General features: G+C 63.6%; 184 protein-coding genes and 3 rRNA genes (2 of these 187 running past the window's edge). 81 read left to right on the top strand and 106 right to left on the bottom strand.

The genetic code is table 11. The annotated features are described in order from the left end of the window. The 18 genes from VT84_RS11210 to VT84_RS11125 all read right to left on the bottom strand — a co-directional run. Window positions 1–304, bottom strand: partial view of a FliM/FliN family flagellar motor switch protein gene (locus VT84_RS11210; RefSeq protein ID WP_082839574.1) — the 5' end (the start) only. Its footprint begins 548 nt before the window's first position; 304 of the gene's 852 nt are visible here — the first part of the coding sequence; the start codon lies at window positions 302–304; the stop codon falls past the left edge of the window. After that, a complete protein-coding gene (fliL, locus tag VT84_RS11205) occupies window positions 301–801 on the bottom strand; it encodes a flagellar basal body-associated protein FliL (protein WP_052561336.1) in 501 nt (166 codons plus the stop codon). The genes VT84_RS11210 and fliL overlap by 4 nt, the downstream gene beginning before the upstream one ends. Window positions 802–976: 175 nt before the next feature. Then, window positions 977–1,795 carry a hypothetical protein gene (locus VT84_RS11200; RefSeq protein ID WP_052561338.1) on the bottom strand — a complete coding sequence of 273 codons (819 nt, stop codon included), beginning with the start codon at window positions 1,793–1,795 and terminating at the stop codon, window positions 977–979. Further along, the gene (locus tag VT84_RS11195; RefSeq protein ID WP_082839573.1) at window positions 1,792–2,652 is read right to left on the bottom strand and encodes a hypothetical protein; all 861 of its coding nucleotides are present in this window, start codon (window positions 2,650–2,652) and stop codon (window positions 1,792–1,794) included. The genes VT84_RS11200 and VT84_RS11195 overlap by 4 nt, the downstream gene beginning before the upstream one ends. A gap of 54 nt (window positions 2,653–2,706) precedes the next feature. Next, entirely contained in the window at window positions 2,707–2,916 is a 210-nt protein-coding gene (locus VT84_RS11190; protein WP_052561343.1) for a hypothetical protein, read from the bottom strand. A gap of 161 nt (window positions 2,917–3,077) precedes the next feature. Further along, window positions 3,078–4,019, bottom strand: coding sequence for a hypothetical protein (locus tag VT84_RS11185; protein ID WP_052561345.1), 942 nt, complete (start codon window positions 4,017–4,019; stop codon window positions 3,078–3,080). Between the two features lie 11 nt (window positions 4,020–4,030). Beyond that, complete coding sequence (flgK, locus tag VT84_RS11180; protein WP_082839572.1) at window positions 4,031–5,722, bottom strand: flagellar hook-associated protein FlgK; 1,692 nt, start codon at window positions 5,720–5,722, stop codon at window positions 4,031–4,033. A 25-nt stretch (window positions 5,723–5,747) separates the two neighbouring features. Further along, the gene (gene flgN, locus VT84_RS11175) at window positions 5,748–6,233 is read right to left on the bottom strand and encodes a flagellar export chaperone FlgN (RefSeq protein WP_162271671.1); all 486 of its coding nucleotides are present in this window, start codon (window positions 6,231–6,233) and stop codon (window positions 5,748–5,750) included. Then, window positions 6,178–6,558 (bottom strand): rod-binding protein, encoded by a 381-nt coding sequence (locus tag VT84_RS11170; RefSeq protein WP_162271670.1) that lies wholly within the window; start codon window positions 6,556–6,558, stop codon window positions 6,178–6,180. Before VT84_RS11170 ends, flgN begins: the two co-directional genes overlap by 56 nt. Before the next feature lie 186 nt (window positions 6,559–6,744). Beyond that, window positions 6,745–7,899, bottom strand: a complete 1,155-nt coding sequence (locus VT84_RS11165) for a flagellar basal body P-ring protein FlgI (protein WP_239465774.1) — start codon at window positions 7,897–7,899, stop codon at window positions 6,745–6,747. 28 nt (window positions 7,900–7,927) lie between these two features. Beyond that, window positions 7,928–8,566, bottom strand: coding sequence for a flagellar basal body L-ring protein FlgH (locus VT84_RS11160; RefSeq protein WP_082839569.1), 639 nt, complete (start codon window positions 8,564–8,566; stop codon window positions 7,928–7,930). Then, the gene (locus VT84_RS11155) at window positions 8,563–9,471 is read right to left on the bottom strand and encodes a flagella basal body P-ring formation protein FlgA (protein ID WP_082839568.1); all 909 of its coding nucleotides are present in this window, start codon (window positions 9,469–9,471) and stop codon (window positions 8,563–8,565) included. The genes VT84_RS11160 and VT84_RS11155 overlap by 4 nt, the downstream gene beginning before the upstream one ends. A 94-nt stretch (window positions 9,472–9,565) precedes the next feature. Then, window positions 9,566–10,357: a flagellar basal-body rod protein FlgG gene (flgG, locus tag VT84_RS11150; RefSeq protein ID WP_082839567.1), complete on the bottom strand. Its 792-nt coding sequence runs from the start codon at window positions 10,355–10,357 to the stop codon at window positions 9,566–9,568. Between the two features lie 100 nt (window positions 10,358–10,457). Then, window positions 10,458–11,186: a flagellar hook-basal body protein gene (locus VT84_RS11145; RefSeq protein WP_162271669.1), complete on the bottom strand. Its 729-nt coding sequence runs from the start codon at window positions 11,184–11,186 to the stop codon at window positions 10,458–10,460. A 113-nt stretch (window positions 11,187–11,299) separates the two neighbouring features. After that, entirely contained in the window at window positions 11,300–11,722 is a 423-nt protein-coding gene (gene fliS, locus VT84_RS11140; RefSeq protein ID WP_082839565.1) for a flagellar export chaperone FliS, read from the bottom strand. 30 nt (window positions 11,723–11,752) lie between these two features. Next, the gene (gene fliD, locus VT84_RS11135; RefSeq protein WP_082839564.1) at window positions 11,753–13,753 is read right to left on the bottom strand and encodes a flagellar filament capping protein FliD; all 2,001 of its coding nucleotides are present in this window, start codon (window positions 13,751–13,753) and stop codon (window positions 11,753–11,755) included. A gap of 138 nt (window positions 13,754–13,891) precedes the next feature. Next, window positions 13,892–16,093, bottom strand: a complete 2,202-nt coding sequence (locus tag VT84_RS11130) for a flagellin (protein WP_052561368.1) — start codon at window positions 16,091–16,093, stop codon at window positions 13,892–13,894. Between the two features lie 221 nt (window positions 16,094–16,314). Further along, the gene (locus tag VT84_RS11125) at window positions 16,315–16,638 is read right to left on the bottom strand and encodes a hypothetical protein (protein ID WP_052561371.1); all 324 of its coding nucleotides are present in this window, start codon (window positions 16,636–16,638) and stop codon (window positions 16,315–16,317) included. Window positions 16,639–17,047: 409 nt separating this feature from the next. On the opposite strand from VT84_RS11125, the gene VT84_RS11120 reads away from it, so the two are divergent. Beyond that, complete coding sequence (locus VT84_RS11120) at window positions 17,048–19,084, top strand: tetratricopeptide repeat protein (protein WP_082839563.1); 2,037 nt, start codon at window positions 17,048–17,050, stop codon at window positions 19,082–19,084. A 144-nt stretch (window positions 19,085–19,228) separates the two neighbouring features. Here the strand turns inward: VT84_RS11120 and VT84_RS11115 are convergent, their stop codons facing one another. The 3 genes from VT84_RS11115 to VT84_RS11105 all read right to left on the bottom strand — a co-directional run bounded on the left by VT84_RS11115 (window position 19,229) and on the right by VT84_RS11105 (window position 21,555). Further along, complete coding sequence (locus VT84_RS11115) at window positions 19,229–19,657, bottom strand: DUF4190 domain-containing protein (RefSeq protein ID WP_052561375.1); 429 nt, start codon at window positions 19,655–19,657, stop codon at window positions 19,229–19,231. A gap of 97 nt (window positions 19,658–19,754) precedes the next feature. After that, on the bottom strand, window positions 19,755–20,540 hold the full coding sequence (locus tag VT84_RS11110; RefSeq protein WP_157469427.1) for a hypothetical protein: 786 nt from the start codon (window positions 20,538–20,540) through the stop codon (window positions 19,755–19,757). Between the two features lie 172 nt (window positions 20,541–20,712). After that, a complete protein-coding gene (locus VT84_RS11105) occupies window positions 20,713–21,555 on the bottom strand; it encodes a TIGR03009 domain-containing protein (protein ID WP_052561379.1) in 843 nt (280 codons plus the stop codon). A gap of 292 nt (window positions 21,556–21,847) precedes the next feature. Between VT84_RS11105 and VT84_RS11100 the strand changes: the two genes are divergently transcribed. Together VT84_RS11100 and VT84_RS11095 are read left to right on the top strand one after the other, a co-directional pair. Continuing rightward, window positions 21,848–22,456 carry an RsmD family RNA methyltransferase gene (locus VT84_RS11100; RefSeq protein WP_052561381.1) on the top strand — a complete coding sequence of 203 codons (609 nt, stop codon included), beginning with the start codon at window positions 21,848–21,850 and terminating at the stop codon, window positions 22,454–22,456. Between the two features lie 62 nt (window positions 22,457–22,518). After that, a complete protein-coding gene (locus VT84_RS11095; RefSeq protein ID WP_052561383.1) occupies window positions 22,519–22,875 on the top strand; it encodes a hypothetical protein in 357 nt (118 codons plus the stop codon). A 15-nt stretch (window positions 22,876–22,890) separates the two neighbouring features. On the opposite strand, the gene VT84_RS11090 is transcribed toward VT84_RS11095, so the two are convergent. Beyond that, window positions 22,891–24,372: an alpha-amylase gene (locus tag VT84_RS11090; RefSeq protein WP_082839562.1), complete on the bottom strand. Its 1,482-nt coding sequence runs from the start codon at window positions 24,370–24,372 to the stop codon at window positions 22,891–22,893. Between the two features lie 312 nt (window positions 24,373–24,684). Between VT84_RS11090 and VT84_RS11085 the strand changes: the two genes are divergently transcribed. The 4 genes from VT84_RS11085 to VT84_RS11075 all read left to right on the top strand — a co-directional run bounded on the left by VT84_RS11085 (window position 24,685) and on the right by VT84_RS11075 (window position 27,871). Continuing rightward, on the top strand, window positions 24,685–25,494 hold the full coding sequence (locus tag VT84_RS11085; protein ID WP_082839561.1) for a zinc-dependent peptidase: 810 nt from the start codon (window positions 24,685–24,687) through the stop codon (window positions 25,492–25,494). Window positions 25,495–25,634: 140 nt separating this feature from the next. Beyond that, window positions 25,635–26,171: a hypothetical protein gene (locus VT84_RS11080; RefSeq protein ID WP_052561390.1), complete on the top strand. Its 537-nt coding sequence runs from the start codon at window positions 25,635–25,637 to the stop codon at window positions 26,169–26,171. A 180-nt stretch (window positions 26,172–26,351) separates the two neighbouring features. Further along, on the top strand, window positions 26,352–26,750 hold the full coding sequence (locus VT84_RS38370) for an MFS transporter (RefSeq protein WP_157469425.1): 399 nt from the start codon (window positions 26,352–26,354) through the stop codon (window positions 26,748–26,750). Further along, window positions 26,726–27,871, top strand: a complete 1,146-nt coding sequence (locus tag VT84_RS11075; protein WP_162271668.1) for an MFS transporter — start codon at window positions 26,726–26,728, stop codon at window positions 27,869–27,871. Before VT84_RS38370 ends, VT84_RS11075 begins: the two co-directional genes overlap by 25 nt. Before the next feature lie 143 nt (window positions 27,872–28,014). Here VT84_RS11075 and VT84_RS11070 read toward each other — a convergent pair whose 3' ends face one another. From VT84_RS11070 to VT84_RS11030, 10 genes are all read right to left on the bottom strand, one after another. After that, window positions 28,015–28,449, bottom strand: coding sequence for a hypothetical protein (locus VT84_RS11070; RefSeq protein WP_157469421.1), 435 nt, complete (start codon window positions 28,447–28,449; stop codon window positions 28,015–28,017). A 184-nt stretch (window positions 28,450–28,633) separates the two neighbouring features. Further along, window positions 28,634–31,540: a M1 family metallopeptidase gene (locus tag VT84_RS11065; protein WP_157469419.1), complete on the bottom strand. Its 2,907-nt coding sequence runs from the start codon at window positions 31,538–31,540 to the stop codon at window positions 28,634–28,636. A 145-nt stretch (window positions 31,541–31,685) separates the two neighbouring features. After that, window positions 31,686–31,916 carry a Trm112 family protein gene (locus VT84_RS42190; RefSeq protein WP_390699351.1) on the bottom strand — a complete coding sequence of 77 codons (231 nt, stop codon included), beginning with the start codon at window positions 31,914–31,916 and terminating at the stop codon, window positions 31,686–31,688. A gap of 82 nt (window positions 31,917–31,998) precedes the next feature. Further along, complete coding sequence (locus tag VT84_RS11060) at window positions 31,999–32,469, bottom strand: SMI1/KNR4 family protein (RefSeq protein ID WP_052561400.1); 471 nt, start codon at window positions 32,467–32,469, stop codon at window positions 31,999–32,001. Between the two features lie 227 nt (window positions 32,470–32,696). Then, window positions 32,697–34,195, bottom strand: a 16S ribosomal RNA gene (locus VT84_RS11055). Window positions 34,196–34,523: 328 nt separating this feature from the next. Further along, window positions 34,524–34,631 (bottom strand): 5S ribosomal RNA (gene rrf / locus VT84_RS11050). Between the two features lie 155 nt (window positions 34,632–34,786). Beyond that, a 23S ribosomal RNA gene (locus tag VT84_RS11045) occupies window positions 34,787–37,542 on the bottom strand. Between the two features lie 1,055 nt (window positions 37,543–38,597). Next, complete coding sequence (locus VT84_RS11040; RefSeq protein WP_052559737.1) at window positions 38,598–38,954, bottom strand: SET domain-containing protein-lysine N-methyltransferase; 357 nt, start codon at window positions 38,952–38,954, stop codon at window positions 38,598–38,600. A 105-nt stretch (window positions 38,955–39,059) separates the two neighbouring features. Beyond that, entirely contained in the window at window positions 39,060–39,587 is a 528-nt protein-coding gene (locus VT84_RS11035; RefSeq protein ID WP_052559738.1) for a hypothetical protein, read from the bottom strand. A 324-nt stretch (window positions 39,588–39,911) separates the two neighbouring features. Beyond that, on the bottom strand, window positions 39,912–41,357 hold the full coding sequence (locus VT84_RS11030; protein ID WP_082839558.1) for a sigma-54-dependent transcriptional regulator: 1,446 nt from the start codon (window positions 41,355–41,357) through the stop codon (window positions 39,912–39,914). A 290-nt stretch (window positions 41,358–41,647) separates the two neighbouring features. On the opposite strand from VT84_RS11030, the gene VT84_RS11025 reads away from it, so the two are divergent. After that, window positions 41,648–42,088, top strand: coding sequence for a hypothetical protein (locus tag VT84_RS11025; RefSeq protein ID WP_052559740.1), 441 nt, complete (start codon window positions 41,648–41,650; stop codon window positions 42,086–42,088). 191 nt (window positions 42,089–42,279) lie between these two features. On the opposite strand, the gene VT84_RS11020 is transcribed toward VT84_RS11025, so the two are convergent. Then, window positions 42,280–43,359, bottom strand: a complete 1,080-nt coding sequence (locus VT84_RS11020; RefSeq protein WP_204249742.1) for a cytochrome-c peroxidase — start codon at window positions 43,357–43,359, stop codon at window positions 42,280–42,282. A gap of 189 nt (window positions 43,360–43,548) precedes the next feature. After that, window positions 43,549–44,718 (bottom strand): cupin domain-containing protein, encoded by a 1,170-nt coding sequence (locus VT84_RS11015; protein WP_082839557.1) that lies wholly within the window; start codon window positions 44,716–44,718, stop codon window positions 43,549–43,551. Between the two features lie 451 nt (window positions 44,719–45,169). Between VT84_RS11015 and VT84_RS11010 the strand changes: the two genes are divergently transcribed. After that, on the top strand, window positions 45,170–47,497 hold the full coding sequence (locus VT84_RS11010; protein ID WP_082839556.1) for a response regulator: 2,328 nt from the start codon (window positions 45,170–45,172) through the stop codon (window positions 47,495–47,497). Here VT84_RS11010 and VT84_RS11005 read toward each other — a convergent pair. Further along, entirely contained in the window at window positions 47,494–50,562 is a 3,069-nt protein-coding gene (locus VT84_RS11005; RefSeq protein WP_082839555.1) for a PAS domain S-box protein, read from the bottom strand. The genes VT84_RS11010 and VT84_RS11005 overlap by 4 nt on opposite strands. 364 nt (window positions 50,563–50,926) lie before the next feature. Between VT84_RS11005 and VT84_RS40720 the strand changes: the two genes are divergently transcribed. The 3 genes from VT84_RS40720 to VT84_RS10990 all read left to right on the top strand — a co-directional run bounded on the left by VT84_RS40720 (window position 50,927) and on the right by VT84_RS10990 (window position 53,043). Further along, window positions 50,927–51,622, top strand: a complete 696-nt coding sequence (locus tag VT84_RS40720; protein ID WP_239465773.1) for a hypothetical protein — start codon at window positions 50,927–50,929, stop codon at window positions 51,620–51,622. Window positions 51,623–51,796: 174 nt separating this feature from the next. Then, window positions 51,797–52,336 carry a transposase family protein gene (locus tag VT84_RS38365; RefSeq protein ID WP_052561604.1) on the top strand — a complete coding sequence of 180 codons (540 nt, stop codon included), beginning with the start codon at window positions 51,797–51,799 and terminating at the stop codon, window positions 52,334–52,336. After that, window positions 52,264–53,043 carry an ISL3 family transposase gene (locus tag VT84_RS10990; RefSeq protein ID WP_239465915.1) on the top strand — a complete coding sequence of 260 codons (780 nt, stop codon included), beginning with the start codon at window positions 52,264–52,266 and terminating at the stop codon, window positions 53,041–53,043. Before VT84_RS38365 ends, VT84_RS10990 begins: the two co-directional genes overlap by 73 nt. 318 nt (window positions 53,044–53,361) lie before the next feature. On the opposite strand, the gene VT84_RS10985 is transcribed toward VT84_RS10990, so the two are convergent. Together VT84_RS10985 and VT84_RS10980 are read right to left on the bottom strand one after the other, a co-directional pair. Next, on the bottom strand, window positions 53,362–54,291 hold the full coding sequence (locus VT84_RS10985) for a hypothetical protein (RefSeq protein WP_082839552.1): 930 nt from the start codon (window positions 54,289–54,291) through the stop codon (window positions 53,362–53,364). Then, entirely contained in the window at window positions 54,288–54,545 is a 258-nt protein-coding gene (locus VT84_RS10980) for a hypothetical protein (RefSeq protein WP_082839551.1), read from the bottom strand. Before VT84_RS10980 ends, VT84_RS10985 begins: the two co-directional genes overlap by 4 nt. A 289-nt stretch (window positions 54,546–54,834) precedes the next feature. Here VT84_RS10980 and VT84_RS10975 point away from each other — a divergent pair, with 289 nt between their 5' ends. Next, window positions 54,835–55,644: an IS5 family transposase gene (locus VT84_RS10975; protein ID WP_082839550.1), complete on the top strand. Its 810-nt coding sequence runs from the start codon at window positions 54,835–54,837 to the stop codon at window positions 55,642–55,644. Window positions 55,645–55,722: 78 nt separating this feature from the next. Here the strand turns inward: VT84_RS10975 and VT84_RS10970 are convergent, their stop codons facing one another. The 3 genes from VT84_RS10970 to VT84_RS10960 are packed head-to-tail and all read right to left on the bottom strand — an operon-like array spanning window position 55,723 to window position 58,675. Further along, complete coding sequence (locus VT84_RS10970) at window positions 55,723–57,351, bottom strand: hypothetical protein (protein ID WP_082839549.1); 1,629 nt, start codon at window positions 57,349–57,351, stop codon at window positions 55,723–55,725. 3 nt (window positions 57,352–57,354) lie between these two features. Next, window positions 57,355–58,281 (bottom strand): ABC transporter ATP-binding protein, encoded by a 927-nt coding sequence (locus tag VT84_RS10965; RefSeq protein WP_082839548.1) that lies wholly within the window; start codon window positions 58,279–58,281, stop codon window positions 57,355–57,357. Window positions 58,282–58,285: 4 nt separating this feature from the next. Next, entirely contained in the window at window positions 58,286–58,675 is a 390-nt protein-coding gene (locus tag VT84_RS10960) for a GntR family transcriptional regulator (protein ID WP_052559747.1), read from the bottom strand. Window positions 58,676–58,978: 303 nt separating this feature from the next. Here VT84_RS10960 and VT84_RS10955 point away from each other — a divergent pair, with 303 nt between their 5' ends. After that, window positions 58,979–60,745 carry a lipoxygenase family protein gene (locus tag VT84_RS10955; protein WP_082839547.1) on the top strand — a complete coding sequence of 589 codons (1,767 nt, stop codon included), beginning with the start codon at window positions 58,979–58,981 and terminating at the stop codon, window positions 60,743–60,745. A gap of 303 nt (window positions 60,746–61,048) precedes the next feature. Further along, window positions 61,049–62,272: a sulfotransferase domain-containing protein gene (locus VT84_RS10950; RefSeq protein ID WP_162271666.1), complete on the top strand. Its 1,224-nt coding sequence runs from the start codon at window positions 61,049–61,051 to the stop codon at window positions 62,270–62,272. Window positions 62,273–62,417: 145 nt separating this feature from the next. Here the strand turns inward: VT84_RS10950 and VT84_RS10945 are convergent, their stop codons facing one another. From VT84_RS10945 to VT84_RS10935, 3 genes are all read right to left on the bottom strand, one after another. Continuing rightward, window positions 62,418–64,292: a glycosyltransferase family 4 protein gene (locus VT84_RS10945; RefSeq protein WP_082839545.1), complete on the bottom strand. Its 1,875-nt coding sequence runs from the start codon at window positions 64,290–64,292 to the stop codon at window positions 62,418–62,420. A 74-nt stretch (window positions 64,293–64,366) separates the two neighbouring features. Then, window positions 64,367–65,257, bottom strand: a complete 891-nt coding sequence (locus VT84_RS10940; RefSeq protein ID WP_052559751.1) for a hypothetical protein — start codon at window positions 65,255–65,257, stop codon at window positions 64,367–64,369. Window positions 65,258–65,427: 170 nt separating this feature from the next. After that, the gene (locus tag VT84_RS10935; RefSeq protein WP_052559752.1) at window positions 65,428–66,213 is read right to left on the bottom strand and encodes an ABC transporter permease; all 786 of its coding nucleotides are present in this window, start codon (window positions 66,211–66,213) and stop codon (window positions 65,428–65,430) included. A 391-nt stretch (window positions 66,214–66,604) separates the two neighbouring features. Here VT84_RS10935 and VT84_RS10930 point away from each other — a divergent pair, with 391 nt between their 5' ends. The 3 genes from VT84_RS10930 (at window position 66,605) to VT84_RS40065 (ending at window position 71,629) form a co-directional block, all read left to right on the top strand. After that, window positions 66,605–69,088 carry a DUF1553 domain-containing protein gene (locus VT84_RS10930; protein ID WP_082843265.1) on the top strand — a complete coding sequence of 828 codons (2,484 nt, stop codon included), beginning with the start codon at window positions 66,605–66,607 and terminating at the stop codon, window positions 69,086–69,088. A gap of 149 nt (window positions 69,089–69,237) precedes the next feature. Beyond that, window positions 69,238–70,632, top strand: coding sequence for a DUF1501 domain-containing protein (locus tag VT84_RS10925; RefSeq protein ID WP_052559753.1), 1,395 nt, complete (start codon window positions 69,238–69,240; stop codon window positions 70,630–70,632). Window positions 70,633–70,654: 22 nt separating this feature from the next. Beyond that, the gene (locus tag VT84_RS40065; protein WP_204249741.1) at window positions 70,655–71,629 is read left to right on the top strand and encodes a hypothetical protein; all 975 of its coding nucleotides are present in this window, start codon (window positions 70,655–70,657) and stop codon (window positions 71,627–71,629) included. Between the two features lie 23 nt (window positions 71,630–71,652). Here the strand turns inward: VT84_RS40065 and VT84_RS10915 are convergent, their stop codons facing one another. Continuing rightward, window positions 71,653–72,990 carry a PQQ-binding-like beta-propeller repeat protein gene (locus VT84_RS10915; RefSeq protein ID WP_052559755.1) on the bottom strand — a complete coding sequence of 446 codons (1,338 nt, stop codon included), beginning with the start codon at window positions 72,988–72,990 and terminating at the stop codon, window positions 71,653–71,655. A gap of 116 nt (window positions 72,991–73,106) precedes the next feature. On the opposite strand from VT84_RS10915, the gene VT84_RS10910 reads away from it, so the two are divergent. Then, window positions 73,107–74,240 carry an aminotransferase class V-fold PLP-dependent enzyme gene (locus VT84_RS10910; protein ID WP_052559756.1) on the top strand — a complete coding sequence of 378 codons (1,134 nt, stop codon included), beginning with the start codon at window positions 73,107–73,109 and terminating at the stop codon, window positions 74,238–74,240. Here the strand turns inward: VT84_RS10910 and VT84_RS10905 are convergent. The 11 genes from VT84_RS10905 to VT84_RS41990 form a co-directional block, all read right to left on the bottom strand. Beyond that, window positions 74,237–75,487, bottom strand: coding sequence for a mandelate racemase/muconate lactonizing enzyme family protein (locus VT84_RS10905; RefSeq protein WP_082839544.1), 1,251 nt, complete (start codon window positions 75,485–75,487; stop codon window positions 74,237–74,239). The genes VT84_RS10910 and VT84_RS10905 overlap by 4 nt on opposite strands. A 33-nt stretch (window positions 75,488–75,520) precedes the next feature. Next, complete coding sequence (locus VT84_RS10900) at window positions 75,521–76,276, bottom strand: SDR family oxidoreductase (protein ID WP_052559758.1); 756 nt, start codon at window positions 76,274–76,276, stop codon at window positions 75,521–75,523. A gap of 9 nt (window positions 76,277–76,285) precedes the next feature. Then, complete coding sequence (locus VT84_RS10895; protein ID WP_052559759.1) at window positions 76,286–77,164, bottom strand: alpha/beta hydrolase; 879 nt, start codon at window positions 77,162–77,164, stop codon at window positions 76,286–76,288. A 217-nt stretch (window positions 77,165–77,381) separates the two neighbouring features. Beyond that, window positions 77,382–77,819, bottom strand: coding sequence for an SMI1/KNR4 family protein (locus tag VT84_RS10890; protein ID WP_082839543.1), 438 nt, complete (start codon window positions 77,817–77,819; stop codon window positions 77,382–77,384). Window positions 77,820–77,879: 60 nt separating this feature from the next. Then, complete coding sequence (locus VT84_RS10885) at window positions 77,880–78,317, bottom strand: hypothetical protein (RefSeq protein ID WP_052559761.1); 438 nt, start codon at window positions 78,315–78,317, stop codon at window positions 77,880–77,882. 111 nt (window positions 78,318–78,428) lie between these two features. Continuing rightward, on the bottom strand, window positions 78,429–79,739 hold the full coding sequence (locus VT84_RS10880; RefSeq protein WP_082839542.1) for a DUF1552 domain-containing protein: 1,311 nt from the start codon (window positions 79,737–79,739) through the stop codon (window positions 78,429–78,431). Window positions 79,740–79,768: 29 nt separating this feature from the next. Continuing rightward, on the bottom strand, window positions 79,769–80,260 hold the full coding sequence (locus VT84_RS42185) for an SMI1/KNR4 family protein (protein ID WP_410000392.1): 492 nt from the start codon (window positions 80,258–80,260) through the stop codon (window positions 79,769–79,771). Between the two features lie 71 nt (window positions 80,261–80,331). Next, entirely contained in the window at window positions 80,332–84,495 is a 4,164-nt protein-coding gene (locus VT84_RS10870; RefSeq protein ID WP_082839541.1) for a DUF1592 domain-containing protein, read from the bottom strand. Between the two features lie 460 nt (window positions 84,496–84,955). Continuing rightward, window positions 84,956–86,989 (bottom strand): ATP-dependent DNA helicase, encoded by a 2,034-nt coding sequence (locus tag VT84_RS10865; protein WP_052559765.1) that lies wholly within the window; start codon window positions 86,987–86,989, stop codon window positions 84,956–84,958. Window positions 86,990–87,200: 211 nt separating this feature from the next. After that, window positions 87,201–87,383, bottom strand: coding sequence for a hypothetical protein (locus tag VT84_RS42180; RefSeq protein ID WP_410000391.1), 183 nt, complete (start codon window positions 87,381–87,383; stop codon window positions 87,201–87,203). 451 nt (window positions 87,384–87,834) lie between these two features. Beyond that, entirely contained in the window at window positions 87,835–89,028 is a 1,194-nt protein-coding gene (locus tag VT84_RS41990) for a SpoIIE family protein phosphatase (RefSeq protein ID WP_052559766.1), read from the bottom strand. Between the two features lie 304 nt (window positions 89,029–89,332). On the opposite strand from VT84_RS41990, the gene VT84_RS10850 reads away from it, so the two are divergent. The 7 genes from VT84_RS10850 to VT84_RS10815 all read left to right on the top strand — a co-directional run bounded on the left by VT84_RS10850 (window position 89,333) and on the right by VT84_RS10815 (window position 98,837). After that, window positions 89,333–90,049 (top strand): Hpt domain-containing protein, encoded by a 717-nt coding sequence (locus tag VT84_RS10850; protein ID WP_052559767.1) that lies wholly within the window; start codon window positions 89,333–89,335, stop codon window positions 90,047–90,049. Continuing rightward, window positions 90,046–92,943: a hybrid sensor histidine kinase/response regulator gene (locus VT84_RS10845; protein WP_052559768.1), complete on the top strand. Its 2,898-nt coding sequence runs from the start codon at window positions 90,046–90,048 to the stop codon at window positions 92,941–92,943. The genes VT84_RS10850 and VT84_RS10845 overlap by 4 nt, the downstream gene beginning before the upstream one ends. Beyond that, on the top strand, window positions 92,936–93,412 hold the full coding sequence (locus VT84_RS10840) for a chemotaxis protein CheW (protein WP_052559769.1): 477 nt from the start codon (window positions 92,936–92,938) through the stop codon (window positions 93,410–93,412). The genes VT84_RS10845 and VT84_RS10840 overlap by 8 nt, the downstream gene beginning before the upstream one ends. 87 nt (window positions 93,413–93,499) lie before the next feature. Then, window positions 93,500–95,752: a methyl-accepting chemotaxis protein gene (locus VT84_RS10835; RefSeq protein ID WP_162271664.1), complete on the top strand. Its 2,253-nt coding sequence runs from the start codon at window positions 93,500–93,502 to the stop codon at window positions 95,750–95,752. Window position 95,753: 1 nt separating this feature from the next. Then, entirely contained in the window at window positions 95,754–96,824 is a 1,071-nt protein-coding gene (cheB, locus tag VT84_RS10830) for a chemotaxis-specific protein-glutamate methyltransferase CheB (RefSeq protein WP_082839538.1), read from the top strand. Window position 96,825: 1 nt separating this feature from the next. Next, window positions 96,826–97,689, top strand: coding sequence for a CheR family methyltransferase (locus VT84_RS10825; protein ID WP_082839537.1), 864 nt, complete (start codon window positions 96,826–96,828; stop codon window positions 97,687–97,689). A 674-nt stretch (window positions 97,690–98,363) separates the two neighbouring features. Beyond that, window positions 98,364–98,837 (top strand): hypothetical protein, encoded by a 474-nt coding sequence (locus VT84_RS10815; RefSeq protein WP_157469417.1) that lies wholly within the window; start codon window positions 98,364–98,366, stop codon window positions 98,835–98,837. A 105-nt stretch (window positions 98,838–98,942) separates the two neighbouring features. On the opposite strand, the gene VT84_RS10810 is transcribed toward VT84_RS10815, so the two are convergent. Both VT84_RS10810 and VT84_RS10805 read right to left on the bottom strand, forming a co-directional pair. Next, complete coding sequence (locus VT84_RS10810) at window positions 98,943–99,413, bottom strand: response regulator (RefSeq protein WP_052559774.1); 471 nt, start codon at window positions 99,411–99,413, stop codon at window positions 98,943–98,945. A 1,450-nt stretch (window positions 99,414–100,863) separates the two neighbouring features. Continuing rightward, window positions 100,864–101,088 carry a hypothetical protein gene (locus VT84_RS10805; protein ID WP_052559775.1) on the bottom strand — a complete coding sequence of 75 codons (225 nt, stop codon included), beginning with the start codon at window positions 101,086–101,088 and terminating at the stop codon, window positions 100,864–100,866. 44 nt (window positions 101,089–101,132) lie between these two features. Between VT84_RS10805 and VT84_RS38360 the strand changes: the two genes are divergently transcribed. Beyond that, window positions 101,133–101,318, top strand: a complete 186-nt coding sequence (locus VT84_RS38360; RefSeq protein WP_157469415.1) for a hypothetical protein — start codon at window positions 101,133–101,135, stop codon at window positions 101,316–101,318. 87 nt (window positions 101,319–101,405) lie between these two features. On the opposite strand, the gene VT84_RS10800 is transcribed toward VT84_RS38360, so the two are convergent. Then, on the bottom strand, window positions 101,406–101,726 hold the full coding sequence (locus tag VT84_RS10800) for a DEAD/DEAH box helicase (RefSeq protein WP_082839534.1): 321 nt from the start codon (window positions 101,724–101,726) through the stop codon (window positions 101,406–101,408). Window positions 101,727–101,795: 69 nt separating this feature from the next. Beyond that, complete coding sequence (locus tag VT84_RS10795; RefSeq protein WP_157469413.1) at window positions 101,796–102,263, bottom strand: macro domain-containing protein; 468 nt, start codon at window positions 102,261–102,263, stop codon at window positions 101,796–101,798. Between the two features lie 78 nt (window positions 102,264–102,341). On the opposite strand from VT84_RS10795, the gene VT84_RS10790 reads away from it, so the two are divergent. From VT84_RS10790 to VT84_RS10780, 3 genes are all read left to right on the top strand, one after another. Next, a complete protein-coding gene (locus VT84_RS10790) occupies window positions 102,342–102,962 on the top strand; it encodes a hypothetical protein (protein WP_082839532.1) in 621 nt (206 codons plus the stop codon). After that, window positions 102,938–103,729, top strand: a complete 792-nt coding sequence (locus VT84_RS10785; protein ID WP_082839531.1) for a hypothetical protein — start codon at window positions 102,938–102,940, stop codon at window positions 103,727–103,729. Before VT84_RS10790 ends, VT84_RS10785 begins: the two co-directional genes overlap by 25 nt. Before the next feature lie 80 nt (window positions 103,730–103,809). Next, complete coding sequence (locus VT84_RS10780) at window positions 103,810–104,916, top strand: tagatose 1,6-diphosphate aldolase (protein WP_082839530.1); 1,107 nt, start codon at window positions 103,810–103,812, stop codon at window positions 104,914–104,916. 136 nt (window positions 104,917–105,052) lie between these two features. Here VT84_RS10780 and VT84_RS10775 read toward each other — a convergent pair whose 3' ends face one another. Beyond that, window positions 105,053–106,258, bottom strand: a complete 1,206-nt coding sequence (locus tag VT84_RS10775) for an FG-GAP repeat domain-containing protein (protein WP_082839529.1) — start codon at window positions 106,256–106,258, stop codon at window positions 105,053–105,055. Between the two features lie 1,236 nt (window positions 106,259–107,494). On the opposite strand from VT84_RS10775, the gene VT84_RS10770 reads away from it, so the two are divergent. The 4 genes from VT84_RS10770 (at window position 107,495) to VT84_RS10755 (ending at window position 113,768) form a co-directional block, all read left to right on the top strand. Beyond that, the gene (locus VT84_RS10770) at window positions 107,495–108,589 is read left to right on the top strand and encodes a tetratricopeptide repeat protein (protein ID WP_082839528.1); all 1,095 of its coding nucleotides are present in this window, start codon (window positions 107,495–107,497) and stop codon (window positions 108,587–108,589) included. Then, entirely contained in the window at window positions 108,586–110,331 is a 1,746-nt protein-coding gene (locus VT84_RS10765; RefSeq protein ID WP_082839527.1) for a CRTAC1 family protein, read from the top strand. The genes VT84_RS10770 and VT84_RS10765 overlap by 4 nt, the downstream gene beginning before the upstream one ends. A 205-nt stretch (window positions 110,332–110,536) precedes the next feature. Then, a complete protein-coding gene (locus VT84_RS10760) occupies window positions 110,537–111,847 on the top strand; it encodes a tetratricopeptide repeat protein (protein ID WP_082839526.1) in 1,311 nt (436 codons plus the stop codon). Window positions 111,848–111,887: 40 nt separating this feature from the next. After that, entirely contained in the window at window positions 111,888–113,768 is a 1,881-nt protein-coding gene (locus VT84_RS10755; RefSeq protein ID WP_082839525.1) for a CRTAC1 family protein, read from the top strand. Between the two features lie 87 nt (window positions 113,769–113,855). Here VT84_RS10755 and VT84_RS10750 read toward each other — a convergent pair whose 3' ends face one another. From VT84_RS10750 to VT84_RS10705, 9 genes are all read right to left on the bottom strand, one after another. Then, window positions 113,856–114,281: a hypothetical protein gene (locus VT84_RS10750; protein ID WP_157469411.1), complete on the bottom strand. Its 426-nt coding sequence runs from the start codon at window positions 114,279–114,281 to the stop codon at window positions 113,856–113,858. Between the two features lie 126 nt (window positions 114,282–114,407). Next, window positions 114,408–115,454, bottom strand: coding sequence for a DUF1559 domain-containing protein (locus VT84_RS10745; protein WP_052559787.1), 1,047 nt, complete (start codon window positions 115,452–115,454; stop codon window positions 114,408–114,410). 509 nt (window positions 115,455–115,963) lie between these two features. Beyond that, the gene (locus VT84_RS10735; RefSeq protein WP_082843264.1) at window positions 115,964–116,794 is read right to left on the bottom strand and encodes a DUF1559 domain-containing protein; all 831 of its coding nucleotides are present in this window, start codon (window positions 116,792–116,794) and stop codon (window positions 115,964–115,966) included. Window positions 116,795–116,937: 143 nt separating this feature from the next. After that, window positions 116,938–118,362 carry a DUF1501 domain-containing protein gene (locus VT84_RS10730; RefSeq protein ID WP_082839524.1) on the bottom strand — a complete coding sequence of 475 codons (1,425 nt, stop codon included), beginning with the start codon at window positions 118,360–118,362 and terminating at the stop codon, window positions 116,938–116,940. Between the two features lie 12 nt (window positions 118,363–118,374). Continuing rightward, a complete protein-coding gene (locus VT84_RS10725; RefSeq protein ID WP_157469409.1) occupies window positions 118,375–118,854 on the bottom strand; it encodes a hypothetical protein in 480 nt (159 codons plus the stop codon). A gap of 77 nt (window positions 118,855–118,931) precedes the next feature. After that, complete coding sequence (locus VT84_RS10720) at window positions 118,932–122,015, bottom strand: DUF1553 domain-containing protein (RefSeq protein WP_082839522.1); 3,084 nt, start codon at window positions 122,013–122,015, stop codon at window positions 118,932–118,934. 81 nt (window positions 122,016–122,096) lie between these two features. Continuing rightward, complete coding sequence (locus tag VT84_RS10715; protein WP_082843263.1) at window positions 122,097–123,497, bottom strand: DUF1501 domain-containing protein; 1,401 nt, start codon at window positions 123,495–123,497, stop codon at window positions 122,097–122,099. Window positions 123,498–123,502: 5 nt separating this feature from the next. Then, window positions 123,503–126,565, bottom strand: a complete 3,063-nt coding sequence (locus VT84_RS10710) for a DUF1553 domain-containing protein (protein ID WP_082839521.1) — start codon at window positions 126,563–126,565, stop codon at window positions 123,503–123,505. 380 nt (window positions 126,566–126,945) lie between these two features. Further along, window positions 126,946–129,243, bottom strand: coding sequence for an aminotransferase class I/II-fold pyridoxal phosphate-dependent enzyme (locus VT84_RS10705; RefSeq protein ID WP_204249740.1), 2,298 nt, complete (start codon window positions 129,241–129,243; stop codon window positions 126,946–126,948). Window positions 129,244–129,471: 228 nt separating this feature from the next. Between VT84_RS10705 and VT84_RS10700 the strand changes: the two genes are divergently transcribed. After that, a complete protein-coding gene (locus tag VT84_RS10700) occupies window positions 129,472–131,199 on the top strand; it encodes a polysaccharide deacetylase family protein (protein WP_082839520.1) in 1,728 nt (575 codons plus the stop codon). Between the two features lie 4 nt (window positions 131,200–131,203). Here the strand turns inward: VT84_RS10700 and VT84_RS10695 are convergent, their stop codons facing one another. After that, on the bottom strand, window positions 131,204–132,172 hold the full coding sequence (locus VT84_RS10695; protein WP_082839519.1) for an ADP-ribosylglycohydrolase family protein: 969 nt from the start codon (window positions 132,170–132,172) through the stop codon (window positions 131,204–131,206). A 125-nt stretch (window positions 132,173–132,297) separates the two neighbouring features. Between VT84_RS10695 and VT84_RS10690 the strand changes: the two genes are divergently transcribed. Further along, window positions 132,298–132,837, top strand: a complete 540-nt coding sequence (locus tag VT84_RS10690; protein WP_082839518.1) for an SMI1/KNR4 family protein — start codon at window positions 132,298–132,300, stop codon at window positions 132,835–132,837. A 104-nt stretch (window positions 132,838–132,941) separates the two neighbouring features. Here VT84_RS10690 and rpsT read toward each other — a convergent pair whose 3' ends face one another. From rpsT to rpsB, 3 genes are all read right to left on the bottom strand, one after another. After that, window positions 132,942–133,229: a 30S ribosomal protein S20 gene (gene rpsT / locus VT84_RS10685; protein WP_052559794.1), complete on the bottom strand. Its 288-nt coding sequence runs from the start codon at window positions 133,227–133,229 to the stop codon at window positions 132,942–132,944. 86 nt (window positions 133,230–133,315) lie between these two features. After that, entirely contained in the window at window positions 133,316–134,173 is an 858-nt protein-coding gene (gene tsf, locus VT84_RS10680; protein ID WP_082839517.1) for a translation elongation factor Ts, read from the bottom strand. Window positions 134,174–134,308: 135 nt separating this feature from the next. After that, window positions 134,309–135,208 (bottom strand): 30S ribosomal protein S2, encoded by a 900-nt coding sequence (rpsB, locus tag VT84_RS10675; RefSeq protein ID WP_082839516.1) that lies wholly within the window; start codon window positions 135,206–135,208, stop codon window positions 134,309–134,311. A gap of 213 nt (window positions 135,209–135,421) precedes the next feature. Between rpsB and VT84_RS10670 the strand changes: the two genes are divergently transcribed. After that, complete coding sequence (locus VT84_RS10670) at window positions 135,422–136,180, top strand: HisA/HisF-related TIM barrel protein (RefSeq protein ID WP_082839515.1); 759 nt, start codon at window positions 135,422–135,424, stop codon at window positions 136,178–136,180. Window positions 136,181–136,467: 287 nt separating this feature from the next. Here the strand turns inward: VT84_RS10670 and VT84_RS10660 are convergent, their stop codons facing one another. The 3 genes from VT84_RS10660 to VT84_RS10650 form a co-directional block, all read right to left on the bottom strand. After that, window positions 136,468–136,950, bottom strand: a complete 483-nt coding sequence (locus VT84_RS10660; protein ID WP_082839513.1) for a GNAT family N-acetyltransferase — start codon at window positions 136,948–136,950, stop codon at window positions 136,468–136,470. Window positions 136,951–137,086: 136 nt separating this feature from the next. Then, window positions 137,087–137,953 carry a tRNA pseudouridine(55) synthase TruB gene (gene truB, locus VT84_RS10655; protein ID WP_082839512.1) on the bottom strand — a complete coding sequence of 289 codons (867 nt, stop codon included), beginning with the start codon at window positions 137,951–137,953 and terminating at the stop codon, window positions 137,087–137,089. A 41-nt stretch (window positions 137,954–137,994) separates the two neighbouring features. Next, entirely contained in the window at window positions 137,995–138,432 is a 438-nt protein-coding gene (locus tag VT84_RS10650; protein ID WP_052559801.1) for a GNAT family N-acetyltransferase, read from the bottom strand. Window positions 138,433–138,453: 21 nt separating this feature from the next. Here VT84_RS10650 and VT84_RS10645 point away from each other — a divergent pair, with 21 nt between their 5' ends. After that, window positions 138,454–139,380 carry a diacylglycerol/lipid kinase family protein gene (locus VT84_RS10645; RefSeq protein WP_082839511.1) on the top strand — a complete coding sequence of 309 codons (927 nt, stop codon included), beginning with the start codon at window positions 138,454–138,456 and terminating at the stop codon, window positions 139,378–139,380. Window positions 139,381–139,425: 45 nt separating this feature from the next. Here the strand turns inward: VT84_RS10645 and VT84_RS10640 are convergent, their stop codons facing one another. The 3 genes from VT84_RS10640 to VT84_RS10630 all read right to left on the bottom strand — a co-directional run bounded on the left by VT84_RS10640 (window position 139,426) and on the right by VT84_RS10630 (window position 141,138). Continuing rightward, window positions 139,426–139,737, bottom strand: a complete 312-nt coding sequence (locus VT84_RS10640; RefSeq protein ID WP_052559803.1) for an ArsR/SmtB family transcription factor — start codon at window positions 139,735–139,737, stop codon at window positions 139,426–139,428. Window positions 139,738–139,912: 175 nt separating this feature from the next. Next, window positions 139,913–140,140 carry an FmdB family zinc ribbon protein gene (locus VT84_RS42175; RefSeq protein WP_162271663.1) on the bottom strand — a complete coding sequence of 76 codons (228 nt, stop codon included), beginning with the start codon at window positions 140,138–140,140 and terminating at the stop codon, window positions 139,913–139,915. A 92-nt stretch (window positions 140,141–140,232) separates the two neighbouring features. Further along, window positions 140,233–141,138: a rhomboid family intramembrane serine protease gene (locus VT84_RS10630; RefSeq protein ID WP_082839509.1), complete on the bottom strand. Its 906-nt coding sequence runs from the start codon at window positions 141,136–141,138 to the stop codon at window positions 140,233–140,235. Between the two features lie 640 nt (window positions 141,139–141,778). Here VT84_RS10630 and VT84_RS10625 point away from each other — a divergent pair. The 5 genes from VT84_RS10625 to VT84_RS10600 all read left to right on the top strand — a co-directional run bounded on the left by VT84_RS10625 (window position 141,779) and on the right by VT84_RS10600 (window position 148,880). Beyond that, the gene (locus VT84_RS10625) at window positions 141,779–146,548 is read left to right on the top strand and encodes a DUF4175 family protein (protein WP_082839508.1); all 4,770 of its coding nucleotides are present in this window, start codon (window positions 141,779–141,781) and stop codon (window positions 146,546–146,548) included. 363 nt (window positions 146,549–146,911) lie between these two features. Beyond that, window positions 146,912–147,466: a hypothetical protein gene (locus tag VT84_RS10620; protein WP_082839507.1), complete on the top strand. Its 555-nt coding sequence runs from the start codon at window positions 146,912–146,914 to the stop codon at window positions 147,464–147,466. A gap of 264 nt (window positions 147,467–147,730) precedes the next feature. After that, the gene (locus tag VT84_RS10615) at window positions 147,731–148,039 is read left to right on the top strand and encodes a hypothetical protein (protein WP_157469407.1); all 309 of its coding nucleotides are present in this window, start codon (window positions 147,731–147,733) and stop codon (window positions 148,037–148,039) included. A 114-nt stretch (window positions 148,040–148,153) separates the two neighbouring features. Next, window positions 148,154–148,381: a hypothetical protein gene (locus tag VT84_RS10605; RefSeq protein ID WP_082839504.1), complete on the top strand. Its 228-nt coding sequence runs from the start codon at window positions 148,154–148,156 to the stop codon at window positions 148,379–148,381. Window positions 148,382–148,562: 181 nt separating this feature from the next. Further along, window positions 148,563–148,880 (top strand): hypothetical protein, encoded by a 318-nt coding sequence (locus VT84_RS10600; protein ID WP_157469405.1) that lies wholly within the window; start codon window positions 148,563–148,565, stop codon window positions 148,878–148,880. 236 nt (window positions 148,881–149,116) lie between these two features. Here VT84_RS10600 and VT84_RS10595 read toward each other — a convergent pair whose 3' ends face one another. After that, window positions 149,117–150,100, bottom strand: a complete 984-nt coding sequence (locus tag VT84_RS10595) for a WD40 repeat domain-containing protein (RefSeq protein WP_082839502.1) — start codon at window positions 150,098–150,100, stop codon at window positions 149,117–149,119. 483 nt (window positions 150,101–150,583) lie between these two features. Here VT84_RS10595 and nadB point away from each other — a divergent pair, with 483 nt between their 5' ends. The 10 genes from nadB to feoB all read left to right on the top strand — a co-directional run bounded on the left by nadB (window position 150,584) and on the right by feoB (window position 167,602). Continuing rightward, window positions 150,584–152,203, top strand: a complete 1,620-nt coding sequence (gene nadB, locus VT84_RS10590) for an L-aspartate oxidase (RefSeq protein WP_082839501.1) — start codon at window positions 150,584–150,586, stop codon at window positions 152,201–152,203. A gap of 71 nt (window positions 152,204–152,274) precedes the next feature. Then, window positions 152,275–152,862, top strand: a complete 588-nt coding sequence (locus VT84_RS10585; protein ID WP_082839500.1) for a hypothetical protein — start codon at window positions 152,275–152,277, stop codon at window positions 152,860–152,862. Between the two features lie 246 nt (window positions 152,863–153,108). Then, window positions 153,109–153,672, top strand: coding sequence for a Uma2 family endonuclease (locus tag VT84_RS10580; protein ID WP_052559813.1), 564 nt, complete (start codon window positions 153,109–153,111; stop codon window positions 153,670–153,672). Window positions 153,673–154,011: 339 nt separating this feature from the next. Beyond that, a complete protein-coding gene (gene cimA, locus VT84_RS10575; RefSeq protein WP_082839499.1) occupies window positions 154,012–155,616 on the top strand; it encodes a citramalate synthase in 1,605 nt (534 codons plus the stop codon). A 74-nt stretch (window positions 155,617–155,690) separates the two neighbouring features. Next, window positions 155,691–158,831 (top strand): valine--tRNA ligase, encoded by a 3,141-nt coding sequence (locus VT84_RS10570; RefSeq protein WP_082839498.1) that lies wholly within the window; start codon window positions 155,691–155,693, stop codon window positions 158,829–158,831. 475 nt (window positions 158,832–159,306) lie between these two features. Then, complete coding sequence (locus tag VT84_RS10565) at window positions 159,307–160,626, top strand: efflux RND transporter periplasmic adaptor subunit (protein WP_082839497.1); 1,320 nt, start codon at window positions 159,307–159,309, stop codon at window positions 160,624–160,626. Between the two features lie 44 nt (window positions 160,627–160,670). Further along, a complete protein-coding gene (locus VT84_RS10560; protein WP_239465771.1) occupies window positions 160,671–164,456 on the top strand; it encodes an efflux RND transporter permease subunit in 3,786 nt (1,261 codons plus the stop codon). A 275-nt stretch (window positions 164,457–164,731) separates the two neighbouring features. Further along, the gene (locus VT84_RS10555; RefSeq protein ID WP_052559818.1) at window positions 164,732–164,971 is read left to right on the top strand and encodes a ferrous iron transport protein A; all 240 of its coding nucleotides are present in this window, start codon (window positions 164,732–164,734) and stop codon (window positions 164,969–164,971) included. After that, entirely contained in the window at window positions 164,971–165,198 is a 228-nt protein-coding gene (locus VT84_RS10550) for a ferrous iron transport protein A (RefSeq protein ID WP_052559819.1), read from the top strand. Before VT84_RS10555 ends, VT84_RS10550 begins: the two co-directional genes overlap by 1 nt. Window positions 165,199–165,292: 94 nt before the next feature. Further along, complete coding sequence (feoB, locus tag VT84_RS10545) at window positions 165,293–167,602, top strand: ferrous iron transport protein B (protein WP_082839496.1); 2,310 nt, start codon at window positions 165,293–165,295, stop codon at window positions 167,600–167,602. Window positions 167,603–167,661: 59 nt separating this feature from the next. Here the strand turns inward: feoB and VT84_RS10540 are convergent, their stop codons facing one another. The 3 genes from VT84_RS10540 to VT84_RS10530 form a co-directional block, all read right to left on the bottom strand. Continuing rightward, window positions 167,662–168,723: a hypothetical protein gene (locus VT84_RS10540; protein WP_157469403.1), complete on the bottom strand. Its 1,062-nt coding sequence runs from the start codon at window positions 168,721–168,723 to the stop codon at window positions 167,662–167,664. 286 nt (window positions 168,724–169,009) lie between these two features. Beyond that, entirely contained in the window at window positions 169,010–169,198 is a 189-nt protein-coding gene (gene rpsU / locus VT84_RS10535; protein ID WP_232069801.1) for a 30S ribosomal protein S21, read from the bottom strand. 153 nt (window positions 169,199–169,351) lie between these two features. Further along, the gene (locus tag VT84_RS10530; RefSeq protein ID WP_082839494.1) at window positions 169,352–170,116 is read right to left on the bottom strand and encodes a class I SAM-dependent methyltransferase; all 765 of its coding nucleotides are present in this window, start codon (window positions 170,114–170,116) and stop codon (window positions 169,352–169,354) included. Here VT84_RS10530 and VT84_RS10525 point away from each other — a divergent pair. Beyond that, window positions 170,115–170,312 (top strand): hypothetical protein, encoded by a 198-nt coding sequence (locus VT84_RS10525; protein WP_052559824.1) that lies wholly within the window; start codon window positions 170,115–170,117, stop codon window positions 170,310–170,312. The two genes, VT84_RS10530 and VT84_RS10525, sit on opposite strands and share 2 nt — an antisense overlap. A gap of 169 nt (window positions 170,313–170,481) precedes the next feature. Here VT84_RS10525 and VT84_RS10520 read toward each other — a convergent pair whose 3' ends face one another. Continuing rightward, complete coding sequence (locus tag VT84_RS10520; protein ID WP_162271662.1) at window positions 170,482–170,829, bottom strand: ArsR/SmtB family transcription factor; 348 nt, start codon at window positions 170,827–170,829, stop codon at window positions 170,482–170,484. 108 nt (window positions 170,830–170,937) lie between these two features. Between VT84_RS10520 and VT84_RS10515 the strand changes: the two genes are divergently transcribed. Together VT84_RS10515 and VT84_RS10510 are read left to right on the top strand one after the other, a co-directional pair. Continuing rightward, window positions 170,938–172,617, top strand: coding sequence for an FAD-dependent oxidoreductase (locus tag VT84_RS10515; RefSeq protein WP_082839492.1), 1,680 nt, complete (start codon window positions 170,938–170,940; stop codon window positions 172,615–172,617). Window positions 172,618–172,648: 31 nt separating this feature from the next. After that, window positions 172,649–173,194 (top strand): rhodanese-like domain-containing protein, encoded by a 546-nt coding sequence (locus tag VT84_RS10510; RefSeq protein WP_052559827.1) that lies wholly within the window; start codon window positions 172,649–172,651, stop codon window positions 173,192–173,194. Window positions 173,195–173,245: 51 nt separating this feature from the next. Here VT84_RS10510 and VT84_RS10505 read toward each other — a convergent pair whose 3' ends face one another. Continuing rightward, window positions 173,246–175,270, bottom strand: a complete 2,025-nt coding sequence (locus VT84_RS10505; RefSeq protein ID WP_052559828.1) for a hypothetical protein — start codon at window positions 175,268–175,270, stop codon at window positions 173,246–173,248. Between the two features lie 232 nt (window positions 175,271–175,502). On the opposite strand from VT84_RS10505, the gene VT84_RS10500 reads away from it, so the two are divergent. Next, the gene (locus VT84_RS10500; RefSeq protein WP_082839491.1) at window positions 175,503–176,084 is read left to right on the top strand and encodes a peptidylprolyl isomerase; all 582 of its coding nucleotides are present in this window, start codon (window positions 175,503–175,505) and stop codon (window positions 176,082–176,084) included. A gap of 109 nt (window positions 176,085–176,193) precedes the next feature. Here the strand turns inward: VT84_RS10500 and VT84_RS10495 are convergent, their stop codons facing one another. Both VT84_RS10495 and VT84_RS10490 read right to left on the bottom strand, forming a co-directional pair. Beyond that, window positions 176,194–176,520, bottom strand: coding sequence for an ATP-dependent Clp protease adaptor ClpS (locus tag VT84_RS10495; RefSeq protein WP_052559829.1), 327 nt, complete (start codon window positions 176,518–176,520; stop codon window positions 176,194–176,196). Window positions 176,521–176,639: 119 nt separating this feature from the next. Then, entirely contained in the window at window positions 176,640–178,403 is a 1,764-nt protein-coding gene (locus tag VT84_RS10490; RefSeq protein WP_052559830.1) for a SpoIIE family protein phosphatase, read from the bottom strand. Window positions 178,404–178,597: 194 nt separating this feature from the next. Between VT84_RS10490 and VT84_RS10485 the strand changes: the two genes are divergently transcribed. From VT84_RS10485 to VT84_RS10470, 4 genes are all read left to right on the top strand, one after another. Beyond that, window positions 178,598–178,870 (top strand): hypothetical protein, encoded by a 273-nt coding sequence (locus VT84_RS10485; RefSeq protein WP_052559831.1) that lies wholly within the window; start codon window positions 178,598–178,600, stop codon window positions 178,868–178,870. 263 nt (window positions 178,871–179,133) lie between these two features. Then, a complete protein-coding gene (locus VT84_RS10480; protein ID WP_082839490.1) occupies window positions 179,134–179,691 on the top strand; it encodes an RNA polymerase sigma factor in 558 nt (185 codons plus the stop codon). A 19-nt stretch (window positions 179,692–179,710) separates the two neighbouring features. Beyond that, entirely contained in the window at window positions 179,711–180,478 is a 768-nt protein-coding gene (locus tag VT84_RS10475) for a hypothetical protein (RefSeq protein WP_052559832.1), read from the top strand. A 60-nt stretch (window positions 180,479–180,538) separates the two neighbouring features. Next, window positions 180,539–182,257 carry a hypothetical protein gene (locus tag VT84_RS10470; RefSeq protein ID WP_082839489.1) on the top strand — a complete coding sequence of 573 codons (1,719 nt, stop codon included), beginning with the start codon at window positions 180,539–180,541 and terminating at the stop codon, window positions 182,255–182,257. Between the two features lie 60 nt (window positions 182,258–182,317). Here the strand turns inward: VT84_RS10470 and VT84_RS10465 are convergent, their stop codons facing one another. Further along, window positions 182,318–183,712, bottom strand: a complete 1,395-nt coding sequence (locus VT84_RS10465; RefSeq protein WP_082839488.1) for a BBP7 family outer membrane beta-barrel protein — start codon at window positions 183,710–183,712, stop codon at window positions 182,318–182,320. Between the two features lie 128 nt (window positions 183,713–183,840). Between VT84_RS10465 and hemB the strand changes: the two genes are divergently transcribed. The 10 genes from hemB (at window position 183,841) to VT84_RS10415 (ending at window position 198,966) form a co-directional block, all read left to right on the top strand. Then, entirely contained in the window at window positions 183,841–184,863 is a 1,023-nt protein-coding gene (gene hemB, locus VT84_RS10460) for a porphobilinogen synthase (protein WP_082843260.1), read from the top strand. An 8-nt stretch (window positions 184,864–184,871) separates the two neighbouring features. Beyond that, the gene (locus VT84_RS10455) at window positions 184,872–185,267 is read left to right on the top strand and encodes a hypothetical protein (RefSeq protein ID WP_082839487.1); all 396 of its coding nucleotides are present in this window, start codon (window positions 184,872–184,874) and stop codon (window positions 185,265–185,267) included. Between the two features lie 164 nt (window positions 185,268–185,431). Next, entirely contained in the window at window positions 185,432–186,511 is a 1,080-nt protein-coding gene (gene rtcA, locus VT84_RS10450; protein WP_162271661.1) for an RNA 3'-terminal phosphate cyclase, read from the top strand. A gap of 32 nt (window positions 186,512–186,543) precedes the next feature. Next, on the top strand, window positions 186,544–187,227 hold the full coding sequence (locus VT84_RS10445) for a 4Fe-4S single cluster domain-containing protein (RefSeq protein WP_082839485.1): 684 nt from the start codon (window positions 186,544–186,546) through the stop codon (window positions 187,225–187,227). Next, the gene (locus tag VT84_RS10440) at window positions 187,224–188,402 is read left to right on the top strand and encodes a hypothetical protein (protein ID WP_082839484.1); all 1,179 of its coding nucleotides are present in this window, start codon (window positions 187,224–187,226) and stop codon (window positions 188,400–188,402) included. Before VT84_RS10445 ends, VT84_RS10440 begins: the two co-directional genes overlap by 4 nt. Before the next feature lie 96 nt (window positions 188,403–188,498). Continuing rightward, on the top strand, window positions 188,499–189,071 hold the full coding sequence (locus VT84_RS10435; protein ID WP_052559840.1) for a hypothetical protein: 573 nt from the start codon (window positions 188,499–188,501) through the stop codon (window positions 189,069–189,071). Window positions 189,072–189,150: 79 nt separating this feature from the next. Further along, window positions 189,151–191,373 carry an AAA family ATPase gene (locus tag VT84_RS10430; RefSeq protein WP_082839483.1) on the top strand — a complete coding sequence of 741 codons (2,223 nt, stop codon included), beginning with the start codon at window positions 189,151–189,153 and terminating at the stop codon, window positions 191,371–191,373. An 89-nt stretch (window positions 191,374–191,462) separates the two neighbouring features. Next, entirely contained in the window at window positions 191,463–191,729 is a 267-nt protein-coding gene (locus VT84_RS10425; protein WP_082839482.1) for a hypothetical protein, read from the top strand. A gap of 80 nt (window positions 191,730–191,809) precedes the next feature. Continuing rightward, window positions 191,810–195,397, top strand: coding sequence for a hypothetical protein (locus tag VT84_RS10420; protein WP_082839481.1), 3,588 nt, complete (start codon window positions 191,810–191,812; stop codon window positions 195,395–195,397). A 122-nt stretch (window positions 195,398–195,519) separates the two neighbouring features. Further along, window positions 195,520–198,966, top strand: coding sequence for a hypothetical protein (locus VT84_RS10415; RefSeq protein ID WP_082839480.1), 3,447 nt, complete (start codon window positions 195,520–195,522; stop codon window positions 198,964–198,966). Between the two features lie 165 nt (window positions 198,967–199,131). Here VT84_RS10415 and VT84_RS10410 read toward each other — a convergent pair whose 3' ends face one another. Together VT84_RS10410 and VT84_RS10405 are read right to left on the bottom strand one after the other, a co-directional pair. Beyond that, on the bottom strand, window positions 199,132–199,851 hold the full coding sequence (locus VT84_RS10410) for a DUF1264 domain-containing protein (protein WP_082839479.1): 720 nt from the start codon (window positions 199,849–199,851) through the stop codon (window positions 199,132–199,134). Between the two features lie 420 nt (window positions 199,852–200,271). Beyond that, window positions 200,272–201,600: an MFS transporter gene (locus VT84_RS10405; protein ID WP_082839478.1), complete on the bottom strand. Its 1,329-nt coding sequence runs from the start codon at window positions 201,598–201,600 to the stop codon at window positions 200,272–200,274. 440 nt (window positions 201,601–202,040) lie between these two features. Here VT84_RS10405 and VT84_RS10400 point away from each other — a divergent pair, with 440 nt between their 5' ends. Further along, window positions 202,041–203,390: a DUF1501 domain-containing protein gene (locus VT84_RS10400; protein ID WP_052559848.1), complete on the top strand. Its 1,350-nt coding sequence runs from the start codon at window positions 202,041–202,043 to the stop codon at window positions 203,388–203,390. A gap of 317 nt (window positions 203,391–203,707) precedes the next feature. Here VT84_RS10400 and VT84_RS10395 read toward each other — a convergent pair whose 3' ends face one another. The 6 genes from VT84_RS10395 to VT84_RS10370 form a co-directional block, all read right to left on the bottom strand. Beyond that, the gene (locus VT84_RS10395; protein WP_052559849.1) at window positions 203,708–204,511 is read right to left on the bottom strand and encodes a neutral zinc metallopeptidase; all 804 of its coding nucleotides are present in this window, start codon (window positions 204,509–204,511) and stop codon (window positions 203,708–203,710) included. Window positions 204,512–204,548: 37 nt separating this feature from the next. Further along, the gene (locus tag VT84_RS10390) at window positions 204,549–204,932 is read right to left on the bottom strand and encodes a DUF2237 family protein (protein WP_052559850.1); all 384 of its coding nucleotides are present in this window, start codon (window positions 204,930–204,932) and stop codon (window positions 204,549–204,551) included. 2 nt (window positions 204,933–204,934) lie between these two features. Next, on the bottom strand, window positions 204,935–205,582 hold the full coding sequence (locus VT84_RS10385; RefSeq protein ID WP_082839477.1) for an alpha/beta fold hydrolase: 648 nt from the start codon (window positions 205,580–205,582) through the stop codon (window positions 204,935–204,937). Between the two features lie 110 nt (window positions 205,583–205,692). After that, window positions 205,693–206,682, bottom strand: a complete 990-nt coding sequence (locus VT84_RS10380) for a malate dehydrogenase (protein WP_082839476.1) — start codon at window positions 206,680–206,682, stop codon at window positions 205,693–205,695. Window positions 206,683–206,862: 180 nt separating this feature from the next. Continuing rightward, complete coding sequence (locus VT84_RS10375) at window positions 206,863–207,816, bottom strand: DUF1559 domain-containing protein (RefSeq protein ID WP_082843259.1); 954 nt, start codon at window positions 207,814–207,816, stop codon at window positions 206,863–206,865. A 63-nt stretch (window positions 207,817–207,879) separates the two neighbouring features. Further along, window positions 207,880–208,356 carry a hypothetical protein gene (locus VT84_RS10370; protein ID WP_082839475.1) on the bottom strand — a complete coding sequence of 159 codons (477 nt, stop codon included), beginning with the start codon at window positions 208,354–208,356 and terminating at the stop codon, window positions 207,880–207,882. A gap of 494 nt (window positions 208,357–208,850) precedes the next feature. On the opposite strand from VT84_RS10370, the gene gap reads away from it, so the two are divergent. The 5 genes from gap (at window position 208,851) to VT84_RS10345 (ending at window position 215,116) form a co-directional block, all read left to right on the top strand. Next, entirely contained in the window at window positions 208,851–209,900 is a 1,050-nt protein-coding gene (gene gap / locus VT84_RS10365) for a type I glyceraldehyde-3-phosphate dehydrogenase (protein ID WP_082839474.1), read from the top strand. A 131-nt stretch (window positions 209,901–210,031) separates the two neighbouring features. Further along, window positions 210,032–211,237 carry a phosphoglycerate kinase gene (locus tag VT84_RS10360; protein ID WP_082839473.1) on the top strand — a complete coding sequence of 402 codons (1,206 nt, stop codon included), beginning with the start codon at window positions 210,032–210,034 and terminating at the stop codon, window positions 211,235–211,237. Between the two features lie 197 nt (window positions 211,238–211,434). After that, a complete protein-coding gene (accD, locus tag VT84_RS10355; RefSeq protein WP_052559857.1) occupies window positions 211,435–212,253 on the top strand; it encodes an acetyl-CoA carboxylase, carboxyltransferase subunit beta in 819 nt (272 codons plus the stop codon). A gap of 108 nt (window positions 212,254–212,361) precedes the next feature. Then, window positions 212,362–213,255, top strand: coding sequence for a serine/threonine protein kinase (locus VT84_RS10350; RefSeq protein ID WP_082839472.1), 894 nt, complete (start codon window positions 212,362–212,364; stop codon window positions 213,253–213,255). 496 nt (window positions 213,256–213,751) lie between these two features. Then, window positions 213,752–215,116, top strand: coding sequence for an RNA polymerase sigma factor (locus VT84_RS10345; RefSeq protein ID WP_052559859.1), 1,365 nt, complete (start codon window positions 213,752–213,754; stop codon window positions 215,114–215,116). 24 nt (window positions 215,117–215,140) lie between these two features. Here VT84_RS10345 and VT84_RS10340 read toward each other — a convergent pair whose 3' ends face one another. From VT84_RS10340 to VT84_RS10330, 4 genes are all read right to left on the bottom strand, one after another. Next, the gene (locus VT84_RS10340; RefSeq protein WP_052559860.1) at window positions 215,141–215,836 is read right to left on the bottom strand and encodes an RsmE family RNA methyltransferase; all 696 of its coding nucleotides are present in this window, start codon (window positions 215,834–215,836) and stop codon (window positions 215,141–215,143) included. A 7-nt stretch (window positions 215,837–215,843) separates the two neighbouring features. Next, on the bottom strand, window positions 215,844–216,017 hold the full coding sequence (locus VT84_RS38355; protein WP_157469399.1) for a hypothetical protein: 174 nt from the start codon (window positions 216,015–216,017) through the stop codon (window positions 215,844–215,846). A 406-nt stretch (window positions 216,018–216,423) separates the two neighbouring features. After that, complete coding sequence (locus tag VT84_RS10335; RefSeq protein WP_052559861.1) at window positions 216,424–216,621, bottom strand: hypothetical protein; 198 nt, start codon at window positions 216,619–216,621, stop codon at window positions 216,424–216,426. Window positions 216,622–216,945: 324 nt separating this feature from the next. Next, window positions 216,946–217,755 carry a DUF6655 family protein gene (locus VT84_RS10330; protein WP_157469397.1) on the bottom strand — a complete coding sequence of 270 codons (810 nt, stop codon included), beginning with the start codon at window positions 217,753–217,755 and terminating at the stop codon, window positions 216,946–216,948. 247 nt (window positions 217,756–218,002) lie between these two features. Between VT84_RS10330 and VT84_RS10325 the strand changes: the two genes are divergently transcribed. The 3 genes from VT84_RS10325 (at window position 218,003) to VT84_RS10315 (ending at window position 221,775) form a co-directional block, all read left to right on the top strand. Then, window positions 218,003–219,292 (top strand): Gfo/Idh/MocA family protein, encoded by a 1,290-nt coding sequence (locus VT84_RS10325; protein ID WP_204249739.1) that lies wholly within the window; start codon window positions 218,003–218,005, stop codon window positions 219,290–219,292. A gap of 431 nt (window positions 219,293–219,723) precedes the next feature. Next, window positions 219,724–220,506, top strand: a complete 783-nt coding sequence (gene hisF, locus VT84_RS10320; RefSeq protein WP_082843258.1) for an imidazole glycerol phosphate synthase subunit HisF — start codon at window positions 219,724–219,726, stop codon at window positions 220,504–220,506. A gap of 75 nt (window positions 220,507–220,581) precedes the next feature. Then, complete coding sequence (locus tag VT84_RS10315; protein WP_204249738.1) at window positions 220,582–221,775, top strand: type IV pilus twitching motility protein PilT; 1,194 nt, start codon at window positions 220,582–220,584, stop codon at window positions 221,773–221,775. Window positions 221,776–221,830: 55 nt separating this feature from the next. Here VT84_RS10315 and VT84_RS10310 read toward each other — a convergent pair whose 3' ends face one another. Then, window positions 221,831–222,739, bottom strand: a complete 909-nt coding sequence (locus tag VT84_RS10310; protein ID WP_082839469.1) for an efflux RND transporter permease subunit — start codon at window positions 222,737–222,739, stop codon at window positions 221,831–221,833. A gap of 236 nt (window positions 222,740–222,975) precedes the next feature. Next, entirely contained in the window at window positions 222,976–224,340 is a 1,365-nt protein-coding gene (locus VT84_RS10305) for an RNA polymerase sigma factor (protein ID WP_157469395.1), read from the bottom strand. Between the two features lie 230 nt (window positions 224,341–224,570). On the opposite strand from VT84_RS10305, the gene VT84_RS10300 reads away from it, so the two are divergent. Continuing rightward, window positions 224,571–225,101: a hypothetical protein gene (locus VT84_RS10300; RefSeq protein WP_052559865.1), complete on the top strand. Its 531-nt coding sequence runs from the start codon at window positions 224,571–224,573 to the stop codon at window positions 225,099–225,101. Window positions 225,102–225,209: 108 nt separating this feature from the next. On the opposite strand, the gene VT84_RS10295 is transcribed toward VT84_RS10300, so the two are convergent. The 4 genes from VT84_RS10295 to VT84_RS10280 all read right to left on the bottom strand — a co-directional run. Further along, a complete protein-coding gene (locus tag VT84_RS10295; RefSeq protein WP_082839467.1) occupies window positions 225,210–226,352 on the bottom strand; it encodes a redoxin domain-containing protein in 1,143 nt (380 codons plus the stop codon). A 147-nt stretch (window positions 226,353–226,499) separates the two neighbouring features. Further along, window positions 226,500–227,312, bottom strand: coding sequence for a sugar phosphate isomerase/epimerase family protein (locus tag VT84_RS10290; RefSeq protein WP_157469393.1), 813 nt, complete (start codon window positions 227,310–227,312; stop codon window positions 226,500–226,502). Between the two features lie 55 nt (window positions 227,313–227,367). Then, a complete protein-coding gene (locus VT84_RS10285; RefSeq protein WP_082839465.1) occupies window positions 227,368–227,757 on the bottom strand; it encodes a tautomerase family protein in 390 nt (129 codons plus the stop codon). 372 nt (window positions 227,758–228,129) lie between these two features. Next, window positions 228,130–230,686: the 3' portion of a serine/threonine-protein kinase gene (locus VT84_RS10280; protein ID WP_162271660.1), read on the bottom strand. It continues 194 nt past the right edge of the window; the window shows 2,557 of its 2,751 coding nt (coding positions 195–2,751); its start codon lies beyond the right edge, outside the window; the stop codon is at window positions 228,130–228,132.

The following is a 230,686-nucleotide window of genomic DNA, read 5'->3' as shown; positions in this document are numbered from 1 at the left end:
CCTCACCGACGAGGCCGGAGAGCAGTGCGAGGAAGAGCGGGTTGGGGAGCGCGAGGAGCGCGGCGCCGGTGCCGATGATGTCGGGCGTGGCCAGCACGATCCCGACGGCCCCCTCGGGGAGGGCGTGGATGCTGGCCGTCGCGGTCGGCGTCTCGAGGCCCGCGAACTGGAACGTCGCGGGATAGGGGAGCGTAGAAGCGGCGGCTTCGGTGGCCCAGCGGCAGGCGCTCGTGAGCCACGCCGAAACGTTGCGTTCGATCTGCCCAAGCGGGGGCTTCCGGAAGTCGAACTCGGCCGGGGTCATTGGACTACGTACTCTTCAAATAAGACGGCCCGGATGCGGCTGTTGCCGTCGGGGTAGAGAACTTCCTCGATCCGTTCGAGCAGTTCCCGCTGCATCCGTTGAACACCGACCGATCCGCTCACGTCCTTCGTGTTCTTCCCGGCCAGGTGCCCGATCAGCGTGCTCTTCACGGCCGCCTTCTTCTTGGTCACCAGCTCGGTCATTTCCTTCTCGGCCTCGGCGTCGACGAGGATCGCGATCTTCGTCCGCAGGTAGCGCTGCTGGCGCTCCTCGGCCAGGTTCACGGTCACCTCGCCGAACGGCACGATCGCGGTCTTGTTGTCCTTGCCCTTGGCCTTGCTCTTCTCTTTGTCCTTGTCCGCGGCCTTGCCGAACGGGAGCGCCCCGCCCATCGCCATCGGCACCACGGCCCCGCCCGCGATCGCGACGAGGCACACAACGATCAGAAGCAGTTTACGGCTTTTCTTGCGCGGGGCTCCGGCGGCGGGCGTTGACACGGTACGAACTCCTCGTTGAGTGTTGACTCATGGTTCGCGTCCGTGCGAGTGAAAAATTAGTGTGGAGCCGGAACGTCGGCTCCCGGAGCGTCGTGCTCCGTATTTGTGGCTCTAAATATCTCTTAGGACACCGATGCCCGAATCGGTGGCACAAACCACCTTTACGAGCGACTGTTTACTTCATAGTTCCTGCCGCGGGCACAACTGGCGCGCCTGGCGCGAGCCCCGGGGCACACCCCACCTGGCAGTTCCCCGCGGTTCCCGGTCCCATCCCCGCTCCGCCGCCCATCACGACGCCGGGAACGGGCAGCCCCAGGAGCGTGAGCACGGCCTCGCGGCCCACGAACCGGCGAAACAGGTTCGGCGAATCGAGCGCGATGTCGGCGGCGAAACTGTCGTCGCTCGCGATCACGTGGTTGCGGATCCACGGCGGGCGCTCGCGGGCGCGCTCCCGGTAGGTGACCCGGACCCGTTCCGCGATCGCCAGATCGGTCGAGTCCCACAACCCGTCCACCGACGCGACGACCTTGCCCTCCTGTGACCCGACCGCCTGAATCACCAGCCCCAAGCGGGGGCGCGGGTACGGCGAGTAGTTCGACACGGTGCCGTGGATCACCACGTCCGCGTTCGTGGCCATCGCGATGTCGTACAGCAGCACCTCGTCGAAGCGCCCGCCGCACCGCACCTGGGCCGCGAGGATCGCGCGGTCGTCGGGCGGGGTCGAGATCACCTCGAACCGGCCGGCCCGCTGCAGCTCCGCCGCGAACGCATCCCGTGCCTCTTCGCCGGCCCGCGTGTACCCCGACTCGTTCCGGAACGGCAGCACAGCCACCCGGCGGACGTTCTCCCACTGCCACCCGTCGAGGTGGTACTGACTGAACGTCGGCGGGGCGGGCGGAACCCGGTCCCTCTGTTTCACCTTTTCGAGCAGCCCGCAGCCGCCCGCGAGGGCCGCGGTCAGCACCGCGGCGGCACCCATCAGTCGCTTTTTCATGGCTCCCTCCGGGCGGGCGGGAGCAGTTTCTCGAGCGCCCCGATCATCAGCTTCAGCATCTCGATGTCCTCGCGCTCCAACTGCCGGATCTTCTCCTGGAGCGCGGTGATATCGGACTTCTGCGTCGAGATGATGCCCCGGGCCTTATCGACCTCGGCCTGGGCCGCCTCGACCTCGCGCATCGCTTCCACGAGCGCCTGCTCGCGTTTGAGGCCCTGGTTCTCCAGTTCCTTGATGCGGGCCACGAGTTCGCGGTTCTGTGCGAAGACCAGTTCCAACTGCCGCGTCAACTCGACGACACGGTCTGTGGGCACCTCGTTGGGCCCGAGGTTCCAGGTCTTGCCGTACACAGTTGGGGCCGGCAACACGTTCGGGTTCGGTGCGCCCGGGACGCCTGGACCACCCGGAACACCGGTTCCCGGAGTGACGGGATTTCCCGGAGCGCCCGGCGCGGCGGGATTTCCCGGAGCGCCCGGGGCCGTAACCGGCGGCGCCGATCCGGTGCCGGTGCCGGTGCCGTGACCCGTTGCACCGGGAACCGGGGGCAAGTTCGCCGGCGGGAGCGCCGTCGGGCGCGGTTGCGCGAGCGGCTGACCCGGGGGCGAGGATTGATACCCGACCGGCTGACCGCCGGTCAACTCGAATTTGTTCGCGCCGACGACCGGCTCGCCGGGCTCCGTCGCCCCGGCCTGGATCACGCCACCGGAACCGGGCTTGTCGGAGCTTCCGAAAGCGGACTTGCCGTAGGGCGGCGGGACCACCGTCGCATCGGGTCGGGAACCGCGAAGCGGGGTGCAGCCCGCCGCGACCGCGGCGAGTGCGAACAAGCCCGACAGAATGATGTACCGTCGGTTCACCGCTCCCTCCCTGGAGCCTGAGCCATGATCGTCAACCGGCCGCGCGGCCGGTCCTCAATATTCGCACCGGATGCGGATCCGTTCCCCACAGGAACAGACCACCTCGATCGCCTGAACCACATCGCCTTCACGAATCACGCGGACCGTCGGTTCGCCCGGCGCCCCCCCCGGGGCCGGCGCGCCGATCCGGACCGCTTCTTCGGAGACCCGCACGCGAGTGGCGCGTACCACCGGGCTGCCGGCCCCGGCTCGTCCCTCGTCCATGCCCCGCCTCCTGCAAGCACTGACGCATTCAATTGTGTAAAGTAGGCCCGCGATATAACGGCCCCCGGGTGTCGTGTCAACACACGCTGGCGCGCGGGGTGCTACAAACGAACGAAGGCACACGCGCGTGTGCCTTCGAGGGAATCGGGTGGTCCCGAGTATTAGCGGCCGATGAACGCGAGCAGCCCCGGATCTGCGAGCTGCGCGGTCACCGCGTAGATCGCCTGGAGCGCCGTCTGCTGCTCCTGCATCTTCACGATCGCCATCGGGTAGTCCGTGCCGATCAGGTCGTTGACGCGCGAGTCCGAGTCCAGCTTCGCGTTGCTGACGACCAGGTCTTGCGACTCGAGGGTCGCGAGGTTCGAGGCCTGTTCGCCGGTCGTTTCGCCGATCGCGGTGCGGGCCGCGTCGAGGTCCGCGAGGCGCTGGTTCATCGCCGCGCTGTAGTCCGGGCCGGTGGACGGGTTGTTGCGCAACTCGTCCCGCAGCGCGATGAGGGACGCGAACGTGTCCGCCCCGGACTGCTGGAACACCGCGCTCCCGACGTAGCGGGTGTCCGTGGTCGTGTTGCGGGCGGTCACCGTGCGGGCGCGCTGGTCCGAGCCGTCGTAGGCGATCGTCGCCGGGCGCCCGGCCGAGTCCGTGGTGGCGATGCTGAACGCGGCCGTGTTGGTCGCGGTCCCGGAGAACAGGGACTGCCCGTCCGGGCGCGCGTTCACCGTGGCGAGCACCCGGTTGATGAGCCCGTCCACCTGGGTCGCCAGGGCCTCGCGGTTGGCCGGTTCGCCCGCGGTGTCGGCGCTGGCCCCTTCGATCGCGATCTGGCGCGCCGTGGTGAGCGCGCTGGTCACGTCCTGGAGGGCGCTGACGCCCGCGTTGAGCGTGGTGGTCGCGTTGGAGATGCTCTGGGAGTAGGACTCCAGGCGGGCCGACGCGGACTTCGCCCGGGCCAGTTGCGGGTACGCGGTGGGGTCGTCGGAGGCGCGCTTGATGCGCACGCCGGACGAGACCTGGTCCTGGTACTTCGCGAGGTCGGCGCTCCGCGCGCGCATGTTCGCGATCGCGTCGCCGGTCCGGGTCTGAGCTGTTACGCGGAGGTTCATGGGGGTGTACCTTACGGGAGGATGTTCATGAGTTCGTCCATCGCGGTGTTCACGACGGACAGGTATTTCGAGGCGCCCTGGATCTGGCGCTGGTAGTCGAGCAGGTGGAGCAGCTCTTCGTTGGTGTCCACGCCCGTAACGGACAGCTCCTGGTTGCTCAGGTTCTGGAGCGTGCTGGCCTGGGCCGTCTGCTGGTCGCTGATGTTGTTGATGTCGGTGCCGAGCGTGGACGCGATGTCGGCGAACTCTTCCGTCAGGGTGCGGGTGCCGAAGACCGCCTGGTCCCGGATCGCCCCGAGGCGCTCCAGGTTGGTCCCGTCGCCCGGTTGCCCGGTGCGGCCCGCCGCGAGCAGGCCGGGGTTACTCGAAACCGCCGGGTTCACCGCGATGCCGACCGCGGTCGAGCCGACGAACAGCCCGTTCACGCCGAGGGCGGACAGGATGTTCGAGGTGTCCGAGTTCGCCACCGCACCGGACCCGGCCGGGACCGAGTCGCGCCCGGCGAAGTCGAACGTGAAGCCCGCCTGCCCCTGGATATCGAGCGTGTTCGTCGTTGTGTTGACGGTCGCTTGCAGCCCCGGGACGGCGCTGAGCGCGGTCGCGATGTCGTTCAGGCTCTGGGTCGCCGGGTCGATCGTGATTGCCGTGTTTGTGCGGGTACTAGGGTTGACGTTGCCGTTGGTCACGCTCACGGTGAGCGTCCCGGCCTGGACCGAGAACGGGAGCCCCGCCGCGTTGAGGAGCGCCGCGGGGGAGGACACCGCGTTGGTGCTGCTCGTCGAGGCGAGCGGGCCGCTCGACCCGAGGCCCGTGGCCTGGACCTGGTTCACCTGCTGGATCAGAGAGCCGGCGAGGGCGTCGAGGCGCCCGCGGATCGCCGGGATGGTCGTGTTGTGGTCCTGCACCAGGGCGCCCAGGGTGCCCGACTTGAACGTGACCGGTTGCGCCACGCCCGTCTGCGTGATGACGACGTTGCCCGTCGCGTCGTTCGCGGCCTGGAACTGGTTCGCGTACTGGCCCACGACGATCGCGGCCCCGGACGCGATCACGTTGATCTCGCCGGACGGCTGCTCGACGGTCTTCACGTCCACGCGCTGCGAGAGCGCGTCGATGAGCTGGTCGCGCTGGTCGCGCAGGTCGTTGGTCGGGTTCCCGCGGTTCTCGGTCACCAGGATGCGGTTGTTCAGGTCCGCGATCTTGGTGGCGTAGTCGTTGATCTCGGTGACGGTCGACGTGATCTGCTTGTTGATGTCCGAGCGCAGCCGGTCGATGTCGCCCGCGGTGGAGTTCAGTTGCTGGGCGACCGAGCCCGCGGCCGTGAGGATCGCCCGGCGCGACGCCAGACTGTCGGGCTGCGACGTCAGTTGTTCGATCTGGTTGAACAGGCTGTCGAGCCGGTCGCCGACCCCGCCCTCGCCACTGGCGAGCGTCGTTTCGATCTGCCGGCGCGAGTCGAGCTGGGCCGTGTAGTACGATGCGTTCGCGTTCCCGCTGATGATCGCCGTGCGGACCGGGGCCGCGGTGTAGCGCGTGATGGACGCGATGTCCACCCCCGTGCCCGCGGAGCCCGTCACCGTGTTGATGAGGTTAACCGACTGCCGGTGGTACCCGGGGGTGGTCGCGTTGGCGATGTTCTGGCCGATCAGCTGCAGCGCCTTTTGCGCCGTCTGGATGGCCGATGTACCGATTTGCAACGAGTTCATTGAGGGTATCCGGGTGTCAGGAGCGCTAGCCGGCCGACGGGACCAGCCAGTTACCAGAGGGGCCGTAACGCGCCGGAGTGTCGTCCGCCGTGAGGTCGGCCAACACGTCTCGGAAGAAGGATCGAAGGTGCCCGAGAAGATTTGCGTTCCGCGTTTGAACCGCCGTGAGTTCGGCGGTCGCCGCGGTGAGCCGGTCCCGCACCACCGCGACGTCGGCGCGGAGCGGGTCGGGCAGGGTTTCTACGATGAGCGAAAGTTTGAGGTCTTGGGCGGGCAACCCGAGGGCGCGTGCGAGGTCCGCGGCGACGGTGGCCCGCTGGGCGCTCGCGGCCCGGAGCCCGGCCGCGTCCGCGTTGAGTTGTGTGGTAACCGCGTTGGCGGCCCTCATATCGCCGGCGCGTAGGGCCGCGTAAACGTCGTTCGCCTTAGCCAGCACTTCGGCGAGGAACTGCTCCTCAACCCGCAGGTGCTGGAGGAACGTCTCGGTGATGGTCGAAAGCGGTTGGGGCACTGTGTGCATCGGTCGGGGTTACCGTTTTCGGCACGGCTGCGGCGTTCTGCATCTGCCGGACCAGCGCGGTCGCCAGCCCGATGCCCCCGCCGTCGGCCAGGTGCCGACCCAAGTACAGGTCGAACAGGCCGCCCTGCACGTCGCCGGAGTCGCCGGGGAACATGCCGCCGCCCTCTTCGGGGTCGAGGGTCTGGCGCATTTCCTTCAGCAGCATCGAGAGGAAGGTCGCTTCCATCTCGCCGGCCATGTTCTTCAAGCGCGAGTCGGCCTTACTCTGAACCGTAGCACCGGACTTGGCCGCGTAGGGGTCAGAAATTGTGGTCATAGACGCAATACTTTCCGTCCCGATCATAATTTTCCCCTCCTGTTTTGAAAATCGGTTTCAAAGGCCGAGTTCCAAAGTTTCAAGTTCCAGAGTTCCAAGACCAACACAGGCGTTCTCAACCTTGCTTGGTATTCAACTTGGAACTCTGGAACTTGAAACTTGGAACTCCCAATTTGGAATTCCAACTCACTCGATGATTAATTCCGCGTGGAGCGCCCCGGCCTTCTTCATGGCCTGGAAGATGGCGATGAGGTCGCGCGGGGTGACGCCGAGGGCGTTCATGGTCCGCGCCACGTCCGACACCGTTGTAGACTTGGGTAGCGGAACGAGGCGCGCCTGCTGCTCGCTGCTCGCGACCTGTACCCGCGGGACAACGGCGGTTACCCCACCGGAAAACGGCGCGGGCTGCGACACGAGCGGGTTAATCGAGACCCCGATGTACAGATTCCCGTGGGCTACCGCGGTGGGAGAAAGGGCCACGTGCTCGCCCGCCACGATGGTTCCGGTGCGCTCGTTAATTACGATCCGGGCCGGTATGTCCGGGCGCACCTCCAGCAGCCCGACCTCGGCGATGAGTTGGGTCGCCGACTTGGTCAGGTCGGTCGGCTGGCACAGCACCACCGCGCCGGGGTCACTGGCACTCGCGACCCCCGGGTAGCGCTCGTTGATCGTCTTCGCGATCAGCCGCGAGGTGTTGAAATCGGGATCTTTCAGGAGCAGTGTGGCCTTCCCGTCGCGGACCAGTTCACCGGGCGCTTCCTTTTCGATGAGCCCGCCGCCCGGGATGCGGCCGACGTTCACGTGGTTCTTCTGCACCCCGCCGCCGCCCACGGTTACCGAGAAGCCGCCGATGGACAGCGGCCCCTGGGCCAGCGCGTACACGTTGCCGTCGGCCCCGCGGAGAGGGGTGAAGATCAGCGTGCCGCCCTGGAGACTACGGGCGTCGTCGATCGCGGACACGGTCACGTCCACCTTCCCGCCCTTTCGCGCGAACGGCCCGATCTCGGCCGTCACCATCACCGCCGAGATGCTCGTAGAGCGGAGGACCGACTCGGCCGGGAGCTGGCTGAAGATCTGCGTCGTCGTGCCCATGCGCTGGAGCATGTCCACCGCGATCTGCTGCGTGAACGTGCTGCGGCTCCCGGTGCCGTCCAGCCCGACCACCAGCCCGAACCCGAACAACTGGTTCCCGCGCGCGCCCGCCACGTCGGTGATGTCCTTGATCCGCACCTGGGCGGACGCCTGGGACGTCACCACGAGTGTGGCGGCGGCGGCGATCAACAGCCGGTACATATATCCCCCTTGTGGGAACGACCGACGGGCCGATGACCCGTCGGTCATGAATGATTTTCCGTTCGCGGCGCCCGGCTCACGGCCGCAGCAGGTTGCCGAGGCGCCCGAGGTAGCCCTGGCGCGTCGTGCGCGTCGACGGGCCGTTCCCCAGGTAACTGATGTTGAAGTTCGCGACGAACCCGGACGTGATGACGTTCCCGACCCCGATGTCGGCCGGGCGCACGATGCCGGTAATGCGCAGCACGCGCTCTTCCCCCTGCACGACGCGCCGCCGGTACCCCTCGACGACGAGGTTGCCGTTGGGCATCACGTCCACCACCGTCACCGCCATCCGGTCCGTGAACACGCGGTTGACCGTGTTTTGCGCGTTCCCGGTGAACGTCATGTTGCTGGTCTGGTTCGGGTACACGAACCCGACCCCCGGCGCGGTCACGGTGCCGGCCCCGCCCGCGGTGCCGGTGCCGACCGGCCCGCCACCGAAGACCTGCACCTGACCGCTCGACGTCGTCGCGCGGTTCAGGGCCTTCTGGTCCTGCTCGTTCGCGACGGTCGATTCGGTGATGGTGATCGTCAGCACGTCACCGATGTTCCGGGCGCGGTTGTCCTGGAACAGGAACCCGTACCGCGGGTCGCGCCGCTCCCAGAGCGAATCGGCCCGCCCGGTCGCGGCGATCGCGCCGAGGAGCCCGACGGAAGCTAATATCCAGCGCCTCATGGCGATTTCCCTCCGAGTTCGATCTCGAGCTTGCCGGGGCCAACGACCTTCGCGGGAACCAGCTTCTTCGAGTCGAGGTTCTGCACGAAAACGGTCTGGCCGAGGCGCCCGTCCTGCTGGGCCTCTCCGACCATCACGACCTTGAGGTCGCCGTTCTGGACCTGTACTTCCACCCGCTGCCGGGAGCGCACCAGCACCTCATTAGTGGGTGCGGTCCCCACCGCGCTCGCCGGGAGCACGGCCGCGCCGGGCATGGACGAGACGCTCGCGCCCGTGCCACCGGCGCGCGTCACCGCGCCCGCACCCGGGTGCGCGTTCGACCGCGCGTCGAGTTGAATGGCGAAGGCGAGGAGCGTTTCCCCGGTGCTACTGGCGATCGTCATGTCCATCTGCACGCGGCCGGTCGCGCCCGCCCGGGCGCGCGGTTTCGCGGTGATCGAGATGCGCTCGTCCCGGGGGATCTCCGGGAGTTTCACCACGAGCGGCTGCGCGAGTTCAATCGCGAGCCCCGGCGTATCTGCCGAGTGACGAAAGAGTTCCGCCCGTGCCACCGCGACGACTTCGTCGACCGTGACGGTCCGGCGCACCACCGTGACGGTCGAGCGCTCGGCCCCGACGACCCGCACCGCGTCCGTTCCGGCGAGTTGAATGCGGTACTCCACCGACCGGCGCCCGATGACAACGTTCTGTTCGCGCGGCTTGAGGTCCGCGAGGTCGAGCCGCGCCACCCGAACGCGGGCGTCCGCGTCGCCCCCGGACACGACCGCGACGTCTCCGACCGTGACGATACTGGTACCGGCGGTCGAGCGCTCGAGGACTTCGACCACGACCGGATCGGCCGCGTGCGCGCCCGCGTGAACGAGGGCCGCGCCCAGAAGGGCGAGCAGGAACCGAGAACTTCGCATCCGTGCGTTCCCCGTTGAGATCGAAGTAGTCCGCCCGCGGCGCGAGTCCCCCGACCCGCGCCGCGACCGAAAGGGTAAGGTCCGCCCCGCGCACTTACCGGATCAGGTCCGTCGTCGAGGCCAGCATGTTGTCCGCGGTGCGCACGGCGCGCGTGTTGAACTCGTAGGCCCGCTGCGCGAGGATCAAGTTGACGAGTTCGGTCACCACGTCCACGTTGGAGCGCTCGAGGAACCCCTGGCGCGTCAGGCCGACGCCGTTCTGACCGGGGGTCGCGATGAGCGGCGCCCCGGACGACGCGGTTTCCGCGAACAGGTTCCGGCCCTCGGCGCTGAGGCCGGCCGGGTTCTGGAACCGCACGAGCGTGAGCTGGCCCAGCACGGTCGAAGCGTTGAGCGCACCGGCGTTTTGCACGGAAATGGTGCCGTCGGACCCGACCGACACCGCCACCGCGGACGTTGGGATCGTAATCTGCGGGGAGATCAGGAACCCGTCGCTCGTGACGAGGCTCCCCTGAGCGTTCAGGCGCAGCGCCCCGTCGCGCGTGTACCGCAGTTCGCCGCTCGGCAGTGTGACCTGGAAGAACCCCTCGCCTTCCACGGCCACGTCGAACGGGTTCTGCGTGTTGACCAGCGCGCCTTCGGTAAACACCTTCGTGATGCCCGCCACCCGCGCCCCGCTACCGATCTGCAAGCCGGTGGGCACCTGGAGCCCCTGGGCCGCGTCCGACCCGGGCGTGCGCTGGTTGACGTAGATGAGATCCTGGAAGTCCGCCTGGCCCTTCTTGAAACCGTTGGTGTTGACGTTGGCGATGTTGTTCGACGTGTTGTCGATCGACGTGGTCTGAACGCTCATACCCGTCGCGCTGGTGAACAGGGCCTTAATCACGGGGAACCCTCCGGTTACCGGTTAAATGCGTGTCGCGTGGTCCGAAAACCGCACCGCCCGCACATAACATGCGGCGTGCGATCACGTTATGGCATCAGCCCTAGGCATTTTGCGGGCGCGTGTTCAGTTGAATCGTTTCAGCGAGCGAACGGAGCGAGCGCTGCGCGGCGTCGTAGTAGCGCGCCCCGATGATGAGGCGCACCATCGCGTCGGCGGGGTGCACGTTCGAGCTCTCGCGGTACCCCTGCGAGACCAGACCGGGGGCGTCCTGGAGCCCGGAGCCGGGCTGAGCGGTGTAGAGCGTAGGTCCAGCGGCCGTAAGCTGTTGCGGGTTCGCGAACCGCACCATCTGGAGCCGCCCGAGCGGTTGCCCGTCGGCCGTGATGGTCCCGTCGGATGCGATGATGAAGCGGTTGGTGTTCGGCGGGACCGTGATTTCCCCGTTGTCGCTCTGGAGCGCGTACCCGCCCTGGCTGACGAGTCGGCCCGCCGCGTCCGGGAAGAAACAGCCGTTGCGCGTGTAGACCGGCCCGTTCGGACCGGCCAAAACGAAGAAGCGGTCGGGGTCGCCGAGCGCGAGGTCGTAGCGGTGATTCGTTTGCTGGAGCGCGCCGGGACGGAAGTCGTGATAGGCCTGGACGGTGCGCACGCCGGTGATGTCACCGGTCGGTTCGGCGGTGCGCCCGAGGACGCGGTCGAACGTCTCGAACACCAGCCCGCGCTCGCGGTAGCCCGGGGTGGACGAGTGGGCGAGGTTGTGGGCGGTGACCTCTTGCTGTTCCGAGGCGACCACCAGTGCGGAGGCCGCGCTGTACATTCCGCGGATCATGGCAGATCGCTCCGTTGGGTCGGGTCCACGGACCATATCGACCCCACACGATCTGCACGTTCACTTCTTTTGCGCGATCTCACCCGATCGGTAAAATCGCCCCAACTGTAACATTACGCGGTCGCGCTCAGAATCTGGCCGTTCTGCATGGCCGCGACCCGGCCGGAGCGTTCCATCTCGTTCGCTTCCACGCGGACCGCCTCGAACCCCTCGCGGAGCGTGCGGAGGATCTTCCGCACGCTCGCGACGTTCGCAACGGACGGCTGGCTCAGAGTGGTCACCGCGAACTCGTAGAGCCGCAGGATGTTGGTGTTGACTTCGGGGTTCACCTCGACCCGGACCCCGTCCGCGAGCGCCATAATCACGGTCTGAGCTTTGCTCAGGCGCCCCACCGCCCCGGACGTGTCCCCCGCGCCGAGCGCGGCCTCGGCCCGGTCCAGGTGCTCCAGCGCTTTGTCGTACAGCGCGAGGAGCAGGTCCATGCGGGTCCATCCGGTGTCCGGTTGCGTCTGCTGGTAGCGGCGATAGGCGTTCATTTAGGGGTCCGTATCGGGTTATTTGAGGGGCTATTTGGAGCTCGTGGCGGTCGCGGTCAGGGACGAGAGCTGGGTCTGAATCCCCTTCAGGTTGTTAACTGCGGTCTCCATCGCCGCGAACTGCGACTGGAGCTGAGCGGTCTTGGCGTCGACGAGTGCTTGCTGCTTGGTGACGTTCGCATCGATTGCCGATGTTTGCTTCGTGAACACTTCGTTGATCTGCTTGAACCGGCCGTTCACGGGGTCGAGGTACTTGTTGAGTACCGCCCCGAGGCGGCTGGCCAGGCCCTGGGTCACGTTCACGTTCGCGGACCCGGCGGAGGAGAGCGTCGAGGTCACCTGGAGCCCGTCGGTGTTCGCGTTCCCCGGGGAGCCGGAGAGGATCTGGCCGGACCCGGTCGCGGCCTCGGTCACACCGTTGACCACGAAGTTCCCGGCCACGTCCGTACCGGTCGCGGTCTCGGTCCCGTTGAACCCGAGGGCCGTGAGCAGGTCGGACGACCCGCCGGTGATCGCGACGCTGGCCGCGGAGCCGTACTTCTGGGAGGTAATTTGAACCTTACCGTCGCCGTTGACCGAAGCTGTGACGAGGTTCCCGTTCAGAGACGGGGCCGAGTTGATCGCCTTCTGGACCGCGGCGAGCAGATCGTCCGTGCTCGCGTAGGGACCGCCCGGGATGGTGACCCCGATCGAGGCCAAGCTGTTCAACTTGACCTGGAGCGTGGTTGGGGCCGAGCCGCTCAGGATCACCGGCGGGTTGGACCCGACGAGTACCGCCCGGGTCGCCGGGGCCGTGATGTTGACCTGGTACGCGGTGCCCGCCGTGGCCTTGGTCTTGTTCGTACCAACAAGGAAGCTGACCCCGGTGGTGTCCGACGTGCCGGACAGCGAGAACAGGCGCTTGAAATCGGCCTGAGCGGTATCACTGGTGGCCAGTGCGGTGGTGAACTTCTCGGAATCGAACGTCAGCTTCCCTTCGTCGGTGAACGACAGCCCGACCGTGGAGAGCCGGTTCGAGTTGGTGCTCAGCCCGGGGATCGTCGCCGAGAGAGCCCCGGCCAGTTCGTTCGCCAGCGCGGACACGTCACTGTTCCCGAGCAGCGCCCCGGCCGTCGAACTTTCGGCGTCGAACTGCGTTTGCTCGGTGATGAAATCGCGCACCGCGTTGTACGAGGTGACGAAGTCCTGAACGGCCTTCACGGTGGAGTCGGTATCGGCCTTGACCGTCACGTTGATGGTCTTGGTCGCGTCCGCCTGGATCACGTTCAGGCTGACGCCCGTAATCAGGTTGTTCACCTGGTTGGTCGCGCTCGTAACGGTGATCGCCCCGGCCCCGCTCCCGACCTTCACCTGGGCGTCCGTCGCGGCCTGGACCACGGTCGCGCCCGGGTCGATCGCGGCGCCGGTGCCGGTGCTCAAGTTGTTCGTCACGGTGATGGCGTTGGCCGATCCGGTCTTGGCGGACGTGAGCAACAACCGGTAGGGCGTCCCGCCCGTGCCGTCGTTGACCACGGACGCCCGGAGGTCGCCCCCGGCCGTGTTGATCGAGTCGGCCAGGCCCTGGAGCGTGTTGTTGCGGCTGTCGACCGTGACGGTCGTCGCGGTCCCGCTCCCGACCTGGAGGGTCAGCGTGCCTTCCTTGATTTGTGCGTTGGGGTCGGCGAACCCGGCGGACGAGACCTGCGCGGCCTTCGCGAGACTCACGACGGACAGCGAGTACGTGCCCGCGACCGCGGCCGTTCCCGCGACCGCGGTCACCGCCGCACTGTCGGACGTGGTCGCGACGCGCCCGTCGAACGCCCCACCACCCGACCGGGCCAGGGCATTGGTTTTAGATTGTAAATCGAACAGTTTGCCCTGCAGCGTGGCAAACGTGGCTTGTTTGCTGATGACGTCGGTTTTCTGGGCCTTGAACCGGTCGATCCGCGACTGGCTGATCGAGTTCAGCCCTTCGATGATCTTGGCGGTATCGATACCGGTGGCCAGGCCGGCGAAGTTGAGTCCGTTGGTGTTAACGCCGCTGATGGCCATGAGGAACCTCGGGGTAGTTATGTGGGGCGCGAAAAGCGCGGAACGCGACAACCATAGTGTGCGGAATCGGGTGCGGGGCGAAGTTTCCTCCGCTCCGCACCCTTTTGGTTATCTTTTTCCAACTAACCGCTCACCCGATTAGCCCCGGAGGAGCTGGGCGACGAGGGCCGTCGTCTGGTTGGCGTTGCCGAGCACCGTCGCACCGGCCTGTTGCTGCGTCTGGAGGCGGGTGAAGTTCGCGATTTCGGACGCGAAGTCCGTGTCGCGGATGACCGACTGGGCCGCGGTCGTGTTCTCCAGGGTGTTCCGCAGGCTGTTGGTGTTGGACTCGAGGCTGTTCGTCTGGAAGGCCCCGAGCTTCGCACGGATGCTGGACACGTCGGTGATCGCCTGGTCGATGATCTTGATCGCGTCTTGAGCCCCGTTCGAGGTCGTGACGTCGATCAGGCTCAGGTCGGTCGTGGCGACGTTGTTCAGCCCGCTCACCCCGGTGCCGAGGCGGTCGGTCGTCACCTTGTCGATCGAGACCTTGCTGAACTCACCCGCGTTCGCCCCGATCTGGAAGCTCAGCGAGTTGTCGGTCACGTTCACCGTGTTGCTGCCCGCGGTCACCTTCCCGCCGCTCACCCCGACGTTGAACGTCAGGCCGGTGGTCGCGTCGCCCAGGGTCACCGCGTTGCCCAGCCCTTGCGAGCCGGTCGAGACGGTGGCTTCCGTCGCCCCGACGAACACCCGGAGGGCGTTCCCGGCCACCCCGACGTCGGCCGAGCCGTTGCTCACGCCGGTCACCGCGGCGGTCGCGGCGGAGTCGGACTGGATGCTGATGGCGGCCGAGCCGAGCACGTTGCTCTGGATCGTCAGCTTGCCACCGACGGAGCCGCTGACGGTGAACTTGCCCGAGCCGCCGCCGTTGGCGGAAGCGTTGTCCAGGGCCGCCTGCACCTTGCTCACGATGGTCGCGGAGCTGTCGCCGGTGGCCAGCGAGACCACGATCGAGGCACTGTTGGTCAGGCTGCCCCCGGAGATGGTCAGCGTGCCCGAACCCGTGAGAGCCGCGCTGGTGATGTTGTTCGCCCCGGTGCCGCGGCCGCCGGTCGCGGTCCCGTTGGTCACCGTGGTGCTGCTCACCGTCGCCCCGCTGGTGCCGACCTGAGCGGTGGTCGCGATCCCGGTCGCCGTCGCCGGGGCCGTTGCCGACGAGATGTTCGCGGCACCGGCCACGGCCGTGACCGCGGTGCTGCTGAGCTTGCTGGTGATGACCAGCGGGGCACCGGTGCTGCCGCTCACGGTGAAGTTGCCCGACCCGGCGGCCGCGTCGAGGGCGGCTTGGACTGCGGACACGACCGTGGCCCCGGTGCTGGTCGCGGACAGGTCCACGACGACGCCGGCGCTGGACAACCCGCCGCCCGTGAGGGTCAGGGTCGCGGTGCCGGTCGTACCGGTGAACGGGGTCGAGGCGGCGAAGCCGAGGATGGTCGAGACTTCGGAGGCCGCGGTCCCGCCGAACGTGACGGTGACAGCTTCGTTGCTGTCCTCGGCGACGATCTGGAACTCGGTCGCACCGTTACCGGTGTTGTTCACGGTGAAGGAGCTGCCCAGGGCGCCCCCGATCGCCGCCGCGATCGCCGCCGCGTTGTCACCGGTCTGAATGTTGGCGACAACCGAGGAGCTGAGCCCGCCGCCGCTGATCGTCACGGTGGCCGTACCCGTGGTCGTGCCCGCCGTCACGTTACCACCGGACTCCAGCACCGAGCCGTCCAGAGTCACGTTCGCCAGGTTACCCGCACCGGTGATCGTGCCGCCACCGGCCGCACCGACCGCGATCGTCTGGTTGCCGGTCGGGGCCGTCGCACCGGCCTTGATCTGGCCCAGGGTGCTGGGGTTGGTGATGGAGGTCGCCAGAACCCCGGCCTGCCCGTTGAGCAGCAACTTGTTGCTACCGAACTTGGTCGTGTTGGCGATGTTGTTGATGGTGCTGAGGGCGTTCGTGATTTCGGCCTGGTTCGCGGCGAGGGCCGCGGAGTCTTGCACGCCGCTGTTGGCCGAGTCGAGGGCCAGGCCGCGGGCCTTCGTGAGGAGGGTGTTGAGTTCGTTCAGCGCGCCTTCAGCGGTCTGCACCAGCGAGACGGCCTTGTTCGAGTTGTCGATGGCGGTCGTGAGGCCGGCGATCTGGGCCCGTTGTTGTTCCGAGATCACGAGTCCGGCAGGGCCGTCCGCACCGCGGTTGATCTTGAGGCCGGTCGAGAGCCGTTCCAGCGACTTCGACAGAGCGGAGCTGGTGCGGTTGAGGTTCTGCTGAGCGTTGAGCGAGGCGTTGTTGTTGACGACTGACAGAGCCATTGCGAGGCACTCCAAGTTTGGTGTTTCTTGCGGGTTGGTGAGTCCGACCCGTCTGCATGAGTTATCGAAGTCGGTACCCGAAATTTGCCCGCGATTTTTCGGTCACCCGGCCCCGACGTGTGACACACTGTGTCCCGAAATTCGGCGCCCAAAAAGCCGACGGCCCCGGGGAGCAATCTGCTCCCCGGGGCCGTTAGTGTTCGTATCGTTCCGCTCGAGAGTTACTCGACGTCGGGGGCCGGGAGCACGCCCGCGTTCACCATCGACCGGGCGGCCGCGGCTGCGGCTTCCGGGGTGTTGAAGTCGCCCGCGGCGAGCCGGGCGGCGGCGACCGCGACGACGTCGGGCCGGACCTCGGGGCTCTGGCGGACGGCGGACAGCAGCGTGGCCAGCTTACCGGTCAGCGCGAATTCCTTCGTGCTACCGGGCTGAACGGTCGACTGCGGCGCCGCGGCCGGGGCCGTCTCGGACGTGCGATTGCTGGACCGGACAGCGGGGGTTTGTTGGGGGGCGGTTTGTTGGGCTCCGGATGGTTCGATTCTCATGACTCGACTCACGTTTCAGGTGTGGGTGCCGGTGTTCGCGGCCTACAGAAATAGTTATCGAGGGGGACTCAGAAAATTTGCCCCAAATTACCGGCAATAATCTCGGAGGGGTGTTTTCGATCATACCTTTGGAGCAAACCCCGCACAACTTCAACCGGTTTAATAGCATGAGCGACGCCCCTCTACCGCCCCCACCATCCGCTGAAGCCCTCGCGGCCTGGGCCGCCGCAGAAGCCGAGGCCGAGCGCGAGCTCGCCGAAATGGACGCCCGGGCCGCCGCAGAAGCGGCCGCGGCCGCAGCCGCCGGAAGCAGCGCGGCCCCAGCGCCCCGACAGGTGGGCACAGCGGCCACGGCCCGCGCCCCCCGTTCTTCCTCAAACTCATCGCGAAGTCGCGCCGGTTCGTCGGCGTGGGCCTCTTCCTGCTGTGCGCGGGCGGCGGCGCGGGCGCGGGCATCGCCTACACGAACAAGATCAAGCACGCGGAAGCCGCAGCAGCCGCGGCCGAGGCCGAGGAACACGCGGACGATGCCCACGCAAAGGATGCCCACGCAAAGGATGCTCACGGGAAGGGCGCGCACACGAAGGGCGCTCACGGCCCCGCGGAGGTGTCCCTCTCGACGCGCATCGACACGCTGATCCGCTCGGGCGCGTATTCGGAAGCGCTGGGGCTGGTCCGCACGGCCCCGCCCAAAACGTTCGGCCCCGACGCGGCCCCGCTCGCGTACCGCGAGGCCCTGTGCCTCGAAGGGCTGGGGAAGTGGAAGGACGCGGACGCGGCCTTTAAGAAGGCCGAGGCCGATACGAACGTGGGCGCGTGGGCGCGGGCGCTCCTGGGCCGGGCGCGGTGCGCGGTCGCGACGGACGAGCCCCAAGCGGCCCGGGCGCTCGCGGACCGCGTGCTGATCCGCTCCGGGCACCCGGAGTGCCGGGGCACGAAGGTCTATGAAGAAGGGCTCCACCTGCGGGCACAGCTCGCCGTGCGCGAACTCGGCGGCGGGCGCGACGTCGACCCGCTCGACGCGGACGCGCTCGCGTGGCCGGTGATGCTCCTGAGCCCGGACAAGAGCCTCGACTGGCTCGCGACCGATACCCCGCCCGTCAGCCCGATCCCGGACGCCGGGCGCGACCTCGTGGAGTTCCACCGCACGGACTCGCACGGCAACGCTGAAATCACCGCGCGCCTGTCGGTGCGGCCCGCGATCCAGGTGCTGCGGGCCATCGCGAAGGCCGCGGGACTGGCGGTGCGGGCCGAAAACGACGTCATCGCGGCCCTGGCCGCCCCCATCGGACCGATCGAGGTCGAGCGCCTGCCGCTCGGTGAGGTGCTCTCCGCGGTCACCGACCGGGCCGGGGTGGTGTGGGACATCCGGGGCGAAACGCTGATCCTCACGCGCGGCTCGCGCCCGTCCGAGGCCGGGGCCACCGCGGAGGCGATCCGCCGACTCCTCGTGCTCGCCCCCGAGCACCCGATGGGCGAGGCCACGCGGGTCACGCTCGCGAACATCGACCTCCGCGCCGGCCGGTTCCGCGCCGCGACCGCCGGGTACAAGCAGGTTCTGGAGAGCGCGGGCACCAGCCAGGACGTCACGCACGCGGCCTTCAACCTGGGGCTGCTCGAACTCAAGGACGGCGTCCGGAACGCGGCCCGGGCGCGGTTCCTGGAAGTCATCGACCGCGCGCCGGGCACCCGCTGGGCGGACACGGCCTGGTACTGGATCGGGCGCACGTACCTCGACGGCGATGCCCCCGAACTGGCCCGCCGCGCGTACATGACCGCGCTGGAAGGCAAAACACCGGAAGTGACCTCGGGCGCGGCCCTCGCGGTGATCGCGTGCGACCTGCTCACGGGGGACACCGAAACCGCCACGGACCGGATCCGCGACACCCGGTTCATCAACCGGGAGGCGCACGCGAACCTGGCGGCCTTTTTCGAGCGCCTCACGCAGTACCGGGTGGCCCCGACCGAGAGCCGGCGCGAGCTGCTCCTCGCCGCGCTCAAGGGCGCGAACGAGGTCCGCGGGCTGGGGCCGGCGGGCGCGTACCTCGCGGGCCGCGTGTACCTCGAACTCGGGATGGCCCAGCAGATGAGCGACCTGTACGACGCGGCCGTTGAAACCGCCCGCGGGCCGATCGCCCTGCGCATGCTGTTCGACACGGCCGAGCGGTTCGACCGGCTCGGGGCGCACAAGCCGGCCCGGTCGCGGTACCTGGCCATCGCCGCCGCGGACCCGGAAGGGCTGGGCGCGCTGGCGGAACTGCGGCTCGCGGCGATGGCCGCCCGCGAGGGCCAGGGCGTGGAAGCCGTCCGCCGGTGCCGGACCATTGTGGACCGGTCGACCGTGTCGCGCGCGGAACTGCTGACCGTCATGGGCCGCGGGTACGAGTTGCAGAAGAAGCACGGGCTGGCCGCCGAGTGCTTCGCCGGCCGCGTTCCCGCCGAATAAGATTGAGTGACACCCACTTCCCCGCGGCACCACCGCGGGGAAGCACCTCCCACAGCTCAACACGTCGCACGTCCGCTCTCAAACCGCTTCGATCTTTTCACCGCACCAACAAGCCGCACCAATTCAAGGCGCGAGGACATCGCGTCACTTGAACTGCCCGAGCGCGGCCACGACCAGCAGCACCGCGAGAACCGTGCTGAAGACGGCCCCCATCACGATCGCGAAGATCGCCCGCACCTTTCCGTCGAGCTTCGGGTTCTTCTTCAGGTGAACGAGCGCCAGGATGCCGAACAGCAGCGCGAACGGGGCCGGCAGGCACAGCACGGAAATCAGCCCGACGTAGCCCGCGATGATGGCGAGGGCCGACGTGTTGAGCGGCACGACCATCTTCAGCGCCGGATCGGGTCCGTCGTCACGCGGGCGGCGGCGCGGGCGCGGGTAATCGTCGTACTCGTCGTCGTCTTCGGGCGGGCGCCGGGGCCGGCGCGGGCGCTCATCGGATTCGTCCCCGGCGCGCTCGCGCGGCGGCCTTCGGTTCGGACGGTCTTCGGGTAAAGGGGTGTCGTCGGGCACAGCGACTCCTGGTTACAACTCGTGTGAGGTACGAAACAACAAAGCCCGCCCGATGAACCGGACGGGCCAGTCGGCCGTTCAGAGACCGGGTGCGGGGTCAGTCCTTCTTCGGGAACGTCGGGCGCAACTTGGCCGTGTCGAACGGCTCGCCCACGAGCCCCTTCCACGCGGTCTTCTGGGTCGCGTCGAGGGCCTCCTCGACCTTCGCCCACGTTTCCTTGCGGAGCTTGTCCACCTTCTTGTTCGCGGCGTCAAACTTCTCCGGGTCGAACTGACCCTTGCCGCCGCCACCCGCTTCGGCGAAGAGTTCGCGGCTCTCCTTGTTGTACTCGTCGACGATCCCCTTCACGGTGCTCTTCTGCGAGTCGCTCAGCTTGAGGGCCGCGGCGACTTCCTTCATGACCGCTTTCTGCGCTTCCGTCGTGCCTCCGAACCCGCCCTTGCCGCCCTTACCGCCGCCCTTACCGCCACCGCCCTTGGCTTCCGGGTCGTTGAACACGGTGAAGTTCATCACCTGGATCGAGATCTGCTTCAGCCGCTTCTTCTGGTCGGCGTTGAGCGTCTCGTCCACGATCTTCTTGACCTCTTCGTTCACCTTCGTGCGCTTCTCGTTCAGCTCGGTGAACTTGTCCTTGTCGAAACCGCCCTTGAACGCCTCGCCGAACTCCTTGTTCATTTCCGCTTGCTTCTCGACGGCCGGCTTGAGCTTGTCCTTCTGCGCGTCGGTCAGCTTGATCTCTTCCTGGAGGGCCGCGTTGGTCAGCACCAGGACGTTCACGTCTTGACCGCCGAACCCGAACCCGCCCCGCCCCGGTTGGGCCGCCACGACTGTGACGATACCCGCGGCCAGCAGAGCCGCAACCAGACACCGAATCGCTCGCATGACGTCCTCTTGGGTAGAGAGGTGAATCGTTCGCCGGTGCGGGTACGAGTTCCCGTCGGCTGTCCACATCGTTACGCCGAGAGAGTGAAAAGGGGATGAGAAAGTAACAAAATGAAAAAAGCCCGCGGCCGAAGTCGCGGGCTTCTCACAAAAGCAATCACTAGAAGCGTTACTACTTACTATTCGGGCGCACCGACCCCCCGGCCGGAACCGTACTACCATTAGCAGCCGGTGCGGGCGGGGCCTCCTGCACCTTCCACCCCTTGATATCGACGAACTGGAAGTGCTTCGCTTCCACTCCCGGAACGTCCACCTGCGGGTTCGCGAACTTCCACACTTCCGTGTCGCCGTTCGGTTTGAGCATGTACACCTGGGCCGGCAAGTATGAGAACTTGGCCGTATTCGCTCCGGGGCCGTACAGTGCCAGGCGCAGGTGCTTGAACTCCTGCTGGTCCTTGCCCAGGCGCGGCTTGATGTCCAGGTAGATGTAGTTCTCGTCGGTCTTGAACAGCGTGATGTCGAACCGCTCCTTGACGTCCTTGGCCTTCATCCCGGCGAGGAAGTCGATCATCAGGTTGTCCACGCCGGCGCCGGCCTTCGGGATCTTGAACGCGGTGATGGTCCTCGCGATCCCGTTGTAAGCGTACACGGCCTTGCCGTCGCAGATGAACGCCTCGTAGTCGGCCTTCGTCGGGTCACCGGTGTTGTTGAGTCGGAGGATCGCGTAGTTCGGCTTCATGCACAGAACCACGGACTCCGGTCCCCCGAAGTTGGTCGTCTTCTTGAAGACCGCGTCGGTGCGGGCGAGTGCCACTTCCGTCCGGAAGTTGACGACGTTCGCCATCCGCTTTTCCCACTCGATGAGGTGCGCATCGAGCTTGGGGTCGGCTTGCGGAGCGGGCTGCACGGCCGGAGGTTGGCCCGCAACGGGTGCGCCGGGCACCGCGGGCGGCTGCGCCCACCCCGCCGAGCCGGTGACCAACAGAGCTGTTAGGGTGAAGCCAGCGGATCGCATCAGAAGCACCTCCTCATTCGGTACGGGCGGACGGAACCGTTGCGGCCTTATAACTTCCGCCCCGCGCCGGGAAAAGGCCGGACCAGGAGGCCGCCCGATCCGCTGTTACAAGGCGCAAATCGCAACGGCACAGCATTTTTCGCGCGGGTCGCCCTCGGACCCAACTCGGGAGCCGGGTCCGAAACTTGGAACTTCTCGGGGCGGGTGGACTTGTAGCGAGTGTGCCGGGTACGGATAGTGATCTGGTGGGGCGCGAGCGAACTCGCCCCGTTGTCACCGTGTCCACACAGCTATGCTTGAAAAAACACAAGTTCGGATCGTTGCCGGGTCGCTCCGCGGGCGGAAGCTCACTGTCGTGGTCCACGACGGGATGAGACCGACACCGCAAATGGTGCGCGAGGCGCTCTTTAGCATCCTCGGTAACGCGATACCGGACCGCGTCTTTTACGACATCTTCGCGGGGACCGGGGTCGTCGGTCTGGAAGCGGTGAGCCGCGGGGCCACGTCCGCCCGCCTCATCGAAAAGGACCAGCGCCAGGGCGCGGACATCCAGAAGTACGCAGAAGAGTTCGGCGTCGGCGACAAGGTGCAGGTGCTGAGGGCCGATGTGTACCGCTGGGCCGAGCGCTGGATCGCGCCCAAAGACGCGGTGAACCTGTTCCTCAGTCCGCCGTTCCCGGACCTGAGTCAGAAAGCCGAAGAATTCCTCACGCTGGTGAACGTACTCCTCAGCAAAGCCCCGCCCGATTCCGTGCTCACCATCCAGGCCGAAGACGGCTTCCCCGCGGAGCGGCTCCCCACACCAGAAGCGTGGGACATCCGCAGTTACGGCCGGAACATGCTCCTCTTTTATGTGGTTCCGCGCCCCGGCGAGGCGCCCGAGGCACCCGCCCCAGCGTGATGTTCAATGGGGAAATACCTCGCAGTGTTGTCCAAGAGAGGAAGCGATCCGCGACCGAGACTATGAACAGAATCGAAATGAACTTCACGGACGCACTGCGGGCCTACGACACACCCGAATTTCGCGACGCACTGACCGGTCAACTGGAGAAGCACTATAGCGCGCTCCCGTTGGGATCGGGGTGCAAGCGCGGCGGATACCCTCAAACGGGGGCGACGATCACCGTTCGCGATGTCGTCGCCAACCACGAGCGAATTACAGCCGACGTCACCATCCGCTTTGCGGAAGCCTTCAGTTCGGGTTGCTCCGAAGCGCCCAGCGAAGAGTTGCGGTGGGTCGATTGTCGCGTCTCCATCCAGAGAGTCGACGGCTCCGCAACCATCGAAGCGGTTGCACCCGAGCGCCCGGAAGAGTTCTGATTCACGAACGCCGGCTTATTCCTGAACCCAGACCGAAACCGAACCGCCTTTACACCGGAACTCGCCGAACCCGTCGTCGTTGACCACGACCGATTCTGCGATGTGTCCAGTGAGATCGCGGAACGTCGTTCCACCCGGGCGCCCGGTCCCCATCCACTTCGTGCCCTCGGACTTGTCACTCAGGAGCACTGCCATCGCCTTCGGGTGCTCCTCGTTCCCCATCCGCACCCACCCGATCCGGTTCCAGTGGTCGAAGTAGTCGACCTGCTCGCCGTAGGCGTACTCCTTCCGCGCCTTCAGGAACGTATCGATCAGCACCCGGTGCGACGGCAACACAACCTTGTGCCGGTTCCCGTCGTGGCCGAAATCCTCGTACTCGGCGCCGTAATAATCCGGGTAGAACAGGCACGGGTACCCGTCGCGTCGCAGAAGTATGGCCGCATACGCGAGCGGAACGAACCACGGCTCGATCACCGATTCGAGCGACTGCAACGGCTGCGAGTCGTGATTGGTCACGAACGTGACCGCTTGCAACGGCCGCTCCTTCACGAGCGTCCCGTCGAACAGTTGGCGCATGTCGTAGTTCCCGTTGGACCGACTCGCCGTGTGGAAGTTGTAGTGCAGTGGCACGTCGAACGCGGTGAACAGCGGGCCGGCTTCGTCCAGGAACCAGTGCAACTCAGCTAGATTGCCGGACCAATACTCCGCGACCGTAAACAGTTCCTTCCCGGCGTGCTTCTGCATGTGTTCGAGCCACGCGGGGAAGATCGGGGCCGAGATGTGTTTGACCGCATCGAACCGGAACCCGTCCACCCCGGTGGTATCCATGAACCACCGGCCCCACGTGTTCAGTTCGTCGTTTACCTCCTGTGACTCGAAGTCCAGATCGGCCCCCATCAGGAAGGCGTAGCTCCCGAATTCGAGCGATGTGCGATCGTCCCACCTCTTGCCCTCGAACAGGTAAACCGTGCTCTTGTCTTCGGGGTTGTTGTGGTCGTAATCGCACCCGTCGAAGTGGCGCCAGTTCCACTCGAACGCCGAGTGCGCTTTGTTGCGCCCCTGGAACGTGAACGACGTGGGTACCCGAATCTCACGCGGCTCGCCCTTCGGTGTGCGCCGGTCGTCGATCGGGAACGGGGTGGCGCGCACGGTCTCGAACCCGTCGGCCCCGAGGCGATGGTTCAAAACAATGTCGGCGTACACCCGAACCCCCGCGGCCTGAAGCGCCTTGACCGCCGCGAGGTACTGAGCGCGGGTGCCGTACTTGGTGCGCACGGTTCCCTTCTGATCGAACTCTCCGAGATCGTACAGGTCGTACACCCCGTACCCGACATCCTTGGTACCGTTGGTTCCCTTTGAGGCGGGCGGGAGCCAGAGGGCGTCGATCCCGGCCGCGGCCAGTTCGGGCGCGCGCTGAGCGACCTCGTCCCAGAACGCTCCGTCGTCGCGCGTGTACCAGTGGAAGAACTGCATCATGACCGCGTTGTGCTCGCTCATTGGCGCTCGGCTTGTTGAGGGCGACCAACGGGCTGCACGCTCGGCGTCGGTCGAATTCGGTTAACCCAGAATAAATCGAGCGGCCCCGGCAATCACGCGCCGGGGCCGCTCTAAAAGTCCGGTTAATGCACACGGCGCGCCGAAAGTGAGTTTCGGCGCGCGACCCACGAATTCGCGACGAGCTTCGGAAATGAGTGGTACCTATTGAACCGGCCCGCACAAATAGGGGAACTCCAGTTCCCGTCGCCCCCGGGCCAAGCACCCAATCGGGCCTTCGTACCGGCCCGGTCCGCATCGCGGTACAATGACCGCATGCTGTTCTCCTGGCTCCGCACTCGCCGTCGGCGCAAACTGCTCGCCGAACCGTTCCCGCTCCGGTGGACCGAGTTCCTCGAACGGAACGTCGGGCATTACACGCGCCTGTCTCCTTCCGATCAGGCGCGTGTCCGGGACGCGACCTGCATTCTCATCGCCGAGAAGCAGTGGCTCGGGCGCGGCGGGTTGTTCATCACCGAGGAAATGCGCGTCACCATTGCGGCGCAAGCGGCCCTGCTGCTCCTCGATTCTGATCGCGGTTTTTATCCGTGGGTGCGCGAGGTCGTCGTGTTTCCGACCGAGTTCCGAACGCCGGTCGCAGGCGACGACTGGGAAGACGACTGGCTGTCCGACCAGCCACTCGCCGGGCAAGCAGTGGACCGCGGTCCGGTGCTACTTGCATGGGACGAGGTGCTGAGCGAGGGCCGGGCGCCGGACGCGGGCTACAACGTCGTCCTCCACGAATTCGCCCACCAGCTCGATTTCCTCGACGGCGCCTCCGCGGGCGCCCCGAACCTCAACGACCGCGCGCTTGAAACGCGGTGGAAGTACGTGATGCGCGTCGCGTTCGAGGACCACCGCCGGGCCATACGTGAGAGCAACCCGGACACCCTCTTCACACCCCACGCGGCCGACAATGAAATGGAGTTTTTCGCCGACGCGACCGAAGCCTTTTTCTGCCGCGCGATTGATCTGAAGGAACTGCACCCGGAAATGTACACGCTGCTCGCGGCGTACTACGGCATCGACTCGGTCACCCGGTTCAGAACCGGAGAACGGGAAGAAAAATTCAAGATTAACCCCTGACCCTCCCACGAGCCGAAATCACTCCTGACTTGCCTTTTCTGCCTTTTTGTTGCGTCCCGCTCAGTCGATAGATATTGAACCGGGCCAGTTACGCGGAAGACGCACCGGGAACGCTTGTACTTCGACGGAAGGAGCCGTCCGTGGACATACCACCGCATGTTCGGGCACGCGGGTACGAGCGGGATTCACCGGACGACCCGTTATTCGGGCGGTACATCCGCATCGACCTGACCGAGCGCCCGAACCTCGAACTAACGTTCGACGCGGTCGCGCACATGGTCGTGTACGGGCAACAGGCTTCCGAAGTGGTACCGTTCTCACGGGTCGCGTGGGCGGTCCTGGTGTTCGGCATCGAGCCGCACGAGCGCGAGCGCATCGCGGAAGTCCAGAACCAATACAGCGCGATGTGGGAGCGTTACCCCAACCTGTGGCCGAAGTTGCGCGAGCGCGAGTGCGTGTTCAGCGTGTGGTTCGTAGACCGCGCTACACGCCCGTTCCTCGGCTGCTTGTGCGACGAGAACCCGTGGGACGTGTGGGCGTCCGGGCGCGACGTGCGCGAAGAGCGCTTCTTCCGCAAACTGCTCTCCAGCCGCCAACTGCCCATCTTGATGGCACTGAACGCGGTTCACCCCGCGGAACTCCGGGGATCGTGGGGCACACTCGGTCAGGCAGCATAAAAAGTCGTTCTTCCCGGGGTGCGTTCGCACAACGAACCGCCCCGGGATCATTCACCACATCGCGATGAATCCGCCCTCAAGCTCAAACGGGGCGATTTCTGGTTGCCCCTTGCCCATCCCGCGCGGTTCCGCCATTCTGCACATCATCCCTCCCGCTTGCTCCGTTTGGACACCTTCTCAATGAGCCTGCCCGCAGCCACGTCCCGCGGTCGCAACCTCGCGCTCCTCGCCGCACTGCTCGGCTGGATGTTCGACGGCATGGAAATGGGCCTGTTCCCGCTCCTCGGGCGCGACGCGCTGCGCGAGTTGCTGCACTCCAACGCCGACAAAGACACCGTGAACCGCTGGTACGGCGTGATCCTCGCGTGCTTCCTTGTCGGAGCCGCGACAGGAGGGGTGCTGTTCGGCTGGCTGGGAGACAAGATCGGGCGCGTTCGCGCAATGACGATAAGCGTGCTGCTGTACTCGCTATGCAGTGGGCTGAGCGCGCTGTCGCAAGAGGCGTGGCACCTGGGATTGCTCCGCTTCGTCGGCGCACTGGGAATGGGCGGCGAGTGGGCGCTGGGGTCGCGCTGGTAATGGAGTTGTGGCCGAACACGTCGCGTGCGTGGTTGGCCGGCTGGATCGGGGCGTTCGGGAACCTCGGGTACCTGATTTGTGGCGGCATCGCGCTGGGTTTGAACCACACGGAACCCGGTCAGCTTCCGCGGTGGCTCACCAGCGTCGGTGTCCCCGACGATTGGGCGACAGCACTCACGGCACACCGGAACTGGCGCCTGCTGATGCTCGTCGGGGCGATTCCCGCTCTCATGACACTGCTGATTCGGCTGTTCGTGCCCGAATCCGACAAGTGGACGAAGGAGAAAGAAGCGGGGCGCGCGTCGCACTGGTCGGAAGTGGACCTACTCGGCGTGCTCGTGGGGGCCACGGCAGCATTGGGGGTGATCTACCTGTGGGCGCTCCCGCCCGGGGAACTCGCGTTTGCAGTGCGTGTTGCGGGTTCGGTCGTGGGATTGGTGGTGGTGATCGTCGGTTACCTGCACCCGGTGCGCGGGTACCTGTCGCGCGGGTCTCTCCCAGTGGAAGCGCGCAGCAAAACGCTCCGGCGCATGCTGCTCGCGGCCGGGTTGAGCGGCGTCCCGCTCCTCGGCACCTGGGCCGGGCTGATGTGGATGTATATGTGGGTGGATAAGATCCCCGGCGGTAACGTACCCGACGCGAAACCCTGGATGCAAATGACGTCGTCGGTGGGGGCGGCAATCGGGTGCGTGGTCGCTGCGGTGGTCGGCGGCTACTTCGGGCGCCGACCGGTGTACGCGGTCCTATGTGTCGTCTCGATGGTGACGATGATCGCGTTCTACCAGCAGGGGCGACTCTACGCCGAAGGCGCGCCGCCGTTCGACACCACGTTCGTGCTGTTCTCGGGGCTGCTCGGGCTGATTTCGGCCGCGTTTTACGGCTGGCTGCCGCTCTACCTGCCGGAACTGTTCCCCACCGCGGTGCGCGCCACCGGACAGGGCTTCGGCTTCAACTTCGGGCGCATCATCGCGGCCGTCGGGCAACTCCAAATGGCGAACCTGCTGCGCGCCTTCAACGACGACTACGCACAGGCGTGCGCCGTGGTCGCGGGCGTTTACCTCGTGGGTCTGGTGCTCATTGTGTTCGCGCCTGAGACGAAGGGGCAACCACTACCGGAGTGAGAGGACAAAGAGGCAGATCAGAAGGCAAAGGACAGCAGAGCCGCGGATAAACGCAGATCACGCGGATCAAAAAGCACGATGCCCACAAAGGTTATGTTCTTTGTGGGCATCGTGCGTTCAATCGGTTACGAAAGGCGACCAACTCAAATCAACACCTTCCCTGCGCGTTGGCACCCGCAGGCGGCGCACACCGGGCACACGCGCCACTTGTACGCCTTTTCGCTGCACGACGGGCACTCGTCGTTGAACCGCTCGTCGACAGGGGTCTTGCACCGCCAGCAGTGGTCGAGCTTGTCGCCCTTCCGCTTGGCCTTCTTGGTGTGAGCGGCCTTCGGTTCGTGTGCCGCGAGCCGCTCTCCCAAGTAACCGCGGAGAACGTTCGCGTAGCGCACGTCTTCCGCCGTAAACACGTCCTTGATTTCGGCGTACAGTGCGTTCAGTTGCTCGATGGCACTCGCGGCTTCTTCCGCGACCGCCGCGGAGCCCCGGGATTTAACGACGACCACACGAAGCTGCTCGATCGCGGCCTCTACACGGCGCTGCTGTTTCTCGGTCGCCGAGAGGGTGGCATTTGGCATTGGGTACTCGAGTTGGTTCGTCAGTTGGTAGCGAGACGCATTCTTATTGTACCTAAATTGCGCAATCATTTCGCTCCGAGTCCGTGAAAACGGCCCGGATAACTTCAAACGCGGGTGCGCGACGGCGCGAAATCGCGCCAAAAATCCAGTGAAAATACGGATACTGAGTTCGGAGTGAGTGCGTTCAAAATGCGTGCTGGACGCCGAACCAGAATTGCAGCGGTCCCCCGCCGTTGAGTGGTTTACCCACGTCGAATCGCAGCGTGGCGCGTTCGATGAAGCTGAACACCGCGACATCCACGCGAAGCCCCGCACCGACCGCATGGGCGACGTTTCCGCCCACGAGTCGGCCGTTGGCGTAGACACCACCCACGTCGTAAAAGGTCGCGAGCCAGACGTTCCGCGCCCCAATGCTGTGATCGAGCGCGTCCCAGGTCACGTTCCGCGCGAGCGGCCAGCGCATTTCCAGGTTCGCCACCCACAACGCACTGCCCTGGCGCTCCGCGAGGTCGAACCCGCGGAACAGCGTGCCGCCGCCCAGTGCGAAGAACTGCCCTCGGTCCGGAGTCGCGAACTGACCCACGACGCGCCCTGCGAGCCGCGCGACGCGGAGCGGGCCGGTCCATTCGGGCAACGTGTGAACCGCCGCGAGTTCCACGCGCCCCTGTGCCATCGGTTTCCAACCGTCCGCGAAATTCGCCTGACCGCCGGCCGCCATCGCGTCGGCCCAGAGCCCGCACTCGGGATCCCAGTACGGCGTGTACAGGTTCAGGCGCACGTGCCAGCCCGCCATCCAGAGCCGGTCCCAGCGATCGCCCTCGGGTCGGCGTGCGAACGGCAGGAAGTTGTCCTGGTAGGTCACGAACCCTTCGTCGTACAACATCGGCGGCAAATACAAACTCGACGACTCCTTGTGAATGTTCCGCAAGTAGATCGACCCGCGTTGTGCCCCGCTCGCGCCGTCCAACCCGCCCCACGGCCCGCCGATCCGCGTTTCCCAGTTCGCACCGACCTCGCGGTGCTCGAACAGCAACTTACCGTCGACGCCCACGACCGCGTCGCGGTAGTCCGAGCGGACCGCGGTGTACGCCCCGGCCGTGTAGCGCTCGGTGCGGAGCCCGCCCGCCCGCAGCCCGGCCATCGTGGAGCGCGTGTACCACGGGTCTTGCGCGGTCGGCCCCCACACCCACGGACCGACGGTAAAGTTCCAGCGGTCGTAATCCGACGTGAGCCCCGTCTCGTCGAGCATCGTGTACAGCGGCGTGACGCGCGCCTTGACCGACGGCTTCCACCGGTTGTTATTGGGGTTCGCATCGAGCAACACGTGGTCGGGGTCAACGGTCACCTGCTCCGGCTCGAACGGCAGCTCCAGGTCCACGCGCCATCTGTTGTCACTGAGCGGGGTCGCGGTCGCGTTGTGCTGCTCGAATTTCACCGGTTCCGAGAACGGACCAACCGGTACCCGAACGGTGTTGGTGCCGCGCGTGAATTCGAGGAGCGTCGGTTCCGTGAACTCGCGGCTCTGCTTCACCGTAACGGACACGGAATAGCCGGTCCGAGAGCGCGGGCCGTTCATCGGCTCAACGGTGACACGATCGACCGACCAATCCGTTAACCCCTTGCCGAACACCCAGCGCTGGAAGAACTCGCCCCAATCCCGACCGGTGTACGCTTCGAGTTCGGCCCGCAGCAGTTCCGATGAGAGAATCGACCACGAGTATTTCTTCACGATGCCGCGAATGAAGTCGAAAAACGCGGCCTCGCCGAGCCGGTCCTCGATCATCCCGAACACCCGCGACCCGCGGTCATAAGCCCCCGTAAACAGGCCGAACAGGTGTTTGTACTGGGGCAGTTCCTGCGCCGCGGGGGGCATCTCGTTGTTGCGGATCGCGTGGTACATGCTGCCGTTGCGATAGTTCTCGCGATAAATGTTCGGCAGCCACTCCAGGCCCTTCGGCCACGCCAGGAACGTGTTGTTCTTACCGTGTTTGGTGTCGATGAGACGGTGCGTGAAGTACGCGGCCGCGCCTTCGTCCAGGTACGGCTCGGTGAACCCGTTCGTGCCGATCATGTTGTACCACCACTGGTGGCACGTCTCGTGTGACACGAGGTATTCGACGTACCCACGCGCGAGGTGCGGCATCCCGAAGACGCGGTCGTCCACCATGATGAGCCCGCCGCACTCGTTCCCGTTCCACCCGAAGTAGGACTCCGCGACGGTAAACTGCGAGTACGGGTACGGCCCGAACCACTGCGAGAAGGTCGAGATCGCCTCGCCGACGATCTTCAGGATTTCCGTGGCGTAGAACTCGTGCTGCGCGAACGCGAGGCACCGCAACTTTACTTCGCGGCCGTCCGGGAGCTTCGTAGAGCTGGTGAACTCCTGGTAGCGCGCGGACGAAAGAACCGCGAAATCGCGCCCCAAGAACGGCTCGAATAAAACCTTTTTCTTGTTACCGGGAAGCTTCTGTTCGGACTTGATGACCGCCGAGCACGCGACCTTCTCGTTTTCCGGCACCGTGACCGTCGCACGGAAAACGCCGGCTTCGTTGTACCAGGGTTGGTGCCACGGCACGAACGGCATCGGCTTCCACCCGCCGTCGTCGCACACCGCGAGCAACGGGAGCGCGTTCGTGAGGAACGTCACACCCTCGTAATACCCCCAGCGCCCCTGCTTGTTGGGCAACAAGATATCACACACCAACTCGATCGTGACACTCTGCCCCGGTTGTACAGCGTTCGGAAGGCTGAAGCGTAGCGCGGTCGTGTTCTTCTCGTCGTAGCTGTAACTCAGAGGAGTGGGCGCCGAGTTAGCAGCGAGAAGATGCGCGCTGCTGACGTTGCCGGCCTTACCGTGACGATCGATGCCCAGTGACGGCTGGAGGCGCAACAGTTCGAGCGTCTTCGCGAACAACAGCGATTCGCCCGCGGGCACCTGAAAGTGCGGGTAGAAGTTAAAAACAAGCTGATCTGTTGCCGTTTTGGTTGTGTTGATCCACGTCACACGCTCGCGAATTGTGGCGCGGTGCGTGGTGTCATCGATGCTGATATCGAGATCGTACTGCGGACGGACCGGTGACTCAGCAGCCAACGCAGGTGCGTCAGCCGCTTCTATTGAAGATGGGGACAAAACGAGCGCCGCGAAAAGAAGCGCGGCCCGCGCCGTCCACGACAAAAATGTAAGGTAAGTGGTCCTCACGGCCGTGGCATAGCGTAAGGCGGCTGAAGACACCAGTTCAGTTGGAATTCTTCCGGCGATTCGCCCGGCGATGACAGGGAAGTTGGCTCACTTCGCGCATCCCGGCCGGCAAATCAGCCTCGTCCGGTACGAGCACAGGTAAGCCCTGTTTGATGGGGAAATGCACCGAGCACCCGGAGCAAACGAGTTGTTGCTCGTCGCGGCGAAGAGTGGCTTCGCGCTCGGGGTCAAGCGGACAGCGAAGTTGTGCGAGGAAGGCGTCGTCCATGAAGTTTAATGTAGGCGGTCCGGTCGAAACGTGGACAATTTCATTCCGAACAAAACAGGTCAGACGCATTCGGCCGGCATAGCTAATCGTCTTCCGCCCAAGCCGAGTACATGCCTCGCAAGTCCTCGATCAACCACGTCTCGTAATTCGGAGCGAGTTCATTAAACGGCGTTTTGCGGAACGGCATGTGGTAAATCACTGGATGCTCGCCGTCCGATGCAGTGCGGCTGAAGTCCAAACAAGTGAACCCATCTTGGTCCGGTTGCACAACGAGATAATGTACCGGAAGTTGGCACCATGCGCGGGCGCGCTGCGTGTCTGCCCAAGCCGATCCACGAGGACCGTCAATTGTGCCACAGATGATTCCCGAATACGGTGAATCAACAATGCTGAATCCACCGAAGTGCGTCAAAAAAGCCCGGTAGTTCGTTGGCATCGGCTGCCCGAATGCCGCTTCGATTTGCTGGATCAGATCCTCAGTAGTCGGTTCGTAAACGTGTACTTCCGGCTCTAGCTCTTGCATTCGAGCGAGCAAGGCAGCGACCTCATCCATTCGCATCTCGGTTCGGTTGCAAAATGGTTGGCGTCGGTGGTTTGTGTGTGATGAGTTCGGTGGAGATGTACGGATTCTAAGTACGTAAAAAATCCCCCACCCATTTTGCAACGGGTGGGGGATGAGTATATCTCGGCAAGTCGGTAGCGATAGAAGAGCGGTGCGGGTGATATGGGATTCGCCACGCTGCTCAAGGCGTGCGATCCGGTACTTGTTAACATCCTTAGAAAGGAGGTGATCCAACCGCAGGTTCCCCTACGGTTACCTTGTTACGACTTAGTCCCAATCAGAAAGTCCGGCGTCGGCCGCGGCAAAGCGGACTTCGGCCGTCCCTCCCTTTCGTGGCTTGACGGGCGGTGTGTACAAGGCTCAGGAACACATTCACCGCGGTGTTGCTGACCCGCGATTACTAGCGATTCCGGCTTCACGTAGGCGAGTTGCAGCCTACGATCTGAACTGGGGTGCAATTTTTGTGATTGGCTCCTGCTCGCGCAGTCGCTTCACTTTGTGTGCACCATTGTAGCACGTGTGCAGCCCTGGACATAAAGGCCATGAGGACTTGACGTCATCCCCGCCTTCCTCCGGTTTAACACCGGCAGTCCCTCTAGAGTGCTCCTTGCGGGTGGCAACTAAAGGTAAGGGTTTCGCTCGTTATGGGACTTAACCCGACATCTCACGACACGAGCTGACGACAGCCATGCAGCACCTGTACTCGGCTCCCTCTTGCGAGGTTCGTTACCGTTTCCGGCTCCTACTACCGAGCGCTTTCGCACATGTCAAGTCCAGGATAAGGTTCTTCGCGTAGCCTCGAATTAAGCCACATGCTCCACCGCTTGTGTGAGCCCCCGTCAATTTCTTTGAGTTTCAGCCTTGCGACCATACTCCCCAGGCGGGGTACTTAGCATTTTAACTTCGACAGTAAGCTCATATCTAGCCTACTATCTAGTACCCATCGTTTAGGGCTAGGACTACCGGGGTATCTAATCCCGTTTGCTCCCCTAGCTTTCGCGCCTCAGCGTCAGAAGAGGTCCAGCACGCCGCCTTCGCCACCGGAGTTCCTGTAGATATCAACGCATTTCACCGCTCCACCTACAGTTCCGCATGCCCCTACCTCCCTCGAGGCCGTCAGTATCTGAGGCAGTTCCACGGTTGAGCCGCGGGATTTCACCCCAGACTTGACAGCCCGCCTACGCGCCCTTTAAGCCCAGTGATTCCGAACAACGTTCGCACGGTTCGTCTTACCGCGGCTGCTGGCACGAACTTAGCCCGTGCTTATTTTTGGGATAGATCACACCTTGCGGCTTTTCTCCCCCACTAAAGAGCTTTACAACCCGAAGGCCTTCATCGCTCACGCGGCGTCGCTCGGTCAGGCTTGCGCCCATTGCCGAAGATCCTCGACTGCAGCCACCCGTAGGTGTCTCGCCAGTGTCTCAGTGCGAGTGGCGCGGGTCGTGCTCTCACACCCGCTAGACATCTTCGCCTTGGTAAGCCGTTACCTTACCAACTAGCTAATATCACATGGGCCCCTCTGAGGGCGATAAATCTTTGGTCTCACGACGTCATCCGGTATTACCCACCATCTCTGATGGCTATCCCGAACCCAAAGGTAGGTTACCCATGCCTTACTGCCCCTTACGCCGGTTCCCCCTTGCGGGATTCCCCCGACTTGCATGCCTAATCCACGCCGCCAACGTTCGTTCTGAGCCAGAATCAAACCCTTCAAGTTTTTATTACACCACGGCACTCTCGCGCCGCGGTTCTTGTTGAGTTCAACACTTGCCGTTGTTCGGTCATCAACTCAAAAGACCTTGACCGGTCTGGCACCAATCACCAACCCTCGCGGGCCAGCAATTGGCTCCTTACTTGGTCAGAGATCCGGGTCGATGCCGATTCAACGACAACAACCCGCACCTCTCAGCTATCGCTACCGACTTGTCAAAGATCAGCTCTATCTAACCACCGAAGCGAGTCAGACAGTTCACTCCAGAGAGTGTATTACAGACCAGTCACTTCGTCCACTGTCGTGTCGAGAACCGATCTAAATTTCAAAAAGTAGCCGGCGATACCTACTCTCGCGCTGGACGCACTACCATCGGCCCCGAGCGTTTCACGGCCGTGTTCGGAATGGGAACGGGTGTTTCCGCTCGGGTCTGGTCACCGGCAAGCTGCTTCAAATCTGCTTGAAGTCGCTGGGGGCGAGGTTCGGTCGCCCGGTGACCCCAGTGTGACCCGGGGTCGTTGTATCGTTGTCAACGTGGTGAAGCAGTTAGTCGCACTGTGCCGCATGACATGCGACACGAGCGAGGAAGCGAGCAATGCGGCCAAGCGCTCGGCTGTTAGTACCGGTTAGCTGAGTGTGTTACCACACTTACACGTCCGGCCTATCGACCTCGTGGTCTACGAGGAGCCTTCGCTTGCGCGGGATACCTGATCTTGGGGGAAGTTTCACGCTTATATGCCTTCAGCGTTTATCCCGTCCACACGTGACTACCCAGCGGTACGGCTAGCGCCATAACTGGAACATCAGAGGTGTGTCCCTCCCAGTCCTCTCGTACTAGGGAGAAAGCCCCGCAAGTATCCTCCGCCCACAGCAGATAGGGACCGACCTGTCTCACGACGGTCTAAACCCAGCTCACGTACCACTTTCATCGGCGAACAGCCGAACCCTTGGGAGCTTCTCCACCCCCAGGATGTGATGAGCCGACATCGAGGTGCCAAACCTCCTCGCCGCTATGAACGCTCAGAGGAGATAAGCCTGTTATCCCCGGAGTACCTTTTATCTGTTGAGCGATGGCCCTTCCATCCGGGACCACCGGATCACTAAGGCCGACTTTCGTCCCTGCTCGTCCCATCGGACTCGCAGTCAAGCACCCTTCTACCTTTACGCTCGATGCCCGATTGCCAACCGGGCTGAGGGTACCTTTGCACTCCTCCGTTACCTTTTAGGAGGAGATCGCCCCAATCAAACTGCCCACTTAGCACGGTCCCTGACGCTACACACGTCAGGTTAGAATTCAAACACGGCAAGGGTGGTGTTTCATCGCCGACTCCCCACGCACCGAGATGCGCGGTTCATAGTCTCCCACCTACACTACGCATGCCGGGTCTAAACCCAATACCAAGCTGCAGTTAAGGTTCACGGGGTCTTTCCGTCTAGCTGCGGGTATGTCGCATCTTCACGACAACTACAATTTCACCGAGTCTCTCGTGGAGACAGTGTTCCGGTCGTTACGCCATTCATGCAGGTCGGAACTTACCCGACAAGGAACTTCGCTACCTTAGGACCGTCATAGTTACGGCCGCCGTTTACTGGAGCTTCGGTTGCGAGCTTCACCTTACGGCTAACCCTCTCCCTTAACTTACCAGCACCGGGCAGGCGTCAGTCTGTATACCGCGGCTTGCGCCTTCGCACAGACCTGTGTTTTTAGTAAACAGTCGCCAGAACCTTTTCACTGCGGCCCCCTTGCGGGGGCACTCCTTTTCCCGAAGTTACGGAGTTAAATTGCAGAGTTCCTTCACGAGAGTTCTCTCGAGCGCCTTAGAATATTCATCTCACCTACCTGTGTCGGTTTTAGTACGGTTTCTCGCACGGTTTTCTCGGCCGGTCCGCGGTGGATATCGGGGTCTTAAGTGCCCTGAGGCAATCTGATCAGCCTACACCACCTTGAACCGGCGTCCCGTGTTGTGCGAGGAGCGCAGGAATATTAACCTGCTCCCCATCCGCTACGCCTTTCGGCCTCGCGTTAGGCACCGGCTAACCCTGGGCGGATTTACCTTCCCCAGGAAACCTTAGGTTTACGGCGAACGGGATTCTCACCCGTTTTATCGTCTACTCATTCCGGCATAATCACTTGCATGCGCTCCAGGGCTCGTTGCCCGTACCCCTTCGCCGCACACGCAACGCTCTCCTACCGTGCATTGCTGCACCCACCGCTTCGGTGTCGTACTTGAGTCCCGTTCATTATCGGCGCAGGACTCCTCGACCAGTCCGCTATTACGCGTTGTTTAAATGGTGGCTGCTTCTAAGCCAACATCCTGGCTGTCTCGGGAATCCAACTTCCTTTCGCACTGAGTACGACTTCGGGACCTTAGCGGGTGATCTGGGTTGTTCCCCTCTCGACGATGAAGCTTATCCCCCACCGTCTAGCTGCCCGGACTGGTACACTGGTATTCGGAGTTTGGCTTCGACGGGTAGCCGGGTAGGCCCCCGTTCGAAATCAGTCGCTCTACCCCCAGCGTCAACTATCCGAACGCTAACCCTAAAGTTATTTCGGAGAGAACGAGCTATCTCCACGTTTGATTAGACTTTCACTCCCCCACACAGCTCATCCCATCGGTTTTCAACCCAAATGAGTTCGGTCCTCCATGAGGTGTTACCCCCACTTCATCCTGGCCATGCGTAGGTCACGTGGTTTCGCGTCTACCGCACCCAACTTAGCGCCCGTTTGAGACTCGCTTTCGCTTCGGCTCCGGGCCAGAGGCCCTTAACCTGGCTGGTTACGGTAAGTCGCCGGATCATTATGCAAAAGGCACGCGGTCACCCGTTCCCGTGAGGGCATAGGGCTCCCACCGCTTGTAGGCATGTGGTTTCAGGTTCAGTGTCCTCCCCTTATCGGGGTTCTTCCCATCTTTCGCTCGCGCTACTTGTTCGCTATCGGTCACCAGAGAGTATTTAGCCTTGCGGGATGGACCCCGCCGATTCGGACTCACTTTCACGTGTTGAGTCCTACTCAGGATACCGCTCGGCCCTTGCTCCTGTCACGTACGGGACTTTCACCCTCTGTGGCGGGTCATTCCAGACCCTTTCGTTAGGAACTCGGGATCCTAAATGCGGTCCTACAACCCCACGGTGTTACCCGTGGTTTGGGCTGTTCCGCGTTCGCTCGCCGCTACTGACGGAATCGAGGTTTCTTTCTCCTCCTCCAGGTACTGAGATGTTTCAGTTCCCTGGGTTCGCTCGGGTACTCCGGGATCAAAGCTCGTTTGACAGCTCCCCCGGACTTTTCGCAGTCTTCCACGCCCTTTCGCCTTCTGGTGCCAAGACATCCCCCACACGCCCTTACTAGCTTGGCCGCATTGCTCGCTCCCCCGCCACGTCGCCGCAACAGGTTCACAAGCACTCTTCCAGCTAGCATCGTCCCGAGTCACTTGGGTGCGACCCGGGCTGACGATTCATTTCTCACTTCTAAGGCTCGTGTCTTGTCTTTGCATTGTCATGCACTCGGCCACCACTCACACCGGACGAACCGACCCTTTCGGACCGAACCAATCCGCCGCCAGTGGCACCGAACAGATGCAACTAACTTGCTTCACCACGTTGTCAAAGATCGATCTCGCGAGCGGCCGAACCGCTCGCACTTTTTGGGCAATCAGTGCCGGCCCGTTAAGGCCCGCCCGATCACCCGAGTGGTCCGCTCGCCCTGTCGAGCGAAGCGAACCAAATACCAACCCGAACAACCAACCCCGACCCTTCTCACTCCCACACCCACTCGCGACTCATCGTCGCTCAGTGAATGTTATCAGCAGCGACCCGATCGCCAACCCTATTTTCTTTCGCAACCCCTTGCAGGCGTTGCACTTGCGTCACTGCTGCGAAGTTAACTTACCGCCGCCCCCGCCACCCGTCAACCGCCCCGAAAAAACTTTCTCGCAGATCCCACCGAACTCTCTTTGATCCCAGCGATTCCGGCGGCCAAAATCCGCACTTGAGTCAAAAACCTCTCGCCGCGAACCCATTCGAGCAACCAGAACTCAACCCGATCACGCACCCAACCAAACAACACTCAGCCCGATCGAGCTAACCAATGTAACCTTTTCCGATCGGGAAGCAAAACGTCCCACTCGCCCGTACTCGCGGGCGCCACCTGCGACTCGTGCCCTGGTTCTAGGAGTGCTGGTTCACCGACGGATGCGGGACACGCGGTCCCGCCAAAACAAACCCACTTCGCTGGGAAGACTGAGGTATAGGGACTCAACCAGACGTTGCCAAGACTAACCCAATAGCGACTTCCCCTCACCACACATGCTTCGCACCCAACCCCAATCGGTTGATGACGATGCGCGCCCTCACTTTTCCGCTCTGCGATTCCGGCCGATTCCGAAAAAGGCCGGAATCCAGCACGGAAAACTTACAAATCGTCGTACCGAATCAACAACTCCTCACCCGCGACGATGTCACGAAGCGCGAAGTAAATGTAGTTCGCGTCGTGCCCCAAGTTCGGATCTTCTGAGTCGTTGAGATACCACCCGACGCTCATCCGATTCAGGCACTTGGGCAAAAAGCACTCGGTTTCGTACCGCGTCACGAAGTTCTCTTTGATCTCGGCTGGCACATCGAGAGCGGCAAACTCCTCCCAGGTCAGTCGCCGCACGTCGTCTTCAGCGAACAAACCGGTCAGCACCGCCCCTTTCGGGATGTTCGTTGCTGCGAACACACCGACACCCGCCCCCTCAATGGTGGAAGGCTTCAAGCGGAAGAACTGCATTTGCAATTATCCGGCGAGTAAGTGTCGGAAGGGAACGTGAACCACTGCGGGACTTGCGCCCCGACGCGGACTCAGATCCGCGCCGGGACCGTTCGATGAAACAGATCAGCTCAACAGTCGGGCGAACACGCGCTTGATGCCCGCGTGCCCCTCGTACTTTTCGAGCCACTTCCCGTGCTCTTCGACGTCCAGGCGCAGCCCGCTCTCGCCGCGATCCTCGGCCATTTCCAGGTATTCCGAAACCGGCAGGTAGAAGCTCGTCCGCTCCTCGCCCTCTTCGTAGAGGAACGCCAGCACGCCCTGCGCTTCGACCAACGGCTTGGCGTCGTCGCGCCGAACGTCGAGTCCCGCGTTACTCGCCTCGATCTTCACGGGAATGAACGCCGTGTGCGCGCGGTTCGTAGCGACCACGTTCACGCCCTTGTTCACGACCGACAGGTACGCGCGCAGCCCGTTGACGATCAGCGCGCTCGCGACCTCGGCCCCGTACCCCTCCATGTCCAGGATCATCCCGTTATCGACCCGGCGAACCGGAGCAGCGGCCGCAACGGGTTCAGCGATCTCGGGGGTTTCGAGAACCTCGTTCTCTTCTTCTTCTTCAATAACCGGCTTCTTGGTCTTAGCCTTCGCCATGACTCACCTAAACCTCCTGTGGGAACGAGTAAAGTAGGACGCCGACCTCGCTCGTCCAGTTGGCCGGCACAGGTTTTCTGACAATCGCACCGCGCGACCGATCGACCGTGGCGCCCGAGGCTACCAGTCTCATCGGCAAATCGGCCGGCGCAATTCGGGTTTCGTCTCGACGAGAGAAGGGGAGCGGCGCCGGGGCACCAGATCCGTGGCCCTTCACTTACACGCGGTTGGCTCTCATCACTCTCGAAATGGCACGTCGAAAACGCTGTGCGGACCGTTCTCAGTTACTCAATTAATGCAGTATACACCACAAACCGGTCAAGCTTAATCGGTATCGTCCTCGGAACCGTCGGTAAACCGCGGGGTGATGTGCAGTTCGCGCAGCCTTCGCCGTAAAGTCTGGCGCGCGACACCGAGAATTTTCGCGGCCTGCAACTGGTTCCCCCGAGTGTACTCCATCACTAGAGGCAGCAGAACGCGATCGAGTTCGCGGTGCGCGTCGTCGTGGAGCGTTTCGCTCCCCTCCGCGAGGCGACCGCGGATGAATTCTTCCAGGCTCGAACGCTCAGTCGTCAGTGCAGGACCAGCGGTAGGTGCTGGCTCCGCAACCAGTTCCGGAAGCATCGCCGGGAGCAGCACCGATCCGGCCGCACCGAGGAGCGCTTGCTTCAGGACGCTCTGCAATTCGCGCAGGTTTCCGGGCCAGGGATACGCCCGCAAGCGATCCATCACCTCCGGACTGATCTCGCGCACGTCGCGCCCGAGTTCACGATTGAACCGCCGGAGGAAGTGCTGAATGAGTACCGGTAAATCGTCCCCGCGCTCACGCAGCGGGGGCAGGTGGATCGTGAACACTCCGAGCCGATAATACAGGTCAGACCGGAACCGCCCGTCCGCCGAGACTGCTTTCAAGTCGCGGTGCGTGGCGGAGATGATTCGGACGTCGGTCGTGATCGTCTCGCCGCCCCCAACTCGCTCGAAAGTCTGCTCTTGCAGCACGCGGAGCATTTTCGCTTGGAGCGCGAGCGGCATATCGCCGATTTCGTCGAGAAAGAGCGTTCCGCCCGAGCACTGCTCGAACTTGCCGATGCGCTTGCGGTCCGCGCCCGTGAATGCCCCCTTCTCGTACCCGAACAGTTCGCTTTCCAGCAAGTTTTCCGGGATCGCCGCGCAGTTCAGCGCGAGGAAAGTTGCCCGACTGCGGCGACTGTGCTGATAAATCGCCCGCGCGACCAGTTCTTTACCGGTTCCGCTCTCACCCGTAATGAGTACCGGCACGTCCTGCGCCGCGACCCGGCCGATCGCCTTGTAAACCTCCCGCATCGCCGGGCACGCCCCAACGATCGCCCCGCCGACGTCTTCCTCTGGGAGCGTTTCGGCCAGCACCGCCGGTTCCCGCATCCGTTGGGCGACTTCTGCCGCTTCCCCGACGACCCGCCGGAGCTGCGCTGGGTTCAGTGGCTTGAACAGGTAGTCGAACGCCCCGCGTTTCATGGCTTCGATGGCCGCGTCCGCATTCTTCGAGAGCGTCACGAACACGACCGGAATCCGGGCATCGACCGCGTGGATCTCTTCGTAGATGTCCAGACCGGGCCGATCGGGTAACCGGAGATCAAGGAGCACAACGTCCGGCGCGGTCTCTCGAACGCGCGCGACGCCGGCCGCGCCGGTCCGCGCGACCTCGACTTTGTGTGCGGGCGCCGGGAACGCATGCCGAACCTGCTCGGCGATTAGGTCCGGATCGTCGTCGATGAGTAATACGTGGGCCATGAATGAGTCGCAACCGGCCCTGATAATGAATCTGGTAGGTTCAGACCCATTCTCGCAACTGCACGCGGCGCCGGCCACACTCGAATCGAATTCCGAATCTGCATCGCGCACACCCGACCGCGATGGTCGCCCGGCGCGCATCGCGCCCGACTCCCAATCACCAAATCACGGTCACACGGACGGCTTCTACCTGCAAAACCGAGCGTTTCCATTTCTCATTTTGAAGCGGTACACGTTTTGCCATTTACCCTCTTGCCCAATTCGCTCAAAGTGTACAAGGCACATCTGTCATGACTCCCATCGAAACAATTAACGAAGCAGACGATCTCACACTTTTCACCCGCTTCCCCGATCCGACCCGGCGCCACGGGTGCGTGGTCGCGATCGCCGACCGCGAAACGCGGTTGCTCGTCGCGGACCACCTGGAACACCTGGGGTACGACGTCTGGGCGGCCGTCTCGGGCCTGAGCGCCTACCGCGCCTGTACCGAGTTCCACGCGAACATGGACGTACTGGTATGCGACGAGAACCTGCCCGATCTGCCGCCACTCGTTCTCTTCAATCGGCTGAAAATGCAGCTCCCCGGCCTCCAGTGCTGCGTCCTGGCCTCGGTAAAGTACCGCGAATCCGTGGACGAGCACTCGTGGGCCGCGCCGGTCGTTATGGACGTCGCGGGCTGGCGCAGCGGGATGCTGTTCGTGAACGTCGTGGTGACAACCGAGTCGGTGTAAAAGAAAACACAGGGCTTCCGCCCTGTGCTACGTCAGTCGGCCCCTCCGGGGCGAAAACCAGAAAACGATCTGTCACCCGATCACCTTCATCCCTTCTCGATAAGGCAGTGAAGGTCAATGCCTTTCCGCCCCCGGAGGGGCCGGCGGACGTAGCACAGGGCGGAAGCCCTGTGAACCAGAGAGTGTGCTCGTTATTTAAAGCCCGCCGGAGGAAGAACCGGAGCCGTGATGAAGTCCGCGGGCGGTTTACCGGTGAGGCTCTTAAGAAACGTGACGATCGCCCCCGTGTCCTCGTCCGACAGCGTCTTCCCGAGTTGGACACGGGCCATCACGCGCACCGCACCGGGCAGCGTATCGACCGAGCCGTCGTGAAAGTACGGCGCGGTCATTTCGACGTTACGTAGCCCCGGAACTTTGAACGTATAGGTATCGGCAGCGTCCTTCGTCAGATCAAAGCGCCCCTTATCGATCTCCTTGCTGCCGGTTGCTTTCCAGTAGTCTTCTTTCACTCCGAACTTGCGGAACTTGCTCCCGCCGATCCCCACTCCGCCGTGACAGTTCGCACAGCCGATATCCATGAAGATCCGCAGCCCGTTGCGTTCCGCGGGGGTGAGAGCATCGGCCTTACCGCCGAGGTATTCATCGAATCGCGACGGCGTGACCAGCGTGCGCTCGAAGGCCCCGATCGCTTTGCCCCAATTGTCCGCACTGACCGGATCGGTGTCGTCCGGGAACGCCTTCTTGAACAGTTCCGGGTACCCGGCAATCGCGTTGACGCGCGCCATCGCCGCGGCAAAATCCGGGTTCCCGAACCCCGGGCCGGTAAGGGCGTGTTTCGCCTGCGCTTCGACGTTCTCGAAGTCGCCGCGCCAGTGCTGTTTGAACTGCAACGCGGTGTTGAACAGCGTGTTCGCGTTGCGCGGGAGCACTTTGTCGCGTGCGCCGTGTGACTTCGGCAGCGCGTCGGTCGCGTACAACGCGGACAGGTGACAGCGAGAGCAACTCACGGTGCCGTCGACCGAGATCCGGGGATCGAAAAACAGTTTGCGCCCCAAGCTCACGCGCTCCGGCGAAACCGGGAACTCGCGCGTCGCCATGTCCTTCGGGAGCGGCTCAAAGGTGTCCCGCGCGTCCTTGAGTAACTCCGCGTCCTTCTCTTGTGGTGCGTCAGCAGCCAAAGTGAGTTGCGGTCGTTCGCCCCCGATCAACATAACGGGAACCAGAAAACCCCACAGCACTACGCGCCGAATCGTTCCGCTCGTGGCTCGCACGGTGTTTCCTCCGAGTTAGAGATCCCTCGCTACACAGTGACTCAGCGCACGGCCCACACGGACCGACTGGTAAGAACGAGCACCACACGAAGTCTCCCCGTGGGTCCGTTGTGGGAACAACCCACGCTCCGTGCGGGCGTTCATCACCAGCCGGCCCGTGTGGGCCGCGCGCCTGATCGGTCCCGGACGTTACTTTCCAGGCGCGATGAACACGTCCTGCTTCGGGAATTTCTCGAACAGCGAAGTCGGCTTGCTGAAGTTCGTGGCCAGCACGTCGGCCGGGTTCCCGGCGATCCACTGGGACAGGTCGATGGCTTCGTAGTTGCCGGTGTTGAACCCGATGAGCACCCGGCACGGTCGGTCGCCGACGTTCTCGATCGAGTGCCCGTACCCCTGCGGGATGTACCCCACGTCGCCCTTCTCCATTTGCTCGGTCCGGTACCGGCCGTGCGAACCGAACATCGTCACGCTGATGTTCCCATCGATCACGTACTGCCACTCGTCGGCGTTCGGGTGCCAGTGCAGTTCCCGCAGCGCGCCCGGTTCGAGGTCGAGGACCACGCCCGTGACCGTCTTCGAGATCGGGAACCGGGTCGAATCGACGCGCCACTCGCGCCCGCCCTTGAAGACCTTGTGCGGGGGCTGTTCGAGCAGTTCGTACTTGTGCGTGAGGGGCGGCAACTTGCGCCCCTGGAGCGGGGCCGCGGGCGTGGCGGGCGGCACTGCGCCGCGTGCGAAGTAGACCTCGTCCTTCGGGAACCCATCGAACGCCGATTCGGGCAGCCCGAAGTTCTTCGCCAACAGCGCCTTCGGCGTGTGCCCGATCCAGTCGGTGATACTGAACGTGCCGAACTCGGAGAAGTACCCGTTGTCGAAGATCAGGATGAAGTGGGCCGGCTTGTCGCCCAGGCACTCGAGCATGTGGCCGTGCCCGCGCGGGAAGTACCACACGTCGCCGGGACCGAAGTCGTTCGTCTCGGCCGCTCCCTGGGGGTCGATGACCGTGGTCCGCACGTGACCGGTCAGCACGAACGCCCACTCCGCCGCGGTCGCGTGCCAGTGCAGTTCCCGCATCGCCCCCGGTTCGAGCGTCATAGACACCCCTGCGATCCCCTTCGAGATCGGCAGTTGAACGACGGTCGCTTCCTTCCCCGAACTCTTCCCGATGACCTTCCCCTCCGACTTCTCCAGAGCGAACTTGAACGTCGGCAGATCCTTGTCGGCGAGCAGGTGATCGGGAACGTTGTTCATGAAGGTCGGGTCGCCCGCGTTCGCGCGCCCAACCGCACTCAGCGTGGCAGTGGCCGCCGCGAACGCCGCGGCGCTAGTCAGGAAATCTCGACGTTGGAGCTGAGACATCGCATCACCTGTGTGAAGGAATGTGGGATACCGAACTCGATCACGTACTTGTCTCGTGCGACAGACGGCCAAAGCAACCGCGATGCCGGAGCGCGAAATGTGCCCCGCACACCGCAACGGGGAGCATGTGAAACCGCGATTCTACCGCGATTTCATGTGCGTGTGAATTTTGTGCGTGCCCGCCGCGGTACCCAAATCCCACGCCCTGAGCGAGTGGCACTCGCGTGGTACGGGATCATCCAAGTTGGCCACTCGGCGCGTGAGTGGTTCCAGTTCCCCTGCGCAAGCCACTCGTTTGGCGCGTCAATTACCCAACAATCGCGGCGTCATCGAATTGTGCCGCGTAAGGGTACGGCGTTCGCTCTACCCGCTGGCCCGTACCGATGTTCGGAACGTGTGGGTAGAACGAGAGGTGCGCCCCGCTTGGGGTTGCCTGTGTAATGAGGCAGGAATGGACGAGCAACGACCCGATCGGCGCATTGGTTACAGCGTCGCACTGGCGGCCACAACGATCACTTTCGCGCTCCGACTGGCGCTCTGGCCGCTCATCGGGGACGTGGTTCCCCACATGGCGTTCCTCCCGGCCGTCATGCTCGCGGCCTACGTCGGCGGGTTCAGGCCCGGGCTTATGGCCACCGCTCTGAGCGCGGTGGCCGCGAACCTCGTGTTCACCGAACCGCACTTCCACCTGGGGATCAAGAGCCTCAATGCCGCGGTCGCGCTCCCGCTATTTTTGCTCGTTGGGATCATGATGAGCGGTGTGTGCGAGGCGCTGCACCGCACGCGGCGCCGGCTCTTGGCGGAAGAACGCGCCCGGGCCGCCGAAGCGATCCGCGAAACGGAAGAGCGCCTGGAACTGGGCGTCCGCGGGTCGAACGTCGGGATCTGGGATCTCGCGCTGCCCGACGGCACGTTCGAGAACGGGCGCCTGACCGCGGTCAACCTGTGGGAGCAGTTCGGCTACACGTCCGAACCCCCGCTAGACTTCGAGGGCCGCATCGCCATGTGGCACCCCGACGACCGGGACCGCGTGCTGCGCGCCGTTCACGCCTGCCTGAAGGGAGAAACGAAAGATTTCGAGGCCGAATACCGGCTCCGGCACCGCGACGGCTCGTACCAGTGGCGCCTCAACCGCGGCGTGGTTGTGCGCGACACCACCGGGCGCCCCACGCGGTTCATCGGCAGCAGCGTCGACATCACCAACCGCGTCCGGGCCGAAGAGGAACTCCGGCGCGCGAAGGAGATCGCGGAATCGGCGAACCGGGCGAAGGACGAGTTCCTAGCCAACGTCAGCCACGAGATCCGGACCCCGATGAACGCCATTCTCGGGATGACCGAACTGACGCTCGACACCTCTCTGAACGCGGACCAGCGCCAGTGGCTCGAAACGGTCAAATCGGCCGCGGAGAACCTGCTCGCGATCATCAACGATCTGCTCGATTTCTCGAAGATCGAGGCCGGGAAGATGGAACTGGACCCGATCGACTTTTCCCTGCGCACAGCGCTCGATGATGTGATCCGTGCGCTCACTCCGCGTGCCCAGCAGAAGGGGTTGGAACTGACCAGCCAGGTTCGCGCGAGCACTCCCGATGCCCTGACCGGTGACGCGGGCCGGTTCCGTCAGGTGCTCCTCAACCTGATCGGCAACGCGGTCAAGTTCACCGAACGCGGCTCGGTAACCGTCGAGGTAGCCGTTCAAGAAACGCAGACCCCTGATGCGTGTCTCCTGCGCGTCTCGGTACAAGACACCGGAATCGGGATCGCACGCGACAAGCGAGAAACGATCTTCCGCGCGTTCGAGCAGGCCGACAATTCCATGACGCGCAAGTACGGTGGCACCGGGTTGGGGCTGTCGATCGCGTCGCGGTTGGCCGGATTGATGGGCGGAGCGATCACGGTGGACAGCGAGTTGGGGCGCGGGAGCACGTTTCACTTCGCGGCCCGGTTCCAGTTACCGACAAAAGTGGAGTCCCCGCAGAACGCACCGGCGCAAAGCGAACCTCAAAAAATGAAACAACGGCCCTCTCTCGCACCGCTGCGAGTGCTCCTCGCGGAAGACAACGAGTTCAACGCGCAACTCATGGAGCAGCTCCTCCTCCGGCGCGGGCACCGTGTTCGGCTGGCTCCGGACGGTGAACAAGCACTCGCACTGGCCGCGGAGGGCAATGCCGATGTGTTGCTGCTGGACCTTCACATGCCGGAACGGGACGGGTTCCAAGTGATCCGCGCGCTCCGCGAACGGGAAGCGGGCACCGGTCGCCACTTACCCGTGATCGCGCTGACCGCCAGCGCTCGGCCCGAAGACCGGGCACGGTGCCTCGCCGCGGGGATGGACGATTTCCTGACCAAACCGGTTCGATCACCGGAGCTGTTCGCCGCAATCGAGCGTGTCATTCGGGGTCGTCGCGTACCAGAAGTGGCCGAATCGATGCTGACGCCTTCTGCGATCCTGGCGGCCTGCGAAGAAGACGCGGCGCTATTGGAGAAACTGTGTAAGTGGTTCCGGGACAAGGTGCCCGCGCACCTGTCCGCGCTCTCGGCGGCGTGTCGGGCGGAGAACCTCTTCGGGGTACAAGAGGCGGCCCACAAACTCGCCGGGACGCTCGCGGTGTTCTCCACCCCGGCCGGGGAACTCGCGTCGCGTGCGGAAGATCGGGCGGCATCCGGGGATCTACGGGAGGCCGTCGCACTCGCCGCGCGACTCGAATCGGCCGTTACCGCCCTGCTCCGGCAAACCGACGGGTTGAGGATCGAGCACCTCTCCGCACGGCCTCGTTAGCGCGTGGGCGCGTCGAGCACGTCGCGCACCTGGCGGGCCAGGGAACTCGGGGTGAACGGTTTCTGGATGAAGTTGACGCGCGCGGCCTCGACCCCGTGGCGCACCACCGCGTCGTCCGTGTACCCGGACATGTAGAGCACCTTGAGGCGCGGGTTCAGGGTGAGGAGCCGTTCGGCCAGCGCGCGCCCCCCGATCCCGGGCATCACCACATCGGTCAACAGCAGATCCACCGGGCGCGAGCTGCGGATCGCGACCCCGACGGCTTCCTCCGCGTGGCCCGCAGTGAGCACCGTGTACCCGCGCTTCCGGAGCGCGAGTTGTGCCAGCGCCCGGACCCCCGGTTCGTCCTCGACCAGCAGAACCACCTCGCTCCCTTCCGGCACCACGCCGTCGGCCGCGTTCTCGCTCACCACGGGGCTCGCGGTGCCGGGCAGGTAAATTCGGAACGTGGTACCGCGCCCGAGGGCCGTTTCCACTTCGATGTGCCCGCCGGACTGTTTGACGATGCCGTACACGGTCGCCAGCCCCAACCCGGTCCCCTTCCCCTGCTCCTTTGTGGTAAAGAACGGCTCGAACATGTGGCGCCGAACGGCGTCCGTCATCCCCGTTCCGGTATCGGTCACGGAGAGCCGGACGTAGGGGCCGGCGCGCACCTCGCCCCCGTCGACCGCGGCCCCGGCGCCGAGCACCACGTTCCGGGTCTCGACCGTGACGGTCCCCCCCACGGGCATCGCGTCCCGGGCGTTCACGGCTAGGTTCATGAGCACCTGGCTCATCTGCCCCGGGTCGACCTTCACGCGGAGCAGTTCCGGGTCCGGGCGCAGGACCAGCCCGATGTCCTCGCCGATGAGCCGGCGCAACATCTGGGTCACGTTCTTAATGATCTCGTTCAGGTCCAGCACCTTGGGCTGGAGCACCTGCTGGCGCCCGAACGCGAGCAACTGGCGGGTCAGGTCCGCGGCCCGGTTCCCGGCCTTCCGCACCTCCTCGACCATCACCCGCGCGGAGTCGTGCGCGTGGAGCGTGCCGAGGACGATGTCGCTGTACCCGTTGATGACGGTGAGCAGGTTGTTGAAGTCGTGCGCGATCCCGCCCGCGAGTTGCCCCACCGCGTCCATCTTCTGGGCCTGGCGGTACTGGTCCTCCAGGCGCCGGCGCTCGGACACGTCGGACACGAACCCGACCATCCGCTTCGACCGCCCGTTCGGTTCGGGGACGAAGTGCCCCTGATCGTCCACGGTGATGTACGCGCCGTCGCGCCGGCGCACCCGGTACTCCATGCGGAACGGCATCCCGGTCACCGCGCACCGCTCGGCCTCGTGCTCGAACGAGGCCCGGTCGTCCGGGTGGACCAGCGCGACCCAGCCGGCCAGTTCGGGCGGCATCTCGGCGTCCCGGTACCCGAGCGTCGCCAGGCAGCTCCCGCCCCAGTCCACGCGGTTCGTGACGGCGTCCCAGTCGTATAGCACCTGTCCCGCGGCCTTGACTGCGGCCTCGTACCGGGCCTTCCACGCGCGGACCTCGTCCGCGGCGCGCGACCGGTCCGTGATGTCTTGGTACACCCCGAGCACCCCGACCACCGCCCCGGTCGCGTCCCGGAGCGGAACCTTGCTGGTGAGCAGCACCACCCGCGACCCGTCCGGCCGGGTGAGCGCCTCTTCGATCCCGAGAACCGACTGCCCGGTTTCGATCACGCGCCGGTCGAACGCGCGGAACGCCTCGGCCTCGGCCGGGGCGGTACCCAGTTCGAGGTCCGTGCGCCCGACGACCGCCTCGGGACCGGGGAGCGCGTGGTTCCGGGCGAACAGGGCGTTGCACCCGGTATAGACCGAGTTCCGGTTCTTCCAGAACACCCCGCACGGGATGTTATCGATGACGCTCCGCAGCAGCTCCTCGTTGCGCCGGAGCATCGCCTCGCTCTCTTTGCGCGCGGTCACGTCGCGGGTGGTGATGACGACCCCGTCCCCGGTCCGCACCACCTGGTGGTGCAGCCACATCACGCGCCCGTCCTCGATGTACCACGGGAACTCTTCTTCCAGCGGCTCCCCGGACTCGACCACGCGGACGTACCGGTCGAACAGGCCCAACATCCGGGGCCGCGGGAACAACTCGCACAGCCGCTTCCCGACGACCGCCGCGCGGTCCTTCTGGATGAGGGCCAGCCCCCTCTGGTTCAAATCGGTGAAGTAGAAGTCCCGGATCGTCCCGTCCGGTCCCCGGTCACACGCGAACAGGTAGACCGCGTCCAGGCTACCCTCCATCGCGGCCCGCAACACGGTTTCCGCGCGCACGCGCTCGGTCACGTCGCAGAGGTTCACCACCACGGCCGCGACCGCCGGGTCGCGCAGCCGGTTGGTACACGTGACCGCGGCCCAGCGCCACGACCCGTCCTTGTGCTGATACCGGTACTCTCCGCTGACGACGGCCCCCGGCTCCGCCAGGAGTTGCTCGTACCGGGCCGCGAACCGGTCCCGGTCGTCCGGGTGACACCATTCGAGGGCACTGTGCCCCACCAGTTCCTCGGGGGTCCGGCCGCAGATCCGGACCGCGGTCGGGGTCGCGTACAAAATAGTACCGTCGGCCGAGAGCAGCTTGATCGCGTCGGAGCCGTTTTCGATCAGCGCGCGGAACCGGCGCTCGCTCGCCCGCAGCGCGTCCTCGATTTCGTGCTGCCGGGTCACGTCCCGGTACGTGACGACGACCGCGCCGATGCTCGGGTCACACAGCAGGTTGACCGCCCGCGCCTCCAGCCAGCGCCACGCCCCGTTCTTGTGCCGCACCCGGTACGTTTCGGTGAACGCGGACTCGGGTTCCGACAAGAGCGCCGCGAACGCGGACCGCACCCAGTCCCGGTCGTCGGGGTGAGCGTACTCGACCGCGTCGACCCCGGTGAGTTCCGCGGGCTCGTAACCCACGAGCCGGGCACTGGACGGGCTGGCGTACTCGGCCACACCGTCCGCGTCGAACAGAACGACCGCGTCCAGGCTCTTTTCGATGAGCGCCCGGAACCGGGCCTCGGCCACGGTCGTCTTTACGGAGCCAGTCACATCCACGATGTTGGGCATTGGTCGTGAGCGGCCGGGCGGATCGGCGGTCCGGTCGGTTAATGGGGTTCGGGTAGCAACACGTGAATCGTAGCACGAAGTTCCGAACGGGAACTAGTCCCGTGTGCAATTTTTCCGACCGCATCTCACAATTGACCCTTCGCAAGAATCACGACATAAGAGAAAATCTATAAACACTTTACGCCATTTACACCCGACACCACGAACGTACTTGAAAGCGCGTTTTGTTGTTGCAGCTCGTTCTTCCGTCGGCAACTAAATGGGAGGGCTGCAACGTTTAAGGGAAGTCCACAGTTGACACAAGTACATAAATCACGAACTTGCAACCGTCCGAATCGGTCGTGCTATAACGGGAGGACGACGAATGACCGAAGCGGAATGGCTCGCGTGCGAGGAACCGGCGCGGATGCTCCCGCGGGTTCAGCAGCGCGCGTCGAACCGGAAGTTGCGGCTATTTGCCGTCGCATGTTGTCGCCTGTTCTGGGACGAGTTTCCCATCGAAGTGACCCGATCGGCCATCGAGATTAACGAACGGCTCGCGGACGGCCGGGCGACCGAAGCCGAACTCCGCGCCGCACGCAACGCGGCCCACAGGGAAGCGTGGCTGGCCGAATATTACACGCGGCGCGAACCGCACGGAACCGATAGCACGGAACGGCGAGCGTACTACCGCGAGCGCCTGGGCAACGCAACGGATGGCGCGCTGATGCGCATGTACCTCGTGGCGTTCATGGCCGGTAACGATCAGCGATTACGCTCCGACGACATGCCACTGCTCCGCACGGAGCCGACGCTGGTTCGACTCGGACCGGCCCTGTTCCGCGACATCTTCGGGAACCCGTTTCGCCCCGTGATCTTCTCCCCTTCGTGGCGCACCTCAACGGCCGTATCGCTGGCGGCGCAGATGTACGAATCGCGCGAGTTTAGCGCGATGCCGATCCTGGGCGACGCACTTCAAGATGCCGGATGCGACAGTACCGATGTACTCGATCACTGCCGCGGCACCGGGCCACATGTGCGCGGGTGCTGGGTCGTCGACTTCGTGCTTGGTAAGCAGTAGGAGACAGAGAAGAAGATTTCACTGCAGAGAGCACGAGAGGGCGCAGAGAAAACCGGCTCTCCGCGATTCTTGGGGGCGTGAGAGCGTTTTCTGGCGGTTTGGTCGATTCGCAACGGGTATCCTCAGCGAGTTGAGCACCGCCACGTTCCTGCCCATCAGTTCAGGGGACTCGCCATGAACGGCGAGACCATTTCGAGCATCTGGACGGACATTCTCCAGTTGCCTGGATTCGCCGTCGTCCACCTGGAAGAAGACCGTCTCCACCAACGGTACTTGGTCACCGTGGTTCCCCAGCACTCCATCGGCGTCTGCCCCCAGTGCCAGCGTGCCAGTGAGACGATCAAGCAACGACGCAGCCGGGATCGCATTCTCGACCTGCCCATCGGTTCGCACGCGGTCGAGTTGACCGTCCGTGTGGGACAATTCGAGTGCCCGCACTGCGGTCCGTGCTTCACTCCGCCGATCCCATTCTTGGCCGAAGGGTCGCACGCCACGGAGCGGCTCCTGGGCCGAGCCGCCGAGTTGATCCGTCACAGCGACGTGGCCAACGCGGCTCGGTTCTTTGGAATCCCCGAGAAGACTTTGGAGGGGTGGTATTACGCCTTCATCGAACGGCAGCAGCAACCCGCGACGGAAGCACCATCGGGACCGATTCGTCGCATTGGAATCGACGAGTTGTCTCTGAAAAAAGGCACCGGCAGTTCGTCGCCGTGATCGTGGACCACGACCACGGGTGCGTGCTCGATGTGCTCGAAAACCGTGAGAAGGCAACGGTATTGGCGTACCTCAAGCAGCAGAAGGAACAGGGCTTGTTGAGTCGGGTCGAGGAGGTGACGACGGACATGTGGGACGCCTACGTGGAGGCGGCCCGGGAGGCGCTCGGGGAGGGCGTCGCCATCACTATCGATCGGTTCCATGTCATGAAGAACTTCCAGGACGGCCTGACGGCGGCCCGCCGGGAGTTGCAGCGGGGGCTGTCGGCGGAGACCCGGAGCCGACTCAAGGGGAGCCGCTGGTGGTGGGTGACGAACCCGGAGAACCTGCGCGAGGAGGACCGGGAACCGTTCGCCCGGTTGCGGCAGGAGTTCCCGGCGCTGGGTGCGTTGTGGGACCAACGGGAGGGCTTGCGTGCGATCTTCGAGGATCGCTCGCTCGCCACGGCGGACCAGGGGCAGGAGCGACTGGAGGACTGGATGTGCGGGGTTCGGAAGTTGGGCCTGTCGTCGTTAGACAAGTTCTGCAAGACGTTGACGAACTGGATGGGCCGGATCGCGAATTACTTCCAGAACCGAAGTAGTAACGGTCGCACCGAGGGATTCAACCACGGGCTACGCTCCATCCTGTGGCGTGCCTGGGGCATGGTCAACTTCAAGAACTTCCGGCTCCGCGTGTTGGACCGCTTCGGACGGGCAAAAACTTGAACGCCCCCAAGAATCGCGGAGAGCCTGAAAACAAAAACGCTCGTGTGCAGTCTCTCGGTTCTCCTCTGCGTTCTCCGGCCCTCCGCGGTGAAACCTTCTTCGCCGCGACCACCCACTTGCAGATGCTTGATCGCGAACTTCGTGTTGGGACGCACAAATCAAATCACAAAATTCCACTGGGTGTCGCTGTAGATTTGGGCGGTTACGCCGCCGCCCAGAGCGCTTGCCAATCGGGTGTGTGGCTCAGGGCGCGGAGTTCGACCAGCGGGCCGACGTGTTCGGCCCGCCACCGCGCGCCCGTTCGCTTCAACCGCAAGTTCACCTCTTGCTTGATCGTTCCCTCCACCGCACCGCTGCCGATACTCTGCCCGCGTGCCAACCGCGGGGCGTAATCCAAGCGGGTCGGGTGCTTGGCCATGTACGCCGCCAGCCCCAGCAACGGAGCGGTCGAGACGTCGCTCGGTGCCGCCGCGAGCACCCCGGCCAGCCACCGCTCCAGACCGACTTTCCCCCGGCCACCAACGCCGCACGACCGGCTCGCGCCGGCGCGTCCGCCGCGCCCGTCGCGTCCCCGAAGGTGCCCTTCACCGCGTCCCCGACGTGTTCCAGGGCGTGATACACGTCCAGAACGCCTGCCGCCTGGGGCCAGTGGTCCGACGCCAGGTTCCAGATCCACTCGGCCCCGTCGCCCAGCACCGTCACATCGCGGGCGGTCGTCACGCCCAGCCGATCCGATTCCTCTCGCAGCCGGGTACCGAACGCGCCACACCCTTCGATCGCCGCACGCACCGTGCGAACGGTCGGGCCGGGCAAGGTGCGCGTGTCCCACTCCTCGGGAGTGGCCGACGCGCCCGCTTCTCGCTTGCAAAATAGGCCGACCTTCACGTCCCGCCAGCCGTCGCGCGTGTTCACCTTGCCCGCGTCGATCAGCACCTCCACCGCGCCTTTCGCGGTCGCGAACCGCCCCGCGTCGCCCCGGCCGGGGCGCGCGGCCGCCGCCCGCTTGGCCTGGGCGTGGGTCGCCTGACGAATCACCTCGTCGTCGACCTGCCAGCCGCAGAACTCCGCCACAACCTGTTGCGCCCGCGCGAAGGAGTGCTCGACGCCCGCCAGCACCAGCAACCGCGTCGCCTGCCGGGTGAGGAAGCCCTCGATCCCGAGGGCGTGGTCGGCTCGGAACGTGCCCCCGTGACCTCGGCACCACGAGTACTCGCGGTCGAGTTGGACCGGCCCGAGGGCGGTCGTCACCGTCCGGCGGTGTCGCCCTTTGGACCGCCACCCGGCGACTTTTTTTCCAGGTCGGCGCGAGCCTGGACGGTGGCCGCGAGGTTGTCACGGAGGAGCCGGCGACCGGTGCCCAATGCAAAGGTCTCGCAGGCCTCGAGTACGGTGCCGTGGGCGGCCGTCGTTCCCAACCGCCGCATCTCTTGGACGTAGGCGATGGCCCGTTCGAGTTCGATCCGCTCGGCGTCCGTGGTGTATTCGACGGTCAACGTGGGCATCCTGCCACTCCATGAAATGGGGTGAAATAGAATAACCCCAAGCCGATGCCCAAATCTACAGCGACACCCAATTCCACTAGTGAACTTGACAACCAATCCACGAAAAGACTATACTGCCGTGTGATGGGTAAACACGGTGACTCTCGTACCGGAATCCCAAAGAACCCGTGGAGTGCAAACGGCCCTCTGACTACCCCAAAACGTGCGAATGTTAGCAATCAGAAAGGAGAAATGGCATTTTCTAGAGCCTGTTATGAACCTAACTCGTGGCAGGGGAATCTAATGGGTCATGGGAACCCGAAAATCGTACCCCAGTGACGTGACGGACGACGAGTGGGCGTTCGCAGCCCCATACCTGACCCTGTTGTGCGAGGGCGCGGGTCAGCGTGAGTACGCCCTGCGGGACGTGTTCGACGCGCTCCGCTGGGTCCTCAAGACCGGCGCCCCGTGGCGGTTCCTGCCACACGACTTCCCGCCGTGGCCAGCCGTGTACCAGCAGGCCCGGCGGTGGCTCGCGGCCGGGTGCTTCGAGGACATGGCCCACGACCTCCGAGCGTTGCTCCGCATCGCCGCCGGGCGTAGCCCTTCCCCGAGCGCCGTCATCTTGGACGGGCGCACCCTCCAATCGACCCCAGAGAGCGGGGCGCGGGGCGAGTTCGACGGGCACAAGATGCGCAACGGGTCCAAGATCCACATCGCCGTGGATACCTTGGGGCACCTGTTGGCGCTGCGGGTGACGACCGGCAAGGAGCAGGAGCGGAACCAGGTCGCGGACCTGGGTGCGGCGGTCCAAGAGGCGACCGGGCAGGCCGTGACCCTGGCGTATGCGGATCAAGGTTACACCGGGGACCAACCGATTGCTGACGCGGGAGCTCACGGGATCACGCTCCAGGTGGTCAAGTACAACGGGGCCAAGAAGGGGTTCGTGCTAGTGCCGAGGCGCTGGGTGGTGGAGCGCTCGTTCGCCTGGATGGGCCGGTTCCGACGACTGGCCCGGGACTACGAGCGACTGTCCACAACCCTCGCGGGGTGGCATTGGGTCGCGTTCCTGGTCCTCCTGCTTCACCGCTGGACCCCAATTACGCACTTAGGTTCATAACAGGCTCTACGGGGAATACCGAGGTCCGGAGCCCCTCGGTCCCGAAATGTTAGCAGCGCACTGAGGTGACGCGGCGCGTCACCGGTGACGGTTCCATCCCAGAGCGATGGGAGCCACGAGCAATCGGGCGAGCGGCACGAACAGAACAACGCCCGCGGCCAAGTTGTAGTCGGAGGTCCATTCGGGCGGGGTCAGCCAGAGCAATACGGCGACCAGTCCCACAACAACCAGTACCCAAGCACCGAGAACGCGCAGTATCACCCCCGTGCTCAGTTCCCCGCATCGGTGCAGTACACGCAGCGCAACCCCCGCGAGCAGGAACTTCAGCGCGATCAACCCCGTGGCCACCCACGGGATCGCGGCGCGAATGCGGTTGAGGCGGTCCGGTTCCGAACCCCACCGGGTCCACTCGTATGCCGCGTGTAGGCACACAGATGCGGCCAGGATAGCCGTGGCGAAGGCCACCCACATCCGCCCGGTGAGTCCGATCCAGAGGTTCTCGACCAACAGTCGCCAGATGAGGAACACCGGGCCAATGGCGATCAGCCCGAAGAGAACACACGCACGAGCGGCACCGAGCGCGGACACAGCGTAATCCCACTTTTGAGAGAGCCCATTCATGCCACCGGTAAAGGCCATCCACGCACCAGCAACGGTGACGGTCAGCGCCCAGGTCACGCCGGAAATAATGGCCGCGGCGCGGAGCTTCGCGCTCACCAGCGCGGAGTTACTCATGGGTCGCGTGGCGGCGAACGCGGGGAGGTTGAAAATCCCGTGCGTGATGTCGCCCATCGCTCCCATGTACTGACCACAGAAAGCGGCCATTAAAGGCGGAATGCACAAGAGCGCAACCCCGAACCCCGGCTTCCGTTCACCGGGCGGCTCCAACAACAATGCACACACTACCAGAGTGCTCAGCGTGAACAGAACCAGGAGCGGGAACCCGACCCCGCGGACCCGCCACTCGTACCACACCTGCGCGCTCATTGGCGTCGAGAATGCCCGGCGCGCCCGGTATACCCCAACTCGGCAACTCGTTGCGAGCGCGCGGAGCCAGTTCGGGTTGTCTCCCCGGCGGGCACGCCCCACGCCGGCGCGAGCGACCAGGAACGCGACCGGAACCAGCACGATTGCAAGTGCCGTGAGGGTCGCGTTCTCGGTGGCAGGGTCCGCGAACTCGTAGTCGATCGATACCAGCAGCACCGGCGCCCGTACTAACGCGGTCAAAACGACGAGCGCCACGGGGAGCCGGACCCACGGCACCCCGAACGGAACCCACAACATGGCCTGGGTAACCACCACGAGCGCGGCCAGCATCGCCAGCCACCAGAACGGAGTTTCAATTCCACAGGGGTGCAGCACGAGTTGGTCCCACGCGACCCACGCGAGTACGGCCGCGAGCGCCCCTTGGATCATCGGCCACCCGACTAGCACCGACGTCCGAACGGGGAGCAGAAAGAACCGCACCGGGAACCCGGACTCCGCGTTCTCCAGTCGGACCTCAGAGCCGTATGCGAACACAACAACCAAGTACATCAGCCCCATGACGAACCACACGGAACCGAGCGAGGCGAATGTTCGCGGGTTGGCGACCGGTACCGTCGCGGCAACGACGGCGTACACGGCGATGAACGCACAGAAAGCCGAGAGCCCCCACCGATACCGGCCCCAGAACTCCCACGTCAGTGCGGTTACGGGCGCATGCATGGTTCACTCCTTTCCCGGTTCGGAACCCTTCGCCCCAACCCGCGCAACGAAGATCTCGTCGAGCGACGGGACGCGCTGGCCAATCACTTCCGCGCCACACGCGGCGACCGCGTCGCGCAGCTCTCCGAGCCGCCCACTGCACAGAGTGACCCACTCCGCTCCCCTTCCCTCCCACGTCAGCGCGCCGGTCAGCGCGGGCGGGTTCGGGCGCGGCTCCCGGAACCGCAACGTCAATCGATGGTGCGTGTCCTTGATCTGATCGAGTGAGCCACTGAAGACAACGCGCCCGCGGTCGATCAGCGCCACCCGGTCGGCCACCCGCTCGACCTCGTGGAGCAGGTGTGAGGAGAACACGACCGTCCGCCCCTCTTCCGCGATCGTGCGAATGATCGCCGCGAGGATGTCCTGTCGGACGATCGGGTCGAGGCCCGAAGAAGGTTCGTCGAGTACCAGGAGTTCCGGCCGATGAGCCAGTGCGAGAACCAGCCCGGCCCGCGCCCGCTGGCCCTTCGACAGGTGCTTCACCTTGGCGCGCGATTCAAGGGCAAACGACCGACTCAGTTCCTCGGCGAACCCCGGATCCCAGTTCGGGTAAAACGCTCGGGTGTAACGAAAGAGTTCGCCCACGCGCATCCAGCCGGGCAGCTCCGGTTCCTCGGAGAGGTACCCGACGCGGACCAGTACGCCCGCCGGGTCCGCGGCCGGGTCGCGCCCGAACACACGCACCGACCCGCTCGCCGCCCGGAGCAAGCCCAGTACGTGCTTGATGAGCGTCGTCTTGCCCGCGCCGTTGACCCCGACGAGTCCGAAGACCGTTCCGCGGGGCACGTCCAGTCGAACGTCGTCGAGCGCGACCTTCGGACCGAACCGGCGGGTCACGCCCGCCACCTCGATCACATTTCCGTCGGGCTCGGAATGAACAGCGACCATCGGTTCACACCTCTTCGGGGTTCAGGGCCTCGTCGCGCTGGCGCAGGAGTTCGATCACCTCGTCGGTGCGCACCCCGAGCTGCCGGGCCTCGGCGAGCAGCGCGTCGATCCGCTCGGTTACGATTTTCAGTCGCTCGCGCCGGGCCAACGGCGACCCGGTCGCGGAAACGTAGGTGCCGGCGGTTCGGCGCTTCTCGACGACCCCCGCGACTTCCAGTTCGCGGTACGCCCGGGCAACCGTATTCGGGTTGACCGTGAGCTGATCGGCGAGGACGCGGATCGCCGGGAGTTCTTCACCGGGCACGAGGCGCCCCGCGGCCACCAGGTACTTCACCTGGGTGACGATCTGGAGGTAAATCGGGACACCGTCGTGCGGTGAAATGTGGATGTCCATCGCTCAGCGCCTCGCTGTCACACTGTATGCATCCACTAATACAGCTTGAACGTCGCGCGAAATGACTCATTTCACAAAAATGTGCGATCCGGCCGCGGCTGTTGAGAAGTGCGCCGAGGCGCGGTTGTATTGATTGTGAGTTTTGAAGCGGCACAGTGGGCATTGTCCACTGAGAGCGGATGCCGAACGGCCCAGAAGGTTCCGTGAATTGCGCGGTGGAACGCGCGTTTAACTTGCGATTCGAGCGAATGTGCGCGAACATGGGCCGATCAATCACGGTCCCTTTTGTAGTCCGGGTGCTCCATGTCCGCGTTCCTCCCGCAGTTCGATCCCGACCCGACCGCTCGCGCGACCGCACGCGACGCGGCCCGTTTGAAATACCAGTTCAACTACACCTTCGTCTCCCCGCTCGCCGTCATCGACCGCGTCCCGCGCGAGCACGAGTTCTCCCACGAGTGGCTGAAGGTCGTCGGGGACCGGATACTCTTTGTGCTCTCGAACCGCATCGACCTGGAAGGCAAAACGGAATTCAGCGAGTACCTGCGGAGCAAGCACTCGCTCCTGACCAAAGCGATCGCGTGGGGCGCGGAACTGTTCCTCGGCGTCCTGCGAGAAATGGTGACCGACTCGCTAAAGTTCACGCTCCGATCGACGGCGCGCCCGGACCGACCGACCGCGCTCAGCGCATACTCCGATCTGTTCCGCTCGATCGGGCTTCCGCCGATCAGTGCGACGATCCCCAGCGACCCCGCGTTCGCGCACATGCGCGTGGCCGGGCCGAACCCGGTCATGCTCCAGCGCATCAGGGCGCTCGACGACCGACTCCCGCTCACCGAGGCCGAGTACCAGCGCGTCGTTCCCGGCGACTCGCTCGCCGCGGCCGGGGCCGAGGGGCGCCTGTTCCTCGCCGACTACCAACCGCTTCACGGGGCCGTGATGGGCACGTACCCGCACGACGTTCAGAAATACGTCTACGCGCCGCTCGCACTGTTCGTGACGGACCGCACCACGCGGCAGCTTCGCCCCGTGGCGATCCAGTGCAAGCAGACGCCCGGCCCGGACAACCCGGTGTTCACGCCGGACGACGGCCACAACTGGCTGATCGCCAAAACAGTTGTGGAGATCGCCGACGGCAACTTCCACGAAGCCGTCACGCACCTCGCGCGCACCCATTTGCTCATTGAACCGTTTGTGATCTGCACTTATCGCCAACTTGCCCCGAATCACCCATTGTTCGTGCTCCTGGCGCCGCACTTCGACGGCACGCTGGCGATCAACGACGCGAGCTGGCGCCACCTGATCGCGAACAAGGGCGCGGTAGACCAGTTGTTCGGCGGTACCATCGAGACCTCGCGCCAACTCGCCGCGTCCGGGGTGCAGAGCTACCTGTTCAACGAATCCATGCTTCCGAAGGCGCTGGCGGACCGCGGAACGGACAGTGCCGAAACGCTCCCAGAGTACCACTACCGCGACGACGCTCGACTATACTGGGACGCGATCCAGAAATGGGTGAGTGACTACCTCGCGCTGTACTACCCGACCGATGGGGAGGTACAGTCGGACCCCGAACTGAAAGCATGGTTAGCCGAAATCGGGGCCGACACAGGCGGGCGCGTGAGCGGGTTCGGTGTCGGCACGGCCGCCCCGACGCGCGCGTACCTGATCGACGCGGTCACGATGATCCTGTTCACATGCAGCGTGCAACACGCCGCGGTGAATTTCCCGCAATACGACGTGATGAGTTACGTCCCCGCGATGCCACTGGCGGGCTACTCGCCCGCTCCGACCTCAAAGACCGGAGCGACCCCAGCCGACCACCTCGCGATGTTCCCGCCAATGGACATGGCCGAATTGCAAATGGAACTCGGATACATGCTCGGTACGGTCCACTACACCACACTCGGCGAGTACCCGGCCAACTACTTCCTAGACCCCCGCGTGGCCGAACCGCTCACTCAGTTCCAGAAGCAACTTGCCGAGATCGGCCGAACCATCGAGCAACGGAACACGACCCGCTTACCGTACCACACGCTGTCGCCTTCCGGCATCCCGCAGAGCATCAACATATGAGAGCAACCGGTCTTTCCCCTCATGCGGTTCGGGTGAACGATCGGTGAAGATGCTTCCGGACTTCATCAATTTCCGACATGTGGCAATTGATGAAAAATCTCTGCGCCGATCGACTCACTCTCACAATCGACCGGCGCATTTCTGGACATCTGCGTTTCTTGTGCTCGAAAATAGCCCGAATTGCGCCAACATACTGCCCCGAATCTTAATGAGTATGGGATTCGGGTTTGGCTTGTTCTGTTACAAACCACAAAGCTATGATGCCGGCCCATTTACTGCCATGCGTTCAGGAGGACGCACGCTTTGTGGCAACACTTCGCTGACCCTCACGACCGGTTCTGCCACCGGCGCCCCGACTTCCTCGTCATCTCCCCGCCCAAAACGGGATCAACGTGGCTGGCTGCGAACCTCCGACATCACCCCCAGCTCTTCGTTCCAGAAGTGAAGGAAGTTAAGTACTTCAGTTCCCTCTTCAAGTACCTCGACTTCGGCTGGTACTGCGATCACTTTACTGCTGCTAGGAACCGGCAAGCGGGTGAGGCGTCACCGTCGTATGCCTCCCTGCCACTCGCGACCATTCGGCTCATCCGCCAGCTCCTACCGGACATCAAACTGGTGTTTCTGATGCGCGAGCCAGTCTCCCGAGCCTGGTCGCACGCCAAGCACAATCACCGGTACCGAGAAGCCAACTTCGCACAAACAGCCACCGACACCGATCTCGTTACCGACGACCAGTGGCGGGAGAATTTCGCGCACGACTGGCCCCTCGTCGCGGGCGATTACCTCGGCCAGCTCCGACGGTGGACCTCTGTGTTTCCGGCCGAGCAACTGTTCGTCGGTTTCTACGAGTCAATCGCCACGAACCCGGCCACACTTCTGCGCGACGTATTCACGTTTCTCGGGGTCGATCCGGAAGTAGACCTCAGCAGTTTCCCGGTTGAGGAACGCATTCTCCCTGGACCGCCCGGCGACCTTTCGCCCGAACTCACTCAGGCGCTCCGCGGGCTCCTTCGCGCTCGAACGACCGAACTCGTTGATTTCGTGGGCGAACGATTCGGGCTGGAAGCTCCATCGGAGTGGCAGGCCACGCTCAACGGACCGACATCCTCCCCGATTGAACAGCCTACCGCGTTCAGGTTGGCGGATGACGACGGGTACCTGTCCGGCGTCATGCAGTTGGAAGAGACGTTCGCTTCGGGCCACCGGCGAGTGCTATCCGATTACCGCGGTTACGACATCGTGTTCTCGCGCGGCGCGCTATACGCGGTGCCTCGGGACGATGCACGGGCATCGCGTGAGGAACCGCTTGTGGCGCCGACGCTGAGTGAAATGAAAGAGCGGATCACGACACGGTTACTGGAAGCGGCCAGCGCACGGGTACAGTCGGTGGAAGATGAATTGCGTACAACCCGCGAAACCGTATCCAGTTTGAGTGCCGAGCTCGCCGAACTGGTCGCCCTCTCCCGGCGCCCGTCACTCGCGCGCCGACTACTGCACTCGATGCACCTCTCCACTCTTCCCAATTAAGCGTCACGCGATCACACTCCCTCCCGTGATCGCTTCGCCACTGCGACGCACAAAAATCGAACGCCCCGCACCCCCAAGCGACTTAGCACTCGGGGCGCGGGGCGTTCATTGCGGTACTCCAATCAGCGAACCGTGAGGTGCCAGATCAACCCACTTCGCACGCATCGTCTTGGCACACGGACGCACGCTCGTCGCGCGATTCGGTTTCGACCCGTTGCAGCGTCACGATCCGCTCCGGGGCCACTCCACACGCCCGATCGAGAGCGGCCTTGAGGCCGCGGTTCCACGAATCCAGGTTGTACTTACTTTGAACGTCAGTACGGGCCGCATTCCCGAGCCGCCGGCGCAGGTTCTGGTCCTCCACCAAGCGCGAAACGGATTCCACGATCCCGGCGACCACCTCGGGATCGGGCGTGTGCGTGAACTCGTAGTTCTCGCGCAGCATCCCCGCTTCCGAATCAGCCCACGACGCCTTCCCATACCGCCCGCGGACGACCAACCCGTTCTGCTCGTGCTCCAGGTACTCTTCCATCCCCCACCCGTCGGAGCCGACGACCGCGAGACCGTAAGACATCGCTTGTAGCAGCGAGACGATGTGAACCCGCGCCGCGGGCAACAGATAGATGTCGCTCGCGGCGTGCAGTTCGGCCATTTCCTCGTCAGTCAAGAACCGGTTGACGATGCGCACCCACCCGCCTTCCAGAATTCGCAGGTAGTGATCGTCCAGGGCCGGCAGCGCGGTGCGCATGGTGAGTCGCAGTTGCGGGTACCGTTTGCGGAGGATCGCGAACGCTTCCAGTACGTCTAGGCCCCCGCGAACGTAGAAGTTCTCCGGAACCTGGCACCACGAGTTGATGAACAGCAGGTGGATCGGCTCGTCCGCCGGCCGCGGGTCGTGCCGCTGCCAGCGCTCAGGGAGCCTCACGCCGAGCGGCGCGTAGACCACTTTCTTCTGAATGATCTCGCTCTTGAACAGCGCCGGAACCAGTTCGGCGGTCGAGCGCATGTGCGTCAGGATCGCCTTGCAGTGGTCGGCTTCGAGCAGCGCCTTTACGATCGGGAAGTACGGCGAATCGGCAAGCGACAGCCCGCACGTGTGCCCGTTCTGAACGAGCGGGTAGAACAGCGTCGTGGGGTCTTCGATCTCGATGACCCAATCGTTCTGCCCGAAGGTGTACGGCATGCTCGTCAGGAACACCAGATCCTGGCGCCCGAGGAGCAGTTGCGATTGCAGGTGCCGCGTCTGAAGGAAGTTCAGCACCGCGCCCGGTTTGCACCCGCGCCACAACAGGGTCACGAGCAGCCGAACGAACGCGACAAAAACCGCGACTCGCGTCGCGATCGTGACGCCCCGTTGCGGGCGCACGAAATTAAAGGCACTTCGCACCGCGAACCACGCACTGCGTGTCGCTTTCGCGAGTTTCTGGCCCATACGCGCACATCGCGCCCGCGGCCCGCGACTACTCTGCACCGGGCGCGGCTTCTCGGCCGGAGGAGCAGATCGAGTGAACCGGTACCCCTCCGGCGGGTTCCCGGTGTGTTTGAACTGCGGGTGGGCACCGCAATTACCCGACACCGAAAAGATCGGGAGCCAGCCCGCGAACTCGACCGGCGTGCTCGCCGCGATGCGCTGAACGGTCTTCTCCAGTTCCTCCGCGCTGGTCCCCGAAATGACCCCGACGCGCTGCCGGTCCCCCGGCACATCCAGATCAACGGCACCAGCCGATCGAGGTACCGCGAAGAACGCCCCTCGATGGCGGACGATGTCGTAATCCGCCACTTGCTTGAGGGTTTCCGTTCGCTCCGTGCGTTCGTCCCAACCGTCCACGAGTCGCTCCACTTCCGCGAGCGTGGGCGCGGACAGAACGGCGGGGTGCCGGTCCAACATCCCGGGCGTGCTCAGGATGCGCTCGACGTGTGCAGTCGGTGGTACGGCGTGAATCCGTCCGTGAATGCGGATCAGGCGGAACCCCTTGTACGACTCCGGAAACGGAGTCTTATCACGGCGCCCCAGATGCATAACTGATGTCCAGAGTGTGGTTGTGCGGGTTCAGTGAGAGGTCAATGCAGCAACGAGTAACGGCCGCCGGTCGATCAGGCGAAAATGGAGACGAGGTTCCGGCGCATTTTGCGGAAAATGCGGCTCGGTAACCGGCGCACCGGTTGAGAACGGACCTTCCGCCACGTGCCCTCGAGCTTCGATCCCCAGCTCGGGCGGAAATCGGTCCCGTGAACCATGTTCAGGTAGACGTTGCGGGCCTGCCGGCGCACCAGCTCGAACCAGTATTTGTTGAGCGGCCCAACATTGTTGGTCAGCTCCATGTTGTTGTAGGTCACCGCGGTCCCGACGCTCGCGGGGCGCTCGTACTCCCCACCGCGCTCGTAGAACGGCGTGTGCTGCTTCCAGATCACGATCCCGTACAGGTCGTACAGGGCGACCGAAAGCCCCATCAGCCAGCTATCGACGTTCGCCTGCCAGCCGAAGTTCTGGCACACTTCGATGAGCCGCGCGCTAATGACCGGCGACCAACACCCGAACGAAACGACCCACTGGCGGACCGCCTCTTCTTGCTCATAAATTCCCGCGAACGATTCGATCGGGGGCCGGCGGTACCCCATGATGCAGAACTCGTCCTTGACGTCGAGAATTTCCGAGACGAACCCGGGCCGGTTGAAATAGAAGTCGTCGGCCGTCATCAGGCAGAACCGCGAACGCGGGTCGCGCTGCGCGAACATGTACTCTTGTGCGTGGTGCAACCCGTGGCGCCCCTCGCCGCGCGACCAGACGAACGTGCGCACCGCGAACGGGTACTTGGCAAAAAAGCTGTCGGGCAGCCGGGCATCGTCGTCGGAATCGAACTTGATGAGGAACTCGATCTGCTCGCGCTCGGCGGGCGTCGTGCAGGCCACGGTCGAGTCGAGCAACCGCTGCAAGCCAGAATCGGGGTTGCCCTTCTCGCGGGAGCAGAACAGGACGCTAATCATGGTACCCTCCCTGGTGCCCCCCGGCAGTGCGCGGCGGCCGTGCCTTTGTGAAGTTTGGCCGGGGGATCGGAAAGGTACGGCACCGCGGAAAACTGGTCAAGCCAGATCGCGGTGCTTCTCATTCATTAGTGAGGTGCAAGTGGTCCGTACTGCGAAGTGGCTTCGCAAAATCACAGGTGGAACACGACTCGCTTCTGGAACCACGACGTCGTTACGGCGGCGAGTCCGAGTAGGGCCGCTGTGCAAGCGGTACCGTACACGTACAGTTTCGCATCCGGGAGGCTCCCGTGGATTAGCGGGTAGCGCACCAGTTCCAGGTACAAGTTCATCGGGTTAAAGCGGGCCATCCACCCGAGCCCCTTACCGACAAGCAAATCGGCCGGGTACACGATCGGCGTCAAGAAGAACAAGATCTGTGCAGCGATCTCAAGCAAGTGCTTCGTGTCGTGGAAGTAGGCTTGCGCGAATGCAAAAATCGTCGCGATCGCCCAGCCCGCGGCAAAGACCAGGAACAGCGCGGGCACAACCGCCCATAGGAATTGGAGCTTGTCGCAGTTGCCGTCCAGTATCGCGATCGCGGCGACCGCGACCCCGAGCGCGAACATGCTCTGGATCGCGTACCCGAGCACGAAACGCAGCGAATACAGCCCGAACGGGAGCGGGTGCTGGCGGATGTACGACTCGTGGGAGATGATCGCGAGGCACCCGCTGACCGCGCACTCGCGGAAGAACCCCCAGACCGCCAGCCCCAGCAGCAGCATCCGCGTGTAGCCCGCGGGCGAGAGCATGAGGACGCCGCTGAACACGGTGACGTAAGTGGCGGCCATCGTCATCGGGTGGATGAGCGACCACACCCCGCCGAGCCACGATCGCTTGTACCTCAGCCGGAGATCGAGCCGGACGAGGGCCATCAGGAAGCTCCGAAACTTCCAGATCGCGGTCACTTGGTTCAACATCCATAACCTCGGTCAACGAGAGCGCTCGCGGGGTCTCGGCTGGCACGCGACGGCGGGGCTATCTATCAGACCCCTCCAAATTTCGACAACCCCAATCGATTGACCCGGACGCGCAAGGCGCCCGAACTTCCTTACCGCCACAAATTGTGACAGAGCGAGAGTTTGAGAACGGCACTGGGTACTCAAACCCGGTTCCAAGCTCCGGCGCCCGTTACGATCTCACCCGGTAACAGCCAGCATACAGCCACAAGCCCCCGTCTCCGGCTCGTGATCGTCCTAAACGATCTACTACCCGTTTAACTTTGAGTTCGACGCTTGCTGACCCACCAACCGATCCGGTAACATTGAAGCTCGATACTTAATGCGCTCGGTCCACTACTCTCCCGCCTCTATGCGCACCCAATTTCGCTGGTTCGCGCTTTCGTTTCTGGCGTTCACTTCTCCCGCACGAGGAGAAGACAAGCCGCCACCGGCGAAACCGTCGCCCGAACACATCGAGTTCTTCGAGAAGAAGATCCGCCCGCTACTGGTCAAGCACTGTTACTCGTGCCACAGCGCGGAGGCGAAAAAAGTTAAGGGCGAATTGCGTCTCGATACGCGCGAAGCCGTGTTGAAGGGCGGTTCGTCGGGACCATTGATCGTGTCCGGCGATCCCGCAAAAAGCCTGCTGATCCAGGCCGTGCGGCACGCGGACCCGTCCCTGAAAATGCCTCCTGATGTGAAACTGAAGCCGGAAGAGATGGCGGACCTCGAAGCCTGGGTGAAGATGGGCGCCCCCGACCCGCGCGACGGTGGGAGTGGGGCGAAAAAGATCGACTTCGAGAAAGCGAAAGAGTTCTGGTCGTTTCGCTCCGTCGTGCGGCCGGAGGTGCCGAAGCCCGGGGCAACAAATCCCGTCGATAACTTCATTCAGGCGACACTCGACGCGAAAGGGCTGAAACCGTCCCCGCCCGCGGACAAGCGCGCGCTCATTCGCCGGGCGACGTTCGACCTTACGGGGCTCCCGCCCACTCCGGAAGAGATCGATGCGTTCCTGAAAGATGACTCACCCGAAGCGTTCGCCAAAGTGGTCGACCGGTTGCTCGCGTCCCCGGCTTACGGCGAGCGCTGGGGCCGCCACTGGCTCGATGTCGTGCGCTACGCAGACACCGCGGGCGATAACTCCGACTACCCCATCCCGCAAATCTTCCGCTACCGGAACTGGGTGATCGAGGCCTTCAACCGCGACTTGCCCTACGACGAGTTCGTTCGCCAACAGCTCGCAGGGGACTTGCTTCCTTCCAAAAACGAAGCGGACCGTCAGGCGAAGTTGATCGCAACGGGCTACCTCGCGAACACCAAGCGGTTCGGTTCCTACGAGGACGAGCGCTACCCGTGGTACCTCACCTACGAGGACCAGATCGACAACTTGGGGCGCACGTTCCTCGCGCTCACGATCAACTGCGCCCGGTGCCACGACCACAAATTCGACCCGATCAGCCAGCACGACTACTACGCGCTCTACGGCTTCTTTTCCAGCACGCGCTACCCGCGCCCCGGGATCGAACTCGACAAGGTCCAGCGCGACTTCGTTCCGCTGGCACCGCAAGAAGAAATCGCCGCGTTCGAGAAAGAGCGCGCCCAGAAGATGGCCGAGTTCGACGCGAAGGTGAAAGCAGTTGTTGCCGAGAAGACCGCGGCGGAAAAGGCGCTCGCCGGGGCCGAAAAAATCCAGGACGAGCAAGAACGGAAGGCCCGCATCGCCGAAGGCAACAAAAAAGTCGACGGCCTCAAACAGAAGATCAAGTCAGCGCAACAGGAACTTGAGAACTACGCCAAGAAGCCGCTTCCCTTCGAGACGGTTTACGCCGTTGCCGAAGGCAAAACCGAGGGCAAGAAGAAGGTCGGGAACGCCTGCGTACAGATCAAAGGCGACCCGGAACGTCTGGGACCGGAAGTCCCTCGACGCTTCCCCACCATCCTGGGCGAGCAAACGCTCCCTGCCGCGACAAAGGGCAGCGGCCGGCTCGAACTCGCGAACTGGATCGTTGACGCGAAGAACCCACTGTTCGCGCGCGTGATGGTGAACCGCATCTGGCAGTACCACTTCGGGAAGGGAATCGTTCGCACCGCGAGCAACTTCGGAATTCTGGGGGAACCGCCCACGCACCCGGAACTGCTTGACTACCTCGCCGCGCGTTTCGTCGAAGACAAGTGGTCGATGAAGTCGATGCACCGGCTCATCATGCTCTCGCGCACTTATCAGCAGTCGAGCCGCGACGACGAAGCGAGCGCCAAAATCGATGTCGCGAACGATTACTTGTGGCGGTTCGACAAGCGCCGGCTCGACGCGGAATCCATCCGCGACGCGCTGCTCGCGGCGGCGGGGAACCTCGACCGCTCCCCGGGCGGCGCGCACCCGTTCCCCGCGATGAGCACCTGGAACTTCACACAACACCACCCGTTCAAGGCGGTGTACGAGACGAACAAGCGGAGCGTGTACGTGATGGCGCAGCGGTTCCAGCGCCACCCGTTCTTCGCACTGTTCGACGGCGCCGACACCAACGCGAGCACCGATCGCCGGCTCACGAGTACCACACCGCTGCAAGCGCTCTACCTGATGAACGACCCGTTCGTTCACGCCCAGGCCAAGAAGTTCGCCGAGCGCGTGTGCGGCGAGAGTCAGAACGATCCAGCCCGTATCGAACGCGCATACGTCCTGCTGTTTGGCCGCGTCCCCACGACCGACGAAGCCACCACCGCAACGAACTATCTCGCGAAAGTGAGAGACAAGCTCAAAACGACAGGAATCCCTATGGAACAACTCCCGGCCAAGGCGTGGGAGAGCCTCACTCGCGCGCTGTTCTTGAGCAACGAATTCGTGTACCTGGATTGAGTTAAGAAGAGTTTTTGACAGGATTAACAGGATCGACCGGATTGAAGACCTGGTTTTTGCTTGATCCTGTTTATCCTGTTAATCCTGTCAAAAACTCTTCTGATTTTAGCCCTTCTCCCACAATCGGCGCTGGCGATCTGGAGCACTCGATGGACCTCACCCCTCGTCCCACCCGGCGCGCCGCGATCCGCTCAATGGTCGGTGGGTCACTGCTGTTCCCCGGAATCGTGTCGCAACTACTCGCGGCCGAAGAGCGCCGGGCGACCGACGCCGACCCGCTCGCGCCCAAGAAGCCGCACTTCGCGCCGAAGGCCAAGCGCGTCATCTTCCTGTTCTCCACCGGCGGCGTGTCGCAAATGGACACGTTCGACCCGAAGCCCAAGCTGTTCGCGGCGGACGGCAAGACGCTCGGCGTGGGCGGCGGGCTGTCGCTCGAAAAGCGCCCGCTCCTCAAGCCCCGGTGGGCGTTCAAGCCGGGCGGCAAATGCGGAACGCAGGTGAGCGACCTGTTCCCGCACATCCGCGAGCGCATGGACGACGTCTGCCTCATCCGCTCGATGAGCACCGACAACAACGAGCACTTCCAGGCCACGCTCGCGATCCACACCGGTTCGTTCTTCGCGGCGCGGCCGAGCATCGGGAGCTGGGTCAGTTACGGTCTGGGTACCGTGAACCAGAACCTCCCGTCGTTCGTCGTCATCGCGCCGCAACTGCCCTACGCCGGCACCCAGGTGTTCGCGAACGACTTCCTACCGGCCTACCACCAGGGCACGCGCGTGCTACCCGGGAAGGAGCCGGTGCCGAACGTGAAGCGACAGCCCGGCACCGACGCCCTTCAGGAACTCGAACTCGGGTTCGCGGACGCGCTCAACAAAACCCACCTGAAGACCCACGGGCACGACGGCGACATGGCCGCGCGCATCCGGTCGTTCGAGACCGCGTTCAAGATGCAGTTCGAGGCGCCCGAAGCGTTCGATCTGTCAAAGGAAACAGACGCCACGCTCGACCTGTACGGGGTGAACCGCGCCGACACCGAGAGCTTCGGCTGGCAGTGTCTCATCGCCCGCCGGCTCGCAGAACGCGGGGTGCGGTTCATCGAACTCATTGACGGCAGTTCGGCGAAGAACTGGGACTCGCACGGTGACATGGGCGAACACGAGCCGCTCGCCAAGAGGATCGACAAACCTATCGCCGGCCTGCTCGCCGATCTCAAGCGCCTCGGGATGCTCGACGACACTCTCGTGGTGTGGACGACGGAGTTCGGGCGCACGCCCGGCCAGGACGGAACGAAGGGCCGCGGGCACCACCCAGCGTGCTTCTCGTCGTGGATCGCGGGCGGCGGGATCAAGCCCGGCATCGCCTACGGCGCCACCGACGACATCGCCGCGACCGTGATCGAGAAGAAGGTCCACGTCCACGACTTCCACGCGACGCTCCTGCACCTGCTCGGACTCGACCACGAGAAGCTAACCTACCGGCACGCGGGGCGCGATTTCCGCCTCACGGACGTCCACGGTAACGTGGTGAAGGACATTCTGAAGTAGCGCCGCCACCGAGCAAGCACACATGGCAACGGACAATCCGCTCGTTCCGGTTTTCACCCCGCCGTTAGCAACGCTGCTCGCGCACGCGGAAAAACTCAAAGGCGCGCCCTTAACGGAAGCCGAAGTCGAGCGCGTGCGTGACCACGCGATCTGCATCATAATGCAGCCCGGTGACGCCGACAAAATGACCACCAGCCGTGGGTACCGCGACGTCGAACCCGAGAACTGCTGGGCCGACTGGCACCGGCTCCGCGTCGAACTGACCGGTAACGGTTACCTGCCCAAGATCCTGCTGTGCCTCGTTGGGGGCGCCGATTTTCCGGCTAAGGCCCGACCGATCCTGGACGAACTCGGGCTCCAGTACGAATTCACCCCGCGCGACGAGCGGATGGCGAAAGCGTTCGAGTCGTCATCGTTCCGCGTCGCCCCCACGCTGCAGCCGGCGGACTTCGCCCGCATCGCCGAACACGAGAGCGTGCTGTATGTGTTCAGCAAGAATTTCCCGGCGCGCGAAGCCCCGAATGTGAGTCAGAAATTGCTTCAGGTTGGCGCCCGTTTGCTCGATGCGGGCGGATTCGCGATGAAGTCCGAAAGCTCCGGAATCGCTCACAGTTCCGCGCGCTGGCAGGTGCTCGCCAAACAAGCCAACAACGAAACCGGCCGCGCCGAGTTCTGGGCGGGGCTCTTCGATGCGTTCGTCTTCTACCCCATCCAGTCCGATGGAGATTTCTATTCGTGCGGGATGCACTTGCTCGGCCAACCGGACCTCATCGCCGCTACTGATTTGGCGCCCGTGAAGGGAGCGGTCGAATTGTTCCGCGCCTTTGCGATGTACCTGTTGGTCGAGTGCCCCGACGGTGAGTTCGCTTCGGGGCACACGTTTGGCGCGAGCAATAACGCCTCGCGGTACCGTGTTGTGTGGGAGCCGTGTACCGGGTACGAGGAAGATGACTTCTTCTTCAATCCGTTCGGACGCTGGCGGTTCACAGCGAACTGATCCGCCAGCGCCGAGCGACGCACTCAGCCTACCGCGAGCGAAACACAGACAATTTCTTTGTCGTTCTTGAAGTACACGCGCCGGTCCGCGAACGCGGGGTGTGCCCACACCGCTTTGCGGCCCTTCGCGGCGTGCGTCGGTTCGAGGACGTGGGCCGAAGCGAGCACGTCGCACTTCTCGGGTGACAGTTTCAAGATAACTAAGTCGCCCTGATCGGTCAGCCCGTAGACCACCCCGCCCGCGTCCACCCAGAACACCGACCCGCAGAACGCGGCCTTGTCGCCAAAGATCTCATCGCCCGTGCGCACCACCGCGCCGGTATCGAGCTTCTGGCAAATGAGTTCGCCCATCCCCGCCACGCCGTACACGTGCCCGTCCTTCACGAGCAGGCTCGTCATCACCGCGTTGAGTCCGTCGATCGGCTTGGGGTACGAGGACTTCGAGCGCCACGCGACCGTTGCCACCGGCTTGTCCTTGTCGAGCGTGAGACAGAGCGTGCCGTGGTAGAACGACGAGACGAGCAGCTTGTCCCCAGCCCGCTTCGGGGTGATGATCGACACGGCCGGGCGCGCCACCTCGCCCGCGTCCGGGTGCTTGTGCTTCCAGTATTCCGCGCCCGTGGCGAGGTCCAGAGAGTACAGCGCTTCGGACAGCCACACGATGAGCTGGCGCTTCCCGCCGGCTTCCGTCACGATCGGCGGCGAATAGCAAATCTCCTTTGTGGAGAGCGCCTTCCACTTCTCCTTACCGGTCTTCTTGTCGAACGCGACCACCGCCTGCCCGTCACCACCGACGAGCGCGACGAGCGTGTCGCCATCGAGCAACAGGTGTGCGGACCAGCCCCACGCGGGCACGGGCGCCTTGTAGTCCTTCACGAAGTTCTTCGACCAGACCGGTTTCCCGTCCGCCGCGTTCAAACAGAGGAGGTCGCCCATTGTGCCGAGCGTGTACAGCCGGTCGCCATCCACGACGGGCGTCGTGCGCGGACCGGTGGGGTACGACACGTTCGTGTAGGGGCAGTCGTAAGTGTGAGTCCAAAGCGTTTTGCCGTCGGCCACGTTCATGCACAGCACGCGCTCGTTGCCGGGCAGCGTGCCCTTGGGTGGCGGGTTCTTCGGGTCAGCTTCCGCCTTCTCGCGGTCCATGATGTAAAGCTTGTCGCCAACAACCGCCGGCCCCGCGTACCCCGCCGCGATCGGCTTCCGCCACACGACGGTCGGGCCGTCCTTCGGGAACTTGGTGACGAGCCCCTTCTCATTCCACACGGCGTCACGCTTCGGGCCGAGCCACTGCCCCCAATCCTCGGCGGCAACCGGCGCGGCACCAAGCGCGAGTGCAAACAACACGTACACGGAGCGCATGAAATAACCTCCGAATGAAATATGAACACAGCCAGTGTCACTTGAATCGCGCGAGGCGTCAACGAGTTTCGCGACCCACTACAACAGACGAATCGAACTCTCCGGAGACAGCGGCCATGCTCACAGCGGAATCACGCCGGCGCGATTTCCCCTCGCTCGAAGGCAAGACCTACCTGAACACAGCCGCGGAGGGGGTTCCGCCGCTCGCGGTGGGAGAAGCCCTTCAACAGTATTTCCGCGACAAGCAACTCGGCATGGACGGCCGAATCCCGCACGCAGTGCAGTGGGAAGCGGCGAAAGCACTGACCGCCGATTTTTTCGGACTCACTCCTGCGGAAATCGGGATCTGTTCGTGTTCGTCAGAAGCCTACAACCTCGCCGCGCTCGCGCTCCAGTTGAAGTCGGGCGACGAAGTCGTGGTGACCGACCTCGACTTCCCCGCCAGTTCGACGCCGTGGCTCCAGCCGTCGTGTCCGGCGACCACCCGCGTGTGGCGTCACCGAAATGGTGCCCTGCGGATCGAAGACCTCGTTCCGCTGCTCAACGCGAAGACGCGGTTGGTTACCGTCTCGCTCGTGAGTTTTTACAGCGGCTTCCAGGTCGCACTCCCACCGATCGTGGAAGCGGTCCGCAAGCACTCCCCTGCTCTACTCGCGGTGGATGTGACGCAAGCGCTCGGTCGCGTGCCGCTCGACCTCGCCAGCGCGGACCTGATCGTCAGCAGCACGCACAAGTGGATACTCGCCTCACACGGCGGCGGACTGGTTGGCGTGCCAAAAGAGCGAGCCGCGGAGTGGACGGCCCCCGCGGGCGGCTGGTTCAACCTGGAAGATGCGTTCGGTCCTAACAGCTTTGAGACGGTTAAGAGCAAGCCCGGCGCGGCAAGCTTCATGGTCGGGATGCCGAACTACCCCGCGCTGTACGCGATCCGCGCCGCGCTGGAGTACATTCGCGGGGTCGGTGTTGCGGCTATCGATGCACACGCCCGACCACTCGTGTCGCACTGTCTTGCCGAGCTAAAACAACTTCCCCTGGAACTGCTCACACCGAACGAGCCAGAGTCCGTTGCAGGGATCCTCGCGTTCAAGCACCCGAAGGCAGCAGCAATTCAAGCTCGGCTCCACGCGGCCAACATCCACGTGATGAACCCGGCCGGGCGCATTCGAGTTGCGATCCACGGCTACAACACCGCGGAAGACATCGAGAGGTTGCTGAAAGAGTTGAAAGCCGCGCTCGCGACCGCCGGCTAACGCGATATCCGCGCCACGGCCCCTTCGCGCGTGCGGATGTCGGGATTCAGCGCCGTTCCCAGCCCCGGCTTCGTCGGGGCGAGGAAGTGACCGCGCTCGATCACGGGCATATCGGTCACGAGGTCCGGGTAGTTCACGCGCAGGTACGCCCGAACGGATTCCTGGTAGACCGCGTTCGGCGCGTTCAGCGCGAGGTGAATGCCCGCGAACAGTGTGAGCGGACCGGTGCAATCGTGCATCGCGACCGGGCGCTTGTACGCCTCCGCCATCGCACACACCTTCTTGCACTCGGTGATCCCGCCGGCCCACGTCGGATCGATCATCACGATGTCCGCGGCCTGTTTTTCCAGCAGCGGCCGGTACTCGTAGCGCGTGGCGAGGTATTCACTCGCAAGGATCGGGCACGTGGTTCCGCGGCGCAGTTCGGCCAGGGCGTCGATGTCGTCCGCACGCATTAGGTCTTCGAGCCACGCGGGGCGGAACTCTTCGAGTGCGCGGGCGATCTTGAGTGCCGCGGGGAGCGACCAGAGGCCGTGCCCCTCCACCATGATCTCCATCTTGTCGCCGACGGCGCTGCGGATCTTGCGGAACGGCTCCAGCGCCCAATTGAGATCGGCCGCAGAAATATCGTGCCCACCAAGTGAGCGAATCGTGGGGTCGAACATGCCGCGAAACGAGCGCCAGTTATCCCCCCCACCGGGGTAGTGCGCGACGAAGTCGAACGGCCACAATTTCATCCCGGTTAGCCCTTCGGACAACAGGTCCAGAGCCAACTCGTCCGCGCGCTCCATGAACGCAGTCAGGTCTTCATACTTCCCCTGCGGGCCGTCGGTCCCGTAGCCGACGCTCCCGCGCGCCGCACGACCGTAACTCGGTCCACCGCAGGTGTTGTAAGTGCGGATGCGGTCGCGCGTGGCCCCGCCCAGCACCTGCCACACGGGCATCCCCGCGGCCTGCCCCAGAATGTCCCACAAGCACACGTCGATGGCCGAAAGCCCGCGCAGTTCGGCCCCCTTCCCGACCGTGTGCGCGACAACCTCGTACAGGCGCCGCCAGTGGAGTTCGATCGCGAGCGGGTCGTGCCCGATCAACATCGGCGCGGCGAACTGGTGGATGTACCCCGCGATCGCGTCCGGCATGTAGCAAGTATCTGCTACGCCCGTTAAACCCGCGTCCGTGTGGACCGCGACGAAAAGAATGGACGGGTACTCGGGCAGATAAATCGTTTCGAGGCCGGTGATCTTCACGACAAGTTCTCTCGTAATCGAACGCGACTCGAATCACCCGCGCCCCACGAGCGGCATCTGCGTGGCCATCACGGTCATGAACAGCACGTTCGCATCGAGCGACAGGCTCGCCATGTACACGACCGCCCGCGCCACGTTCTCCACGTCCATCGTCGGTTCCACCGCGATCGTGCCGTTCGGTTGCGGCACACCGTCCTTCATCCGCGCGGTCATTTCGGTCGCGGCGTTCCCGATGTCGATCTGACCGCACGCGATGTCATACTTTCGACCGTCGAGCGAGGTGGATTTCGTGAGCCCTGTAATCGCGTGTTTGGTCGCCGTGTAGGGCGCCGAGTTCGGCCGCGGGGCGGTCGCGGAGATGGAGCCGTTGTTGATAATTCGCCCCCCACGCGGCGCCTGAGCTTTCATCAGCTTGAACGCTTCCTGCGTGCAGAGGAACGCGCCGGTCAGGTTCACATCGACGACCTTCTTCCACTGCTCGAACGTGAGGTCTTCCAGTGGAATCGCAGGCGCCCCCTGTCCCGCGTTGTTGAACAGCACGTCGAGTCGCCCGAATTTACTCTTCGTTTGCTCAAAGAGCTCGCGAACGGACGCCGGGTCGGTGACGTCCGCGGTCACCGTAAGCGCACTGGCCCCAGCGGGAGCCGGAGCGAGGGTCGCGGCCAGCGCGTCCGGGCGCCGACCCGCAAGCACGACGCGATAACCTTCGCGCAAAAGCGCGAGCGAAACCGCCCGACCGATGCCGGACCCGGCACCGGTTACGAGCGCGACCTTTCCCGTATCCGCCATTTCGTTTCCTTACTTCTTCTTCAGGTGTTTATCGAAGAACGCGATCATCGCCTTCTCCGCGGTCTCCGCGTCCTTGCCCTTGAACCCGTGGCCGGCACCTTCGAGTTTCAGCAGTTCCGCTTCCACGCTCGCGGCCTTCAACTTGTCCACCATCCACTCGGCCTGCTCGCACGCGACGTACTTGTCTTCGGTCCCGTGGATGCACAGTGTCGGGGCCGCGTTCGGGGTCACCCAGTACAGCGGGCTCGCGCGGATGTGTGCGGGCTTGGCTTTCTCCAGGTTTCCGCCCAGGAACAGCGGGAGCACGTCGGCCGCGTCCACACTCTTGCCATAGGACTTGGTGAAGTCGCTCGGTCCGTACACGTTCACGACGCACTTCACCGCGCTCGATTGTTCCGGGCTCCCACCGTCACCCTCGAATTCTTTCACACCAGCGGTCACGGCCAGGAACTGGGCGAGGTGCCCGCCCGCGGACCCGCCCGTCACACCGATCCGGTCCGGGTCGATGTGGTGCGTCTTGGCGTTCGCGCGGAGCCAGCGCACCGCGGCTTTTGTGTCGTGAATCGCGGCCGGGAACGGGTACTTCGGCGCCAGGCGGTAACTTACCGTCGCCGCAACGTACCCGTGTTCCGCGAGGCGAATGATCTGCGTGTTGTGCCCCTCGCGAACCCCCGCGCGGAACCCGCCTCCATGAATGAACAGCACCGTGGGGAACGGCCCGTTGCCTTTCGGTTTCGCGATGTTCAACTGGAGGTGCTGGTTGTCCGGGTTCGTGTACTCGATGTTTTTCTCGAACATCACGGTATCGGGAACGGGCGGGTCTTTCTGTGCCAGAGCGGGTGCGGTGACGATGAGAACGAGCGCGAGCGGAGCGAGGAATCGTGCCATAGGAGAGTTCCGGCGCGGAGGGTTGAGGCGGGTTCGGGTAGATTGTAACCACGTCGGCACGAAGGGACAAAACCAAATGGAGAACCGCACATGGGCACTTAAAAGTTGGCTTCGCCCCCGTGGTGAATGGTGCGTAATGCTAACGTGAAGTAGGTCGCGTGCTCAGCGATTGAAAAGGAACCAAAAACGGAAGCAGGCACAGCGGGTCGCTCGGTACTTACATCTCCGACAGAGCATCGTATACCTCTTTCTCAGCCCTCCACGCATCGAACGGGCTCGTACCCACAACCTCGAATTCGGTGCCCCATGCCGCGCTCCAGCGGATGATTCGGCCGGGCAAATCGCGCTTGAACCCCCACTGCGGTCCACACCCGTTGTCACCGAAGAACAGGCACTGCGTAACCAGTTCCTGCGGGAACAGTGGATCACCGCGATAGAACTGGTTCATCGCAACAAGTCCTTCCTCCGCAAACAGTGGCCAAAGGAAGGTAGCGTCGGTCGGCCCCCGGAATCCGTCGAACGCGAGGTATAGTTCCCGCAAAGCTGCGGGTAGGGGTTCACCGAGTGCTTGCTCCGCCTGCTGAAGCTCACTTTCAGCGCACGGCCGGCCAAAGGCACGACCCGGGAACAGTGCTCGTAGTTCATCGGCCTCCACTTACATGCCCTTCTACGTACCCGCGGTTAAACGCGACTGTGAGTGGCACCGAATTCGCCGCTACGACTTCTTAGACATTTGACGCAAACCGAGCAAAAAGCCAGCACAGCCAAGCGCCACCGGAACCAGCCCGTTAAACACATTGCCACGAGCCTCGTGGCGGTCGGTTGCCGGGAGAGTGCGCATGTTGACGAAAGCGAACTGCATGAGTCCCAACAGTCCGAACACAACCGAGGCGGCCATTATCCACCCGCCCCGCCGGCGCTGCTTGCCCCCGGCCTGCCATTCGGCTTCCTGCTCTGCCAGTTCGCGCCTCGGCGCGACTTCGGTTGCGGGCGCACCACACACGGGGCACGCGCCCTCGGTCTTTTGCAAAGCGGCTACCGAAGTACAGGCCGTGTGAACCGGGCTGCCGCACGCGGGACAAAATCGGCTGTCGATTTCGTTGCCGATCCGCTCCCGGCAGATTACACACATCCGCCCGACGAGTTGTGCCATTCGATACCTCTTCGATTACCAAACGGTTCAGTACCTAGTGGTATTCGTGAGCAACACACCGCCGCAGGCTTTCGATCCTATTCATTTCGGCCAGATACAATCGAATCAACATCAAATTTCCGTGAGCTTCTCCTTCGAGTCGCCGAACTCTTTCAGTTTCACGCCGGCCTTCTCCATCATGGAGAGGTACAGGCTGCACATCTTGCGGTTCGGCTTGCCGAGGTAATCGAGCACGCGGCCCGTTTTGATCTGCCCGCCCCCGCGCCCGACCACCACCACCGGCAACTGGTCGTTGTTGTGGTTCCCGGTCATCATGCTCGAACAGAACATGATCATGCTGTTGTCGAGCAGCGTGCGGTCGCCCTCCTTCACCGCGTCCAGTTTCTCGGCGATGTACGCGACCTGCTGCGCGAAGAACTGGTTCACCTTGAGCCAGTCCGCGCCGTCGGTGTGCGAGAGCAGGTGGTGGATCATGTAGTCCACCTTCAGGTGCGGGAACCGGAGCGACGAGTGGTCGTTGTTCAGTTTGAGGGTACACACGCGGGTCGTGTCGGTGCGGAACGCGAGCACCATAATGTCGCACATGAGCCGCATGTGCTGATCAATGTCCTGCGGGATGCCGTCGGCCGGGCGCTTCATGTCGGGCTTGTCGAGCGTGGGGCGCCAGCCCTGGAGCCGGCCGCTCTTCCCGGCCTGCTCGATGCGCTGTTCCACCTCGCGCACACTGGAGAGATACTCGTCCAGTCGGCGCTGGTCCGCGGTGCTCACCTTGTTCTTGTAGCTGGTCGCGTCCTCGCGCACCGCGTCGAGCACGCTCTTGTCGGCCTTACCGACCTCGTCGCGGAACAGGCGGTCGAACGCGAGCGCGGGGTACAGTTCCAGCGGCGTGGGCGTGGTGGCCGAGCTCCACGAAATGTGGGAGCTGTAGATCATCGAGTAGTTTTTGTGGATCGCAGCGATCGACGGCTCGGTACCCAGCACGAGGCTCGGTACCTTCGTTTGGCCCTTCGTCTTCTCCGCAACGACCTGGTCGCAACTGATCCCGGACTTGATCTCGCCGTTGGGCGCGAGGTGCGCCCCGGTGAGCAGGTTACCCGTCTGGCAACTGTGGATACCGCCGATGAGCGCTTCTTCGTTGTAGAGGCCGCGGAGGAACAGCAGTTTCTCGCGGTGCGGCTTGAGCGGGTCGAGCACCTTGCCCAACTCCATGTTCTTGCCTTCGCCCTTCGCCCACCACTCCTTGCTGTGGAAGCCGTTCCCGCAGAACAGCGCGGCGAACCGCACTGGCGCCTCGGACGCGGTGTTCTTGGGCTTGTCGTCGCCCCACACCGGGACCGACTCCAACCACGGCAGCGCCATCGACACGCCGACGCCGCGGAGGAACGAGCGCCGGGAGAGGGGCTGGGTGACGTTCGTGGGCATAGCAATCGACCCTTCAGTTGAATTCGGACTCAGCGTAATTCATCGACGTTCACGGTACCGCGGCAGGCATTCGGGAAGGAATCCGCAATTGGAACACATTCGTCCGCATCCCAACCGAGGTTACCGGAGTGCGAACAAACGATCGGGTACTCACCATTCCTGGCTGGTTTCCGCATGTCGAGCAAGTAAAACGTGCCCCCACCATTGAAGGCGATCGGAAGGGCGCCGGGCATGTATTCGGGCAACTCGTACCCCAACATCATCGCTCGAACACCGCAGCCGGAGCCTAAAGCCGGGAAGAACCCAAACTCGCGTCCGCCAGTGCGAAACGCCCCTCCATTCGACCACCTCAAAAACGCCAAATAGGACGCGGGGAGCAACGGGTTCGGCAGTACCCAGTGCGTCGGGTCGAACGGACGGAAAGTTGCGTGGAGCAGGTCGCTCTTCGGGAACGGGTTCTGTTGCCTCCTGTTGATTACTGCTATCTCTTCCCCGGATAGTGGTTCCAAAACTGATGCCACAAATTGAGCGATGATCTCATCTGAGGCACCTGCCTCGGGGTGCGATTCGTTGAAGAGCGTTGCCCAATCAATCACGGCCCGTCTCCGAACTCACTCCCACGAACCATGCGGAACTGCGGGCTGTTCACGATCACCCGTACTGCGGCCGAAACCTTGCCATCATTCTTGGTCACTTCGGCCACCATTTCGTCAATGAGCGCGGTGTCCGAGAGCGTGACCGAGCGCCCTAAAGCGTACCCGAGGAGGCGCTTGCAGAACAGGCGCACCACCACGTCTTTCTTCTTGACGAGCAGGTAGTTCCGAAGCCCGTCGATGCCCTCGAACTCGGTACCGTCCTTGAGCTTGGCGTGCGTATCGATGGCGAGTCCGCCCAGGTCTTTTTCGCGCAGCCGGCCGATCGGGTCGTACTTCTCCATCGCGAAGCCGAATGCATCGATCCGCACGTGGCAGACCGCGCACTCCGGTACCTTCGCGTGTTTCTCCACCATTTGGCGCACGGTGAGTTTGTCCGCGCCCTCTTCCTCCGGCAGTTGCGGCACGTTGGCGGGCGGGCGCGGGAGCTTTTCACCGAGCAGCGTCTCAACGACCCAGTTCCCGCGCAGCACGGGGCTGGTACGCGACGCCCCCGCCTCTTTCGTTTGCACGCTCGCGAGCCCCAAAATACCCCCGCGACCGTACTTCCGCACGCCGTCGACCTTCCGCCACTGCGGACCGGTCACGTCCGGGATGCCGTAGTGTTTGGCGAGCGTTTCGTTGAGGTAGGTGTGGTCCGCGTCGATAACAGATGTCACTGCGCGGTCGTTCTGGAACAAGTCCTGGAAGAAGAGGATCGATTCCTCGTAGATCGCCTTCCGGAGTTCCGGCGTGAACGTCGGAAACAGTTTCTCATTCTTCTCCTTCAGCTCGTTGAACCCGCGAACGTGAATCCACTGGGTGCCGAACTCGATCGCGAGCGAGCGCGTTTTAGCGTCGTTCAACATGCGCTGAACCTGGATCGCGAACACCTTCGGGTCGCGGAGTTTGCCCGACGCGGTAACCGCACGCAGCTCCTCGTCCGGCGCGCTCGCCCACAGAAAGTACGAGAGCCGCGTCGCGAGTTCCCAATCGTTGACGAGCCCCGGCTCCTTTCCCCTCGGCGAAGCCTCGACCCGGAACAAGAACGCCGGTGCCACCAGCACGCGCGACACCACCCCGCGGAACGCCTCCTCGTGTGTGGTGCCCTTCGCCCGAATCGCTTTGTAGAGCGCGAGCAGATCGGCCTTTTCCGTCTCTTGCAGCGGTCGACGATACGCCCGCGACGCGAACGCCAGCAGCGCATCGAGTTGCTTCGGGACCGCCGCCTCTTCGTCCTTGACGCAGTCGTCCGCCAGTTTCTTGAACAGCGGTTTGCGGTCAATGAAGAACTGCTGGAACTCCTTGGGCGTGTCCTGCGTGGTGAAGCCCATGAATTGCGGCAGGTAGTCGTACTCCGCAACCGCCTGGCGGCTCACGAACCGCTGTTCGGCCCACAGTCGGTCCAGGTGCCGCGCCTGTTCGTCCGTGAGGAACAGCCGCACGAGCGGTTCGTCCTCGCGGTGGAACATCTTCAGCGACACGACCTCGTCCGTTGGGACGACTTGCGGGAAGCAGGTGAACAGTGGGAAGATGCGGCGGAACTCATTGTTGCCCGCAACGAGTTGCTTGTACGCGGACCCGTTCGCGGAACCGAGAACCGGGCCGTCCCCGCGCGTGCCCGCACCGGGCGGAGTGGTCGCGACGCGGGGGCGCACCAATCGATCGCCCGCAGTATCTCCGAGCTTCACGTCCACAACGAACTCGCGCCCGGCGAAGAGTGCCGCCGGGAGTTTGATTTCCACCGTCGCGTTCGCGGAACCGACGATGTTTTCGCCAGTGAACTTATCCTTCGACAGCCCGAACGCGGCACTCGTCCGCTGGCCCAACTTCGCCACATCGACGCCGGCGAACAGCGTGCTCTCGACCGAAACGAGGTTGTCATACAGCACGCGGTCTGGCGACTTCTCTTGTGTGGGCCGCTTGCCCGCGAGCAGTTTCTGCACTTCTGTCGCGAGCTTCGCGGCCTCGTCCTTGCGATCCGGGGATGCAGCCGCCTCGCGCCACTTACCCAACAGCGACGCGGGCGGAATCACGTTGCTGATTCCCTTTCCGAGCGCGCGCGACGGCCCGCGCACGAAGCTCCACACGTCCTTGTTGCCGAGTTTGTCTGGGTGGGGGTTGCCGGTCTGCACCGAAGTCGCGATGTCGGCGGCAAGATTCCACACGCGCTTGGCCTTTGCGGTTTCGGTGAGCGAGAACTCGATCGCGGTCATGTCGCAGACGTGGTCCTCGTTCTTCGCGTCCACCGCGAGGAGAATGAAATCGCCCTTCTCGACGTCGATCACCTTCGGGGCCGGTTCCGCGGTGCCGCCCAAATCGACCGGTCCTTCCGCGATTACGGCAGCGCGAGTACCGCGCCGGTGCTCGATCCACCACGCCACGCCGTTGCCGCACGCCGGGTGCGCGTGAACGACCTTCGCGCCGATGCTCACGGTCATCGTGGCCGGAGCGGTCCATACCACCGCGACGAATTCCTTCGGCATCGGGTGAACACCGACGCCCTTCGCGGGAATGCGCCCCGGGATCTCTTCCACCTTGTCCGACGAGTTCGCCACCAGCACGGGCAGGTCTGTTCCCTTCTTCTTCCAGCCGTTGATGGCGGGGTGGGCATCGTTCTTTGGCGTCGGTTCTTCGAGTAACGTCAGCGTAACCGCGGGCACTACCCGGCCGATGCTCGTGGCGTCCCGTGCGAGCGGCTCCACCGCGAGAACTTCGCTCCAGCGCTTCAAAAACGCCGGATCGAGTCCATGTTTCTTCGCAGCGCTCTCGGCCGTCAGCGACTTGTCGTTGGCGAGTTCCACCGCAGCGGTGAGGTACTTCGCGCTGTTAACGAACACGGACGGGTACTCGACCTCGAACGCGGGGCCGAAATCGGCGTAGTCGCGGAGCAGCAATGCCGGCTTGCCCGGGGCCTCGAACCGCGGGCGCGCCCACACGACCGATCCACCAGTCCCCGCCTCTTGCGCGGAGAGATAAGCCATCACCTCCGATTGCCCCGGAGTCGGCTTTAAACCGAGCCGTAGTGGAACCGAATCCACGGCCGTCGGATCGACCGGCACCTGTCGCGCCAGGCTCTCGATGTACCCGCCAGCGGATTCCCCCCAACGCGCCTGGATGTAGCTCCCGATCCGACTCGTTCGCCACAGCGCGGCCTGCACCGCAGTGACCTCGGCCACGAGAGCCGGCACGTCCTTTTCCGCTGCCGCGCGCCACTTCGCCCGAATCGAATCGAGCGGTTGGGAAGGCGTCTTGTCGGTCAACGTTCCCCACAACGCTGTGAGGTACTTCGCGTTCAATTTCTCCTTGGCAGCGACCTCCGCGAACTTACCCGCGCTGAGGGTATCGCGGTGGCGCACCGTGGCGAGCAGGTACGGATGAACGGAGAGTTTGCCCTCGCCGTCCGCGTGGGTCGCGTAGAACGCGCGCAGCGCGGCGGTTCCCTCATCGGTCCAGTCGCGTCGCGTCTTCGCGAGGGAGAAGCGGAACCCGTCCGGGAGCAACACGACGCGGTCCGCGATGTCTTTCGAGGCGTTGAGGTACTTGGTGAGCAGCGCGGGCGAAATGTCCGTGAGGGCTTCGGCGGCATTGGTGAAGCCCTCGCCCGCGGCGCCGTCGGCGGGGAACTCGCGCGTCGGTTGAAGGTCGACGCCCGTGAGGTCGCGAATTGTGTAGTTGTACTCGGCGTTACTCAGGCGCCGGAGCGGAACGAAGCCGGGGTCGCCGGACCGTGCTTTGGCTTCGGCATCAAGGAACCCGCGAATCCACGCGAGCAGGTGCTTCTTCTCGTCCGCGCTCGGCTGCGGCTTCTCTTTGGGCGGCATCTCGCCTGCTTCGATTTGCTCGATGATCCCGAGCCACACCTTCACGTCCTTCCGAATGTCGTCGGCGCTCGCGAACCGCTCGAGATCGAGGCTGCCCTTCTTCGCCTTTGTGGAGTGGCAGTTGAGGCAGTATTTCTTGATGACCGGCTGGACCGCGGTCGCGTAGTCGGCGGGTTTCGCGTCCGGTTTCGGCTCTTGCGCGGCCATCGGTTGTTGATCGCGCACGAACACAAACGCGCCCAAGGCGACCAGCGTTCCCAGCGCGCACGTGAGCCGAGCGCGGAATCCCCGTGTCGTCATTACGCTTCCCCGCCAACTCTCAATTTCGGGTCGGTGCGATACAGGATAACAAACGATAGACGCCGGCGCGTCGTCCCAAATCGGAGAACCCCGTTCGTCGGCCGGTGCCGATGGTGGTAGGCAAAGTTGTGTTTCGCGTGATATCCGCGAAACACTCAGGGTCGGTTCCGATTCGTGTTAGGGCAGGAACTTACGGTGTGCTGAAACAAAGAAATAAGCGCCGAAGCGAGTTTGGCAAGTATCCGATCGGTTTTTGGGCGTGAACTAATTCACCACGCGCCGGAGAACGCCCCACGAAGCCTTGCAGCGCCGACACCGGACCTGGATCGTTCGGGCTACAACCGGCGCCTCGCTCCCGTCTGCACGACGCGGGCCGCGGTGATCCCGAGACCCGACGAACTGAAGGTTCGTGCTCTTGCACTCCGGGCAGTGCTTCGAGTCGTCGGGCACAGCGCTCGTCTTACCCCGCCTTCATCTTGCGCTTGGCGCTCCCCTTCCCGTCGACCGGCTCGGCCTCTTCACCATCAATGAAGCGCTTCGCGTCGGGGAGCGCGTCCAGGAAGACGCGGCCGTAGGGCTTCGTGATAACGCGCGGGTCGAACAGCACCACCATTCCGGTGTCGGTCGCGGTGCGGATCAGGCGCCCGAAACCCTGCTTCAGTTTGATTGCCGCTTGCGGCACCTGATAGTCCATGAACGGGTTCCCACCGTCCGCCTGGATCGCCTCCAGACGCGCTTCGGTGAGCGGGCGGTCCGGCACCGAGAACGGCAATTTCGTGATGATGACGTTCGAGAGAGCCTCCCCGCGAACGTCCACGCCTTGCCAGAAGCTGTCCACGCCGAACAGAACCGCTTGTTTCGCGTCGCGGAACTGCTCCAGGAGCTTCGGCGCGGGGAGCCCGCTCCCCTGAGCGAGCAGCGTGTAACCGTATTTCGCGAACCACGGACCGAGTTGTGCGGCAGCGCGGTTCAGGAACCCGTAGCTCGTGAATAGCACGAACGCGCGCCCCTTCGTTCGCGCCACGTAATCGGGGATCTTCTTCAGCACCTCGTCCTCGTACTTCGCGCTCTGCGCGGACGGGTCCGGCATGTTGCGGAACAGGTGCAGTTCGGCCTGCTTCTGGAAATCGAACGGGCTGCCGAGTTGACTCGTCTTGGCGCAATCGAGTCCGAGGCGCTTCTGGAACAGTTTGAAGCCCGCTTCGCCCCCAACCGAAAGCGTCGCGCTCGCAAGAACCACGCTCGGTACGCGGTCGTAAAGCTGCGCCTTGAGCGCCGGGCCGACCTCGATCGGCGCACTGGCGAGCCCCACGCGCGGCACGCGCCCCGGCTTCACCTCGACCCAGTAAACCTGCCCCGGGAGTTCCTGACCCAGCCACTCTTTCACGCTCTTGGACATCGAATGGAGCCGGTCCCCGCGGCTCGTAAGTTCCAGTTTCTCCTCTTCGGCGTCGCGCCCCTTCGCGAGTTCGTGGAGCGTGTCACCGAGCTTCGAGAGTTCGCCGCTGAGCGTATCGGGAACGACCTCTTTCTCGCGCACGCGACCGGACCCGCCCATCGAATTGGGGCCGTTCCCCTTCGGCTGGTTGAGCTGCCACTGGTACACGGACAGGAAGAACTTTTCCGCCGCCTGCCGCGTCGCGTCGAGCTGCGCCACCGCGTCGCCGTCACCGAGCGTCGCGAGGATCCCCTTCTGCGTGCGCGCGGCGAGCAGTTGGCCCAACAGGTATTCGACCCCGCCCTGCGACACCCCGATCCCGAGATGGTCCGCGGCCACGTCTTCGAGCGTGTGCGCCTCATCGAAGATGACCGCGTCGTACTCCGGAAGCACGCCGCCGCCCGATCGCCGGAGGGCTAAATCCGCGAAAAACAGCGCGTGGTTTACAACGAGGATGTTCGCGCCGAACACGCGCTTCCGTGCCTGAAAGTAGAAGCAGTCCGCCTGGTGCGGGCACTTCCGCCCGAGGCAGTTGCTGCTGTCGCTCTGCACGAGATCCCAGACCGGCTCGTAGGGCTGCACGGGCAAATCGGACTTACTACCATCGATGGTCTGGCGCGACCACCGACCGATCTGCACGAGCTGATCGATCGCGCCCGGGGTGTCGAGCAGCGTACTGGCCTTGGATTGCGACACGCGGAGCCGGCGCAAACTGAGGTAGTTCCCGCGCCCCTTCACCAACACCGGCCGATAATCCCCGGGCAGCACCGATTGGAGAAACGGAAGGTCTTTGCGAATGAGCTGTTCTTGCAGGCTAATGGTGTGTGTCGAGATGACGACTTTGTAGTCCTTGCGCGCACTCACGGCCCGGATCGCGGGAACGAGGTACGCGAAGGACTTCCCTACGCCGGTGCCCGCTTCCACGAGCAGTTGACGCTTCTTATCGAGCGCGTCGGCCACCGCGTCGGCCATGTCGAGTTGCTGGGGGCGCGACTCGAACCCGGGAAACTTCTTCGCGATCAGCCCGTCCGGGCCGAGAATCTTACGTGCATCCATGCGGTGATTGTCGCTGCGACGGGAAAACGTGTAAAGGCCGGTTGTTCAATGAGATCGGTTTGTTCCACGGCCTCACTGATACTGTAAAGAAAATGGGGTAGCAAAAAAGCCAAGGGAGCTACAATTGCACACGATCACCGAACCGGTCCAGTAAGAGCTCCTGCACCGCTTCGGAAAAATGATTGTCACTCAACCGGAGATAAGCCAATTGCTATGCCCAGGGCGCCTGTAAGATAGCTCGCGCACCGCGGTCGCTCAAATTAGCGCTCTCCAAACTTAGCCCACGCAATTCCGGGAATCGCTCACATTTAGCAAGCGATTCTCCTCCCTCGTCACCGATCGGGTTTGCGGACAGATCGAGTGTTCGGAGTTCGGCAGTTTGTCCGCTTCCCACAAGCAATTCGACTCCGTTCGCCGTCAGACGATTTATTGACAAGCAGAGGGATTCCAGTGATGCCAGCACGGACCCACGCGCGATCTGGCCCAAGGCGGGGTCCGAGAACCCGCAGCGGAACAAATCCAATTCGCGTAGCGCAGCGAATCGCCCTTCGGCAGGCGCGAGCCAAGTATCGGGACCGCAGCGGTCGTGCGAGAGGTGCAGTTTGCGGAGTGTTGTGAGCCGCGCACTGTGTCCCACGGCCAACGCGCATAGCTGGTCTGTGCCGTCGCCTTACAGCTAGACGCGACCGGCTCCGGGAACTGGGGAAAGATCGGCTCGAACACGGCGGAGGTGACGATCGACGAGAACGCACCGCATACAACTAATTAACAGATGCCACACTTATTTCACGACTTTTATCCGCACCAACACGATCGCATCCGTTCCAGTCACGTCAACATCACACTCAAAATTGGATCTCGACCATCGAAAAATCGTCGCCCAGCGTTTCGGAACCGTGCAGCGCCCGAACGTGGGCCAAGAGTTGATCGATGATCGACCCGCCCACCGGCGAGAGCCCCGATACGTGCTCGACAAATTCTTCAAACGTCCACATACCGCCTTGCGGTAGTTCGATCTCGAACACGCCGTCGCTGTAGATCAGCAACCGGGCGTAGGCGTCCAGTTTGACGACCTCGGACTCGTACTCGAATTCCGGCACCATGCCGATGGCGAACCCGTGGGACCCGAGTTCCTGGCGCCGCGCGTGCTCCTCCGACGGTCCCGTGAACAGCAGCGTCGCCGGGTGCCCCGCGTTGCCGAAAACCAGTTCGCGCGAGGCCCGACGGTACACGCCGTACCAGAGCGTGAAATACTTCTCGTTGTGCTTCTCCATCTGGAAGATCTGATTCAGCCCCTTCAGCACGGCGACGGGGTCACGGAAATCCGTATTCGGCAAGGAGCGTCCCGTCAGGACGTTCATCGCGGACACCGCCATCAGGGACGAACCGACACCGTGACCGCTGACGTCCAGCAAGTAGATGGCCAGGTGGTCGGGATCGAGCCAGTGGTAACCGAACATGTCGCCGCCGAGGTGCATCGACGGCACGAAGCGCCAGTCGGTCCGGACGGGCGCTGTGAGTTTCGCCGGGAGGAGCGACTGCACGTACTCCGCGGCCCGCCGGATCTCTTGCGCCAACAGGCGCTGGCTCTCCTGCAGGAGGCGGGACGCTTCGTTGCGCTCCAGCAGCGTCAGATAGGCGTGCGAGTGGTACCGGATGCGGGCAATCAGTTCGACCTTGTCCGGCAATTTGACCAGGTAATCATTGGCCCCCAGCGCGAACGCCTGGGCCTTGACGACGGCTTCCTCTTTGCTCGAAAGCACGATCATCGGCGTTTCGCGCGTCAACGGGTTGACCCGAAAGAACTTGACCAGCATGAGCCCGTCAATGTCCGGCATCACCAGATCCTGGAGGATCACGGTCGGCCGCACCGCGCGCGCCACCTCCAGCGCTTTAAGGGGATCCTGACAAAAGTGCAGCTCGATGTCGGTTTCCGTGGCCAACATTCGTCGAACGGATTCGCCGATAATAGTCTGATCGTCAACCAGTAGCACCTTTATGGCACGATCGATTGTTGCTTCTTTTATCTGCGGTTTCATCGTCAGTTCCGTTTGGCCACAGCCCGTCACTTGTTAGAAGCGATCCCCGAAGATTGAACCGGGAATGTGCCGCGCGCGACGACGTTTGCGATCGCCCGACGGCGCGGGTTCCGGCCGTTGCTGTCACACGCACGCTTCAATTGCATTGCTGCTGGATTGTAGCGATTATAGCGGACCAAGATTGGCGATTGGGCAAAATAGGAGGCATGGGGAGATTTCTCTTGCGCATCCCGTGGTACCTTTGGGACAATTTGACATCCCTAAAAATATCCACGGGCTCTGACCCTCTCGGGAGACGATCGCGATGGGCGGCGAGGACACGGGCGATCTCGCGATGCTCGAGTTGTTCCGGGCGGAGCTGGACAGCCATTTGCCCGTTCTCAGCGAGGGACTGCTGGCGCTTGAAAAGAACAGTGACCAGCCCAAGTGGTTCGAGGCGATGATGCGTGCGGCCCATTCCATCAAGGGCGCCGCCCGTATCGTTGGCGTTGAGGGGGCCGTGCGGGTCGCACACGTTCTGGAAGACTGCTTCGTCGCCGCTCAGCAACGGGACATCCGCCTCGGTCCCGGTGCGGTCGACGTGTTGCTCCGCGGGGTCGATGTGCTCGGGAGCGTTTCACGAACCAGCGCGCCGCCGCTTACGGACGCGGCCCTCAGCGAAATCGTCGCTGCGATTGCCGCTCTGCGCCAGCAGAAGGAGCCCGAACTCGCGCCGCCAACGGGTTCCGTTTTGTTGGAATTGCCGGACCTGGTCGCGGCCGGCTGCGAGCACCTGCGCCGGCAACTCGTTGAGCACCGGCAGCGCGGGATCACGTCTTACTGCCTCGACTTCGACCACGTTCGCGAGATCGAACCGGCCGCTCTGACGGTGCTCGCGCTCTTTGCTCGCGTGCCGTGCCGCGACGGGTCCGCGCCGCGCGTCGAAGTGACGCGCGCGCGGCCCGAGGTGTGCCGCGTTCTGCGCCTCACCGGTCTCGACGCATCTTGGACGGTGCGGCCGGGGCAGGAGCAACGAGTATGATCTCGACAAATCCGGAACTTCTGAACGAATTCGTCGGCGAATCCCGTGAGCACCTCACCACCGTTGCCGAGGAACTGCTCGCGCTCGAAAAGGCGAGCGGGGCGGACCGGCAGCAGCGGCTCGATCGGCTGTTTCGCGCCGTTCACTCCGTCAAAGGATCCGCCGGCCTGGTCGGGTGCCACCAGATCGCGGACCTGGCGCACTCGCTGGAAACGATTTTCGACCGCGCCCGCCAGGGCACACTCGCGCAGACCGCGCATCTGACTGATGGTTTGCTGACCGGTGCGGATCTGATCCGCGCGCTACTCGACGACGCGGCCAACAGCAACGACGTAGACATTGGCGACGCGATTGCGCGGCTGGAGGGCTTGCTCACCGAATCACCCGCGCCACACTCGGAAGTCGCGGTCGCGCACGCTCTCCGGGTCGATCTGGACGCTTACGTCCGTCGAACGGGCCACTCACTCACTCGCTTTTTTGCCGACCTGGAAGCAAACGGTCTGGTGCGCGAGCCGCGCCTGGTTCTTCCCGAACACGACATCAGTAAGGGATTGCCGGACGGCCCCGTTAGCTACGAGTGCCAGTACACCTCAATGGTTCCGCTCGAACGTCTGGCCGAGCAACTCCGGTTGCAATTGACCGAGTTCAATGCCGCGGTACCAGAACCCCCGGAGCCAAAACCCGCAGCGCCCGAACCCCCGGAGCCCGAACCGCCTGCCGCAGAAGACACAGAGCCACCGGTTATTGCCCGAGCGGAGCCGGCCAGTAGGCCCGAGGCCGAGCGGCCGAGCAGCGTGCGCATCAGCGTGCAAATTCTGGATCGCCTGATGAACCTGGCCGGTGAACTGGTCCTGGTTCGCAACCAGGCCATGCAAGCGGCCGACCCGACTGATGCGCAAATGCGGCAGATCGTTCAGCGTCTCAACGGCGTGACGACCGACGTCCAACAGGTCGTCATGCTCACGCGGATGCAACCGGTCGGCAACCTCTTCTCCAAGTTCTCGCGGCTCGTTCGGGACGTGTCCCGCAAACTGGGCAAGCAGATCGAATTGACCACGCGCGGCACGGAAGTCGAACTGGACAAGGCTATTCTGGAAGAACTCGCCGACCCGCTGACGCACCTGGTTCGCAACTGCTGTGACCACGGCATCGAGAAACCGGCCGAGCGCATCGCCGCCGGGAAGGTTCCCCAGGGGCACGTCCTGCTTCACGCCCACCACGAGGGCGGGCAGATCCGCATCGAGGTCCGCGACGACGGCCGCGGCATCGATCCGCAGCGCGTGCGCCGCAAGGCCCTCGAGCGCGGGCTGAAATCCGCGGCCGAGCTGGGCATCCTGAGCGACACGGAGTTGCAAGCGCTCGTCCTCTTGCCCGGCTTCTCCACCGCGGACGACGTCACCGAGTTGTCCGGGCGCGGCGTGGGCATGGACGTCGTGCGCACCAACATCGAGCACCTCGGCGGCAACCTGCAGATCGAATCGGTACCCGGCCGGGGCACGTGCATGCACTTGCGCCTGCCGCTCACGCTGGCCATCATCCCGTGCCTGACCGTGGTAGTCGGCGACCAGCGCTACGCCATCGCGCAGAAGGATCTGGAAGAACTCGTCTGCCTGAACGGGCGGGCCGGGTCCGGGAAGGTCGAGCACACACACGACCAGGAGGTTTATCGCCTTCGCGGTCGGCTCTTGCCGCTCGTTCGGCTCGGCGAGGTGCTGGCGCGGCCCGAGCCGTTCACGGCCGCGACCCGGGCAGAGGTCCTGCACCGGCACCGCGACCAGGCGCCGGGGCTGACGTACATCGCCGTCGTCAAGGTGGGGAGCGAGCGCTTCGGGCTGGTGGTGGACCGCTTGCTCAACACCGAAGAGATCGTCGTCAAGTCGATCCACCCGCTCCTGAAACCGCTGCGCTGTTATTCGGGTTCAACGATTATGGGCGACGGCCGCGTGGCGCTCATCCTCGACATCGAGGGCATCGCCCGGCACGCCGGCGTGTCCTTCGAGAGCGCGCGCCAGACGGTGGCGGTGCGCGGCGCCGGCGAGACGGAATCGCAGACGGTTCTGCTCTTCCAGTACGGCCCGCGCGAACAGTTCGCCATCCCCGTCGTCATGATCCGGCGCATCGAAGAGATCCGGGTCTCGGGGATCGAGCGCGTCGGTGACCGCGAATTCTGGAACCTCCACGGGCAGGCGGTCCGCGTGCTCCGGCTCGACAACTACCTGAAGGTCTCGCCGCCGGTCGAGTCGGACACCATGTACCTGCTCCTGCCGAAGAACGTGCGCCAGCCGATGGGGATCCTGTTGAGCCGGATCCTCGATACCCAGTCGCTGGCGATCCAAATTGATACCGAGAGTCACCACCAAGACGGGCTCATGGGCACGGCGATCATCCACAACCGCATGACGCTCTTCCCGCACCTGTACCGACTGGGCGAGCGCATGGAAGCGGACGACCTCGCCGCCAGTGAGACGCGGACCCGGAAGGCGCCTTCGCGGCGCAAGCGCATCCTCCTCGTCGAGGACACGCAGTTCTTCCGCCAGGTCGTCAAGAACACTCTGGAGGACGAAGGGTACGAAGTGTTCACCGCGGTCAACGGCGCGCTGGGCCTCCGCGAGATCAGTCAGAACCAGTACGACCTCGTGGTTTCGGACATCAACATGCCCGAGATGGACGGCTGGGACATGGCGCGGGCGGTTCGCGAGCAGCTCGGCAACCACGACCTTCCGATGCTGGCGCTGACCACCCTCAACAGCGACCGCGACCGGAACCGCGCCTTGGAGAGTGGCTTCAACGCCCACGAGGTGAAACTGTCGCGCGAGAGCTTTTTGGCGACCGTGGCCCGTCTGCTCGCGCCGGGCGCGGGCCCCGCAGCGGGCGAGGAGGGCAAGCATGGATAAGACCACGGAGCGGGCCGGAACCGGCCACTACTGCACGTTTCGCCTGGCCCGGCGGTTGTTCGGGTTCAACATCCTCGCGGTCAAGGAAGTCAACACGCAGACAACGTTCACCCCGATCCCGCACGCGCCGCCCGAGGTCTGCGGTTATGTGAACCTGCGCGGCAACATCGTGCTCGTACTCGATCTGCGGTTGCTACTCGGCATGGAACCGGTCGCGCGGACCCCCGAGAGCCGATTGATCATTTTCAAAGCCGCGGTGGGCGAATCGTTCGGCGTGCTCGTCGACGCCATTGGCGAGATCGTCACGCTGGACGCCAGCCAGACAGAGGATTGCCGTCCGGAACTGGAAGGGGCCACGGGCGCGCCGCGTGTTGGCGAATTGATCGGGGGCGTTGGCAAACTGCAAGGCGAACTGGTGATCCTGATACAGGCCGAAAAGCTGCTGCGTGCGGTGGCAAAAAGTATGTGACCGGGAACGTGAGGGTTCGCACTCGGGCCGATGGATTCCGCCCCGACGGTGGGCGACGCATCCAACTTGAATTTGGAATTTGCACCCATGAAAAACCTGAAATTCAGCTCCAAGATGGCGATCATGATTGGCGTTCTGGCCCTGACGGCCGTCGCCATTACTGCGACCGCGGTGGCGCAGCTCAGCGCGCTCAACAACGAGGTACGGCGCCTCGTCGACAATTCCGCCAAGAGCGTGGAGGCCTCGCAAGAGATCCGGATCGACGTGCTCGAATCGATACGCCACGAGCGCGGCGCCATTATCGCGATCGAGGACGAGGATTCAAAAAGGTACGCGGAGTCGGCGCGCCAGGCAAATGCGCGCGTCGAACGGCAGCGCGAGGTGCTGCTCAAGCTAATCGACCCGCGCAGCGACGAGCGCGCGTTACTCGATGAATTCACGCGCAACTGGGAGGAGTTCAAGAAGGTACAAAAGGAATCGCTGCGGTTGGCGGTACTGAACACGGACGTCAAGGCGCAGCGCATTCGGAACGGGCGCTTTTTGGACCGCAGTAAGGAAGTCCAATCCGCCCTCGATGCCCTTTTGGGCGCTGGCGACGGCGCCTGGGCAGAAGTGCCGAAGGACGGCAAACCCGTCCCGATCAACTGGAAGCGCACCCACACCATCTACGCCACCGCCAGCGACCTTCACGAACTGTTCGTCCAACTGACCCTGCTCATCAACGCCGCGACCGACAACGAAATGGCCCGCCCGAACGAGACCATCAAGGATCTCCAACTCAAAATGCGCGCCCACTTCAAGGAGTTGCTGGTCGGCGCGACCGACCGCGAACGGATCGAAATCGAGCGCGCGACCCGAACGATGGCGGAGATCGATGCGATCGTCAAAGACATCCAAAGTCTGTCCCACGAGAACTCCAACAGCCGTTCGGCCGAGATGGTGCTCGGCCCCTCCCGCGACGCCGCCAACGCCGGGAACGCGGCACTGGTGAAAGTGATCGAGAGCCTCGTGCAGCGCATGAGCACCGACAAGCAAGCCGCCGAGCAACTGTACCAGACCAGCAAGTGGTGGGTGGTCGGCGGCTCGGCGATCGGCATTTCACTCAGCCTGGTACTGGCCGTGTGGATCAGCCGGTCGATGACCCGGTCACTCGGTCAGTGCGCCGAGCTTTTCAACGGGGTCGCCAAAGGGGATCTCACCTGCCGAATGAATCTCGACCAGAAAGACGAGATCGGCCAACTCGCCCGAGCGATGGACGAGGTGAGCGAGACGCTTCACAAGGTCGTCGGTCAGATCCGCGGCGTGTCGCAGGCTATATCGGCGTCCTCCGATGATCTGTCGCGCGTTTCACACGGGCTGTTGACGCAGAGCGAGGAGATGAGCGTGCAAGCGGTCTCGGTGGCCAGCGGCACAGAACAAATGGCGACCAACATCACCACGATGGCCGCCACCGCCGAAGAGATGAGCGTTAACATGTCGTCGATCTCGTCGGCGAGCGAAGAAATCAGCGTCAACGTCGGCACCATCGCGCAGGCCGCCGACGACACCGCGAGGAACGTCGAAGCCGTGAACTCGGCCATTGATGGTATCACCCGGGCGTTTCAAACCATCGCGGGCGACGCCCGAGAGGGCGCCCACGTTACGGACCGGGCGCGCCAAATGGCCGCCCGCGCGACGGAGACGATGAACGCCCTCGACACTTCGGCCAGCGAGATCAACAAGGTGACCGAGGTGATCAAAATGATCGCCTTGCAAACGAACCTGCTGGCCCTGAACGCCACGATCGAGGCGACTTCGGCCGGGGAAGCGGGTAAGGGCTTCGCTGTGGTGGCCGGCGAAATCAAGGAACTGGCGGGCCAGAGCGCCCGCGCGGCGGAAGAGATCGCCCGGAAAATCGAGGGCATTCAGGGGAGCACCCGCGACGCGGTCAAGGTGATCGACGGGGTGGCCCAGACCATCGACACCATCAACTCCTCGGCCGGGCGCATTTCTGAGGCCGTGGCCAATCAGACGCAGGTCGCACAGAATATCTTTAACAACGTCGGGGAAGCCAGCCGCCGCGTGGCGAACATCGCGAAGTCGATCGCCGAAGTCTCCAAGGGGGCGACCGACATGTCGCGCAACACCAGCGAGGCTTCAAAGGGGGCCACCGACGTGTCGCGCAACAGTACCGAGGCGGCCCGGGCGGCCGAGCAGGTCGCGGCCAACATCCACGACGTCAGCCAGGCGACCAAAGAAAGTACGGCCGGCGCGTCCAAGGTCAACCAGTCCGCCAAGGACCTGCACAACATTGCCGCCGAACTCACCAAGGCCGTCGGTCAGTTCCGGTTGGAGAAGTGAGATGAACCTCCCGGTCCGGGTGCTGATCGTCGATGACTCGCGCATTTACCGCGCGGCCATCGAAGAAGCACTGGCCGGGCAGGACGGTATCGTCGTCTGTGGGTCGGTTTGGAGCGGCCCCAAAGCGCTGGATCACATTCGCGCCCAGCCACCGGACCTGGTCACCCTCGACGTCGAAATGCCGGGCATGAACGGTCTGGACGCGCTGCAAGCGATCCAGGCGTTCAACGCCACCCGGCCGGGCCAACCGGAAGTCGGCGTCGTTATGGTCAGCGCCTACACCAGTCGGGGCGCCGAAGCGACCCTTCAAGCGCTGCAAGCCGGGGCGTTCGATTTCATCGAAAAGCCCAAGGAAGCGAGCCACGCACAAAACGTACTGTCGCTCCGACAGCAGTTGACGGACAAGATTCGCGCGTTTCAGCAGCGTCACCGTCGGAACGGGCCGCAACCGGTCGCGGTGCCCCCTCGACCCGCGACGTCTCCGCGGCGCGCGGTGCGGGCCGTCGTTGTTGCGGTCTCGACGGGGGGGCCACGGGCCTTGTCGCAGTTGGTCGCCGAGTTGAGTCCGCAACTCGATCAGCCGGTGTTCATCGTGCAGCACATCCCACCGGAATTTACGAAGCCGCTGGCCGAGAGCCTGGCCCGGCAGTCGGGCCGGCGCGTCGTTGAAGCCGCTCAAGGCGACTTGGTGCAGCCGCGCACGATCTACATTGCACCGGGCGGCCAGCACATGCTGCTGCGAACGGTTCGCGAGGGCGTGCACATCGTACTCAACCGGCAACCGCCGGAGAACGGGTTCCGCCCCTCCGCCAACGTGCTGTTCCGCTCGGCGCCTCTCGCTTACGGCGGCGACGTCGTCGCGGTCGTGCTCACGGGCATGGGCAGCGACGGGAGCGAGGGGATCGAGCCGATCAAGCGGGCGGGCGGTCTGATTCTCGCTCAGGACGAGGGGTCCAGCGTCGTCTGGGGCATGCCGGGCAGCGCCGTGGCAACCGGGCACGTGGACGAGGTACTGCCACTGCATCAGATCGCGACGCGCATCAATTCTCTTTGCCAAAAGCGGTCGTTCTGACATGTTGCCCTTGCCGCAGGTCACGTTTGATCGGCTCGCCCAACTCATTCACGGGTTGTGCGGTCTGGTGCTTACCAACGACAAAACGTACCTGATCCATCACCGCTTGGAACCCATCGTCACCCAGTCCGGCCTGCGCGACTACGACGAACTGTGCGACCGGCTCCGCTCCCCGACCCTGTCGCCCCTTCACGAACAGGTCATCGAAGCGATCACGACGCACGAAACCTCCTTCTTTCGCGACAGTCAATCATTTGAGGCGCTGCGGCAAGTCCTTTTGCCCGAACTGATCGAGGCGGCGGGGCAGCGGAAACGGGCGCTGGGGGTCCGCCCGCACGGTCGGATCTGGTGCGCGGGCGCCTCGACCGGTGAGGAGGCCTACAGTGTGGCCATGTTGCTCGACGAACTGGTCCAGAGCCGACCGCGCCGCGACCTCGACCTCGGTGACTTCGGCTTCCTGGCCACCGACATTTCCCCCGGCGTTTTGGACGTGGCCCGCGCCGGCGTCTACAACGCGCGCGACGTCGCCCGGGTCCGCCCCCCGTACCTGCGCCGCTACTTCAAGCAGCAACTCGACAACTGGCAAGTCGTTGATCCGCTGCGCCGCCTCATCGACTTTCGCCGCGCTAACCTGCTGGACGGCGCGGCGAGCGCGGGTCCGTTCGACCTCATCCTGTGCCGCAACGTACTGATCTACTTCGATGAACCGACCCGGCGCCGCGTCTGCCGTCGGTTTCACGCGGTGCTGCGCCCGGGTGGGGCGCTGGTGCTCGGGGCGGCGGAGAACCTTTACGGTGCTTCCGAGGGCTTCACTTCGGAACAGCACGGGGCCGCGTTCTTCTACCGCAAGGGCGCGTCGGAGTGATCGCGTTTTGCAATCAGAACCAGTTGGGTGAACCGGTGCGAAGTTCTCCGGCGCGTTCTCGCCGAACCGCCCCAGCAGGTTCCGCCGGGTGGAATTGCCCAACTGTCCCATATGCCTCAAAACCACCGTGCTTTCGAGTTATCACCTGCGATTTTTCGGGCTTTTTCGCACATGTGGGACAGTCTCGTACTCCGCGCCCTCATGCCCTCTGCGGTGAAACGTTTTCTGCAACGAGGCCTCTGGTTGGTAAGCTCTGTACCCGGCACGGAGTACATCCGGACCGAAGCCGAATGGATCGCGTGTGGGGGTCCGGAGCCGGTGCTCCGGACCCTCGGGGAGGGAGAGCCACCGGTCCCGGCTGTTCCTGTGCGCGTGCTGCCGGTGCGCCGAGGCGGCGCTCACGAGCTTCTGGAACCGGGCCGAACTGAACACGGCCGAGCGGCTCGCGGACGGACTCGTTTCGGACCCGGAGCACCGGGAGGCCGTGCACCACGTCGGTGGACCGCGCTCGGGTGGACCGGGGCGGAACTAGGGCTTTACGGCCAGGGCTTCCAAGGTGATGCCGGTTGTCGTTGTGGTATGACCGAGTCGGTTGTTACGTCGCGGGCCGGCAAGGGCGTTGGGATGCGTCCTCCGAGCTTCGATCCGTTCGTGAAGGCGGCCCGTTCTGCGTGATGGTGCGCGCGACATTGGAGAGCCGGTTCGCGCCCCAGCGGCTCGACGAGTTGTTCCGACGAACCGCACGGCGCCAGCACACTCACGAGTTCCTGTTCGCGCAACGGGTCCAACTGATGACCGCGACGGTACTGCGGCAACAGCCGTCCGTTCATGCCGCCTACAAGAACCCGGTGGCCCAGATCACCGTGTACGACCAAGCCGTGTACGACAAGCGGAACCACCTCGAGTTGGGCGCGTCCGAAGCCCTCGTTCGCGACTCCGCGCCGCACGTGCGGCGCGGGGTTCCGGAGCGCGGTGGTCGATATAACTGCCACAACCGGGCTCGAGTCGCCCGGGCCGGCGTTTCGTCGGTGAGCCGCGCGCCAGTGGGTGACGACGATCGTGGGCGCTCCGGGTCGCGACGGGCGCCCGGCCGGAACACATCTACCCGGAGAAGACGAGGCCACTGGTTGCGGCCGAGGAAGTGTTAATCGCTCACATCTGCTCGGTCGAGGTCGAAGCGGTTGCCTAGCTCGATGCCGCAGCGGCCCGCGCGGACGAACCGAACGCGGCATCGACCGCGTAGCACGTTCCGATTACTCGCCGGGTGCAAGTATCGAGGCGACAGGTTCCTGGCCCGTGGGCGCGGAAGCAGGGCCAGTTAACTTCAGACCTGTGGTACCCGTGCGCGGAGAATGGGCGGCCGCAAGAGCCGGCTTCAAGCCCTTGAGAATGCTCGGTTTGTTCAGGACCTCGGCGCACCCGAAATCGAGCAGCGCGGCCGTACTGTAACGGCCCCCGTCGCCGTTCACGAAGACGCACGGCAGGTCCGGGTCGCGCTCGCGCAGCGCGGCGAGCGTCTCGGGGCCGTCCATCTCCCTCATCTGGACGCTCAGCACCGCGAGCCCGACTTGCCCGCACAGCGCGCGGTGCCGCTCCACCGCGCGGGAACCGCTCTCTGCGGTGACCGGCACGCACCCGTGGTGCGCCACCATTGCCGCTAGCACCGCGAGAACCTCGGGCTCGTCGTCCACGATCAGAACTGTCGCGCCCAGGTGATCCGGCACGGCCGATCCCCCGACAGGGCGAATGTACTGGAAGTGTATTTCGTGTCAGATTACAAGACTATTTATCGGCAGTGCAAATGAATTATTCCGAAAAGTGACGGGCCGGGTGAATGACTTTCCGGCCCGTTGCCTTCCCGTGGTGTCTACTATGGAGCGCGAAACCCTTTGGAGGAAATCCGAACAGAAAACAAGCACAAAAACCGAAGGGTCAGGGTAGACGGTCGCCCGTTCGAGTTTCGTATTTGTTTGTGTTTCGGATTTTCCCCATTAAAGGGTGTGCTCGGACGTCGCTACATCGTCCTGCCGCAGAGCAATGAGGGGTCGCACGTGCGCGGGTGCTAGGGTGTGGACCTCACACTAAGGAAGAAGCGGCACGATTGATTTGCGGGTGACGAGCACGGAAATTATTATTGGAACCCAATTAATTGCATTTAGATCATAATATCGCCACTGTGAACTTCGACGAGGCGCTGGCGGCGGAAGCCGCACGGGAACGTCCCGCGCCTTGAGTGACGGACTGGACGGCGCGTTCCGCGGCGTAATCATCGTGAGTTTCAGCGGCTCGCCTCGCGGCAAGTAAAAACCGGCGCGACCTTAGCGGCCGGTCCCGCGCGGCTCCTTCGAGCGCCCCGGCGGCTGAGGTGTCCGGAACTCTTCCGACTATTGGTGCGGGAGTCGCGTGCGCCCTTATACGATACCGAAGTGACGGATGACTGCGAATACGAACAGGCTCACGGAGAGTGCCGCGTATAGCACTACCCACCCGTCGGTGTGGTCGTCGTTACTCGTGTGAAGCATGTGGCGAGCCTTGTTGTCCCGTCCCGATGCGAGGTGGTGGGATGGGATGCGAACTGTGCTCGAAACGCGCGATCCGGTCAAGGCCAATTGCGGCCCGCGACGGGACCGGGGGGTGCGCCACTGATTTCCTGAGTTAGGTATCCGTCAGATTACTTTCGAGGCCAACTCGGGTTCTGTACCCACTTTCCCACGAGTTCGAGCACGGGTGCCACATCGGGCGCGTTCCATTTGACCGCTGACGAACGGGTGTGCGTGGAATTTTGCTTGGCTCGTTGTTGGGAATTCATTGCACTCTCCGATACTGTTCTGAAGGACAACGTTCGCGCGCTGCGAATCCGCCACCGTTGAGACGGCTCGTCTTCACGCGCACCAACTGCTCAACGACGCCATTGCTCGGCGGGTGACGCGCGCCGAAAAAACGTCCGCTGGGTCCGAGGGTCCGCACGCCCGAGTGGGCCGGCCGAAAACGGCCCGACCCCAGCACGCGCGTGATGTTTGCGGACATTGAGGCGATTGAGACGTTCCGAGCCAATTGGCGTGCGTGGACCGACCGGTTGGGGATTGGTTCAAGCGGAACTGACCGTGTTGGGAGATGGTGCGGAGTGGATCTGGAACGCACCCGCGGCTCAATTCCCGGGTTGTCGGCAAGTCCTCAATGGGTTTCATGCGTTGGAACATTTGGGGACCGCCGCCTGCCGCGTAGCGTCGAACTGCGCCACCGCGTCGCGAGGATACCCTTCTGCGTGCGCGCGGCGAGCAGTTGCCCGAGCAGGTATTCGACCCCGCCCTGCGACACCCCGATCCCGAGGTGGTCCGCGGCCACGTCTTCGAGCGTGTGCGCCTCGTCGAAGATAACCGCGTCGTACTCCGGGAGCACGCCGCCACCGATCGCCGGAGGGCCAGGTCCGCAAAGAACAGCGCGTGGTTCACGACCAGGATGTTCGCGCCGAACACGCGCTTCCGCGCCTGGAAGTAGAAGCAGTCCGCCTGGTGCGGGCACTTCCGCCCGAGACAGTTGCTGCTGTCGCTCTGCACGAGATCCCAGACCGGTTGGACTTACTACCACAGATGGTCTGGCGCGACCACCGCCCGATCTGCACGAGCTGATCGATCGCGCCCGGGGTGTCGAGCAGCGTACTGGCCTTGGATTGCGATACGCGGAGCCGGCGCAAACTGAGGTAGTTCCCGCGCCCTTCACCAGCACCGGCCGATAATCCCGGGCAGCACCGATTGGAGAAACGGAAGGTCTTTGCGAATGAGCTGCTCTTGCAGGCTGATGGTGTGTGTCGAGATGACGACCTTGTAGTCCTTGCGCGCGCTCACGGCCCGGATCGCGGGAACGAGGTACGCGAAAGACTTACCCACGCCGGTGCCCGCTTCCACGAGCAGTTGACGCTTCTTGTCGAGCGCGTCGGCCACCGCGTCGGCCATATCGAGTTGCTGGGGGCGCGACTCGAACCCGGCAAACTTCTTCGCGATCAGCCCGTCCGGGCCGAGAACCTTACGTGCATCCATGCGGTGATTGTCGCTACAACGGGAAAACGTGTAGAGGCCGGTTATTCAGTCGTTCGACATGGGGGCGCCTCACTCACCCGCTTTGAATTCCTCATAAACGTACAGTGTGCCCGACCAGTCCGCGAACACGGACTCGATCAGCGCTCGCACTTTCTTCCACGACAGCCCACCGTAACCGGCTGCGATCCGGGGCATCGCCAGGGCCCGAATGCCGGCTTGGTCGGCGGTCGTGCGGAGCGCGTTGAGAGCAGCTTCCACAACGGGGTAGGTCGCGCCGCGCCCGGGGCGCGGTTGCGTACCCATGTTGAACACCGCTGGTTTGCCGGATTCGCGCCACAAGAACACGTCCCCGAGTGCGAGCTCCGCTGGCTTGGCTTTACACCGCCGACGGAACTCCTCGAACATCTCCGGATAGCGTTCCTTGAACCCGACTGCGATCCCCGCACCCATCGATCCGGCAGAGTTACAACCGTGTGCCAGGGCTTCCGCGTTCACGCGGTTCACGAACAGGTCACCGGTCACGAATTCGATTGGCACGGTCGCGCCCTCTGTGTGAAATTTGTGAATGATCGCGGCGCGACCAGCGGAACACAAAGTCAGCAGCGGAAATCACGAATGCGGCCCCTCGAAACGTACCAAATCGTCTTGCCGATAGTGATGTGCCTCGTCGTGGCGGCGCTCGCGACGCGGGGCGTGCGCTACCGGTTCGCGCTGCTCGGGTTCGGCGCGATCGTGGGGTACGCGGTTCTGCAAGATCAGATCTCCGCGCGGCTGTGTCCGGAATACTTCACGGTGTTCCACAACCCCATTCCGGGCGTAACCGACCCGACATTGCTCGGCGTCTGTTGGGGGTTCCTGGGTGGTTGGTGGGGCGGCATATTACTCGGGTACGTCGCAGGGCTGGTCGCGACCGTTGGCTCACGCCCGCAACTCCACCCGCGCGAACTCGTGCGCCCGCTGGCCGTCCTTGTTGCTGCGGTCACCGGCGCAACCGCCCTCACGGGTGCGAGCGTCTGGCGGCACGCGGACATGCTCGGCGTAATGCTCGGCCCGAGCACGGCGGAACTGGTCCCGGTGGAACGACACAAGGCGCTACTGGTGGTCGCGTGTTACCACTTCGTCGCCTACGGCAGTACCACAATCGGCGGCGTGGCGGTGTGCGTCTGGATCGGGACCGAGCGCCGGAAACGCGGGCACCAAGGAACAGGTTCATGTCTACCGAAACCGTCGCGCTGATCGGACTCGATCGCGAAGAAGTGAACGACCTTAAGTCACGTGTCGCGTGCCGCATCGTTTCCTTCGACATGATGCCGAAAGTGCAGATCCGCGACCAACGGCTCTACCTCGCGCGGTTCGGCACCTGGGACTGGACCGGGCCGGTTGATAAGGTCGTGTTCCACGGGATCTTCGAGAACGATTTGCCGGGAATCACCGCGCTGGCGCTATGGGGCGGGCCGTGCTTGCCGAGCGCGTCCGGGCTACTCGATTGCCGCCCGCGCATCGCGAACCTGGCCCGCGTCCGGAAGGTGTCGCGATTCGCCACCCTGCCCCGCTCCTACACCGACGCCGGAACGACCTTCAGCACAGACACGCGGTCCGTCGCAAAATGGGGCGAATGGCACTGTGGCGAGGGGAAGGAGCGGTTCGCCGGCACATGGAACGCGGGCGAACCGTCGCTCATCGAGCCGTTTTTGGAAGGTGAGGCCGTGCGCGTGACGGCCATCGGTGACGCTCTGTTCCAACTCCGACTCGGCGGGGACGATTGGAAGAAATCCATTCACCACGCGACCGCGGCGTTCATGCCGTTGAATGAAGCACTTGCCGCGGATGTGTGCACACTTCGAGATCATTTCGACCTCGCGGTGTGCGCGGCCGACTACATCGTTTCCCCCGACGGGACACCCAATCTGCTCGAACTGAATCACGTACCCAATGTCACACAATTCCCGGAAATTCGTGCCGTTTATCTCGATTTTGCCGCGCACTGGATCGGTGGGCATTGAGGGGCGCAACCTGTCCGTAGAACGCCTCACCACTAAGATGTCAAGCGATTACTCAAATTTTGCAAAGGGGATTCGCTTCGATGGCCACCACTTCGATTACGCGACTCTACGGACTCGGTCTCACGCCCGGTAAACTGCGCGGGTTGCAGCGCATCAGCAACGCGAACGGCACGCTGACGATGGTCGCCACCGACCAGAACAGCTCCATGATCTCGATGATGAAGAAGGCGACGAAGGAGGCCACCGGCGCCGACCGCGAGCCGACCTACGCCGAGATCGCGGACGCGAAGGTGATGCTGTCGCGCGCGCTCGCGCCGCACTGCTCGGGCCTGCTCGTGGACGGGTTCTACGGCTACGCCAGCACCGTTTCCGCGTTCGCGGTGCCGCCCAGCACGGGGCTGCTCATCCGCGTCGAGAAGTCCGGGGCCGACAAGAACGCGGCCGGCGCGCCGTGCGGCGAGGTCGAGCCGGGCTGGAGCGTCGCGAAGATCAAGCGCTGCGGGGCCGACGCGGTGAAGCTGCTCGCGCAGTTCGAGCCGGACGAACTCGACTCGGCCGAGCGCAACTTCGCGTTCACGCAGCAGATCTACGACGAGTGCATCAAGCACGACATCCTGTTCCTGTTGGAACCGCTGCACTTCGCGTACAAGATCAACGGCGTCGAGGAAGCGAAGGACAAGGTCGCGGCGCGCAAGGCCAAGACCGTCATCGACACCGCGAAGTACCTGAGCCGCTACTGCGACATCTACAAAGCCGAGTTCCCCGGCACGTTCGGCGTCGAGTCGGACGCGCAACTGATGGACAACCTGAAGCGGCTCAACGACGTCTGTGTCAAGCCGTGGGTGCTCCTGTCCGCGGGCGTCGACTACGACAAGTACAAGAAGCAAGTTGAGATGGCGATGAAGGCCGGGGCCAGCGGCATCCTCGGCGGCCGGGCGTTCTGGAAGGAGTTCTTCACCTACGCTTCCCCGGCCGACCGCCAGAAGTTCGCCGAAACCGAGTGCGTGCGCCGCGTGCAGGAGACGGACGCGATCGTGAAGAGCGGCACGCCGTGGTTCGCGAAGTACGACCTCACGCTGGAAGAGTTGCACGGCATCCGCACGACGGACGGCTGGCACGCCCGCTACGGCGGTGGCACCGCCACCAAGGGCGCGAGCGGCCCGTCCGACCCCAACGCGGTGTATTGATCCTCACTGCGCCAGAGATAACGTGGGCGCAGTAACGTGAGAACGCCCGGTTGGTTCGGAGAGCGACTGACGCTACTCCCCCGAACCAACCGGGCGTTCGATTTTGTACCGCTAAGCCCTCGACGGCACTCAAACCTTACCCGACTGCGATCCCGCCCAGAATGTCCCAGGGCAGCGCGTAAGCGAGTTCGATCGGGGTCACGTCGATTCCACGGAACGCCCGCAGTTGCGGCGCTCCGCTGGTCAACCCGGTTGCCACGATGTCGGCGATCCCATCACGGTTCACGTCCGCCGTTGCAAGCCCGAAGCCCGAGTAACCCGACGACGGGTACGACTGGAAGCTCACGCGGGTCGAACCATCCGCACTAAACACCTTCACGTGCGATGTTCCCACAGCTTGCGTCACGACCTCGGATACACCGTCCCCGTTCACATCCGCCGCCGAGACTCGCACGCCACCAGTGAATCCGTTGTACGCCTGGAAACTCGCCAACAGCTCCCGCGTTCGACCGGAGAGCGCCTTCACGTGGCCATTCGCTGCTCCCGCCCCAGCGCCCGTGATGATATCCGCGAACCCATCACGGTTCACGTCCCCGGCGACAACCGATACGCCGCCCCGGAACGTACTGTCGAAGGTCAAGAAACTAGCGAGTTCCTCACCCTGCAAAAAAGTGCGTCCCGCAAGTTCGTTGTTCGGAGGGTAACTTATTACTGTGCCGTCGGCCCCAGCGTAAACCGATACCCCAGTCGGAAGCATGTGCGCGGTCACGTTAAACACTTTGACGTGACCGCCCGGAGCGCCCGCTCCGGCCCCGGTCACGATGTCCCCGAACCCGTCACCGTTTACGTCACCGACCGCAACCGCGATCCCGCCGTTGAACCCCCGATACGCCAAGAAGTTTGCCAATTCCGCACCCGTCGCACCGTCGAACGCGCGCACGTGCGTGTCGCCACCCGCGCCCGCGCCAACCACCAGGTCCGAGATCCCGTCACCGTTCACGTCGCCCGCCGCGACCGAGATTTCACCACGGAAACCCGCGAACGGCTCGACCCGCAGCACCTCCGCGCCGGTGCGCGAATCGATGAGCCGGGCCAGCGCAAGGCTCCCCGCCGGGCTACCGACCGCGATCACCGTCCGCGGGGTCAGTGGACCCGGCACCAGTGTGAGCGGCGCATCAACCTCGGGCGCGCTCTGGATCGTTTCGGGGGCGCCCAGGGAAGGCAGCAAAACCGGCACGCGATCGGGCGGTCCGACGACACTCAGATCCGCGGGCGTCAGGCGGTCTTCGAGAGTCTCGATCCCGAGGCGCGTCTTCAGCAGTGCTTGGTTGGAACGGGTCAAGGCAACCTCACTCGACTAACTAAGGGCTGGACGGAACGGCACCCGACGGCAAACGCGCTCCCCGGGCAATATCAGCCGCGCGTCTGTCTGTCCATTATCTCGCCACTTCTAACGCTCGGATTTGGTGAATTTCAAGCAAACCATACGTACTCAAATAAAAACGAGGTCCACTCACTGCACTTACATTTGCCTGTGATTTGAAGAGACGCTCGTAAGCAGAAAACTTGCGCGGGCGCGAAACAGATGGGCACCGTCACACTGAATGGGCACCGTCACACTGAGCTGACGGCGCAAAAGATGTGATCGGAATTGCAGAGGCATTCACCCCCGGCGCGCGGGGCGATTGCCCTCAGTGCCGTGCACGTCGGCTACCGCGCGTGCTTCGAGCGCGACGTGAAACCGGCTCGCGCCCCCAGTCGATGAAGCGTCAGGTGGTACGCTCGGCTCGCGGCCACAAGGTACGGGCGCTTCGCGAGCGGCGCTGGGGCGCGTACCTGCCCCCAGGAGCCGTCCCCAGATTAGGGAGCGCCGTACTTGTCGTGGTGCTCCAGGACCGCACCCGCGCCGTATCGCTCGAACAGCGGGCACCAGTTCTTCCGGTTCTCGGCCCCGGCTGCACGTGCACCAGAAGGACCGGCCAGGCATCCCGACGAAGCACCGGTCCGAGCCCCGCACCGCGTTGGCCTTGGCGGTCGAGTCAGGGTACCAAACGCGGATATGGCTGTTGACTATTGGCAAATAATCGTGAATCTGGTGACAGGACAAAAAGCAATCGGCACCAACCGTTCCCCGGCGCGCGAAGTGTGATTTCGCATTCGCACGACCACCACGCTGGTACAGCCGGTAAGTTTTTGGCAAGGATTTTCCCATGTTCCGGCTATCAGACGCGATCGTCGGTCGGACTTACAGGGCGGATGTGTCCGAAAGCTCATTACCCTCCGCGACGAGCAAAAGGAAGGAACCCGTTTGGACGACTACAGCAGCAATCAGAACAAACACTGTACGAATGAACGTCTTAATAAAGTGCGCCGGTTACTCGCCCTTTGATAGGGTGTGGGATCACCGGCTATCGAGGTGTGGTGCGGGACGGCGAATGGGGGGCGAACGGCGAAACCAACCCGTCTTACCAAACAGTTTGGGAAAATAGAACGCGGTACTGCATTCGCTAACACACAACAGTGGCAACAGATACTGAACTGAAATTATCTATTAGCTTTGTCAGACGCGCGATGAGTAATGAGTAGCCCGCAACTCAACCCCGTCTCCCGCGCGCCGGGTACTCGGCGCCTCGGGGTGTCGACCGTTGCCGTGATTCTGCTTGGCGCCGTTGCCTATTGGCAATGGGTGGGCGCCGCGGATCGGCGCGAGGACGCACTCCGACTCGCCAAGGAGGGGCGGTTGGCCGAGGCCGAACCACTTCTCCAGGCGACCGTTGAGCGCGACGGGAACGACGCGGAGGTCGTTGCGGCTCTCGCGCTCGCGAAATTGGGCGGAACCGACGCCGGCGCAGCGGAACGGTATCTGTCCAAGTGGTGCGAGCTGCGACCCACCGAAGCGCGCCCGTTCCAACTGCGCATGGACTTGCGGCACCGGGTGGCACGAGGGTTGGCCCTCCAAGCCGATCGGCAGCGCGTAATGGAAACGGCACTCTCGGACGGGCGCCGGGCGCTGGAACTCGACCCGACCAACGACCCGGTCCGGCGCGAGGTCGCGTGGCTCGCGCTTCAGGTGGGGCGATTCTTCGATGCGGAAATCGAGTGCCGGCGGTGCCTCGCCGCTTCTCCGCGCGACGGCTGGTTGAACTACCTCTTGGCCAAAATCTGCCACGCACAGGGGAAACGCACCGACGCCGAGGCCGCCATCGATCCCGTTGTGCGGGCACGGCCGGATTTCGCCGAGGCGCTGGTACTCCGCGCCACGCTCTACTACGAATCCGAACAGCCCGACAGCGCCGTCGCCCTGCTGCGTCAAGCACTTGCGTTGAAAGAATGCCCCCGCCGCGAGTGCCTGTACCGGCTCGGGCTCGCTCTGGCCGCAACCGGGCAGCCCGACGAGGCGAAGAAGGCACTGGCTGAAGTGGACCTGCTGAACCTGACGGGAGCGGTCGCGAACGATTACTTTCCGAACAACCCGGCGATGCGGGTTCAAATCGCCGAAGCAATGCTCGGCGTCGGTCGACTGTCGGACGCGAACGCGGAACTCGATACGCTCCTCGCCGCGGACCCCAACTTCGCCCCGGCCCACCGCGTCAAGGCAGTCTATTACGACCGCGTGGGCCAACCCGCCCAGGCAGCCGAGCACCGCCGGCGAGCCTCCCGAGACACCCCATGACTGCGACTACTCCCCGCCGAATCGCGCTCGTGAGTGCCCTCGGAGCCGTGGTGCTGGCAGCGGGAGCATTCTTCTTTGCATCCCGAAAACCGAATACAGACCCGACGCCCATTGGAACCGATCCTGGCCCCGAAGCCGGGGTGCCGTGGTTCGTGGACGTAACGCGGGACGCTGGCATCGATTTCATCCACTTCGACCCGACGACCGATGCGCACTTCATTCAAGAAACAATGGGCAGCGGGATCGGGTGGATCGACTACGACGCCGACGGGTGGCCCGATCTGTTCTGCATCCAGGACGCCCCGGTTCGCTCGTCCGGCAACCTGACCAGTAACCGCCTCTACCGCAACAACCGCGACGGCACGTTTGCCGATGTCACTGAGAAAGCCGGGCTCGTGCGTACCGGGTTCGGCCAGGGCTGCGCCGTTGGCGATTTCGACAATGACGGCTTTGACGATTTGGTCGTCACCTACATGGGCGGGTTGGTCCTGTACCGCAACAACGGAAACGGGACGTTCACGGACGTTACTGCGACCGCGCGGCTCACCAACCCTCACTGGGGAACGAGTTGCGCGTGGGGGGACATTGATGGTGACGGGCGCCTCGATCTCTACGTCTGTAACTACGTTGAAGTCGATATCGACCATTACCCGCTCTGCGAACGGGACAAAAAGCTGTTCGTGTGTCCGCCGACGAGTTTCCCGCACGTTCGCCACCGCCTGTTCCGCAACAATGGCGACGGTACCTTCACAGACGTAACCGCTCCCTCCGGGATCGCGGACGCGCCTCCGGCTCCCGGTCTCGGGGTCGTCGCCGCGGACCTGGACGGCGACGGGCGCCTCGACCTCTACGTCGCGAACGACCTCAAAGCCCAATACCTGTTCCACAACCAGGGAAACGGGCGGTTCGTTGAGAAGGGGCTGCTCTCCGGCGCCGGGTTGGGCGCGACCGGGCAACCCGTATCCGGCATGGGCGTGGAAGCATTCGACGCGGACGGCACCGGGCGCCCGTCCCTGTTCGTCACCAATTTCTACAACCAACCGAACGTCCTGTTCCGCAACCGGGGCAGCATGCGGTTCTGGGAGGGAGCGGCCGAAACCGGGTTGGCCGGCCGCCGGGACCGGCTCGGGTTCGGTACCGTAGTGATCGACGCGAACCTGGACGGGCGCCCCGACTTGGCCGTCGCTAACGGGCACCTTCACCGAGACGCCGAAGAAGTGTACCGCGCCCCGTATGCTCAACGCGCGCAACTGTTCGTTGGCACCGGCCCCGGATCGTACCGCGACGCATCGGACCGAACCGGTCCGTATTTCCGCGAACCGCGCGTCGGGCGCGGGTTGGCGTGGGCGGATTTCGACAACGACGGCAAGCCGGACCTGGTGTTCAGTCACGTCGGCGGTTCCCCGACTCTACTCCACAACCGCACCGAAACAACCAACACGTGGCTCGGGCTGGAACTGGTCGGCGACGGCACACGCAGTAACCGGAACGCGATCGGGGCGCGAATCGAAGTTCGGACCGCAAACGGGGCGCAGGTGCGGTTCGTGAACGGAGGGGGAAGTTACCTGTCGGCAAGCGAGCGCCGACAACTGATTGGGCTAGGCGCGGATGAATCTGCACGAGTAACCGTGCGGTGGCCTTCCGGACGCGAGCAGGTGTGCCAGGACGTTCCCGGGCGCCGCTGGTGGCGAATCACCGAAGGAGCGGACAAACCCGTTCCACTGCCGATTGCCGGTCGCTAAATGCGGCTCGCAAATCACGCAACATCTCTCGGAACGTGTTGCTGAAAAATCCATCGCAATCACTCGCTCATACATGTAACCTGATCTCGTCAGGTTGTTGGTGGTGCCGGCGGGTATGGCGCTCCTCCTTCTGTGGCCGAGAGCACGTGCGAGCCGCTCTGAACGAAGTGCATATCACGTTCGCACGCGCAGATGAGGTGGTCCCTTGAGCGCGATTGGAACAAAGGTCACGGCCCGGGTGAAACGGCACCCGCTACTGGCTCTCAGCGTGCTGCTCGGCGCGGTGGCGCTACTCTGCTGGGGGGGCTACCGCGGCGCGCGTTACTACGAAGCCCGCTCGCACTACCAGTCGGCCCAGGAACTCGTCGAGCGGCACGATTGGAAGACCGCATTGGAACACTTGACCGAGGCCCAGCGCCTCGCGCCGAACGATCCCGTGCCCCATCTTCTCGCCGCGCGCGCCGAGCGCCGACTCGAACATCTCGATGTGGCCAAACGGCACCTGGACACCAGCGAGCGCCTACAAGGGAGAGAAACGCAAGCCATTAAGATCGAACGCGCGCTGATCCGCATTCACGAAGGCGCCTTGGTCGAGGTGGAAGAGTTCCTACGCGGGTGCGTCCAACAGGACGACCCCAATTCGGTGGAAATCCTCGACATCCTCGCGGCCGGGCTCGAAATCAGCTACCGCGACGCCGAAGCCCAGCGGTGCCTGGACGATCTGCTCCGGCGCCAGCCCGACCACTTCGACGCGCTGGTACGGCGCGGGCGGACGGCCAAGAGCATGGGCTGGTTCGAGGACGCCGTCCTGTACTATGAAAAGGCCCTGGCCGTTCGCCCGGACGTGGACAGCGTGCGCCTGGCCCTGGCCGAGATCCAGGTGGTTCTCGGCCAGTTCGAGCGCGCAAGAGAGCACTTCGAGCGATTGCACGAACGGCAACCCAAGAACGCATCCGTCACTTTCGGACTGGCGCGCTGTGCGGCCGGTACCGGGGCGAACGAGCAAGCCCTTCAGTTGTTCAACCAGTTGCTCGCCGCGAACCCCAACGACTGGATGGTGCTGACCGAGCGCGGCTGGTTGGCCGTGCAGCTCAACCGGCCCCAGGACGGCGAAACCGACCTCCGCCGGGCCGACGCACTGGCCCCGCCTCACGTCCCGCCGACCCAACTCGTGAACTGCTTGCGCTTGCTCGGCAAAACCGACGAGGCGCGCAAATATCAGGAAAAAGTCGACCGCATCCAAAACGACAACAAGCGCGCCGCGGAACTCGGCGGACTGATCCGCGAAAAGGCGCCCGACGATCCGGAGCCGCGGTACGAGTTGGGCCAGATTCTGCTCCGCCAGGGCAAAGCGCGGGACGCAGTCCACTGGTTCGAGACGGCCCTCGCCAAAGACCCGGCGCACCGCAAGACACACGAGGCGCTCGCCGAGTTCTACCAATCGGTGCGGGCCACCGACCGAGCCGAGTACCACCGGCGCATTCTCCAGGGGCTCCCCGCAACGGCTTCGCACTAGCGCAGCGTCGGAACGAAATACCGACTCAAGGAACGTATCGATGCCCGGCAAGACAAAATGGGCGCTGATCGCCCTGCTCCCCATTTCGGTCGGTTTGTTCCTACTGATACCGCGAAACGTCCCTCAACCCGTCGAAGAACAGCCCCCCGAGCGAGAAACGCCGCTCGCACCGGGTTACTTTGCGGACGTGACGCCCGGTTCGGGCATCGATTTCGTGCACCGCAACGGCGAAGAAGCCGAACTCGCCACAATTCTGGAATCGCTCGGCGGTGGCGTGGCCTTGATCGACTTCGACGGGGACGGGTTGCAGGACGTCTTCCTCACCGGCGGCGGGTACTTCGACGGCCCCGATAAAAAGGGCATCAAGGGGCACCCGTGCAAGCTGTACAAGAACCTGGGCAGCTTCAAGTTCCGGGACGCGACGGTCGAAGCGGGACTGGACCGACTCGAAAGTGGAGCGCCCTGGTTCTACACGCACGGCGCGGCCGTGGCCGATTACGACAACGACGGTTGGCCGGACCTCCTCGTCACCGGTTACGGGCGCCTGGCGCTCTTCCGCAACGTGCCGGCCGACGGGAACCGGCGCCGATTCGTAGACGTCACGCGCTCGGCCGGGCTGACCGATTCGCTCTGGAGCACGAGCGCCGGGTGGGGCGATTTCGACGGCGACGGGTTCCCCGATCTTTATGTGTGCCATTACGTCAACTGGTCCTGGGCCAACAACCCGCCGTGCAAAGATTACCGCGACCAGACCCGGCCGGACGTGTGCGCGCCCAAAGTGTTCGAGGGCCAACCCCACCTGCTCTACCGGAACAACGGGAACGGCACCTTCGCGGACGTGAGCGCGGGAGCGGGGCTTCAAGTCCCTCGACCCGCAGACTCATATTCCAAGTTGGCTCACCTCTCACCCGCGGCGCAGGCGCGACTGGAACGGGCCGTGCGCGAGAAAGATTACGGGAAGGGTTTGGGCGTGCTCGTCACCGACCTGGACGACGACGGGCGCCCCGACATTTACGTCGCCAACGACACGTCGGGGAACTTCGTCTACTTGAACCGCGGGCACGGGCGGTTCGAGCAAATGGGTTCCGAGTGCGGTGCCGCACGCGACGCACTCGGCCGGGCGACCGGTAGTATGGGGGTCGATGCAGCGGACTACAACGGAACCGGGCGGTTATCGCTGTTCGTTGCCAACTACCAGAACGAAACCCATGCGCTGTACCGCAACGAGGGCCGGGGACAGTTCGTCCACGCGAGCCAGGTGTCCGGGATCACGTCACTCGGGTTGAACTTCGTCGGGTTCGGAACCGGGTTCCTTGATTTCGACCTCGACGGCCACGAAGACCTCGTCATCAGCAACGGGCACGTGGTTCACTACCCGCCCCCACCCGCCGACGTCAAACAAATACCCGTGCTGCTCCGCAACACCCGGCGCCCCGACCAAAAAAAACACGAAGTGCGATTCGAGAACGTTTCCCCTAAAGCGGGGCCGTACTTCCAGGTGCGACACATGGGGCGCGGAATCGCGCTGGGCGATCTGGATAACCGCGGCCGAACGGACGTCGTGCTGAACCCCACGAACGCGCCGGTCGCGGTCCTGCGGAACCAGTACGAGACGGACCACCACTGGTTGGGCATCCAATTAATTGGGCGCCCCTATCGCGACGCGGTCGGCGCCCGGTTGGAGTTGCAACTGGCCGACGGCGAAAAGCTCGTGCGCGCCGTCAAAGGAGGGGGAAGCTACTTATCGTCCGGCGACCGGCGAACCCTCTTCGGCCTCGGGTCGCGTGCCAAGATCGACCGTCTGACGGTCCGGTGGCCCTCCGGGAAGTCCCAGAGTTGGGAGGGATTAGCCGCCGATCGTTACTGGACACTGACCGAGGGAGAGGAGAAGGCTCACACCACCCCAAATCCGGGGCACTAAAAAATACGGGACTTTGTGGGGGCGCCTGGCCCACAAAGTCCCACTCGCTGAGCGAACAGACAACACAGGTCAATGAGATGGTTTGGGTTAATCCCACGTCAATTTGAGATCGCTCGTCGATTTCTCAATCGTCACTTCGACTTTCGACCGATCCCCGCTGTACTTACCGAATAGCTCGCGCTGATCGGCTGACATCTTTGGTGTCGCTCCCGGAACGGTACCGGGCTTGCCCGCATCGGCCGCGGCGTTGTGCATGATGAACACCTTGTGTTTCCCGACCTGTGCCCCCTTCGTTTGGGGATCGTAAGTGAGCGTGAAATTGCCGTTCTGATCGGTTTCCCCCATACTCGGTCGACCCTTCTCGGGCACGAAATGGATGATCGCGTTCGTAACCGGTTGCCCCTTGTAGGTGAGCGTGCCGGACACAGAGACGATTCCGGAATTTCCGCACCCGGCGAGGAACAAGCACGCACTTAGCGCGAGTGCTGATGTCCCAATTAACGAGCGGAACATGTGCAACCTCGGAGGAGATGACGGGATGACGACCGCAAAAATGACGAATCGGAATGATGCGTACCCGTCCCCCCGACAGCATTTGTGGCCGCCGGTGTGGTACGGGTACAGAGCCGAGAACGAGGATTACGGCGGGGAGACGACTTCGCCCCCGTTCCGGGTTCCCAATCCCAACCAAGTAGTGAGGTCGATGTTGTTCGGTACGAACGCCACGTGCCCGTCAACAAACAACACAACCACGCCGTTGGTGTGGGAACTGGTCGCCGCGCGGCTGTTCCCCTTGACCGACCAGTTCGGCGGTTGGGAACCGGTAATCAGCCCTTGGGACTGGTGGTGGACCCAGATGAACTCGTTGCACCCGCTGCCGTCGAAGCACCAGCTCTGGTTGGCCCAGTTCGCTTTTTCTCCGTAGTGCATGGTGTTACTCGTACCGTCGGTCACGTCGGCGATCTTGACGGTGCTGTTGATCCACCCCATCCCGTTGTACGCGGGGGCGCTGCTCCGTTCGGGGCAGCAGGTCTCGGAGAAGTTCGCCCGGCCCGAATCGTAGAACATCGCGTAATCTTTCATCGTGTTCTCGAACCCCATCTTCCCGCGAGGCGCCGACGGGCAGACGAACAGCTTCGGCATGTTGGTCGCAGCCAGGATGTTCGGGTTGGGCGAGCCGGCGCCCGGTAGCCCGGCCGGGATCACTGGTTGTCCGGGACCGCGGTCCGACCCCGGCGAACCCCAACCGGTGTCTTCCGGGACGTTCGGAGCGTAGGCCGGCACGTTAAAGTTGATGCTTTTGTAGAGGTTGTCACCTTCCACATACGGCAGAATGCGGGCCGCCCAACTGAAGGCCCCCCACGGGCAGCAACTGTTGTTCGGGTCGCTCCAACCGGACGCCCAGTTGCTGTTCGGGGTGGCCCCGACCCACGACCCGGGCGGCGCCCAGACCCCGGGCGGGAAGCTCCCAAGGGAGTCGTGGTGGTTGTGGGACGCGAGCCCGATCTGTTTCAGATTGTTCGTACACTTCATGCGCGCGGCGGCCTCGCGCACCTTCTGAACCGCGGGCAAGAGTAGCCCGATGAGGATCGCGATGATTGCGATCACTACCAACAACTCGATCAACGTGAAGCCGCTCGCGGGCTTGTGTAGCCGGCGGGCTCGGGGGGAGAGAAAGGCGAGCATAATAGCCTCGTGGCGCAATGAGGAGAAGAGATGGCGCCGAAACACTGACCCCGACAAAAAAGTAAGGGTCAGTTAATCAGGAGACTACCTGACCGAGTCGCGTGCCGCAAGAGAATTTGGTGAAATGCGAGAAGCTCCATTGCCATTTAGGTGTTACGCGCCCTTAGTGGTGGATTGGGAAGCTAATGCGGGGGTGCGTCAGGTAGACTCGAACAGGTTCACGAATGCTCGCGGTCTTGACTTCGACCCAACGGCCGCCCACTGCAAAGCAGTGGGTCTCGAATCGGGGAACGCGCGGGGCCAACCCGATGTGGTTCCACTGGGCGCGGGCCGGTGCCAAACGGCCCGCGCCCAGTGCACAGCTTGATCTCCCGGTCGTAGTGCTCGGTGGCCCGACTGAACTCGGCGAACTGCAACTGGGTCCGATCGGTCATCCCAGATCGTCGGTGACCCAGTGCGCAGCGCCACCGCCTGGGGCGGCAATCCCGAGGACGGGGCGTGATTCGACCTCACTCCGGGGGAACGACGTACCCGTCGCGCCGGTCGCCCAGCGCGTCGAGCGCGCCCGGGGCCAGCCCGTACCGCAGGTGCCTGACGCTCCCGTCGCCGAACACCGCGTTCGCGCCGTTCGGGTGCGCGGAACCGAACTCGTAGTCCATTTCCTTGCGCTCGTCGCGCCCGAACGGGCGGGAGGTGACGGCGATGATGTCGTTGTCCCAGCCGTCCGTAAAACCCTGATCGTCGCACCAGTCGCCCGTGGCGTACCGGTCCGGGTGGAGCCGCTTCTCGCTGATGACCAGCGTGGTGCTCAACCCGTCGGTGGCGCTCGCGGTCGTGGTGCGCAACGGGTTCCGCACGATCACCCCGAAGTACGGACCGGTTTCTCCGACCGTACCCCCGGTGCCCGTTGCGGCGGCGTAGTCGCACCCCGCGCGCGGCCCGAGAGACTGAGTTACGATGGTCGGCCCGCGGCGCGACGGGCAAAAGTAAATCGGGACCGGGGTGATCGGCACGGCGGCCGGACTCCGGTGCAGCGCGCCTTGCTCGATGAACGGCAGGAGTTGGAACGCCCACCCCGCGTTCTGGGCGGGCGGGGCCGCGGGAACCCCGTTGACGTAAGTCGGCGGGTCGGCAAAAGACGTCCCGCCGGTCGGGAAGTAGCCCACCGCGTCGTGGTGGCTGTGTAACGCCAAACCAATCTGCTTGAGATTGTTGGAGCACCTGATCCGGCTCGCGGCTTCCCGGACCTTCTGCACCGCGGGCAGCAAGAGCCCGATCAGGACCGCAATGATGGCGATTACCACGAGCAGTTCAATCAGGGTAAAGGCCGTCCGGCGCATTAGCGGTGCCCCTTGGAGACAGGTGCCGATCGGTCGGCGACAGGACCGCGAACCGCCCGAACCTACCCGGCACCTCTTCGCCCCATACTAATTACTGCCATTCAAATGCGATAGTAATATCAGCGCCGGCATCGACCGGGTGGTCACGCCAGCACGTTTTTCACCACGGTACCGTGTACATCGGTCAGCCGGTAGTGCCGCCCCTGGTGCTTGTAGGTCAGCTTCTCGTGGTCGATGCCGAGTTGGTGCAGGAGCGTCGCCTGAAGGTCGTGGACGCTGACCGCGTCGGTCGTCACGTTGTAGCCGAGTTCGTCCGTGGCCCCGAAGGTCGTCCCGCGCTTCATCCCGCCCCCGGCCATCCAGACCGTGAAGCACCGCGGGTGGTGATCGCGCCCGTAGTCCGTGGCCGTGAGCTTGCCCTGTGAATAGTTGGTGCGCCCGAACTCGCCGCCCCACACCACCAGCGTGTCGTCGAGCATCCCTTTGCGCTTGAGGTCCGTCAGCAACCCGTAGCACGCCTGGTCCACGTCCTTGCACTGCCTGCGGATCGCCCCGGGCAGGTTGCCGTGCTGGTCCCAGCCGGGGTGATAGAGCTGGATGAACCGCACGTTACGCTCGGCCAGCCGGCGGGCCAGCAGGCAGTTCGCCGCAAACGTGCCGGGCGTCTTCGCGTCCTCGCCGTACAGCTCGAACGTCTCCTTCGGTTCTTTGCGCGTGTCGATGACGTCGGGCACGCTCGTCTGCATGCGGAACGCCATTTCGTACTGTGCGATGCGTCCGGACACTTCCGGGTCACCGAGATCGTCGGCCTGAAGTTGCTGAAGTTCGGCCAGGCGGTCGAGGGCGAGCTTTCGCCCTCCCTCTGTGACGCCCGGCGGGTTGTCGAGGTACAGCACCGGCGCGCCGCCGCTGCGGAACTGCACACCCGCGTGGGCACTCGGCAAGAACCCGTTGCCCCACAAGCGCGAGTACAGGGGCTGGTCGATGCGGTCCTTCGAGATAAGCACCACAAACGCGGGCAGGTTCGCGTTCGCGCTGCCCAGGCCGTAACTGAGCCACGAACCCATGCTCGGCCGGCCCGCGAGTTGGTGCCCCGTCTGGAAGAACGTGATCGCGGGGTCGTGGTTGATGTGTTCCGTGTGAACCGACTTGATGAAGCACAACTCGTCGGAGACCTTCGCGGTCCACGGCAGCAGTTCGCTCACGGTCGCCCCGCTCTGACCGTGCTTCGCGAACTTGAAGACCGAGCCGGCCATCGGCAGTGTTGCCTGGTGCGCGGTCATCCCGGTGACGCGCTGCCCCCCGCGGACCGAATCGGGCAAGTCCTTACCGTTTAGCTCGTTGAGTTTCGGTTTGTGGTCAAACAGATCGAGCTGGCTCGGGCCACCGCTCATGAACAGATAAATGATGCGCTTGGCCTTCGGCGCGTGGTGCGGCTTGTCGAGGATACCCGCGAAGGGGTCGGGCTTCTGCCCGTCCGCGGCGCGGAGCAACTCGGCGAGCGCGACGCCACCCAAGCCCAGCGCGGACCGCGTGAGGAAGGATCGACGGTCAGGAAGAGAAAACATGATCGACTCCTATCACGACTTGCTCGGCAAATCACTCAGGCCAATACCGAAATAGGGGCGGAGAATATCCGCCTCGAAACCCGGCAGATCATGCTCGGGAACTCTAACAAATGTGCTATTATGATCCGGAGTCCACCATCTCTCGGCCCCCTCGTACCTCGCATTCAATTTGGAGTCTTTGATACGTTCAAACTTTCGGCCAAGCCATTTCTTACGGCCCCCATGAACATGTTTTGTAATTGCAGGTTCCGAAAATTTCCCCAAGAGGAGGACTCCTGGCGCCTGATTACCGTGGCAGAGGTAGAAGTAGTCTCCGATCTTTGCCACATCTTTGAATAGCTCGCCCTGAGTGTGGCGTGAGCTTCCCTTGCGTCCAGTCGGACCCCACACAAGTACATACCCCTCCTGGACATGCTGCTGAACGGTGCTGAGATCGGGGAATTCTCCACCACCAGCATGGGTACCCATCGATAACTTCCAGAAGTTTGGCACGTTGGTTACCTCCTGCGGATGCTGATTGTCGCTCACCGATCTTCATTGTAATCGTTGCGGTGATGCAAACGTGACAACTACCTTCGCATCACGGTTTCGTCGTGGTTGAACAGCACGTTCGCCAGCACCGTGGCGGCTGCGAGGTCCGCAACGGGTAGCATCACGTCAACGGGCTTCTCCCCGACGCCGAGTAGCTTCTTCGCTGCAGCCGGGTCTTTCTCGAAGAGCGCCTTCTGTTCAGCGAACAGTTTCGCCAGAACCGCGCGCTCCTTGTCGCTCGGCGCGCGGCCCGTCACGAGGCGGAACGTCCACGCCGTGCGCTCCTCCGCGGTCGCCCCACCTTCTTTCAGCGCCCGCTGACCGACGAACCGCGCGGCCTCTACGAACTGGACGTCGTTGAGCAGCACGAGCGCCTGGAGCGGGGTGCTCGTGCTCTGCCGTTTCACGGAACAGACGCTCCGGTCCGCGGCGTCGAACGTCGTCATGGACGGTGGGGGAACGGTGCGCTTCCAGAACGTGTACAGGCTGCGGCGGTACAAGTCGTCCCCCCTACTCTGCTCGTACCGCGGCCGGCCCATCGCGATCTCCTCCCACAGTCCCGCGGGCTGGTACGGCCGGACGCTCGGCCCGCCGAACTTCTCCACGAGCAGCCCGCTCGACGCGAGTGCCTGATCGCGGAGCATTTCGGCCGTGAGCCGCTTCACCGGGCCACGCGCGAGCAGTTCGTTGTGCGGATCGCGTGCCAGAACGTCGGGCGCTGTTTTTGACGACTGGCAGTAGGTGGCCGACAGCGCGATCGTTTTGAGGAGCCGCTTCTGGTCCCAACCGGTGCGGACGAACTCGCGGGCCAGCCAGTCGAGCAGTTCGGGGTGCGTCGGGCGGGCACCCTGGGTGCCGAAGTTGTCCGCGGTTTCGACCAGCCCGCGCCCGAACATCTGCTGCCACGCGCGGTTCACCGTGACGCGGGCCATGAGCGGGTTTTCGGGCTCCGTGAGCCACTGCGCGAGACCGAGGCGGTTCCGCGGCGCGCCTTTGGGAAACGGCGGTAGCGCCTTCGGTGTGTCCGCGGTCACCTTTTCGCCGAGGGAGTCGTAAGCCCCGCGCTTGAGGACGTGTACGGGCTTCGGTACCGGCATCTCGTCCATCACCATGATTTCGGCGATCGGGTTGACGAACGCGGTGTACGCCTTCCGCGCCGCGCGAAGTTCTTCCGCGGCCTTCTTCGATGGCTCGTGAATCGCGCAAACGAAATACTCGAAGAGATCCTCATCCCCCGGTTCGCTGACAATCTCGGCGGCCGTCAGAGCACGGTTATAAACGCGAAACTCGTCGACCAGACCGCCCTTGAAGCCGTTGTCGCGGAAGCGGTAGCCAACCGCGAGGTTCGGTTCGCCGCCGTAGGTGATGTCCTTGGTCAACTTGTCGCGGATCACATCCACTTCGAGCGGTTTGCCGTCGAGGTACAATTTCGCGCCGACTGCAGAACTGGACCCGTCGTAGGTCGCGGTAATGTGCGCCCACGCGCCCGTGGGGATCGCGGTCTTGCTCCGCACCTTCAGCGAGTTGCCGGGCCACATGTGGTGCAGCCCGAACGCGACCTTCCCGTCTTCCAACAGGAGTTCGTACCCGCGGCTACCGGCGTCGATCGGCGCCTGGCTGTGGTGAACCAACACCGCACGCGGTGTCGGTGCCGGTGCCCTCACCCAGAGGCTCAAGGTGAACGGATCGTCGCGGGTGAAGTGCCCGACGCCGGGGAACGTGAACCCGTTTTCGCCGGTAAGTTCGACCGCTTGGCCGAGCTTTCCGGGCACCAGTTTTGGCCCTTCGACGGCGCCCCCCGGTGTCTTCGCGTCGGCCCCGTTCGCGACCTTACCCGCTTTAATCTCGTCGAACGAGTACGACCCGACGAGGCCCGGCACGTCGAGTTTCGCCGGGCGCTTCCACTTCGCGAATTCGGTCTTTGCGACCCCGCGAGCCTTCACCAGAGCGTCTCGTTTCGCTCCAACTGCGGCACGCAATTCGGCCAGTTTCGTGTCCTGGGCATCGGTGGTGAGCAGGAGGGCCGGTACCGGAGTGGCCGCGGTGAAGTAGCTCGTCTGGCCGCTCTCGTCGATGTTCTGGAAGAACGCGAACAGCGAGTAGTAGTCCTTTTGCGAAACGGGATCGAACTTGTGATCGTGGCACCGGCTGCACTCGAGTGTCAGCCCGAGGAACGCGGTTCCGAACGTGGTCGTGCGGTCGTTCACGTAGGCCACGCGGAACTCTTCTTCGACGATCCCGCCCTCCTCGTTCTGCATGTGCAACCGGTTGAACGCGGTCGCCAGGCGCTGGTCCTTGGTGGCATTGGGGAGCAGGTCGCCGGCGAGTTGCCAGGTGGCGAAATCGTTGAACGGCAGGTTACGATTGTACGCAGAGATGACCCAGTCGCGGTACGGCCACACGGGGCGGGCACGGTCCATCTGGTAGCCGTGTGTGTCGGCGAAGCGGGCGATATCGAGCCATTCGCCGGCCATCCGCTCGCCGTACCGGGGGGAAGCCAGGAGCCGGTCCACGACCTTCTCGTAAGCGTTCGGAGCGTCGTCCTTTAGAAAGGCGTCGATTTCCGCGATGGTTGGGGGTAATCCGGTGAGGTCGAAGCTGACGCGGCGCAGCAACCGCTCCTTGTCCGCGGGGGCCGCGGGGCTCAGGCCCTCGCGCGCGAGCCGGGACAGCACGAATGCGTCGATCGGGTTCGTGACCCGCTGCGGGTTCTTCAGCCCCGTCGGGACGTCCGGTTTCGTCACCGGGTCGAAGGCCCAGTGCGTGGACCACTTCGCGCCCTGCTCCACCCAGCGCGTGAGCGCGTCGATCTGCTGGGGCGAGAGTTTGCGCTTCAGGCTCGGGGGCGGCATCACCGAGTCGGGGTCGGTGCTCGTGATGCGCTCGATGAGTGTGCTTTCCTTCGGTTTGCCGGGCACGATGACGCCGCGATCGAAGGGCGAGGCTTTGTCATCGAGACGGAGCTTCGCTTTGCGCGAGTTCGCGTCCGGGCCGTGGCACTGGAAACAGTAGTCCGAGAGCACCGGGAGCACGTCGCGGCTGAAATCGACCGGTGCCGGCTCCGCCGCCTGAGCAACGGGAGCGAGCGCGAGCACCAGCACGAGGCACGCGATTCGGAGCATGGGGTATCCCGGCGGCGCAGGAGAGGGAACGCGACGTTTTTGTGTGGGCGCGAGGCGCGGGCCGGACGGACCCGCGCCCGGTCAGGCGAGGATCTGGTTGACGACTTCGCCGTGGACGTCCGTCAGGCGGAAGTCGCGCCCCGCGTGGCGGTAGGTGAGGCGCGTGTGGTCCAGGCCCAGCAAGTGAAGGATGGTGGCGTGCAGGTCGTGGACGTGGACCTTGTCCTCTGCCGCGAAGTAGCCGTAGTCGTCGGTCGCACCGTGCGAGAACCCGGCTTTTACGCCCCCGCCCGCGAGGAACATCGTGAACCCGTGCGGGTTGTGGTCGCGCCCGTCTTTTCCTTGCGCGACCGGCGTGCGCCCGAACTCGCCGCCCCACACCACCAGCGTGTCCTTCAGAAGCCCGCGGCGTTTGAGGTCGGTGAGCAGCCCCGCGATCGGCTTGTCCACCTCGCGGGCGTTGGTCGTGTGGTCCTTCTTGAGGTTCTCGTGCTGGTCCCACTTGTAGCTGTGGGTACACTGCACGAACCGCACCCCGGCCTCCGCGAACCGGCGGGCCATCAGGCACTGCCGGCCGAAGTTCTCCGTCGCCTTGTCGTCGATACCGTACAGCTTGTGCGTCTCCACGGACTCCTTCGACAGATCCTGCACGGCGGGGACCGTGTTCTGCATTCGGAACGCCATCTCAAACGACTGGATGCGCCCCTCCGTAGCCGCGTCCGCCCCGGTCGCGCGCTCGCGGTCGAGGTCCGCGAGCAGATCGAGTTCCAACCTCTGTTGCACGCGGGGCGTGGTTCCCCTCACGAACGGCACCGTCACCTGGCTCGCCGCGGTGCTGGCGTTCCCGAGCGGGGTGGCCTGGTACGCGGCCGGGAGGAACGCGGACGAATAGTTGTTCACCCCGCCGTGCGTGAGGGTGGGACAAATCGTGACGTAGCCGGGCAGGTCGCGGTTCTCGGTGCCGAGGCCGTATGTGACCCAGGAACCCATGCTCGGCCGCACGAAGGTGTCCGAGCCGGTGTGCAGTTCGAGCAGCGCCCCGCCGTGCCGCGAGTTCGACCCGTGCATCGATTTGATGAAGCACAGATCGTCCGCGCACCCGGCGACGTGCGGGAACAGTTCCGATACCCACGCCCCGCTCTGACCGTGCTGCTTGAACGCGAACGGTGATTTCAGCAGGTTCCCGGTCGCGCTCGACACGACCCGCGGTTTGGCGAACGGGAGCGGCTTGCCGTCGTCGGCCGCCAGTTTCGGTTTGTAGTCGAAAGTGTCGATCTGCGACGGGCCGCCGTGCATAAACAGGAAGATCACGCGCTTCGCCCGGGCCGCGAAGTGCGGAGCGCGAGGTGCGAGCGGATCGCGCGGCCCCACCGCGCGCGGCAGGGGCGCGGGTTCGGAAGCCGCGAGCAGGTCGGTCAGGGCGAGCCATCCGAACCCGAGCGCGCTGGTCCGCAGAAGTTCGCGGCGGTTCTGTCGGAACATCACGGTCACTCCACGAACACGAACTCGTTGGACGCCATTAGAACGCGGCACAGCCCGCGCCATACCCGAAGCTGGTTTGCCCCAGACGCTTCTTCTGATTTTTGGAGGTACGCGAGCACCCGCGCCTCTTCCCGACCGTTCGGGATACGACCGTATGCCCGCCGGTAGGCTTCGCGGACGCGCTCCGCGTCGCTGCCCCCAACCGCCAGAACCGCTTTCGCGAACGCCTCGGCGGTCTGGTCCGCCAGCGCGCTGTTGAGCATGAACAGCGACTGGGTCGGGATCGTGGTCGCGGTCCGCTGGCCGTTGGGCACCGACGGGTCGGGGAAGTCCAACGTCTGGAACACATCGTAAACGGCGCTGCGGACGACCGGCAGGTACACAGAGCGTCGGGTGTGCGCGTAGCCCTCGTAGTTGCGGTTCCCGGTGCCGGTGACGTACTGCCGCGGGGTCGCCTTCAAAAGCGTACCGCCGACCGTCCGGTCGAGCAACCCGGAGACAGCGAGCATCCCGTCGCGCACTTCTTCCGCGTCCAACCGGCGACGGGTGAAGTGCGAGAGCAACTTGTTGTCGGGGTCGTTCTGGAGTGCTGCGGGTTCCGCTTGAGAACTCATTCGGTACGCGGCCGAAGTGACGATGAGCCGGTGCATGTGCTTGACGGACCACTTCGCCCCGACGAATTCCGCCGCGAGCCAGTCGAGCAGTTCGGGGTGCGTGGGGCGGTCACCGAGCCGACCGAAGTTGTCCGTCGAGCGCACCAGCCCGGCCCCGAAGTGCCCGGCCCAGATGCGGTTCACCATGACCCGCGCGGTGAGCGGGTGATCGGGCCGCGTGAGCCACTCCGCGAACTCCCGGCGCCCGCTCCGGTCGGCGCCGAGTGGTAGCGGGGAGTCACCGGCCATGATTTTGGGGAACCGCCGCGGTGCGTCCGCGCCGAGTGTGGTGTGGTTCCCTCGAAGGTGGACGCGCAGATTCTCACCCTTCGCGTCCTCGACGGCCATGACCTCGTCCACCGGTGGCTTCGCCTTTTCGGTGGCGGTGAGTTTCTCCCGGAGACGCTTGAGTTCGTCCGCGTGCGCGCCCTGGGTGTCCGCGTCCAGTTCGGGCGAGTCCCGGAACGGTCCGGCGGCGGTGGCAACCAGCGCATCGAGGTCCGCCCCGGTCGGCGGCTTGCCTTCGCGTTTCGCGATCACGTTCACCCACTCGCGCAGGAGCGACGTTAACAGCTTCCGATCTGCTGCGGCGCGCTCCACGGGCAGCGGGGCGGCCGCTACTTGTTCGGCCGTCATCGGGAGCAGGGCGAACTTGTCCAGGTGCGGGATCGGGCCGTTCCGCTCGAACCGGACGACCGCTTTGCCGGCAGGAAGCGCGACGACCGCTTCGGCCGCCCACGTCTGCGTGTCAGGGTTCCACGAACCGGTCTTCGCACCGCACGCCTCGCCCGCGACGAGCCGGCCGTTGACCATAATTCGCACCGGTCGGCGGTCGGCGGCCGCGTATCGAACCGCGAGTTGGTACGTCCCTTCCTTCGGGACATCAAGGTCGTATTCCGCGTAGTTCGGGAGCGGCCCGGCGTTAATGACGACGCCGATGCCCGCGCCGTACCCGTCCGTCAGTTTGAGGACGTTCCCGCGGGCGAACGCTTCTGATTCGACCAGCAGGGCGCCCGCGGGTGGGCTCTTGCCGGGGTCGGGCGCGACGAGTTTTAGCGCCCCGCGCCGGCGATACACCTCAGTGGCCGCGGTCGCGTATTCGGCCGCGCGCTTCTTCTCCGCCGTCAGCCGCGCAGTGGTCGTGGCTCGCGCGCGGGTTTCTGCCGCACGCACTTCGCCGCGGGCCGCGGCCACTGTCTTCTCGTGAGCGGCGAGCGCCGCAATGGAACTCGCGGTCCCGATTGGGCGCTCGTTCCACGCGGCCACCACGGTGTGGTTCCGCATCGTCTTCGTCGAGTAGAAGATGCCCGCCAAACCGTAGTAGTCGCTCGCGGTGATCGGGTCGAACTTGTGGTCGTGGCACCGGGCGCAGCCGAGTGTGAGGCCCATGAACGCCTGGCCGAGCGTGTCGAGTTGCTCGTCGATGATGTCCATCCGCATCTTGGCCGGGTCGTCCTCGGCGAGCATCTTCGGTCCGATGACGAGGAACCCGGTGGCAGTGAGCCGGTCGGCACGGTCGGCATCGGTCCCGCCGGGGACCAGGTCACCGGCAATCTGATCGCGGACGAACTGGTCATACGGTTTGTCAGTGTTGAAGCTCTTGATGACCCAGTCGCGATACCGCCAGGCGTTCACATACGCGAGGTTCTCGTCCATCCCGTTGCTGTCCGCGTACCGGGCCACGTCGAGCCACCGGCGCCCCCACTTCTCGCCGTAAGCCGGCGACGCGAGCAGGCGCGTGACCACCTTCTCGTAAGCATCGGGCGCGGAGTCCTTTAGGAACGTGTCCACTTCTTCGGGTGTCGGCGGCAGCCCGGTCAGGTCGAACGTGACCCGCCGGAGCAGGACGCGCTTGTCCGCGGGTGGCGCGAACGACAGCCCGGTGCCGTTCAACTTCGCGAGCAGGAATCGGTCGATGTCGTTTCGGATCTCGGATTTCGGATCTCGGACTTCCGGCGCGGCGGGCCGGCGCACGGGCTGGAACGCCCAGAACGCCTTCTCCTCCGGTGTGAAGATCCGCTCCGTAGCTTTGGGGGCCACGGTGAGAGCCCCGGAATCGGGCCACGGCGCCCCCGCCTGGACCCACTCCTTGATTGCGGCGATTTCCGCCGCGGGGAGCTTCGCCTTCGGCGGCATTTTCAGCTCGCCGTCGTGCGCGAGTGTGCGAAGGAGCAACCCCTCGTCGGGTTTCCCGGGCACGAGGGCCGCGCCGCGCTCGCCGCCGGCGAGGAGCGCCGCGCGCGAATCGACCCGCAGCCCGCCCTTTTGCTTCTCCGGACCGTGGCACGCGACACACTTCTCGATCAGTACAGGCCGTACTTTCTTCTCGAAGTGCGAGTCCGGCGGCGCAGCGAACCCGGTCGCAGTGGGGCCGACCAGAACGAGGGCCACGAGCGCGAGGCGGAGTGTGGACAAGGACCGACTCCGAGCGGGTGGGGTGGCGGGTGGGCAAGCGAGCAGTTGAATCAGTCTACCCGCGGGCGCGCCCGTTCAAAAGCCCCTATCCAGCAGTTCCTTGAGATGGAGACATGTTGAGTTCGTTAATAGGTTTGGCAGAAGCCCGAGGGATTCTCAGACTTCTGCGAGCACGTGCCGGTCCCCGGTGAATCGGGCCGTGATACGCAGTTCGATCTGCGGCAATCGACCTTCGTGAGCCCGAGCTCAGATTTCGTAGCCCGAGCGGTACCGCGGATCTCGGGATAACGCCGGTGCTGAAGTTGACGGGTACGTTACGGTCTAGATTCCGCTCGGCGACCGGCTGGAACGGTCCGTGCGGTGCTCGCGTTAGGCGCCGACTACTGCGGGCGCGATTCGCCCGCGCCCGTGAGTTCAAGCAGTGGAAGGGCGTGCGAAGTGCGGCCGATCTCGATGCGGCTACTCGTCGTCTCCAGGTTCGCGTAACACGTCCCGTCTGCCATGAGGTTCCAACTCCGGCAGACGCCGTTCGCGCGCTCCCAAAACACGCTCGGTTCGGTGTACGCGGCAACGGTCAGTTCCTTCCCGCGCCAGTGGAACCGATAAACGGGCGAGCCCCACGGCAGTTCGCCGACTTTCTCCGCGCCGTTGTTGTTGAGGAACTCAGTCACCAGACTCAACGGCACCTGCTGGTCCGTGGACCACGAGTTGTAGGCACTGTCGTGATAAACGGATTCGTTGCTGGCCGCGACGTAGAGCTCCTTGAAGCAGATCTCGTCGCCGCCCGTTTCAACGACCCACGTTAAGTAATCCCGCAACGTGCGCTCGTCCGAAACGCCCGCTTTTTGCAGCACGCACACCCACCGGAGTGTCAACCCGGGCCACTCGTTGCGGTGCGCCTGCCACGCTTGCGCAACGCACTCCGAGTGCGTTTCCAGGTGCATGATTTCGGCGTTGCGGTCGTGACTGTGGCGCGAAAGGGCGAGCACAGTCAGCCCGTTCTCGTGGTAGTCGCGAAAGGTGCGTAACCGGTCGGCCGGGTCCGCGTGCCCGAGCTTGTAGCCGTTGGTAATCATCACAATTTTGCGGAAGTGCTTCGCGCCGACACGCATGATTTCCAGCAATTTGTGGTGCGCGAGCAACGTCGGTTCGCCACCGCCGGTAATCACGAGGCGCTCCGCCCCTCGCGCGCGGCTCTCCGCGCACGCGGCGTCCAGACGTGGTAACACGAGCCGGCCCTGGTCCTGCTCATCGGAAATCGACGAATGCGAGAAGCAGAAGTCGCACTTCGCCTGACACGCACTGGCAATCGGCAGCACCGAAAGCGAGCGCGGGTTCACGTCGCCCCAAGCGCGGAGGTTGCCGTTCAGTTCCAGTGACGCCGCGAGTGCGTCTTCGATACGGAGTTCGGTTAGCGTGTCGTCCAAGAGCCGCTCAACGCGGACATAATTCTGCTCGATGTACTCGCCCAATCCGGTGCGTTCATTGGCGCGGAGTTCGTGACGCGCGACGCGCGTGTGAAGCACGATCGCACGGTCGCGTGCGGTCGTCTTTTGGAGCAAGCGCCTCACCTTGGCGAACCCGATGTCGAGTTGATCGTTCGCGAGCAGGTAGAACCGCTCGGGGTACGTGGATTCCGGGATGTTCGCCTTGCTGTAGGTGCGCGAATACTTGTCGTACCCGCGTGCGAAATTCGACAGCGCGGTGACATGATACCGGTCCACAACTTCGGTTTCCGCGCCCGCGTTGGTCTCGTGGAGGCACGAAACGATGGAGAGCGTGTTGCTCGTCCCGTACACGTCGCCCGGTACAGCCAGCACGCCGCGCTCCAGTAATTCCGTTTGCGGCACGTTGACAACAGACAAGTACCCCGATTCGGGCGGCGTCCAGTTCGCATCGAACGCGCGAATACTCGCCGCGAGCCGCTCCCACCGAGAGCGGAAAATCGATCGCTGCGTTCGCGGGAAGTGCCGGTACCGCGTAAGCAACACTTTCGCTTGGTCCGATTCGCGTGTATCCGCGGAAGGAAGTGCGAAGCGTTCGGGCGTAATCACGAATCCGGACACGAGCGGAGCCAGGTGGCTCTTCGACAGGGAGTAACAGACGATGACTTGGTTCGTGTCGATGAGCGGCTGAAGGCGTGCGGAGTTGGCGTAGTCGTAAACGCGGTCGATCACCAGAAGCCGATCCGCGTCCGCGCTCAGCCACCGGAGCAGCACCGATATCTCGTGCTCGGTCAGATCGCGTCCGAGTGGGGTGAGGGGAGCCGTTAGCAGCACCGTGTTGGTGCGGAGCGCGCCCTGGATGCCAAATTCCGGGAGCGTCGGGTACGTCTCGAAGCGCGCGCCGGCCTTCTGCGCGATCATCAGGTAGACCGGATACACGTCCGCGGGCACCGAAATCACGCGATCGTTCAGCGGGCCGGCGAAAAGCTTGAAAAGCGAGTCGCGCACGCCGACCGAGCGGAAACTGTGCGTGAACCGCACGTTGAGGTATTTGCGCCAGGTGTGTTCGAGGGTGATTTCTGGCGGAGATGTGAAATCGAGGTCACGTGCGATGGCTTTGACGGGGTTCAAACAGTCCAGTCGTAGTAACCCTGGTTGCCGCGCAAGCGCCTCGGCCGCAAACGCCTTGAACGCCACGAACGCGGGGCTGACTTCGCGTGTGAGTTCGGACACGATTGACTCTTTCTGAAATGGGCTCGAACACATTCCGCACGAAATGACACGCCGCCCCACTCGCTGGTTCGTGCCCATTAATAAGACGTGGCCGGCGCGGTCGGGTTTCACGCTCTTCCGACACCAGCGCCGGAGCGAGACAAAGGCTCTGGCCCGCGGTTCCGCTTCGGGGTACCGTGGCAACTCTTCCGGTCACACGGCCGCTCTCCACCCCGCCTCGGTGCCCTCATGCTGCGACACGCCGCCGTTCTCGTCACGTTACTCGTGTTTGCGACCACAGCCCTGACCCGCGAGCCGATCCCGGACCGGCTCGTCGTGCTGACGTTCGACGACGCGAGCAAGTCGCACTACACCGTCGCCCGCCCGCTTCTGACAAAGCACAAGTTCGGCGCGACGTTCTTCGTGACCGAAGGGTGGGATTTCGCCACGAATCAAAAGGACTACATGACCTGGGACGAGATCGCGCAGTTGCACAAGGACGGCTTCGAGATCGGCAACCACACGATCGATCACAAGAGCGTGACCGATAAGACGATTCGCGACCTGCCGGCCCAAATTAAAGCCATCAATGCCCGGTGCAAGGAACACAGCATCCCGCAACCGGTCAGTTTCGCCTACCCAGGCAACGCGATCACAAAGGACGCGCTCCCGGTTCTGAAAGACCTCGGGATCAAGTTCGCGCGCCGCGGGGGCGCGCCCGAGCACCCGTACAAGGACGGGCGCGGGTTCGCCTACGAACCGGGACTCGACCACCCGCTGCTCGTCCCCACCGCCGGCGACGCCCGCCCGAACTGGACGCTCGATGACCTCAAAATCGCCGTGGCGCAAGCCAAACACGGGAAGATCGCGGTGCTGCAATTTCACGGCGTCCCCGACACGGCCCACGATTGGGTGACCACGAAGAAGGAGCAATTCGAGGCATTCGTGAAATACCTCGCGGACGAGAAGTTCACCGTCATCGCGATGCGCGATCTGGCGAAGTTCGTCGACCCCGAAGTCGCGCCGTCGGACCCGTTCGGGGTGATTGAGGACCGCAAGAAGCTCGTCGAAGCGAAACGCGACGGGAGCGCCGGCCGCTCGACCAAAAGCGACGACGAACTGCGCTACTGGCTGGACAACGCACTGGTTCAGCACCGCTTCACCGCCACCGAAGCTGGAGCCGCACTGGACCTCACCGCCGATGAAGTAACTGCGGCGGCCAAGCGCCTCGGCATCGACCCAACTAAGCGTCCCGAGCGAAAGCCCGGCGACACGCTCGTTGTGCTGCCCTACCCCGGCGGGCGCCACCCGCGAACCGGTTTTCGCGACGGCGCGATTCGCCCCCAGCGCGAAACAAAGGTGAGCGCGTTCGCACCGTGGAGCGACGGCGGATACGCGGTCGCGGACGTGCCCGAAGCGGTGTGGTTCGAGCCGACACCGAAGAAACCCGAACTGCTCTACCTCGCGCACACGCACGTGCCGACCACTTGGGACCGGCAGAAGATCGCACTCGCCCCCCTGGAATGGACCCGCAGCAAAGATGGGGCACTCGCACTCGAGCGCCCGCTGCCGAACAAGGTCACGCTCGGGTCAAAGGTAGTGCCCGGCAGAGACGGGGTGCGAATGGAGTTCCGCGTTACGAACGGCACCGACCAAACGCTAACCGGGTTGCGGGTGCAAATGTGCGTGATGCTCGCGGGACTGACCGGATTCGACAAGCAAACGAACGACAACAAGGTGTTCGTGGCCCCGTTCGCCGCGTGCAAGGACGCCACGGGCAAGCGCTGGGTGATTACCGGCTGGGAGCGGTGCGGGCGCGCGTGGGGCAACCCGCCGTGCCCGTGCCTGCACGCCGACCCAGTGGTGGAGGACTGCCCGCCAGGGCAAACAAAAGCCGTCCGCGGGTGGCAGTCCTTCTACGAGGGCACGGACATCGACTCCGAGTTGAAGCGATTGAAGGCGGTCGCGTTCCCGTGAGTGGTCACGGAACCGTTGTCGCCCGCCGCTGCTCGTACCGAGTGGTCAGCTCTGCGGCCAATCGCGAGATGTGTGCCCTGCCCTTCGCGGGTCCGTCTTCGAGTTTCTCCAGCAGAGCCGCTGGAATTGCACCCACCCCCGCGAACGCCCCGACTAGTGAGCCGGCCATTGCCGCAACCGTGTCAGTGTCGTCGCCCAGACCGATCGCCCGAGCAATGGTCATCTCGAAGTCGCCCGAAGTGGCTGCGAAGCACGCGATCGCCGTAACGACCGAGCGGTGTGCGTGCAGCGTGCTCCCCAACCCGGATAACGAATCGCCCGGCTTCAACTTCGCGGCTATCGAGAGGTGCCAGCGGAACTCTTCGGTGGTCGCGCGAGCGAGTAACTCGCGGTAGAACTGTTTGCGATTGAAAGTGGTCGTGTGCAGAGCCAGTGCGGTCGCGTGGGCGAGCACCTGTGCGCCCTCGATGCCGAGCGGGTGCGCGTGCGTCGAGAGTGCCGAGAGCCGCGCTTGCTCCCTCAACTCGTCCACCGTATCTGCGAACACTAACCCGATCGGAGCGACGCGCATCGCAGCCCCGTTGCCGAACGAGCCGCCGGGAAAGATGTTCGCCGCAAGTGTGCGGTAGTCTTCGCCGCGTGCCATTGCTTCGATGACGCGCCGTGCGCCCTGACCGTACCCGCGTTCCGGGTGATAGTTCTCCGCGAACGCCCGACACAGGCGCGTTTCGTCAATGCGACCGCACTCGGCGAGCGTTTCCGCCACACCGATCATCATTTCAGTATCGTCGGTGTAATAGAGCGTGTCGCCGGACGGGTTCGTGGCGAGCTTATCGGGCGTGCCGAACTGGAAGAAGATGTCCGCGTGCGTCAGCCCCTCGTAGGGCGCGCCGACCGCGTCCCCAACAGCCAAGCCGAGCAAGCACCCGGCAAAGCGGTCGGCGACAGGAGCGTGGCTCTCCCAGACTTTCATGACGGCGCACCAAAAGAAGCGAACGGCCGGCTGGTAAACGACGAAAGTGTCGGTGACACTTCAGAATTTCAGAGTTGTCATGATAGCTCACAAGGTCCAGAACAATTTCCAGCGAATGGATACCTTTGGCGATTGAAGAATTGCTAGCGCTCGTTGCTCCTCCAGCCAAAATGAGTCATGCGCAAGCGCATCCGGACTGGGACGCAATCGAGCGGGCCGTTGGAACGCGGCTCCCGACAGACTACCGGGCCTACGCGACCCACTACGGAAGTGGCCGTTTTGATGACGACACGTACACGTTCTGGGTCATTAACCCGCTGTCGCCGACCTACCTCTCACAGTTCGCAGCAGAATTGGATCTCTGGCGATTCAGGCGCGAAGCGTTTCCGTGCGAGTACCCTGCGGCCATTTTTCCGGCGATCCCCGGCCTATTTCCTTGGGGGTGCGATGAGGACGGAGGGATGATGGGTTGGCTGGTTGAAAGCAACGATCCGGACCAGTGGCCGGTGGTCGCAAAAAACCGTGACGAGTCGTTCGAGCGATTCGACCTGAACTTCAGCACCTTCCTGGCGCAATCCTTAAACCACCGAATTCGACCGCGCGTGTGGCGCCCGGATTACCCAGAAGACATCCGCCAAGTCTCGTTTAGACCAGATCCGTCGTAGGTGTGATACCAGGCTCGAAGTGATGAGCCGACGTGAGAACCAAGATAAAGAAACGGAGCGGCCGCACCGCGTTCCAACGCAGCGCGACCGCTCTGTGTTCGGTTTTACTTTGCGGCCGGAGCGGGCTTGGTCGCGGCGGCGCGGAGGCGCTTCACGAGGCGCGACTTGAGCCGGGCGGCCTTGTTCTTGTGGATGTACCCCTTGGTCGCGGCGCGGTCGAGCATCGCCTGCGTCGACTTGACCTCGGTCGCCGACTTGGTCGCGTCGGTGCCGATGATCGCGGCGGCGACTTCCTTGCGCTGGCCCTTGAGCTTCTTGGCCGCGGCCCGGTTCTGGCGGCGGCGCTTTTCGGATTTGCGGAGGCGCTTCCACGCGCTAGCTGTGTGAGGCATGTCTCGTGTTACTCGCTAATCGGGTGATATTGGATCACCCGTTCGGGCGCCCGTCAGTGTAACGGGTGCCCGAACGGGTACGTGATTTACAAGGCCACCGCGCCGACTTTGAAGCGGACGAACCGCACCGGTTCCAGACCGGCCTTCTTCAGTGCGGCGCCGACGCTCGTGTTCGGGTACTTGCCCGCGTTCGCCATCGGCTGTTCGCTCAGCACGATTTCGGACAGACGGGTGCGGAGCTTGCCCTCGGCGATCTTCTCCAAGATGTTCGCGGGCTTGCCGGTGTTCTTCGGGTCGGCGTCCATGTCCGCCTTGACGAGGCCCTTTTCCTTCTCGACCACGTCGGACGGGACGTCCGTGGTGATCGCATACGGTGGGTTGAGGGCCGCGATGTGGGCCGCCACGTCGCGGAGCAGTTCGTCGTTCGCGGCAGCGCCCTTGCACTCGAGCAGCACGCCGACGGTGCCGTCGTGGTGAACGTAGCCGCCGTAAACGCCGCCCTCGAGCCGCTGGAAGCGGTGCAGCACCATCTTCTCGCGGATCACGCCGACGACGTCGTTAATGCGGTCCTGGACGGTGCCCTTCCCGCCGAACGGTTCGACGAGCAGCGCGGGCGCGTCCGCGCCCTTGCTGCCCGCGGCCGCCTTCGCGAGGTCGTTGGCCAGCGCGATGAACTGGTCGCTCTTGGCCGACGGCGCGCTCTCGCACCGCATTTCGACGATCGCGGCCACTTTCGCGGCGTTGTCGACGGACACCCCGATCCGCCCCTCGGCGGTCTCGTTGCCCTCGCGCTTCGCGGTCATCTTCGAGTTCTGCTTCTGCAGCCAGACAATTGCCGCGTCCATGTCCCCGGCGCTCTCGTCCAGCGCCTGCTTGCACAGGCCCATCGGCTGGTCGGTCCGGTCCCGGAGCTGCTTAACCATCAGCGGCGTTACGGCTGGCATAACTCTCTCCCAAAGTTCCGAGTTGCAGGTTCTCAGTACCAAGTTATCCACGCGACCCGCGACCGTCCCGCCCTCTGAGCAAACAGGGAGCAGCGGAATTCGGGTAGCGTGGAGGGAACTAAGAACTCAATGTGTTTAGACGGCGCCGGCGGGAGCGGGGTTCGACTCCGGAGCGGGCGGGGCCGGCGGCGCGGGCGGCGCGGGCGGCTTCGGCTGCTGCACGCGGGTCTTCTGGATGCCCTGTTGTTCCGGCGGCAGCGCGGCGCGCCCTTCGAGGCAGGCGTCGGCGAGCTTCGCCAGGATCACCTCAATGGAGCGGATGCTGTCGTCGTTGCCGGGGATGGGCAGGTCGACCGGGTCCGGGTCGCTGTCGGTGTCGATGAGCGCGATGGTGGTGACCCCCATCCGCTTGGCTTCCTTCACCGCGATGTGTTCCTTGTTCGGGCCGACGATGACCAGCGCGTCGGGCGGCTTGATCATGTCGCGGATGCCCATCAGGTTGCGGCGGATCTTGAGCAGTTCGCGGCTCAAGGTCGAGATCATCTTCTTGGAGTGCGTGAGGATGTCCGCGGTGTCGGGCGCGAGGGCCGGGTCGAGCTTGCCCGCGTCGGTCATCAGCGAGGCGATGTGCGCGTTGAGGTCCACGCGGTTCGGGTTCTCCCCCTGGGGGAGCCACATGGCTTCGAGCTCTTGAAGGCGCTTCAGGCGGTTGCGGATCGTGCGGTAGTTCGTGAGAGTGCCACCGAGCCAGCGCTCGCTGACGAACGGCATCCCGCACCGGGACGCTTCCTTCTCGACGATTTCCTTGGCCTGGCGCTTCGTGCCGACGAACATCACCAGCCCACCGCGGGCCACCACCTGGTTCAGGTAGCGGTACGCACGCAGAAGGCCGCGGACGGTCTCGCGCAGGTCAATAATGTGAATCAGGTTCCGCTTGCCGTAGATGTACGGCCGCATCTTCGGGTTCCACCGGCTGGCCCGGTGCCCGTAATGGACGCCCGCTTCCAGAAGCACTTTCACGTCTACGAGAGCCACGAGAACTCCTTCGAGGACACCGCACAGATCACGCACATGTTTGGCATGACGAGGCACATCCCCCAACTGAGAAAAGATTCGCCCCCAACACGATTTCTGGGGCGGTTAATAGGTTCCAATATGCCCGAAATCACGGGCGCGGGAACCCAGAAGGTAGTAATATAATCCTCGGCGAAATATCGGCCAACCCAGTTCTCGGCTTTCTTCGTACCGATGTTAGCGCAACGCGCTCGACCGAGGCTGATTCCCGTTCTGGACGTGATGAACGGGCACGTCGTCCGCGCGCGCGGCGGGGTGCGCGAGAACTATCGCCCGATCGCGTGCCCCTTTTCCGGGAGCCGTGAACCCACGGACGTCGCCCAGGCCGTTCTGAAACTCGCAAACGCCAACGAGTTGTACATCGCGGACCTCGACGCGATCACCGAGAAGCGGTCCGTTTCCCGCGCCACACAGAACATCTTAAACCAGTGCCCCGTACCGACTTGGTTAGACGCCGGGATCGGGCGCACAGACGTTCTTGATTTCCCCGAAACTCCCCACCTCCGGCCCGTGGTCGGGTTTGAAACCTGCCACAAGCCCGAGATTCTTCTGGAAACGCTCATCGAACCCCTGCGCCGACCGGTGGCGTTCTCTCTCGACCTCAAGGGCGGGAGATTGTTAGGCAACTGGCGTGCCTGGGGACTGGATGGCGACCGAGATGTGATGCCCCTAGCCCGGCGCGTGATCGAGATGGGCGTTCGCGCGCTCATCGTGCTCGATCTCGCCCGCGTGGGAACGGGTACGGGCACGGGGACAGAACCCCTGCTCCGCGCGATTCGCAACGAGTTCCCCGACATCGATCTGATCGCCGGCGGGGGCGTTCGCACCTGGGCAGATGTGGATGCGCTAGGCGAAGTCGGTGCGACCGGGGTGCTGGTCGCGTCCGCCTTGTACGACGGGACGTTGAGCGGACACAATCAATCAGGTGAGTGAAACGTTGCCGTCAGGACTAACCCACGGGTGCCATACGACACGTTCGACGTCGTATTGTTTTGGAATGTCCGCCTTCGCGTCATCCTCGTTACTGTGATCCGCGTCCTGCACAACGTTCCAGTGTTTGTTGCAAGTAAATCGGTACAACTGCCCGGGCGCATACCAACATACCGCGAACCCGTACACGAGGCGGTCGTCGCCCTGAGCGCCAGGCAATTCACCAAACGGCACTTCACCCGCCCACGCCCACCACAGAACACGAGCGCCGTCGAGTACGGGTGGCGGATTCACCGCCCGTCTCCTGACGCGGCCAACTTCGTGAGGGCGTCGTCGGTGAGCCGGTAAACGGTCCACTCGTCCATCGGCTTCGCGCCGAGCGACTTGTAGAACTGGATCGACGGTTCGTTCCAGTTCAGCACGGACCACTCGACGCGGGCACAATCGCGCTCCACCGCGAGCTTCGCCAGCGCACGCAGAAGCGCCTTACCGTGGCCCTTTCCGCGTGCTTCCGGGATGACGAACAGGTCTTCCAGGTAGATGCCGGGCTTCGCGCGAAACGTCGAGTAGTTGTGGAAGAACAGCGCGAACCCGACCACAGCCCCGGCATCCTCCACGAGCAACACTTCCGCGAACTTCGTGGCGCCGAACAGATGGCGGTGCAGGTCGGCTTCTTGAAGCACAACCGCGTGCGCGAGTTTCTCGTACTCCGCCAGCGCGCGGATGAGGTTCGCAATAACGGGCACGTCACCGGGAGTCGCGGAACGGATCATGGGTTTCCTATTCTCTGGAAGTGCAGTATCGGCCCCATAGTATCCGGCACTCGGAAGCCGTTGTATCCGCCGCGATTCACTTCTGATGAAGCTGCGCGCCGAATGCTCCCGAGACCGCATACACCAATTCGTGCGATCAAACCCCGAACACGAGTTGAGGCTTGAGTTGTCCGCGTTCGACGATACCGATGCCCACCAGCCCCGTTTGGCCGTCGAGCACAGCTAGTTCCTCGCCCTCGGGCAGGGCATTGTTCTCAGGTAATCGAATACGCTGACCGTGCCGCAGTCGAGTCACGTCGTCTGCGTTCAGGGAAACGTGCTTCATCCCCGCGACCGCTTCCGCCATTGGGAGCAGTTTCGCACTTGCAGGGTCCGCATCCAAGCTCATCCCTTGTTCGACTCGGAACGGACCGACCCGCGTGCGCCGGAGCGTTTGCACCAGTCCGCCGCACCCGAGCACGTCGCCGAGATCGCGCGCGATGGAACGAATGTACGTCCCCTTCCCGCAATCCACTTCGACATCGAGATACGGCCACGCGAAGCCCGTCACGCGGATCGCGTAGATCGATACCACGCGGGCGTTCAGCTTCGGCCCCAGTCCCCGGCGCACCAGTTCGTGCGCGCGGACGCCGTCGAGCTTCAGCGCGGAAACGGCCGGCGGCACCTGCTCCACGTTCCCGACGAACGCCGCAAGTGCCGCGTCGATCTGCTCGCGCGTGGGGACGGGCGCGTTCGGGGTTTCCGTGACCTCGCCGTCCGCGTCGTCCGTGGTACTCGTCGCACCGAACCGGAAGCGCGACGAATAACTCTTCCCCATCGCCTGGACGTAGTCCGCCAGGCGCGTTGCGGCACCGATGCACACCACGAGCACGCCCGTCGCGAGCGGGTCGAGCGTGCCGGTGTGCCCGATCTTCGTCTTCCGCGGGAACCAGCGCTGAACGCGGTTCACGGCGTCGCGCGAGGTTATTCCGCCCGGCTTATCAATCACCAAAAGACCGTTCATGTTCAATCACCGACCGGTTCACACCGGCCGTTTGCCCAAAGTCATGCGTTCGGGTTATCACCCAGAATGAGAGACACTATCACGAGGTCGGTGCGTTCGCGCCCGCCGATCCGATTCCAGAACGCGAGCCCGGCCGCGTTGTCCGCCTTCACCCAGAAGTTGATCTTCTCGATCCCTTCGGCCTTGAGTGCCGCAGCGCAGCGATCCACCAGTTCGCGCCCCAATCCCTGTTTGCGGTGGCTCTCCGATACCGCGACATGGTGCAAGTACCCGCGGCGCCCGTCGTGCCCGGCGAGACTCACCCCGATTAGCGTGCCAGCTTTGTCGAGCGCGACGAAGCTGCATCCCGGATTGCGCCGGAGGTACTTCGCGAGCGCGGCCGGATTGTCCGCGTCGCGCAGCCCGATTCCGGCCAGCCCTTGCCAAAGGGCGAGGGCGGCAGGTATGTCTTCCTCGGTCATCGGACGAAGCGCCACCATCGTTGCGACCCGCGAGGCCGGATGCACGCCACCTGTGTGATTTACAACCCGGCCGCCGGTCGCGGAAGGGCCGAGCGCCTGTTAAAAGCGCTGCCGCCCGCACTGGCCGCGGGGGTCGAGTTGCGCCCCACCTCACGCGCCACTCACGCGATCGAACTCGCACGCGAAGCGGCCAATGAAGGTTTCGCGAAGGTGGTCGCGGCCGGGGGAGACGGCACCGTTCACGAGGTCGCCAACGGCATACTTCAAAGCGACCAGCGCGACACGATCTTCAGCGTCTGGCCGATCGGGTCCGCGAACGACTTCGCGTTCACGCTCGGTATGGACCGGTGGTGGGCACAGCGCGAACGAAATGCCCCCACAGAAACACTCGAAATTGACGTCGGCCGCGTGACGACCGCGAACCGCGTGGTCCACTTCGTGTGCAACCTGGGTGTCGGCTTCAACGGCATGGTGAACGGCGAAGCCCGACGCACGCGCTGGCTCAAGGGACTACCGCTTTATGCCTGGGCGTTCCTCAAAGCACTGGTGAAGCACTTCGACCGACCGACGATGACGATCCGCTTCGACGAGCGCGTGGTGACGACGCCCACACTCGCGCTATCGGTCCTTAACGGCCAGCGCGAGGGGAACTTCCCGCTCCGCCCAAGGGCGAGCCTGACCGACGGTCTATTCGACTACATGCACGCGACGCGGCTCACGCGCATGCACCTGCTCCGCTACCTGCCCGCAATGGCACGCGGCAAGCTCCCCGAGAACCACCGCCTCGTCGGGCTCGGGCGCGCGGGGCGGATTGAGGTGTCGTGCGAAATCCCGCTCTGCGTCCACGCGGACGGTGAGTTCGTGTGCGTTCCGGATGAAGGGATCAAGGAAATTTCGTTAGAAGCGCTGCCGAAGCGTCTGCGCGTCGAGGTGTTCCCGCCCGCACTTTACGGTGGCCTGAAATAGAAAAACCCACCCTCAAAGGGTGGGTTCGAGGCCGCGCCGGGGCCGTTAGTTGTGCGGGATCTCGACCCGGCACCAGCCCAGATCGAGGTAGGTGCCCTTCGTGTTGTCGCTGCGGAATACCTTCGGGTGCAGCGAGTAAATAACGAACCGACCGTCCTTAATATCTTCAACCAAACCCGCGAGCCGCAGAACGCCCAAGTGGTGCGACACATTCACGATCTCGACGTCAAGCGCCTTCGCGAGTTGTGTCACGTTCATCGACCCGGTCCGAAGGCACTCGATGATCCGGATACGGTTCGGCTCCGCGAGGGCCTGGAGCATAGTGGCGCATTCTTCGGCTTGCTTCTTTTCAGTCATTGTCATGCCCCTTGCAGCACATTGAGGGAGGGAGTGGCACGGTCACCTCGGCGGAACTGAATACTCTGTCAGGATTTGCGGCGTCAATAACAGAGTTATTCAATCATTGTATTTATACACCTAACCATGCCAAAAACAAGTCCGTGGTGGAACATTCATGTATATACCACCGCAATCACGGACCTTTACGCCCGCACCACGGGGCACCGCACGGAGGGCCGTCGCCGCGACAGTTTGTCGCAGCGCCACCCTCGGTTACGCGGCCCGGTGCGGGCAACCCAATGAGCTGGTCTAAGTCGGGACTTTCGCACTTCGGACACGTCACCGCGATCGCGACGCGCGACGACACGAGCGTCTCAAATGCGTGCGCGCACTTCCGGCAGGTGTATTCGTAAAGCGGCATGAAACCCTCAATTTTCAAGCTAGACGTGGCGACGGCCCACATTCTTCAAACGGCGACGAACTTCGACCCAAAAAGTGTACGACCGAGCGCCGCTACTTTCGGCGTTTCTTATACAGTTCGCCCGCCCGGTAAAAAATCTCGCGCTCGTCGGGCGAGAGACTCTCCGGGCCGTATTTGGAAACTTTCTCCAGCACCGCGTCGAGTTTCGCTTCGAGCTGCTCGTCGGCCGGCCTCCGTGGTGGCGCCTCGACCACAGCGGCGACCGGCGCGGGCGCATCCTCGACGGGGGGCGCGATCACCCGGAGCTTCGGGCGGGCGCGCGTTTTCGGAGCCGCGGTGAACAGGTTGCTAAACCGCACCCCGCTCTGGAAGTAGATCAGCCCGAAAGCCGCCCCGCCCAAGTGCGCGAGGTACGCGATCCGCCCACCCCGCGGGTCCGCAGCGCCCAGTGCAAATAGCGCGTCGAAGCCAACGAACACGACCACCATCAACCAAACCGGCATCGGGATGAAGAAGTACAGGCGCACCTGCGCACGCGGGAAGTGAAACGCAAACAAGACGAGAGTAGCAGTTACCGCGCCACTCGCGCCGATGGCCTTCCCCACAGCGGTCAGCCCGACCAACTGCCCGCCGAGGTAGAACACGTTCGCGCCGACCGCGCTAAAGAGGTAGAACAGTACGAGTTCGCGCGACCCGCGAACGGCTTCGAGGCTCGTACCGGCCCAATACAGGATGAGCATGTTGAAAAACAGGTGCCACAGGTCCGCGTGCAGGAACGCGCCCGTGAGGAGCCGCCACACTTCACCGCGGAGGACCGCGTCGGTGTCGAACGCGCCGTATGCCACGAGCGGGCTCAGCGCACGCGGCCACCCCGTCATGATCTGGCCGAAGAACACGCCCACCGTGATCGCGATCAGCCAGACGGTCGCCCCTTGCTGGCCGACCCGGTCCAGAAAACTGGGGCCTTCGCGATAATAATCACGGTCCTGAATGCCCATGAGCCGCACCCCGCGCGCCGCACTGATTTCGAGTTCTAATACCTTACCAGACGGTACACGGAACGGGAACGAACCGCTACACAGTCCGCGCCGCGCCCGAAGCCCCCGACCATCCGCTTGAGTTTTTCCGTCGTATATTATCAAGCGCTATAACACTTCATTTCAATTCGATAAATTGTCCGTTTGCCTCAAACAGAGTACGCCAGCACGGAAGCCCAAGCGCCGGCACACGTGAGGTCGTGGCGCGTCGCACGCAGGTGAACCCCGCCCGCAAGGGCGGTGGGTGTTTAATCGTGGCCCCACGTATGGGTAGGCATGTACGGGCACTCCCGCGCGTCACCCGCCGCCCTTGCGGGGGCACTCCGACCTCGGTCGACCGGTACTCCGCGTACTGTTGGCGCGTCACCCGCCGCCCTTGCGGGCGGGGTTCACCTCGATCTCGTTCGGCCCACGATGCCCTCCTTCGGTCCGCTTCTTCCGCTCGCGATTGTAACTACTGTCCCAAGAGCGGGATGCCGAGCAATCCGTCTGTGGCGGTGACCCGTCTTAAGGGTATAATCCCCTGGTGGTGTTGCGCCCCGCAATGCGATCCGGCGATTAATGGCCCTTTGGCAGCCCGGCGCTGCCCGGAGATCGATACATGGCCGCGGTTCTTGAGCAAGCCGAAGCTGCCACGAAGAACGGCACGCGGGTCGACGAACAGATCGCCCAGGCGACCAGCCGCATTCGCACCCACGATATCACGTTTGGGGGGCTGGTTCTCGTCGCGTTCGTGCTGGTTTACGCCACCGCGATGATCCTGCTCGACAAGTACCTCGGGCTCGCCGAGTGGCTGCGCCAGGTCGCGTTCCTCGGGTTCCTGGCCGCGTGCGCGGGCATCGCCTACGCCACGATCCTCAGCCCGCTCCGCAAGAAGATCAACCCGCTGTACGCGGCCAAGCGGGTCGAGAGCACCATCGACGACGCCAAGAACAGCGTCACCGGGTACGTGGACGCCCAGCAACAGGGCACGCTCAATGCCACTGTGAAAGCCGCACTCGCGCACCGGGCGGCGAAGTCCGTGGCCGCGGCCGACGTGAACAAGGCCGTCGACCACCGCGGGCTGCTCTACCTCGGCGGCACCTCGGTCGCGCTCTTCCTGACGCTCATCGTGCTGTTCTTCGTGTTCCGGCCGGCGCAGTTCTCCTCGCTCGTGGGGCGCACGTTCGTCCCGTTCGGCTCCGGCGACATCGTCACGCGCACGCACATCGACGTCGTGAGGCCCGACCCGGCAGAAGCCACGATCACCACCGGCCAGACGATCGTCGTCGCGGTTCACGTGGGTGGGAAGATCCCGAGCACGGACGGCCCCGATCGCGTGCGCCTGATGATCCGGCACAATCAGGCCGACCCGAACTACACCGAACTGCCGATGGTGCAGGGAGACACCTCGCGCGACTTTGAACTCCGCGTGCCGGACCACCTCGTGCAGTACGGGTTCTGGTACAAGGTTGCTGGTGGCGATTACACGACGCGCGAATACAAGGTTACGGTGCGCACGCTGCCGCTGTTCACCGAGTTCCAGACCACTTACGAGTATCCGGCCTACCTGCGTCGCAAGACCGAAAACGCGACCGATCCGCAACTCCGTGCACCACGCGGCACGACGGTCACGCTCGTCGGGCGCACCAACCGCGACGTGCGTGAAGGGGCGATGGTCGTCGAACCGGGTGGCGTCCGCGTGATCGGTACCCCTGTCGCCGATAAACCCGACAGCCTGGCGTTCAAGCTCAAACTCACGGAATCGGGCAGCTACAAACTCAGCTTCAACGCGACCACCGGCGAGCACAGCACGGATTCGTTCCAGTCCCGGATTCTCGTCGAAGCGGACAAGGCGCCGGAAATCGCCATCAACAAGCCGGAAGAAGACGAGTCCACCGCACCCACGAACGGGCAAATCGCGATCGACGGCAAGGTCGGCGACGACTTCGGCATCGACACGATCACGCTCAAAATGAAGATCGTGTCGCCGGTCGAGCGCCCGCTGCTCGACCGCCCGTACCTGAACGGTAAGGAGAAGTCGTTCCACCGCAAAAAAGACAACACGTGGCCCACCGACGTCGACTACAAGGGGTCCGTCGACCTCGCGCAACTGAAGACGGACCCGACGAATCTCCCGCTCACGCTCACACCCGACATGGTGATCGAGTTCTGGCTCGAAGCCACCGACAACTGCACCGAGCCGAAGCCGAACGTGGGGCGCTCGGTCGCGAAGCGCGTGCGCCTCACCCCACCGAAGGTCGAACCGCAGGACAAGCAGAAGCTCGACCAGGATAAGGCGAACCGCAAGGACGAAGAACAAAAGCACGACGCGCAGCAGGAACAGAAGCTCGATCAAGAGAACCGCGATCCGAAGAACGGCAACAACGGCGGGCAGAACCAAAATCAACCCGACCAGAAGACCGAACCAAAGAACGGCACCAATGGCGAGGGGACCAAAGAAGCCCCCCCCGATCCGACGAAGATGCCTCCGCCGAACAAGGACAAGGGCGAGCAGAAGTCCGACACCCCAATGGGCGGGATGTCCGAGACGGGCAACCCGATGGGTAGCCCCATGCCGAAGGGCGGCATGAACGACCCGTCCCCGAAGCCGATGGGTTCCCCAGAACCGAACGGCACGAACACGCAGAACGGCACCCGGCCGGACAACCCCATGCCGGAAGCGCCTCCGCCCAAATCGCCGGACGAGAAGTCCGTCCAGGATAGGGCTGACAAGCTCAACAACGCGATCGAGAAGGAGAAGCAGGAAGGCGGGTCCGGGAAATCGAACCCGAGCGCCAACGAGAACGAGCGCACCGATTCCGCACAACAGAAGAAGCAGCCGCCCGCCGGCGACATGGGCAACGCGACCGAGCCGAAGCCGGAGCCGAAACAGGGCGAAACGAAGAGCCCGATGCAGGACAACGCCCCGGCAAGCGGGAAATCCGAAGGGAAGCTCGAACAGCCGAGTAACCCTGCGGAGCCGAAGCCGGAACCGAAACAGGGCGAAACGAAGCCGGGCAACGACCCGATGAACAAACCGGGCCAGAAGAACACCGCGCCGTCCGAAACGCGCGACGAACCGGTCGGCGCGCCGCCGGGCGTCGACAAGGAGCCCAAGCAGTCGCAACCGAACCCGAAAGACCCGAATCCGAAAGATCCGAACCCCAACCCGGATCAAAAGCAAGACCCGAACTCGGGGTCCAGGGGTAAGTCCGCGTCCCAAAAGGACGACGGGCAACAGGGCGGCATGTCGGATTCGTCCGACAAGAAAGACCCGGCCGCGGACGCGGGCAGCGGCCCCAAGCCGATGCGCGAACCCACTCGGGGCGAAGACAAGCCCAATCAGCCCAAAAACCAACCTCAACCAGCGGGTGGGGCGAAGTCCGAGAACAAGCAGCCCGACGCGGGTGACGCGAAGCCGAACAAGGCTCCGGCCCCCAGCGAAAACAAACCCAAACCCGAAGACATGACGTCCGGCGGGATGGGCACGCCCGAATCCAAGCCGGAGGGTGGCGCGAACCAATCGACAAAGCCCAACGGCACGGGCGCCGCCGAAACCAAACCGGCCGGCAACAAAAACGCGCCCATGAACGCCGGTAACTCGGGTGCCGACGAAGGCCGGGACAAGCCACCACCGCAAGAAGGCGCCCAACCGAGCGGCGGCCGAGACCAGGAACCGCCCAAGCAAAAGGAACTCGACGACAACCAGCGCAAGGAACTGGAAGAAGCGGCGCGGAACCTCACCAGCCCGGACGAAAAGAAGAAGCAGGACGCGCGCAACAAGCTCGATAAGGCCATCGGTGAGGACAAGCGCAAGGAAATGGAGAAGCTGGCGAATGACCTCCAGTCGCCCGACGAGAACAAGCGCGCCGATGCTCAGCGCAAGCTCGAAGAACTCAAGAAGCAGGCCCAACAGCAGCAGGGCAAACAGAACGGCGAGAACGGCGGAAAGCCCGACGAAAAGCAAATGAAGGAACTGGAACAGGCCGCTAAAGACCTCAACAGTCCCGACAAGAACAAGCAACAGGAAGCACGCGACAAACTCGACAAGGCGATCGGCGAGGACAAGCGCAAGGAACTTGAACAGCTCGCCAAGGATCTCCAATCGGGCGACAAGGACAAACAACAGGCCGCGCAGAAGAAGATCGAAGACGCCATGAAGAACGCTAAGGGCGGGGGCGGGGATCAAGGCGATCAGAAGAACGCCCCCAAGCTCGACGAGAAGCAGATGAAGGAGCTGGAGCAGGCCGCAAAAGATCTCACCAGCCCGGACGAGAAGAAGAAGCAGGACGCGCGCAACAAGCTCGATAAGGCCATCGGTGAGGACAAGCGCAAAGAGATGGAGAAGCTGGCGAACGACCTCCAGTCGCCCGACGAGAACAAACGCGCCGATGCTCAGCGCAAGCTCGATGAACTCAAGAAGCAAGCCCAACAGCAGCAGGGCAAACAGAACGGCGAAAACGGCGCGAAACCTGACGAGAAGCAGATGAAAGAGATCGCCGACGCAATGAAAGATCTCCAGAGCGGTGACGAGCAGAAGAAACAGGCCGCGCAGCAGAAACTCGACAAGATGGTCGGTGAAAAGAACCGCAAGGAAGCCGAGCAATTGATGAAGGATCTCCAGTCCAACAACAAGGAAACGCGCGAGGCCGCGGAGAAAAAACTCGACGATCTGAAGAAGCAACTGGAGAAACAGCAGGCCGGCAAGAACGGAAAGGACGGTAAAGGGAAGGAACCGTCGAAGGAAGAACTCGCGGACCTCATGAAGAAGGCGCAAGACCTTCAGTCGAAGGACAAGGACACGCGCGAGAAGGCCGAAAAAGACCTGGACGACAAGCTCGGTAAGGAGAACCGCGAGAAGCTGCAAAAGGAGCTAGAGGACAAAAAACCGGGCGGCGATCCGCAACAAGACGAGAAGCTCAAGGAAGAACTGGAGCGGATGGCGAAGGAGCAGTCGAACCCGTCACACGACCCGACGACCCAAACCGGCCCCGGCTCCAGTCCCAAGCCGAAAGGCGCGATGGAAGAAGATCCGCAGAACCGCCTGAAGACCGCGGAACTCCGGCTCGAAGACTTCGAGAAGAAGCGCTACGACGAGGAGTTCCAGAAAAAGCAGGGGTTCACCCAAGCGGAGTACGAGAAGTTCCTGGATAACTACACGAAGCACGTGGAGAACCTGCGTAAAGAGGCGAACCAGCCGGCCGGTAACAAGCCGCCGCAACCCGGCTCCAGTGAACCGGGCGCCCCTATCCTCGGGGGCACCGGTAGCAAGGTCGCACCGGCCGCGAAATTAGACAGTTCCGGCACCGGTGGCGGCTCGACTGTTGCTCCGCCCGGCTTCGAGGACTCGAAGAAGAAGTTCCAGAAGCTGATCCAAGAGAAGAAGTGATCGACGCGCGCGATTCGTATCGGGCACAGCCCGACGGTGCCGAACGCCCTCACAACGTAATTGCGGGCGCCGCACCGGGCGCTGCCATCTGACTGGGAACGCGCCGCTCATCCGGTGATGGCGGTGCCGGTGAGCTTGCTGTTCGGCGGTAGCAGGGTTGAGAGCTGGCGGGAACGCGCTGGTGTGCCTCGCACGGACCCGTTACCCTGTTATTGCGCATATTGTGAAGGCGGCGTTCGCGCGGTAACTGTGGCCGGCGAACGAGTTCGGCCCCGGCGTGCGTGGCGCGGGAGCGTATCAGATCCCGTGTTATTGCGCGAAGCCTCGCACACTAAACACAGGTTCGGCAACCGGAGCCGTTGGATGAATGGAGACCAGCATAATCCGCGACTACAGTGGGCCGTCTTTGTGGTCTTGGCGGTGATTGACGCCGGGCTGCTGGTCAAACTATTTGTGGGTTCATCGGACATCGTAGGTCTTCTCATCGGCATTGGAATCGTCTCTGCGTTGTTGGTTGTCACTGTGCGGATCTTTGACCTCGGCTCGTTATCTGTCGGGAAGGAAGGGATGAAGGCGGAATTGCGGGAGGTCAAAGACGAGGTTGGGGTCATTCAGAACCGCCAGGATGAGCAGGAGCGATATCTCGACGCCTTCTTCAGGATCTTGTCCGAACGGTTAACTCTTCCGATGAAGTACCACCTCAGAGCCTTGGCCCGGGGTGGGGAAATGTACAAGGGGCAAGATAGTCTGCGCCAAGACCTGCTGCAGTTGAAACGGTTCGGGCTGATCGAGGAGGTATCACCCCAGAAAATCGGGGATTTCCTCGATGGCAAGGATGCGAATGTAGCGTCATTTGTCAGGCTCACACAAACTGGCGAGAAGTTTCTCTTGGCACTCGACAAGATCGAGGCCCAGTAGCGTCGCGTGGAGGCCGAACCAGGCGCTGCACCTGACCAGGGCCGCATGTAGGCTTTCCCCGGGTAAAAGCTGCTGAAGCGGCCCCGGCCGGTGAGCTATTTGTTCGGCGACGGAGGGTACTCGATGGGGCTGGGTGAATGGCTGCAGCGGCTGCTCGGCGCACCGCCTCCTCCTGTCCCTCAACCCACCCGCACAGTACCGCCCCCGGTGAGCGGGCAATCGGCCGCGACGCCGACTGCACTACCTGAGGGTTGGACGGACGACATGACGGTAGCCCTGCCGCCTGGCCGAACGGTGGCCGAGGTCGTCGAGGTGGTCATCCAGGCGGCCCTGAGCGGGATTGGGGACGCGGAGACGGAGCGGCGGCTGTCGGCCGAGTTCGGCCTGTCGGCCGACGACGCGGCCTTGGCCCGCGACCGCGCGTTCGGCGGGCTGGTGCGGGCCGGCACCCGTATCCCGGAGAACTGCCCGTCACCGGTTAAGGACCCAGTGGCGTGGGAGAGTTTCCAGCGTGGCACCCGCGACCCGGCGCTGGTGTCCCGCATCTATCCGCAGATGTTCCCCGGCAGCTAGCGGCGAGCCGAACCCGGCGCTGCACCGGACACCGCCCACTGACTTGGAACGCGCCGCTCATCCGGTGATGGCGGTGCAGGTGAGCTATTTGTTCGGCCACAAGAGGGCACGCGGATGCATACGCTGACGGTGCGGACCCGCTTCACGTTCGGCGACCGAGTGCGGTTCGAGTCGCAGTTGCAGCGGTGCTCCGGGATCGGCACGGTGGCCGGCATCATGGTCAGCTCCGACGGATCGGTCGATTACATGATCGAGATCGCCCGTGCGGACGGGTACTCGGACTTCCAACCTGGCATCCTCGAAGGCGAGCTCGCGTTACTCTCACCAGCCGAGGGTATGTAAGGGCCAGCCCTTACGTGTCTGATGGCGCGGAATAACCTTGGGTCGGCGCGCGGCCTGCGCGACCGTGTGGGTGGCAAGGCCGAACCCGGCGCTGCACCGGACCGCTGTAAAATACGCGGTTCGTAGACCGGTTCGCGATGTGCGCGGCCGGTGAGCTTTATGTTCGGCGAAGGCTTGCAAGATGCGAAAGCTGTCGAGAACCGCTCGCCGGTATTGGCAGCCGGTATGCTGCTTGGCCGTCGTCAACTTCGCCGTCTTCTTTGTCGTTTCCACACAGATCGGTGGGGACGCGGTCAGCGGCCGGATCGAGGGCGGGCGGTACGTCCTCAGCAACCACGGGGTCCGCACCGAGGTCAGCCGAACGGTGTACAACTACAGCTTGATTCACACCGTCAGTGTGTGGGTCACCCACGGTCTGGCAGTTGGTGGAGGGCTAATACTGCAAGCACTCGGCCGACTGTACGAATCGCAGCCGCCGTCCGGAACCGTAGGCAAGTAAGGCAGGCCGAACCCGGCGCTGCACCGGACACCGCCCGCTGATTGGGACGCGCCGCTCATCGGGTGATTGCGGTGCAGGTGAGCTGTATGTGGGCTGGTGTCGGGCACAGCCCGACCGACGAATCGGTACCCCCGGAACCCGAGTCGGCCCCTCGCTTCGGAGTGAAGCGAGGGGCCGACTCGTTTTGTTGGGCCGCGTCTCTTACCGCGAGCGAGTGGCGCAGCTGCTCCGAAGCTCTACAAATCAATGTCCCAGAGAACGATCTGGCCAACATCGCTCCCCGCCGCCATCAGCAGCCCGTCGGGGCTGAACGCGACGGACCGCATCCGGCCGATGTCCCAGGAAAACGATCGCGCAAGGCCCCATGTCGCGGTCTCGTACACGTTCACGCTCCGGTCGTTACTCGCGGCCGCGAGGTAGCGCCCCGTCGGGTCGAACGCCAGTCCCGTGAAGTGCCCCTTCCCCGCCCCGCGAATCTTCTGCGGCTTGCGGGTAAGGTCGCGAGCGTCCCAAACCAACAACGACGGCCCGCCCCGAACGACAAGGTATGCTCCGTCCGGGGAAAACAGGAGTTGGTCCACGATCCGTCCGGGGATCGGAATCTTCCCGCGAACGACACCGGTGCCGGGGTCGCGGGTCACCAGTTCGTACACCTGGTCCCGGACGGCAATACCGCTCTCAATGTCGTGAGTGACGAGAAGCTCTTCGGTCGGGGCACACGCAATTTGTGACGTGTAGAAGCGGCTCGCGGAAGGCGCGATTTCCCATTCCTCGGTCGGTACGCCCGCTGACGACTGTCGCCAGCGGACGAGTCGTCTCGTTTGCCAATTTGTTTTGTAACCGTACCCGACGAACCATTCACCGGAAGGATGCGTTCCCAGAATGAACGAGTTCCCGCCACGAAGCCCCAACGAGATTATGCCCTCGCTCGTCAGGTCAACCGCAAAATATCGCGATGTGTGTTCGTCGGGGTAATCGTACCCGGTCCCGACGTAGAGCCACCGACCCGCTGGGTTAACCGCGAACCCAGCAATCAGTTGGTCGGGAAACAGGTGCGAGACCGGGTTCGGTCCGCCGGCCAAGTCCCAGACGTCGATGCCCCGGTTGTCGGGTTTGTAGCGGAGGTCGGGAACGTTGCTCCCCGCCGCGAACAGTCGTCGACCGTCACGGGCGAAGGCGACCTGATCGACGACCCGCATCCGGCTGGTCAGGAACCGCATTCGTCGTCCTCACTGACAATCACACAGGGTGGGCCTCGTCTGCACCAAGAACCGGCCCGTCACAATCGGATCAATAAGCATTTCCGCTTGCAATTTGATATTTTGTACACTACAATTAAGCTATGGCGCCCGGGCTCTGCGGTGTGCCTCCACCGCACCGTCCAAAATGGTAACCGATGTTAGCCTCCGGACGGGATTCCGGGAGTAACCCGCACACGAAAAGCCGGAAAACCAAGTGTTTCGCTACACGCGACCGGGAATAGGGGCGGTTTTGGCCCAGAATGTTAACAAATGTTAGCTACTGGATCTCACTCCTCGCGTTTTGAGGCGAACAGCACCGGAAGAGGTTAGCGACACAGCCCTTGCGACTACCGATGTAACCGACCCAAAGCCCCCGGTCGCGACTCGTCCCGTGCGAGACGCGACCGGGGGCTTCTTCATACGTTGACAGAAATTTCTCCACCCGTTCGCCCGGGTTTCGTTATGTCCGCCGCGAATCGCTACCTCGTCTCCTTCGACGCACGCGACACGTTCCACCGGTTCGCGGACGTGCTCATCATCGGCGCGGGAATCGCCGGGCTGCGTGCCGCGCTCGAAGTACCCTCAGACCTCTCGGTGCTCGTAGTTACGAAGGACCGCGTGACCGAGAGCAACAGTTCTTACGCGCAGGGCGGGATCGCGGGCGTGCGCTCCCCCGAGGACACGTTCGAGAACCACGTCGAGGACACGCTCGTCGCGGGCGACGGACTGTGCGACCGCGAGGTAGTGGAACTCGTGGTCCGCGAGGCACCGCACCAGATCGAGAAGCTGATCGAGTTTGGCACGAAGTTCGACGAGGAGAACGGGCAACTCGCGCTCACCCGCGAGGGCGGGCACAGCCACCGGCGCATCGTCCACGCGCTCGGCGATTCGACCGGCTTCGAGATGATGCGTGCCACCATCGCTTACGCGCGCACGCGGCCCAACATCCGCATCTGGGACGACACCTTCACCATCGACCTGCTCACACACGAGGGGGCGTGCTGTGGGGCCGCGGTCGCGCGCAACGGGATGGGCAAGTTCCTCATCTGGGCGAAGCAAGTCATTCTCGCATCCGGCGGGTGCGGGATGGTGTACCGCGAAACGACGAACCCGCCCGTGGCAACCGGTGACGGGATGGCCGCGGCGTACCGCGCCGGCGCGGAACTCCGGGACATGGAGTTCATGCAGTTCCACCCCACGGTGCTCTACGTCGCGGGCTCGGCGCGCTACCTCATCAGCGAGGCGGTGCGCGGCGAGGGCGCGTACCTGCGCGACGTGAACGGCGAGCGCTTCATGCCCGCGAGTGACCCGCGTGCCGAACTCGCGCCGCGTGACGTGGTGGCTCGCGCCATCTTCCGCACGATGGAGAAAACGCAGCACCCGAACGTCTATCTCGACCTCGCGCACCTCGACCCGGCAATGGTTCTGAACCGGTTCCCCGGTATCAATCGCGTGTGCAAGAGCTTCGGGCTGGACATCACAAAAGACCGCATCCCGGTGCGCCCCGGCGCGCACTATATGGTCGGCGGTGTGAGTGTGGACCAGCACGGGCGCACGACTGTGCCGGGGCTGTGGGCTGCGGGCGAAGTGACCTCCAGCGGGCTACACGGTGCGAACCGGCTCGCGTCGAACAGTCTTATCGAGGGTTTGGTTTACGGCACGCTCTGTGGGCGCGGCGCGGCGGACGCGATCCGCAAGATGCCACGCGACATGACCGCGTACCCGATCCGATCCATAATTCCCCCCGCGGAAGAGGGCACGGGACTCGACACCGCGGACCTCGTGGCCTCGTTGCGGGCGCTGATGGTGCGGAAAATGGGGATCGTCCGCGAGCGCACGCGGCTGCTCGAAGCCAAAGAAGATTTGCGGTTCTGGTGCCGGTATGCACTCTCTCGCGAGTTCGACGGAAAGGCCGGTTGGGAGCTTCAGAACCTGCTCACGATCGCGCGCCTGATGATCGCATCAGCTCTCACGCGCGACGAGTCGCGCGGCACGCACTTCCGGAGCGACTTCCCCGCGCGAGACGACCAGCGATGGGGGCTGCGGCACGTCGCGTGCGAGCCGTTCGTCGCACTTTCTTGAAGTCTCTGCAATCCGGCACGAGGGGCACTCCGTCTGGTCTGTATCGCCCGATTCACATCCGGGGATTCCCAATGAAAGTGCTCGTACTTGCGGTCGCGGTCCTGCTCGTGCTCACGGCCGCAGTATCCGCGGAAGACAAGAAGCCGGCCGGTCCCATCACCCTCACGCTGGTCGCGAAAACGGACAAATACAAGTTCGACGGCGGCGGCAAAACGGCCGACGAGTACAAGAAGGAACTGGAAGCGATCGCGAAGAAGCAGGCCGACGGCGAAGCGGTGCGCTCGCCCAAGCCCCCGGCTGTAGACCTCGTGCTCAAAATCACCAACACCTCAAAGGAAGAGGTCACGATTTACGTGGGCGGCGACTCGAACGTGTTCACGTTCGACCTGACTGGCGGTCCCGGAACCGTGGCGATGAACAGCGGGCTGGCGTTCACCGCCGACTTCCGCCTGCCCAACGCAGTGACTCTCGCCGCCGGCAAGTCGCACGAGATCCCGGTGAAGCAGCTCTCCGACGGCAGCCGCGGTTCGTCGCGTTTCGTGTACTGGACCGGCCCGGGCGAGTACAAGCTCTCGGCCAAGTACCAGCTCTCCGACAAGGACGGTGGGAAGGGCACGGAACTGACCAGCGAACCGGTGAAGATCACCGTCGAGAAGTAGCAAATGCGGTGCTTCTGGGCGAACGGCCGGTGTGAGCCGGCCGGTGCTGTTCGCCATTATCAGTGGGCGTACCCACGCCGTTTGCAAAGCTCCAGCCGTGCCACGTGGGTAGTGTCACCGAACGCGATCTGCTAACGTGAAGCAGGGTCGGGCAGAGGTCCGTGGGCGCTCGCTTTACTTTTTTCGTTCGACGGGTTAAGTCGCCCGGTGAGCCTGGACGATTCTCGACTGACCAGGGGATCTCTGATGAGCACGGTCGTTTCCCCGCGCGCGACACTCGACGATCTCATGCAGGTCGACGGCAAAGCCGAACTGATCAACGGAAGGATCGTTCGCATTATGCCCAGTGGTTTCTTGCCCGGCCGCGTCGCGCGCCGCATCACGCGGTCACTGGAAGACTTCGTAGCGTCCGGCGGGCACGGAGAACCGATCGCCGATAACGTGGGATACGCCTTCGATCCGCCACTCCCTTCCGGGCGGCAAACGCTCTCGCCGGATTCGTCCTTCTACACGGGACCGCTCCCGACGAACCTAATGAGGTTCATTGACGGCTGCCCCGTGTTCGCGGTCGAGGTTCGGAGCGAGCACGACTACGGTCCGAAGCCGGATCTGGAATACGCCGAAAAGCGAGCTGATTACTTTGCGGCCGGAACGCTCGTAGTGTGGGACGTCGATCCCGTAGCCGAGACGGTGACGGTTTACACTACTACCGCACCAACCACCCCGACCGTTTTCCACCGCGGCGACACCGCCGATGCCGAACCCGCGGTTACCGGTTGGTGTCTATCGGTGGACGCGATCTTCGCGTGACGCGCTTGACTCCGCCCGCGCGCGGTGTAACTTTACATCGACATACAAGAGAACCGAACCGTGTTCACCCCACGCACCCGAACCGCCGCGATCGCGATTACCGCCGCGCCGGGCGTGCGCACCGTTGCCATTATTGCGACGGTCGTGGTTATTACCACCGGGTAACTTCGGGGTCGGTACTCTTGCCGCACGCACCCCGGAGCACCTGCTTCGGGGTTTTTCTTTTTGGGACGGGCGCCGCTCTCCCGCTGGTTTTGCCAGCGATCAACGGCACCCGAACCGAATCGCGTGAACGTCGCCGGGTTCCGTAGCTAACGTCTCCAGCCAAGAGCCACAGTCATGCGCGTCTCCATCTATGACACCACGCTCCGCGACGGGAGCCAGGGCGAGGGCGTGAACTTCTCCCTGCAAGACAAGCTGCTACTCACGCGGCGGCTCGATGAGATCGGCGTGGACTACATCGAAGGCGGCTACCCGCTATCGAACCCGAAGGACTTTGAATACTTCCAGGCCGTGCGCGAGATCCCGCTCAAGCACGCAAAAGTGTGCGCGTTCGGGATGACGCGGCGGAAGAACGCACCGGCAGAAACGGATACCTGCCTGAAGGCCCTGCTCGACGCCAAAACACCGGTCGTCACCATCGTCGGGAAGACGTGGGACTTCCACGTCACCGAGGTACTCGGTACCTCGCTCGATGAGAACCTGCGCATGATCGCGGATTCCGTCGCGTTCTGCAAAAGTCAGGGGCGCGAGGTGTTCTACGACGCGGAACACTTCTTCGACGGTTACCGTGCGAACCCCGAATACGCACTGAAGACCCTTCAGGCCGCCGCGACCGCGGGCGCAAGCGTGGTGATCCTCTGCGACACCAACGGCGGCACGATGCCCGAGCGGATCGCGGAAGTAGTTGGAGCCGCGAAGCGCGCGGTCCCGTGCGAGGTGGGCATCCACTGCCACAACGACTGCGAACTGGCAGTCGCGAACTCGCTCGCCGCGGTGCGAGCCGGTGCGACTCAGGTTCAAGGCACGATGAACGGCATCGGCGAGCGCTGCGGGAACGTGGACCTGCTCAGCGTGATCGCGAACCTCGCGCTGAAATACAAGTACGACGTGCTGACACCCGGGAGCCTCGCGCGGCTCACGGAAACGTCGCGGTACGTCTACGAACTGGCGAACCTAAATCACCGTGTGGGGCAGCCGTTCGTGGGCGCCAGCGCGTTCGCTCACAAGGGCGGGATGCACACCCACGCGGTCGCAAAAGACCCGACGACCTACGAGCACATCACGCCCGAGGCCGTCGGCAACGAGCGCCGGATTCTGGTGTCCGAACTGTCGGGACAATCGACCATTCTGACCAAGACCGCGAAGTACGAGCTGAATCACGACAAGGCGCTAATGGCGAAGATCCTCAACGCGGTGCAGAACTTGGAAAACCAGGGGTACGAGTTCGAGGCGGCGGAGGCATCGTTCGACCTGCTGGTGCGCAAGGTCGCTAAAGAGCACAAGCCGTGGGAGGTCGATAAGAAATTGAAGCTCTACCAGCCGTGGTTCGAGCGAGTTACGTACCGCGTAAACATCGAGGCCCGTGAGAACAATACGCCGATCACGGAAGCCACGGTCCGGCTGAAGATCGCGGGCCAGATCGAGCACACGGCGAGCGAGGGCGACGGCCCGGTTAACGCGCTCGACGGGGCGCTCCGCAAGGCACTCGTGCGGTTCTATCCGCGCCTCAACGAGATGCAGTTGGTGGACTACAAAGTCCGCGTCGTGAACCCGCGTGCCGGTACCGCGGCGCGGGTGCGTGTGGTAATCGAATCGCGCGACGGCACGGACGTATGGGGCACCGTGGGCGTAAGCGAGAACGTGATCGAGGCCAGTTGGCTCGCGCTGTGCGACGCGATCGAGTACAAGCTGTTCAAGGACGAGGAACGGCCCAAGCGGTAAACTCTTCCTCACCAAAACGATCCCGAAACACACCGGGGGCGGAAACCCGTTCCCGAGGCAGCTTAGGTAACGACATGGCGACCGAACTCCCGAAGGCATACGACTCGAAAGCGGCCCAGGAGAAGTGGCTCACGTTCTGGGAGGAACGCGGCTACTTCCACAGCAAGCCGGACTCGACCAAGAAGCCGTTCACCATCGTGATTCCGCCGCCGAACGTGACCGGCGCGCTTCACATGGGGCACGCGCTCAACAACACGCTCCAGGACGTGTTGATTCGCTGGCGCCGGATGCAGGGTTACAACGCGCTCTGGATGCCCGGCACGGACCACGCCGGTATCGCCACGCAATCCGTGGTGGAGCGGCTCGTGTTCACCCAGGAGAAAAAGACCCGGCACGACCTGGGCCGCGACGAACTGGTGAAGCGTATTTGGGAGTGGAAGGACAAGTACGAGACGCGCATCCTCGGCCAGCTCCGCGAAATGGGCGCGAGTTGCGACTGGAGCCGGACGCGGTTCACGCTCGATCCGGTGTGCGCCCGGGCCGTGCGCGAAACGTTCTTCCGCATGTTCCGCGACGGCTACATCTACCGCGGCAAGCGGCTGGTGAACTGGGACACGCACCTGCAAACGTCCGTGGCCGACGACGAAACGTACACCGAAGACACCAAGAGCGGGTTCTGGACGTTCAAGTACGAAGTGTACGATCCGAACGCCGCTGCAACGGAACCGACCTTCATTTCCTTCAGCACCACGCGGCCCGAAACGGTGCTCGGCGACACTGCGGTGTGTGTGCACCCCAGCGACGAGCGGTACAAGGCACTCATTGGCAAGTTCGTGGTGCAGCCGCACACGGGGCGCAAAATCCCCATCATTGCGGACGGCCAGCTCGCAGACCCGGAACTTGGCACGGGCTGCGTGAAGGTGACGCCCGCACACGACCCGAACGACTACGCCTGCTGGCAGCGCAACCTCCAGGTGTGGGCAAACGATCTCCACGGCGGCATCATTAACATCCTGAACCCCGACGGCACGATCAACGAGAACGGCGGCGAATACAAGGGCATGGACCGCTACAAGGCCCGCGAAGCCGTGACGAAGAAGATGGAGGAACTCGGCCTCTATGTGGAGAAAGCGGACCGCATCGTGCCGCTGAAATTCAGTGACCGCAGCAAGACGCCCATCGAGCCGCTGCTGTCGGACCAGTGGTTCGTGAAGATGGCGGACCGCGACGACGGCAAGGCCGGCCTCGCGCAGATGACAATGGACGCGGTGACCGATGGCCGCGTGAAATTCTTCCCGGAGCGCTACGCGCGCTCGTACCTCGACTGGCTCGGCGAAAAACGCGATTGGTGCATCAGCCGGCAACTGTGGTGGGGACACCGTATTCCGGTGTGGTCGGACGGCTGCGTGGACATCCGCGATATGGAAGAGCACATCCAACGCCTTCAACAAGATCCAGCTTTGCAGGCTGGCGCGGCGGCGGGAGACTTAGTAATCACAAAGCAAAGCGACGAGGCACTGGCAAGACAGTACGAGGAGATTCGCGCTAAAGGCACTCCCGAAGCGCTCGAAGAGTATCGCAAGATTAGACGAGAACGACCACCTCACTACGTGCATGTGTCGTTGCGTGTAGAAAACCCCTTATACACGGAACGATTAGTAAAGCACGGTTTCAACCAATCGGATGATGTACTCGATACGTGGTTCTCGTCCGCATTGTGGCCGCATTCGACGCTCGGCTGGCCCGGGCCGGTGCTGCCGGAAGAGAAGCCGAATCGCGTGGCGCCCGACTGGGAGAAGGACCGCTACTACTACCCCACGTCGGTGCTTGTGACCAATCGCGACATCATCACGCTGTGGGTGGCGCGGATGGTGCTGACGGGGTTGTACAACCTGAACGAGATCCCGTTCAGCCATGTGTACATCCACCCGAAGGTGATGGACGGGTTCGGCGAGGGCATGAGCAAGACGAAGGGCAACGGGGTGGACCCGCTCGACATCATTGACCGCTACGGCACCGACGCGATGCGCTACGGCATGGTGAAACTCGCCACCGAGACGCAGGATTCGCGGTTGCCGGTGTCAAACGTGTGTCCGCACTGCGGCAAAGAAGTGCCGGTGAAGCAAGAGCACATGTACATGCGGACCAAGAAGCTCAACTGCCCGGAGTGCAAGCAGCCGTTCCGCCCGGGCGGGCCGTGGCCGATGGATGACGCGGAACTGAAGACCGCGAAACAGGGCTCCGACCGCTTCGAGGAGGGCCGGAACTTCGCCAACAAGATGTGGAACGCGACACGGTTCCTCCTCATGAACCTGGAGGGCTACGCGCCCGACGCGGTGAAGTTGGACGAACTGCCCACGGAAGACAAGTGGCTGCTCTCACGGCTCGCGACCACCACGAAGGCTGTGACGGCCGCGCTGGAGGGTTACCACTTTAGTGATGTGGCGCGACTCCTCTACGATTTCGTGTGGAGCGAGTTCTGCGACTGGTACATCGAGATGTCGAAGGGGCGCCTGAAAGACGCCACTGCCCGCCCGCTCGCGCAGCGCGTGCTCGCCGGGGTGCTTGATGGCATCCTGCGACTCGTGCAGCCGGTGATGCCGTTCGTGGCGGAATCACTGTGGCAGGCGCTCAACGAAGCCGCTCCCGAGCGCGGCCTCCCGGCGCCCGCCAAGGCCGAAGAGAGCGTGTGCATCGCACACTGGCCGAGCTACCCCGAGTCGTGGATCAGTGCCGAAGTGGAAGCTCGCTTCGCGCGGATGCAGGATCTCGTGAAGAGCGTGCGCGAGGTGCGCAACCGCTATCAGGTGGACGATAAGACGCGCCTCGACGTGTCGGTGAAATCGTCCGATGCGGTGGCCGCCGATTTCAATGCGCTCGCGGCATTCATCGGGCCGCTCGCAGGGATCGCGACCCTCACCGCCGGCCCGACCGCGTCCAAGCCGAAGCAGGCCGGCGGCATCGTGCGGCCCGAGTTCGAGGCTTACGTTTCGCTCGCCGGGCTGATCGACGTGGCCGCCGAGATCAAGCGCCTCGAAAAGCAGATCGGCGACAAGCGGAAGTCACTCGACGGAACCAAAGCGAAGCTCGCGAACGAGAAGTTCGTGGCCGGCGCCCCGCCCGAAGTGGTGCAGCAGCAGCGCGATTTGGTGATCGACGTCGAGAAGCAAATCGCCGCGATGGAAGAGAATTTGAAGGACTTGCAATCGGCTTGATTCCGGGCATAAGCCCAGCGAAGATGTCGCCGATCGGGTGACGGTAGTGTGGTAACTCCTCCGCACTACCCGTCACCCGGTTACTTTTATCGAAGCTGCTTTCAAGTCAGCAGCGATGCTGCTCTTCACCCAAACTTCAAAGCACCAACAGTAATTTGCGACCGCGCGAACCTTTTCGCGTCGGCAAGCCTCATCCCAATGTCCGCGCGCGCAGAGCATTCATAGTCCAACGAACTAGTAAATGCGGAGCCACAATCACGGTTCCGCCAGCGCCCGGTCGCACCGGTACGGAACACATTTCTTCCGATCGTCACTCTTCAAAACGCTGTACTTGAGCATGGTCCACTGGACTACAGGACAGTATCTTCGCGCCGCCGTAAGAGGGCGCTATGGGGCGTGTATAAAAGTAATTCGGGCGCTGTAGCCCGGCGCACTCGACCGAACCCGCCTTATCGCTCACGCCGAGGGACCATCCATGTACCATCGCCGAATCGGATTGAGCGCCGTTCTCCTTACTGCCACCTTCACCGGGTGCCAGCCCCCCAAGCCCGAGGTCAAGCCGCCCCCACCGCCCACAGTCACGGTCGTCCGCCCGGCCATCGTCCCCGTTCGCGATTACTGGGTCTACAACGGGTACCTCGATACCACCAAAGCAGTCGAAGTGCGGTCCAAGGTGCGCGGGTTCCTCAAGGACGTCAAGTTCGTCGAAGGGACCGAGGTCGCGGTCGGCACCCCGCTCTACACGATCGACAAATTGGAGTACGAAACCGCGGTCAAGAAGGCCGCAGCGGAACTCCTCAAGTGTGAAGCACAGATCAAGAGTTGGGAAGCTCAAATCGTTCAATCGCGGGCCGACCTGGACCGCGTGAACCGACTCGGCGCCGGTGGGATCGAATCGAAGTTCCGCGAGGAAGAGGCCCGGGCCACGCTCGACGTGCGCATTGCCGAACTCAAGGCCGCGGAAGCCAACCGAGACGCCGCGAAAGCCGCGCTCCACTCCTCCGAGATCATGCTGGGTTACACCGACATCAAGGCGAAGATCGGTGGGCGTCTCAGCCGCACGCTCGTGGACGAAGGGAACCTCGTCCAAGCCGACACCACGCTCCTCACGACCATCGTGCAGGTGGACAAGCTGTACGTGTACTACGACGCCCCGGAGTCCGACTTCCTCGCGTACCAGAAAACGCTCATCAAATCGTCGAGTCCGAGCCTAAGTACCCAACAGATCGGGCTTGAGGTCGGGGTCGGCGACGAAATGGACTTCCCGCACGAAGGGTTCATCGACTTCCGCGAGAACCGCGTGGAAACCGCGACCGGGACCATCCGCGTGCGCGGGCGCCTGGATAACCCGGTGCTCTCGAACGGCGTCCGGTTACTCTACCCCGGCATGTTCGCCCGCGTCCGGGTGCCGAAGAGTGACAAGGCACCGACGCCTGTGATCCCCGAGGACTGTCTCCTCAGCGGCCAGGAGGGGCGGTTCGTCTTCGTGGTGACCCCCGAGGGGGTTGTGAAGAAGAGACCCGTCACGGTCGGCGCGAACGTGTGGAAGCTACCCGCCACGGAAGCGGGCGTGACCCCGCCGAGTTGGGTCGCAGTGAACCCGACTCCGCCCCCAAAGAAAGAGGGCCAGCCGCCCGTCGAGACGCGCAAGAACATCAAGTCCGTCGTCGCGATCACGGCGGGGCTGAAGGCTGACGACCGCGTGATTCTCGCCGGCTTGCACCAAGTTCGACCGGACGCGCCGGCCACGCCCGATGAGTGGGTGTTGAAACCGCCCGCCGAGTCCAAGAAGTAGTCCGCGCCCCGTGCCCTTCGCCCCAACCCACACGCGGTCGCCGCATGATCTCGCGTTTTTTCATTGACCGGCCGATTTTCGCCAACGTGCTCGCCATCGTCACGCTGCTGTTCGGCGCGGTGGCGCTGTACCGGTTACCGGTCGAGCGCTACCCACCGATCACCCCGCCCACGGTGCAGGTGAGCGCCAACTACCCCGGCGCGAACGCGAAGGTGGTGACCGACACGGTCGCCGCCCCCATCGAGCAGCAGATTAACGGGGTGGAGAACATGATGTACATGTCCTCCACCAGTTCCGCCGACGGCTCGTATGGGCTCACCATCACGTTCGAGATCGGGACCAACCTCGACGACGCCCAAGTTCTCGTGCAGAACCGGTTGAGCGTAGCCGAACCGCAGCTGCCCGAAGAAGTGCGCCGGCAGGGCGTGACGGTGCGCAAACAGTCCTCTGCCATCATTCTCGCGATCTCTCTGACCGCACCACCACCCAAGGACCGCTACAACCTGACGCTCGACCCCACAGCGCTCCGGGACACGGGCGTGACGGTCGAACAGGTGTCCGCGGCGATCGAGGCGGCCGGCGCGCGAGCCGAACCGCACCCGAACAAGCAGCCCCTGTGCTACCAGGTTCTGGCGCCGGACTCGTTCGCCGATAACGGCCCCGCCGGGGGCGACAAACTGCGCCAGATCACGCTGGCCCCGCCGGGGCGCTCGCCCATTCCGCTCTCGGACGTCGGGCGCGTCGAAGAATTACCCGGCGCCTACGACGGACTGTTCCTCTCGAACTACGCGACGCTCCGACTGCGCGACGACCTGAGCCGCGTGCCCGGGGTGGGCGACGTGATCGTGCGCGGGGTCGGTTCGTACTCGATGCGCGTCTGGCTGAACCCGGACAAGCTCGCGGCCCGGAAGCTCACCACCGAGGACGTACTCTCGGCCCTGCGGCGCCAGAACGTACAGGTCGCGGCCGGACAGGTGGGCCAGCCGCCGAACCCGTCGGGCCAACGATTCCAGTACACGGTTACCACGCTCGGGCGCCTCAGCGACCCGGAAGAGTTCAAGAACATCATCGTTAAGTCCGGGGCCGCCGGGCAGCTCGTGTACCTGCGCGAGGTGGCCGACGTGGAACTCGGCGGGCAGTCCTACGACTCGTTCGCGTCGCGCAGCGCGTACCCGTCCGCCAACCTGCTCGTGTACCAGCTCCCCGGGTCCAACGCGCTCGAGGTGGCGAAGGGCGTGCGGGCCGCGATGGAGAAGGTGAAGCCCACGCTCCCGCCCGGGATGGAGTACAGCATCCCGTTCGACACCACGAAGTTCGTGGAGGCCGCGATCGACGAGGTGTACGTCACCCTGTTCGAGGCCGGGGCGCTGGTGCTCGTCGTGATCCTGGTGTTCCTCCAGAGCGGCCGCGCGCTGCTCGTGCCCGCCACCACCGTGCCCATCACCATCATCGGCGCGTTCGCGTTCATGCTGCTGCTCGGGTTCTCGGTGAACCTGCTCACGCTGTTCGGGCTGATCCTGGCCATCGGGATCGTGGTGGACGACGCCATCGTGATCGTGGAGAACGCCTCGCACCACATCGAACAGGGCATGGCGCCGCGGAGCGCGACGATCCAGGCCATGAACGAGGTCACGGGGCCGGTCATCTCCATTACACTCGTGCTGATGGCCGTGTTCCTCCCGACCGCGTTCCTCGGCGGGATCACGGGTCAGCTCTACAAACAGTTCGCGCTCACCATCGCCGCCACCGCCCTCATCAGCGCGGTGAACGCCCTCACGCTGAAGCCCGCGCAGTGCGCGCTGTGGCTCAAGCCGGTGGCGAAGAAGGGGTGGTTCTCCAAACTGTTCGACGCGGTCTACAAGCCGATCGAGGGGGCCTACGCCTGGTCCATCAAGATCCTGCTCCGGGTGTGGTGGCTCGCGCTCGTGGCGTTCCTCGCGCTCGCGGTGGGAACCGGCGTGTGGTACCAGAAAACCCCGGCCGGGTTCCTCCCAGATGAGGACCAGGGGTACGTCATCATCGCGGTGCAACTGCCCGACGCCGCGTCCATCGACCGGACGCGCGAGGTGGTGGACAAAATGAACGGCGTGTTCCGCAAGACGGAAGGCGTCGAGAACTGGTTCGTGCTGGGTGGGTTCTCGCTGCTCGACGGAACCGCGGCGCCGAACTCCGCGACCGCGTTCGCCGCGTGGAAGGACTGGAAGTACCGGGAGCGCCCGGACCTGGCGCAGGAGGCCCTGGTCGCGAAGCTCCAGCGCGAGTTCGGTGGGTTCCGCGACGCCCGCATCTTCGTGCTCGTGCCGCCCTCGATCCAGGGGCTCGGGTTCGTGGGCGGGTTCCAGATCCAGATCGAGGACCGGGAGGGCGTGGGGACCGACGTGCTCCAGGAGCGCGCGACCGCCGTCGCGATGGCCGCGGGGCGCAACCCCGAGATCGACGCGATGAAGACCGCGAGCACGTTCCGCGCGGGCGTGCCGCAGATCTACCTCGACATCGACCGCGAGAAGGCCGAGAAGATGGGCGTGAAGATGGACGACGTGTTCGCCACGCTCCAGGCGAACCTCGGGTCCGTGTACGTGAACGACTTCAACAAGTTCGGGCGCACGTACCAGCTCCGCATCCAGGCCGACAGTCGGTACCGGGGCGACACGAACGCGATCAAGCGCCTGGAGGTACCCGGGCGCGAGGGGGGCGTGAACCCGGACGGTTCGACGCGCGTGGGTCCGCGCCCGCGGGTGCCCCTGGGCACGCTCCTGAAGGACGAGATCCGGATCGGGCCGCAGTCCATCATCCGCTACAACCTGTACCCGACCGCGCAGATCCCGGGCCGGGCGAACCCGGGTGTCAGTTCCAGCGACGCGATCAAGGTGATGGAAGAGGTGGCGACGCGCGAGCTCCCGCCGACGATGGGGTTCGAGTGGACCGGCCTCTCCTACCAGGAGAAGCGCGTCGGCGGAGCCGCGTTCAACCTGCTCGGCAAGCCGATCACCGAATCATACATCGTGTTCGCGCTGGCCGTGTTCATGGTGTACCTCGTGCTCGCGGCGCTGTACGAGAGCTGGCTCCTGCCGTTCGCGGTGATTCTGGTGGTGCCGCTCGGGTTGCTCGGGGTGGTCGCCGCGGTGAATGCGCGGATCTGGCTGCACGAGTTCTACGTGCGGGCGCAGGCGGCGATCGCAAAGGGGGAGGCCAGTTGGTGGCACCCGCACATGCCGAACGTGAGCACGATGGACAACAACATCTACACGCAGATCGGGGTTGTGCTCATCATCGCGCTGGCGTCGAAGAACGCGATCCTTATCGTGGAGTTCGCCCGCGAGTTGCGATTCGCGGGGCGGAGCATCCGGCAAGCGGCACTGGAAGCCGCGCGCATGCGGTTCCGGCCGATCATCATGACGAGCTTCGCGTTCATCTTGGGCGTGGTTCCGCTCGTGTTCGCGACCGGGGCCGGGGCCGCGAGTCGGCAGTCGCTCGGCACTGCGGTGTTCGGGGGGATGTTGACTTCGACCATACTCGCGGTGTTCTTCGTGCCGGTCTTCTACATCGCGATCCAGGGCCTGATCGAACTCAAAAACGGCCCGCCGAAGCCCCCACCGGGCGAAGACCTACCCGTCGCCGGAGGCGAAACCCACGGCGCGCACGGTCACGGTGCTCACAGTGCCCATGACACCCACAAAGCAGTCGCGCAACCGCTGCACGCGGAGATCGCGGAACCTCTCATCGCAGAAGTTATCGCGGAGGAACCGCACGAGAACGGGAAACCGATCGCAACGGAGGCGGAACAACCGGTTCCAGCCCAACAACCTCCAACAGCGCCAGAAGCGAAATAGGCTTACACCGTTCGCACGCGGGGCACCGACTCAAAAGGTCGGTGCCCCGTGCGTTTCCAGTTCTTGTCGCGAACGCTTCTCTGATGTTTCGGGTGCCGCTCCCAATGTGGTACACCCGAAAACGCTTGTAGCTTCGACACCCTTTAATCCAGCGATTCCACCTCAATTTCAATTCATTCTCCGGCCATTCACCCCAAATCTCGTCTCGCGCCCTTGACGTGTGTGTGTCCACAAGCGAAACTACACTGAGACGAAATCTCAACAAATGAGCCGTCATGTTAATGCCCCTGGATATGGTGCGCGCCGGCGAATGGGCCGAGGTCGAAGAGGTGACCGGCCAAGCGGATTGGGTCGGGCGCCTCGCCGAACTCGGAATCCGTCAGGGCTGCCGCCTCCAGGTGGTTCAGCCCGGTGCGACTTGTCTCCTGAAAGTGGACGGAGGAAAGCTCGGCCTGCGCGGGTGCGAGTGTGCCCAGATCCTCGTCCGCCCGGTCACCGCGGGGCACGCCGGCTGATGCCCACTCTCGCCGATCTTTCGCCGGGCCAACGGGCCGAAGTGCTGTCCGTTACCGGCCCCGCCGCTCTGGTCCAGCGCCTCTACGAATTCGGGTTGCTCGAAGGCGAACAGGTGCAAGTTATCGCACGCGCGCCGCTCGGCGATCCGCTCGAAATCAGCCTCGGTCACTCCCGCTTGAGCCTGCGCAAGTCCGAAGCCGCCGGCATTAGCGTGCGCCCACTTTAGAAATGCGGAGTTCGACGCGCGGGTCGGCCCCGGCCTCGCGCCCGCTCCACTTGTTTGCGTTTTGAGTTCCGCGTTCCAGGTTCCGCACTCACTTATGCTCACCCCCACGCTCACCGTCGCTCTCGTCGGGAACCCGAACGCGGGGAAATCGACACTGTTCAACGCGCTCTCCGGATTGCGCCAGCGCATCGGGAACTACCCCGGCGTCACCGTCGAGATGAAGAAGGGGCAGTTCACCACCAACGGCACAACGGTCGACCTCATCGACCTCCCCGGCACGTACAGCCTTGCAGCTCGCAGCCCGGACGAAATGGTCGCAGTGGACCTGCTCCTGGGGCGCCGATCCGAAGAACCCCGGCCGTCGGTCGTGCTCTCGATCGTTGACGCGACCAACCTCGACCGGCACCTCTACCTCACGAGCCAATTGCTCGACCTGGGCGTACCGGTCGTCGTCGCGGTCAACATGATTGACGCGGCCGCGGCGCAAGGGTTGAAGTTCGACTACGCGAAACTGTCCGAAGCGATTGGCGTCCCCGTCGTACCGATCCAGGCGAACAACGGTACCGGGTTAACGGAACTCACCGCGGCCGTTCGCACCGCGGGAGAAAGTGCAACCGCCCCGAGCGGCCCCGCGTTCCCGCCCGCGTTCGATGAGGCCGTGGAACAGTTGCGGAAGGAACTCAGCGACGAGGTTCCGCCGGTCCTCCTGCGGCGCGCGGTCATCGATATCGGCGGGTACACGGAACAGTGGCTCGTCGAGCGGTACGGGGACCGGTTCCGGTCCGCGCTCGTCGGCGCGCGAGACAAACTCGCGGCACTCGGGCATTCGGTCCCGGGGGTCGAAGCGCGCACGCGATTCGCATGGGTGCGTGCGGCAGTCGCTGCGACCGTGAGCAAGCCCGCGGTGCGCCCGGTCACATGGACCGATCGTATCGACTCGGTCCTCACGCACCGGCTCTGGGGCACGCTCGTGTTCCTGGTCGTGATGTTCTTGATGTTCCAGTCGATCTTTCTGTGGGCGAAACCGCTCATGGATCTGATTAGCAGCGGGCAGGACGCGATCGCAAAAACCGTGGAATCGGCCCTCCCCTCCGGACCGCTCCGCGCGCTCCTCGTGGATGGAATCATTAAGGGTGTGGGCGGCGTACTGGTGTTCCTGCCGCAAATCATGATCCTGTTCGGCTTCATCGCGGTTCTTGAGGATTGCGGGTACATGGCGCGCGCCGCGTTCCTCATGGACCGGATCATGAGCCGGTGCGGACTGAGCGGGAAGTCGTTCATCCCGATGCTGTCGAGCGTGGCGTGTGCGGTGCCCGGGATCATGGCCACGCGGGTCATCGAGAACCGGCGCGACCGGCTCGCCACGATCCTGGTGTCGCCGCTGATGAGCTGTTCCGCCCGGCTCCCGGTGTACATCCTACTCATCGGGGCGTTTGTCGCGCGCCCGGGTTCACCGGGCTGGCTGCCGGGGCTGGTTCTGTTCGCGATGTACATGGTCGGCTTCACCGTCGCACCGCTCGTCGCCCTCGCACTCAAGCGAACCCTGCTCCGCGGCGCCCCGCCCGTCTTCGTGATGGAACTACCGAGTTACCGGCGCCCGAAGTTTACTTCGGTGCTGCGCCGAATGGGGGGCGCGGGCTGGGCGTTCACACTGCGTGCCGGCACGATCATCCTCGCCGCGATGGTGCTCGTGTGGGCGGCGCTCTACTTCCCGTACTCCGACGCACAGGGCCAATCGTACCCCGACCTCATCGAGAAAGCCGAAGACGCGGTCAAGGAGAGTGCCGATCGCCTGAAGGAACTTAAGGAGAAGGGCACGGCGAGTCAGAAAGAGCCGGAGGCAAACGAACCCGCCCCGACTCCGCTGACCGAAGGCGAAAAGACCGAACTGGAGAAGCTCGAAGAGGCCGCGGGGTTGCCCGATAAGCTCAACGGCGAGTGGAAACGGAGCAGCTACCTGGGTCGAGTCGGGTTGTGGATGGAACCGGTGTTCGAGCCGCTGGGCTGGGACTGGAAGATCGGCGTCGCGGCGATGGCGAGTTTCCCGGCGCGTGAGGTGATCGTCGGTACGTTCGGGTTGCTCTACGATGTGGGCGAAGTGGATACGAAGGCCATCGGTGATGATGGCGCCGACGACGAGGCAAAGGAGAAAGTCGCGGGGCTGACAAAAGCTGTGCAAGACGATTGGTCGAAAGACCCGATCCGCGGCAAGTACGGCGTGCCGGTCGCACTGTCGCTGATGGTGTTCTTTGCACTGTGCTGTCAGTGCGCCGCGACCCTCGCCGTAATCCAGCGCGAAACAAAGAGCTGGCTCTGGCCCGCATTCACCTTCGTCTACATGACGGCGCTGGCGTACCTCGGCGCGTTCGCCACATTCCAGTTAGGTCGACTCATCGTGGGGTGAGAGCGCTGCGTCTCCCTCGCGGAATCGAGGGAGACGCGGATGCGATTGCCGTCAACGCTCTAACCGGCAAGAGGCGGGGCCAAGAGCCAACGGAGCAACTTCGTGTTATCGGCCCCTTCCCCGCGTTCCCCGGCAGTCCACAACCACCACAGCGACACGCCCATCACGGTCACTTCACCCTTTCCGACCTTTGCTGTAGCCACAAAGCCCAAACCCGCCTTCTCGAACCCGACCGCGCTCACAAGAACCCGACCGCCATTCTCCACGCGAATCGGCGAAGCCCGAAAGAACGTCGCCGATTTAATACCGGCCTTGACCACTTCAGGGGAGAAATCGTCTGCCTTCGGAGTCACATTCTTCAAGCCGCGCGGCGCCCCTTGATCGAGGAGTTCCAAACCGGTCCCATCTAGCACCTCATTCGCCGCGGGCACCGATCCCGTAAAGAACGCACTCGTCGTGACGACCACGCGGCCGCCCGCTTTGGCAAAAGCCCGAACCCGTTGAACGTAGTCCGCGGTCTGGCTCAGCAGGGCATGAGCATTCAGGAGCACGCAGTTGTACTTGCTCAAATCGAGATCACGGAGAACGGGCTGTTTGGGCCGAACGAGCAGGTAACTCGTGTCCAGACCGGCGTCACGAACGAGGTCGGTCCAGGCCTTATACATTTTCCCGCTGTCCGTCGCGGCGCACTCGAACGGCGTGCCAGCAACTAGGAGTCGTATCTGTCCGGCCTTCCGGGTCTTCACAACAACCGACACCGGCATCTTGGTCGTGACTTCCCCAACAGTAACCTTGATCTCGCTCTCAAATTCGCCCTCGCGGGCCGTTTCGATCGCCACTTCAACCTCAACACACGTGAAGCTGTTCGCCGCGCCTACTTGTCGGGCAAACGTTTTGGTGCCGAGTACCTTCACGAACTTCGGTGCCTCGACCTTCACTGTCGGTTTCGGATCATCGGCCGAGGCGTACACCAAGAAGCTCCCCTCCACGGCCCCGCCCACGCAAACAGTCCCAAAGGGGAGATAATCGGGTTGAGCTTGCCCGACAACCGGCACGGCCCGACCCGCGGGCGCGAGCACCAACAAACAGCCAGCGGCCAAAGCCCATCGAATTGACGTCACGAGTTCCCACCACAGGAGCGTCATGGATTAGCGATCACGCGATCGGCAGCCACGATACCCGCTACGCGAGGAAAGCCTAATGAGTGTATTAAGGTTTCGGCGAATCAACTGACTCGAAAGGTGGCAGCGTTCTATTTCGGTGGGGTGAATTGATCGAGTACCGCTCGCCCCGCGAGCGGATTACCTCGACGTCGAAGCTATTTGGCGCGAAAGGCAACAAACAGCACAAACCCGTTACCTTTCAGGGTTCGGGTTCACCGAGTGCCGAGCGTCGGACGTGAGCGGTCTAGGAACGAGGGGCGCTCGCGGCCTTACGGATCGCGTTCATGCGGCGCGCTTCTTTCCGGCGCCGGGCCTCGCACGGCTTTTCGTAATACTCGTGGGCGCGAAGTTCACCCTTCATCCCGCTGCGCTCGATCAGTTTCTTGAACCGCCGGAGAGCGGCGCCGATCGGCTCCCGCTCGTGAACACGCATCCGCAACCCCATTCGATCTCCCCGTGAATCGGACCCACAGTGTGGGTTCTGAGTGAAAAAATGTTGTTCCTGACTATAGACGATCCGGAAGCGGTCCGGAAGTTCCCATTCGAGAAACTATTTGTGGCTCATATAAGCTACAGAACTCACACGTCAACGGTCACGGGGCCTTTTTCGTTTCGTCCCCATTTGCCGGTCGCTCACCTTGCGTCGCAACCGGAAGTCGGCGCTGCCGTGGTACGTCGCCAGAACCGCACCGACGCCCGCGTAGTGATCGAACAGATCGTACACCACGGCCTCTTCGTCCGGCCACGGGTACGCGAATATCACGTCCATGTCGCTAATTTCCAGCCCCAGTTCCTCATACGCCTGGTCGCCCTCGGTCGTGAGCCACGAGTACGTCCCGCCCTTGTACACGCGGTCCTCCGCGCCGGGGGGAACGAAGCTGCCGTGGACCAGTTCCACCGGCAAATCGTAGTCTTCGGCGAGTTGGCGCCCCTCGTCGATCAGTGTTCCTTCGATCTCGATCCCGCATGCCTCGAAATCGAGCATCGCGGCCAACCCCACGACCACCCCGAACCCACAACCCCACTCGCAGAACCGCGACCCGCGCGTGAATTCCCCGCCGGCCAGTGCCCGAAGCACCTTGTACGCGGTGACATAGTCGCACGGGACGAACGCGGGCACCTGGCACGCGGTCTGGAACCGATCGATCCGGCGCTCCGCGTCGCGGAGGAACCGGCGCACGTCGGCCGGCGGATCGGCGTCGGTGATTGGTACGAGTAGTTCTCGTAGTGACATTTGGAACGGCATTGGGGGAAACAGTTCCGATAACCGCGCGCGAATTTCGTGCCCGAACCGGAACGGGTCGTAGGATGTATGGGTGTTGTATTGCACCCGTGCCGCGAGGTTCGACATGTCCGAAGAACAATCAGGCCAAATCACCGTCGAACAGCGGCGCGCGATTTTCAAGGCACTGGTCGAGGCCCAGGACGGCGGCGCGGGTGTGGCCGCGTCGCGCACCGCGGTGGCGCGCCAGTTCGCGGTGAGCGAGGACCAAGTGCGCGACGTCGAGCGCGAGGGCATGGCCAACCAGTGGCCGCCCCTCGACTAACGGCCCGTTTCACGATCCGCGTCGAGCGCTCCTCTCCAGAAGTCACACGACCACCCGGTGACGAACCACCCCACCCGAACACCGGCCGTGCGCCTCGCACTCGTTGGATTGCCCACGGTCCCGGCGCAGAAGGCGGTCGGAAGTGTTCCGGTTCGGCCACCACAGCGGATCACTTTCGCGACTTCTCTTCCCCGCCAAGCGCTTCAAGTCGGCGCTCCGCGTCGCGCCGGAGTTTGCCGCAAACCAGCTCACACAGCTCAAAAATCATCGATTCGGCGATCGAATACCGCACGAGGTTCCCATCTCTTTCGCGCGAGAGCAGACCGGCCGCGTAGAGGATGCCGAGTTGCTTGGAAATATTAGCCTGTTTCGCTCCGAGTTCGTCCACCAACTCTGAAACGGCCTTCGGCCCGCTCTTCAAGCACTGAAGAATCGCCAGTCGCGTCGGCTCCGCGAGCACCGCGAACAGTCGAGACACCGCTTCAAGGGCGTTTCGGTCGAGAGGACTTGACTCCACATCGCACCCCACACTATATTGCCAAATAGCAATATCACCCAATCACAATTAACGGCACTGCAATTCTACCGCCGTGGCCGGCACAGGTGAAGACCTGCGGAGAAGATCATGGGCATGCGCGTGCTAATCGTGGGAGGGGTGGCCGGCGGAATGAGCGCGGCCGCCCGCGCCCGGCGGTTGTCCGAGAGCGCGGAAATCATCGTGTTCGAGCGCGGACCGCACGTGTCTTACGCGAACTGTGGGTTGCCGTACTTTTTGGGCGGTGAGATCACCGACCGCAAGAAGTTGCTCGTGCAAACACCCGAGCGCCTGAGAGCCGTATTCAACGTCGACGTGCGCACGCGGTCCGAGGTCACCGCGATTCACCGCGAGCGCCGGGAAATCGAAGTGCGCGACCTCGTTTCGGGACACACAACCACGGAACGGTACGACGCCCTCATCCTGTCCACGGGAGCGGCCCCGATCGTTCCGGGCGTACCCGGGACCGAGCGCCCGGGGCAGTTCGCGCTGCGCACGCTCGAAGACATGGACCAAATCGATGCGTGGGTCCGGGACCGGGCCGCGCGAACGGCCGTGGTCGTAGGAGGCGGGTTCATCGGTTTGGAGGTCGCGGAACAGTTTCACGAGCGGGGACTCCGGGTGGCCGTGGTCGAGCGGAACCCGCAGGTTCTGAAACCGTTCGACCCGGAGATGGCCGCGCACCTGCACCTCGAACTCCGCGGGCACGGCGTCGCCCTTCACCTTAGTAACGGCCTCGCCCGCTTCGATGGGCCGGGCGCCGGAGAAACGGCCGGTGCCTCGGTCGTGGTACTCGCCGACGGTACGCGCCTCCCGGCCGACGTGATCGTGACGGGTTTAGGCGTGCGCCCGGAATCGCAACTCGCGGTCGCAGCGGGACTGGATCTCGGTCGCACCGGCGGCATCAAAGTCGACGCACACTTGCGCACCAGCGACCCGCACATTTATGCAGTCGGTGACGCGATCGAAGTGACACACGCGGTCACGGGTGCGCCCGCACTCATCCCGCTGGGCGGCCCCGCGAACCGTCAGGGGCGCACCGCGGCCGACAACATCTTCGGGATTGCGAGCGCGTATCCCGGCACGCTCGGCACCGCGATCGTGCGCGTCTTCGGACTCGCGGCCGCGGTCACCGGAGCGAACGAAGCGCAACTGAGGGCCGCCGGGATCACGTTCGAGGCGGTCCACCTCCACCCGAACTCGCACGCGGGTTACTACCCCGGCGCCAAAGCGCTCTCGCTGAAAATCCTCTTTGCGCCGGATTCGGGGAAATTACTCGGCGCACAGGCGGTCGGGGCCGACGGAGTGGACAAGCGCATTGACGTACTCGCTACCGCACTCCGCGCGGGCATGACGGTCGACGATGTGGCGGATTTGGAGCTCTGCTATGCCCCGCCGTTCGGCTCCGCCAAAGACCCGGTGAACCTGGCCGGAATGGTCGCGCAGAACGTCCGCGCCGGGCGCGTGCGAACAATTCAATGGGACGCGGTCGCAAGACTGGACCGTTCGCGCGCACTCGTTCTCGACGTGCGCGATGCCCAGGAGCGCGCCGGCGGAGCGATCCCCGGTTCCGTTCACATCCCACTCGGGGAACTCCGCACCCGGCTCGACGAACTCCCGCGCGATCGGGAAATCGTCGCGCACTGCGCGAGCGGTCAGCGCTCGTACACGGCCTGTCGCGTACTGATGCAGCACGGGTTCCAATGCCGGAACCTCGTCGGCTCGTTCAAGACATGGAAGGCCGCACAAGACGGCCTTCTGCCCCGATAAACGCTTCTCCGCCAAATACAGGAGGTTCGCAATGTCCGTCCCCACCATCGCCCCGGCGCGACTCGCGGAATTGGCGAAAGCCGGCCCAGTCGCACTGATCGACGTGCGCACGCCGGCAGAGTTCGAGGACGTTCACGTTGCGTTCGCGCGCAACGTGCCGCTCAACCGGCTCGACCCGAGCACGGTGGGCGCGGCTCCCTCCGCACCGCTGTTCGTGGTGTGCCAGCGCGGGAGCCGCGGCGAGAAAGCGTGCGCGCAATTACTCGCGGCCGGGTTCACGAACGTGACGAACGTGACCGGCGGTACGCTCGCGTGTGTCGAGGCGGGTGTGCCCGTGGTTCGCGGGCAAAAAACAATCTCGCTAGAGCGCCAGGTGCGCATCGCGGCCGGGGCGCTGGTGCTGTTCGGCGTCGGCCTCGGGTTCGTTCACCCCGGGTTCTTCGGCCTCTCGGCGTTCGTCGGTGCGGGGTTGGTGTTCGCGGGCGTGACCGATACCTGCGGAATGGGATTGCTACTGGCGCGGATGCCGTGGAACCGGCGGCGCGTGAAACCCGCCGGCCCAACCTGCGCTCCGTGACGTTAACGCGGGCGCAGCGCTCGCGTGTGGCAGCGCCATGCCGAACCGCGGTCATTTCTTCTTGGGGAACTGCCAGTTCTCATCGAACAGCCCGGCGGCGACGACCTCATACGCGGCAGGATCTTTCTCGGTCGGCGCCGGCTTGATTACGGCCCAGTCGCCGAGCCGGGGGTACAAGAGCGCGTTGGTGCCCTTCAAGTCGGCCTCTTTGAACGTGTGTCCGCTGTTGATGACGACGTACCGCGTCGGTTTCAGTGGATTCGGGTAGATCAGCACAGGAACGTGTGTTTTCGGATCGTACTCCACGCCGTTCACAACAAGCTTCTCTTTCGTCCACGTGACCGGCAACTTCGGCAGCACCTTCGCAATAAGCGGATTGCTCTGCGGGTCGCCGAATAGCACGAGGTTTTCGGGCGCCCGACCTCCGACAACCTCCGCATCACAAACTGGTAACGCACCGCGGAAATATCGGTCCCACATTGACGCGAACTGATTCACGGACGCGGTCGCGTGCTTGTCCGTGCCCGGAGCGAACCCCGTCGTCCCGGGTTTCACGACAACGAACCGCGATAGAAAAGCGTCGTCGATCGGCCCTTGCAGTTCTTTGCGCTTACGCAAGTCCCCTTGCCACTTGTCGAGATCCGCAATCGACCATTGGCCACCTGCTTTAGTCAGAAAGAGTGCGACCGCGGTCGGTTGCGTCCCTTTTGTGGGCACCTTCTGCCCATCGATCACGATTTCCGCCGGAAACGTGTGCTCGGCGCGTAGCAAGCGGATCGCGGCCACGTTCTTCGTTTCGATCTGCAAACCGTCTTTCGTCCAGCGCGAGTCGACCACGGCCCTCTCGTAATGCCGGTCGAGGGCTTCAATGTCCCCGTGGCCGAAATCGTAGTACCGCGTGGTGTACGTCACGAACCGGACACGTTCGGGAGATTTGCGGTCGGTCGCGAGGTGCTTCTTGAACTCGGCCTCGGCCTTGTCTTGCCACTCCTTCGGCATCTGGTGTTCCAACCCCGGCGCGACGAGATGCGTGAACTTCAGTGGCTCCTTGAACGCTTTGAGTGCGTTTTCGATGTTGTCGGCAGCCTTCTTCTGCGGATCTTTCTCGCCACTGTAGGCAACAACCGGGACGTTGAATGCGTTCTCCGCGTAATCGACCGCGTCGTAGATGTGGAGGCACTTCTCCTGATAGTCCGGTAGTTGCTTCGGCAGACTCGCAACGTAGCCGCGGGTCGTCGTGAATCCCGCTCCGGGACCGATAGCAGCGAACATGAATGGATGGTGAAGCCCAATGTGCCAGGTACCGGCCCCGCCCATTGAAAAACCGCGAAGAATAACACGAGACGGATCGAGGGGAGAACTCCCCAGCTTTTCCTCGAATCTGAAGAACGCGCGGACCACGTCCATTACATCGGATTCCCCGGCCCACCGATAAGCGTTGTTACCTCGGCCGTACACCTCAACGACTACGCGATCCAAATCTTTTGGTGCGGCCCCGCCGTGGGTGGCGATGAACTTTGCTTCGGTCAGCGATGCGTCGCGCCCGTGCAACACGATGTCGACGCGCCATTTCTTTTGAGGATCTTTGCCGTAGTCGTGCGGCAGCAGAACGGTGTAGGGTTGAATGGACTCGTCAACGTTCTCCGCGAGGTACGCGCGCAGAACCCACTTCCCCGGTGCGTCGCGCCAGACGGCCTTACCATCTTCGGCCTGTTTCGCGCGAGCAAGTCCCTGATCGAGTGTGGTGAGCGCCCACTTCCCGCTGTTCGTGTGGTACCACTCCTCGAACCGGACGATGTTCTCCGCGGCCTTCAGGTAGATTTCGACTTCGATCAGCACATCCCCGGGAATCTCCTTCTCTTTCAGCGCCGCAATTGCCTTGCGGAGTTGCTCCGTTTTCTCCGTGATTTGCTTGAGTGTGGCCTCGTCGGGCTTGGTCGCCTTCGGCGGGTCAAAGTTCGGCTGCACCGCCTTCTTGTCACCTTTTTTCTCTTGAGCCGCGACCGTGTCGGGTTGCGAAAACCCGATCGTAGCCGCAATACCGGCGCACAAACCGACGGCGAGAACCAGGCGCATGGGACGAGTCTCCGAGCGGGGACCAGCACACTACCAGTTCCCGGGCACGAGTTCCAGCACTCCGGGCGAGAAGAACCCGCCCGGTGCGTCATCGTTCCGGCGTCGGTTTTCCGTTTGGAACTTGGATCTCCGCAACCTGAAACTTGCTAGAATCGAAATGCGAGACGGTCCGGTTCGGGGCACGCGGCAGGGGCCGCGACGGGAACCCGACGGACGCGCGCGGAGGTCAACCATGATTTCGGTCAAAGTGGTAGTGTTGTGCTTCGTGGTTCTTGGCGTGGTGGCCGGTTCCGCGCGGGCGGCCAACCCGGTCGTCGTCGTCGAAACGAGCGCGGGGAGCTTCAAGATCGAGCTGTTCGAGGACAAGGCCCCGGTCACGGTGAAGAACTTCCTCCAGTACGTCGAAGACAAGCACTACGACGGTACCATCTTCCACCGGGTCATCAACGACTTCATGATCCAGGGCGGCGGGTTCGAGGCGGGGATGAAGGAGAAGAAGACCCGCGACCCGATCAAGAACGAGTCGAACAACGGGCTGTCGAACCTCAAGGGCACGATCGCGATGGCCCGCACCCGTGAACCGAACAGCGCCAGCGCCCAGTGGTACATCAACGTCAAGGATAACACGTTCCTCGACAAGGCCAAGGCCCAGGACGGCGTCGGGTACTGCGTGTTCGGCCGCGTGATCGAGGGCCAGGACGTGATCGACAAGATCAAGACCGTGGAGACCGACACCGTAAAGGGCCACGAGAACGTGCCCTCCAAGGACATTGTCATCAAGTCCGCGAAGGTCGTGAAAGAAGAAAAGAAATAAGCTTGAAAAGGCAGACGAGAGAAGGCAAGAGTAAAAAGAGAAAAGGCAAAAACGGAGCCAAGTGTTTGCTTCGTTTTTGCCTTTTCTCTTTTTACTCTTGCCTTCTGCCTTACTCGGCCGCTTCTAGCTCCGCGGTCATCGAGCCCTTGCAGCGCGGGATACGCGGATCGATACCGTAAGCGTGGATCTGGTCGCGTTTCAGTTCGGCGCGCTCCAGGCTGGTGGTGCAGACGATCGCGCGCCCCTTTGTGTCTACGATCTTTGCGAGCTGGTACCCCTTCTCGATCGGGTGGCCGAACAGGGCCTTCAGCATCTCGATCACGTACTCGTAGCTGTGGTCGTCATCGTTGAGTAACACGACGTGGTACGGAGGTTGTCGCTTCGTGCGCTGATCGGTTTCGACTTCAGTGTCGGGGAGAGTAGCCGGTCCGGGCATATCTCGGTCTCCGGAGCCTGTGGAGTCTGCTCCTTATTGTGACCGATCCCGGCGCGGGGTCAACCCGTTACGAGTTCTAAAGGGTCCGAGTTCGAGGGCACCAGCCCCTTTTCAGAGAGTTATACCCGCACCTTCTGAATCCCGGCGGCGGCGATGCGACTCGTGTTGGTGCTCGGGCCAGTGTTCGGTTCGAGGCGCCCGAACGTGACCACGGCGATGTCGTCGTTTTGGGCGCGACCGTTGGCGTGCTTGCGCACCGCGTTGACGAGGCGCTCACCCAGATACTTGGGGCGCTGCGCGGCGGCACTGAGGGCCGAGTCGTCGGGAACGAGGCACCGGTCCACGGCCTCGGGGCCGAACATCGCTCCGGCCGGATTCATGGCGTCGGTCACACCGTCGGTGTACACGGCCAGTGAATCCCCCACGTCCAACTGGACCGTAACTTGCCCGAACGGGTACCCGGGCTGCGCGCCGATGGGTGTGCCGGTGTCGTCAAGGGAGATCGCGTCGATCAGTTGGTCGGTGGCCGCGCGGTACAGCTTGGGGCTCATGTGCCCGGCGTTCACGATCGTGAGCGTGTGTTCGGTCGGGTCGAGTACGAGGACCGCGAGCGTCACGAACCGGTCGCCCATCGAGTTACTCATCTGGTCGTTGAGCAACCCGACGGCCTGTGCCAGATCGGGAACCGTGAGCAGGCAGAATCGCACTTCGGAACTGAGTTTGGCCACGAGCAGCGCCGCCGAAACACCCTTCCCGGCCACGTCGCCGAGCACGATGGCGATGCGCCCGTCGCGGAGCGGCACAAAATCGTAGTAGTCACCGCCGACCGTCTGAGCCGGCGAGTAGTGCGAGTAGAACTCGTAGCCCGCCACGTCGGGCAGCGTTTGGGGCAGGAACCCGAGCTGCACCTTGCGGGCGAGTTCGATCTCCTTCGCTTCCTTCTCGCGCTCGAGCATCTGGGCGAGCATCCGGGCCTTCTCGATCGAGATGCTCGCGAGGTTGGCGACGATGGTGAGCAGGTTCAGGTCATCGAGACTGAACTTCTTGGTGCGGTCCTGAGTGTCCAGTTGAAGCGCCCCGATGGGGCGCCCGTCGGCGGTAGCCAACGGCACGCACATCACCGAGCGGATCTTAAATTCAGCGATGCTCGCGGCCGGCCCGAGAGCAGCGTCGCTGCCCGCGTCCTCACTCAAATACGACTGCATCGAGTCGAGCGTCTTCTTCACGATCGTTTTGCTGAACCGCGTGTCTTCCATCCCGGCCCGGCGACTCTTGACCGCTTTGGGCAGTGCCCGGCCGTTCTCTTCGAGCATCAGAACGAAGCACCGGTCGGCCTGCTTGAAGACGCCGAACAGCGTGTCCGCGATCTGCGACAACAGGGCATCGAGTTCGTGCGTGCGGGACAGGTTCGTGCTGATTTCCAGGAGCGCCCGCAACCGCTCCGACGGGGCCACTTCCAGGAAGCTCTGGGCCGCCCCCTTCGTGGCCGAACCCTCGATCGTGGTCTGTCCGGTTTCCTCATCTTCGTCAGCGGCCCGGCCCTTGGACAACCAGTCCGGGAGCGGTTGCGGACGAACCGCGCGTTCGTCGTGGAACCGGAACAGGAAGTCACAAATCTTGATCCGGTCGTCCGGCTTGAGCGCCTGTCGCGTTGTGACCTCTTTGCTGTTCACGAACGTGCGATTGCGGCTCTTGAGATCCTCGATGTAGAACTGGCCGTTGACCCGCAGAACCTGGGCATGTTTGCGGCTCACTGCGTGGTGCGGGATAACGATCTGACACTCTTTCTCGTCCCGCCCGATTACGAGCGCGTCCCCGCTCAAAGGGATGTTCTTGTTCGGCGCGGCCCCTTCGGGTGACTTCAACAAGATGAGTGACGGCATGGACGGCGCCCGCAATTTAGAAGAACGGCACGACGGTCTGAACGACGCAGGCAAATCACCCCGAATGGTACCGCTCCGGCCCAATTTCCGCAAGCAACCAAACCAAGCGTTCGCGCGCAGTTTCAGTTCAAGATAGAATACGCTTAACGGGTCCGGCGTCGGACAGGAAACGTGTATTTTGCGGGGGAAATGTCATGGCCGGGAAGAAACCTCAGCGGCGGAAGAAATCCGCTCCCAAAGTCGCCGGGGTGGTCGGCGTCGGCTTGGACGGTGAAGACGGGCACACGCGGGTCACTCGCACCGAGGAAATGGTCGTGGTCGGCGGCTCCGCGGAAACGCACGAACGGATGCAAGAAACCGCGATCCGGTTCGGTGAGAACCTAGAAAAGTGTGGCAAAACGATCCACGAAGCGTCCGTTCGCGAGGTCGTCGACCTGCTCCGTGCTGCAATCGAAAAAACAGGTTGATGCCAAGCAAAGTCGCCACGGATGAACACAGATAACACGGATTAAACCAGAACCAGAAAAACGTTAACGGAAGTCAGAATCAGCCTTGGTCCAGCTGCGAATCTGGCTGACTATTCTTGTTTGATCCGTGTTATCTGTGTTCATCCGTGGCGACTTTGCCTGGCCGTTTGCCTTCGACCACAAATGTCGCTGCGTGAGCCGCGAACACCATTTCTGAAACCCCTTATTGCGTTCGCGGGTACATCAGAGTTAGAGGGCAGGTCGTGTCCGCCGACGCCGCGCTCGTGAAACGGTGCCTGACCGGTTGCCCGGCGTCCGCGCGCGAACTGGTCGAGCGGTTTCAGTCCGACGTTCTCGCCGTGTGTCGGCGCCTGCTCACGAGCGAGCACGACGCCGAAGACGTTGCACAGGAAGTGTTTATCCGCGTGTTCCGGAGCATGAACCGGTGGGACGGTGAGCGCCCACTGCGCCCGTGGATTTTGGGTATCGCGGTGAACCGGTGCCGAACCTGGATCGGTAAACGCGCCCGCACCCCGAGCCTCGCGGACTACCTCGACGACGCACCCGACCGCAAACCCACAGACGATTCCGCGGAACTGGCCGGTGAACTTCGCACCGCAGTGGACGGGTTGCGGCACGAGTACCGTGAGGTGTTTGTGCTGTTCCACGAACACGGTCAACCGTATGAGGAGATCGCGGAAGCGGTGGGGCGCCCGGTTGGAACGGTGAAGACGTGGTTGCACCGGGCGCGCCTCGAAATCCTGGATCACCTGCGGAGCCGCGGACTCGTACCCGAAGAAGAAGTACCCAAAACACCCTGAAGCCCGGGGTGAACGAACAATGCGAAAGCCCGACGATTTCATTGACGCCGAACCTAACGCGCTTGAATGCCGCGCTGCGGTTAACAGCATCCAGCGCGCACTCGACGGCGATGTTTCGCCCGACGCGCTCGATACGGACCCGCACTTCAGCGTGTGCGCTACGTGCCGCGAGCGCCTTCGTGCGGCTCGGGTCGTGCTCGCGGTTCTCGCCGCGCCGAGTGAACCGGTGACAGAGTCCGTGGGATTCACGGATCGCGTACTCCACGCGGTACACGAAGACCGGCACACACAGACGCGCCAACGGATTTACAAGGTGGCCGCGTGCGCCGCACTTGCCGCGGCAGTTCTCCTGGCGGTATTCGCCCTCACGAACCCGGCTCAAAAGTCCGAACACCCGCCGGGTATGTGGCTGCCGGACGAAACGGCCAAGCGACCGGAACTCGCTCCGGAACCACGAGCGAAGGTGTCCGTCCCGAGCCAGCCCCCGGTCCACATCGGAACCGAAGTTGCGAAGGCTGGTCAGGTGCTGCGCGACGCCCCGAAGCCGATTACCGAATCCGTCGCGATCGCGCCGAAGTTGATCGACGTGTTGGCGACTCCGTTCACGAAGCCAACACCGGCGGCACCAATGGGTATGGAAGAAGTACTGGAACCGGCACGCAGGTCGATTTCGGAATTGCCCGAGGCCGCCCGTTTGAGTCTCGAACCGGTAACTGAGACCGCACAAAAAGCGTTCAGTCGCCTATTGCGTGACGTGGCCGCTGTGAATCCCAAACCAAACTCCTGAGTTGTCGCTGAGACAGGCACACGACGTGTGCCTTCTATCCACTCAACCGAGCGCCTTCCTATGCTCGTTCGCTCCGTACTCGTTCTCGCGGCCCTTCTCGGTTTCATCAACTCGCTGGCTCTTGCTGCACCCGTACCGCCCGCACGCGACGAGGCTATACGGCTCGCTCCTCCCGATGCCGCGATCGTATTCGTTGTGCAGAACCTCCGCGACCACATGAAGGCACTTAGTGAGTCGCCGTTCGCCGCGTGGTTTCCAACGTCCGCACACGGGAAGCACGTTCTGAACTCGGACGATTTCAAGAAATTCACCGACGGCGCGGCGCCCGTTCTCGGCGCGCTGGGGATCACCCCCACGGAGGTGCTCCACGACATCATCGGCGACGTGGTCGTGTTCGCGTATGTTCCCGCACCAGCCGGTAATCCGAAGGACGAGCGGTCGGTGATTCTCATTCGCCCGCGGCGCCCCGATGCGCTCGCGAAGGTGCTCGATGCGCTCAACGACATTCAAATGAAGTCGAAGGAACTGAAATCGCTAATCGAGCGCAAATACTCGGGAGAAGTGTACTTCGAGCGACAGAAACCCAACGGCCCATCCGACTTCTATTGCTTCCGAGATGGTGTGTTCGCGTTCTCGCAATCCGAGGCCGACATCAAGGCAATCATTGAGCGCGATAAGAGCCCAAAGGATAAGCCACCCGTTCTCGTGGAACGCCTAACGAAACTCGGCGTGGCGGATGCCGCAGTCGTGTTACTCGTGAATCCACGAGCGTTCGACTCGGAACTCGCAGAGAAAGCCAAGAACGCCAATCCCGACGAGAAAGGGTTTCTCACAAAGTTCGCGGAAGTGTGGAGCGCGACCGACGCTGCGGCGCTGTACCTGTCCGTCGAGAAAGACGTCGAACTCGGCGTGTCGTTACACTATTCGCCCGAGAAACTCCCCGCCGCGTTGAAACCGTGGATCGTGGGTGAACGCACGCAGTCCGCGTTGTGGAGCAGTGTTCCCGACAACGCGATTCTCGCGCTCGCGGGACGCGCCAAGGCAAACGACATCATTGATGTGCTAGCGATGCTCGCACCCACGAACGGTAAGCCCGGTGTGCGCGAAACGCTGGAACAAACGCTCGGCCCCGTCGTCGGGAAAGACAAACTTCCTCTCGTTCTCGACGCACTTGGACCGGATGCCGTGATATGGGCCGCGCCGCCCGCGAAGGGCACTGCGGTCCCGGTAGTTCTCGCGGCTGTAAAAGTGCAAGCGGACAGCCTCAAAGGAGCGGAGGCATCAAAGGCACTGGTGCAAGCTCTGGAGTACGGCTTCCAAGTGGGCCGCATCGCGTACAACGCGAGTCACAAGGACCAAATCGAACTGAAAGAAGAAAAAGACGGCGACGCGGTCATCAAGTTGCTCGCCAGTGACGGGTTCCCGATGGGCGTTCGTCCGTGTTTCGCGCTGAAAGCCGGCTACTTACTGGTCTCATCGTCACCGGACGCCATCAAGTCGTTCCAATCACCCCCGGGCGCCGCCAAAACCGGCGGTGATGTCACCCTCGCGCGATTCAACGCGATCTCCGCACGCGACTACCTGACCGCGCACACACCGCAACTCGCGAAACTCCTGGCCGAAGCCGGCGCTGGTGAAGAGAAGGCGCTGACGGCGCAACTCGGGATGCTGGCTTCAGTGTTGGAGCCTCTCGACAAAGTAGAGTTGCTCACTCGCGGCAACGCGACCGGAATGAAGGTGATGCTCCGGGTGAAAACTGTGAAACCGCTTAAGAAGTGAAACGCGGCCATTGCCGAGGTGCGTGTTTCGTCCCGGCAACGGCCTTCGACGGCATCGAACTCAGTACCGCGTTTCCAACCCAATAATCAGACCCTGGGTCCAGAAATCCGAGCGGTTCACGATCCGCGCCGGGCGGTCAGACACGACCGCGGCGCCGATACCGTTCACAATCGGGATCTGCGACGGATTGAGGGTGCGGTCGATCTGGTCACCGGGCCGGACCGCGTCGCTCAGGTAGATGAACGTGTAGCCGAAATACACGCGACCCGAGTCGCCGAGGCGGAAGCCGAATTTGATCGTCCCTTCGGGCACTACAGCAAATACACCGTTGGCAGTGCGCCCCGCGTTCGATGGCTGCACGTAAATGCCGCTCCCGCCGATCCCCTGTGTCGCCAGCCCACCGAGCACCGGCGTCTGAAACACCGTCATACCCTCGTTCTTCACCACCTCGTAGTTCTGACCGAACGCGACCTTCGCCGTCATCTCGCAAAACACGTTCCCGCGGCGCGCGTCTGCGTGCAGTCCGAGTTGCCCACCGTGGAACCGATTGTGGGCGTCGAACTGGTCCGCAGTTCGGGCGATCCCGGGCATGTCCGCGAACCGGAGTTGCGTTTGCTCCAGCCGCAATCCTTCGTGAACCTGGAAGTACCGCCAACCTGCCAGCGCGTTGATTTTCAGAGACTTGTCGTCAACTAAGTTCGCAACGGTGTTCACTTCCCACCCCTGCACCCGGGTCGAAGCAGACACAGTGAACAGCGAGCTGTTTATCCCCGGTTGCGCGAGTGTCAGATACTCGTTCGCGCCGGTGGTGGCGTTCGTGTACGGTAGCCCGAAACTGCGTACAGGACCGTTCAGGTCCGTCACGCGCTCGCGGAACGTGCGCGTACCGAGGAACATGTACGTGATCTCGTAACCGAGCGTCTCGGACGAATTGAGCGATGACCCGATCGTGAAGCGCCCGCCGGCGCTCGGGTCCGAACCGATTGCGCGTTCCCCAACCAACTGCGCGGTGCCCGGGTCGCCGAATACGGGAGGCAAACCGGTTCGGGTTCCGGATACGAGCGGCGGCACCGGTTGGCGCGTCGGCCACCAGTACAGCAACTCGTAACTGCTCCAGTTCGGCCCGAGTGGACCGTGAGGGCGATCCGGCGAACCGAGCTTCACTTCGACAGCGGGCTTCGGTTCCGGCACCGGTTTGACGTCCGGAGGTGGCGGCGGTTCCAGTTTGGGTTCGGGTTTGGCCGCGGGCGGCGCTCGATCACCGGGCATGGGACCAACCGGCGTGAGCGGCTGCGACACTTCCTTACCGGGCTGCAGAAACGGTGGTTCGGCCCCGACCGGTACCACCTGACCCGGGGGAAGTGGAGCGGGCGCGGGCGGAGAGGCCGGCACCGGTTGCGCAACTGCCGCGACCGATGGAAATGCGAAGGCGATCACGGCAAGAACCGTGCGCATGCGCGAACTCCCTGCAAGGAATCTCGTCTCCACGGGGTATGCCGAAGTGCGAAGGACGTGTCCAGACGAACCCACCGAGCGGTAAGATGGGCCAAACGCGCCCGCTTCCCTCCACGCTCACGGCACCGATGAACCACCCAATTTGCGGCAACACATCTCCGGCCCCAACTTTCCCCGTCTCGCGCCCGCGCCGGTTGCGCTATAACCCGCTCGTGCGGGAACTCGTGCGCGAAACCGAGCTCTCCCCACGCGACCTGATCCTGCCACTGTTCGTGCGCCCTGGCAAAGGTGTGCGTCAAGAAATCAGCTCGATGCCGGGCAACTTCCAACTGAGCACCGATACGCTCGTGGATGAAGTCGGCGCCGCACGCGATGTGGGCATCAAATCGTTCATCCTGTTCGGCATCCCCGAATACAAGGACGCGACCGGGTCCAGTGCCCTCAAAGACGAAGGCATCGTGCAACAGGCTCTACGTGCGCTTCGCAAAGCCTACGGCACCGACGTGCTCCTCATGACGGACGAGTGTTTCTGCGAATACACCGACCACGGGCACTGCGGCATTCTGTGCGACCGCGGCGGCATCCTCGACGTGGACAACGACGCGACACTCCCCATTCTGGCGGAACAGTGCGTGAGTCACGCGAAGGCCGGCGCGGACGTAATCGCCCCCAGCGGCATGATGGACGGCATGGTGCGCGCGATCCGCACGGGGTTGGACAATGCCGGGTTCACGGACGTCCCGATCCTGAGCTACGCGGCAAAATACGCGAGCGGGTTCTACGGCCCGTTCCGTGAAGCGGCCGAAAGCCCGCCATCGTTCGGCGACCGCAACACGTACCAGATGGACCCGGGCAACACGGACGAGGCGATGAAGGAGGTCGCCATCGACCTGGCCGAAGGCGCTGACATGATTATGGTGAAGCCCGCGCTGTCGTACCTGGACATCATCCGGCGCGTGAAGGAGCAGTTCCGCGTGCCGGTGGCGGCGTACAACGTGAGCGGCGAGTTCGCGATGGTGAAAGCGGCCGCGGCAAAGGGCTGGATCGACGAGCGCCGGGTCACATTAGAGATCCTCACGAGCATCCGCAGAGCTGGGTCCGACTTGATCCTCACCTACCACGCACGCGACGTTGCGAAATGGCTGAAGTAGGAGGAATCATGCCAGGATGCGTTCTCCGTGTTGATGGAGCCGAGTTCGACCCCGATGCGTTCCTCAGTGCATCGGGGTTAGTCACGGACACGATCTACCACCGCGGGGACCGACGATCGGCCCGGGCCATTCATACCACAAGCGGCTTTACGGCGCTGGTGTGCGACGAAGACGAAAACGGGTTCGCGGGGCAAGTCCGCTCTGCGATCCAATACCTGCACGCGAACAGCGCAGCACTCTCGCACTTACGGAGTTGTCCCGGCATAGCAGCGGTATTGGATTTTGGTTGCGATTTCCCCGTCCAAGAGGTCGCGGGGCGATTCTACCAATTACCCCTTGCCCTACTCACCGAATGCACGGCCCTCGGAATCGAGATTGAACTATCGGTTTACGCGACGCAGTGACGGATCAACTCTTCGTGTTCGACAGAGCCGCATACTTTTGCGACCTCTCCGTCGCATGACCTTCACAATTCTCTCTGCTGCACGGTCCTAATGGTACAATTCGCTCGAAGTTCGCTCTGAACCGCTCCCGCCCTCTTGGTGTCCGTGTTGCCATGAGCGATGGCATGATTGAAATTGACGGTTCGGAAGGCGAAGGCGGCGGGCAGATCCTGCGGTCGGCGCTCGCGCTTTCGATCCTCACCGGGCGGCCGTTCAAACTGGTGAACATTCGGGCGAACCGCTCGAAGCCGGGGTTGCAGCCGCAACACCTGATGTGCGTGCGCGCGGCCGGCACGATCAGCGGTGCGGTGTACAAGGGCGCCTCGAACGGGTCGTCCGTGCTGTACTTCGAGCCGGGGCCGGTCAAAAGCGGCGACTACACGTTCTCGATCGGCACCGCGGGCGCAACCGCGCTCGTGCTCCACACGGTGTACCTCCCGCTCGCGCTGCGCGGCGACAAGCCGAGCACCGTGACCGTCACCGGCGGCACGCACAATCAGCACGCCCCGTGCTACCACTTCCTTGAGACGACATGGGCCGCGTACCTCGCGCGGATGGGCATTCAGGTCGAAGTGGAGATGATCCGCCCCGGCTTCTATCCGCGCGGGGGCGGCGAGATTCGCGCGGTCATCCATCCGTGTTCCCGTGTGAAGGGCCTGTCACTCCTGACCTGCCCCGAACTGACCACCGCGGGTGGATTCAGTGCGTTCGCAGGGTTACCGGAATCGGTGGGCAAGCGCCAGGCGCGTCGGTTGATCGCGCAATTGAAAGCGGAAGGGGTCGAGTCGCACATTCCGGTCGAAGAATGGGAGGCCGCGAACCCGGGGAGTGTTGCCGCAGTGATCTTCCGACAGGCACCCGTGCCGGCTCTGTTCTTCGGACTCGGCGAACGCGGTAAGCCGTCCGAAAGCGTCGCCGATGATGCGATGCACGAAGCGGTCCCGTTCCGCGACGCGAAGTGCCCCGTTGATCCGCACTCCGCCGACCAGATCCTGCTACCGCTCGCATTCAGTGACGACGCCAGTGAGTATCGCACCTCGGAAATCACGCGGCACCTGACAACCAACGTGGAAACCGTGCGGAAGTTCGTGGATCGTACCATTCAGATTGAGGATGGAGATGGCAAGGCAGGAGGGGGTTTGGGGGAACCCGTGGGGGGCTACCCCAACAAATCAGGGGTTGTGCGCATTGCGCAGCGGGTATAATGCCGCAACCCTTTTGGAGCAACTAACACACGATGACCGGCGCCGCGGAAGAACTGACGATGCAGATCGCCCAAGTGGTGCCCTGCACCGAAGCCGAAGGGCCGGGCAAACGGTTCGCGCTGTGGTTCCAGGGGTGCCCGCTGCGGTGCCCTGGGTGCTGTAACCCGGAGTTCCTGTCGTTCAAAGGCGGCTCAACGAAAACGCTCCGTGAAATGTCGGAGGGGATTCAACAGGCGCGGGATGAGAGCGGTATCGAGGGGATCACTCTACTCGGCGGCGAACCCACCGCACACGCACCTGCAGCTCTTGCACTCGCGCGAGCGGCCCGCGACCTCGGTTTGTCCGTCATGGTCTTCAGTGGATTCACGGTCGAAGAATTGCGAGAAAAGGCCGATCCGGACGTAATGGAATTGATCGAGCTAACAGACATTCTGGTGGACGGGCCGTACATCCGCGAGCAGCCCGATACCGAGCGCCGCTGGATCGGGTCGCGGAACCAGCGCATCCACTTCCTGACGCCGCGCTACTCCTACGACGAGCAGTGGCGGACGAAGAACACGCTGGAGATCCGGGTCGTCGGGCGCGAGATCACCGTGAATGGCTTTCCGGCCGCGAATGCTGTAGGCTTGTGGAAGGGTTGGAGGCGTAAAAAACCAATTCCGCTCCCGGTCGCCCCCGAGACGAAACGTTCACCAGAAGAGACCGACGCCAAATGACGCGCACCGCGCCCCCACCGTCTCGACCGCCGGAACCGGACGGACCGCGGCAGGTGTCGAAGTTCGAGTTCAACTTGCTCCGCATCCTGCGGTTCCTCGTCGGGCACTTCCCGGCCGATCAGGGATTGCAACTTGTCCGCACCGCAACATCCAAACCGGACTGCATCAGTAGCGGTGCGGTGGATCTGGTGAAGGACACGCTGGGCAAGGCGCTGGTACTGTTCCTGACTCGCGCTGGCGGCTGGCGAAACGACAAGTATTTGCGGAACAACGCCCCCACCGCGGGCCGCGTGTGGGACCGTATCCCACTCGACGAGCGGACGCTCGAGTTCTCGCGCCCGGTGCTCGACTTCCTATTCTGGTTGACGGCCGAAAAGGTTCACGAGACGAAATTGGCGTGGGACGCGGTACCGAAAGCGCTCACACCAACCGATGAGTTGTTCTTCGCTTTGGCGTTCGATGCGATGCGCTCGGACCCGGATGTGCTCACGGTTCTGCGGCGCAAAGACACGTTCGCGCGGAACCCGTTCTGCTGGCTGCTGATGCCACAAGACGCGGCCGACCCTGACGCCACCAAACCGCAACCACCCGAGTTCGCCCCGATGTTCGCGGGGCTGCGTGCGGTCCTTCTGGAGTGCATGCAGACGTACCTTACCCACCGATGGGTAAAATCAGAACGGGACAAGGGGCAGATCGGCGACTGGAAGAAGATGCGGCACCAGGGGCAGACCGAGTTTGCCGCCCTCCGCAACTTCCTTCAAGCGGCAGAAGCGGCCCGGCGCACGGACCTCGCGCGATTCGTCCTGCGAACCAACGCGGCCGTTCTTCAGTCTGATCTGACGCCGGTGTTCTGGACGGGCGGGTTGCAGGGGAGCGGACCGCAGCGTCTCGCGGACCGTTTGGAGACACAGCGTGCGGCCCTCGCACTGCCCCGGCAGATGGAGATCCTCGAAACCTGGCAAGAGCGCGCCCGGTTCGTCGGGTACTTCGACGAAGACTACCAGGCCAGTCAGATGTGGAAAGCGGACTGGGAAGCGGCCAACGGTGACCGCGTTGCGGCCCGCGCCCGCGCCGCAGTGGAGATGCTCGAACCGCTCCGCGGCCCCGTGGCCGGACAACCCGGTACCCCCGGACCCGCGCAGGGCGACGAAAATCCAGAAGGCAGTCCCGGTTAAGCGAGAATCGTTGACGCCCTGAATCGAGCTTTCGTAGTGCCGGGCGCTGCCTGCACTACTCCCATCCGAATAACGGGTTTACCCACAGGAGTAACGATGAGCCGCGCGTACCGCATTACCGTTAAAGAATCCGAAACCCGTAACCTCAAGGCCGGGGACGAGATCTGCACTGACCTCGAAATTCTCGAAATCCTGCCGCCCGAAGACATGGCCACGCTTCTCAAAGAGGAACTCAAGAAGCGCGGGTTCGCGGAACAGGAAGACGGCACGATGGTCCGCAAGGACGGCGACCTCACGGTAAAGGTCGACCCCTGCACCGGCGAAGTTTCGGTCAAGGCCGAGACCGAAGAAACGATCAACCAGGAAGTAAAGCGCGAGGCCACCGGCTTTAACGACGTCGGGCCGAACGAAAAGAACCTCCGCGAGAAGGTCAAGGATCAACTCAAGCAAGACCTCGACAAGAAGTTCGATCAAGAACAGTCGCGGCTCCAGGGCAAGGCGACCGAGGCGCTGGAAAAGCACCTCCAGGAACTCCAGCCCGAAATCTCCGAAGTGGTCAACCAGGTGACCCGCGACGCGCTCAAGCAGAAGGCCCAGCAGATGGGCACTGTGAAGGAAATCAGCGAGGACGCCGAGAGTGGCTCGCTCACGATCAAGGTGGAAGTGTAAGACCGCCAATCACATGGCAGGCGAGTGGTGCCTGCCACGATCACCGGCCGCGAAACGAAGACTCCGACCCCCGCGACACATGAGCATCACGATCACGGAAAAAGACCTCGCCGCCGACCTCACCCCGCCGCAAGCGGTGGAGGCGGCGTACAGTCAGGAACTCGCGGAAGTCGCCAGCAAGCTCATCCGCGGGTTGCCCACGCTCATCGAGTGCGACAAGGAACTCGCGCCGTACCTGTTCATGAACGTGCGCGACCGCTTGCGTCAGGCCAAGCTCCAGTGCATCTACCTCGACGGCCGGCAACGCGACCCGCAACAGGGTGCGATGCCGATGGGCCTCATCGGGACAATGATCGCACAGCTCCGCGACGCGGTTCGCGGAGCCACCGAGCGCCGCGTCGTTGTGCTCCCGCACCTGGACCTGTTGACGACCAGTCAGGGCGGGCTTACAGGCGAAGCGCGCGAAGTCATCCCGCTCCTGTACGAGAACCCCGAACTCGTGTGGCTCGGGTTCAAAGACCCGTCGTTTCCGCTCCCGAAGGTGATCGAGAACCTGTTCCCGCACTGGCTGAGCATCCTCGGCATCTCGCGGAACCGGTTGCGCCACCTCATCACGCAGAAAGAAAGCCGCAAGTTCGGCAAGGACTTCTCGCCGTGGCAGCTCTACAAGTACGTCTCCGGTGTGAACGCGGTGCGCCTGCGCCGGCTGCTGTCCACGCTCGAAGGTGAGGACTACCCCGCCGACCCGAAGCGTGCCTACGCCCAAGTGCGGCAATCCACGCTCAGCGGGAACATGGAGATCCCGTCCGTCGATCTGGAAAAGGACATCGGCGGTTATGCAAAGGTAAAAGCGAAGCTCAAGAGCGAGATCCTCGACACACTCTCGAAGCGCGACCGCGCCACGGACCCCGAAGAGGTTTCGCGTCTCGAAGAACTCATCCCCCGCGGCATGATTTTCTGGGGACCGCCGGGTACGGGTAAGACGTACTTCGCGAAGGCCATCGCCGCCAGCATCGGCGCCGCGATCACCATCGTGTCCGGCCCGGAACTGAAGTCGAAGTGGGTCGGCGAGTCGGAAGAGAACCTGCGCCAGATCTTCCATAAGGCTCGTCAGTCCGCGCCGTCGATCATCGTGTTCGACGAAATCGACTCGTTCGCCACCGCCCGCGGGACGTACACCGGCAGCGGCGTCGAGCACTCGATGGTAAACCAACTACTCACCGAAATGGACGGGTTCCACAAGGACGAACTCGTGTTCGTCGTGGGCACGACCAACTTCGTGGAATCGCTCGACCCCGCCCTGCTCCGCCCCGGCCGGTTCGAGTTCCACATCCACATTCCGTACCCGGACGACGACGACCGCCGCGCCATCTTCGAGATCTACAACAAGAAGATGAAACTCCAGTTCACCGAAGAGGCGATGGAGTACGCGATCAATCGCACCGGCATCCGGTACATGACGCCGACCGGCACCGCGTTCAGCGGTGACCACCTGAACGCACTATGTCGCTCAGTGGCGCGCCTCCGGATGCGCGAGAACATTACCGGTGAAACGACTCCCAAACTGATCGAGAAGGCGATCACCGAGTTCGACGAGAAGGTGGAGGTCCACGAAAAGGATCTGCCCGTCGTGGCGACCCACGAGGCCGGGCACTTCCTCGTATCCATCTTCTGCGAGCACCACCAACAGCCCGAAAAGGTGACGATCCAGAGCGACATGCCCTGGGCGCCGTTCTTCACGCAGTTCAAACACGAGAAGAACCGGATCGGCATGAGCCGCAACGAGATGCTCGACCAGATCACGGTGCTGTACGGCGGGATCGAGGCCGAGCGACTGCTCGTCGGCGACGTGTCCACCGGCGCCAGCGGAATGGGTTCCGCGAACTCAGACCTGTCGCGTGCGTCGCTGTTCGCAGAGTACATGGTCGAGGTGTGCGGGATGTCGAACCTTGCTGCCCCACTGCGTTCGTTCCGCGACCACAAAGGCGACCGGCAGGTGCTCTCCGGTTCGATGGCCGAAGCGATCGATCGACAGGTGAACACGCTCATCGTCGAAGCGCAAGCCCGCGCTGCGGCGATCCTCGCCAAGCACAAAGCAGACCTCCTGAAGATCCGCGACGAACTGACGGAGAAGAAGACGATCGAGGGCGAACGAACCAAAGAGATCATTGAGGATCTGCGGGCGCGGTTCCCGAAGGATGTGGGCGCGCCCGGTCCAGAGGTGAAACTCGGTACCGGAGCCGGCACCACAACCGAAGCGGGTGCTGAGAAGAAAACCCCGAAGAAGAAAGATTCGGAGTAGTTCCAAGTTCCAGGTTTCAAGTTCCAAGTTGGCGGAACCTGGCGCGGCGTCTTCAACTTGGAACCTGGAACTTGGAACTCGGAGAAAACATGGCCGAAATGATTATCATGCTCCGCCGCGATCCGAACACCGGCAAGCAGAACATCATCATCAAACTCGATTCCGACCCGGACGCGCTGCCGATCGAGCACGAGCAGATGCACCGCGCGCTCATCGAGAAGTTGATCGGTAAGGGCATGAAGCCCGAGGACATGGGCGAACTCATCATCGAGCGAGAGAGCGAGGCGCAACCGTCCGGCCCGGTGAGTCAGCCCAATGAGCCGGAAAAACAAAAGGCCAGCAATAAGGGATCGTAACGAGTAGCGCACAGGTGTTCCGCTCTGTGCGTCCCTTTAGGCACCCAAACTCAAGCACAGCCCTTTTCGCAGTTGAACCCATGATCCTGCTGTTCCCCGATCTCGACACGGTTCGCCTCGCCCTCACGAGCGGCATCGTACCCACGGACGTGACCCTCGCGCCCGCGGCCGTGAGCTTCGACGACCAGGGCAAGATCTACATCGAATCGACCGCGAACCTCACGCGCACGGTCACGAAGAACCTCGACCGCATCGGCGTGAAGGGGTCGAAGCGCCACGCCGTCGACAACCCACAAGAGATCACCTGCTGGCCGCAGTTGCTGCCCGTCACGCGCGACCCGATCGCTCCCACCATCTCGAACCAGGCCCCGGTGCTCTTCGAGTTGGAGAAAGCGGACGACCTCCCCGTGCTCGTGACCGAAATGCTCCGTTTGGGTAACGACCGGCAGGGGTTCCGGTGGTTCGCGACGGACGAGCGGAAGCCAAGCGAGCGGCGCCGGCTCATTGATCCGACCACAACTGAGCATGACCACATTTCTGAGGAAGCCGGAAGCACCAAAGTAATCGCCGAGAGCAAGCGGGTGCTGCTTCGCGTTATCGGCCCGCCGTACTACACCCTGCTCCGCGCGATCGATAAGGGCGCGTCCGGCACCTCGGGCACGGTCCGCGCCTATCTGGAGCGCGCGCCGCGGGTGTGGGTCGAGGTCGGGCACACGCTCCCGCTCGCGCAGCAGCTCCGCGTTTCCGACAAACAGCTCCTCCTCATTCGCGAACCGCGCGAGTGGACCTATTTGGACGAAGCGCCGTTCCAGGACGTGTACGACATCATGCAGTTCAAGCTGCCGGCGGCGCCGGTGGCCTGGACCGAAACCAAAGCGCCCAAGAAGATGTCGGTCCCGCTGCGACTCGCCGGCGGTAACGCGAGCGACACGGCGGAACTGTGGGTGCTGCGCGAGAACGCCATCGAGCAACTCGATACGCTCGTGCGCGACTCCGACGACCGCTTGCTCCAGCGGCTCATGTTCGCGGTCGCGACGGACGCACAAGGCGCCCGCACGGTCGTACTCCGCGTGCGACCGTCGAAACTCACACCCCCGGTACTCGCGCTCGACAACGCGCTGGCGTTCAAGCCGTTCTGGAAGCTGCCGAACCTGTTCCTCCCGGTCGGCAAGCGGCTCCACCCCACGCTCCGGCGCGACGCAGTACGCAAGCTCCTGGCCGACGACGCCGATCAGGTGGTGTGGCTCTACCCCGACGACAAGGGCGGGTTCACACCAGAGTTCGTCCCAGACGCCGCGTTCCGCTCACTCGAAGACTGGGTCGATTACGTCATCGAAGCAGAGCAACAGGCTCTCGCGGCCTGGATCGAGGCGACGCGGTTCGACTTCGATCACTTCGTTTGCAAGGACGTGGGCGGTCCGAAGAACAAACCGGATAAGGGCGATAAAGACTCGAAGGAAAAAGACGACGACGTGAAGGCACCGAAGGGCGTCGGCACCGCGCCTAAAGCCAGCATGAAGGGCAAGCCCGGAACCGGTAAACCGACCACGACGGCCGAATTCCTGCCGCCCGCCGAAGAGGTGAAGAAACCGAACGAGTGGAAAATCAAAGCCACGGAACTGGAAACACAGTTCCTCGCGCTCGAAGGCGCTCTCGACGCTCCCGAGCGCCAGGCGATTTGGCCCGAACTCGCGGCAGCGTATTCGGGCGCCAAAGAACCGATGGACGCGGCCATCTGCTGGCTCGACGCCCTGTGGGACTCGGACCCACTCCCTCCGGCGTGGCTCGCGGGGTGGGTGCGTAGTGAACTCCCGGGCGCCGGCGCGACCATCAAGGCCGACGAGTTCGACAAGCTCCTGAACCACACGGGCACGGGGTTGGCCGAGTCGCGCGCGGTGGTATCCGCGTTCCTGTGGCTCGCGGCCCAGCAACCGGTCCCGTCCTGGCTCCCGGCCCGGCTCCCGGCGGTCCAGAACTACCTCGAAACGCACGACAGTTCGCTCCCGGTCCGGGCCGTGTGGCTCGCGGGTTTCCGGCTCGCGCAACTCTCCGGCGCGGACGTATTGGGGCTCGCCCGGGTCCGCGACCGGCTCCTGAAACGGCTACTCGAACAGGGGCTCCAGGCCGAGCGCGACCTGCCGTACTTCCTCCGCGTGGCCGGGGTCAAGGACTCCGAACGCATGCGCGTGGTGCGCGACAAGTCGATGGAGCTGCACACCACGATCCGCAAGTGGATCGACGACTCCGCCGCGGTGCAGAAGAACGAGCACCTCAAGGCGAACCACCCGCTCGTGGACCTGCTGTTCGCGTTCGCGGTGGCAAAGCTCGGCGAGACGACCCAGGCCAAGAAGCTCCTCGACGATGCGCGCAAGGCGATGGAGGGGCCGGTCCCGACCGGAACCGGTTCACAGTCGGAACAAGCGGTCACGGCGGCCGTTGTCCGTAACTTCCTGTTCAAAGCGTTCCGATACCGCATCGAGCAAGTGCTGGCCGGGAAACCGCACTCCGGGCAAATGTCCCCGGAGGTACTCGACGAGCTAGAAGACATCACCAAGAAACAGGGCACCGGCCCGGTGAACAATCCGTACAAGCTGGCAAAGTACGTGGTCGACCGGATGCGCGAACAGTCCCGCATCATGGAGCCCAACGAAAAGCCCGACCCGTATGCGGACTGGACCAAACACAGCGACGAAGTGAAGAAGGCCCTGGCCGAGTTGCACACGATCCGCGACCCGAACAAACTCGCGGAGCGGATTCGCAAGCTGTACAAGGACGGCGTGCCCGGCAAGCCGCTCAAGGAAGTGCAGTTCCACGTGCTTCACGAGGGGCTGCCGCTCGCGGCGCGCGTGAGCGAGTCGTTCACGGTTGAACTGCTCGCGCTAGTGCCCGCCGCACTCCAGGGATCGGGCGGGGCGAACGAACCGCCGGATATGCCCAAGAAACAGGGGGAACTGCTGGAGCGCGCAATGTTCCAGGCGGGTCACTTCGCCCGCGAAGACATCGTGAAGAAGCTCGTGGACGACTTCACCGCGCTCGTTCACACGAAATCGCAAGACATGCGGTTCAAGTTGATTAACGTGGTCGCGGGTCAGTGCATGCGGAGCCTCAAGAAGCTCGGCCTGTCGAACGAGATCGACCGGTTCCTGACCAAGCTCCACAGCGAGGTTCTGGGCGGCGCGTCCACCGAGGATTTGAGAAAGAAACACCAGGCCAAACCGGAAACGTGGGGCGCGGTGCTTCAGACGCTGCTCAATCTGGCCGGCGGATGGCTCCACTTCGGTCGAAAAGACCGAGCGGACCCGATCCTGGACGCAGCGCGGAACGAGTTGCTCAACTCGAACGCGGTCACGCTCCCGCCCAAGGACTACACGGAACTGGCCCGGGCCTACGTGACTGCACTGGGCCAGGGTCAGGCCGAAAGCGCTCTGGCGCGGATGATCGAACTGTTCAAACGGATGTCGCCGGCCAAAATCACGAACACGTGGACCACCGCGCAATACTACTCGCGGTTCCACCTGAACCTCGTGGAAGACGTGATCCGCGCGGTGGTGAACGACGACGCGGCCCTCGGGCCGTCCGGGCGCCGGTGGCTCGACGACGACGAATACCTCGTGCGCCGCCGCATCCACGCGGATATGAAACGGAACTTGCTCAAGAGCAACCTGTGACGGTGAACCCCGCCCGCCCTGGCGGTGGGTAATGCTCCAAAAATGGCACCCACCGCCAGGGCGGGCGGGGTTCACCAAAGAACCATTGTCCATTCCCGCGTGCGGCGCACTACACTTCGGTCATGCCCGCACTGTTCTTCCCGAACCTGGACACCCTCCGGCTCGCTCTCGCCAGCGGGCTGTTGCCGACCGCGCTCACATCGGCGCCGGTCCGGTCCCGGGTGGATGCACCGCATGTCTGGGTCGAACTGGACGAACTGCTACCGCGCGAAACCATCACCGCGCTCGGGCGCCTTGGTGTAATCGCACTCGGTACTCCCGGCGCCCCGACACAAACGAACCGCTCCTGGGCCGAACTGCTCCCGCTCCGAAAAGTGTCACCCGGCCCCGGTCCGGTTCTGTTCGACGTTCCCGATAGACAACTCGCAGCATTTGTCGCGCGCCTTCGTAGCCTCCACGCGGAGACGACCGGTGTCCGCTTGCTCCCCGAACCACACATCGGTCGCGCCTGGGTAGTAGTCCCCGCACCGCCACTCACCGTTCTACTTTGGGCCGAAGAGCCGGAATCGCCGGTCCGCGCGTACCGCCAACAGGCACCCGGCGTATGGACCGCGCGCGGCTGGGAGCACCCGCTCGCGGGACACCTTACGGTCCCAATCGGTTGTGTTCTCCTGTGCGATCCCGAGCGCGGCGCGACCGAGTTCGCAGCGCCCGTACCGCTCCCGACCGAAGACGAATTTGCACTCCGACACAAGGCACACGTCGCCGCGCCACCGAAACGATCCCCGCGAGTCGAAGTACGATTCCGGCTCGCGCGGTGCGACGAGCACACGACCGAATCTCTTTGGGTACTCGCTCGACCGGAGCAGGAAAGCTTCCGCGAGTTCTGTCGCAACGCGGACGAGCGCTTATTGCGCAGGTTCCAAGTTGCGACCGCTCATCTCGGAAGCGAAACTCGCGTGCTCGTGCGCCGCACGGCCAACGACGACACCGGGGTCGGTTTACCTGTACCAACCGGCGGATACCGCGTGGATCTGCGAATACCTTCGCTATTCGCACCCGTGGGCTTCGCACTGCGCCCACGGGTGCGCGCCACGGAACTCGCGCGCGAACTGCAACTCTGCACCGAAAATCTGACGTGGCTCGAACCGCTCCCGCACAACGAGTTCGCGGTCCACTCGGTCCCGTTTGCGACCTTTCGCCCGGTGAGCGAACACGTCGAGTACGCGGCCCCCACTGGCACCGCACTCTCGGCACTGCGGATCCCAGCGGACCCGTTCCCGTTTGCGAAATTCGCGCTCCGGGTCGATCCGGCCGCTGAGCCGGAACCGGAGATCGAAGAGTTAACGGACGAACACACCGCCCTGCCCGCCGAACCCGAACCAAGTTGGGTCTCAAAATCGGTCGGGATAATGGTCCGGTGGCTGCGCGGGCGAGCGATCCACCCACCGGATGAGACGAAACCCTCAACGCCCGGGTCTCGAATCGCCTCCGTCCGACCGGAGAACCCAAAGCCCCCATCCAGCGACCCGAGCGGCGAGCGCGAACGGAAACTCAGCTCAGCGGACGCACTGCTGCACGGACACGATCGCGCGGCCCGACGCCACGACCTGGAAAGTCGGTTGCTCAAGGATTTTCCGAAACTCGGACCAGACGAACGCGCCGCGCGCTGGGCGGAACTCGCTGGCGTGTACGGCGCGACCGGCCAGTCACTCGACGCGGCCGTGTGTTGGGTGAACGCGGTCTGGGAATGCACTGTCCCTCCGACGGAGTGGCTCGAACAGTGGGCCGAAGCAGAGTGCCACACGGTGAGGCGCGGCGACCGCACGGTCGGGTTGGACCGATGGCTCGCCGAACCCGGGCGCCCCGGCACCGGGCGCGTGGTCGCGGCACTCGCGGCGAGCGCGGGGTTCCAACCGACTCCGCCGGCCGAGTTCGTCGCCGCTCTCCCCCGCGTGCTCGCAGTTTTGGACCAGCACTTCGACGATATCCCCGTTCGCGGAGCGTGGTTGGCCCGAATCGCGGTGGCGCGTTCGTGTGACGGCGACGTACTGGGTCTGGCGCGCTGGCGCGACCGACTCGTCGCACGGCTCCACGACCGCGGACCGGGGTTGGATCTGGACGAGCCTTCGTTTCTGCGCTTCCGCGGCCCGGCCAACGCGGACCGGTTCAAAACGGCCCGCGAATGGCTCACTCGCGTAAAGGAACCGGTACTGGCCTGGGTGCAACGACACACCGGCGGGGGCCGGTTCGCGTGGACCGGTCTGGAAGCCGAAACAGACGCGACCGCGGTGTACGCGCAACTTCTTCTGGCCTGGGGATTGGGAGCGCTGGGCGAGCGCGCCCGCGCGCGGGACTGGTCCGCCCGCGCGCGAAAGGCTCTGGCACGGGCAAGTGGTCCGCGCGCGGACCCGGCCGCACATGCACTGCTCGGCGACCTGTTCCTCCACCGAATTAAGGACGCTCACGAAGGCGGGACGCCCAAATCGGGACTCCCCCATGAACTCCAAGAACGCTTGGAAAAGCTTCCCGAACTCCCGCGTTACGCCGTCGACCGACTGCGCGAGCACTGCCGCATTCTGGAACCCCTCGGCGGGGTGCGCGGATCGGCGCTGGCACTGAAAACACTTTGGGGTACGGACCGGCTCGGGGAGCGCTTATCGGTATTTGGCTCGCGCACCGGCACGGCTCAACTCAACGACGAGGCTCGGGCGCTGCTCACCGTAGCGACCGAGGAGCCGACCACCGCGACCGTCCCGCGCATTGCGTTCGCACTCTTAGAATTCGCAGCACACCTGGACCCGCCCGTGCTCGATTCGCTCCTCTCACTCGTCCCCACGGCCCTCGATTGGATGGAAGCGTGGGTGCGCGCGGGCCGCTGGCGCGAGGACGAACGGGACGCGACCGTAGCGCGGTATCAGAAGTCGATGCTCGATTCCGCGTTCGCGGTTGCGCCGACCGCGGTCGCGAGTACCCTACTCCGCCACTTGGCGCGTGGAGCCGCAAGCGGTCACTTACTCACCGCCGCTACCGCAGCAGCCCCACGAGCATTCCGCGCCGCGCGCAAGTTCGGGCTAGTGGCGGACGCCGACGCACTCATGCGCGTTTTGGACCCGGCCCGCGCGGAGTGGGGAAAGGAACCGGTAAGAGCGGACCGGGTCGGGCTGGCGATCGGGTGGTTCACGGCCGGCGATGAAGAGGCCGGGAACCGCATTCTGAACACGGCCCGGGAGCAACTGTTCCTGGCGGCACCGAACGACCGACAGGAGCGCACCGCGGTCGCACTGGCCTACGCGGAGGCGCTCGGGTTCGCGCCCGCGGGGATCGCGCTCGGGCGCCTCGAAGAACTGTTCCAGCGCCTCGATCGCGTCACCGTGGGCGGGTCCACGAACTGTTACTTCACGCTCCAACCGCTGCGCCTCATCGACACCGTGGTGCGTTCGGTCGTAACGGACGAATTCACACTTGGTGCCGCGGTTCGCGCGTGGCTCGACGAGGACGAGTTCCTCATCCGCCGGCGCATCCATCGCGACATGACCGCGCTGTTGCGCGAAAGTGAATTGGTTTGAATCTCTGAACAGCCGGGCGGGTGAACTCCATGCCCTTCGTTCGGCGGTTCTTGGCTGCTTCTTCCGACCTGACCAGTTGAACCACCTCTCGTTGGCGGAGACCCGCCCGGCCACTTCAGACGGGACGCTCACCCCGAACGATCTCGCTCCGGACGTTTGGCGCCGTCAGTTTTTCTTGGGCTTCGGCTCGTCCTTGCCCTCGTTGGTCCACTGCCGACCGATGGTGTTCATGTCCTTCGGCGGCGCGACGTTCGGCACATCGAGACCGAACTCCTTGATGCGCGCCTCACGGATCTTGTCCGTTTCAACCTTAAACTCTTTGTCGCGCTGAGCCACGACCTTGGGGTCCGCTTGACCGTCACCCATGAGCGACCAGATGAGGAGAGGTTCGCCGGTCGGCACCGGGCTGGACGGATCGGGCCACGTGTGCCACGCTTTCCCCCACGTCTTGATGACGACCTTCATGAACTTCACCTCGTCCTCGGGCGACATGCCCGGTGCAATCAGCCCGCCGCCGAGGACTTCGTAGGTGTGCGCGTGCCAGTATTTCTTCTCGGTGTCCGGTAGTTTGCGGTACGCCTCGTCCGAGATGAGATACTCGACACCAATGAGTTTCGCGTTCTTACCCACACCATCGAACAGCGTGCATTGGAACACGTCCCCTTCCGCCCCGCCCGTGTGCGCGGCGCAGTAGTGCTGCGTGACGAACTGGAGCTTGGGGTTGTTCTTCGCCATGTGGATGCCGCAGAAGTGGAAGTGCGGCGCGGACATCGGTCCCTCGCCCTTCGCACCGTGGTCGGCCCTCGTACTCGCTTCCGCAACCGCACCGCACACGGGAACCGCGCCCAACGCGGTCAGCGCACCGAACAACTCGCGACGATCCATAAACGCACTCTTGGGGTAGTAGGGAGCAATGGAACCGAAGGACGGCAACGCCCCGTGCGGCCGTCGTGGGAGAAGTCCGAACCCCGCGCACCTCGGGCGCAACGGCAGCGCGAATTGCGGTACGAAGGAGCGGTGTCGAAATTGTTATCGCGTGTCCGGGGCGGTTGCCAGTGAATTATCGGTAGCGCGGTGATGTTTAACTAAACTGATGTGCAATGTGCAAAAGTGAAAGCCCCTGCAAACGCAGTTTCCCTGGTTTTGTCAGTGCCGACAACCGGGTCACCGCGATCGGCAATTTTACCGTTTCCGTCCGAACAGCGATCTGCCGGTTCTACCTAACACACGAACCTGGAGCACCTGTAAGAAGAAACATCTCCCTACCAACCAGTGCCCCAGGTTCGTGTGCGGCAGGTCGCAATTCTACCCCGCAACCTCGACCACTGTTTCTTCCGCTGCAACAGGCGCGATAGCCCTCGACGCTGGTTCCACCGAATTGACCGCATCGAGCGGTGACTTATCCGCCCGCGCGGGTTTCAACACCCCGGCGAGTACCAGCGAAATGGCCGCCGTACCCGCTGCGACCCAACCAACATTCGGATACCCAATGGCGACTCCGGGCTTGATCGTCACAAGCGCCCCCGCGATGAGCGGCGCCAGCCCCGTCGCCGCGTGTTGCACGGACGTATTCACGCTCATGAACGCACCACGGTTCTTCGGCTTGGCAACTCCTAACAGCAGTGCTTGAACCGGCACCATTCGTCCGGCCGCGGCCACCATGAACCCGCTCATCACGATCACCGCCACCCAGAGCGGGCCTGGCGGTAAGTTTGTCACCACAAGCGCCATCACCAACGCCGCACTCCCCAGAACGCGGAACAACCCGAGGCGCGGGAGCCGGTCCGCGAGTCGACCGACGACAGTCATACCGAGGAGCGTGCAAACGCCCGCCACGAAGTAAATTTGCGAGAGTTGTCCTTCGGTCCAGTCGTTAACAGCCGTCAAATACGGTCCTATAAATGACGCGACCGTGAACGTACCGAGCACCAAGAAAAACGAGAACGCAAACGCACCGAGGTACCCACGGTTGCTCACGACTTCCGCGAATTCGGCCCAGCGGTTCGGGCGCTCGGCGGTCAAGTGCCCACGAATTGGTGGCAACTTCACCCACGCCAGTACCCACACAAGGACACTCAGCCCCGCCAATGCAACAAAGGGCGCCCCGCGCCCGAACCACTCCGCGAGCATGAGCCCGGCCGGAAGCCCCGCGATCGATGCGACCGCGAACGATGAAATCACCGCCCCACTCGCGCGCCCGCGCTTCTCCGGCGGGAACACATCACCGATCACGGCCATCAGCGCGACCGCGGCCGTCCCACCGAACGCGCCCGCGAGTGTGCGCGAGACCAGCAGCAACTCGTACCCCGCGGCGAACCCGCAGAATAGCGTGCTCAAAGTGAACCCGGCGTACATCGTGAGCAGAACGGATTTACGGTCGAACCGGTCCATCACGAAACTCGCAAGCAAACTCGCAACTCCAGCGGCCCATGCGTAGGCCGAGACAATGTGTGCGAACTGCCCTTCCGTGAGAGACAATTCTCGCATCAACCGGCCGCCGAGCGGCATGATGATGACGAAGTCCACCATGTGCGTGAACTGGATCGCGACCAGAACGAGAATCAAGCCCCATTCGGCCCGCGTAATTTTCGCGGTCGGTAGGGGTTGCGAGCCGGCTTCTATCGGTACGGCCATCAAGCTTCTCCAAGTGGCAGGCGGTACACACGAATACCAGAAACGGGAGAACGAATTACAGGGACGTTTTGTGCCCCCCACAGGCTCGCGCGATAATCACTTCACAAACGAATTTGGCGATGCCGACACGAAAAAAGCCCTTGTTTGTCACCGACCAAATCGCAAATGACAGCGAACGATAGGTTTAGCTCTCACGAATGTGCGAATAGACCGTCGGACTGGAAACGTCCGTTTCGGTGCGTTGATGTCCCGAATGCGCGAATTTGGAGTTTTTCGTGTTGGGTTCGGGAACTCCGAGGACGGCCCCGCGTCAGAAGGTAAGAAGCGGCTCGCGGCACCCGTCGATCACTCCTAACTGCTTGAACGGGCCGAACTTTCAGGATACACTCGTTCTTCACACCCGCCGGACCCAATCCACCGGCACAATTCGGAGTCGATTCATGTTCGGGACCACCGATCGTCGGCACTTCATGGCACACGCGGCGGCCGGTGCTGCCGTCGCCGTTCCCGGCCTCTCGTTCCTTGCCAACCTCAAGGCCCGCGCTCCGGAACTCAAAAAGAAACAAAAGAGCCTCATCGTCCTGTGGATGGGCGGCGGCCCTTCGACAATCGACCTGTGGGACATGAAGCCGGGTAGCCCGAACGGGGGCGAGCACAAGCCCAAGCCCACTGCGGCCAGCGGCATCGAAATCACCGAACACATGCCGAAGGTGGCCGAGCAGTTCAAGAACCTGTCCATCATCCGCTCGCTGAACTCGCTGGAAGGCGACCACGCACGCGGCACGTTCATCATGAACACGGGCAAGCAGCGCAGCCCGATCCTCGACTACCCCTCGATCGGTTCGGTCCTCTCGTTCCAACAGAACCTCGATCCGGAAGCCGCCAAGAACGCGGACATCCCGGCCTTCATCTCCGTGGGCGGCTCTCAAGTCGGGTCCGGCTTCCTCGGTATGAAGTACGCCCCGTTCACGGTGCAGAACCCGGGCCAACCGCCGGAAAACGTGTCCTCCGCCGTTGCCGACGACCGGACAGTTCGCCGCGCCGCGATCTTCGAGCGGCTCGAAGGCGGGCTCGTCCAGCACTCCGACAAGAAGCCGGTGATGGACGCAGCTCAGGCCCACAAAGAAGTTTACGAAAAGGCCCTCAGCCTCGTCGTCTCAACCCGCAAGGAAGTGTTCAACCTCGAAAAGGAAATCGACGGCAAGACGATCGACACGAAGTTGAAGGAAGAGTACGGTGCAGCCGGCACGGGCGCCAACAACTTCGGCCGCGGATGCCTCCTGGCCCGCAAATTGGTCGAAGCGGGTGTGGCCTGCGTCGAGGTAAGCCTCGGCGGTTGGGACATGCACAACGGCATCTTCAACGCCCTTGCGACCCGCACGCTCCCGACGCTCGACAAGGGTATGGGCACCTTGATGAAAGACCTGGCCCAACGCGGCCGGCTGAAAGACACCGTGGTGGTATGGATGGGCGACTTCGGGCGCACCCCGCGTATCAACCAGAACGGCGGGCGCGACCACTACCCGCGTGCGTGGAGCGTGGTCGTCGGTGGCGGTAACATCAAGGGCGGCGTTGTCCACGGTGCGACCGACAAGGACGGCACCGCGGCCACTGATAACCCGACAAGCATCACGGACGTCTACGGCACGATCTACCGCGCCCTGGGCATCGATCCGACGCCGGAAACCAACGCCAGCGTCCGCGACAACCTCGGTCGCCCGTACTACGTGGCCGGCGAGAAGCCGAACGAGAAGACCGGCTCCTACTGGATCAAAGACCTCGTCAGCTAAGTGAAGTTACACAGTAACGTGAGACGGCCGGGGAATCGATTCCCCGGCCGTTTCTGTTTTTGGAAGTGGGAGGAACGCAATCCGCCGCGGATGAACGCAGATAACACGGATCAAGACAAGAGATAAGCAAAGGCAAATTGGCCACAAAAAAGCACAAAAGGCACAAAGAGAACCAGAGCAAAGATCCGAAAATTAATTCAGCTTTGTATTTGGCTCGCTTTTGTGCCCTTTGTGCTTTTTTGTGGCCAATCTGCCTTTGGTCTTAATCTGCGTTCATCTGTGGCGGATTGTGTCTTTCGATTTTGATCACCAGCGACTTACAGATCCTTCGACGACCGCGCCCGGAAGAACTGGTCGAGCTTCTCTTTGCTCGCGTCGCCGGTCTTCAGCCCATCCTTGAACCACTTCACGCGCTGCGCGGACGTGCCGTGCGTGAACTTCTCCGGGTGAACGAACCCGCCCGAGCGCTTCTGGAGCCGGTCGTCGCCGATCGCGTTGGCCGTCTTGATCGCGGCGTCCACATCGCCGGGCTCGATGAAGTTGAACTTCTTCTGCCCGTGGTGCGCCCATACCCCGGCGAGGTAATCCGCCTGAAGTTCGAGGCGCACAGAAGCGTCGTTGTCGTTGGGCTCCGCGTGGTACCCCAACAGGCGCTGGACGTGGTGCCCGACCTCGTGTGCGATCACGTATGCCTTCGAGAAGTCCGCTTTGGAGCCACCGAGCCGCTGCTCCAGTTCCTCGAAGAATGTCGGGTCGATGTAGACCTTCTGATCCGCGGGGCAGTAGAACGGCCCGACCGACGACGGCGCCCGACCGCATCCCGTATCGACGCTGTTGCTGAACAATTCTAGGTGCGGCTTCTTGTAGCGTTTCCCCATCTTGTGGAACTCGCTATCCCACACGTCTTCTGTGGTACCGAGCACCTTTTGGGTAAACGTAAGAGTTTCTTTGTCTGGCGGTCCGCCAGGTCCAGCGGCCGGTCGGAGTCCCCCGAGGTCGACTCCGAAAACCAACCCAAGAATGACGACGAGAATGCCACCTACTCCACCGATGGCCAGTTTCCCGCCCATCCCGCGACTATCAGTGACGTTGCTACTTTCCGGGGCGTCGTCGAGTTGCATTGGCTGGGTCTCTCGAAGGGTTTGGAAGCGCGCGGCTTCAGGTTTTCCGTTCGATGCTAACGGCGTGCCGTTGCAGTTCTTCCAGATCGACGTACTCCAGCGCGTGCATGTGAGTCGCTTCGAGAACGACCGGGCAGGCCATCCCCGCTTCGAGCGATTGCTTCCACCGCGTGATGCACACGCACCACCGGTCGCCGGGCCGCAACCCGGGGAACCCGTACACCGGAAACGGCGTGCTCAAGTCGTTGCCGATTTGCTTCTGGTGCGCGAGGAACTCGGCCGTGACCTGGCAGCAAATCGTGTGCAGTCCCTCGTCCTCCGCGCCGGTGTTACAGCACCCGTCGCGGTAGAACCCGGTGAGCGGGTTCGTGGAACACGTTTGTAGGGGACCACCGAGGACGTTCTTCGCGTTGGACGGCATGGCTAAGTTCCCGGAACGAGGGGGCGAGCATTCGCGCTCGTACTTCCCATGATAGCCAAGATCCGGGCTTGAACGACAACCGAGTCCATGATGAGCGTGTGAACGGCCGGAACGAGTTCCGGTTCGACGCCGGCTACGCGAGTTTCCGAGACCGATACCACCCCGTCGTTCGGGTCCGTACCGAACGGGCTCCAGCGCCCGCACGGACCAGCGGTCCCGGCGATCAACGTGAACGGCACCGCGAATTCGGGGAGTTTCGCGAACGCCTCCGGTGACCCCAGGAACCGCCCGCAGTCGCGCGTGTAGAAGCGAAAGGGCGGAAACCAGCGCCACGTGAGTGTGGCCATTCGCGGCACGAACGCAGGAGTACCGAGCATCACGAAGTGATGAACCTTCAACTCCGGCACCGCGGGCAGCGCCATGCGCAGCAACAACCCGCCGAGCGAATGCCCGACGAGACCAACCGATTCCCCTCGCACTGCCAAAGCGCGCAACCGAGCTGTAAGCCGACGAACGATTCGCGGAAGTGTTTCGAGAGTGGGAAGGTAGCCGAAGAATCGCGTGTGGTGCCCGGCGCGTCGCAGAGCGGCGGCCAACCCGAAGAGCGATAGTGGCGTGCGCCCAAGACCGTGGACGAGGAGCATTTGCATGGGAGTCAATTCGAGACCCGAAGCACGACATTTGAAACTCGAACGGGAAGGGCGCCCTTCCCGTTCGAGTTTCAAATGTCGTGCTTCGGGTTTGAACATTCCCCGATGCGTTAGGACGGGAGCAAATCCTTCACCACTTCTTGTTCCTGCAGCAGTTCGTCCAGTGTCTTCTTGAACTTCTCCTGGCCGAATGCGTCGAGTTTCACGCCCTCAACGACCTTCCAGTTGTTGTCGCCGCTCGCCGTGCAGGGGTAGCCGAACACCAAGCCCGCGGGCACACCGTACTCACCCTTCGAGACGACAGCGGCGCTGGTCCAATCACCCGCTGCGGTACCGCGAACGAGGGTCTTGATGTGGTCGATGGCCCCGTTCGCGGCCGAGAACGACGACGACACCTTCGTCGTGTCGATGATGAACTTTCCGCGGTCCTGGGTGTTCGGGACGAACGTGGTTTCGAGCCACGCGCGGTCGGTGATGACGCTCGTCGCGGGTTGGCCGCCGATCTTCGCGTTGGTGAAGTCCGGGTACTGCGTGTTCGAGTGGTTACCCCAAATCGTCACGCAGGTCACCGCGTCGTTGGTCACGCCGGCCTTCGCTGCCAGCGCAGACACGGCGCGGTTGTGATCGAGCCGGGTCATCGCGTGCCAGCGGTCCGCGGGGACGTCTCGCCCGTTCTTGTAGGCGATCAGGCAGTTCGTGTTACACGGATTGCCGACCACAAGAATGCGCACGTCGCTGGCCGCGTTCTTCGCGATCGCCTGCCCCTGCCCCACGAAGATCGGACCGTTCTTGCGAATGAGATCCTTGCGCTGTTCGCCCGGACCACGCGGTGCGGCGCCGACGAGCAGCGCGTAGTTGCAGTCTTTGAACGCGACGTTCGCGTCGTCGGTGATGATGACGTCCTTGAGCGTCGAGAACCCGCAGTCCTGCAGTTCGTACATCGCGCCTTCAAGGTTCTTCAGCGCGACCGGCAGTTCGAGCAACTGGAGAATGACTTTCGTTTCCGGCCCGAACACTTCACCGGACGCGAGCCGAACAATGAGGCTACTGGAAACCCGACCGGCCGCACCGGTCACGGCCACACGAACGACCTTCGACATTGGGTGTACTCCGAACGGCGGCTCAACGGGCCACCGGGTGAGGTAATTGTGTTGATCTACGCCGGTGACAGCCCCAAACAAGAGCGGGACCGAGATGCGAGCCGCAGAAACGAAATCGGGTCGCCGGATGAACCGGCGACCCGATCATTAGATTTTGCCCAACAACCAATAGGGGCAGAATCAGTCGTTCGGCAGCACTTCCCCGCCCGCGCGACTGTGGAGCGCGGCAATGATAGCCAGCGTCGTGGAGTCTTTCAGGAACCGCACCGAGCCGTCACCCATTGCGGCGTGTGCGCCGCCAGTGTGGAACCCGTAGATCTCGTTGTCGCTCGACCCGTTAACGGCCGCGGGGCCGGACCCTTGCGTGCCGGCGGCCGGGTCCGCGCCGTTGATCCCGAACCAACTGTCCTGGTCGCCCCACCCGCCAGCGGCACCGTTCCCGTCGCGGTCGGCGCCGACCTTCGCTCCGCCACGGCCGTACCGGAACGGGCGCCCGGCGTCCTCGACGAACAGGATCGTGTTGCTGGTCCCGTCAGTCACCGCGGTGAGCGCGATCGTTTTGTTGTACTCGAGGATGCCGGGCACGTTCATGGGGATCGCCTGCGTCCCAATGCTCTGGCTCACCCACGTGCCGCCCGCGCCGGACGCCACTGCATAGTCCGTCCGACCCATACGGATCTGCGTGACCCCGCTGGGCAGGGTCGCGTACTTGCCCGAGGGGGTGTTGTAGACGATAGTCGGTTCGAGCGGCGCGGCCGGGCACATGAACGTCTTCACCGGTTGGGTGAACGCCATGAAGTTGCTGACCGCGTACCCGTCCACTTGGATGTTGATCTGATTGGCCAAGTTCCCCTGCTCGATGTACGGCAGAATGAACGTGAGGCAGTAGTGGTTCGGCGCCTTGGTGTAGCTGCTGTCCGTTGTCATCGGGGGGAACGCGCTGTTGGCAGATTCAAAGTTGTGTGCGGCCAAAGCGAGTTGCTTCATATTGTTGCTGCACGACATCCGGGCGGCCGCGGCCCGGACCTTTTGAACCGCGGGCAACAACAACCCGATCAGGATCGCGATGATCGCGATCACCACGAGTAGTTCGATGAGTGTGAAACCGGTACGGATCGAGCGAGACGCGCGCATGGTGAGTCCTCGAATTCAGAAATAAGGATCGGAGTAACAAGAACAGAATCGGATGCGGTCGGACTATTTGTCCGTCTTGATACCGCCGGTGGGTTCCTTCGGGGCCGGCGCCTTCGGTATGGTCAGAGTGATTTCTGGCACTTGGTTATCCTTCGCTTCGACCGTGGCCTTGATCGCGGATTTGGCGGCCTTGTCGTAAGCTCCGCGGAGCAAGTCGGGGCGCCCGCCGTTCCCGTCCGGGGCCTTGCTCATATCCGGCCACACGACGGTCACGACGTACTCGCCTGCCTGCGCCCCGTCTCCCTCTTTGCTCGTCGTCAGAGCGAAGGAACCATCCGGAGCACACTTGCCGTAAGGCACCGGTTCGTTCGGATTTTCGCGTCCCTTGCGGTGAAAGAACACGGTCGCGTCGCTCGCCGGCTTACCGTCGACGCTGACCTTGCCCTTCACCGAATACAATTTCGGCCCGGAGTCACCGCACCCGGTGGCGCACGCGCTCACCACTCCCAAGATTGCCGCTAACAGAACGCGGGTGACCATACCCCCTCCGTAGTTTGGTAAGAACAAATACGAAAGATCGTGGGCAGGGCGGACCCACTGCGCAGCACAGATCAATTGACAGCGTACCATGACCTGAGAGACTTGATGCTACGAATCGCCCCACAACTGTGCGTGGAGATTGGATGAATAATACGTTCAAATAATTTCACGTGCCAGTGCTATCTGCCCGCCTGGGCCAAATCGTGGACAAGGAACCCCATCTGTGCTTCACAGATGGGCTAACAGTACATCCAATTCATAAGAGACCAGTCGCTACAAATCACGCAATCATTTACAAATTCACACATTCCAAATAGTAAGACCAAATAATCCCACGCACTGACCCGTCTGCGTGCCCGCGCCCGACAACTCCGCGCGGCACTGGAATCGTCCCGGCCGAGCCATACCGTAACTAGTGAACGCGGACTCCGGCACTGCGGCTCGCCATGCCGCACCGAGCGCCGGGCAAACTTGTAAACCGGGAGACAACTGAGATGGCCGTAAAGGTCGGGATCAACGGGTTCGGGCGCATCGGGCGGCTCGTGTTTCGCGCGCTGGTCGATCAGGGGCTGTTGGGCAAACAAGTGGACGTGGTCGCGGTCAACGACCTCGTGCCGGCGGACAACCTCGCGTACCTGCTCAAGTACGATTCGACCCAGGGCCGGTTCGCCGCGGAAGTGTCCAGCAAGAAGTCCGCGGGCGCGGCCGAGGACGACACCCTCGTCGTGAACGGGCACGAGATCAAGTCGCTGGGCCTGCGAGCCACGCCCGAACAGATCCCCTGGAAGGATCTGGGCGTCGAGTACGTGATCGAGAGCACCGGGCTGTGGACCGCGGCCGCCAAAGCGCGCGGGCACATCACCGCGGGCGCGAAGAAGGTCATCATCTCGGCCCCGGCCCAGGAAGAAGACATCACGATCGTGATGGGCGTCAACCACGACAAGTACGACGCCGCCAAGCACAACATCGTCTCCAACGCGAGCTGCACCACCAACTGCCTCGCGCCGCTCGTTCACGTGCTCCTCAAGGAGGGGTTCGGGATCGAAGAGGGGCTGATGACGACCGTCCACTCCTACACCGCGACCCAGAAGACCGTGGACGGTCCCGGCGGGAAGAAGGACTGGAAGGGCGGGCGCGCCGCGGCCGTGAACATCATCCCGAGCACCACCGGCGCGGCCCGGGCCGTCGGCCTCGTGTGCCCGGAGGTGAAGGGCAAGCTCACCGGCATGTCGTTCCGCGTGCCCACGCCGACCGTCTCCGTGGTCGACCTCACGGTCAAAACTACGAAGGCGACGAGCTGCCAGGAGATCAGTGACGCGATGAAGCGCGCGAGCGAGACGTACCTCAAGGGCGTTCTCGTGTACACCGCCGACGACGTCGTCTCGTCGGACTTCATCCACGACCCGGCCAGCAGCATTTTCGACGCCGGCAGCAGTATGGAGCTGAACAACAAGTTCTTCAAGCTGGTTTCGTGGTACGACAACGAGTGGGGCTACAGCAACCGCTGCGTGGACCTGCTCAAGCACATGATCTCCAAAGCGTAATACGGGACCGGAAAATCAGCCGCGGATGAACGCAGATAACGCGGATCAGAACAGTTCATATTCTTGAATCGTGTTTGATCCGTGTTATCTGCGTTCATCCGCGGCACTCTTCTTTTCTGAGGTTTTGATCCGTGGCCAAGAAGACCCTGAACGACCTCGGCGACCTGAAGGGCAAGAAGGTGCTCGTGCGCGTGGACTTCAACGTCCCGCTCGACAAGAAGACCGGGGCCGTGAAGAACGACCGGCGCATCCGGGCCGCGCTGCCGACCATCAAGCACCTCCTCGACGCCGGCGCGAGCGTGATCGCGATGAGCCACCTCGGGCGCCCGGAAAAGGCGACGCCGGAGGAGCGCAAGAACCTCACGATGGACAAGGTCGCCGCGAAGTTCAGCGAGCTCCTCGCCGTACCGGTGACAAAGGCCGCGAACGACGTAGTCGGGCCGGCGGTCACGGCCGCGGCCGCCGCGCTCAAGCCCGGCGGGGTGCTGCTGCTCGAAAACCTGCGGTTCGACCCGCGCGAGCAGAAGAACGATCCCGAGTTCGCGGCCGCGCTCGCGGCCCTCGGTGACGCCTACGTGAACGACGCCTTCGGCACCTGCCAGAACGACAAAGACACGTCGATGGTGGGCCTCCCGGCGAACCTGAAGGCCGCGGGCAAACCGCGCGCGATCGGGTTGCTCGTCGCGAAGGAACTCGAGATCATCGACGGCCTGATGACCGAGCCGAAGCGCCCGGTGCTCGGCATCATGGGCGGGGCGAAAGTCTCCGACAAAATCGCCTTCATTAACACGCTCCTGGCAAAAGTCGATCACCTGCTCATCGGCGGGAAGATGACGTACACGTTCCTCAAGGCCCAGGGCGTAGACGTCGGCGCGACCCGCGTGGGCGACGAAGAAATCGAAGCGGCCAAGCCGCTGCTCGCGCACGTCGGCAAGAAGATCACGCTTCCGGTCGATTACGTCGCCGCGAAGAGCGACGACCTGCTCCAGACTCAGGTGTGCGAAGGGCCGATCCCCGCGGGCTTCGAGGGCGTGGACATCGGCCCCAAAACGATCGAGCACTACAAGGCGCAAATCAAGGACTCCGCCACGATCATTTGGAACGGCCCGCTGGGGTGGTTCGAGCAGACCGCGTTCGCACGTGGCACGCAGTACATCGCCGAGGCGATGGCCGCGAGCGCGGGCGTCACTGTGGTGGGTGGGGGCGAAACGGCCGAAGCTGCCGAGCAGTTCGGGTTCGCCGAGAAGATGACCCACGTCTCGACCGGCGGCGGCGCCTTCCTCGCCTACGTTGAAGGTAAGAAGTTCCAGAGTCTGGCGCAAATCGACGATAAGTAAGGAAAGCGGCTTGGAGGTTTTGATAAGATTCACAAGATCAACAAGATAGAGAATCCGGCCGGACCTCAATCTCGTTAATCCTGGTAATCCTGTCAAAACCTCCTGGTCTTCGCGCCAGTCGGTCGCCTTCGGACTTGCATTGGTGCCACCTTCGGGTTCAAAATACGTCACCGCTGGGGGAATGTGGAGTGGAGCGCATGGCGACGGAGCGGCCGAAGCGGGGCGTACCGGAAGGTCTGTGGATCCGGTGTACGAACTGCAAAACCACGGTGTACAAGAAGGAAGTCGTGGCCCGGCACCACGTGTGCCCGGATTGCGACCACCACTTCACCATGCCCGCGAAGGACCGCGTCGCGCAACTGCTCGACGAGGGCACCTTCGAGGAGTGGGACACGGACCTGCGCCCGTGCGACCCGCTCAACTTCGTGGACCGCATCCCGTACCACGAGCGCCTCGTCGACGAGCAGAAGAAGACCGGCATGCCCGACGCGGCCGTGACCGGTAAGGGCTTCATCCGCGGGCGCCCGGTCGTTCTCGGGATCACTGACTTCGCGTTCATGGCCGGGAGCATGGGCAGCGTGGTCGGCGAGAAGCTGACCCGCGCCGCCGAGCGCGCGACGGAACTCAAGCTGCCGCTGATCTTTGTGAGCGGCTCCGGCGGCGGCGCCCGGATGCAAGAGGGGATCGTGTCCCTCATGCAGATGGCGAAGATCTCCGCGGCGCTCGGCCGGTACGATTCCGCCGGCGGGCTTTACGTCTGCATCCTGACGAACCCGACGATGGGCGGCGTCGCCGCGAGCTGGGCGTTCCAGGGCGACATTACACTCGCCGAACCGGGCGCGCTGGTCGGGTTCGCCGGGCGCCGGGTCATCTCGAACACGGTGCGGGTCGAACTACCGGAGAACTTCCAGACGAGCGAGTTCCTCCTGAAGCACGGGTTCGTGGACCGGATCGTTCACCGCAAGGATCTGCGCACCGAGGTCGCCCGCATTGTAGACTACTGCCAGATCAGGTAGCGCGGGTGCGGAGCTCCGGGCGCGGAGTTACAATTAAACACGTCCGCCGGACGGTTTTCCGGCACTTCGCCCGCGCTCTGCGTTCCGTGCCGCCTCCGGGGGTTCGTCGTGGGTCTGCTCGACTTCCTGTTCGGCAAAGGCAAAAGCGGTGGCTCCAAAAAGGGGCTGAAAAGGGCCAACGTCGCGAAGCGGTTCGAGTTGGGCGGGCGCACCGGACAGGGAAGCATGTCCAAAGTGTTCCGCGCCTACGACCGCGAACTCGGGCGCAACGTCTGTCTCAAACTCCTCGACAAAGTCAAAACCAAGAAGTTCGAGGAGCGGTTCGTCGGGCTGAAGAAGCCGAGCGAGGGCGAAATCTGCGAAGCCCTCAAGCACGACAACATCGTGCGCACCTACGAGTTCGGTGTCACCACCGACGGCGAACCGTACCTGGTGATGGAGTGGGTCGAGGGGTTGGGGTTGAACTACCTCATCGAGACCCGCGCCCCGCAACTGGCCGGCAACCGCATCAACTTTCTGAGCCAGCTCTGCAACGCCCTCCAGTACATGCACGACAGCAAGTGGCTCCACCGCGACCTGTGCCCGCGCAACGTGATGGTGGACAAAGAGGGCACGCTGAAGCTCATCGACTTCGGCCTCACCGTCCCGTACACGCCGGCATTCTGCGTGAGCGGGAACCGCACAGGCACACCGGACATCCTCGCGCCGGAGATCATCAAGCGCAAGGCCACCGACCACCGCGTGGACCTATTCGCTTTGGGCGTAACGGCTTACGAAGTCTTCACCGGCCAGTTGCCTTGGGAGCGGTCGCCGTCGAGTGAGGAAACGTTCCGGCGCCGGCTCAACACCGCCCCTCGCGAGGCCAAGGATCTGAACCCACAGGTCGACGAGCGACTCTCGTCGATCCTCCTGAAGTCCATCTCACGCGAGCCGGCCGACCGATACCCCAGCGCCAACGCTTTCAAGGACGCGCTCGCGCGACTCGAGAAGCAGGACTACTAAAGTAGGCTCCGGGATCATCGTAACCGGCTGACGCCCCGCGACGGCAAGGAGCGGTTCGTCGGTCGGTCAATGCACTGATCCGCAGTCACATTTGTTAACATTCCGGCCCCGAAACGCCCCTTCACGTAGCAGAATTCACCATAAAATCGGAAGCAGCAACGACTTATTCACACGACTACTCCATTTCGCACCCTTCCGCCGGCTAACAAACGCTAACATTCTGCGACCCACGGCCGTATTCCGTTCGTGGACGCCCTCCTCCTCATCAGGAGAAGATCGCGTGCGGCCGAGTATTGGCACCCCATTATACGCACACCAAGTGAACAAAAGAACAAAATCAAGCAGATTCGGAACTCATGTCGGCGCGCGATCAACCGGAGTGAAGCAAGCACTCGTCCGAAGCAAGCACCCGTATTTTGCATTTTCCGCGTATGAGGTCGGCGAGTTTTTGGCTCAGTATGGTGACGGGTTCAGGTTACTCGATCCGAGCGTCCCAATGCCCCCGCGCTTCCTTCGGCTCCTCAGCGCCGCGGCTCCTTCCGGAGACGTTACCTCCGATGCGGAGTTGCTGCGCAAGTACGTCGCGAGTGGCGACGCGGATGCGTTCGAGTTACTGGTTCGACGCCACGCCGATACGGTGTGGAATGCGTGTTTGCGCGTGTTGGGGAACGAGGCGGACGCGGCCGATGCGTTCCAGGCTACGTTCCTGATACTCACGCGGCGCGCGGCAACGGTGCGCGGAACGTGTGCGGGCGGGTGGCTGCACCGCGTCGCTGCAAATACGGCTCGGCGGTTACGAACCCGGCGCCGACCGACAGTAGAAGCCAACTTCGATGAAACGATCGCTCCCGGCCCCGTGCTCGGCGAGCGCCTGGAGCGAGATGAGTTCGCAGCGGCCGTCCACGAGGAACTCGCTCAGTTCCCGGAGCGCTACCGGCTACCCGTGGTTCTGTGCGATCTCGAAGGTCACACGCACTCCGAGGCCGCGAAAGTATTGGGCTGGCCCGTCGGGAGCGTGTCGGGACGGCTCAGTCGCGCGCATGCCATGCTTCGTGCCCGACTCGCGCGACGCGGATTCGTCGCTCCCGTGCTTTTTGTGGCGTGCGCCGTTCCGTCGCGAATCGTTCAAGCCGCAATCGGGATCGGGACCGGCGCGATCGCCGCACCCACGCTCGTTTCTCACCTCACCGAAGGAGTGCTCCTGAGTATGCACGCCGCAAAAATGAAAGTTGCGACCCTTCTCGCAGTTGGATTCCTCGGAGCCGTCGGTCTCGGAGTCGTGTTTGCTGCCGAGCGCCCGAACGCGCCGGCCGTCGCTGTTGCACCGGAGCAGGACGACGATAAACCCGAACCCGATCCAAAGACAACTCGCGATCCGAAATGGGTCGAAGGTTCCACTCCCAGTGCGTATCCGGGGATTCCGGCAATCACCAGTCAGTTCCTCACGGACTTCGAGCAGAAACATGTCGAACCGATTTTTGTCGGTGACACCCCACTGCGAAAACTACTCAAAATGAAGTCAAAGAGAACATTACAAAAACTAACGGACGCCACGAACTATGTCGAAAACACAAAATCGCCAGATATAAGAACGAATCCAAATGCATTTTTTGGCTTTCGCGAGAATCTGTCTCGAAATTGCGGCGCCCTGTCGCGTTTAATGACAGAGGCTCAAGCGATTGCCTTTGAAATTTACCCCACGGCCGAATTGCGGCGCCCGTGGCTCGTTTTGAAAGTGGCTGTTAGAAAGCGGGTCGAATTGCTACACATAGAAAACCCTTCCATCTTCGTCGCTGACGAAGGACGATCCGCCCGCATCGACACCGAAATCGAACTTGCCCGACACGATCAAAAGAAGTGAGATCACTGAGCAAACGCCGCCGACTCACACAGGCCGTTCGCCAAGAAGGGTGGCGGCCGCAATTGCGGCCGTTTCTACGCGCAGAATCCGCGTGCCCAAGCTCAACACCAGCCAACCGTTCTCACGAGCGCGGTCCACTTCGGCTGGCGTGAATCCCCCCTCCGGGCCGACCGCAATCGTTCCGCCACGCGAACCCACGTGTACGAGGCCGGGGCCTGTGTGGAGCACTACCCGCGGACCGGGGAGGTCCGTGCGGGCAACGAAGTCGTCCCACTTTTGCGGCGGGTCGATGAGCATGAGCCGATTGCGCCCGCACTGTTTACTCGCTTCGACCACCGCGCGCTCGAACTTCTCCACGACCGACGCCTTCGGTTGAACGACGGCGCGGGTAGTCAGGAGCGGAACGAATCGCGTGGCACCGAGTTCCGTCAATTTCTCGATCAGGAAATCAGCGCGATCACTCTTGGGTAGCGCGGACGCGACCACGAGCGGGAAGCCGAGTTCACGGTCCGCAACGACCGGCGCAAGAACCGAGAGGACGACCGTTTTCTTTCCGGCGCTGAGAACCTGCGCGGGGTACTCGTGGCCGTCGCCGTTGAACAAAACGACCTCATCACCCTCCGCGAACCGGCGGACGGCAGAGAGGTGATGTGCTTCGGGACCGGTCAAAACGTATTCGCCCGGTCCCAGTAGATCGGGCGTGAAAAAGCGGTCGGCCACGGGCGACTCAGATCTGCTCGACGTGGAGCGTGACGTGGACGTCCTCCGTCACGTTTACGAAGTCTTGGTATGCGTCCTTCGGGTCGCGCCCGAGCGCCGGTTGTGGTGGGTCCACCATGATCGGTTCCCAGAACGTGGCGTAGGATTCGGCGGCCATCGGTTCACGGTTGTCGAGATTCACGAGCTGCCTCCCAAAGAAGGAGAGTGTGTGCCCGGCTTGACGATTCGGTCAGCAGTAGCGTGCGAGTGGAACCGAATCGGGAGCGAGTGTAAAACCGAGCGACGGCGAAATGGGGCAATTGGTAGAAACTACCCGATCGCTACACGTCGGTCAAGCATAGATCCCAACAAACCCGGACCTGTGTTCGCGCGTCACCAAAAGCGCTGAGTCTGATCTCTGTGTTGAATTGGCGCGTGGCTTTTGGTTTGGTGGCACAGGCCTCTGGCCTGTGAAACCACTCACAGGCCAGAGGCCTGCGCCACGGACAAAACACAAGCTTTCAACGCAGCATCCGGCCCCGGAACTCAAAAACGCGCGGGGCCAAGTGCGTCCCGCGCGTTAATGTTCAGTAACGGTTGCCGTTTCGTTACACTTCTTCCGGCGCGCCGGTCCCGCCGAGTCGGTGCCAGCCGTCGCTGCGCCACTCGAATACGACCTCGTCGCGTCCGCGCCAGGCCACGCAGTACGCACCGGAAATGTTCGCCACGGACCAGCCGAGTCGACGCAACAGTTCCCAGTTGGGGTTGGTGTGTTCTTTTTGAGCCAGTGGGGATAGTGGTTGCATGGTGTGGTCTCCGAAATCGGTTCGCGGTGGGCGCTAGCGAACCGAGTTGTTCAAACTTAGAACGAAAACGGACCTCGTCCTTGCGTCACTAAAGGAATGATCCGCGAGAGCGCCCGATCCGGCCCGGAATTCGGTATCAGAACCCAAACGTCCTGCCGAGCCGAACGCGACACGAGAATCCCAAACGTCCGCCCCGAGGTACTACAGGAGTAACTCGCCGATTCCTTCACACATCGTCCAATATCGGCCGAGTTCGCGAATCGGGTTCAACAGTTCTTTATTGCGGCAACAACGCGGGCGCCCGGGCGGGGGCGCATCCGGCGGTTAGCGCAAGAGCGGTGTGTTTGTCAGGATCGGTGCCCCCGTTACACCCATGAGGGCGGCCGGGGCCGGGAGTTGCGGAGCGGGGGCCGCGTTGTTCGGGAAGAACTGCTCTTTCGCGGTGCCGCCCGAAACTGGAGGCGCGTCCTTTTCACCCTTCCCGCCGAACAAATCGGTGGGGAACGTGGGGAGCGGTTCGCCGGCTAGTTCGGTCCTCTGTCGAATAGTACCGCGTGTGAACGGCCCGGCGCCAAAGAACCAGGTGTCTTTTATCTGGCTCGTCGCTTCCACGGTGCCCGATTGCCACACCGCCCGCCCCGTAATTCGGTTGTAAGCGAACACCCCGATCTTCGCGACGCCGCGCTGGTCGTTCTTCTTCGCCAGCGCGATTTCGGGAATGCTCGTCGGCAGCCCCGGGACGACGGACGGGAGCGACACCGCGGGCGTGCCGACCATCACGCTGTGCCGGTCCGTACCGAGCGCGCCCGCGCGCAGTTCAACAACGTACACCGCACGCGGGCGCTCTTCCTGGAGTAGGGCGCCGTGGGCGAGGAGTTGCTGGCGCACGAGGCTGATGACGTACCCCTTGTCGACCACGTCTTTTTCGAGCGAAGTGGTGTCGAGGAACACCGGCTGGCCGCTGAGCGGCGTGAAGTCGATCTTCGCCACGGCCATATCCACCGCCTGCGAAACGAGGAGCATCTCGGTCGCGGCGCGGGGGCTGTCGGTCATTTTGGTCGTTCCGCACCCGGCGATTAGCACGATTAACAGGAGCCAGGACGCTCGTCGAACGGTGATCTGTGGTCGTGTCAAGTAACGGTCCCCGAGGAGCAGCGGGGCCGCACTATAACGCGGCACTCGGACGGTTCAAGACCACCAATGAGAGTGGCAGCAGGTCACTTGTTTTCCCCGGGACCGCGGGCATCTTGCCCGCTCTTCTGATGTTGGTAGCGAAGAGCGGGCAAGATGCCCGCGGTCCCGGGGAAAACAGCCGCACACCGCCCCCGCGCCGTGTAAACTGTCGGAGCCTGCCATTTCCTCACCCCAACGAGAGCTGCCAATGTCACAAGCCACTCGCCGTTCGTTCCTTCGGGCGTCCGCTGCGGGCGGAACGTTCCTCGCGCTCCCCGCACTCACGTACCGGTCCGCGCTCCTGGCCGACGACAAGCCGAGCGAAGTCGTCCGCGTCGCGTGTGTCGGCGTGGGCAACCAGGGCACGGGAAACATGAAGGCGATTCGGAAGAACGTCGTTGCGGTGTGCGACGTGGATAAGGGGCACCTCGCGTCTGCGGCGAAGGAACTGGAAAAGAGCAACACGAAGGTCGCGACGTTCGACGATTACCGCAAGATCCTGGAGAGCAAGGACATCGACGCGGTGCTGTGTACCACGCCGGACCACTGGCACGCGCTCGTCACCATTGATTCGTGCAAAGCGGGCAAGGACGTGTACTGCGAAAAGCCACTGACTCTCGTGGTGGCCGAGGGGCGCGCGATGGTGAAGGCCGCACGCGACAACAAGCGGATCGTGCAGACCGGCAGCCAACAGCGCTCCGGGAAGGAGTTCCGGCAAGCGTGCGAGCTGGTGCGAAACAACGCGCTCGGCAAGGTGAAAGAGGTGAAGGTCGGGTTACCGGGGCCGAACTGGGTAGACCGCGCGAAGAAGCCGGTTCCGGACGGATTCGCGCCCGCCGCACTCGACTACGACCGCTGGCTCGGGCCGGCGCCGGAGCGCCCGTTCAACGCGAACCGCGTGCATTACCTGTTCCGGTTCTTCTGGGACTATTCGGGCGGCCAGCAGACGAACTTCGGCGCCCACGACCTCGATATCACGCAGTGGGCGCTCGGGATGGACGATAGCGGACCGACCACGATCGAGGGCACTGCAACCTTCAACGCGGACAAGTGGTTCGAGACCCCGGAAACGGCAAAGCAAACATTCACTTACGCGAACGGCGTTCGGGTTCACTGCACGCTCGGTAAAGGCGGGAACCCCGGTGGCGTGACGTTCGAGTGCGAGAAGGGGACGATCTACGTGAAGCGCGGGTCGCTCACCGTGACGATGAACGGGGAGAAGGTCGAGAAGCCCTACGAACTGCCGACCGGCGACACGAAACTGTACGTGAGCGCGAACCACCACCAGAACTGGCTCGACTGCATCAAGAGCCGCAAGTTGCCGATCTGCGACGTGGAGATCGGCCACCGCAGCGCGACCGTGTGCCACCTGGGAAACATCGCGATCCGCACCGGGCGGAAGATCACCTGGGACGCGAAGGCGGAAACGATCGTCGGCGACAAGGACGCTGCGGCGATGCTCACGAAAGAGTACCGCAAGCCGTGGGCGCTGAGCTGATTTGGGGCGAGAGCACCAAATGGGTGCGGCGCCTGTTTATTCCCAGGGTGCGGGTCGCGGATTGATCCCAGGGTGCGCTCGCTGCGCGATCGACCCTGGGCTGAGGAATCTAACCCCGTTGGGGTACAAGCCTTGGTTGCGCAAATGCGCCGATAATTGGAAATGCCCCTGCCCTTGCGGGCGAATATGTCCACGTGCGATTGATCCCCGCATGTGTGGTGGGCCTACCCTGAAGGGGTTGCATAACCCAGCCCAGGGTCGATCGCACAGCGAGCGCACCCTGGGAACAAACAGGCGCCCACCGGAACAACCGGGCGCCCCCTGGGAAACCCGCAACCTGGAGCCACAGGCGCCGATTGACCAGTTCCGGCCCGCCCGGTACGATCAACTTTGCGAATACCGTTCATTTTCTTGATTCCATCGCGGACCCGATGTTCACAAAGCGGATCATTCCTTGCCTCGACGTGGATCGCGGGCGCGTGGTGAAGGGGACGAATTTCGTCGGCCTGCGTGACGCGGGCGACCCAGTCGAGGTCGCCCGACGGTACGACGAGCAGGGCGCGGACGAGCTCGTGTTCCTCGACATTTCGGCGAGCCACGAGGGGCGCGCGATCATGCTGGACATGGTCCGCCGCGTGGCGGAACAGATCTTCATGCCGTTCACCGTCGGCGGCGGGATCCGGACCATCGAAGACGCGACGCAGCTCATCCAGGCGGGCGCGGAGAAGGTCAGCCTGAACTCCGCCGCGGTGAAGACCCCCGAACTCATCGCCGAGGTGAGCCGCAAGTTCGGCACCTGTGCGACCGTCGTGAACATCGACCCCAAGCGCCGGCCGCGGCCCGACGGTTCGGGCGATATGTTCTTCGAGGTCCACATTAACGGCGGGCGCGTGCCGACCGGCCTGGACGCGGTCGAGTGGGCGCGGCGCGTGGTCGAACTCGGCGCCGGCGAGATCGTGCTCACCTCAATGGACGCGGACGGCACGAAGAACGGGTACGACCTCCCGATGCTCGAAGCCGTGAGCCGGGCCGTGAACGTGCCGGTGGTGGCGAGTGGCGGCGCCGGGCACCCGGAGCACATGCGGCTCGCGTTCGACGCCGGCGCGGACGCGGCGCTGGCCGCCAGCATCTTCCACTACAACGAGCACTCGATCCCCGACACGAAGGCGTACCTCGCGGCGCGGGGCGTGCCGGTGCGGATCGCCCGCGCCTGATCGCGCGAAATGCCCGGCGGCGAGCGCCGTCTCACTCATGCCCTTCTCATTTGCAGGTCCAAGGAGCTCCCTTCGATGCCCCCACCCGCTTCGCCTCCGCCCCCTCCGGCGCCCTACGTTCCCATCCCGATCAATTCCCCGGAACCGGGCCTGAAGGTCGCCGCGACCGTGGCCGGTGAACCGCAAATTAATCAGTTGTTCCGCACGGTGATGCTGCACAAAGGGTCCGACCTTCACCTGAAGGCCGGGCTGCCCGGGATGATGCGGCTCCGCGGCGTGATTCAGAAGATGAACACGCCCGTGCTCACGCAGGAAACGCTCGAAAAACTCATCTACCCGATCTTGCGTGAGAAGGACAAGAAGGTTCTCGAAGACACCGGCGGGGCCGACTTCGCGCACGTCATCGGGAACGACGAGGCGCGCTACCGCGTGAACCTGCTGAAGCAGCGCGGGCGGTTCGCGATGGTCGCGCGGCTCGTGAACCAGAGCATCCCGACGTTCGAGAAACTCGGGCTGCCGGCCACGATCGAAAAGCTATGCCACTTCGAGCAGGGCATGGTGCTGCTCGCGGGCGTGACCGGGTCCGGTAAATCGACCACGATCGCGTCGATGCTGGACTACATGAACGCGAACGAAGCGCTTCACATCCTCACGATCGAGGACCCGATCGAGTTCGTGTTCACGGACAAGATGTCGATCGTGAACCAGCGCGAGGTGTTCCTGGACGTGTGCGACTGGCACACCGCACTGAAGCACGCGGTCCGCGAAGACCCGGACGTGATCCTCGTGGGCGAAATGCGCGACTCGGAGACGTTCGAGGCGGCGGTCCACGCGGCGGAAACGGGTCACGTCGTGTTCGGGACGATCCACGCCTCGAACGCCTATAGCACGGTGGACCGCATCCTCGGGCTGTTCCCGCCGAGCCAACACGGGGCGGTGCGCCAGTCACTCGTGTTCAACCTGCGGGCGGTGGTGGCGCAGAAGCTGGTGCCGTCGTGCATCCCGGGCGTGCAGCGGGTGCCGACGAACGAGATCATGATCGTGAACCCGAGTATCCGCGACATCATCCTGAAGGCGCAGGACGCGAAGCTCCTGGACGCGATTCGCGCGTTCTACAACGAAGGCATGATGGACTTCAACAAGAACCTCGAGGATCTGTGCCTCGGCGGGCGCATCGACAAGGCGACCGCACTGGAGTTCTCGCCCAACCCGGAGCAGCTCCGCATGGCTCTCAAGGGCATCAAGGTTGCAGCGAGCGGCCTGGTGTAGTTCTTTCGTTAATCGGCAACTCGAAGTCCGCGACGGACGCGCCGTCGCGGATTCCTCACCGTTCCGAAATGTTTATTACGCTAAACGTAGCGGCACCCGGCCCTTTGAACGCGGCTCCAGCCGATTGAAGGCACCGGTTTGCGGCGTCGGTAACGGATTTCCCTTCGGGCGGTGTACCGACAATCCGGGTGGCATTCTGACCGTCGACACGGAACAGTGTCACGACGTCCAATTCGCGGTAGGCGGCAACTTCTCCGAAGGTTCTATCCCCACGCACCTTGACCGTTTGCAAGTCGGTAGGTGTAGGCTTCGGACCCGTCTGCTGGAACGCCTTAAACAGATCCTCGTGAGAGATGCCGAGTTCTCTACACTTCTTTCTGTCGATATCTAACGAAACCACTTTCGCGGGCAGTGGGTCTTTGTGCGGCGCGACAATGGCCCCTTCTGTAGCGAGGTGCTCCCGAACGGTCTCGGATGCCGCGTCCAATGCAGCCCAGTCCGCACTGGTCTTGTCTACGACCGCGAGAACAACTTGCTTCGGCCCGTCGGCCAACCGGCCGACCGTGACTGAAATGCCTTCCCGCTTAATCAGCTGAGGTAGCTCTATCTGATCCACGCGATTCTGGACAAGCTCTCTGGCAGCGGTCACGTCGGTACCGGGTCCGAAATAAAGCCGGGCGACGCACCGGCCGGAGTTATTCGATTCGGATTCGAGTCGCACCACTCCTTCGACACCCTGCAAAAAATGCTCAAAGAGCATGACTATCGTATAAATGACCACAGGCGCGTTTGCACCAGGGTAAACCGCGGTTACCTCAATGACCGCGCCCACGGCCGGGGGCGGGGGCGACTGTCGGCAGCCGACAAAACCGGTCACGGAGAACAACAGGCACAGTGCGGTAAAGCCGCTAAGCCTCGCCGCACGGTAACCGGACCTGCACTCGTTGCGCGGGCTTTCGCTCACAGGCCTACCTCATTGCGCCAAGCGATGCGTATTCTGGCCCACGGGCTCGGGGCCGCGGCAAAACTCACTTCGCGAGATTGTAGCAGAGCAACTCCTTATAGTTATGCACAGACCCGCACTCGTTTGCAAACCTGGAGTGCGTGCGCATTGCCTTTCGTGCAGCGCGCGCCAACGGTCAATCGGGGACACAGACGGCCGGTCGATTCTCGCCCGGCCGTCTGCACAACATACTCTAGCTACTTCTTCTCCTCGAACTCGCCTTCGAGGTGCGACGCGAGCATTTCGACCTTTTCGCCCTTCACTTCGGCGATGGTGGCGGTACCGTTCTTGGCGCCCCACTTGAAGGTGAACTCGGTACCGACCGGTAACTTCTCAGCGATCGCTTTCTTGGCTTCGGCCTTGCCCTCGAATCCTGTAATCTTGGCTTTCACCAGCCCGTCTTTGATTGTGTACTCGCACAGGATCAGGATGAGATCGTCCTTTCCGTGTGGGGAGATCTTCAGGTCCGTTTTCTCGAACGTGACCCGCAACTCGCCGTCCTTTTTGCCCCACGCGCCGGAGAGCGTCTCGGGCTTATCGTCCTTCTTTTCCTCGGTGGTCGCCGCGAAGAATTCGCCGTGAATGAGCCGCATAAAGAACTGGTGCAGTTCCTTGTGGGCGTTTGCGGGCGGTTTCGGCGGGACCGCTTCGCTTTGTTTCTGCGTCGATGTACCCGCGACTGATGCTGACGTCTTCTTGGGAGCGTGTGCGGCGTGGAGGTGCTGAATCACCGGGGGCGTGACCAGCCCGCCAATAACAATCAGACCGCACGCGAGCAGCGCGAACTTGAGTGACTTGTACGCCATGACGGTCGAGACTCCTGTGGTAAGGGCCGCGACCGACGGAGGGACGGTCGCTGAGCGGGTCGCTGTGGTGACAGCGCGATCGAGCAACCGAACCGGCACCGCGCCCGTTGCGTGTGGTGCCAGTACCGAGGGGAGCGTACCGGCCGTCAGCGCGACGCCGCGCCGCGTGAGCCGCCGGGCCAAAAGCAGCCGCGCCCGACTGAGGCGCGTGCCGAGTGTCTTCGGCGGGCAGCCCACTTCTACGGCAGCCTGTTGGGTCGTCAGACCCAGCAGGTCGCACAATACGATCGGCGCGCGGTACTTGTCCGGCAGCGCGCCGAGTTCGCCGTCCAGAACGTCTTTGAGATCGTCCACGGGAACCGGCAGTACAGCGGACGGGTGGAGCGCTGCGGCCGTGTACTCTTTCGCGTCGCGCCGAGTGCGCGATCCGCGTGCTTTTCGTGCGACGTTGTGGGCCACCCCATACAACCAGTTCCCGATCGCGCCCGCGCGCTGGAGCGTGCCCGCGTCGCGTGCGAAGACGAGGAACGTGGCCTGGAACGCATCTTCGGCATCCTGTTCGTGCCGCAACACGCGCCGACACACGCCGAACACCATGAACCCGTACCGTCGCACGAGCGCAGCAAACGCGCCCTCGTCGCGGCTCTCGACGAACCGCGCGACCAGCTCCGCGTCGGAGAGGTGGGCGAGTTCGTCGGCGTGGAGGGTTCGACCCAGTTGGTGGAGCGAAGCGGACAGAGATCGCGTCGCGGTCATGTTGGTCCCCGGTTGCAACCCGCGAAATGTACTGCCCCGGCGCGCCGCGATTCCTTCAAGAATTTGAAGAATCGGGAGAGCGAGATCAAAATCAGCCGAGTTCTTAAAATCCCTTTCAACCGGCACTGCGTCTTGGCAGTCGGCGCAGGAAATCAGCACCGGGGCACTATTCGTGAGAACAACCCGCTCGTTTTTGTTGTCGGCGCGAGCACTTTTGTAGTGAGGCACGGATGGCGTTCTTTTTCGCGACCGCGGACGACCTGTTGTCGGTCCTGCTAAGTGTTGAAGCCCGGCACTCGATCGTGTACACGCCTTTTGAACACATCTGCGAGCCGAGGGCCGACCACTTTCTTACCGCCCGGGATCTGCCCACCCTCTTCCGACCGCAGCCGTTCGAGTCCGCCGGGAGCGGCCCCGGATACCTCGTGACGGAAGTCGGCACGGACGTTGTGCTCCGACCATTGCCCCGTTACGAAGGCAAAGACCGGTGGTCCGTCGACCAACTCACCAACCCGGACAGCACGGTTCTCCGGCACGGCGGGTTGTACGGTGACAACGTCCTACTCCAGGGCGAGGTCCGAACAGCGCACAAAACTCGAATTGCCGCGCGCCTACAACGTGCCTTCGACGCCGCGCTTCGGAAGCAGTTCATCCAGATTAGGGCGTTTTTCGTGGGGCCGGGTGCAGAAGTGCTCTTGGACTCGGGCTTCAGGCTGACCACAGCCCAACAGTGCCCACCGGAATACGATCTTCGTCGCTGAGAGCAAAACCACCACGAGAGCAATCTCGATTTGCCTCAGCGCCCTGTGGTAACGCCGCACTCCCAACTTTGGCGAGCGCGGCGCAGACGATTCATCTAAACCGAAGGCTCACTTCTTTTCGCCCTGCGCGGTTTCCTTGAGCAGTTCCTCGACGGCGTGCTCCAGCTCTTTCTCCCGGATGTTCTTGTGGCGGATCACGCCCTTCGCGTCGAGCACGTAGATGGTCGGGAAGAACTTCACCTGGTACTTGCTGATCAGAGCCCCGTTCTCCCCCGCGTGCCAGTGGGTCCACGGCATTTCGGTCTTTTCCAGGAACTTGGTCAGCGTCTCCTTCTTCTCATCGGCACTCACGCTGATGAGCGCGAACGGCTTGCCGTCCAGCTTCTTCACCATGTCGCGCTCGTGCGGGATCATGGCCCGGCACGGCCCGCACCACGTGGCCCAAATGTCCAGCACCACCACCTTGCCGCGGTAGTCGCTCACCTTCGCCTTCTTGTCACTGTCCAGCACCGGGCAGTCCACGTCGCCGAGCACCTTGCCCACGGTCAGGTGGTCGAGCATGTACACCACATCGTTCGCCGCGTCGGACAGCTTCGTCGGCCCCTGCGGACCGCGCACGCTCGCGTCCCCGTACTCCTTCACCAGCGTGTCCAACTTCTTCCGCGCCTCGGCGAACCCCTTCGCCAGCTCGTCCGGCTTCGCCTTGCCGTTCGAGTCCAACCTGTCGATCTCGTTGGTGATCTGGATGAACTGCACCCCGCCGCGAACGTCCTTGTTCTTCGATTCGGCCAACTTCGCGAGCAGAGCTTTTCCGTCCGGGCGGAACGCGAGCATCGGCACCAGGTCGAGGATCTTCACGTCGTCCACGAATGTGTCCACCGCGAACTTCAGCGCCTCGGTGTCGGTGGTGTCGTCCCGGGTGGCCAGCGCCAGTGCGCGCATGACGAACGCCGCCTTCGGGTTCGCTTTGGCTAGGTCCAGGGCTTCCCGGGCCAGCTTCTCGTGCTTCGGCTGGAACGCGTCGTTGAACTTCTTGCGCTCGTCGTCCGTCTTGGCCGCCTGCATGTTCTTCTGGAACTGGATCACCGTTTCCGAGTAGCGCTTCATCAGGTCGTTGAACTTCTGGTCCGGGGTTTCCGCCCCGTCGCCCTTCTTCTCCGCCTTCTTCGTGTCCTCGCCCTTCTTGACGTCGTCGGCGACGACCGCCCACGTGACCGCCGCCAGGAGCAGTGCCGAAAGGGTGAATCGCATGGTGACCACCGTTCGAGATGTGTGACCGTCCCGACCACGTCGGCTAGGACCGGTGCTGGGCAATATACGGAGCGGGCGCCGTGGGGCGGCCCATTATCGCGCAAATATGTGCCCGACTTTTCCGCCGTATATACCGCGATGTGCCGCTCACGAAGTGCGAGCTTCGAGGTAGACGAGACTTTGCCGCGCGGCCTCCAATGGATCGCTCGCGCACTCGTCCAGTTCGATGACCCAATCGACCGGGTGCGTTAGGGTGTTCAGGATTCGGGGGATGTCGACGGCTCCGTTCCCGAGAGCCGTCATCGGTTGGCCGTACACGGCCGGTCCGTCCTTCCAGTGAATCGACCCGAGCCGCGGTCCCAGTTCCGAAACGGCGCCGGCGGGGTCGAACCCTGCGGTCCGCGCCCAGTACACGTCCAACTGCCAGAAAATGTCGGGATGCAGTTCCTTGTGAAGCGTGCGTATCGGGAGCACGCCTTCGAGCAGCTCGAACTCCCACCAGTGGTTGTGCAATCCAAATTCGAGTCCGTGTTCGCGTGCGAGGTTCCCGGCTGCGTTGCAGTTCGCGATCAGATCACGCAACCCCGCAGCAGAATCGTAACGCGGATCGCGGGGCCACCCGTGCCAGATGATCTTCCGGCACCGGCACACGTGAGCGATTTGTGTCCAGTGTTCGATGTTCGCGGGCGTCGGCAGGTCGCCGTGGATCGACACGACAGTCAATTCGTGCCGCGCGAGTGCTTCTGCGAGGCGCTCAGCGGATAAGCCGAGAGGAAGTGGCGCGAGTTCGACCGCTCGAAAGCCGGCGGCCTTCACCGAGCGGAGCGCCTGCTCGATGTCCGACGAGACGGCGTCTCGAATCGTCCAAAGTTGAAGTGCTGTGGGGGAACGCCCCTGATCCTTTGGGCTGCTCATCGAGTGCTCGGTGAGGATCGGCCCGGCGAAACGCGGCCGGGGCACCAAGGTACTCGAATCGATCCGCGAACCCAAGGGTTTTTGCTACCGGTACCGCACCTTATCCGGCTTCGGTCGCGTTCCAGTCTGCGGACCACCCACCCGCGGCCCGGTACATCTCGTCGCCCGTGTGCTGGGTAAACTCGACCACCAACCGGTCGTCGCGCAGCCCAAGTAGCTCGGTGCAGATTGCGATCAGACCGCGTGCGCGTTCGGCCCGCTGGTCTGGGGTGCGCCCCGATCGGACGTCGCACATTACGATCGCCCCTGGTTCGCCCTCTCCATCAAGCGCCGTCCACAGGTTGCCCGCGCCGAGTTCCCGGAACCCAACAGTCACCCGGGCCGGCGTGGTGTCCATCGACTTGGCATAGAGGGCGGCGATCCGGCGCGCGACCTCACGCTTCGTCTCGGTCGGGTAACTCCCGGGCACGTCCAGTTGCAGGTACGGCATTGCGACATCCGCCTTGATGAGTCTTCTGGGGCGTCTGTTTGCTCCCAGGGTGCGCTCGCTGCGCGATCGACCCTGGGCTGAGGAATCTTACCCCGTTCGGGGTAGGCCAACCGCACATGCGGCCAGCCAATCGCATGTGGGCACCACACCCACCGCCCTTGTGGGCGGGGTTCACCTGTTGCGCCAGGTTAAGGCACCATTGGCAACGGATGTACGGGCCACGTTATGGGCGAACCCCGCCCGCAAGGGCGGTGGGTCGTAGGGCTTGGGGCGCCAGTCGCCGGCGCCACCAATGCTTGTACCCCAACGGGGTTAGATTCCTCAGCCCAGGGTCGATCGCGCAGCGAGCGCACCCTGGGAACAAACAGGGGGCTACTTCGGGGCGCCCGGAATGATGTGACTCACCGCGCGAACGAGGCGCTGGAACTCGGGGTCGGTGCGGATCGGGTCGAGGTCAGTGTCTGTTGCCAGGAGCTTCATGTCGTCGAACCCGGCACGCAGCGCGAGTGCGAGCAAGCGCAAGGCTTCCGCGCGGTCGGGACCGCGCGGGGCGTGCTTCGCGAGTTGAGCGTGCAGCCCGGCTGCTTGGTACTTGCGGTACGCGGTTGGTTCTGCCGCGAGCACGGTAGCTGCGTCTGCGCGCGCCTCGGGCGCGCGCCCCAACCGGGCGAGGTACACCCCGCGCCCGGCGCGCCCCTCGGTGTGGTCGGGGTACAAATCGAGCAACCGGTCCAGGAGCGAGATCGCCTCCGCTTCGCGGTGCAAGTGGTCCGCGAGAACAATGGCTTTATCGAGCAAGGCTTCGCGCATTGCGGGGGCGATCTTCAGCGCGGCGTCAAAGTCCGCGAGCGCGCCGAGTGGCTCTTTCGCCATCCGGTGGCGCCCGCGCGTGGCCCAACTAAGGGGGTCGTTCGGTTCGCGCTTCAACCCCGCCGCGCGATCGGCATTCGCGCCCGCGGGGTTGTTGTCCGCGTGGCGCACACGCGATCGAAGGAAGAGTACCCGGGCGGGTGACGCCGGGTCCGCCAGTACGGACGTGAAATCGGCCTCGGCCCCCTTGTACTGTTTCAACCCCTCGCGGGCGAGTCCGCGGTTCACCAGCACAACGGTCCAGTCCGGTTTCAGTTCAAGTGCGCGGGTGAAATCGGCTTCGGCTTCCTGGTAGCGCTTCTGTTTCAGCCGGGCGATACCGCGGTTCGCGAGTGCGAGTGGGAAGTCTGGCACGAGCGCGAGACACACGCTGAACGCGGTCGCGGCATCGGCCGGTTGCCCGAGCGCGTCGTGGCACATCCCGCGTGCGAACCACGCCCGGAAGTGCGTCGGGTTACGGTCGCAGAACCGCGCGAGGAGCGGGAGCGCTTCGCGGTAGCGATCGGTGGCCGCGAGGTCTAATCCATCGAACTGGAGGTCCGCGTCGCGTGCGGTTACGGGGGCGGGGCGGAACAACGGCACCGGGCGCCCGTCGCGCCGGGCTTCGAGTTCGGCCCGGTGCCGATCGAGCACGCCGGGGCGGTCCTCCGGTGCGAACAGCCGGTCAGCGGCAGCGTTCCAGCGCAGCCCGGCCTCGATCGCCTCGCGCGAGTACCCGCCGGCCTCGGCCTCCACGCGCGTCATCAGCACGAGCATTTCCGCCAACGCTTTCTTCAGTTCGACGCGGCGTGCTGTGTCCAACAGCACGAACTGCGGACGCTGGTCCCACGCCGGGTCGTCGGCGACCGCGTACCGCGCGACCACGTTGCGCGCGTCGGCCAGTCCGCGTTCGCGCAGGGCCGGGTCGGTGCGAGAACCGAGTTCCACGGCCGCGGTGTGGAGTTGACTCACGGCGGCATCGGCCGCGACCAGGGCCTCGGCGCGCTGTACTTCTTTTGTGCGGGTGGCGATCTGCGTTTGCCGGACGGCCGCGACGGACGCGGGCAGCACGAACAGCACCAGAGCTGCGGCCGTGACCATCAGTGCGGTCGCGGGGCGCGGATTGCGCCGGCGCCACTTCCGGGCGCGCTCGCGGAACGAAGATTCTGGGGCGAAGCGCAGCGGAAGGTGCGCGAGGTGCCGGGCGATGTCTTCCCGCAAGTCCGCCGCGCTCTGGTACCGGCGCGCGGGGGCCGGGTCGAGGAGCTTCGCGACGACGGCCGCGATCGCGGGCGACACGGCCGGGTTCCGCTCGCGCACCGGGACCGGCGGTTGCTCCTGAACGGCAATCTGCCGACGCACGGTGTCCTGCTTATTCGGCAGTGAAACGTGTGGGAACGGGAGTTCCTGCGTGAGCATCTGGTAGAGCATCACGCCGAGCGAGAACAGGTCGCTGCGTGCGTCTACGACGGCCGGTTCACCGGCGAAGGCACGCAGGTGCTCGGGCGCCATGTACGGGAACGTCCCGCCGACCGAACTCGCGGCCTCGTCGGTGCCGTCGGTCGAGGTCGCCACGTTGAAGTCGAGGATCATGGGCGTGCCGTCGTCGGTGAGCAGCACGTTCCCGGGCTTCAGGTCGCGGTGAAGGGTGCCGGCGCGGTGGGCGTGGGTCAGCCCGGCCGCGAGTTGGCCGATCACCCACAGGCACCCGTCCGCGTAGGTCGCGTGATTCAGTTCGTGCTCGCCCGCGGCGGGGAGCTGATCGAACAGTGCGCGGGCCGAAGTCGGAACCTCATCGGACAGGTCGGCGAGCACCCGGGCCAGTGTGTGGCGCCCGAGGAACGGCATGCACACCACCTGGAACCGACCCGCTTCGTGGACCGAGTACACCGGGATGATGTTCGTGTGCCGGAGTTTGGCGAGCGTCTGCGGTTCGGCGGTCCAGACGAGTGTGACCTTCAGCGCGACGAGCCGGTTCGCGAGCGATTCCTGGCGCGCGAGGTACACTCGCGCGAACGCCCCGCGCCCCAGTTCTTCAACGATCTCGAAGTGGAGCAGGTGCGAACCGATGCGCGGGTAC

Origin of the sequence: Gemmata sp. SH-PL17 (assembly GCF_001610855.1) — a bacterium.
Lineage (GTDB): Bacteria > Planctomycetota > Planctomycetia > Gemmatales > Gemmataceae > Gemmata > Gemmata massiliana.
Note: the sequence above shows the minus strand (reverse complement) of the source record. Positions and strands in the feature narration are given on the sequence as shown.

Excerpts from the sequence above, each read along its gene's own strand:
- VT84_RS10745 (WP_052559787.1), bottom strand. The coding sequence starts at position 115,454 with ATGCTCGCCTTTCTCTCCCCCCGAGCCCGCCGGCTACACAAGCCCGCG.
- VT84_RS11100 (WP_052561381.1), top strand. The coding sequence starts at position 21,848 with ATGCTTGAAAAAACACAAGTTCGGATCGTTGCCGGGTCGCTCCGCGGG.
- VT84_RS10970 (WP_082839549.1), bottom strand. The coding sequence starts at position 57,351 with ATGCATGCGCCCGTAACCGCACTGACGTGGGAGTTCTGGGGCCGGTAT.
- VT84_RS10900 (WP_052559758.1), bottom strand. The coding sequence starts at position 76,276 with ATGGCGGATACGGGAAAGGTCGCGCTCGTAACCGGTGCCGGGTCCGGC.
- VT84_RS10475 (WP_052559832.1), top strand. The coding sequence starts at position 179,711 with ATGCGAAAGCCCGACGATTTCATTGACGCCGAACCTAACGCGCTTGAA.
- VT84_RS10285 (WP_082839465.1), bottom strand. The coding sequence starts at position 227,757 with ATGCCGTACCTGCAACTGGACGTGCCCGGGAGTTACCCGACCGAGACG.
- cheB (WP_082839538.1), top strand. The coding sequence starts at position 95,754 with ATGAACCTCCCGGTCCGGGTGCTGATCGTCGATGACTCGCGCATTTAC.
- VT84_RS10800 (WP_082839534.1), bottom strand. The coding sequence starts at position 101,726 with ATGGATGCACGTAAGGTTCTCGGCCCGGACGGGCTGATCGCGAAGAAG.
- VT84_RS11060 (WP_052561400.1), bottom strand. The coding sequence starts at position 32,469 with ATGGATGAGGTCGCTGCCTTGCTCGCTCGAATGCAAGAGCTAGAGCCG.
- VT84_RS11130 (WP_052561368.1), bottom strand. The coding sequence starts at position 16,093 with ATGGCTCTGTCAGTCGTCAACAACAACGCCTCGCTCAACGCTCAGCAG.
- VT84_RS10430 (WP_082839483.1), top strand. The coding sequence starts at position 189,151 with ATGAGCATCACGATCACGGAAAAAGACCTCGCCGCCGACCTCACCCCG.
- VT84_RS10335 (WP_052559861.1), bottom strand. The coding sequence starts at position 216,621 with ATGCAACCACTATCCCCACTGGCTCAAAAAGAACACACCAACCCCAAC.
- VT84_RS10505 (WP_052559828.1), bottom strand. The coding sequence starts at position 175,270 with ATGCGCCTGGTTCTCGCCGTCGGTTTGTGCGCCGGTATTGCGGCTACG.
- hemB (WP_082843260.1), top strand. The coding sequence starts at position 183,841 with ATGAACCACCCAATTTGCGGCAACACATCTCCGGCCCCAACTTTCCCC.
- tsf (WP_082839517.1), bottom strand. The coding sequence starts at position 134,173 with ATGCCAGCCGTAACGCCGCTGATGGTTAAGCAGCTCCGGGACCGGACC.
- VT84_RS11185 (WP_052561345.1), bottom strand. The coding sequence starts at position 4,019 with ATGAACCTCCGCGTAACAGCTCAGACCCGGACCGGCGACGCGATCGCG.
- VT84_RS10600 (WP_157469405.1), top strand. The coding sequence starts at position 148,563 with ATGCGAAAGCTGTCGAGAACCGCTCGCCGGTATTGGCAGCCGGTATGC.
- VT84_RS10755 (WP_082839525.1), top strand. The coding sequence starts at position 111,888 with ATGCCCGGCAAGACAAAATGGGCGCTGATCGCCCTGCTCCCCATTTCG.
- VT84_RS10960 (WP_052559747.1), bottom strand. The coding sequence starts at position 58,675 with ATGGACATCCACATTTCACCGCACGACGGTGTCCCGATTTACCTCCAG.
- VT84_RS10940 (WP_052559751.1), bottom strand. The coding sequence starts at position 65,257 with ATGATTAGCGTCCTGTTCTGCTCCCGCGAGAAGGGCAACCCCGATTCT.
- VT84_RS10730 (WP_082839524.1), bottom strand. The coding sequence starts at position 118,362 with ATGTTTTCTCTTCCTGACCGTCGATCCTTCCTCACGCGGTCCGCGCTG.
- VT84_RS10660 (WP_082839513.1), bottom strand. The coding sequence starts at position 136,950 with ATGATCCGTTCCGCGACTCCCGGTGACGTGCCCGTTATTGCGAACCTC.
- VT84_RS10390 (WP_052559850.1), bottom strand. The coding sequence starts at position 204,932 with ATGCCGTCCAACGCGAAGAACGTCCTCGGTGGTCCCCTACAAACGTGT.
- VT84_RS42190 (WP_390699351.1), bottom strand. The coding sequence starts at position 31,916 with ATGGACGACGCCTTCCTCGCACAACTTCGCTGTCCGCTTGACCCCGAG.
- VT84_RS11145 (WP_162271669.1), bottom strand. The coding sequence starts at position 11,186 with ATGATCCGCGGAATGTACAGCGCGGCCTCCGCACTGGTGGTCGCCTCG.
- VT84_RS10500 (WP_082839491.1), top strand. The coding sequence starts at position 175,503 with ATGATTTCGGTCAAAGTGGTAGTGTTGTGCTTCGTGGTTCTTGGCGTG.
- VT84_RS10785 (WP_082839531.1), top strand. The coding sequence starts at position 102,938 with ATGTCTACCGAAACCGTCGCGCTGATCGGACTCGATCGCGAAGAAGTG.
- VT84_RS10375 (WP_082843259.1), bottom strand. The coding sequence starts at position 207,816 with ATGCGCGCGTCTCGCTCGATCCGTACCGGTTTCACACTCATCGAACTA.
- VT84_RS11165 (WP_239465774.1), bottom strand. The coding sequence starts at position 7,899 with ATGACCGACGGGTCATCGGCCCGTCGGTCGTTCCCACAAGGGGGATAT.
- cimA (WP_082839499.1), top strand. The coding sequence starts at position 154,012 with ATGCGCGTCTCCATCTATGACACCACGCTCCGCGACGGGAGCCAGGGC.
- VT84_RS11090 (WP_082839562.1), bottom strand. The coding sequence starts at position 24,372 with ATGAGCGAGCACAACGCGGTCATGATGCAGTTCTTCCACTGGTACACG.
- VT84_RS10435 (WP_052559840.1), top strand. The coding sequence starts at position 188,499 with ATGAGCCGCGCGTACCGCATTACCGTTAAAGAATCCGAAACCCGTAAC.
- VT84_RS10445 (WP_082839485.1), top strand. The coding sequence starts at position 186,544 with ATGACCGGCGCCGCGGAAGAACTGACGATGCAGATCGCCCAAGTGGTG.
- VT84_RS10585 (WP_082839500.1), top strand. The coding sequence starts at position 152,275 with ATGAAAGTGCTCGTACTTGCGGTCGCGGTCCTGCTCGTGCTCACGGCC.
- VT84_RS10425 (WP_082839482.1), top strand. The coding sequence starts at position 191,463 with ATGGCCGAAATGATTATCATGCTCCGCCGCGATCCGAACACCGGCAAG.
- VT84_RS10975 (WP_082839550.1), top strand. The coding sequence starts at position 54,835 with ATGGGAACCCGAAAATCGTACCCCAGTGACGTGACGGACGACGAGTGG.
- VT84_RS10415 (WP_082839480.1), top strand. The coding sequence starts at position 195,520 with ATGCCCGCACTGTTCTTCCCGAACCTGGACACCCTCCGGCTCGCTCTC.
- VT84_RS10965 (WP_082839548.1), bottom strand. The coding sequence starts at position 58,281 with ATGGTCGCTGTTCATTCCGAGCCCGACGGAAATGTGATCGAGGTGGCG.
- VT84_RS11025 (WP_052559740.1), top strand. The coding sequence starts at position 41,648 with ATGACTCCCATCGAAACAATTAACGAAGCAGACGATCTCACACTTTTC.
- VT84_RS10865 (WP_052559765.1), bottom strand. The coding sequence starts at position 86,989 with ATGGATGCACGTAAGATTCTCGGCCCGGACGGGCTGATCGCGAAGAAG.
- VT84_RS10550 (WP_052559819.1), top strand. The coding sequence starts at position 164,971 with ATGCCCACTCTCGCCGATCTTTCGCCGGGCCAACGGGCCGAAGTGCTG.
- VT84_RS10915 (WP_052559755.1), bottom strand. The coding sequence starts at position 72,990 with ATGCGCTCCGTGTACGTGTTGTTTGCACTCGCGCTTGGTGCCGCGCCG.
- VT84_RS11030 (WP_082839558.1), bottom strand. The coding sequence starts at position 41,357 with ATGGCCCACGTATTACTCATCGACGACGATCCGGACCTAATCGCCGAG.
- VT84_RS10885 (WP_052559761.1), bottom strand. The coding sequence starts at position 78,317 with ATGGCACAACTCGTCGGGCGGATGTGTGTAATCTGCCGGGAGCGGATC.
- VT84_RS10895 (WP_052559759.1), bottom strand. The coding sequence starts at position 77,164 with ATGGCACGATTCCTCGCTCCGCTCGCGCTCGTTCTCATCGTCACCGCA.
- VT84_RS10945 (WP_082839545.1), bottom strand. The coding sequence starts at position 64,292 with ATGCATCTGGGGCGCCGTGATAAGACTCCGTTTCCGGAGTCGTACAAG.
- VT84_RS40720 (WP_239465773.1), top strand. The coding sequence starts at position 50,927 with ATGACCGAAGCGGAATGGCTCGCGTGCGAGGAACCGGCGCGGATGCTC.
- gap (WP_082839474.1), top strand. The coding sequence starts at position 208,851 with ATGGCCGTAAAGGTCGGGATCAACGGGTTCGGGCGCATCGGGCGGCTC.
- VT84_RS10455 (WP_082839487.1), top strand. The coding sequence starts at position 184,872 with ATGCCAGGATGCGTTCTCCGTGTTGATGGAGCCGAGTTCGACCCCGAT.
- VT84_RS10440 (WP_082839484.1), top strand. The coding sequence starts at position 187,224 with ATGACGCGCACCGCGCCCCCACCGTCTCGACCGCCGGAACCGGACGGA.
- VT84_RS10980 (WP_082839551.1), bottom strand. The coding sequence starts at position 54,545 with ATGCCCACGTTGACCGTCGAATACACCACGGACGCCGAGCGGATCGAA.
- VT84_RS10470 (WP_082839489.1), top strand. The coding sequence starts at position 180,539 with ATGCTCGTTCGCTCCGTACTCGTTCTCGCGGCCCTTCTCGGTTTCATC.
- VT84_RS10880 (WP_082839542.1), bottom strand. The coding sequence starts at position 79,739 with ATGCCCACGAACGTCACCCAGCCCCTCTCCCGGCGCTCGTTCCTCCGC.
- VT84_RS10715 (WP_082843263.1), bottom strand. The coding sequence starts at position 123,497 with ATGTTCCGACAGAACCGCCGCGAACTTCTGCGGACCAGCGCGCTCGGG.
- VT84_RS10395 (WP_052559849.1), bottom strand. The coding sequence starts at position 204,511 with ATGCAACTCGACGACGCCCCGGAAAGTAGCAACGTCACTGATAGTCGC.
- VT84_RS10510 (WP_052559827.1), top strand. The coding sequence starts at position 172,649 with ATGTCCGTCCCCACCATCGCCCCGGCGCGACTCGCGGAATTGGCGAAA.
- VT84_RS11200 (WP_052561338.1), bottom strand. The coding sequence starts at position 1,795 with ATGAAAAAGCGACTGATGGGTGCCGCCGCGGTGCTGACCGCGGCCCTC.
- VT84_RS10410 (WP_082839479.1), bottom strand. The coding sequence starts at position 199,851 with ATGGATCGTCGCGAGTTGTTCGGTGCGCTGACCGCGTTGGGCGCGGTT.
- VT84_RS11105 (WP_052561379.1), bottom strand. The coding sequence starts at position 21,555 with ATGCGATCCGCTGGCTTCACCCTAACAGCTCTGTTGGTCACCGGCTCG.
- VT84_RS11035 (WP_052559738.1), bottom strand. The coding sequence starts at position 39,587 with ATGGCGAAGGCTAAGACCAAGAAGCCGGTTATTGAAGAAGAAGAAGAG.
- VT84_RS10555 (WP_052559818.1), top strand. The coding sequence starts at position 164,732 with ATGTTAATGCCCCTGGATATGGTGCGCGCCGGCGAATGGGCCGAGGTC.
- accD (WP_052559857.1), top strand. The coding sequence starts at position 211,435 with ATGGCGACGGAGCGGCCGAAGCGGGGCGTACCGGAAGGTCTGTGGATC.
- VT84_RS38370 (WP_157469425.1), top strand. The coding sequence starts at position 26,352 with ATGAGCCTGCCCGCAGCCACGTCCCGCGGTCGCAACCTCGCGCTCCTC.
- VT84_RS10305 (WP_157469395.1), bottom strand. The coding sequence starts at position 224,340 with ATGACCGCGACGCGATCTCTGTCCGCTTCGCTCCACCAACTGGGTCGA.
- VT84_RS10825 (WP_082839537.1), top strand. The coding sequence starts at position 96,826 with ATGTTGCCCTTGCCGCAGGTCACGTTTGATCGGCTCGCCCAACTCATT.
- VT84_RS10765 (WP_082839527.1), top strand. The coding sequence starts at position 108,586 with ATGACTGCGACTACTCCCCGCCGAATCGCGCTCGTGAGTGCCCTCGGA.
- VT84_RS10580 (WP_052559813.1), top strand. The coding sequence starts at position 153,109 with ATGAGCACGGTCGTTTCCCCGCGCGCGACACTCGACGATCTCATGCAG.
- VT84_RS10850 (WP_052559767.1), top strand. The coding sequence starts at position 89,333 with ATGGGCGGCGAGGACACGGGCGATCTCGCGATGCTCGAGTTGTTCCGG.
- truB (WP_082839512.1), bottom strand. The coding sequence starts at position 137,953 with ATGAACGGTCTTTTGGTGATTGATAAGCCGGGCGGAATAACCTCGCGC.
- VT84_RS10670 (WP_082839515.1), top strand. The coding sequence starts at position 135,422 with ATGTTAGCGCAACGCGCTCGACCGAGGCTGATTCCCGTTCTGGACGTG.
- VT84_RS10770 (WP_082839528.1), top strand. The coding sequence starts at position 107,495 with ATGAGTAGCCCGCAACTCAACCCCGTCTCCCGCGCGCCGGGTACTCGG.
- VT84_RS10925 (WP_052559753.1), top strand. The coding sequence starts at position 69,238 with ATGGACCTCACCCCTCGTCCCACCCGGCGCGCCGCGATCCGCTCAATG.
- VT84_RS10700 (WP_082839520.1), top strand. The coding sequence starts at position 129,472 with ATGCTGCGACACGCCGCCGTTCTCGTCACGTTACTCGTGTTTGCGACC.
- VT84_RS10620 (WP_082839507.1), top strand. The coding sequence starts at position 146,912 with ATGAATGGAGACCAGCATAATCCGCGACTACAGTGGGCCGTCTTTGTG.
- VT84_RS10835 (WP_162271664.1), top strand. The coding sequence starts at position 93,500 with ATGAAAAACCTGAAATTCAGCTCCAAGATGGCGATCATGATTGGCGTT.
- VT84_RS42175 (WP_162271663.1), bottom strand. The coding sequence starts at position 140,140 with ATGCCGCTTTACGAATACACCTGCCGGAAGTGCGCGCACGCATTTGAG.
- VT84_RS11040 (WP_052559737.1), bottom strand. The coding sequence starts at position 38,954 with ATGCAGTTCTTCCGCTTGAAGCCTTCCACCATTGAGGGGGCGGGTGTC.
- VT84_RS10525 (WP_052559824.1), top strand. The coding sequence starts at position 170,115 with ATGTCCGAAGAACAATCAGGCCAAATCACCGTCGAACAGCGGCGCGCG.
- VT84_RS11190 (WP_052561343.1), bottom strand. The coding sequence starts at position 2,916 with ATGGACGAGGGACGAGCCGGGGCCGGCAGCCCGGTGGTACGCGCCACT.
- fliS (WP_082839565.1), bottom strand. The coding sequence starts at position 11,722 with ATGAACGCCTATCGCCGCTACCAGCAGACGCAACCGGACACCGGATGG.
- VT84_RS10560 (WP_239465771.1), top strand. The coding sequence starts at position 160,671 with ATGATCTCGCGTTTTTTCATTGACCGGCCGATTTTCGCCAACGTGCTC.
- VT84_RS11155 (WP_082839568.1), bottom strand. The coding sequence starts at position 9,471 with ATGCGAAGTTCTCGGTTCCTGCTCGCCCTTCTGGGCGCGGCCCTCGTT.
- VT84_RS10485 (WP_052559831.1), top strand. The coding sequence starts at position 178,598 with ATGGCCGGGAAGAAACCTCAGCGGCGGAAGAAATCCGCTCCCAAAGTC.
- VT84_RS38365 (WP_052561604.1), top strand. The coding sequence starts at position 51,797 with ATGAACGGCGAGACCATTTCGAGCATCTGGACGGACATTCTCCAGTTG.
- VT84_RS11110 (WP_157469427.1), bottom strand. The coding sequence starts at position 20,540 with ATGCGAGCGATTCGGTGTCTGGTTGCGGCTCTGCTGGCCGCGGGTATC.
- VT84_RS10490 (WP_052559830.1), bottom strand. The coding sequence starts at position 178,403 with ATGCCGTCACTCATCTTGTTGAAGTCACCCGAAGGGGCCGCGCCGAAC.
- VT84_RS11170 (WP_162271670.1), bottom strand. The coding sequence starts at position 6,558 with ATGACCACAATTTCTGACCCCTACGCGGCCAAGTCCGGTGCTACGGTT.
- VT84_RS10625 (WP_082839508.1), top strand. The coding sequence starts at position 141,779 with ATGGCCGCGGTTCTTGAGCAAGCCGAAGCTGCCACGAAGAACGGCACG.
- VT84_RS10465 (WP_082839488.1), bottom strand. The coding sequence starts at position 183,712 with ATGCGCACGGTTCTTGCCGTGATCGCCTTCGCATTTCCATCGGTCGCG.
- VT84_RS10495 (WP_052559829.1), bottom strand. The coding sequence starts at position 176,520 with ATGCCCGGACCGGCTACTCTCCCCGACACTGAAGTCGAAACCGATCAG.
- VT84_RS10380 (WP_082839476.1), bottom strand. The coding sequence starts at position 206,682 with ATGTCGAAGGTCGTTCGTGTGGCCGTGACCGGTGCGGCCGGTCGGGTT.
- VT84_RS10650 (WP_052559801.1), bottom strand. The coding sequence starts at position 138,432 with ATGGTGGCGCTTCGTCCGATGACCGAGGAAGACATACCTGCCGCCCTC.
- VT84_RS10645 (WP_082839511.1), top strand. The coding sequence starts at position 138,454 with ATGCACGCCACCTGTGTGATTTACAACCCGGCCGCCGGTCGCGGAAGG.
- VT84_RS10325 (WP_204249739.1), top strand. The coding sequence starts at position 218,003 with ATGTCACAAGCCACTCGCCGTTCGTTCCTTCGGGCGTCCGCTGCGGGC.
- VT84_RS10910 (WP_052559756.1), top strand. The coding sequence starts at position 73,107 with ATGCTCACAGCGGAATCACGCCGGCGCGATTTCCCCTCGCTCGAAGGC.
- VT84_RS10400 (WP_052559848.1), top strand. The coding sequence starts at position 202,041 with ATGTTCGGGACCACCGATCGTCGGCACTTCATGGCACACGCGGCGGCC.
- VT84_RS10295 (WP_082839467.1), bottom strand. The coding sequence starts at position 226,352 with ATGCGATTCACCCTTTCGGCACTGCTCCTGGCGGCGGTCACGTGGGCG.
- flgK (WP_082839572.1), bottom strand. The coding sequence starts at position 5,722 with ATGAACTCGTTGCAAATCGGTACATCGGCCATCCAGACGGCGCAAAAG.
- rpsU (WP_232069801.1), bottom strand. The coding sequence starts at position 169,198 with ATGCGTGTTCACGAGCGGGAGCCGATCGGCGCCGCTCTCCGGCGGTTC.
- rpsT (WP_052559794.1), bottom strand. The coding sequence starts at position 133,229 with ATGCCTCACACAGCTAGCGCGTGGAAGCGCCTCCGCAAATCCGAAAAG.
- rtcA (WP_162271661.1), top strand. The coding sequence starts at position 185,432 with ATGATTGAAATTGACGGTTCGGAAGGCGAAGGCGGCGGGCAGATCCTG.
- VT84_RS10515 (WP_082839492.1), top strand. The coding sequence starts at position 170,938 with ATGGGCATGCGCGTGCTAATCGTGGGAGGGGTGGCCGGCGGAATGAGC.
- VT84_RS10630 (WP_082839509.1), bottom strand. The coding sequence starts at position 141,138 with ATGGGCATTCAGGACCGTGATTATTATCGCGAAGGCCCCAGTTTTCTG.
- VT84_RS10870 (WP_082839541.1), bottom strand. The coding sequence starts at position 84,495 with ATGACGACACGGGGATTCCGCGCTCGGCTCACGTGCGCGCTGGGAACG.
- VT84_RS10935 (WP_052559752.1), bottom strand. The coding sequence starts at position 66,213 with ATGTTGAACCAAGTGACCGCGATCTGGAAGTTTCGGAGCTTCCTGATG.
- VT84_RS10640 (WP_052559803.1), bottom strand. The coding sequence starts at position 139,737 with ATGACTGAAAAGAAGCAAGCCGAAGAATGCGCCACTATGCTCCAGGCC.
- VT84_RS10720 (WP_082839522.1), bottom strand. The coding sequence starts at position 122,015 with ATGCTCCGAATCGCGTGCCTCGTGCTGGTGCTCGCGCTCGCTCCCGTT.
- VT84_RS40065 (WP_204249741.1), top strand. The coding sequence starts at position 70,655 with ATGGCAACGGACAATCCGCTCGTTCCGGTTTTCACCCCGCCGTTAGCA.
- VT84_RS11160 (WP_082839569.1), bottom strand. The coding sequence starts at position 8,566 with ATGAGGCGCTGGATATTAGCTTCCGTCGGGCTCCTCGGCGCGATCGCC.
- VT84_RS11085 (WP_082839561.1), top strand. The coding sequence starts at position 24,685 with ATGCTGTTCTCCTGGCTCCGCACTCGCCGTCGGCGCAAACTGCTCGCC.
- VT84_RS11005 (WP_082839555.1), bottom strand. The coding sequence starts at position 50,562 with ATGCCCAACATCGTGGATGTGACTGGCTCCGTAAAGACGACCGTGGCC.
- VT84_RS10930 (WP_082843265.1), top strand. The coding sequence starts at position 66,605 with ATGCGCACCCAATTTCGCTGGTTCGCGCTTTCGTTTCTGGCGTTCACT.
- VT84_RS11010 (WP_082839556.1), top strand. The coding sequence starts at position 45,170 with ATGGACGAGCAACGACCCGATCGGCGCATTGGTTACAGCGTCGCACTG.
- VT84_RS10300 (WP_052559865.1), top strand. The coding sequence starts at position 224,571 with ATGGCGTTCTTTTTCGCGACCGCGGACGACCTGTTGTCGGTCCTGCTA.
- VT84_RS10420 (WP_082839481.1), top strand. The coding sequence starts at position 191,810 with ATGATCCTGCTGTTCCCCGATCTCGACACGGTTCGCCTCGCCCTCACG.
- VT84_RS10955 (WP_082839547.1), top strand. The coding sequence starts at position 58,979 with ATGTCCGCGTTCCTCCCGCAGTTCGATCCCGACCCGACCGCTCGCGCG.
- VT84_RS10840 (WP_052559769.1), top strand. The coding sequence starts at position 92,936 with ATGGATAAGACCACGGAGCGGGCCGGAACCGGCCACTACTGCACGTTT.
- VT84_RS10570 (WP_082839498.1), top strand. The coding sequence starts at position 155,691 with ATGGCGACCGAACTCCCGAAGGCATACGACTCGAAAGCGGCCCAGGAG.
- feoB (WP_082839496.1), top strand. The coding sequence starts at position 165,293 with ATGCTCACCCCCACGCTCACCGTCGCTCTCGTCGGGAACCCGAACGCG.
- VT84_RS10695 (WP_082839519.1), bottom strand. The coding sequence starts at position 132,172 with ATGAAAGTCTGGGAGAGCCACGCTCCTGTCGCCGACCGCTTTGCCGGG.
- VT84_RS10815 (WP_157469417.1), top strand. The coding sequence starts at position 98,364 with ATGGTGCGCGCGACATTGGAGAGCCGGTTCGCGCCCCAGCGGCTCGAC.
- VT84_RS10780 (WP_082839530.1), top strand. The coding sequence starts at position 103,810 with ATGGCCACCACTTCGATTACGCGACTCTACGGACTCGGTCTCACGCCC.
- VT84_RS11095 (WP_052561383.1), top strand. The coding sequence starts at position 22,519 with ATGAACAGAATCGAAATGAACTTCACGGACGCACTGCGGGCCTACGAC.
- VT84_RS10370 (WP_082839475.1), bottom strand. The coding sequence starts at position 208,356 with ATGGTCACCCGCGTTCTGTTAGCGGCAATCTTGGGAGTGGTGAGCGCG.
- VT84_RS11070 (WP_157469421.1), bottom strand. The coding sequence starts at position 28,449 with ATGCCAAATGCCACCCTCTCGGCGACCGAGAAACAGCAGCGCCGTGTA.
- VT84_RS10315 (WP_204249738.1), top strand. The coding sequence starts at position 220,582 with ATGCCCCCACCCGCTTCGCCTCCGCCCCCTCCGGCGCCCTACGTTCCC.
- VT84_RS11015 (WP_082839557.1), bottom strand. The coding sequence starts at position 44,718 with ATGTCTCAGCTCCAACGTCGAGATTTCCTGACTAGCGCCGCGGCGTTC.
- VT84_RS10405 (WP_082839478.1), bottom strand. The coding sequence starts at position 201,600 with ATGGCCGTACCGATAGAAGCCGGCTCGCAACCCCTACCGACCGCGAAA.
- VT84_RS10845 (WP_052559768.1), top strand. The coding sequence starts at position 90,046 with ATGATCTCGACAAATCCGGAACTTCTGAACGAATTCGTCGGCGAATCC.
- VT84_RS10615 (WP_157469407.1), top strand. The coding sequence starts at position 147,731 with ATGACGGTAGCCCTGCCGCCTGGCCGAACGGTGGCCGAGGTCGTCGAG.
- VT84_RS10530 (WP_082839494.1), bottom strand. The coding sequence starts at position 170,116 with ATGTCGAACCTCGCGGCACGGGTGCAATACAACACCCATACATCCTAC.
- nadB (WP_082839501.1), top strand. The coding sequence starts at position 150,584 with ATGTCCGCCGCGAATCGCTACCTCGTCTCCTTCGACGCACGCGACACG.
- VT84_RS10385 (WP_082839477.1), bottom strand. The coding sequence starts at position 205,582 with ATGCAAATGCTCCTCGTCCACGGTCTTGGGCGCACGCCACTATCGCTC.
- hisF (WP_082843258.1), top strand. The coding sequence starts at position 219,724 with ATGTTCACAAAGCGGATCATTCCTTGCCTCGACGTGGATCGCGGGCGC.
- VT84_RS10595 (WP_082839502.1), bottom strand. The coding sequence starts at position 150,100 with ATGCGGTTCCTGACCAGCCGGATGCGGGTCGTCGATCAGGTCGCCTTC.
- VT84_RS10345 (WP_052559859.1), top strand. The coding sequence starts at position 213,752 with ATGCCCCCGCGCTTCCTTCGGCTCCTCAGCGCCGCGGCTCCTTCCGGA.
- VT84_RS11125 (WP_052561371.1), bottom strand. The coding sequence starts at position 16,638 with ATGAGAATCGAACCATCCGGAGCCCAACAAACCGCCCCCCAACAAACC.
- VT84_RS10750 (WP_157469411.1), bottom strand. The coding sequence starts at position 114,281 with ATGTTCCGCTCGTTAATTGGGACATCAGCACTCGCGCTAAGTGCGTGC.
- VT84_RS41990 (WP_052559766.1), bottom strand. The coding sequence starts at position 89,028 with ATGAAACCGCAGATAAAAGAAGCAACAATCGATCGTGCCATAAAGGTG.
- fliD (WP_082839564.1), bottom strand. The coding sequence starts at position 13,753 with ATGGCCATCAGCGGCGTTAACACCAACGGACTCAACTTCGCCGGCCTG.
- VT84_RS10735 (WP_082843264.1), bottom strand. The coding sequence starts at position 116,794 with ATGCGCCGGACGGCCTTTACCCTGATTGAACTGCTCGTGGTAATCGCC.
- VT84_RS10790 (WP_082839532.1), top strand. The coding sequence starts at position 102,342 with ATGCGGCCCCTCGAAACGTACCAAATCGTCTTGCCGATAGTGATGTGC.
- VT84_RS10565 (WP_082839497.1), top strand. The coding sequence starts at position 159,307 with ATGTACCATCGCCGAATCGGATTGAGCGCCGTTCTCCTTACTGCCACC.
- VT84_RS10605 (WP_082839504.1), top strand. The coding sequence starts at position 148,154 with ATGCATACGCTGACGGTGCGGACCCGCTTCACGTTCGGCGACCGAGTG.